Raw genomic sequence first — 172414 nt, forward strand, 5'->3', positions numbered from 1 at the left:
ACGCCGGCGTACATCCAGACCATCACGAAGTAGACGACCTCGACCATCGCCCAGACCAGATGCTCGCGCCACCGCAGCGCGCAGATCGCGATCAGTGGAAGCACCCACAGCGATGCCTGCAGCGGGAAGGACCGGCCGGTGACCAGCACGATGACCAGCATCATCAGCGCGAGCGGTCCGAGCCGCACCGGAGCACGCATGCTCACGCGCAGCATCCCGGCGAGCAGCGCCGCGAGCCAGCCGAGCAGCGCGACCACCGTCAGCGCGGTCGGCGGGATCGTCACGTGCAGGATCGCCGAGACCAGCCACGGCGAGCCGTAGGACGCCGTCGCCGAACCCCACGCGCGGTAGGGCGCGAGCGGGTCGCCTCCGACCGCGACCGCCGCGAGAAGGAAGAAGACCGCGGTCGCCGCGGCGGCGGCCAGTAGCCGGACCGCCTCGGAGGTCCGCCGCTCGCGGGTGGCGAGGAGCACGATCGCCGCGATGATGATCAGCGGGTAGGTGCGTGCCATCACGGCGGCCCCGAGCAATGCGCCCGCCGCGAGCGGCATCCGGCGCATCCACAGCGCCATCCCGATGGTCGCGAGCGCCACCCCGAGGATGTCCAGCGACAACAGGGACGCGGTGATCAGCACCGGGCTGAGGGCGACGTGCGCGGCCTGCCAGGGCGAGTCGCGCAGCATGGACGCGGTGGCGATGGTGGTCGCGGCGACGAGCGCGGTGATGACGACCGCACAGATCGCGTAGTAGATCTGCTGCTGGTGCAGGACCGTGCCGCCGCCGGGCACCAGGTGCTGCAGACCCCAGGTGACGAACGCGGTGATCACCGGTTGCGTGTGACCCGGCCCGCCGGTGCTCCACGGCGTGGCAGCGGACTGTCCCCCGACGCCGACCGGCAGGTCGGAGTAACAGCCGCGCCAGAACGCCGCGGGCGCACCCCAGCCCATCCGTTCGCAGTGGTTCTTCTGCAGCACGCCGAGCGCGATCAGGACGCTGGCCAGCGACGAGAGCACCCCGCCGACGTACAGCCAGCTGCGGGCGCCAGCGCGGGCGAACCGGCCGACCGGGCCGCCGATGACCTCGGTCGCGGCCGCAGCGACACCGTCGCCTCGGCTGGGCGTGACGAGTCGTCGCGCGTCGTCGGGCATGGCGGGAAGAGTACGCGCGCCGACTCGACGAATGGCGGGAGATGTCGCTTCCGGACGGCCGCGGGGCCGATCCACCCTCTGCGAATGACATCTCGGGCTCACGACGAACGACGGCGCGACTCGGGCAGACTCGACCGGGTGACCGTCACTGCACCCGGCGCCGCCTTCCTCGCGGCCACCGCGCTGCACGCCGGATTCCAGGCGACGGTGACGGTCCTGGTCTACCCGGCTCTGGCGCGGATCCCCGCCGATCGGTGGGCCGTCGAGCACGACCGTCACAGCCGCCGCATCACGCCGCTGGTCGGGGTCGTCTACCTCGCCCTCGCCGGCGCCACCGTCTGGATGCTGGTGGCCGACCGGGGTCCGTGGACGTACGCCGGCGCACTGTTGGCGCTGGCTGTCGCCGTGGTCACGGGTGTGGGGGCGGCGCCTGTGCACGGACGGTTGTCGCGTGCCGACCCCGTGCTGCTCGCGCGCCTTCTCGTGATCGACCGGGTCCGCGCAGTCCTCGCTGTGCTGCTGCTGGCCTGTGCGTGCGGTGCGGCGTTCGGCTGACGTCGTACGCGCGAGTCAACTCGAGTGAATGCGGGTACGGCACGGTGGTGCCTATGACACCCCGCCCGCCGATGAGGCGCATGAAGAGCCTGAGCACCCTGCTCGGCAGCTCCGCCCGCCGCGATCTGGAGTCCGGCCCCGACGACGGCGTCGTGCGGGCGCTGACCGAGATGGTGACGCATCCGGAGTACCCGTGCCTCGGCGCGCGGTCGGTGTTCCGTCGGGACACCGCGTCCGTCGTGGTGTTGGACGAGATGGAGCACGCCGACGACCTGGCGACCCTGGCCGACGCCCTGCGGACCTTCGCTGCCCGCACGAAGGACGCGACCAATTTCGTCTCCCTCATCGCGGCGTTCCGCTCGCCGGTCGTGACCAGCGAGGCGCAGTTCGAGGAGCTGCTGTGGGGTGTGCTGCAGACCCTGCACGACGGGGACGACCAGCCGTGGACGGAGGGGGTGTCCGACGATCCGGCCCAGCCGCACTTCGCGTTCAGCCACGCCGGCACCGCATTCTTCATCGTGGGCCTGCACCCTGCCGCGTCGCGCATCGCCCGGCGGGCCCCGTTGCCGATGCTGGTGTTCAACCTGCACGCACAGTTCGAACGCCTCCGCGAGGAGGGCGGATTCGACCGGATGCGCACCGCCATCCGCACTCGTGACACCCGCCTGCAGGGCGGGGTCAACCCGATGGCCGAGGACCACGGCGACAGTTCGGAGGCACGTCAGTACTCCGGGCGCGCCGTCGACGACGACTGGAAGCCCCCGTTCGAGGCCCGTGAGGACGACGCATGACCGACCCCCGCAGACCCCGCACTCCGCGGGCGCCGACCCCGCCACGCCCGTACGGCGGCGACGCCGCGTCACCCGCGCCGGGCTGGACCCGGCTGCCCCCGCAGACCGGGCTGCTCGTGCCCGTCGCGGCGGGGCAGACGCTGCAGATCGTCGACCCGTGCGGCGAACAGGTCGCCGACCTCTACCTGGTGACCGCCGCCGATCCGGAGGAATGCCTCTCGGCCGGGCGCACGGTCGACTACAACAACACCCTCTACGTCAGCACCGGCGACCGGCTGTGGAGCAACCGCAGCACCGTGCTCGCCACGATCGTGGAGGACTCCGTCGGGATCCACGACCTGACGCTCACGCCGTGCAGCCAGCAGACGTTCGACGTGCTCTACCCGGAGTTCGGCGGGGCGCCGCACCCCAGCTGCTTCCAGAACCTGTGCGACGCGCTCGGGCCGGCGGGGGTCTCACCGGACCGCATCGGCACCACGATGAACGTCTTCATGGACGTGTGGACCAGCGAGGACGGCGAGCTGCACATCGACCCGCCGCCGACGCGTCCCGGTGACGGTTTCGCCATCCGCGCCGAGGTCGATCTGCTGGCCGGGGTCACCGCCTGCTCGGCGGAGAAGTCCAACAACGGGCACTGCACCCCGATCGACGTACGCGTCAGCTGACCGCCGGCGAAGTCGCGTCCCCGCGCTGAGATCCGGTTTCATGCCGGTCCGAGTGCGCTCGGACCCTCTCGAACCGGGATCTCAGCGCGACGGTCAGCCGCTGGACGGCGTGGCGGGCGAGCTTGGTGAGGGCACGGCCCGGGTGGGTGGCAGCACCGGCGTCGGCGGACTGGTGGGTCGCCGTGTCGGCGGAGTGGTCCGCGTGCTCGACGGGGGTGTGGACGTGGAGGGCGGGGTGGTCCTCGTCGAGGTGGGGGGCGGCGTCGTCGTGGTCGACGTCGGGGGCGGAGTCGTGGACGGGGGCGGGGTGCTCGTCGATGTCGAGGTGCTCGTCGGCGGCGTGGACGTCGTGGTCGTGCTGGTCGGGGGCGGCGTCGTGGTCGACGACGTCGGGATGTTGTCCCCCGACCCGCCGTTGGTGGCCTTCGGCAGCTGGGTGATCGGCTGACCCTGCAAGGCGAGCGTCATGTAGTCCTTCCAGATCTGCGTCGGCACCACCCCGCCGTAGAACTGCTGTCCCGCCTTGGCGAGCGAACTGTTGGTCCCGCCGTCGCCGGCGTACATGCCCACGGAGGTCGTCAGCTGGCCGGGGGTGAACCCGGTGAACCATGCGGACCGGAACTTGCCGTCCGATCCGACGGTGCCCGTCTTGCCCGCTGCGGGGCGACCGAAGTCGCGCAACGTCGCGTGCGCGCTACCTGACGGGTAGGTGATCGGGCCGGCCATGGCGCTCGCAACGTTGTCGGCGATGTCCTTGGAGACCACCTGGGTGCTGTCCGGGTGCGCGGTATAGCTGTACCCACCCTGCTCACTGGTGACCTTCTGCACGAAGTACGGCGACGCACGCTTCCCGCCCGCGTTGATGGTGTTGTACGCGTTCGCCATGTCGATGACGTGCACGTCCGCCACCCCCAGCGTGTCCACCGGTGTCGGGTTGTTCATGTTCGGGTCGGTCGCCGGGATGCCGAGCTGCTTGGCCGCGGCGAGCGTCTTGCCGCTTCCCATCCGGACGTTGAGCCGCACGAAGGCCGTGTTGACCGAGTCGGCGAGCGCGGTGCGCAGGTTGATCAGGCCGAAGGTCTCGCCACGGTCGTTGGTGATGGGCTTGGACACGCCCGGCAGGCGCAGATTGTTGGCTCCACTGACCTGGGTGTTGAGGCCTATCCCCGCTTCCTGGGCGGCGGTGAGGGCGAACACCTTGAAACTCGAACCGCCGGGTACGGCCGCCTGCTGGGCGGAGTTGAACTGGGTCTTCTGATAGTCAGATCCGCCGTACATCGCGACGACGGCGCCGTCGGGCTTCTGCGAGATCAACCCGGCATGCACCTGGTCGGTGCTCGCGGTCTGCGCGCTGACGCTGTTCTTGACCGCCTGCACCGCCGCGGCCTGGTCGTTCTTGTCGATCGTGCTGGTGATCCGCAGCCCGCTGCGGCCGATGTCCTGACCGCTCAGCTTCAGCTTGGTCGAGAGCTCGTTCTCGATGGCCGCGAGCAGATACCCGGTCGAGCCGGTCCGGGTGTTCACCGGCTTGGGCGACTTGAACGTCGGGAAGGTCTGCGCGGACGCCTCGGCCCGGGTGAGCCAGCCCTTCTTGACCATGCCGTCGAAGACGTAGGCCATCCGGGCGGCCGCGCGAGCCTTGGAGTCGGCGCCGTTGGCCGGGTCGAAGTACGCCGGTGCGTTGATGACCGACGCCAGGAAGGCCCCCTGGTTGAGCGTCAGCTTGTCGGAGTCGACGCCGAAGTAGGCCTGCGACGCCGACTCGATGCCGTAGGCGTTGCGCCCGAAATAGATGGTGTTGAGGTAGTCGGTCAGGATCTGCTGCTTGGTGTACTTCCGGTCGATCTTGATCGAGATCATGATCTCCTTGACCTTGCGGGAGACCGTGCGGTTCTGGGTCAGGAAGTAGTTCTTGACGTACTGCTGCGTGATGGTCGAACCGCCCTGCTGGGAGCCGCCGCGCGCGTCGGCCCACGCCGCCCGCAGGATGCCGGTCGGCGAGACGCCCTTGTTGTCGTAGAAGTTGCGGTCCTCGGCCGACAGGAACGCGTACTGCACCTGCTGAGGCACCTGGTCCAGACGCACGTTCTGGCGGTTGACCGGTCCGATCCGACCGAGTTCGGTCTTGCCGTCGCTGTAGTAGACGACGGCCACCTGGCGGCCGGCCTGCTGGTCCGGCTGCGGGATCTGGGTGCGCTGGTAGATGACCACGAGCGCGATCACACCGATGAGGAAGAGCGCGAAGAGCCCGACGATCGTGCGGGTGACGACCTTGAAGAACAGACCGTGGCCACGACGACGGCCACCAGGCCCCCGCGGCGCGCGCGCCGACCCCCCGCCGGTCTGCCGCCCTTCCTGACCCCGCGCGGAGTCACCGTCCACCGGGCCGACCGGTCCCTCATCGCTCACCGGTGCAGGGTAGCCCGCGGGGCTAAGTAGCAGGTGTGGGCCGGGATCCGGCCGCCGGCCGGGCAGAGTTCACCGGTTGTTCGCACTGTCGTCGCGCCCTGATCGCTCTAGATGCCTAGGTTTTCCATGCATCGACGACACGGAGAGTCAGGCCATGGAGACGACCGCAGCGCGGGCGCGCGGCATCACGCAGACCTTCGGGGACGTGATCGCTCTGGACAGCGTCGACCTCGACATCCTGCACGGCCAGGTGCACGGCCTGGTGGGCCCGAACGGCGCCGGCAAGACCACCTTGCTCGGGCTGCTGCTCGGACTGGCCGTGCCCGACGCGGGCACCCTGCAGATCCTGGGTACGCCGGTCGGGCGGGTCCTCGGCGTACCGGACGGGGTGGCCGGGTTCGTCGACGGCCCCGGCCTCTACCCGGCGCTCACCGCCCGGGCCAACCTCGCCGCGCTCGCGCGTCTGCGCGGATACGGCGCCTCGGCGACACGCCGGGTCGAGGAGTCCCTCGAACAGGTCGGGCTGATCGACGTCGCCGACGACCGGCTGCGCGGGTTCTCCCTCGGTATGCGCCAGCGCCTCGGCCTGGCCGCCGCCCTGCTCACCGAGCCCCGGCTGCTCGTCCTCGACGAGCCCGCCAACGGCCTGGACCCCGCCGGCAAACGTCATGTCCACCGGGTGCTCGCGGGCCTCGCGGACCAGGGCACGGCCGTGGTCGTCTCCAGTCACCGGATGGACGACCTGGCCGCGCTCTGCGCCGAAGTGAGCATCCTGCGCGCCGGTCGCATGGTGTTCACCGGCCCGGTCGCCAAGCTCGCGACGGAGAGCGGGCCGCTGGATCACCGCGTGGCGACCTCCGACCCGGCGCAGGCTCGACGGATCGCCGCCCAGCTGTCCGGGCTGCAGATCGTGCCGTCGGACGCCGGCTCCCGGTACGACGACGCGCTCGTCGTCCGCGCATCCGTCCCGACGGTCGACGAGCTGGTCGCCCGGCTCGTCGCGGCGGGCGTCGCCGTGCGCGAGTTGGGGCCGGTCGTGCCGCCTCTGGAAGCGGCGTTCCTCGCCCTCACGGGCCTGAACGACACCGACGATGCCGACCGGAGCGGAGCGGAGGACCGATGACCACCGCGACACAGCGGGTACGGGCAGAGGCGACGACGCGCACCCGACCCGCCCGGCTCGCCGGCGTCTACCGGTTCGAGCTGGTGAAGCTCCTGGCCCAGTGGCGCACCCGGATCGTGCTCGCCGCCTGTTGGCTGCTGCCGGGGATCTTCGTCGCGGCCGCGACCCACGCGAGCTCGCAGCCCACCGACACCGTCTTCGGCCGCTGGATGCTCGCGACCGGCTGGGCCGGTGCGCTGGTGGTCCTCAGCTTCTGCTGCACGTGGGCGCTGCCGCTGCTCACCGCGCTGGTCGCCGGGGACGTCTTCGCCACCGAGGACCGCCTCGGCACCTGGCGCCACCTGCTGATCGCCGTACGGTCACCGCACCGGATCTTCGCCGCGAAGGCGATCTCCAGCATCACCGTGATCGCTGCGATGGTGGCCGGACTCGCCGCCTCGAGCATCGCCGGCGGCCTCGCCGCGGTCGGCGATCACCCGCTCGTCGGCCTGGACGGGCGCTCCCTCGAGCCCGGGCACGCCGCACGGCTGGTGCTGCTCGCCTGGGCCTGCGCGAGCGTGGCCACCCTGGCCTTCGCGGCCATCGGGCTGCTCGGCTCCGTCGCCCTCGGGCGGTCCCCGATGGGTCTGCTGGTGCCGGCCCTGCTCGCCCTCCTCCTGCAACTGGTGCAGCTCCTGCCGCTGCCCGTCGCCGTGCGCATGGCGCTCCCCAGCGAGGCCTTCCTCGCCTGGCGTGGCCTCTTCACCACCCCGGCCCAGACCGGACCGTTGGTGGTCGGGCTCGTCGTCAGCCTCGTCTGGACCCTCGCGGCGACCGCGCTCGCATACCTGCTGTTCGTCCGTCGCGACTTCACCGACCTGGCGTACGACGGGGCCGGACGTCGCGCACTGCTCACCGGAGCGCTCCCGCTGGTCGTGGTCACCGCGCTCAGCGTCGGCGTCATCGCCGCGGTGACACCGGCAAGCGGATCCGGCATCGAACGCACGAAGCTCGAGCACTCGCTCGCGACGTCGTACGCGCACCTCTACCGGCTGCAGGCCCGCGAGCTGCACCGGCCCGATGTGACCGAGGCCCAGCTGCGGACCGCCGCTTCGTGCGACAAGGGCGGCTCCCTGGTGCAGGACAGCGGCCCCGGCAACGACTGGCGCTGCGTGGTCACGTGGCACATCCCAGGAGCGGTCGCGGTCGGCTCGGCGACCTACCAGCTCGACGTGACCGCCGACGGGCGTTACGTCGCCGACGGCGACGGACCCAAAGAGGTCAACGGCTACTTCCCGGTGCGCACCGCCACCGGCGACTCGCCCAATCCGCTCTGGCAGGTCGACGGTCTCGTCGACCTGCTCTCCTCCTCGAAGGGCTGAACAATGCAGGTCATCCGCAACCGGCGCACCGTCACGCGCTCACGCTCCCTCACCCTCGGCCTCACCGGCCGGCAGTTGCGGCTCGCAGGCGCCACCGCCACCGTCCTCACGGTCGCGGGCGGCGGTATCGCGTACGCCAACACCAACATCTTCGGCGACCATCAGGTCGGCTCCGAGAGCTCCAAGGGCATCCAGATCTCCGACGACCAGGTCATCAAGCCCATCGGCGACCGTCTCCTCACCACGGACGGCAAGTACATGGGGTCGACGGTCAGCCCCGACAAGCGCTTCGTCGCCGCGACCAGCACCGACAAGAACGTCGTGCTGCAGATCGTGGACCTGTCCACCTACAAGGTGATCTGGCGCGTCGGCAAGGCCGCCGGGGTCAACCAGACACTCGCCGACGGCACCGTGGGGCAGGAGGGACCGACGTACTCCCCCGACGGCAAGTTCCTCTGGCTGCCGCAGAAGGACGGCCTGACCCGATTCCCCGTGAACGCCGACGGCACCCTCGGCGCGCCGACCTCGGTCCCGCTGGCCAAGGTGGGCACCAAGTCCGCCCTGCCGGGCAAGGCGACCTACTCCGCCGACGGCTCGACCCTCTACGTCCCGGTCAACGGACAGAACACCGTCGTGGCCCTCGACCCGGCGACCGGCGCGCTGCAGAAGACCTGGGCCGTGGGCATCGCACCGCGCGAGATCGCCCTGGCAGGGGGCAAGCTCTACGTGAGCAACGAGGGCGGCCGCACGGCGCGCCCCGGTGACACGACGATCAACTCCTACGGCACCGACGTCCCCGCGAACGCCACCCTCGGCACGTCCACCACGGGCACCGTCAGCGTCATCGACCCGTCGAAGCCGTCGGCCGCGGTCGGCTCGATCGCCGTCGGGCTGCACCCCACCGCGCTCCTGGCGCGGGGGAACGCGCTCTTCGTGGCGAACACCAACAGCGACACCGTCTCGGTGATCGACACCACCAAGGACAGGGTCGTGCAGACGATCGACACCCAGCCCGGCCCGTCCTCGAAGGTCGGGTACGAGCCCACGAGCGTCGCGCTGACCGCCGACGGCCACCTGCTGGTCACGCTCGGTCGTGCCGACGCCGTGGCGGTCTACCGGTACGGCGGCACCCCGCAGGAGCCGGTCAGCTCGATCGGCCTGCTGCCGACCGACTACTTCCCCGCCACCATCGCGACCGTCGGCTCAAAGATCCTGGTCACCAACACCCGCGGCATCGACGCACGAGGCCCCGCAGTGACGGTCAGCAAGGGGTTCGGCACGACGCCGGCGACCAGCCACGGGACGCACAGCACCACCGGGTCCTTCACCCGCTTCACCCTGCCGACGGATAAGCAGATCGCCAAGTACACCCGCGTCGTCTTCGCCCAGAACGGGTGGAACAAGAAGGACGTCCAGGAGGCCCAGGGCAGCACCCGCAAGCCGGTCGCGGTGCCCGCCCGGATCGGAGATCCGTCGACGATCAAGCACGTCTTCCTGCTGGTGAAGGAGAACCGCACCTACGACCAGGTGTACGGCGACGACACCCGCGGCAACGGCGACGCCTCGCTCGCCCAGTTCGGCAAGACCGTGACCCCCAACCAGCATGCGCTGGCCAAGCAGTTCGGTCTCTACGACAACCTCTACGACATCGGGACCAACTCAGCCGAGGGCCACAACTGGCTCATGCAGGGCGACAACCCGGAGTACACCGAGTCCAGCGCGGGCGAGTACGAGCGCAGCTACGACACCGAGGACGACGTCCTCGGCCACCAGCGCTCCGGGTTCCTGTGGACCTCGGTGCAGGCCGCCGGCAAGACCGTGCGCAACTACGGCGAGTTCACCCAGTTCGAGACCAAGCCCGCCGGCGCCACCTGGCAGAAGTACTACTGCGCGAGCAAGACGGTCGACAACGGCGGCAGTCCGAGCGTGCTGACCGACCCGTCCATCAAGCAGGACACCGAGTCGCCGATCCCGTCGCTGAACAAGATCACCGACCACGACTACCCGAAGTTCGACACCGACATCCCCGACCAGTACCGCTACCAGATCTGGAAGCAGGAGTTCGAGAAGAAGGGTCCGGCCAACCTCAACACGTTCTGGCTCTCCAGCGACCACACCGGCGGGACGCCGGACCCGCGGGCCCAGGTCGCGGACGGCGACCTCGCGGTCGGTCGGATCGTCGATGAGATCTCGCACAGCAAGTACTGGAAGGACTCGGCGATCTTCGTGGTCGAGGATGACAGCCAGGACGGTGTCGACCACGTCGACGGGCACCGTGCCCCGGTCCAGGTCATCAGTCCGTGGTCGCTGCACGGGAAGGTCGACGACACCTACTATTCGCAGCTGTCCGTGGGCCGCACCATCCAGCAGATCCTGGGCGCTCAGCCGCTGAACCAGAAGCTCGCGGCGGCCACCCCGATGTACGGCGCGTTCACGAACAAGCCCAACTACAAGCCGTTCACCGCGGTGCCGAACGAGGTGCCGCTCACGGAGGGTGTGACGACCGCACCCGCCTGCGGTGACGACACGCTCGGCCGCAAGGGCGCGGCCGCGATGCAGTTGACGAAGCGGGAGGCTGCCGCGACCGCCGTACCCGCTGCAGAGCGGGCCGTCGCCGCGCAGTGGCAGACGTGGCGCGGCCAGCAGCGCTTCACCGGCGACTCCGCGATCCCGGACTACGCCGACCCGGAGCAGATGAACCGCTACACCTGGTACCAGACGCACGGCTGGAAGACGCCCTACCCGGGCGACTCGATGATTTACGCCCCGTCGCAGGTGCCCGGCGCGTACATCCCGAACGCCGACCAGGAATAACAGGACTGACAGGACCAGCAGCACCACGCACCACGGCCCACCGGATCGGATCCGGTGGGCCGTGGTCGTGCTGTGGGGCGCTCAGCTCTCGAGCGAGGCGTCCAGGGTGATGTCGACGCCGGTGAGCGCCTTGCTGACCGGGCAGGTCTCCTTGGCGTTCTTCGCGGCGTCCTGGAACTGGGCATCGGTGAAGCCCTCGACCTCGCCGACCACCTTCAGAGCGATGCCGGTGAGCCGGAACCCGCCGGCCGGGTCCGGGCCGAGGGAGACGTCGGCCGTCACGTCGAGCGCCTGCGGAGTGCCGCCCTGCTCGGCGATGACCGCGGACAGCTGCATCGCGTAGCAGGCCGAGTGCGCCGCGGCGATGAGCTCCTCGGGGCTGGTGGTGCCGTCGGCGGACTCCGCGGCCCGCTTCGGGAACGACATGTCGTAGGTGCCGATGCCGGAGCTGGACAGCTCCACCTTGCCCGAACCCTGCTCGAGGGTCCCGGTCCAGCCTGCGCGTGCGCTCCGTGTCGGCATCTGCTTCTCCTCTGGGGATCGGTCGTGGCGAAGTGCGAGGCTCAGCCGCAGGAGATCCCGCATGGTCGGCTCGCAGACCACGTGCTTCGAACGGTACGACAGCGTCGCCGCCGGCGCGCGGGATCCGCCGCAAGCACCGCGACGCCGTCACCGTCCCCCACCGCCGGGCGCGCGTCGACACGCCACCGGTTGTGCCGGTCGATGTATCGACTCGATACATCGACGGTGTACTCTGCTGCACAGACAACCCCCAGGCGACACGCGAACGTCACCTGCCGTTCATCTCGCACCCTGCGGTGCCCCGAACGGCGACGACCGGGCCGCCGGAGCACGAGAGGAGCAGCCCATGTCACGACGTGGCGCGATCCTCGAGCTCGCCGTCCTGGGGTTGTTGCACGAGGCGCCTCTGCACGGGTACGAGCTGCGCAAGCAGTTGTCCGGTGTGCTCGGCGCCTTCCGTGCGGTGTCGTTCGGTTCGCTCTACCCCTGCCTGCGCTCACTCGTCGAGCGCGGCTGGATCAACGAACGGCACAACGAGAACGAGCCGAGCCAGCTCGGTCAGCTCGGTGCGGGAAAGAAGCGCACCAGGATCACCTACGAGCTGACCGCCGAGGGCAAGGAGCAGTTCCAGACGCTGATGTCCCAGACGGGCCCGGCGTCCTGGGAGGACGAGAACTTCGACGTGCACTTCGCCTTCTTCGGGCGTGCCAGCCGCGACGTGCGGTTGCGCATCCTGGAGGGTCGGCGCAGTCGGTTGGAGGAACGGCTGGACGACGCGCGCACCGCGAGCGCGACGCGTCGCCAGCGCGTGGACAGTTACACGGCCGAGCTGCAACGGCACGGCCTGGACTCCACCGAGCGTGAGGTGCGGTGGTTGTCGGAGCTGATCGAGACAGAGCGATCGGCCTACGGCACGCCCGCCCGCACAACACCGCAGGCCATTTCGGCCGAGGACCACACAGACCTGCTGGCCGGACCGGCGCAGGACAAGAAGGAGTGATCATGGGATCCATCCGCGTCGCCATCGTTGGCGTCGGTAACTGCGCGAGCTCGCTCGTGCAGGGTGTCGAGTACTACAAGGACGCAAACCCCGAGCACGTCGTGCCCGGTCTGATGCACGTGATGTTCGGCGACTACCACGTCAACGACGTGGAGTTCGTCGCCGCGTTCGACGTCGACGCCAAGAAAGTGGGCTTCGACCTGTCCGACGCCATCGGCGCCTCGGAGAACAACACCATCAAGATCGCCGACGTGCCGCCGACCGGCGTCACCGTGCAGCGTGGCCACACCCTCGACGGCATCGGCAAGTACTACGCGCTGACCATCGACGAGTCCGACGCCAAGCCCGTCGACGTCGTGCAGGCCCTGAAGGACTCCAAGGCCGACGTCCTGGTCTCCTACCTGCCCGTCGGCTCCGAGACGGCCGACAAGTTCTACGCGCAGTGCGCCATCGACGCCAACGTCGCGTTCGTCAACGCGCTGCCGGTGTTCATCGCCTCCGACCCCGAGTGGGCCAAGAAGTTCGAGGACGCGGGCGTCCCGATCATCGGTGACGACATCAAGTCCCAGGTCGGCGCGACCATCACCCACCGCGTGATGGCGAAGCTGTTCGAGGACCGCGGCGTGGTGCTGGACCGCACCTACCAGCTGAACGTCGGCGGCAACATGGACTTCAAGAACATGTTGGAGCGCGACCGCCTGGAGTCCAAGAAGATCTCCAAGACCCAGGCCGTCACCTCCAACCTGGAGCACGACCTCGGTGCGCGCAACGTGCACATCGGCCCCAGCGACTACGTGCAGTGGCTGGACGACCGCAAGTGGGCGTACGTACGTCTCGAGGGTCGCGCGTTCGGTGACGTCCCCCTGAACCTGGAGTACAAGCTCGAGGTCTGGGACTCCCCGAACTCCGCCGGCATCATCATCGACGCGATCCGCGCCGCGAAGATCGCCAAGGACCGCGGCATCGGCGGCGCCCTGCTGTCCGCCTCGTCGTACCTGATGAAGTCCCCGCCCGAGCAGCGTCGTGACGAGATCGGCCGCGCAAAGCTCGAGGCCTTCATCGAGGGCACCGAGGCTCGCTGAGCGACCTCACCCGTTCGATCGGTAGGCCGCGCTCCCCATCTCGGGGGCGCGGCCTTCCGCATGCCTGCCGCCGATCCAGTTGGTACGCCGGTCAGCCGACGGGGACGTCCTGGGCATCCGCGGCGGTGTCGGCCACGACCGTGACGACATCGGAGGCGATGATGCCCAGCACCTGGGCGAACAGGTCGTCGCGCACCCCGTCGGGTTCGATCTCGGTCTCCAGCGCCAGGCCGTTGCCGAGCGCGAGGACGACGATCGCCAGATCGGCGGACGGCATGGGCAGGGTGACCCCGAACGTCTCCACGAGTCGGTCCAGCACCCCGGCCACAGCGTCGCGGACCTCGCGCCGACCCTGTCGCAGGCCTTCGGCCCCGGCCGGATCCCTACGGGTCAAGGCGGCGTACTCCGCGAGCAACCGGTGCCAGCCGGCGTCCGCACGCATCTCCTGGGCGAGCACCACACCGACCTGGTGCGCGACCTGTGACGGGGTGAGGTCGGCCTCCATCGCCTGCAGGCTCTTGGTGATGCGGTCGGCCGCGTGCTCCTCCATCAGGGTCAGCACCAACTCGTCCTTGGACCGGAAGTTGGAGTAGACCGCACCCTTGGTCAGCCCCGCCGCGGCGGCCACCTGCTCCAGGGAGGTGCCGGCGATGCCGCGCTCGCCGAAGACGACGTACGCCGCGTCGAGCACCTTGCGCCGCGTCTGGGCGCGATACGGGCGGGTGCGCGCCATGCTCGCCCTTTCGCTCGGTGCCGCTTCGCCTGCGGTCGTCGCCGGCAGGTGGGACGGCGGTCAGATCCGCAGGTCGTCCTCGCCCCGGTCCGGGAAGCGGTCCTTCAGGAACCGCCCGTGGGTCAGCAACTCCTCACCGCCGGTCAGGGCGACCGACTCCTGGATCTCCCGCAAGCGGTGCTCCAGCAGATCCAGCTGGTCGATCAGCAACTCCAGACCGGTCTTGCCGTCGGCCAGCACCGTGCCCTGGGCGGACCAGGGCGGCAGGGCCAGGTAGCCACGGACCGCCCCGGGCGCGTAGTCGTCGCGGATGCGCTCCACCTCGATCGCGTCGATGCCGGACCCACGGCCCTGCTGGGTCAGATACTCGCTCGCCGCGCGAGCCCGTTCGCTGATCAGGCGCAGCTTGTCACGGGCCGCCGCGGGCACCCGGTCGTCGAACAGGTACATCGCCAGGCTCGGCGTGGGAGCGGTCTGCGGCGGAACGGCGTCGACCGGTTCCTTGCGCAGATCGACGGCGTGGGGCGTCTGCAGGTGGTGCTCCCTGTGCCGGCTGTCCACTCCACATCCGCGACCGCCGCGGCCGAGCAGCCTCACTGCCGCGATGGTGATCAACACCGCGAACGGATCGAGCACCCAGTGCGCACCGAGCAACGAGAACGCGACCAGGGCCAGAGCACTCACCACCAGCCGCCGGGCCGTCTTCGACAGGTTGCCGAACATCGCAGTGACGAATGCGGCGAGCGAGATTCCGGCGCCTGCGAAAGCCACCCACCCGGCACCCAGCAACGCGAGCACGCACAGCACCAGGATCACCACGACCGAGCGGCGCACCGTGTTCGGTCGACGACCGAACGCCGTACCGGCGTACACCGCGGTCCCCACCCCTGCTGCGACGTTCACCACAACGAGCCCCGCACCCGTGATCGCGTCCACCATGACCCTCACCTCTCGTGCCCGATGCACCACCGGATTTCCTGATTCGACGGTACGCCGACCGATCGCGCCGTGCGGTGCCGTTTGTCATGTGCGCGGGGTGACGTGCGATCGGGAGCGGGCGGGCACGCGCCGTACGCGCGGGTACTCCCGTGCGGGTGGCATCATCGGCGAATGGCCATCCAGGAAGTCGTGTCCGACCTCGTCGCCAACGTCGCTCAGGTGCAGGTCGAGGTCGGTGAGCACGTCGAGATCGGCCACGAGCTGGTGCTCCTGGAGTCGATGAAGATGGAGATCCCGGTGCTCAGCGAGGTCGCGGGCACCGTTGCGGCGGTGCGGGTCTCGCCGGGAGACGTGGTTCAGGAGGGCGAGATCCTCGTCGTGCTCAGCTGACGCGGGGGCTGGATCCCGCTCTGCTGTGCCCGGGCGGCGTGCGTATCGGCAGCGGGAAACTCCGTTGTCGCAGGTGGGTCGGCTCCGTAGCGTTCCCGGGATGAACGGGCGTGCGGTGGTCCTAGGTGGCGGCGGCTCCGTCGGCAACGCGTGGCAGATCGGACTCGTCGCGGGCCTTCTCGAGGCCGGGCTGGATGTGACCCGGGCCGACCTGACGGTGGGGACGTCGGCCGGGTCGACCGCGGCGGCGCAGATCACCAGTGGGGTCCCCCCGACCGAACTGCTGGCCGACATCCGTGCCGCCGCGCGCCGGCCGCAGGCGGCGTCGGTCGGACCCGGGCGCGGTCCTGCCCGGCCCGGGCCGTCCCCGGACCACATGGACAGGACGGACGCCGTCATCGAGGCCGCCACCGACGCGGCCGACATGCGCCGCAGGATGGGCGCGGCCGCCCTTGCGGCAGAACCGGATCCGGCCGACGGAGCGGCGATGCAATGGCGGACCGTCGTCGGCGCTCGGCTGCCGAGTGAGCACTGGCCCGAACGGTGGCTGCGCATCCCCGCGGTCGATGCGCGCACCGGTGAACCCGTCGTGTTCGACCGCGACAGCGGGGTGGACCTGGTGGACGCCGTCGCCGCCAGTACGTCGAACGGCTTCGGTGTCCCGCCGTACCGCATCGGCGATGACCGCTACATCAACGGTGGCTACCGACGCAACGAGAACGCCGACCTGGCGCAGGGGCACGCGCGGGTCCTCGTGCTCTCGCCGTTCGGCGGCAGATCACGGCACCCGTCGGAGTGGGGGATGCACCTCGCCGCGCAGGTCGAAGAGCTGCGGGCCCACGGCAGCCGGGTCGAAACGGTCTTCCCGCATCCCGATTCCAAGCACCTGTTCGGCACGAACGCGATGGATCTCTCGCTGCGCCCGGTGGCGGCGGAAGCCGGGTACGAGCAGGGCAGGCTCCTTGCACCCCGGCTCATCGACTTCTGGTGTTGAGGAGCGGCGTACCTACGCCAGCCGCGAGCGCAGCGGTTCTTCGGAGCGGAGTCGCCCCGGTCAGCCGGCCCCGGATGCGCGGTGCGAACGTGCGGCGCGTCCGAGGAGGTACGGCTCGATGACCAGATGGGCCGGCAGGACGACGGGCCAGACGAGGCGGCCCCACTTCGACTCGTAGCGCACCGAGGTCGTGGCGATCAGCTCCGGGCCGTCCCTGCGGACGATCTTGACCGCCGTCAGCAGTCGTGAATCCGCGGTGAGGACCACCTCCTCGTCCGTGGAGCTGCTGATGGCCCAGCCGACGATGGCGCGGTCCGACGCGGCGGGCAGCAGACGAAGCCCCAGTACGAGCCGCCAACCGGCTTCGAGGAGCCGGCGTACGGGAGCGGGGGCACCCTCGAACATCGCCCTGGCCAGTTGCTCGCCCGACCGAGGGTCATCCTGCGCCAGCGCCACCGCGAACCCCTGTGCCCAGTCCCCAATCGTCGCCCGATGTCCCGCACCTTCGGCGTCGGCGCCGGTCAAGCGGCGCACTCCCCCGCGCCGCCCGGCCGTTCGTGCCGTCACCATGCGATCGTTGCCCCTCGTCGTGCGATCCGGATCCTGCACTTACTCCTCCGCAGATCGAGGTTCCGGGTGGTGATCGGTTGTCGATCCGCGGGGAGGTGCTGCAACGTGATGGAGACAGCAGCGATGACGACGCCGGCCGAGGTGGAGAAGGTCATGTACGAGCGGACGGACCGGTGACCGCCGAGTCTTCAGCGGTCGCTGCCGTCGAGGATGCGTATCGGCAGGAGTGGGCGAAGGTGGTGGCGACCACCCTGAGGGTCGTGCGTGACCTGCAGATCGCGGAGGACTGCGTGCAGGAGGCGTTCACCTCCGCCCTGCTGAAGTGGCCCGAGGAAGGTGTGCCCGACCGTCCCGGCGCCTGGCTGACGACGGTGGCGGTGCGCAACGCGCTGCAGGTGCACCGACGTAACGCGACCCTGGCGAGGAAGTTGCCGCACCTGCACACGGACGCGCAGGACGTACCCGTCGACCCCGCGGCCGGCACGGCGTTCGTCCAGCTGCCCGACGACCGGCTCCGCCTGATGTTCACCTGCTGCCACCCCGCGCTGTCACCCGAGGCCCGGGTGGCTCTCACCCTCCGCCTCGTGTGCGGCCTGACCTCCGGCGAGGTCGCCAAGGCGTTCCTCGTGACGCAGCCGACGATGCAGGCACGCATCACGCGGGCCAAGAAGAAGATCGCCGATGCCGGCATCGCGTACCGGACGCCCGAGCCGCACGAGTTCGACGAACGCCTGAGCTCGGTGCTCGACACGGTGCACCTGGTCTTCAACGAGGGCCACCTGCCCGCCTCGGGTGACCGGCTGACCCGCATCGATCTGATCGACGCGGCTCTGCAGCTGGCCCGCATGCTGCACGAACTCCTGCCCCACAGTGCGGAGACCACCTCGCTGCTCGCGCTCCTGCTGCTCACCGAGGCTCGGCGCGACGCACGCACCGATGCCGAGGGGTCGGCCATCGACCTGGAACGTCAGGACCGCTCGCTCTGGGACCAGGCCGGGATCGGGGAGGGCCTGCAGCTGCTGGCGTCGGCGGCGGGTCAGCGCGACTGCGGTCGCTACACCGTGATGGCCTCTCTCGCAGCGGTGCACGACACCTCACCGAGTTGGGCGGCGACCGATTGGCCACAGATCGTCGCCCTCTACGACGTGCTGCAGCAGCACTGGCCCACCCCGGTCGTCGCACTCGCGCGTGCGGTGGCCGTCAGCTTCGCGTCCGGACCCGACACGGGTCTGGCGGCTCTCGAACCGTTGCTGGCGGAGCCGGCATTGGCCACCTACACCTACCTGCCCGCCGCCCGGGCCGACATGCTGCGACGCCTGGGTCGCTTCGAGGAAGCCGGTGCCGGCTACCGCGAGGCCATGCTGCTGACCGCGAACGACGTCGAGGCGCGCTTCTTCCAGGAGCGGATCGACGGACTGCCCCCCGTGCACTGATCGGGGCGAAGACGGTCTCCTGCCGGTGTCGATCCGGGGGGCCGCCGAGCATCGACCCCATGACCGATCCGTTCACACACGAAGGACGTGCCCCGCATGAAGTACCTGATGATGGTCGTCGTCGACGGCGATCCCGACACCTCGGACGCCCCGGAGACCGGCATCGACGACTGGTTCGCGCAGGTGGACGGTCGCGGCCAGTGGGTGATGGGCGAGCGGCTGCGCCCACCCTCGACCGCGAAGCTGGTGCGCGTGCGCAACGGGGAGAGGATCGTGACCGACGAGCCGTTCGCCGAGACCAAGGAGTGGCTCGCTGGCTTCGACATCCTCGACTGCGCGACCCTGGACGACGCCGTCGAGGCCGCGGCCGCGCACCCGATGGCGCGCGGTGGACGCATCGAGTTGCGCGAGTTCTGGCCACTGGAGGACGACGGGTCCTAGCCGTCCGCGAGTCGCGACGCTCAGCGCACCCGGTCCCAACGCTCCCACCCCGGTGGTCTCGTCAGCTCCCCGTGCCGCGCCCGGCGCACGCATTCGTCGATCTCACGCGCACTGCGCGGCTTCCACCCGTCCGCTCTACGCGCCGCCCGGGCGGTCCACGCCCGGGCGGCGGTCTCCCACCACACCTGGTTGAACATGACTCCTCCATTCCGCGCCGCGGCCGATCTCCGTGCGGAGACCGCCGACCACGCTCAGTCCGGCCCGTGATCTGTTCAGAGGCAGGGGTTTTCGCCTCTACGAGGACGTGTCACGGCCAGGCTGCGGATCGACAGGTGGATCGGGGCGAGTCGACTCCGGCGCGTCACCGCGTACGACGGCCTGTGGGAGTCAGGAGCAGGACGCGGCGCCGTAGCATCAGGGCTGGCCGACCTCGAAGACGCGGAACGGCCGACCATGTGCGATCGAGGGCCTACCCAGGAGGACGCGGTGGACATCTGCGAACTGATCCTGTCCGACCACCACGAGCAGCGGCGGATGTTCGCGATGCTCGACGACGTGGACCCGGCGGACACCGCGACCCTCGGCGTCCTCTGGACCCGTCTCGCGGCGATGCTCGAGGTGCACGCCCAGGCCGAGGAGATCTACTTCTATCCCGAGCTGCTCAAACTGGGCGAGCGCCTACGCGACGCCAGCGAGGTGGCCGAAACCAAGGACGCGATCGGCGACCACAACGACATCCGCGACGGCATCCTGGCCGCACGGGGTGCCGCGGCCGGCTCCAAGGAGTGGTGGAAGGGCGTCAACGACGCCCGTGAGGCCAACGACGAGCACATGGGCGAGGAGGAGCACGAGGGCCTCAAGGACTTCCGGATGCACGTGGACCTGCAGACCCGGCATGACATCGCGGTGCGGTTCGCCGCGTACGAGGCCGAGAACGTCACCGGTGTGCCGGTCGTCGACAAGGACCCGCAGGACTACGTCGACGAGAACAGCTGACGCCGGTTCCTGACGCCGATCGCCGTCCGCTCGGTCCCTCGGGCGCGGTGGTCGCCGCGGTCAGACACAGGAGGCGCGCGCGCGAAGGAGCGCACCGGTGGGCAACGTCTGCAGGATCGTCGCCGCGATCGTGGGCGCGTCCGACACGCTCGTGAGGACGTGACGCGCGTCCACCTGGGCGTCAGCGAACTCGCCGTACATGTGTGCTGCGGCGTCCAGGTCAGTCAATCCGTGCCCGACCCGGCTCCGGACCCGGTCGAGGCACAGGTCTCGCGGCGGGAGGAGCACGACGTAGTCCAGAGCGTCGAGGCCGGTCGCGGTGAGGAAGGTATCGACAGACCACGGCCCGACGACGCCGTCGTAGACCACGGAGTACCCGCCCCGCACGTACCGCCCGGCCGCAGATGCCGCAGCCTCGAGCACCACGTCGTTCTGCCGGCGGGCCGCAGCCTCCCACGGTGGCACGAAACCGCGATCGAGGAACGCGAAGAAGGCGTCACCCGCTATCGCGGCACTCCGATCGAAACCACCTGACAGCAGGGCAGCGACCGTGCTCTTGCCGGCGCCGGGCGGCCCCGTCACCACGACCAGTCTCGCCGCGTCGCCCGCGGCATCCGCTCGGGCGTTCATCGATTCGGCGACCGGGTCGGTCAGCGGGCGACGGACCGCAGGACGGGCCGGCGACGTTCGGGGTGCATCGCGCGGGCGCGCTCGTAGAGCTCGGTCTCGGCCCGCACCGCGTCCTCGGGACAGACCCGGGGCGGCAGCGTTGCGGCGTTGACACGCAACCGGTGCAGCTCGTCCGGCCGACCGATCAGCGTCGCGAGTGCGTCGGCCATCCCGGCGCCGTCAGCGACCAGTACGCCGTCCACGCCGTCGGTGATGAAGTCCGACAGTCCGTTGGGGCGGTAGCCGATGACGGGCAGCCCCGCGGAGCGCGCCTCGAGCGCGGCGATGCCGAACGCTTCCTGTCGCGAGGAGGCGACGAAGAGGTCGCTCTCGTGGAAGACGTCCTTGATGTCGCCGGAGGGGTGGTAGCCGAGGAAGTGGACCCAGTCGGACAGGCCCAGCCGCTCCACCTGCGCGAGCAGGTCCTTGCGACGGGGTCCGTCGCCGAGGATGCTCACCTTCACCCGGGTGCCGGGCGGGACCTGCTTGCGGGCCTCGGCGAGCGCGTCCAGGAACTCATCGACGTGTTTGCGTTTCTTCAACCGGCCCACCAGCACGAGGCGGACCTCGCGCTGCGGGGTCTCCTTCGTCGGCACCGGTCGCGGGTTCACCCACCACGGTGTGTCGACCAGGTTGGGCAGCACCGAGACCTCGTCGACCGACAGCAGCGTGCGCTGCACGTGCTCGGCGGCCACCGTGCTCACGGCCGACCAGGCCGCCCGCATCCGTCCCCACCCGAACGGCAGGGTCGACACGCGCGTGGCGACGGCGACCTTCCACCACAGGGAGTGCACGGTGATCGCCACCGGGATGCCGCGACGGGACGCCTCGCGCGTCACGAAGATCGCGAGGGGCGAGACCACGGTGAAGTGCGCGTGCACGATGTCGACCTGCGAACCGTCCAGAAGATCGGCGACCATCGCATGGTTGCGCCACGGGAAGGCGACGGTCAGCCACCGGCCCTCGGCGGCGCGCGCCACCGTCAGGTCACGGTCGACCGCTCCCTGCTCGGCGACCGCGGTGATCACGGTGACGTCGTGACCTTCGGCCGTCTGACGACGCGCAAGTGTCTCGACCTGACGTTCGATCCCGCCGACGTCGGGCGGGAAGGAGTCGGCGACGTGGATGATTCTCACTGGGAAACCTCGGACATGGTGTGCGCTGTGGTGGTGGCGCCGAGGCGCACGGGCAGTGACTGCACGCCGTACACGATCGACAGGTCGTGGAAGTTCAGGCTGCCGGCCTCGGCGGCGAGCACGGCGTCCGGGAAACGACGGACGAACGCCCGGAACGCCACGCGCATCTCCATCCGCGCGAGTTCGGCGCCAACGCACCGGTGGATACCGCGCCCGAAGGCGAGGTGGGACTGGCGCTGGCGGTCGGTGCTGAACATCTCTGAGTCCGCCCCGAACGACGCGTCCCGGTTGGCCCCGCTGAGCGAGCAGATCACCACGTCGCCCTTCGCGACGTCGTGCCCGAACAGGTCCATGTCCTCCAACGCGAACCGGGGGAACGCGATCTGCACCACGCTCAGGTAGCGCAGCAACTCCTCGATCAGCCTGTCCAGGCCGGCGTCGTCGCGGGCGAGGGCCGCTGCGTCCGGTCGCTGCAGGATCACCAGGGCGCCGAGGGCCAGCATGCTCGCGGAGGTCTCGTACCCGCCGGTGAAGACGCCGTCGCAGAGCCCGGCCAGGGCGACGTCGTCGATCTGATCACCGTGGGTACGGATCATGTTGCCGATGAGACCGGGCCCGGGCGCCACCCGTTGCCGGCGCACCTCGTCCAGCAGGAACTCCTGGGTGTCGGACATCGCGCCGAACGTGCCCTGGCCCCCGCCGTTGACGTCGAAACGCGTACGACCGAGCTCGCGGAACCGTTCACGCTCCTCGACCGGGAGTCCCAGCAGTTCGCAGATGATCGCGAACGGCACCGGGAAGGCGAAGTCGGATACGAGGTCGACCACGCCGTCCTGCGCCTCGAGCCGATCGAGCTGCTCCTGCACGATCCGTTCCACGTTCGGCAGGAACGCGGCGATCCGGCGCCCGGTGAACTCCGGGGTGAGCATCTTGCGCAGGCGGGTGTGCTCGGGAGCATCGGTGAAGCCGAGGCCGCCGATGTCGGTGGAGGAACCGGCACCCATGAACGGACGGATGTCGGTGCTGTAGCTGTCACGGTCGTCCAGGACCCGTCGGGTCTCTTCGTACCCGGTCACGAGCCACAATGTGATGCCGAAGACCCGACCGAACCTGGTCACTGGCTCCGCGATGCGCTGCTGGGCGAGCTGCGGCATGGGGTCCAGACCCTCTCGCCGCAGCGGCATCAGGAACTTCTTCGGCAGCACCGTGACGGCGGAGAGGCCGAACCGCCGGGACGCGGACGTCCTCAGCACTTTGCGAGCGACCGTACGTCGCAGCCACCCGGGCACCAAGAAACTATTCTCCCATTCGGCGTCTCGTGCGCTCGCCGGTATCGCGTTGTCGGCCGCACTGGCGTCAACCAGGACCCCATACGTTCGGGGACGGAGCGCCCCCGCTCAGATCTTCTGAGGCGCAGCTACCTTACGCGCACCTGCCTGTCGCGTTGCTCAGGTTGCGCGCGAACGGCCCCGCGTCGCACTCAGCCGGAGGATTCCGGCTGCTCGGACCACCAGCGGCGCAGCTCCTGCGCGGCGGCGTCCTCGCCGACCTCGCCCTGGTCGAGCCGGTAGGCCAGCAGGTGCTTGTACGCGCGGCCGAGCACCGGGCCGGGCGCGATACCGAGCACCTGCGCGATCTGGTTGCCGTCGAGCTCGGGGCGTACGGCGTCCAGCTTCTCCCGCTCCAGCAGGGAGGCGATCCGGACCTCCAGGTCGCCGTACGTACGCGCGAGCATCGCGGCCTTGCGCCGGTTGCGGGTGGTGCAGTCAGCGCGGGTGAGCAGGTGCAGCCGCGACAGCAGCGGCCCGGCGTCCGTCACGTAACGGCGCACCGCCGAGTCGGTCCACTCGCCGCCGCCGTACCCGTGGAAGCGCAGGTGCAGCTCGACGAGGCGGGTGACGTCCTTGATCTCCTCCTTGGCGAAGCGCAGCGCCTTCATGCGCTTGCGGGTGAGACCGGCGCCGACCATCTCGTGGTGGTGGAAGGACACGCCGCCGCCGGACTCGAAGCGCCGGGTGGCGGGCTTGCCGATGTCGTGCAGCAGCGCGGCGAGGCGCAGCGTCAGATCCGGTTGCGGAACGGGGGTGACCGGGCCCAGCCCGTCGACGCTGCGCGGTCCCTCCAGCGCGATCGCCTGCTGCAGGACGGTGAGGGAGTGCTCGTAGACGTCCTTGTGGTGGTGGTGCTCGTCGACCTCGAGCTGCAGGGCCGGCAGCTCCGGCAGGACCACCTGAGCGAGACCGGTCTCGGTCAGGACGCGCAGGCCCTTGACCGGGTCCGGTGCGAGCAGCAGCTTGACCAGCTCATCGCGCACCCGCTCCGCCGAGACCATCGACAGGTGCGCCGCCGCCTCGGTCATCGCTTCGCGGACCCGCGGCGCCAGCTCGAAGTCCAGCTGCGCGGTGAAGCGGGCCGCCCGCATCATCCGCAACGGGTCGTCCGCGAAGGACTCCTGCGGGGTGGCCGGGGTGTCCAGCATCCGTGCGGCCAGCGCCGCGAGGCCGTCGTACGGGTCGACGAACTCCAACTGCGGCAGGCGCAGCGCCATCGCGTTGACCGTGAAGTCACGGCGGCGCAGGTCCTCCTCCAGGGAGTCGCCGAAAGACACCTGCGGCTTGCGGGTCTGCCGGTCGTACGCATCGGCGCGGTAGGTCGTGATCTCGACCTGTACGCCGTGCCGACGACCGCCGATCGTGCCGAACGCGCGGCCGATGTCCCACGTGGTGGCGCCCCACGCCGTCAGCAGGGCTTCGGTCTGGTCCGGGCGGGCCGAGGTCGTCAGGTCCACGTCGGTCAGATCGCGGCCGAGGAAGGCGTCGCGCACCGGCCCACCGACGAGGGCCAGCTGGTGTCCCTCGGCCTCGAAGAGCTCGCCGAGCTCCCGCAGCGTCGCGAGGACCGGGGCCAGCCGCCGTACCGCGAGTTCCTGCAGCCGCGAGATCTCGGACGGGTCGGGACGTTCGGGTGATGCCGGTGGTGCCACGCCCGCCAGGGTAGGGGACGCGGGGACATGCTCGAATTCGCGCCACCCCGTGGTTACAGTGCAGAGATGACGCTGTATCCCCTTCCCGCGAGCCGGCATCAGCGCCGACTCCCCGCGGTGGAGGAGATCTCGGCCGGTGGTGTCGTCATCGACGTCGCCCAGGGCCGTGCCTACATCGCCCTGATCGCGAGACACAACCGCGCAGGGCGCCTCGAGTGGTGCCTGCCGAAGGGGCACGTCGAGCCCGGCGAGACCCTCACCGAGACCGCGGTTCGCGAGGTCGAGGAGGAAACCGGCATCATGGGTCGCGCCCTGCTGACCCTGGGCACGATCGACTATTGGTTCAGCACGCCGCAGTTCCGGATCCACAAGCGGGTGCATCACTACCTGTTGGAGGCGCTCGGTGGGGAGATCTCCATCGAGAACGACCCCGACCACGAGGCGATCGATGCGCAGTGGTTCCTCCTGGAGGACGTCGCAGCACGCCTCACCTTCCCCAACGAACGGCGCATCGCCCACACCGCTTGGGAGCACCTCGCGGGAACTGCCTGAGCCGGTGACCATGCTGACCCGGGGAGCCGCGCTGTTGGCGGCATTGCTCGTCTTCGCCTGCCTGCTCGTCGGTGTCCCGACCGCCTCGGCCGTGACACACGCGGCGAGCGGGTTCGACCCCGATGTGGCGATCACCGCGGTCAGCCCGACAGTGGCGGCGCCCGACAAGCCGGTCACCATCACCGGGTCGCTCACCGCCGGGAGCAGGGCACTCACGGCGCCGGTGCTCACCGCCTCGCTCGGCACCACCGACCTGGACACCGTGAGCTCCGTGCGCTCCTGGAACGCCGGCACATCACAGGTGCTGACGCGCAACCGGGCATCGACCCGGCCGGGCTCCCTCAACGCGGGCGGCTTCGAGCAGTTCACCCTCACCATTCCCGCCGATGCGCTGGCGCTGCGCTACAGCAACGCCAACCTGCCGCTGTCCATCTCGTTGTCCAACGGTGTCGGGGGTGTGCCGTTGAGTACCTGGCGTACGACGTTGTCGTTCGTGCGCACCGCCCCGGCCGTTCCGATGCACGTCACCTGGCTCGTGCCGTTGATGCTGCCTGCGGACTCGGCACTCTTCGGACCGACCGGCAGCGCCCGAACCGCCGCCTGGGAGAACGCGATCGGGACCGGGTCGCGCATCGACACGATGCTGCGCGCCCTGGCTGGGCAGCCGGTGACCTGGGTGATCGACCCGGCCGTCATCGCGCCGCCCGCGGCCGCTGACCGCAACGTGCCTGCCGCCACCTCGAGCGCCGCCCCCACGGGCACCTCCAGCTCCTCCACCAGGGGGTCGTCGGGCGCCACCGGGTCCTCCTCCTCAGCGGGCTCCACCTCCTCCGGCAGCAGGTCATCCACTCCGTCCCCGAGCGGCAGCTCGGGGACGACCGGCACCAGCACCGACCCGGCCGCCACGCTGGCCGCGCAGCTGCGTACCCGTCTGGCCTCGCTGCCCTCGTACCAGTCGGTGCTGTGGACGCCGTACGACGACCCGGACCTGTCCGCGCTCGCGACGTCGGGCACCCGTGGAGAACAGCTGATGCGCGAGGAGGTGGGCCGCTCGCTGCCCTCCGACATGGCTGCGGTGAGCTCCACCTCGGTGGCCTGGCCCGCATCGGGTGTCGATGCGACGGTGCTGCGCACCATCACGAACGCGTGGTCGCAGAAGCACCGGGCGGCACCGGTGGTGATCCTGCCGAAGGAAGCGGCCTCCGACACCGGCGACATCACCGGCACCGCCGAACGATCCGCCACCGGCACGGCGGGTCTGCTCCTCTACGACCAGCAACTGAGCGCACTCGTCGGTGCGGCCACGGGTGACATCGGCCTGCGCACCCAGGAGTTCCTGGCGCAGAGCCTGGCGGTCTACGAGGAGCGACCCGCCACCTCGCGCTCGCTCGCGATCGTCGTACCCCGTTCCGCCGGCGCGGCCGCCTCTCAGCTCGCATCGATCATCTCCGCTGCGCGCAAGGCGCCGTGGTTGGCCGACCGCTCCGGCGCGCAGGCCGTCCGGATCGCCCGATCGGCCACCCCCGACACGCTGCGGTCGCAGCGGACCACCGTGACCTTCCCCGCACCGAGAACCACCGCCGTCACGCAGGCGTTCCTCACCAGGATCGGCACCCAGCGTCGGCAACTGTCCGGCCTGAACTCGCTGCTCGTGAACTCCGGCGACGTGATCTCCGACCGGTTGCGCCTGGTCGACAACCTGGGATCGACGCGGTGGCGGGGCTACACCGCCGGGGCGACCCACTCGGCGCAGTACAGCGCCGCCGGGCTAGCGAGCCTGCTGTCACTGGTGTCGGTCAGCACCTCCCCCGTCAACTTCTTCACCGACCGGGGAGCGCTGTCCATCAACGTGGTCAACAAGCTCAACCGCCCGGTGCACAACGTGCGGGTGGTGCTGCTGCCGCGCGCGATCCAGCTGAAAGTGCGCCGCCAGGCACCGGCGATCTCGCTGGCCGCCGGCGGGCTCGGCATCGTGCGCCCGGAGGTCGCGGCCGCAGGCTCCGGGTCGGTGCCGGTGGACGCGGTCATCGAAACCGCGAACGGGGTCGAACTGGGTGCGCCGCGGGGCACGAAGGCCAACCTGCAGGTCAACGTGCGCCCCACCGCGACATGGATCTACTGGGCCCTCGGCGCGGTGGCGGGACTCATCCTCATCGGCGGGGTCGTCCGCAGCATCCGGCGCGGCCCGCGCGCCGAGCAGGACGTGGCGCCGCAACCAGGCAGCGCGCCGCCTCGCGCTGCCACCCCTGGGGATGCGATCGTAGCGAGCACACCGAGCCCGACCGCGGCAGCGCCGCGCCCCGGTGACGAGACTGCAACCACCGACCATCGCGCCGGGGAGGATCCGCATGAGTGAGCCCTCCGGGCGCAGTCTCGGCACCCGGTACGACGCGGCCGCGCCGCCCCCGCGCGGGCCGGACGAGCCGGACGGGTCGTCGTCGCGGCCCAGCCTCGGCGCGCAGTACTCCCGGTCGCGCGGCGACGAGTCGTCGCTCGACCTCTTCTCCGGCACCGTCATCCTGGAGCCGCGACTGGTCGACACGCGCTCCGCGCGGGTCGTGCGCCAGGCGGCCGGCCCGCCCCGCGGCGCGACCCGTGCCTCCCTGCGCGATGCACCGCCCCGACCGCCGTCAGCCGCCCCGACCGGTACGCCGGACAAGACGGCGGGCGACGCGGGAGTCGCGGGAGTCGCCCGCTCGAGCGCGATCATGGCCGCCGGCACCCTGGTGTCCCGGATGCTCGGGTTCCTGCGGGCCTACCTCCTGCTGACAGCGCTCGGTGCGGTCAGCAAGGGCAAGGGCGCCAACGCCGCGAACATCTGGGACACCGCCAACACGCTGCCCAACATGGTCTTCCTGCTGCTGGCCGGCGGCGTCTTCAACGCGGTGCTCATCCCCCAGCTGACCAAGGCCCTGAAGGACCCGGACGGCGGGAAGGGCTACACCGACCGACTGGTCACGCTCGCCCTGCTGCTGCTCGGCGGGATCACCGCCATCTGCCTGATCTTCGCCTACCCGCTCTACCGCATCTACGACGTGACGGGCTCGCCCGCGGCGCTGCACCTGGGCTGGTTGTTCGGTCTGCTGTGCCTTCCGCAGATCCTGTTCTACGGCGTCTACACGATCTTCGGGGAGGTGTTGAACTCCCGCAGTCGATTCGGTGCGTTCATGTGGTCGCCGGCGCTTGCCAATATCGCCTCGATCCTCGGCCTGCTCTACTTCATGGCGCGCTTCAGCCCGAACATCGCACCGGGCGACTGGACCGGCGAGATGATCCTGGTCCTCGGAGGCAGCACCACGATCGGGATCGTCGCCCAGGCGCTGGTGCTGATCATCCCGATGAGGCGGGCCGGGTACCGCTTCACGCCCAACATGCACTTCCGGGGCGTGGGGCTGCGCTCGACCGGGAAGATCGCCGGCCTGGCGTTCTCCGCCATCCTCGTGCAGCAGGCGAGCCTGCTTGTGACGACCAACGTGCTCAACAACCTCCCGGGCAGGTACCCCGGACGCATCGTGCAGTCCACCGCGTTCCTGCTCTTCATGCTGCCGCACTCCCTGGTCACGGTCAGCCTGATCACCGCGCTCTACACCCGCATCTCCACCGCTGCCCACGACCGCGACACCACACGGGTCACCGACGACGTCGCGACCGCCGTACGCCTGTGCGGGGTCGCCGTCATCCCGGTGACGATCGGCTCGTTCGCCCTGATCCCGCCGTTGGCCCTGCTCTACGGCCACAACAGCGGATCGGTGGCGGTCGCCGGACTCTCCAGCGCCACGATCGCGATGCTGCTGGGGAGCTTCCCGCTGGCGCTCAACGTGATCGTGCAACGCACGCTCTACGCGTACGAGGACGCCGTCAAACCCCTGATGATGCAGTTCCTCGGGACCGCGGTCGCCGTGCCTCTCACCCTCCTGTGCGCGCTCCTGCCGCCCGAACGGGTCGGCACCGGCGTGGCCCTCGTGCAGTCGATCAGCTACGTCGCGCAGGCGGCATCGGGCTACTACTGGCTGCGCAAGCGCCTCGGCGGTCTGCCGATGCCGGGTGTGCCACGCACCTACGGCCGCCTTGCCGCGGCGGCGGTCGCCGGAGCCCTCGTGACGTTCGTCGTGCGATGGGGCCTCGGCCACGTCATCCACGCGCCCGTCGCCGGTGCACTCGCGGCTCTGGTGATCGGCGGTGTGTTCTTCCTGGTCGTGTACGTCATGGTGGCCCGCGCTTTGAAGGTGCGTGAGATCGATGCATTGTTGGCGCCGGTCACCAGCCGCCTCAGCCGAACTGGGCGCAGCCCCGCCTAGACTTCCGCCAGAACTCGCGGCTCGGCCGCGATCGCCCAAGGAGCAGGAGGACGCGTGCAGCACTCGAGCGAGGGGGACGCGCTCGCCGGACGGTACGAGCTGACCTCCAGCGTCGCCGTCTCCGGCGCCCGCCGCCAGTGGCACGCCGTGGACCGCACTCTGGCGCGCGACGTCACGGCGATCACGTTCCCTGCCGACGACCCGCACGCCGAGGCAGCGCTGGACAGCGCCCGCCGCGCGGCCGGCGTCGATGACCTGCACCTGCTGCGCATCCTGGACGTCGGCACCGAGGACGGCACGTCGTACGTCGTGACGGAGCGGGTGCACGACGCAGAGTCCCTGGTGGACCTGCTGCGATTCCAGACCCTGCCCGCCGAGGAGGCGCGCCGCATCGTCGGTGAGGCCGCCACCGGGCTGCACACCGCGGCCGCCCGTGGTCTGCACCACCTGATGCTCACCCCGCACGACATCGTCCGCTCCCGCGACGGCGCCATCACGGTGCTGGGCGTCGCGACCGACGGCGCGCTCGCGGGCCTGGACGACGTCCCGCCGTCGGTGGCCTCGCGCACCGACACCAAGGACCTGGTGCGCATCCTCTACGCCGCGCTCACCGGTCGATGGCCGGGCGCCGCGGCGGTGCCCGGCCTGCCGAGCGCGACCGGCAGCAGCGGCGGATCCGCATCCGGGTCCGACGAAGGGTCGAGCGACCGTTCGGTCCCCGTTCCGGCCCCGTCCACGCTGGTCACCAGGGTGCCGTCCGACCTGGACTCCCTCTGTCTCGAGGTGCTGGTCGAGGACGGGGGGCCGCGCACTCCCGGCGAGTTGGCCCGGCTGCTCTCGCCGTGGTCCGCCGAACGGGTGCACGGCGTCGGTGGACGTGACGTGGCGCTCGCCGACGAGGAGGAACTTGCCGCGGCCCCTGCCCCTCACCGCGGTGCGGCCACGCGCTACTTCGACGATGCCGACCGTCCGACCCGCCGCAGGGATCCCGACGAGACCCGGCAGCACGCCGTGGGCGCACTCCCCGCGGACATGTCGGTCCGCGATCCGAGCCTCGTCGACCTGGAACCGCCGGCACCCGGCCTGCCCTCCGGCTACGACGAGCCCGACCGCCGCTCCAGCGGCCTGGCGCTGGGCATCGTCGCGGTCCTGCTGATCCTCACCCTCGTCGTCGCGGTGTACGGACTGAGGGGCATCGGATCCAGCGGCGCGAGCGGTGCGACGTCGACGAAGTCCCCGACCAGCACCACCTCCTCCGCGCCGAGTTCGACCACGACCTCCACCGTGGCGTCCGGTACGCCGATCAAGCCCGTCTCGATCACCAGCTACGACCCGGACGGCAACGGCGACGAGCACAACGAGCTGGCCCGGCGCGCCATCGACGGCGACAACAACACCATGTGGGTCACGCACATCTACCGGACCGACACGTTCGGAAGCACCAAGAACGGCGTCGGCCTGTTGCTCGACCTCGGCTCGAGCAAGCAGGTCGGCAGCGTCTCCATCAACGTGATCGGCAACCCCACGACCATCGAGGTCTTCGTCACCAACAAGAAGACCATCGTCGGGGGCACCCCGATCGGCACACTGACCAACGGCTCGGGCGAGCAGACCGTGCGTGGCACCCCGCGAACGGGGCGGTACGTCATCGTGTGGATCACCCACCTCAGCCAGTACTCGGGCGGGCTCTACCGCGACCAGATCGCCGAGGTGAAGGTCTTCTCGTGAGCCATCTCGAGGCGGTGCCCGCCACGGACGCCCAGCTCCTGCGGGCGCACATCCAGGGCGACCCCGACGCGTTCGGTGAGTTGTTCCGCCGGCACAAGGACCGGATGTGGGCGGTCGCGGTGCGTACGACGCGTGACCCGGAGATCGCCGCGGACGCCGTCCAGGACGGGTTCATCTCGGCGTTCCGTCGTGCGGAGTCCTTCCGCGGGGACTCCCAGGTGACCACCTGGCTGCACCGGATCGTCGTCAACGCATGCCTGGACCGGATGCGGCGCATCAGACCGACCGCCGAGCTGCCCGAGTACGACCTCGCGGATCGCCACGACCGGCACGCCAGCGCCGAGGTCCGCATCGACGTACAGCAGGCGTTGGGCGAGATCCCGGAGGCCCAGCGGCTGGCGCTGACCCTGGTGGACATGCAGGGTCTGTCGGTCGCCGAGACGGCGCAGGTGCTGGAGGTCGCCGAGGGCACGGTCAAATCGCGTTGTGCCCGTGGTCGGGCGGCGCTGGCCGAGCTGCTGCGCGACCGGCAGGGCGACGGATACGGGGCCGCCCGATGACCGGGCAGCGCACCGCGAGAAACTTCGCCGGAAGCGGGAACCGATCGGAGCCGGACGCCGTCGTACCGGTGACCAGGAGTGGAGGAATCGAATGACCGACCCACCTTCCTCCGGCATCGAACCGACCGACGAGGGCGAGGATCAGAGGATTCGCGATCTGCTGGCGGCCGTGCCGGGGCCGGGACGGATGCCGGACGACGTGACGTTCCGGATCGAGGCTGCCCTCGCGCAGGAGCAGCGGGCACGAGCCGCCTCCGATGCACCGACCGCGCGCCTCGGCAGTCCGGTCACCGCCGCACCCGCTGAACAGCCCGCGCCGCGCAGTCACGCCGACGTCGTCGACCTGGACGCCCGCCGCCGGCGAGGTCGCGGCTGGCGTGCCCTCGGCGTCGCCGCGGCGGCCGCGGTGATCGTGGGCGGTGGAGCCGTCGGGTACGCCGGGCTGCGCCACCAGAGTGCTCCGGTGGCCCAAGCACCGTCGCCCGCGGCATCACTGGCCGGCCGCGTCTCCCTGGGGGAGACCGGTCAGAACTACACCAGCGCCGCGCTGCCGACCCAGGCTGCGTCGTTGCTGGCGAGCCCCGGCACGACCTCGGTGCCGCCGCAGGTGGCGCAGGAGTACGGCGCGATGGCCACCTCCCAGGGCGTCGTGGCCTGCCTGGGGTCGCTGGGGTCGGCGCTGGCCGCCGACCCGGACCACATCACCGTCGACCTGGCGCGTTATAACGGAACGCCGGCCGTCGTCGTCGTACTCACCAAGTCCGGCAAGAGCACCGCGTGGGTGGTGAGCCGCAGCTGCACCAGCGGGTCCAAGCCCCTGGCCGGACCCGCCGCGGTCGCCACCTGAGCGAGCGCGGCGCCCCGCGTGGCATCGGGAGCTCTGCTCTCTCAGCCCTTCGGCGGGGTCCAGGTGGGCGGTAGTCCGGACTGCCGCAGCAGGTCCGCGAGGTTGTAGTAGTCGGTGTCGCTGACGATCCGGTGGCCGCGCAGGTGCAGCACCGTGGCCATCGGCACTGCGAACGAGTGCGGTGCGCCGACGATGTGGCCGCGGTAGATGGACTGGATCAGCATCCGGTCGCCGTCGCGGAACGCATCCTGCAGAGTGCCGCTCACGTCGGGGATGAGCTTGTGGGTGTCGGCCTGCCAGGTGGCGACGCCCTGGCGACCGTGGGAGACCTTTCCGACACCCTCGTCGGTGTAGGTGGCATCCGCGGTGAAGAGCCGGGCGAGCTGCTGGGGATCGCTGCTGGCCCAGCCGGCGATCCACCGGGAGGCCAGCCCGCGGTGGCGAGGGCGGCCACCAGCCCGAAGACGCCCAGGGCCACGCAGACGACGGCGACGGGGCGCGGGAGGCCGAATCGTCGCGCAGCGACCCCGACGACGACCGGCAGCGCGTTGGCGACGACGATCACCAGACCGGCGCCGAGGAAGTACCAGGTGATGGTGCCGTCCGCCCGGGCGGCGGGCGAGTCGTGGAAGAGGGAGAAGAGCGCGAATCCGACGGCTTCCAGCAGGGCGAGCACGCGCACGACGACGCCGGTGCGACCGCCGACGAGCCGGCCGAGGACCAACCCGGCCCCCAGGACCAGCAACCCGTTGGCGAGCCAGGTCACCAGCATCGCCTTCCAGTCGGGCGAGCAGACGGCGTGTCCCTCGTAGTTCCCGCAGTAGGGACTGCCCAGGTAGGCGACCTTGTCATCGACGTAGCTGTACGGCGGACGGTGCCAGCCGTTCGCGACGACGGCCTCTACGACGGCGCTCGCGACAGCGCCGAGCACCAACCCGGCCCCGGCGGATACGACGAGGCGTGGGGACAGTCGAGGTGCTGGGGTGGTCAGGTCGGCGGTGGGACCCTGGTCGAGCGGTGCGGTGGGCATGGCGGCTTCTCTCTGACGGGAGTTCGTCCGCTCTCCACTAGAACAGTTATAGGTGTATAACGCAAGTGACACCCTGGTCACGATATGCTCACCCCATGGCCACCACCGCCCCCTCCGCGCGTCCGCGTCGCGCGGAGTTGCGCGCTCGGACACTCTCGGAGATCCGCGAGCACGCATACGCGCAGATCGCGGCCGGAGGCCCGACTGCGTTGTCGCTCAACGGGATAGCGAAGGCCATGGGAATGTCCGGACCGGCCATGTACCGCTATTTCGCGGCGCGGGACGAGCTGCTCGCGACGCTGGTGGTCGAGACCTACGAGGATTTCGCCGACGCGATCGAACAGGCCGTCGAGGACGCCGGCCGCCGATCTGCGGCGGGCCGGCTGCGCGCGGTGCTGGACGCCGGCCGCGACTGGGCGCTCGCCCAACCGCATCGCTACCGGTTGATCTTCGCCAGCACGTACGGCTCGGGCGGTCTCGACCCGGACCGAATCGTGCCGGCCTCCGACCGCTCGATGACCGCTCTGCTGCGGGCCATCGCCGATCTGCGTCAGCCCGACGCACGCCTGCCGCGCGTCGACGCCACGCTCGGGCGCGAGCTCACGGCATGGGCAGCCGACCGCGCAGGCGACGACCCCTGGGGCGACGCTGCCTCCGACCCCGCCCTGCTCGCACTGGCCGTGCAGCTCTGGTCGCGCGCGCACGGCATCATCAGCCTGGAGATCGAAGGCACGTACGCGCAGATGGGCCTGGACGCAGAGCGGCTCTACCGCTGCGAGATCGACGACGCGATCGGCCGACTGCGCCCGCACGACTAGCGACACGAGCCCGGACGGGGGACCCGCGAAGGTCGCCGGGTGGACGCCACGGGCGCGGGAACAAGGCTCATCTAGGATCTGTTCCACTCCATGACGCCCGTTCCCGGGCGCCTCCGCATGCGTTAGGAGCAGGTCCTCCCGTGACTGCTGACACCGTCCGCAACCTCATCATCGTCGGCTCCGGACCCGCCGGATACACAGCCGCGATCTACGCCGCCCGCGCCAACCTCGCACCCTTGGTGTTCGAGGGATCGGTCACGGCAGGCGGCGCGCTGATGAACACCACCGAGGTGGAGAACTTCCCGGGCTTCCCCGAAGGCGTGATGGGCCCGGACCTGATGGAGCACATGCGCGCCCAGGCCGAGCGCTTCGGCGCGGAACTGATCCGCGACGACGTGCTGTCCATGGACCTGAGCGGACCGGTGAAGTCCGTCACCGACGGTGAGGGCAACACGCACCGGGCGCACGCGGTCATCCTCGCCATGGGATCGGCGTACCGCGAGCTCGGACTGCCCGACGAACAGCGCTTGTCCGGCCGGGGCGTCTCCTGGTGCGCGACCTGCGACGGCGCGTTCTTCCGCGAGCAGGACATCGTGGTCGTCGGCGGCGGCGATTCGGCCATCGAGGAGGCGACCTTCCTGACCCGCTTCGCCCGCACGGTCACCCTGGTGCACCGCCGCGATGCACTGCGGGCCTCGCGGATCATGGCCGACCGGGCGCACGCCAACCCCAAGATCCGGTTCGCCTGGAACAGCGAGGTCGCCGCGATCCACGGTGACAGCAAGGTCTCCTCGATCACGCTGCGCGACACCGTGGACGGCACCGAGCGCGAGCTGGAGGCCACCGGGGTCTTCGTCGCGATCGGGCACCTGCCGCGCAACGAGTTGATTCTCGGCACGGTCGCGACCGACGCCGAGGGCTACGTAACGGTGGCGCCGGGTTCGACCAGCACGAACGTCGAGGGTGTCTTCGCGTGCGGCGACCTGGTCGACCACACCTACCGCCAGGCCATCACCGCCGCCGGATCCGGGTGCGCGGCGAGCCTGGACGCCGAGCGCTTCCTGGCCGACCTCGAGCAGTCACCCGCGCACGATGTCGCGCAGCGCCAGGACGCCACCGAACTCGTCACCGCTGACTGATCCCGTTGCCCTGCAACGCAATTCGTCCGAGCGTGCAGGTCGGGCAGACCAGCCCGACCTGCACCGCCGACCACCTGTCACACCCATCTGAAAGGCTGACCGCATGAGCACCAAGGAAACCAACGACGCCTCGTTCGAGGCCGATGTCCTGCAGAACTCCAAGCCCGTCCTCGTCGACTTCTGGGCTCCCTGGTGCGGACCGTGCAAGGCCGTCGCACCGATCCTCGAAGAGGTGGCCGCCGCCAACGCCGACAAGATCGACGTGGTCAAGCTCAACACCGACGAAAACCCGCAGATCGCCGCCAAGTACGGCATCACCGGCATCCCGACGCTGAACGTCTACGTCAATGGCGAGGTCGTGAAGTCGCTGGTCGGCGCCCTGCCGAAGCCGAAGCTGCTGCGCGAACTCGAGCCCTACCTCGGCTGAGATCCATCACGTTTCACGTGAAACGGCCGCCCCACCAGTTGGTGGGGCGGCCGTTCTCGTTGTCGCCGACATCCGCGGAGGCGGAGGGTCAGTCGTCGACGAGTTGGATACCGAGCGTGTCGACGATCCGCTGCAGGTCCTGCACGCTCGCGAACTCCACGGTCATCCTGCCCTTGCGCTTGCCCAGGCTGATCCCCACCCGGGTGTCCAGGCGATCGGACAGCGTGGCAGCGATCTGATCCAACGCGGGGTGGTGGGCGCCCATCGTCGGCGTCGCGCGGGTGACCTTCTCCGGCTCCTGACCGATCGCGATGATCTCCTCCGTGGAGCGGACCGACAGCCCTTCCGCCACGATCCGCTGGGCGAGACGTTCCATCGCAGCCGCATCCGGCAATGCAAGCAGGGCACGGGCATGCCCCGCACTCAGCACACCCGCCGCCACGCGGCGCGCGACGAGAGGCGGCAGGCGCAGGAGGCGGATGGTGTTGGAGATCTGCGGGCGCGACCGGCCGATCCGGGTAGCGAGTTCGTCGTGTGTGCAGGAGAAGTCGTCGAGCAGCTGCTGGTAGGCGGCTGCCTCCTCCAGAGGGTTCAACTGCGCGCGGTGCAGGTTCTCCAGCAGCGCGTCGCGCAACATGTCATCATCGGCCGTGCTGCGCACGATCGCCGGGATGGTGGTCCTGCCGGCGGCCTTGCTGGCGCGCAGCCGGCGTTCGCCCATGATCAGCTCGTAGGTGTGAGCAGGCGCCTCGTCCGCGTCGGGCGCTGCGGGCACCTCGCGCACCACGATGGGCTGCAGCACCCCGATCTCGGCGATGCTGTGGGTCAGCTCGGCCAAGTCATCGTCGTCGAAGACCTGCCGTGGCTGGCGAGCGTTGGGTGCGATGTCCGCGACGTCCAACTGGGCGAACTGCGCGCCGGGCACGGGCCGTAGCTCAGAGGATTCCGTGTCCCGTTGAGCGGACGGCTGATCGGCCACGGCGATGTTTCCCGTGAAACCTTCGGCGGCGGCGCGCCGCGCCACCTCCTGCTGAGCGGACGGGAAGAACACATCGGAGGGGCGCTGCTGGGGCTCACCGACGGGTGCCGGAGGGATCAGTGCGCCGAGTCCGCGGCCGAGCCCGCGTCGCTTGTCGGTCATGGGGTCAACGGTACCCGGCGGCCCGACCAGCCAATTCCTTGGCAGCCTCCAGGTAGGACAACGCGCCGGACGACGACGGCTCGTAGGTCATCACCGTCTGACCATGACTCGGCGCCTCCGAAATACGGACCGAGCGGGGAATGCACGCCTTCAGTACCTGATCCGGGAAGTGCTCGCGCACCTCGTCGGCAACCTGCGCCGACAGGCGGGTGCGCGCGTCGTACATGGTGAGCAGGATGGTGCTGACCTGTAGGCCCGGGTTCAGGTGCGCCTTGATCAGTTCGATGTTGTGCAGCAGCTGCGACAGGCCCTCGAGCGCGTAGTACTCGGACTGGATCGGGATGAACACCTCACCGGCCGCGACGAACGCGTTGACCGTGAGCAGTCCCAGGCTGGGTGGGCAGTCGATGAGGATGTAATCGAAGGCCTCGTCCGGGTCGGTCTGCTCGAAATATGCCTCCAGCGCCCGTTTGAGGCGTGTTTCACGTGAAACCATGGTGACCAGTTCGATCTCCGCGCCCGCCAGATCGATGGTGGCCGGCACACACCACAGATTGGTGATGTCGGGGCACGGGTGGATGACCTCCTGCAGCGGCAGGTCGTCGACCACCGAGTCGTAGACGCTGGGCACCTCGGTGTGGTGGTCCACTCCCAGGGCGGTCGAGGCGTTGCCCTGCGGATCGATGTCGATGACCAGCACCCGCAGCCCGGACTGTGCCAGCGCCGCGGCGATGTTCACGGTCGTGGTGGTCTTGCCGACGCCCCCTTTCTGATTCGCCACGGTCAGGACGCGTGGTTTCGCGGGGCGACGCACCTCGACGGTCTGCACCGCGGCTCGTCGCCTCGTCGCATCCGCTATTGCCGCAGCGATCGGGGTGTCGGCCAGTCCGGCCGGTAGGGAGATCGGCGCGGGTTCCGGCGCCGGGGCCGGTGTTTCACGTGAAACAGACGCTGCGCCGTCCGTCACGATCTCCGTTTCACGTGAAACAGGAACGACATCGATGCCCTCGGCCGTCTCGGCCGGGGAAAGTCGCACCCTGTCGTCGACAGCGATCCACCCCGTGGGCGCGGGGCGGTCGGCAGATACCTCCAGCAGGTCATGCTGTATTTCGCGATCGCGACCGGGCCAGCCGGTGGGCGTCTCTGCGGCGGCGGGATGTCCGGGGCCTCGGGATGTCACCGGGTCGCTCCTCGTGATGCTGATGGTGGCGGGGCCGACGTCAGCCCTTGGACTTCGCGCTCCGTGCTCTTGCGGACCGCTCGGACTTCTTCGACTTCTTCGCTGCTGGGGCAACGGACTCTGCCTTCGTCTCCTGTGCGGACTGCGGAGTCCGTCGACGGCCGGCCAGGATGCGGACCACGGTGGTCGGCGGTTCGACCAGACCGACCCCGCACTCTACGACCTCGTGTGAGACGACCCCGGCCTGTCTCAACACCCGCTCGGCGTCCTGCAGCTCCTCGGTCGCGGACGCTCCCTTGAGGGCGAGCATGGTGCCCCCGTCGCGCAGCAGAGGCAGGCTCCACCCGACGAGTTGGGACAACCGGGCGACCGCACGCGAACAGACGACGTCGACGGCGAGATCGGTGGCGTTCTGCGCACGTGCGCGCCGTACCTGCACGTTGTCCAGGCGTAGTTGCTCGACGGCGGTGTCCAGCCAGGTCACCCGTCGCTGCAACGGCTCGACCAGCGTCACCCGCAGGTCCGGACGGACGATCGCCAAGACGAGGCCGGGCAGGCCGGCGCCGGACCCGACGTCGGCCACCTGAGCATCCGGCGGGATCAGATCTGCCACGACGGCGCAGTTGAGCAGGTGACGTTCCCACAGGCGCGGCACCTCGCGGGGGCCGATCAGACCGTGATCGACACCCGTGGTCGCCAGCAGTTCGGCGTATGCCAGCGCCCGACCCAGTCGATCACCGAAGACGGTGGCGGCTGCGGCGGGCGGTTCGGGCAGGGTCGTGGAGCCGTGGTGTTCCACGTGAAACCGAGGAACTACCGCTGCGGCAGGACGACGACGTACCGCCGGGGCTCGACGCCCTCGGACTCCGAGCCCAGCCCGGCCGCGAGCACGGCGTCGTGCACGACCTTGCGCTCGAAAGCGCTCATCGGCTCCAACGACTGCCGCTCACCGGTCTCCTTCGCTGCCGCCGCTGCATCGGCGGCGATCCGCGTCAGCTCCTCGCGGCGCGCGGCGCGGTGGCCGGCGACATCCAGCATCAGGCGACTGCGCTCACCGGTCTCAGCCTGCACGGCCAACCGGGTCAGCTCCTGCAGGGCCTCGAGGACCTTGCCGTCCTGCCCGACGAGGCGGCGCGGAACGCGGCCTTCTTCGGAGTCCACGATCGCGACGGCGGCGCGGTCCCCGTCGACGTCCACATCGATGTCACCGTCGAGGTCGGCGATGTCGAGCAACGTCTCGAGGAAGTCGGCCGCGATCTCACCTTCGCGGTCCAGCCCCGAGGAGCGGTCGGCGGCCGGCCGCGCAGCCTGCGACGCAGTCCCCTCCGTCCCCTCTGTGTCCACTCGTTCGTCGACCTGCTCGGACTGGTCGGTGTCCTGCGTCATGAGAGCTCCAGATTCTGTGTCTGCCGGTGGGTGCGAACGGTCGGCATCACCGTTTGCGCTTGGTCTTGGCGCGCGGAGGCGCGACGTTCTTCGCAGTGGTCGTGGTGATCTTGGTGTCCCCGGACGTCGACACCGCGGTCGTGGATCCGCCGGACGTGCCGTTCGAGGAGACGTCGGTGGGCTGCCCGGTGGAGGGGGTCGGGCGACGCTTGCCCTTCTTCGGCTGCACCCGCTGCCCGCTCACCTTGGGTTTAGCGGCGTCCTCGCCCTCGGCAGGCGCTTCCGCGGCGGCGACTGCGGCCGCCTTGTCCAGACTCACGGCCGCACCTGGCATCGGCTTGCCCTTGGCGCGACGACGTTCTTCCAAGGCCTTCTCGGCCGCGGAGCCGGGTGCGGGCATCCGCCGGATCACGTAGAACTGCTGTCCCATGGTCCAGAGGTTGGTGGTCAGCCAGTAGATCAGGACACCGATGGGGAAGTTCGGGCCGGTGACGAAGAAGAACAGCGGCATCACGTACATGATGATTTTCTGCTGCTTGGCCATCGGGTTGTCCAAGGCCGCAGCCGGCATGTTCTTCTGCATCAGCTGACGCTGGGTGATGAACATCGTGGCCGACATCAGCACGATGAGGCCCATCGTGAGGACCTTCGCGGCCAACGAGTGGCTGCCCAGGAAAGTGTCCGACAGCTTCGCGCCGAAGAGGGTCGACTGCTCCGCCTGACGCGCCGCGGCGTGGGTCATCAGACCGATCGACTTGTGGCGCCCGTCGCCGATCTTGCCCAGGTTGTTGAGCACCCGGAAGAGAGCGAAGAAGAACGGTGCCTGGAGCAGGATCGGCATACAGGAGCTGAACGGGTTGGTGCCCGTCCGCTTGTAGAGCTCCATCGTCTCTTCCGTCATCTTCTGACGGGACTCGGCGTCCTTCTTGCCCTTGTACTTCTTCTGGATCGCCTGGATCTCCGGCTGGATGAGCTGCATCCGGCGCGAGGTCTTGATCTGCTTGACGAAGAGCGGGATCAGCAGGACCCGCAGGACGATGACCAGGCCGACCACCGAGAACGCCCATGTCCACCCGGAGGTGGGGTTCATGCCGATCTTGCTCAGACCGTTGTGGAAGCCCACCATCACGAGGGCGACGAACCACTCGAGCGGGAAGAGCAGGGTGTCAATCATGGTGTCCTCGGTGCTTCTCGGGTGAGCTGATCAGGATGAGGGGGCGGTCACGCCGCGTGGTGCACGTCGCCGGACACCTTCGCCGGTGGAACGTGGTCGACTCCGCCGGGGTTCCACGGATGGCACCGCAGCAGCCGGCGCGCGGTCAGCCAACTGCCCTTGAAGGGCCCGAACCGGGTGAGGGCGGTGACCGCGTACGCCGAGCAGGACGGCGTGAACCGGCACGACGGCGGGAAGAGTGGGGAGATCCACCGCTGGTAGAGCCGCACCAGCAGGACGAGCGGCGCGGCCAGCCAGCGGTTGAGGGTGCTCATCGCAGCCGCGACAACGCCTGATGCAGCTGGCGCCGCAGATCCTCGCGCACACGAGGGGTGGGTGCACCAGCGAGCGGCGGGTTGGCGCGTACGACGAGATCCACGTCAGCGGGGACGGCGCCGAGCTCCGCCGCGATGACGTGCCGCAGGACCCGCTTGGTGCGAGTGCGGACCACGGCGTTGCCGACGGCCTTGGAAACGACGAAACCCACCCTCGGGACGGCCGAGCCGTCCGCGGGGCGGGAGACGTGTGCTGCATGGACCACCAGCAGGTCACCCCCGCTGCGCCCCGCTCCGCGACCGCGGAGCACGGCCCGGAACTGCGCCGGGCGGCGCAGGCGGTGCGCTGCCGGCAGCACGGGATGCGGGGTTCGATGTGATCGGACTCAGGCGGAGAGGCGCTCGCGGCCCTTACGGCGGCGCGAGGCGATGATGGAGCGGCCGGCGCGCGTCCGCATCCGCAGGCGGAAGCCGTGGGTCTTGGCCCGTCGACGGGTGTTCGGCTGGAAGGTGCGCTTGCTCACGTGTCACTCCGGTCGGATGCCTGGGTCGTGGTGACCCAGATGGTTCGAGATGGTGCCTGGTCAGGTGGTCTCCAGTGTCAACTGCGGCCACCACGGAGCGCCGATCCCCGGGCGATGTACGCAAAGACGCACCTGCCGGTTCTCGACTCACCGTCCATGCTCACAGGGCACGAGACGACCAAAACTCTACGGGCGGCCGGGGACAGTGGTCAAACTCGGCACGCTCACGGACGGTATCTTCGCCACCGCCGCCCGCAAACGATCCAGCAAACCGGTTCCAGAGCCGCCGTTCCAGCCGACACGCCGCACGCTGCTGAACAGAAACCGTCCGCGAGGTTGCCGTGGGGGGTCCTGGTTGTTACGGTCAGGTTCGCTTCGAATGGGGGAAATTATTCACAGCCTGTGGAGAACCCTGTGGATGACGGTCGGTACGCTCCCCGCAGACATTCGACAGCGACCTACTGGGCACCCGTTCGACGGTGACCATCATGAGCTGACCAGGCAGCGAGGAGTACGACGACCGTGAGCGAATCGGACCACGATCTCGCCTTCGTCTGGCACTCCACCCTGATGACGCTGGAGGATTCCGGCATCGCCCAGCGCGACCGGGGCTACCTGCGCCTGGCCCGCCTGATCGGCGTCGTCGGTGAGACCGCCGTACTCGCGGTGCCCTTCGAACACACCAAACGCATCGTCGAGTCGGACCTGATCGACTCGGTGTCCGCGGCGCTCAGCGAGCAGCTGTCCCAGACCGTGACGCTGGCGGTGACCGTCGATGAGTCCCTGCGGCCGCCCGACCAGAGCGCCGAGGCCGGCGAACTCTTCCCGATCGACATCGTGGAGAAGCCCGCGCCGGTGGAGAAGCCGCCGGCACCGCCGGCCCGTGGTCCGGTCTCGACCAGCGCCCGCGGCGGTGCGGCGACCAACGACCCGCGACTGAACCCGAAGTACACCTTCGACACCTTCGTCATCGGTGCCGGCAACAGGTTCGCCTGCGCCGCGGCCCAAGCGGTCGCCGAGACGCCGGCGCGCTCGTACAACCCGCTGTTCATCTACGGCGACTCCGGACTGGGCAAGACCCACCTGCTGCACGCGGTGGGTCACTACGTGCGCAGCTACTACCCTCAGATGCGGGTGCTCTACGTGAACTCCGAGGAGTTCACCAACGACTTCATCAACTCCATCCGCGACGACAACGCCAGCCGCTTCCAGAAGCGCTACCGCGACGACGTCGACGTGCTGCTCATCGACGACGTGCAGTTCCTGCAGGGCAAGGAGAGCACCCAGGAGGAGTTCTTCCACACCTTCAACTCGCTGCACAACGGCGAGAAGCAGATCGTGCTGACCAGTGACCAGCCGCCGAAGCTGCTGAGCGGGCTGGAGGATCGGATGCGGTCCCGGTTCGAGTGGGGCCTCACCACCGATGTGAAGCCGCCGGACCTCGAGACGCGTATCGCGATCCTTCGCAAGAAGGCCATCGCGGACAAGATGGGGATCCCCGACGAGGTGCTGAGCCTGATCGCCAGCAGGGTGCCGAGCAACATCCGCGAGCTCGAGGGCGCGCTGATCCGCGTCACGGCGTACGCGTCGGTGTCGGCCCAGGAGATCACCATGGAGCTGGCGACGCACGTCCTGAAGGACCTGATGCCGAGCGCCAACCCCGGCCAGATCGGGGTCTCCACGATCATGGCCAAGACGGCGGCGTACTTCGACCTCACCGTCGACGATCTGTGCGGCTCGTCCCGCAGTCGCACCCTGGTGAACGCCCGGCAGATCGCCATGTATCTGTGCCGTGAACTGACCGACCTGTCGCTGCCGAAAATTGGTCAACAATTCGGTGGGCGCGATCACACCACGGTGATGCACGCGGACCGTAAGATCCGTCAGCAGATGGGTGACCGGCGTCACCTGTACGACCAGATCAGTGAACTGACCCTTCAGATCCGCCGCGCCACCTGACGCTCCGTCCACACAGTTGTCCACCGTTTTCTGGGGATAACTATGTTTCTCGACCCCTCAGATGTGACCTACATCACCTGACGTGCGGTCCGGAGTCGATATTCCCCACCCCGTTGTCCCCACCCTGTGGATAAGTCTGTGGGTAGCGCCGTTCCGCGCAACACGCCGCGTCACCTCCGCCTCGCGCCGGTCCATCCACAATTCCCTGGGGAAAACAACGCCAAACGGTGGATCGCGGCCCTTCTGCAAGGCCCCGTCGGTGTACGACGTGTGAACAGCGCCCGACCGTCCACCGGACCCCCGGTTCATCCACATCCACCACCCCCAACCGGTCCACAGCCCCCGGCGACCTGGTTGCCGCTCGTTCCGGCGATTTCCTGTCGTTCTCCACAGCATCCACAACCGCTACTACGACGACTAACGATTTCTGGAGATCCTGTTGCGCCCCGACAGCTGGGGAGAACGACAAGAGCCACGGGACCCGGACCGAACAACATCGATGGACCGCTTCGGTTGGCGGGCGGGTCCCTGCCGACTAGGGTCGGTCTGCGCCAGACGACCGCTGCCTGAAGCGAGCGCCGTCGACGCATCCCTGCACCCGAACGAGCAGCTACTGAGGACGGTCCGTGTCGTGAAGCTCCAGGTCGAACGCGATGTGCTTGCCGAAGCGGTCACCTGGGCCGTACGCGGCCTGTCCACCCGCCCGCCCGTACCGGTCCTGGCCGGTGTGCTGCTGGAAGCCGCCGAGGACTCGCTCACGCTGAGCGCCTTCGACTACGAGGTCTCGGCCAAGGTCACCGTCCCCGCTCAGGTCGACGAGCCCGGCGAGACCCTGGTGATGGGCCGGCTGCTGTCGGAGATCTCCCGGTCGCTGCCGGCCAAGCCGGTCTCGCTGGCCGTCGACGGGTCCAAGCTGACGGTCTCCTGCGGGTCCAGCCGGTTCGCGCTGCAGCAGATGCCCACTGCGGACTACCCCACGCTGCCGATCTCTCCGGAGCCCAGCGGTTCGGTGCAGGGCGACATCTTCACCCAGGCGGTCGCGCAGGTCTCCATCGCGGCCGACCGCGGCGACACCCTGCCGATCCTGACCGGTGTCCGGATGGAGATCGAGGGCGACAAGCTGAGCCTGTTGGCCACCGACCGCTACCGGCTGGCCCTGCGCGAGCTCACCTGGAACCCCAGCACCGCGGACGCCTCGCACGTCGCGCTGATCCCCGCGCGCACGCTGTCGGACACCGCTCGCGCCCTCGGCGCGTCCGGCACGGTCGGCATCGCCCTCGGTCACGCGGCAGGCGGTGAGGGCCTCGTGGGGTTCGAGGCCGGTCGACGCCGCAGCACCAGCCGACTGCTGGACGGGGAGTACCCGAAGGTCACCGCCATCTTCCCGACGAGCGTGGACACCGTCGCGGTGCTCAACACCGCCACGCTGACCGAAGCCGTCAAGCGCGTAGCGCTGGTGGCCGAGCGCAACGCCGCCGTACGGCTGCGCTTCAGCGAGGGCCAGGTCGGCATCGAGGCCGGTCAGGGCGACGACGCCCAGGCCAGCGAGGCCGTGGAGTGCAACCTGCAGGGCCCGGAGCTGGAGATCGCCTTCAACCCGCAGTTCCTGCTCGACGGCCTGGGAGCCATCGGCACGTCGTACGCGCGGATGTCCTTCACCCAGCCCAGCCGCCCCGCGGTGCTGTCGGGGCAGGCCGAGGCGGACGGCGACGCTGACGAGAGCTACCGCTACGTGCTGATGCCGGTGCGCTTCGCGAGCTAGACCGTGCGCAGCGCAGGTTGTGAGCGAGCACAGCGAGCACGCGGCCGCAGCGGAGTACGGTCGCGGCTCGCGAACGAAGGAACAACGAGCTGAATCCGCGATTGTCAGCGGATCAGTGGCATCTGCGTCAGTAGGACGCTGACAACCGAGCGGGAGTAGCGTCGGGCCCGAGATCGGCTCGCGGATCCTGCGAGTACCTGACCACTGGCGAACAAGGAGTTGGACATGCAGATCGGCTTGATCGGGCTGGGCAAGATGGGCGGCAACATGCGCGACCGCATCCGTGCCGCAGGTCACGAGGTCGTCGGGTACGACACCGACCAGAAGATCAGTGACGCCAAGGACCTCAAGGATCTGGTCTCCAAGCTCTCGGCGCCACGGGTGGTGTGGGTGATGGTGCCCGCCGGCAAGGTCACCGACTCCGTGATCAACGACCTGTCCGACCTGCTCGAGGCCGGCGACCTCATCGTCGACGGTGGCAACAGCAAGTTCACCGACGACGAGCGGCACGCCCAGGAGCTGGACAGGAAGGGCATCGCCTTCGTCGACTGCGGTGTCTCCGGCGGCGTGTGGGGCAAGGAGGCCGGGTACGGCCTCATGTGCGGTGGCAGCGACAAGGACGTGGAGCGCGTCATGCCGATCTTCGACGCACTGCGCCCCGAGGGCCCACGCGACGAGGGCTGGGTGCACGCCGGCGACGTCGGCGCCGGGCACTACGTGAAGATGGTCCACAACGGCATCGAGTACGGGATGATGCAGGCGTACGCCGAGGGCTACGAGCTGCTCGCGGCCAAGGAGATCGTCAAGGACGTGCCCGCCGCGTTCAAGGCCTGGACCCGCGGGACCGTCGTGCGGTCGTGGCTGCAGGAACTGATGGCGACCGCCCTCGCCAAGGACCCCGGTTTCGACAAGATCTCCGGTTTCGTCAACGACTCCGGTGAGGGTCGGTGGACCGTGCAGGAGGCCGTGGAGTACGGCGTGCCCATGCCGGTCATCTCCGCCTCGCTCTTCGCCCGGTTCGTCTCCCGCCAGGACGACTCCCCCGCGATGCAGGCCGTGGCCGCCATGCGCAACGAGTTCGGCGGGCACCCGGTCACCCTCAAGGGCCAGAAGGGCATCGTCACCGACCACTGAGCCGTCACCCCATGAGGTTCTTCGGGGTCGGGTGAGCGGGTCGGGGATCGGGCGGCGCTCTGTCGTGGTGCCGTGCTCCTAGACTTCCCACGGTGTACCTGCGACGGCTGACTCTGACCGGATTCCGGTCCTACGAGCAGCTCGAGCTCGACTTCGAGCCCGGCGTCACGACGCTGGTCGGGCGCAACGGACAGGGCAAGACCAACCTGGTCGAGGCCGTCGGCTATCTCGCCACCCTCGGATCGCACCGGGTCGCGACAGACCACCCCCTGATCCGCGCCGGGGACGAGCAGGCTGTCGTCCGCGCGATCGTGGTGCGCGACGGGCGTGAGCAGAGCATCGAGATCGAGATCAACCCCGGGCGGGCCAACCGCGCACGCCTGGGTCGAGGGGCTGCCGTCCGTCCGCGCGACATCCTCGGCAGTCTGCGCACCGTGCTCTTCGCGCCGGAGGATCTAGCGCTGGTCAAAGGCGACCCGGCCGGCCGCCGCCGCTTCCTGGACGACCTTCTGGTGGCGCGCCAACCGCGCTGGGCCGCGGCGCGCTCGGACTACGACAAGATCCTCAAGCAGCGCAACGCGTTGCTGAAGAACGCCCGCACGTCCCGGAACGATGCGGCTCTGGCCGATTCGCTGCCGGTGTGGGACACCCACCTGGCCGCCACCGGGGCGAACCTGACCTATGCGCGGCTGCGGCTGTTGCGCGACCTCGCGCCGTACGTCGGGCAGGCCTACGACCAGGTCAGCGACAGCGTGTCAGGGGCCCGGATCGACTACCAGTCCTCGCTGTCCGGGTTGTCGCCCGCGGCCGACGGTGAGGTGCCGGGCGTCGAGGAGATCACCGCCGCGCTGCACACCGGCTTCGCCGAGCAGCGGTCCCGGGAGATCGAGCGTGGCATCACCCTGGTCGGCCCGCACCGCGACGACCTGGAGCTGACGCTGGGCGAGCTGCCCGCCAAGGGGTATGCCAGCCACGGGGAGTCCTGGTCGTTCGCCCTGGCGCTGCGGCTCGCGGGCTACCAGCTCCTGCGCGCCGACGTCGCGACCGATCCGGTGCTGGTGCTGGACGACGTGTTCGCCGAGCTCGACGTGGGTCGGCGCACTCGGCTGGCGACCCTGATCTCGGACTGCGAACAGGTGCTCATCACGGCCGCCGTTCGTGACGACGTACCACCGGAGCTCGCGGGTCGGCTCTACGACGTACGCCGGGGCGCGGTGACAGTGCCCGCATCCGGCCCGTCGGCTGGGCACGAGGTCGAGTTCGACGAGGCCGCTGACGAGGCCGCTGAGGAAGATCCGTCCGACGCCGCGGCCACGGGGGCCGCATCGTGAGGGGCGAGGAGGAGCAGGGGCCGCCGTCCGTCCGGGCCGAGGAGGCCGAGGGAGCCGAGGGAGCCGAGGGAGCCGAGGAATCACTGTCTACCGACCGCTTCGCTGCGGCCCGCGAGGCACTCGCACGGGCTCGAATGAGCGCTTCCGAGAGGGGTTTTCGCCCCGGAGCGCGGATACCCAAGCGTCGACCGCGCGCGGGTGACATCGGTCAGGGCCGCGGCCGCGACGACGGGCGGGACCCGTCCCTGCTGGGGAACCAGTTCGACAAGCTGCTCTCCGAGCGCGGCTGGCAGCTCGACGTCGCGGCCGGTGCCGTGATGGGCCGCTGGCGGGAGATCGTCGGTGACGACGTGGCGGCGCACAGCGAACCCGTGGCGTACACCGACGGCGTGCTCACCGTGCGTGCCGATTCCACGGCCTGGGCCACCCAGCTGCGACTGCTCGCCTCGACGCTGCTGGGCAAGATGGAAGAGGTGGTGGGCACCGACGTCGTGACCGAGTTGCGGGTCACCGGACCCGGCTCGCCGTCGTGGTCCCACGGCCGCCGCAGCGCCCCGGGACGAGGGCCGCGCGACACCTACGGTTGAGCGAAACAGCGGGGTCGCCCTTACCGTGGTCGTGCAATCTGTACGCAACGGCAGGATTTCCTTTACCGTGTCAGACCATCACGAACCACGTACGCCGGCGAGCGACGACACCTTCGACGACCTCTTCCCGGCCGATCGAGGATCCCGCGCTCGAGCCGCGGACCACCCCACCGACCCCGCAGGATTCACCGCCGGACCCCCGAGCGGGTCCGCGTCCATGTACGACGCGCCTCCTCCGGTCGAGAGTGGGTGGGACCGGGCGGACGCACCGAGTTACGACGGTCGGATGGTCGGCTCTCCCCCTCCGCCGCGGGGAGCGAGCATGGTGCTGCCCTGGGTGGTGATCAGTGCGTCGGTGCTGGCGATCGCGGTCGTCGGGTTCATGATCCTGCGCGGCCAGCGCACCCACCCCAACACCGCGGTCACCCCGGTGGTCACCCGCACGGTGACCAGCACCCCGTCGCCGAGCGGCAGTTCGACCGCGCCGTCCACCTCCTCGTCCGGGTCGAGCAGCAGCTCCTCGTCCAGCAAGGCGTCGACGCCGGCCCCGGCGACGGCACCCCCGCCCGGCTTCGAGAAGTGCAAGGGCACCGACACCGGTTACAAGGTGCGCGGCTCGGGCACGACGTGCGCCTTCGTGGCCGATGTCGCGAACCAGGCGACCAGCCGGGCGGCCTCCGCCACGGGCAGCAGTTTCAGCTTCGACGCGACGAGCAAGAAGACCGGGCAGACCTACACGCTCAACTGCGTGGTCGGCCCGTACATCGAGTGCACCATCCCGCCGAGCGGTCCCAAGACGTCGCAGACCTACATCTACGTGATGCGGAACTGACCGACGTCGCTGATGCGCGCTGCAGCGGCTCTACGGGCCCCCGCACGTACCGGTGGTCGTGAAGGGCACCGTTCTGGCCGGGAATGCCGCTCATATGGCGATCCTGAGGATGCCCTGGGGGTGCGGGAGGGTAGACTGGGAGCCTGACCCCAAGGTCCCGCCGAACGAGCGCTCATTCCGATACGAGCGTCGGCGCGCCGATCGACACGGGGTCACTCTTGCGTCATCACCCGAAGGAGCAGCGTGCCGCAGCCTGCCTCGTCCGCGAACGGCCCCGACGACTCGACACCCGACGAGACACCCGATCTCGACGGTGCGGTCGTCACCCCCGAGACCACCGGTGACCCCGTCCCGGCGCCTCCCGTGACCCCGAAGCCCGCGAAACCCCCTGTCGCTGACGAACCGGCGTACGACGCGGACTCGATCCAGGTGCTCGAGGGCCTGGAGGCGGTGCGCAAGCGACCCGGCATGTACATCGGCTCGACCGGTGAGCGCGGTCTGCACCACCTGGTCACCGAGATCGTGGACAACGCGGTCGACGAGGCGCTGGCCGGGCACAACGACCGGGTCGACGTCACCCTGCTCGCCGACGGCGGCGTGCGGGTCATCGACCAGGGCCGCGGCATCCCCGTCGGGATCCACCCGACGGAGGGCGTCTCCACCGTCCAGGTCGTGCTGACCCAACTACACGCCGGCGGGAAGTTCGGCGGTGGCGGCTACAAGGTCTCCGGTGGCCTGCACGGAGTCGGCTCCTCGGTCGTCAACGCCCTGTCCACCCGGCTCATCGCCGAGGTGCGTCAGGCCGGCCGCCGCTGGGTGATGGAGTTCGAGAACGGCGTGCCGCTGGCTCCGCTGGAGGACGTCGGCCCCACCGACACCCCGGACGACCACGGCACGACGATCACCTTCTGGGCGAACGCCGACATCTTCGAGACCGTCGACTACACCTTCGACACGCTGCGTGCGCGCTTCCAGCAGATGGCCTTCCTGAACAAGGGCCTGACGCTGACGTTGACCGACGAGCGCCCCGGGCATGCTCAGGACGACGACGACGCCGCGAGGGACGAGGCCGCCGCGGAGGGCAGCGAGGCACCCACCGGGGCGCCCGAGCGCGTGGAGTACCGCTACGACAACGGGCTGCTCGACTACGTCGCCTACCTGAACTCCTCCAAGAAGAACGAACCCGTGCACGAGCAGATCATCTGGTTCGAGCACGAGGACCCCGACCGGTTGCTGTCGGTCGAGGTGGCGATGCAGTGGACCGCGGCGTACGCCGAGTCGGTGCACACCTACGCGAACGCGATCAACACCCACGAGGGCGGCACCCACGAAGAGGGCTTCCGCGCGGCGATGACGAGCCTGATCAACACCTTCGCGCGCGAACAGAAGCTGCTGAAGGAGAAGGACGACAACCTCACCGGCGACGACATCCGCGAGGGCCTGACCGCCGTCGTGTCGGTCAAGCTGGGCGAGCCGCAGTTCGAGGGTCAGACCAAGACCAAGCTCGGCAACTCCGAGGTCAAGGGCTTCGTGCAGACCGCGGTCCGCGAGGAGCTGCAGCACTGGCTGGCGCAGCACCCCAACGAGGGCAAGATGATCGTCCGCAAGTCGGTGCAGGCGGCAGCGGCGCGGCTGGCGGCCCGCAAGGCGCGTGAGGCGACCCGACGCAAGGGCCTGCTGGAGTCCGGCGGTCTGCCCGGCAAGCTGCGGGACTGCCAGTCCAAGGACCCCACGATCAGCGAGGTCTTCATCGTCGAGGGCGACTCGGCGGGCGGCTCGGCCACCCAGGGCCGCAACCCGCACAACCAGGCCATCCTGCCGATCCGCGGCAAGATCCTGAACGTCGAGAAGGCCCGCATCGACAAGGTGCTCGCCAACAACGAGGTCCAGGCGCTGATCTCCGCGTTCGGCACCGGCATCGCCGAGGACTTCGACATCACCAAGGCGCGCTACCACAAGATCGTGCTGATGGCCGATGCCGACGTCGACGGCATGCACATCCGTACGTTGCTGCTGACGCTGCTCTTCCGCTTCATGCGGCCGCTGGTCGAGGCCGGCTTCGTCTACCTGGCGCAGCCGCCGCTCTACCGGATCAAGTGGAGCAACCACGAGCACGAGTTCGCCTACTCCGACCGGGAGCGCGACGGTCTGATCGCGCAGGGTCAGAGCCAGGGCTGGCGACTGCCGAAGGACGCGCCGACCCAGCGCTACAAGGGGCTGGGCGAGATGAACGACCACGAGTTGTGGGACACCACCATGGACCCCGACCACCGCACGCTGCTGCAGGTCACGCTCGACGACGCTGCCGCCGCCGACGAGATCTTCGCGGTGCTGATGGGCGAGGACGTGGAGTCGCGGCGCGGGTTCATCCAGAGGAACGCGCGCGACGTGCGGTTCCTTGATATCTGACAGCCGCGCAATGGAGGTTGTCGGCGAGCGCAGCGAGTCGCCGGCCGCAATGGAGTGGATGGCAGATATCAAGCAAAGGCATCGCGGGTCCGAGAAGAACTCGGTCGGTCGGAGCCTGAGAACGGCGCAGGGCTGCAGCCCATCGCTTGAGAAGAAACAACTGAGGATCAAGGGAATTCATGTCTGACGTGACAGGCCCCCCGGACGGCGAAGGCCCCGGACGCACCGGCATCGAGGCCACCGACCTCAACGCGGAGATGCAGCGCAGCTACATCGAGTACGCGATGAGCGTGATCGTGAGCCGCGCGCTGCCCGACGTACGCGACGGGCTGAAGCCGGTGCACCGCCGCATCGTCTACGCGATGTACGACGGCGGCTACCGCCCCGACCGCGGCTACAACAAGTGCAGCCGCGTCGTCGGCGACGTGATGGGTCACTACCACCCACACGGTGACGCGCCGATCTACGACGCCATGGTGCGACTGGTGCAGCCGTGGTCGATGCGTTACCCGCTGGTCGACGGGCAGGGCAACTTCGGCTCGCCGGGCAACGACGGGGCCGCGGCGCCGCGGTACACCGAGTGCCGGATGACGCAGCTGTCGATGGAGCTCGTGCGCGACATCCACGAGGAGACCGTCGACTTCGAGCCCAACTACGACGGCAAGACGATGCAGCCGGTCGTGCTGCCGGCGCGCTACCCCAACCTGCTGGTCAACGGCTCGGCCGGGATCGCGGTCGGTATGGCGACCCAGATCCCGCCGCACAACCTGCGCGAGGTCGCCTCCGGAGCCCTGTGGCTGCTGGAGAACCCCGAGGTGACCCGCGAGGAGCTGCTGGAGAAGCTGCTCACCCTCATCCCGGGCCCCGATTTCCCGACGGGCGCGCTGGTGCTCGGTCGCCGCGGCATCGAGGACGCCTACCGCACCGGTCGTGGCTCGATCACGATGCGCGCGGTGGTGGAGGTCGAGGAGATCCAGGGCCGGCAGTGCCTGGTCGTGACCGAGCTGCCGTACCAGGTCAACCGGGACGCGCTCGCGGAGAAGATCGCCCAGCAGGTCAAGGACGGGCGGATCGCCGGCATCGCCGACCTGCGCGACGAGAGCTCCGGTCGTACGGGGCAGCGCCTGGTCATCGTGCTGAAGCGCGACGCCGTGGCCAAGGTGGTGCTGAACAACCTCTACAAGCACACCCAGCTGCAGCAGAACTTCGGCGCCAACATGCTGGCCCTGGTCGACGGGGTGCCGCGCACGCTGCCGATCAGCTCGTTCATCAAGCACTGGGTGGACCACCAGATCGAGGTCATCCGGCGGCGTACCGAGTACCGGCTGCGCAAGGCCGAGGAGCAGATCCACCTGCTGCGCGGTTACCTCAAGGCGCTGGAGATGCTCGACGAGGTCATCGCCCTGATCCGGCGCAGCCCGTCCGCGGACGAGGCGCGCACCGGGTTGATGGAGTTGCTGGACGTCGACGAACTTCAGGCGCGAGCCATTCTCGACCTGCAGCTGCGCCGGCTGGCAGCGATGGAGCGTCAACGGATCACCGACGACCACGACGAACTGCAGCGGATGATCGAGGACTACCAGGACATCCTGGCCAAGCCCGAGCGGCAGCGCAGCATCGTCAGCACCGAGCTGAGCGAACTCGTCGAGAAGTACGGCGACGAGCGGCGTACCCAGATCGTGCCCTTCGACGGCGACATGTCGATGGAGGACCTGATCCCCGAGGAGGACGTGGTCGTCACGATCACCCGCGGGGGCTACGCCAAGCGCGTGAAGATGGCGGAGTACCGCTCCCAGCGGCGCGGCGGCAAGGGCGTGCGCGGTGCGCAACTGCGCGGCGACGACGTGGTGTCGACCTTCTTCACCACCTCCACCCACCACTGGCTGCTGTTCTTCACCAACGCCGGCCGGGTCTACCGGATCAAGGCGTACGAGCTGCCGGAGAGCTCGCGGGACGCCAAGGGCCAGCACGTGGCCAACCTGCTGGCGTTCCAGCCGGACGAGCAGATCGCCCAGGTGATGGCGCTGCGCGACTACACGACCGACCCGTACCTGCTGCTCGCCACCCGTCGCGGGCTGGTGAAGAAGACCCGGCTGACCGAGTACGACTCGCCGCGCTCCGGCGGGCTCATCGCGGTCAACCTGCGCGACGGCGACGAGCTGGTCGCGGCAGCGCTCGCCGCGCCGCTCGACGACGTGCTGCTGGTCTCCCGCAAGGGACAGTCGGTGCGCTTCCACGCCACCGACGACAGCCTGCGGCCGATGGGTCGCGGCACGTCGGGTGTGACGGGCATGAAGTTCCGGGGCGGCGACGAGCTGCTCGCGATGAACGTCGTGGCCGACGGGGAAGACCCCGACGTGTTCGTGGTCTTCGAGAACGGTCTGGCCAAGCGGACCGCCAGCTCGGACTACCCGACCAAGGGCCGTGCCACGCTCGGCGTCAAGGTCGCCAACATCTCCGAACGCGGTGGCGACCTCGTCGGTGCGCTCACCACCCACGACGGCGACGAAGTGCTCGTCGTGATGGAGAAGGGCAAGATCGTGCGCTCGCGGGTGGATGAGGTGCGGCGAACCGGCCGATCGACCCAGGGAGTGCAGTTCGCGACCCCCGACAAGGGCGACGCGATCGTGGCCGTGGCGCGCAATGCCGAGGCAGAGGTCGAAGAGCTGGCCGATGATGCCGTAGCGTCAGGGACGGAAAACCCTGTGCCCGGCGAGACTGGGACTACAGATCCGCAGGAGTCTGGAGATCCTGAGTGAGCACTGACACGCCTAACGACACCGCACGGGCCGCCGGCGACAGCCCGGCGGCGCGCCTGCCGGGCAAGGCAGGGACCTCCGGGGCCCGCAAGGCCCCCGCACCCGCGGCCAACCGTGGGGGCAGGCCCGCGCCCCGCCCGGCCGCCCGTACGTCACGGCCCGGCCGAGCGACCCCGCGACGGGTCCGTCTGTCGCTGTCCAGGGTCGACCCCTGGTCGGTCTTCAAGATCGCCTTCCTGCTCTCGGTCGCCGTGGCGATCGCGGGCGTGGTGATGACCGGGGTGCTGTGGACGGTCCTGTCCGGGATGGGCGTCTTCGGCAACCTGAACGACCTGCTGCGCTCGATGGACCGCAAGGGTTCGTCGTTCAACCTCATGGACTACATCGGCTTCGGTCGGGTCATGTCGCTGTCGGTGGTCATCGGCGTGATCGACATCTTCCTGATGACGGCGATCGCGACGCTGGGCGCGTTCCTCTACAACATCTGCTCCTCGCTGGTCGGCGGCCTGCACCTCACGCTGACCGACGAGTGACCTCCGACCTGCGTCGATAGGGTCGCCGCGCGCTCTATAGGGCGCGCGGCGACTCTGCTCCCAGCGCCGGCGTTTTGGCTGGTCCCGGGGGGTTGAGGTAACCTCGTTCGGCGCCTGACCCGCGGTTTCGTGGGTGGGCGCACTGCGGTGATACGGGCCTATAGCTCAGTCGGTTAGAGCGCTTCCCTGATAAGGAAGAGGCCACAGGTTCAAGTCCTGTTAGGCCCACCACCAGCCGTTCGGTACGCGCTCCCCGCGCGTGCCCGTCGTACCACCAGGAGGACCGATGCTGAAGAAGATCGTCGTGCTGGCAGGTGCTGCTGCAGCGGCTGCTGCCTTCAAGAAGAAGCGGGACCAGGACAAGGCCGGCAAGGACCTCTGGGCCCAGGCCGCTGACAAGCCCCCCACAGGCGGTTCGTCCGGCGTCTGACCACTCCGCGCTGTACGGCGCGACTCCTATCTGCACCTCGACGTGCGGGTGGGAACACCAGAGCCTGGGGTGTTAGCTCAGTTGGTAGAGCATCGCCTTTGCAAGGCGAGGGTCAGGGGTTCGAATCCCCTACACTCCACAATCCGCAGGTCGAAGGCCCTCTCCGCTCAGGCGGGGAGGGCCTTCGCCATATCTGTACGCAGAAGCAAGGCTGCCCTGCGCGGAACACTTCGCGGGCATTGGGGCAGCGGGTGGCCGGACGCGTGCCACTCGCCTAGGTGGTGGCACACCGCTCGCCTGGTCCTCGGGCGGTCAGGGGTGCGGGACGTCGAGGTGTGCGCGGACGGCGCGCACGAATTCCTCCGGCGCGTTCTCGTGGATCAGGTGCCCTGCGTCGATCGTGGTGAACGTGCCGTCCGCGACCGATTCGGTGAGCTCACGGACGTGTTCGGCGGGCACGAAGCTGGTCTCGCCGCCACTGATCGCCAGGGTGGGCACAGTGATCATCTGAACGATCCGGGTCCAGGACGTGTCGGGCGCGTCGATCTCCGGACGGATCTGCTGCACCATCTCCCAGTCGAAGTCGAGTCGCCCGTCGGGCCGGGTCGGGGCTGTGGGGTGTCGCGGGTGGAGCACGCCGACGTCCTCGAGGACGAGCCGCCGGATCGGCGTATCGGCCGCGACCGCAGCCCTGCAGGCGACCAGTCCGCCCAGCGAGTGGCCGATGACGTCGAGGTCGGACGCGAGCTGTGGAAGGAGGTCGATGATGTCTGCGGCCATCGTTTCGATGCTGTACCGCCCTGGCCAGGTGCTCGTCCCATGGCCGCGCAGGTTGACGGCGTGCACGATCCGATCGCGGCACAAGTCGTCGGCGACTGTGTCCCAATCCCGTGCCGTCGCACCGGTGCCCGCAAGGAGCACCACCGGCCGGCGACTGCTGTGCTCGCTCGGCCAGGTGCGGGTCGCCAGTGAGACGCCGTTGGCGATGAGGTCGTGTTCGTACGCCACCACGCCATCATCACCGGCCCACGGCCGATTGCGCGTGCAGTGACGGCCCAGGGCGTTCCACGTGAAACAGACCCCCTGCAACGTGTTCCGGCTATCGCTCGCCATGTACGAGGGCCGGTGACAAGCTCGGGTGATGACACAGAACACTGAGCCGCACGCGATACAGGGAGCCCCGTCGTACATCGAGCTGGGCGTCGAGGATGCTGACCGGGCGCGAGCGTTCTACGGTGCCCTGTTCGGTTGGAGGATGAATGGCGCCGCCGGACCGGGCCAGGCGAGCACCGGTGGGTTGAATATCGGTATCCACGATCACGACCCGTCGTCGCTCCTGGAGGTGTTCTTCACGGTGCACGACCTGGACTCCGCCATCGCGAAGGTGGCCGAGCTGGGTGGCCGGATCGTCGGCGACATCCACGCGGAGAGTGCCGAATTCGGGCGATGGGTGGAGTGTGACGACGACCAGGGCGTGCGGTTCGGACTGCGTCAACCCGCGGGCTGACGCAGCCCGGCGTCCGAGTCGCCCGGACCGGCCTCGACGATGCGCCGTACGTCGGCGAGATCGAGATCGAACGGGCCGATCCGGGTCAGCACCCAGGAGGCGCCGCGGTCCAGCCAAGGGGCCGGATCCTGCTCGGGCCGAAGGTCGAGCACGACGTCGAAACCCGGCCCCGGGTCGTGGCGGCCGAGATCAGCGGTGACCTCGTCGAGGTCCTCGGGCCCGTCCAGCCCGATGACGAAGAAGCCGTCGTACCGGGCTGCCCGGCGCGCCGGCGCACGGTTGCCGAATCGGCCCGCCAGCCAGACCGGCACGGTCGCAGCCGGCCGGAAACGGACATCCCTGGCGGCGTAGTGCGGTCCGTCGTGGTCGACCGGGTCCCCGCTCAACAGCGCGCTCAGGACCTCGAGCCCTTCGTCGAGCATCCGACCGCGCACCCTCGGGTCCGTCTCGTCGCCGAACGCGCTGAACTCCCCCAGCCCGTCGTCGCCCAAGCCCAGGCCCAGGACGAACCGCCCTCCGGAGAGCACCGCCAAGCTGGCCGCCTGACGGGCCAACACCTGGGGCCGGCGGCGCGCCAGTGGGGTCACCATCGGTCCGAAGAGCAACCGCTCGGTCCGCATCGCCACCGAAGCGCAGCAGGTCCACACGTCCGCGATCGCCTCGACGCGGTCGCCGTACTGCAGGTGGTCCCAGAGGAAGAACCCGTCCCAGCCGGCTGCTTCGGCGCTGGCGGCCAGGTCACCCACAACGCGCGGGTCGGCCAGGGCATCGAACGGGGCGACGAACAGTCCTCGGCGTGTGGTCACCCCCAGAACGTTACTTCCGAGATCCCGACCTCATCGACGTTGTTCCTGTCCTGAGCGGGGTAGATGGCGGAGATATCGAAGATCAATTTGTCGGTCGTGCAGGACATGTCTATCTCTTGCGGATTCTCCCAGGCGTCTGATGAGGTATCGGTGAATTCCTTCAGATCCTGCATTCGAGGCGTCGCCCCGCACCCCCGGATCTGGACCGTCTTGATCGTTCCGGTGTCGCGATAGGCCTGGATGTTCTTCGCGAGCCCGTTGGTGACGCACAGGAGTTTGATGTTTTCTTTGTGCGCGAAATCCCAGCTGATGGTGTCGCCGTTCTTCCCATGCGTCCCCCATCCGTACTCGACCCATGCGGTCTGTCGTTTGCCGTCGTACGTATTGGTGTAGATGTACTCGTCGTCACGACTCTGGTGGTAGTAGTCGATCGCGTCGGCATTGTCGGGGCTCCTGCGGTGGTAGTACCCCGTGTCCTTGCAGGTCGGCCGGACCTCCAGACTGGGGTGCTTCGCGATCCACCAGATCCTGTTCGCCGCATCTTGGGTGCGACCTTCGACTCCCAGAGGCTGAAGGAGGAACGTGCCGATCACGATGGTGGCGATCGCCCCCGCGGTGCTGATCGCCAGATACTTCCCGAGCCTGTTGAAAGATCGTCCGATCGGAAGTCGTGAATCATGTCCGTGGCCCCGGCGGCCGGACTGAGGACGCGAACGCGGCTGGGTCAGGCGTTGACGCACGCGGCGGTGGCGCGAGGCCGGGGAACCTCGCGACCTGCGAATGGAGGGACCGCTCTCCTGCCGTGGGTTCCCCACGACGCATCCTCTCTGCCCAAGAAGCGAACGTTCGAAGCTAGCACCGCATCGAACGACCGATCCGGTGCTTCTCGCGAAAAGCGCCCACCACCAAGGGGTCGGCGACCCCCGATCGCGCAGGACGTGGGCCCGTCAGTTTCCCCGGGCGGCGACGAGTCAGGCGCTCTGCGCGCGACGGCGGAGGATGGCGCGTTCGCCCTCGTTCTTCGTCCGCCCGGCAGCCTCGGTGAACGCCTCACGCGCCTGCGCATGAAGCCCGGCCCGCTCCAACAGGTCGCCGCGCACGCTCGGTACGAGCGGCGAGTCGGGCAGGGCCTCCTCGCCCAACGCGTCGAGTACGGCGAGCCCGGTGTCCGAGCCGAACGCCCGTCCATGCGCGACGGCACGGTTGACCTCCACGACGGGACCGGGTGCTGCGGTCGCCAGGACGTCGTACAGCGCCGCGATCCGTCGCCAGTCCGTGGCCTCGGCGCGCTCCGCCCGGGCGTGCTGTGCAGCGATCGAGGCCTGCAGGAAGTACCGACCCACGGGCTGGCCGCATCCGGCGAGTCGCTCGGCACGGTGCAGAGCTTCCAGTCCGCTGCGAATGAGCGTCTGGTCCCAGCGGCTGCGGTCCTGCGCCTCCAGCAGGACGGGAGCACCGTCGGAGTCGAGCCGCGCGGGCATCCGTGAGGCCTGCAGCTCCAGCAGCGCCTGCAGCCCGAGCACCTCGACCTCGGCCGGGGCGAGCGCGGCCAAGGTCCGGGCGAGCCGGATCGCCTCGTTCGCGAGATCGGGGCGCATCCAGTCGGCGCCCGCGGTGGCGGCGTACCCCTCGTTGAAGATCAGGTAGATGACGCCCATGACATCGTCGAGGCGATCGGTCCGCTCCTGCCCCGTCGGCAGCTCGAACGCGGCGTGCGCGTGCGCGAGGGTCTTCTTGGCCCGTGAGATGCGTTGTCCCATGGTCGTTTCGCTCACGAGGAACCCGCGGGCGATCTCGGCCGTCGTGAGACCTCCGACCAGCCGCAGCGTCAGCGCGGCCCGGGAGTCGGCGCTCAGCGACGGGTGGCAGGACAGGAAGATCAGCCGCAGCACGTCGTCTTCGATGTAGTCGATCTGCGCCTCGAGGTCGGGCACCTGCGCCTCCTCTCCCCCGCGGGCGTGCTCGAGCTCCGCGATCTTGCGCCGCAGGACGTCGGTGCGCCGGAAGTGATCGACCCCTCGACGCTTCGCGGTGGTCATCAGCCACGCGCCGGGGTTTTGCGGCACGCCCGTGGCGGGCCACTGCTCGAGCGCGGCCACCAGCGCGTCCTGGGCGAGGTCCTCGGCCAGGTCCACGTCGCGGGTCATTCGGGTGAGGGCGCCGACGAGGCGGGCCGATTCGGCCCGCCACGCGGCGACGATCACCCCATTCGGGTCATCCGTGTTGGTCTGCGCCGGCACCGGGCCAGCGTAGTGATCTCCGGCTCAGTCGCCGGGCTCCTCCGGACCGGTGGAGATCTGGCGCAGCGTCGAGATCACGGTGACCTCGGGCCAGTGCTTCGCGTGCAGCTCGGCGAACTCCTTCTGGTCGGCCACGGCGGCCTCCATGCTGTCGTACTGCATGATCGCCCACCCGCCGACGACCTCCTTCGCCTCGGCGTACGGACCGTCGACCCGGCTGACCTCACCCTTGCGCGAGATGAAGTTCACGGCGTCCTCAGTGCCGTAGAGGCCACCGCCGTCGAGGAACACCCCGTTGTCACTCTGCTTGCCGATGTACTCGTCCATCGCCTCGAAGAGCGCCTTCGGCGGCATACCGACGCCCTCTTCCATCCTCACGAACCCCATGAAACGCGGCATCGCGATCACTCCTCCTGGTTGGTCGGACCTGCTTGTACCCGTACGTCGAACGGTTACCGGGCACTTCGACATCGTTGCGACCGAGTTTCCTAAGACTTGCTCACCACGCGAGCCGACGGTCGAGGACCTCTCACAGGCAGTGCGGGAGCAGCCCTCCGACGACCATGCCGATGGTTCAGAAGGGCTAATGACCTAGCCCGGACTGTCGAAGGTGCCCCCGCTGGAGAGGATTTCCTGGTCGACTACTTCGGTTGGTTCTGTCGAGCCGTCCTGCGACGAGAAGTCAGTTGAGGAGAGGCTAGCCGGCCGCACGGGTTCCTCAGAGCGGGCTTCCGCGGTATCGGGCCGCAACTTCGGAGGACTTGCCGACCATGCTTTGAGTCCTTGAAGGATCTCGGCATAGAAGGCATCGGTGCCGCCCAGCACGGACTCGATGAACGTGCCGCGGCCGCGTTGACGCTTGGTGCCAAGACCACTTGTGGTGGCGACCCGAAAGGTGCGGATGTCTCTGGACGGGTCGGTGATCAGCGAAGCTGGGGTCTCCCGGACGGTGCGCAGCAGTTCTGCGCTGCTGGCACCGCGGGAATGAGTGGTGAAGCACTCGACCCTCGCCGACTCCGGGGCATTCTTGAGTTGACGGATGAGCCAATTGACGCGCGTGGTGGCCCGTCCTTCGCGCGGTGCATCCAGATCGACGTGGCAGGTGAGAGTGCTGGCACGTAGGTCGGCCGTGACGTTGAGGTGCCCCACGCTGTCAGGAATACGGATGGCGCCTACCAATCGTCCGCTCTGGCAGAGCATCTCGGTGAGGGCTTGTGCACGAAGGCTCGGGTCAGCCAGCTCGCGCCGGGTGAGGACGGGCACGACTTCCGTACCGAGCTGACGGCCGAGTCGCAGGCTGGCGAAGCGAAGGAGTGCGTCGAAGCGGGCGACCACCGTGGGAATGCCTTTGTCCGAGGCCCGCAGGGTCCCGGTAGCGACTGCATCGCGAACCGAGGTCCAGCTTTCGCCCATGTCGTCGAACTCGAGAGCACCCGATCGGGAGTGTTCGAGGTATCGGATGAGCTCACCGAGGATCCAGGACTGCTCCGGATCGGCGACACCGCGAAATTCCTTCTGCATGACCGCCTCGGCCAGGATCTCCGTCCACGCCAGGTGGTGCAGAGCCACCTTCTTCAGCTTGCGTTTGTCGATCTTCGTGGGGTGTTGCCCAGCGGCAGCCGGGATCTCATTGGAAATACTCAGCACCGCGTCGAAGCCCTGATCGCGGGCGATCTCAAGGTAGTTCTCGAGTTGCTCGGTGGTGAGTGCGTTGCTGCCGGTCTTGACTTCGACCAGAGCGGTCCAGGTCTTCGAGCCGCGGCTGACGCGAATCAGCCCGTCTGGATATAGCCGCTTGTCACTCAGCTGAAACGGCACCTCGATGTAGGTCTGGATCGTCCCGGCCGGGGCTCCCAGAGGTTTCAGCAGGGACCGCCCGAACTCACGCACGGCCGCTAGGACGGCGAGAAGGGCAGAAGTCGCTCTCCGTTCCTGCTCCTCAGCACCATTGATCCCTGACGTCGGGATGAGTCGTGCTTCATGCCAGGTCTCTTCGCCCATGGCAGTCCCCCTGACTGGTCGCGAATTGCCGCAGTTCCCAAACAGGGATGCGGTACGTCCTTGCGACGCTACCTCCGGAGCGGGAGATCCAAGCCTATTTAGAGGTTGCCCACCTGCCAGACAGCAGTGCGCCGACTTCTACATCGCGCACATTCGGCTTCTGCCCCCGTTTCAGCGGCACTCAAAAGGTGTGTCTGGAGAAAACGAAAACCCGCGTGAGATGCGGCGAGTCACCCAAGGTCGGGGGTCTTCGCGGGTTAGAACTCTGCAGTGACACTCCGCCGCCAAGACCAGGCACATCTCACCTTCCGCCCTTCTCGGATCACCGGCAAGGGCGAGCTGCAGTTTCATGTGGGCCGAAAGCTGTATCGATTGGGGAAGCTTTCGAAGGAAGAGGTCAGGGAGATCGATATATCGCAGATGAGCGTGCCGGCGAGGGTGTGTCGTACGGAGGGCCGCACCTACTGGCGGTATCAGAACGCGTTCTACAGCGACAACGAGAACCTGACGTCGCGACAGGTTCATGCTCTTCTTGTTGCTCGCGATGGTCGTCGGGCCCGTCAGATCGACCGCGCTGAAGAGATGCTCTCCATGGGAAGCGCACCTCGATCAGCACCGGCTCGAGGACACATCAGCGACGAGATCAAGCACTACGTGTGGACGCGCGACCATGGAAGATGCCGACGCTGCAGCTCCACCGTGGAGCTTCAGTTCGACCACGTCATTCCGGTCGCGCACGGAGGCTCAAGCGCCCCAGAGAACCTTCAAGTCTTGTGCGGTCCTTGCAATCGGCGCAAGGGAATGGGCGTCACGAACCGGTAGGACCCTGTCGTGTCCTTTGCGAGAGCGCAGCCTCCTGCGGGGCAGCCGCTAGGAGGCGGCTGCTGGGGCAGGTGCTGGGCCCGTTGGACAGCGTCGACATTCATCGACTACCCATGAGTGCGTGGTTCAACTGACGCGGTTCGCCCGCAGACAACTCGGACACTTCCCTACTCCGCTCGAACCGCTGTCGCGGTTGAGCAGCCTGCTGCGTGAGCAGCACGCCCAGGTCCCGGACCTGTGGATCAAGCGCGACGACTGCACCGGCCTTGCCACCGGCGGCAACAAGACCCGCAAGCTGGAATTCCTGGTCGGCGATGCTCTGGCACAGGGAGCGGACACGCTGATCACCCAGGGCGCGACCCAGTCCAACCACGCACGTCAGACCGCTGCCGCCGCTGCCGTGACGGGCTTGGACTGCAAGATCCTGCTCGAGCAGCGCCAGGTCCGCGACGACGAATACGAGCAGTCCGGGAACGTGCTGCTTGATGAGCTGTTGGGCGCCGAGATCGTGCAGCGACTGCCCGCCGGCAGCGACATGCAGGGCGCCATGGAGTCACTGGCCGAGGAGCTGCGGGCCATCGGGAAGCGGCCGTACGTCATCCCCGGCGGTGGTTCGAACCCGATCGGTGCACTCGGGTACGTCGACTGCGCACTCGAACTGGACGCGGCCCCGGTCGCGGTCGACTGGGTGGTGCACGGCACGGGGAGCACCGGCACGCAGGCGGGGCTGGTCGCCGGGTTCGCCGCGATCAACAGTGCCGCGCGGGTGCTCGGCGTCAGCGTGCGCCAGCCGGAGCAGCATCAGATCGACGCGGTCTACGGGCTGGCCGAGCGCACCGCCGAGCTGATCGGCACCACCGTGGACCTGGAGGACGTGCTGGTCGACGACCGGTGGGTCGGCGGAGGGTACGGCGTGCCGACCGACGAGATGGTCGAGGCGACAAGGCTGCTCGCGTCGACCGAGGGCATCCTGCTGGACCCGGTCTACTCCGGGAAGGGCTTCGCGGGGCTGCTGGGCGGGATCGCAGAGGGCAGGTTCGATGAGACCGACACTGTCGTCTTCCTGCACACGGGAGGCAGCGTGGGTCTGTTCGGCTACCGCTCGACGTTCCAGTGAGCGAACTGAGCGGCGGCCGGCCCTGACCGTGGCGCAGGTATGTCCGAGGGACACAGGTAGACCTGTGTCTCTCGGCCTTCAGTGCGTCAGGGTCAGTGGCGGCGGAGGCGGCGGGCCGTGGCGGCGACGCGACGGACGGCGCCGTACGCGCGGGGGTGGCCCTCGATCAGCGCCTCGACCTTGCCGTAGCGCAACGACCAGTGCGCGAGTCGCGCACGCTCGACGTACCGCTCGGTGAAGTACTCCTCCAGGTGCTCCAGGTAGAACTCGCTGTTGTTGCGGAAGATCTCCGCGTAGATGCGCGCCAGCTTGTCGTGGGTCATCGTGTGGTTCATCGACGTGGCCCGGATGCGGTAGATGCTGTAGAGCTCGTCCAGCTTCACGACGGTGCGGCCGGTGCTCACGATGCGGATCCAGAACTCGTGGTCCTCGCGCCCGTCGCGCAGCTTCTCGTCGTAGCCGCCCAGTGTCTCCCAGTCGGCACGGCGGAACCACGACAGCTGGTGGATCATGTTGTGGTTCAACAGTTTCCCGATGGAGAAGTCGTCGTAGCCGACCTCGCCCTCCGCGTCGCCGAAGCGCAGCACCCGCGCGTGCACGATGCCGACCTGGGGGTCGGCCTCGAAGACCTCGACGGCGGCGCGTGCGTAATCCGGGTGGATCTTGTCGTCCGCGTCGAGGGGAAAGACGTATGCGCCGCGCGCGGCCGCGATCGCGGCGTTGCGGGCGGCGGGCAGGCCGGCGTTCTCCTGGCGGACCACCCGCACGTCGTCACCCAGCTCCGAGAGGACCTGCAGCGTGAGCGGATCGGTCGAGCCGTCGTCGCACACGATGATCTCGACGGACGGGTAGTCCACCGCGCGCGCCGACTCCAGGGTCTCCGGCAGCGTGTCACCGGCGTTGAAGCACGGGACGATGATGCTCACCAGGGGCAGCGTGCGCTCGGGGGTCGTGGCCATGAGGATGAGGGTCGCACGCGCCGGAGGTCGACGAGGTGCAGCGGGTGCGGGGGACCGAGCCAGCCGGCCACCCGCCGGTGGTGCTTCTCGTGGCCACGGGTCTGAAGTTCATGGGCTGGCCGACTCGATCGTGGACCGCGCGGTCCACGCCCCGCTGTCGTTGCTGCGTTTCGGTCCGGGTCGTGCCGGTCAGTCGTTGCCGACTCCGTCCAACTGGTGCCGCAGATCTCTCGGGAGCCGGACGGCAGCCGAGCCGACGTTCTCCTCCAGGTGACCGGGGCTCGAGGTGCCGGAGATGACCAGCGACAACGGCGAGCGCGCGAGAAGCCACGCCAATCCGACCTGGGTCGTGGTCGCTCCGAGCCGCTCGGCCGCCGCCACCACCGCAGGCTCCTCGGTCACCTTGGGCAGCGCCGCGTAACCGCCCCCGCCGAGCGGGAAGTACGGCGACCACACGATGCCGTGCGCTTCGGCGACGTCCAGCAGGACCTCGTCGTCGCGTCGTAGGAGGTTGTGGATGTTGGACACCGCGGCCACCCGGGCGGGGAGTGCGGAGGTGAATTGATCGACGGTGACGTGGCTGAGCCCGATGGCGCTGATCGTCCCGGCATCGCGCAGCGCGATCAGCTCGGCGAGCTGGTCGTCCAACGACACCTGCTGATCGCCCTCCACGATCAAGCCGGGCAGCATGTCCATCCGGCGGAGGTAGACCAGGTCGAGGTGGTCGGTACGCAACGTGCGCAGGTTGTCCTCCACGGATTCCCGCAACTCGCGCGGCTTCTGGGCCGCGGTCATCGGCACCGGTCCTGACGTCAGTGGCCGAGCCCCCACCTTGCTGGCGTAGAGGACCTCACCTCGCCTGTCGGCGAAGGCGTCCGCCAGCAGGCGGTTGGCCAAACCCGCGCCGTAGAACTGGGCCGTGTCGAAGAACGTCACGCCGAGCTCGAACGCGTGGCGCAGGAGGTCCACGCCGGCGCCGTACGCCTGGGCATCGGCGGACGCCGCGCGAGTGAGGCTTCCCAGCCCGTAGCCGACGCGCGGCACCTGTCGGCTTCCGATCGTGACAGTGCCTGCGGCCTCTGCGGGAACGACCATTCGGATCTCCTTGTCTCCGTTGTTCATTGTGCCCGTCGGAGGTGATCGCAGAACGACGGGCAGCGCAGGCCCCGTTGCAGTAGCGCGTGCGGCAGGCTGAGGGCGCTTCCGCCGCCGACCATCGAAGGACCGGGCCCAGTGTCACCATCGCAAGGACCGGACGGCAGCCTGTCGGCGCGACTGGCCGGGCGCGACAACGCCCTCAACTTCGTGCGGCTGCTGCTCGCCCTCAGCGTGATGGTCAGCCACCTCTGGCCGACCGCCGGCCTGCGCGGCCAGTGGGTCTTCGACGGCGACGGCATCGGCGGCTGGGCGGTCGACGGGTTCTTCGTCCTGTCCGGCTACCTGATCATGGGCAGCCGGATGCGGCTGTCCCTGTGTGCATACTTCGCGCGCCGCGCCCTGCGGATCCTGCCCGGCTTCTGGGTCTGTCTGATCGTGGTGGCCTTCGTCTTCGCGCCGCTGGCCGCGTGGCGGGAGGGCGTCGCGTGGTCGCCGACGAGCGCCGCGTCGTACGTCGGCCGCAACCTCGCGCTGTGGATCGACCAGTGGGGTGTCGACAACACCCTGTTGCACACGCCGTACCAGGTGACGTGGGATGCCCCGCTGTGGACGCTGGCGTACGAGTTCCTGGCCTACATCGGCGCCGGGCTGGTGCTGAGTGTCGCGCTGACCCGTCGCCGACCGGTGTGGACGACCGGGACGCTGCTGGTGCTCGCGTCGCTATCGGTGCCCGCTGCGTTCGGGCCGTTGCACGTCACCACGTCGTTCTGGATACACCTGTTGCGTCTCGGCACCTTCTTCGTCGCCGGCATGTTCCTGCGCTCCGTCGCTCACCGGGTGCCGACGAGTGCTGTTCTCGGGATCGTCTCTCTCGCAGCGGTCTTCCTGATCGCCAGCCTCGGGTTCGCCAGTCATTGGACGGCGCTTCCGCTGGCGTACTTCCTGCTCTGGCTCGGCGCCGTGCTGCCCGTTCGGATCGGCGCGCACAACGACATCAGCTACGGCATCTACGTCTACGGCTTCCCGGTCCAGCAGCTGGGGGCCGTGCTCGGACTGGCCACCTGGCCACCCGTGCTGAATCTCATCGCCTGCATCGCGGTGACCGTGCCGATCGCGTGGCTCTCGTGGCGGGTCGTGGAGCAGCCGGCGCTGCGGCTGGTGCGCACGAGACGTACCGCTGCTGGACCGGCCGGCAGCCCGCTCGAGCCGCTCGCATCGTCCGCTCCCACTCGCTGAAACTCAGGATCAGAAGACCTGGCGGATGTTGGTGCGAGCCAGGTCGATCAGCTCCGTCCCGCGTCCGGACAGCACGGTTCGCACCGCGAAGAGGGCGAACCCCTTGGCCTGCTCGGCGCTCACCGTGGGCGGGATCGACAGCTCCTGACGCTCGGTGACGACGTCGAGGATCGCCGGACCGTCGTGTGCGAGGAAGTCCTTCACCGCACCGGGCAGGTCCTTGGACTTCTCCACCCGCCATCCGCGTACGCCGAGCGCGTCGCCGACCCGGGCGAAGTCCGGGTTCTCCAGGTCGGTGGCGAAATTCACGAACCCAGCGGCCTTCATCTCCAGCTCCACGAAGTTGAGCGAAGCGTTGTTGAAGACCACGACCTTCACCGGCAGCTTCATCTGCGTCAGGGTGATCAGCTCGCCCATCAGCATGGTCAGACCGCCGTCACCGGCCAGTGCGACGACCTGCCGCCCCGGGTACGCCGACTGCGCACCGATGCACTGGGACAACGCGTTCGCCATCGAGCCGTGGTTGAACGAACCGATCAGGCGTCGCCGGCCGTTCATCCGGAGGTAGCGGGCCGCCCAGACGACGGGCGAGCCGACGTCCGGGCTGAAGATGGCGTCGTCCGCGGCCGCCTCGTCGAGCAGTCGGACCAGGTACTGCGGGTGGATCGCGCCCGATCGGCGGGTGGGTGTGGCGAGATCGTCGAGGTCCTTGCGGGTGCGGGCGTAATGCTTGGTGATCGAGTCCAGGTGCTTGCTCGACCGCTTGGTCTTCAGCTGCGGCAGCAGCGCCTGGATCGTCTCGGCGACCCCGCCGACCAACCCGACGTCCGCCCTCACCCGGCGGCCGAGTTGAGAGCCACGCACGTCGACCTGCACCACCCTCGCGTCCTTGGGGAAGAACTGCTGGTAGGGGAAGTCGGTGCCGAGCATGAGCAGCGTGTCGCAGTGCTCCATCGCGCGGTACCCGGAGGAGAAACCGAGCAGGCCGGTGAGGCCGACGTCGTAGGGGTTGTCGTGCTCGACGTACTGCTTGCTGCGGATCGTGTGCACGATCGGCGCCTGCAGCACCTGCGCCAGCTGCAGCAGCTCCGCGTGCGCGTCCTGGCAGCCGGCGCCGGCAAGGATCGTGGTCTTCGACCCGTTGTTGAGCGCGGTCGCCGCGGCGGCCACGGAGGCGTCGTCCGGTACGACGCGCACCCCCGCCTCCGTGATGCTCTCGACCGCCGCATCGGTCTTGGCCATACCGATGTCGCCGGGGATGATCAGCACCGCGACGCCCCGCTTGGAGAGCGCCTCCCGCATCGCGATCCGCAGCAGCCGGGGCAACTGGTCGGCGTGCGAGACGTCCTCGGCGTAGACGCTGCACTCGCGGAAGAGCTCGCGCGGGTGGGTCTCCTGGAAGTAGTTCGAGCCGATCTCGCTGCTCGGGATCTGGGCGGCGATCGCCAGCACCGGCACGCGCGAGCGGTTCGCGTCGTACAGGCCGTTGATCAGGTGCAGGTTGCCCGGACCGCAGCTGCCGGCGCACACCGCGAGCTCACCGGTCAGCCCCGCCTCGGCGCTCGCGGCGAACGCCGCCGCCTCCTCGTGCCGCACGTGCACCCACGCCAGCTCCGGCCGGGTGCGCAGCGCGTCGGTGAAGCCGTTGAGGGAATCGCCCGGGATGCCGTAGACGCGGCGCACCCCGCTCGCGATCAACGTGTCGGCGATGAGGTCGGCGCAGGTGGACATCTGGGCTCCCGTCGGGAACGCCCGAAGGCGTCGTCGGTGTCGAGCAGGCCTGCGTTCGACGGTAGCGGAGATCGACGGGTGCGGCCCGGGCTCCCGCGGGACGGCTCAGGCCGGTGATCCCACGTCCGCCGGGACCGCGATGCTGGCCAATTCCAGGAGTCGGGTCGCCCACGCGTCCCAGTTGAGCGACGCCTCGTGGTGGGCGCGGGCACCGGCGCTCAGGGAGCGCCACCGGTCACCGTCGGCGAGACTCGCGATGGCGCCGACCGCGTCGGCCACACACGGCTCACCCGGCCGCACCAGCAGCCCGGTCTCGCCATCGCGCACGATCGTGGACACTCCGCCGACATCCGTGGCGATGGCCGGCAGCCCGTACGCCGCCGCGTCGGTGAGCGTCATCCCGGCGGTATTGGCGGTCGCCAGCTCGAGCAGCACATCGTGCTGCAGGTAGAGGTCGGGCAGCGTGTGCCGCGGCGCCCGGCCGCGCGCGTCCACCCAGTCCGGCAGCGGCGGCAGGTTGCCGACCGCCGTCAGCGAGACCCGATGACCGGCGGCCCGGGCCTGCTGGACGGCCGCGAGCGCTGCCGGACCGCCCTTGCGTGCCCAGTCGCTGGCGACCAACAGCAGGGACAGCTCGTCGTCCGGCTCCCTGGGCGCCAGCGTCCGGGGCTGCACGGACGGGCCGAACGGCACGGTGTGCGCGCGGTCGGCGGGCACCCCCTCGCGTAGCAGCGCCCGCACGGCCCAGTCGGTCATCATCGCGAAGCTGTGCGTCGCGCGCCGCGCATCGCGGTCGACGCGCAGCGCCTGGCGCACAGCGAGCGGATGCAGCTGGTCCACGATCGGGTAGAAGCCGAGGAGCGCGGCGAACGTCGTGTCACCCACCTGGATTACCGGCTGGGGCATCCGCGCGTAGACGATGTCGGTGGACGCGGCCACGGCGACCACGAGGTCGGCCCCGGTGGCCGCCACCCGCTCGGCGACGGTCTTGCCGCGACGCCGGCTGCTCAACACTGCGTGGTGCGGTGAGTAGGTGCGCTCGGTCAGTCGGCCGATGCCGCGCTCCAACAGCCGGTCGGCGGGCGCGAGAGGAATGTCGCCGGTCCATACCGGGGTCACGGATGCGTGCCGGGACAGCGCGGCGTACATCGGAGCGATCGTGCCGGACCAGGCATCCGCGTCGGTGACATCCCAGGGGCTGACGAACGCGATTCTCACCGGGTCATGGTGGCACGTTCGCAGGCCGCGAAACCGTAGGCTGCGCCCCGTGACGACGGCGCTGGCGGACCCCATCCGGGGCCGGGACAACGCGCTCAACTTCCTGCGACTGCTGCTCGCGACCGCGGTGATCATCGACCACAGCTTCCCGATCTCCGGCCTGTCCGGGCCCCGGCACGGTCCGCTCAGCGACGTCGCGGTCAACGGGTTCTTCGTGCTCTCCGGCTATCTGATCGCGGGCAGCCGGGTGCGGATGTCGGGCCCGCGCTACGCATGGCACCGCGCGCTGCGGATCCTGCCGGGCTTCTGGGTGTGCCTGCTGGTGACCGGCCTGGTGATCGCGCCGCTGTCGACGCTGCACTCCCAGCAGCCCTGGGATCTGCGGCTCGGGCTCGGCTACTTCACCCACAACTTCACGCTCGTCTCGATGCACGACTCGATCGGCTCGACCCTCGCGCACGTCAACGAGCAGGCGTGGAACGGCTCGCTCTGGACGCTGTTCCACGAGTCCCTGGCCTACGTCGCGGCGGGCCTGCTGCTCTGGCCGCGCTTCGTGCGCCGGCACGCCGTACCGATCCTCATCGCCGTTGCGGTGCTCGCGGTGGTCGCCGTCTACCTCGCCAACGGGCCGGCGTTCCTGACCACGAACCGCTACCGCGACACGCTGCGGCTCGCGTGCTTCTTCACGGCCGGGATGGCGATGTGGGCCCTGCGCGACCGGATTCCGTCCTCCCGGTGGCTGGCGCTCGCGTCGGCGGCGGTCTTCGTGCCGCTCTACCTGGCCGCGGCCTTCGACGACACCCCGCAGCTGCATGCGGCCACCTTCACCCCCGTCGCGATCATCTGGACGTACGTCGTCACGCCGTTCCCCCTGGCATACCTGCTGTTGTGGCTCGGCGGAGTGCTCCCGGTGCGGCTCGGTGTCCGCAACGACATCTCCTACGGGATGTACATCTACGCGTTCCCGTTGCAGCAGCTGCTCGACGTCCTCGGTGCGCAGCGACTCGGGCTGGCGGCGTTCATCGTGCTGTCGATCCTGGTCACGATCCCGATGGCCTGGCTGTCCTGGCACCTGGTCGAGAAGCGCGCGCTGCGGCTGAAGGACCTCGGGCGGGCGCGGGGGCGGCACGTCACACGACCGTCTGAGCCACTCCCACCAGATGCTGCACCCGGCGGGCGAACTCCGTCTCGAACGGATGCCCGCGCATGAACTCGATGCCCTGACCGGCTGCCGCCGCCACCTCCTCCGGATGCTCAGCGAGGTACGCCGCACGGTCGGCCAGCGCGCCGCCGTCGCCCGTCGGCACGGTCCAGCCGGCGCCGGTCTCGCGGACGAGCGCGGCGAGCGCCACGTTGTCGAACCCCAGCACCGGCACCCCCAGCCCCGCCGACTCCAGGTAGGTGCCCGACGGGTCGCCGAGCAGGTGCGGCAGCACCATGATGTCGACCTCGTCGCGCACCTGCGGCACCCAGGCGCCGTCGAAGTCCACGTCGCCCGCGAACCGCACGCCCGGCACCGCCCGAGCCCGCAACTCCTCGGTGAGCGGGCCGCGTCCGAAGAGAGTCGTGGTCGCCGCCACCCTGCGGCGATTCAGATCGGCCTGCAGGTCGATGGCGAACTGCGGGCCCTTCTCCGGTGAGTGGCGGGCCGAACAGGCCAGCCGGAGGGGTCCTGGTTCTCGCGCTCGCGGGGCCGCCGGGATCTGGTCGGCACGCAGCCTGGTGTCGAAGAACAGCAACGGGTCCCGCGAGTCGCGGGCATAGGTGTCGAACGCGGCCCAGCCGTTGCACTGCAGCCCGGCCGATCGGCGTACGAGCGCCCGCTCGGCTCGCGCCACCCGCACCGCGCCCAGCCGGATGCGGGCCGCGGCGATGCGTGAGCCGGCCGCTCGCACGAGGTAGTCGGTGCGCGCCGACACCGGCACTTCGCTCACCAGCACCACCGGTGCGGGCTGGCCCGAGAGCCATTCCCGCCCCGGCTCCAGGCTCGCGAGGACGACGTCGGGCGCCAGCCGGGCCAGCTCGGTCGGGGCGTCATCGGTCAGCAGCAGGTCGCAGGGCAGCTGCGACGGCGTGCTCCATACCGACCCGAGGTTGTGCGGCCCGGCACCGTCGTCCGGCTCACCGCGGGTGAGGAGGGTGATGCGGCCCGGCCAGTGGGCGGCGTACGCCTGCAGACCAGCGATCAGCTTGACCGGCAGCAGCAGGCCGCCGTCCGCGCGCACCGGCCACCCGCCGTTCGGCACGATCACCAGGTGCATCTCGTCCTCGGGGCTCGTCGTGTCGGACCGGGTGCCCCATTGTCACCCGTTGCTTAACACCGTCGCGGTCTCGCCACGCCCGTATAGTCCGGGCACGTGGCACGTCTCGCAGACCCGCTGCGCGGTCGGGACAATGCGCTGAACTTCCTTCGCCTCCTGCTCGCGATCGCGGTCATCGTCGACCACAGCGTCCCGCTCTCCGGGCTGTCCAGTCCGCGCCGCGGGCCGCTCAGCGACGTGGCCGTCGACGGGTTCTTCGTGCTGTCGGGATATCTGGTGAGCGGCAGCAGGGTGCGGATGTCCGGCCCGCGCTACACCTGGCATCGCGCGCTGCGGATCCTGCCCGGCCTGTGGGTGTGCCTGCTGGTGACCGGTCTGGTGATCGCACCCCTCGCGACATTGCGCACCCACGAGCAGTGGAGTGTCGAGCTCGCGCTGCGATACGTCGCCCAGAACGCCACGCTCTACTCGATGCCCGACACGATGGGCCACACGCTCGCTCACGTACCGCTGCCCAGCGCATGGAACGGCTCGCTGTGGACACTCTGGTACGAGTCCCTCGGTTACCTGGCGGCGGGTCTGCTGCTGTGGCCCTCGTTCGTACGCCGCCACGCGGCGCCGATCCTGGTGACCGTCGCGGTCGCGGCCGCGCTCGTCGTCTACCTCGCGCACGGCCCGCTCTTCGTCACCACCAACCACTATCGAGAGGCTCCCACCCGGCTCGCGTGCTTCTTCGCGGCCGGGATGGCCCTGTGGGCGTTGCGTGACCGTCTGCCATCATCGGGCCGGCTCGCCTTGGCGGCGCTCGCGATCGGCGTACCCCTCTATGTCGCCGGCGCGCTCGACACCGGCCCGCACCCGCATGTGGCGACGTGGATGCCCGGCGGCCTGACCTGGATGTACGTGCTGCTGCCGCTCCCCCTGGGTTACCTGCTGCTGTGGCTCGGCGGGGTGCTGCCGGTGCGGCTCGGTGTCCGCAACGACATCTCCTACGGGGTCTACATCTACGCGTGGCCGATGCAGCAGCTGCTCGCGGTGTTCGGTGGCCAGCGGCTGGGTCTGACCGCGTTCACCCTGCTGGCCGTCGCGGTGACGGTGCCGATGGCGTGGCTGTCGTGGACGCTGGTGGAGAAACGCATGCTGCGGTTGAAGGACCTCGGCCGTACGCCGGCGCCGGTCGCGGCATGAGTGACCCGGACTCTCCCGCGGACCGGCACACGGAGAAGCCGGTCTCGCGTCCCGCCGGCCGGGCGGAGCGGGCGGCGACCTGGCTGCAACGAGCCATCGGCGCCGGGCTGTGCCTGCTGGTGCTCGGCATCCTCGTGCACCCGCAGCTGCCGAACAACGGCTACGACCGGTGGGTGGTGACCCTCGCGACCCTGCTGGTCGCCGCTGCCGCGTGGTTCGTGCCCCGTCGGCTGCGACCGGTGGGGACGTCCTGGAGTCCCCGCCGGTGGATGTGGGTCGGTGCGGGCACCTGGTGCGCGGGCGGGGTGCTCGCGCTGTACGAGGCGTACTTCAGCGGCTACCACGTGTCCTGGGACGCCGGGGTCGTCAAACAGGCCGCCCTGCTTCCGCGCGCCCAGTTCACCCCGTTCCTGGTGGAGTACTTCTCGCGCTATCCCAACAACGCGGCGCTGATGGCCGTCGACCGGCTCGTGTGGCACGTGCAGCACGCCACCGGGGTGGGGTTCGACGCGTCGTACGCCCTGCTCAACGCGGCCCTCTTCATGATCGCCTCCGGACTGCTCTATCTGACCGTGCGCGTCGTACGCGGTGCGGCGTGGGCCGTGGTCGCGCTGCTGCTGATGGACTTCCTGATCGGCGTATCGGCGTGGATGAGCGTCCCGTACACCGATCTGCTGGCCCTCTGGACTCCGATCGGTGCGGTGCTGCTGCTCATCGCCACGCTCCGGTCGAGCGGCTGGCGCGGCCCGGTCCTCGCGGCGCTCGCGGGCATCGCACTAGGCATCGGCTACCAGGTGAAGGTGACGCCGGTGGTCGGTCTGGTCGCGTTCGCGATCACCGCGCTGTTCGCCGTGGCGCGCCGGGGCCGGGTGGGCCGGGTGGTGCTGCTCGGGTCGGTCGCTGCCGCCGTCCTCGCCTTCCTCGCGGCCTCATCGCTCACCTCGACGGTGTCGGGACGGTTGAGCGGCACCGAGCCGCTGACCTCCGGTCACGCCGCCTCGCCGATGGTCTACGTGGCGCAGGGGCTGCGCGTGCAGTACATCCCCGACGACCGGGTCGACATGATCGGCGGGTACGACGGCGCGATCGACCGCGGGACCTACGACATGACCGGCGACCAGCAGGCGAGAGTCGCGCGGTCGGCCATCTCGCGGCGGCTGCGGGAGCTCGGTCCCGGCGGGCTGGTGCGTTTCGAGGCGAACAAGATGGCGTTCAACTGGGGCGACGGCATGTTCTGGGCGCACGGCGAGGGGCACGACATGAGCCAGCCCCCGACGCGCACCGGAGCTGCCGCCCGTCCGGCGGTGGCCTGGAGCTTCCCGGGACACGGGCTCTACCGCCTGCACGTGGACCTGGCGAACACCGTGTGGTTCAGCCTCCTGCTGCTCACCGGGCTCGGCCTGCTCCGCAGCCGGTACTCCCCGGAGGTGCTGCTCCTCGCCCTCACCGTCGTGGGGATCGCCGTTTTCGTGCTGCTCTTCCAGGGCCGTTCGCGGTATCTGATCGGGCACGTGCCTGTCCTGATCGCCCTGGCGTGCGCGCTCGCTCCGCGCCGGACTGCCCCCTCTCCGACCGCAGAACGACGGATGCAGCACGCCCGTTCGTTCGTGGGGCGCCGTTAACATGGCGTCGCCGATCGGCTGGTCGGCGGCACGGGCGACGACAAGGGACACAACGTGACGAAGCGGGCCCTGATCCTCGGGATCACCGGGCAGGACGGGTCCTACCTCGCGGAGTTCCTGCTCGGCAAGGGGTACGAGGTGCACGGCATCATCCGCCGGGCCTCGACCTTCAACACCCACCGGATCGACCACCTCTACCAGGACCCGCACGAGGATGCGCCGCGGATGATCCTGCACTACGGCGAGCTGTCCGACGGGGTGCGGCTGTTGCGGCTGCTCTACGACATCCAGCCCGACGAGGTCTACAACCTCGCGGCCCAGTCGCACGTGCGGGTCAGTTTCGACGAACCGGTCTTCACCGGCGACGTCACCGGCCTGGGCGCCTCCCGCCTGCTCGAGGCAGTTCGTATGAGTGGGGTGCATTGCCGCTACTACCAGGCCTCCACCTCCGAGCTGTACGGCGCGACGCCGCCCCCGCAGGACGAGGACACCCCCTTCCACCCGCGATCGCCGTACGGCGCGGCGAAGCTCTACGCGTACTGGATGACGCGCAACTACCGCGAGGCCTACGACATGTACGCCGTCAACGGGATCCTCTTCAACCACGAGTCGCCGCGCCGGGGCGAGACGTTCGTGACGCGCAAGATCACCCGGGCCGTCGCGCGGATCAAGGCGGGCACCGAGCACGAGGTCTACCTGGGCAACCTCGACGCGATCCGCGACTGGGGTTACGCACCGGAGTTCGTCGAGGGCATGTGGCGGATGCTGCAGGCCGACACCCCCGAGGACTACGTGCTGGCGACCGGGCAGCCCTGCAGCGTGCAGGAATTCGTGCAGAAGGCGTTCGAGCACGCCGGGCTGGACTGGCAGGATCACGTGCGGTTCGACGAGCGTTACCTGCGACCCTCCGAGGTCGACGCCCTGGTCGGTGACCCCGGCAAGGCCGAGCGCGAACTCGGTTGGAAGGCGCGCGTGCACTCCGGCGAGCTGGCTCGAATCATGGTCGACGCGGACATCGCAGCGCTGGCGCACGAGGGCGGCGCGTGGATCGACCAGGCGGTCGTGCCGCAGTGGCCGACGCTGCGGTCCGTGACTCCGTGAGCAGAACAGGGAATGGTGACGCTGTGACGTCCGCTGTCACACGGACCGATCTGCGCGGGGCGCGCATCGTGGTCACCGGTGGACACGGATTCCTGGGCGGACACGTCAGCGACGTGCTGCGCGAACGCGGCGCCGACGTCGTGGCCCTCGGCTCGGCCGACTACGACCTGCGTGAACAGTCAGCCGTACGAGCCCTCTACGCCGACCTCGCGCCGGACCAGGTGGTGCACGTCGCCGCTGCGGTCGGCGGCATCGGAGCGAACGTCGCCAACCCCGGCCGCTTCCTCTACGAGAACGCGGTGATGGGTCTGATGCTGCTGGAGGAGGGTCGGCGCGCCGGACTGGGCAAGTTCGTGCTGGCGTCGACCACCTGCACCTACGCGACCGATGCTCCGCTGCCGCTGCGGGAGGATGACATCTGGTCGGGGCCGCCCGCCCCTGCAACGGGCGCGTACGGGATGGCCAAACGACTGTTGCACGAGGCATGTGAGACCTATCACCGCCAGTACGACGTGGACTCCGCGGTGCTCGTGCTGTCCAACCTCTACGGCCCGCGCGACCACTTCGACGGGCAGGGCACTCATGTGCTCCCGGCGCTGATCCGGCGGTACGCCGACGCGGTCCGCGAGGACACGGCGTACGTGAGCAACTGGGGCAGTGGCCGCGCCACGCGGGAGTTCCTGCACGTGCGTGACGGGGCGCGGGCGGTGGCGCTGGCGTGCGAGACGCCGGTGGGTCCGGCGCCGATCAACGTCGGCACGGGGATCGAGACCTCCATCGCCGAGCTCGCCGCACTGGTGCAGGACGCAGTCGGGTACACCGGCGAAGTGCGTTGGGACACCAGCAAACCCGAGGGCCAGCCGACGCGGTACAGCGACGTGACCCGTGCCCGCGAGCTGCTCGGCTTCAGCGCGCGGGTGCCGCTGGCGGACGGCGTACGGGAGACCGTCGACTGGTTCCTCGCTCAGCAGCCCGTGGAGGTCTGAGATGGCGATCGCCCGCCCGGGCGACGGGATCCAGGGGGCTCTTCTCGGCCCGCTGAAGAGCAGGGCGTTCGGGCTGCTGCGCCGCGGCGACCGCGACGTCATGTGGACCATCCCCGGCCTGGGGCTCGGCAACTTCCTCTATCAGTGGCTGTGGGCGCACGCCGGCCAGCAGCAGGGGCTGGACCGTCGGGTGCTGGAGCAACCGGAGATGCGCGAGTGGTACGACGTGTTCCCCGGGGTGCGGGAGCGGCTCATCGTCCCGCGCTCGCAGGTGCGGATGACCGATCGGCGTACCGCCGGCAGCTACAGCGTCTTCGCCGACAACAGCCCGGGCGAGATCGACGCCTTCGCCCGCGACCTGCTGCTCACGGCGCCGGTCTTCGCCGACGCGCTGCCGCCGACGAGCGCTCCCGCCGACGTTGTGCTGCACATCCGCCGCGGCAGCTACTACACCGATGAGTCGTTGCGGCGCTACTACGGGATGGATGTGCCCGGATACCTGCGGGTGGCACTCGAGGGCAGCACGCGGCAGGACGGCCCGATCGAACGCATCACGGTATTGTCCAACGACCAGGCGTGGTGTCGCGACCAGCTCGGCTGGCTGGGCGAATTCGCCGGCACCGTGCGCCACGGCGACCCCTCGGCCTCGGCGGCGGAGGACTTCCGTGATCTTGCGCTGGCGCGACGCAGCGTGCTCGGCAACTCCACGTTCGCCTACTGGGCGGGGTACCTGTCCAACGTGATCCACGGTGACAACCACGCCCAGGTGTGGGCGCCGCTCTTCCACATCCGCGAGCCGAAATGGCAGGCCGTGCAACTGGATCCGCGGTGGAGCATCGTCGCGGACATCCCTGGCGGGTGGGAGGAGAAGGCGTGAACGTGCTGATTCTGCTCACCGCCGCGGTGACGCCGGACCCGGCGTTCCTCGCCGGCGATGCGTCGTTCCGGATGACCCTCGCGGACCCGCAGGTGCGCGCCGGGCAGTACCGCGCCGCGGTCGATCACTGGTCCGGCGTCGCGCACGCGGTCGGTGGGCGGGTGGCCGTGGTCGAGACCTCCGGCGCCGATCGGGGTGACGTGACCCGGCGCACCGACGTCGGGTACGTGTCGTACTCGCTGCCCGCAGGGCTGGCCTCCGGTGGCAAGGGCGCGATCGAGGCGGCGGCGATCGACCACGCGCTGGACACCCTCGATCCCGCGCCCGACACGGTGCTGGTCAAGGTGACCGGCAGGCTGCTCGTGGAGAACGCGGCGCGGGTGATCGGCCCGGTCGGCGATGCCACGGTGCAGGTGCGGCGCAGTCTGGACCGCGCGTTCGCGGACACCCGATTCGTGGTGACGACGGTCGGCACTTGGCGCGAGCACCTGAGCGGGATGAGCGCGGAGGTCGACGACGACCGCGCACGATGGCTGGAGCGGGTCGCCGCCCAGCGCCTGATCGTCGGTGAGTACGCCGGCACCCTCACGGTGCAGCGCTTCCCGGACCCGCCGCGGTTCGTGGGTGCGTCCGGCACGACGGGGGTGAGGTACGACGGGTGGCGCGCACGCGTCGTACCCCCTGTCGTCCAACGCAAGGCCGAAGGCGCGGTGCGCCGGCTGCTCGGCGGACGGTTGGTCTGAGATGGCGCGCAGGGCTCTGCTACTGAGTGGGGCGGACCTGGCCCGCTGGCGCCGCGAACACGCCGCGGGTGATCGGCCGGCGGCGTTGCCGTACGGCGCGGACGCTTTGGAACAGAACGGTCTTCGCGTCGACGGCGTGCAGTTGAGCGACCGGCGAGTGGCGACGAAGGCCCGCGACGTGGTCGAGCATCGACTCGGCATCCCCGTCGCACGCACGGTCAAGGGTGCGGTCAAGGTGGCTCGCGCCGAGCTGGTGATCGCGTCCCTGGAGCGCGAGGCGATCGCCATGTCCGCACTGCGGCGCGCGCACGTGCCGCCGTACCGACGGGCCCCGCTCGTCGCGCTGACCTGCTGGTTGGCCGACGACGCCCGCGGCGCCGACGAGGCGACTCGAGCACAGCTCCTTGCTCGCTTCGCGAACGTCGACGCGTTCGTCTACTGGAGCCGAAACCAGACACCGATCCTGCGCGAGCTCGGGATCGCCGAGCGCAAGCTGGTGCCCGTGGGCTTCTGCGCGGACACCGACTACTTCACGCCGGACCCGTCCGTCCCGCAGGACATCGAGCTGCTGGCGGTCGGGCAGGACGGTGGGCGCGACTACGCGACGCTCTTCGACGCGGTCCGCGGCACGGACCTGGTCGTCGACATCGTCTGCCCGGTGAGTTACCTGCCGCCGGACATCCCACAGGAGAACGTGCGGCTGCACGGCGTCGTCGACAGCCGCGCGTACGCCGCCATGCTGCGTCGCGCGAAGGTGGTGGTCGTACCGACCCATGAGCGCGCGTACCCCACCGGGCAGAGCGTGGCGCTGGAGGCGAGCGCGACCGGCGCCTGCGTGGTCGTGACCGGCTCGACCCCGCTGCGTGAGTACTTCACCCATGAGCAGGACGCGCTGCTGGTGGACGTGCACGATCCCGCCGACCTGCGGGCCCGGCTGCGGCAGGCGCTCGGTGACGAGGCGCTCCGCCGACGGGTGGGCGCGGGCGCCAGGGCGAACGTCACCGGCCGCTTCACCGCCGACATCATGTGGCGCGACATCCTGACCGCGCTGCGCGACCGCGACCTCCTGCCCGCCTGAACCCGCGCTCCGTGCAGGCGGGGAGGAGATGCGCGGTACACCAGGTCCGTATCAGCGCGGATCTCCTCCCGCTGTATACGCGCCACCCCCTCAGTTACGCCGCAGCAGGCGTTTGGCCAGCGGTGCGGCCTGGTGGAGCCTGTTCTCGATGAAGCCGTAGCGCTGCTTCCAGTGCTGCAGCGTGTCCCACTGATCGCGGCGGATGCGGATGAGCTGCTCGATGTTGTCCAGGTAGTACTGCGGGTGCGCCCGGATGATCTGGGCCAAGGCGCGGACCGTGTCTTCCTCGGCCATGCCTCCGGTGATCGAGTCGGATCGCTGCCGGTAGTGATAGAGCACGCGGTCCAGTCGGTACGCCGTCCGCCCCAGCTCGAGGATCGAGAGCCACAGGTCGTGGTCCTCCAAGCGCACCTGGTGGTATCCGCCCACAGCGGCCCAGTCCTCTTTACGGAACATGGAACAGGCCGGAATCTGGTTGCCGGTCAACATGATCCCGACGTCGAACTGCCCCAGCTCCCACGGCCCGGTCACCGCTCCGAACATGTCGGCGCGGGGGTAGACGATGCCCAGCTCGGGCCGCGCGTCCAACTCGGCTGCGGCCAGCGCTGCGTACTGCGGCTCGACGATGTCGTCGGCGTCGACGGGCAGGATGTAGGTGCCGCGCGCTGCTGCCACGCCGGTGTTGCGCGCGCCGGGCAGGCCCTGGTTCTCCTGGTGGATGACGCGCACGCCGAGCGCTTCCACCGCGTCGATCACCCGCAGGGTGGTGGGATCGGTGGATCCGTCGTCGACGACGATCAGCTCGAGGTCCGGGTGGGTCTGCGCGAGCGTGGACTCGACGGACTCGCGCAGGTAGGCGCCGTCGTTGAAGCAGGCGGTCACGATCGTGACCGGGGTGACCGGCCCGCTCACGGGACGATCACGCCGGTGTCCTCGACGGTCGCCTCGAGGTTGGCCAGCTCGACCAGGCGCGCGAAGTGGGCGTTGTCCGCGCGTACCTGCTCGAACGTCCCTCGTGAGGCGACCTGGCCGTCTTCGAGGAAGACGATCTGGTCGCAGCCGCGCACGGTACTGAGGCGGTGGGCGACGATCAGGATGGTGATCTGACCGTGCAGTGCCTGCATGGTCTGGGTGATCTTGTGTTCGGTGATGTTGTCCAGCGCCGAGGTGGCCTCATCGAGGACCAGCAGTTTCGGCGCGTTGTAGAGCGCACGGGCGATGCCGAGGCGCTGGCGCTGGCCGCCGGACAGCTTGCCGCCCCACTCGCCGACGGGCGCCTGCAGCCCGCCGGGCAGCTCCGCGAGCAGGTCGGTGAGCTGCGCCTGCTGGACCGCGCGGCGTACCCGCTCCAGGTTCTCCGGCGTCGGGTCGTCACCGAAGAGCACGTTCTCCTCGACGGTGCCGTCCAGCGGGATGACCTCCTGCGGTACAACGGCCAGGTTGCGCTGCCAGCCGCGTACGTCGGTCGCGATGTCCTGCCCGTCGGCCAGAATGGCGCCGCCGGTCGGGGTGTGCAGCCCCAGGATGAGGTCGACGAGGGTGGACTTGCCGGCGCCGCTGCCGCCGACGAGGGCGACCGACGTACCGGCCGTCACATCGAGGTCGACGCCGCGCAGCACCTCCTTGTCGGTGCCGCCGTAGCTGAAGCGCAGATCGTGCAGCCGCAGCGAGCGCTGGAACGGTATGGGTGCGGCCGGAGCCTCGTGACGGGTGGTGATGCGCTGCGCGTCGTGGGTCTCGGCGATGACCGACTGGAGCCCGATGCTGCCGACCCGGATCGAGGAGAGGGAGGCGAGCGCGGCGGTCATGCTCGGCAGGATCCGGAAGCCCGCGACCGCGAAGAGCGCCAGCATGCTGACCGCGCGCGAGGACTCCGAGCGGCTGAAGAGCACGACGGTCATCAGCGCGATGCCGACGATGAAGACGATCTCCAGCACGTAGCGCGGCAGCTCACCGAGGAAGGTGGAGGTGCGGCTGGCGCCCGCGGCGTCGCGCTGCACCCGGTGGTAGCGGCCGAGGAAGTACTCGGAGTTGTCTTTGAGCTTGATGTCCTTGATCGACGCGAGCGGCTCCACCGACACCCGGAACATCGCCTCGGACGCGTTGAGCGCGCGGGCCCCCGCCTCCGAGGCGTAGCGGCGGGTGAGCAGGTAGAGCGTCGTGCCGGCCACCGCGAAGTACGCGAGCATGATCAGCGCAGGCACGGGCATGATCACCACGAGCGAGATCAGGATCGCCACGATGGTGACCGCGGAGGTGATCACGTTGATCACGCCGAGGACGACGCCGTTGTAGACCGCGCCGACCGCCCCGCCGCTCATCCGCAGGAACTCCGCGGTCGTGCGCTGCAGGTGCAGGGAGTACGGCGCATGCAGGAAGTAGCGGAAGAGCGACTCGGAGGTCTCGGCCTCCTGCAGGTTGACGAAGCCGAGCACCCACCACCGGAAGGCGATGACCGCGACGCCCTTACAGACGTAGGTGACCAGCAGCACGACCGCCAGCCAGATGGCCACGGTGTTCTTGTCGTCGGTGCCGAAGACGTCGGCGGCGGAGCCGAGCGGGCCGAACGACGGCGTCGTACCGGTCAGCACCTCCATCAGCGGCAGCACCGTCGCGACCGCCAGGATCTCCGCGAAGGCCTGCAGGATCGACCCGACCAGGGCGGCCACCAGCTTCAGCCTGGTGCGCGGCGAGAAGAGCACCATGACGTCCCTGGGGATTCCGAGCACGGTGACCTTCGCTGGAGCGGGACGGGGGCAGGGCGCGCGGGTGCGCACCGGCGACATCGTACGCAGTGCGCGCGTGCGGCAGCGGGTTACGACGGGGTGCCTGCAAGCGCCGGTATGCCTCAGCGGGCACCTACGATGTGCCGCATGGTTTCGGTCACGAACGCCCAGGTCGACGATCTGCCGGGGTGGTTCTTCCCCATCGACATGGAGCTCTTCCGGGTGCACCTGGCCCGCAGCGCGCAGCAGGGCCCGGGCGACCTGGCCGAGTTGGGCGTCTACCTCGGTAAGAGCGCGACGCTGATCGGCGGTGACGTGGGACCGGGCGAGACGTTCACCGTCATCGACCTCTTCGGGGATGACGCGGGGGACGAGCGCAACCTGGAGGAGAACATCGACCAGTACCCGGAGCTGACCCGGGCGCAGTTCGAGGCCAACTACCGCGGGCTGCACGGCGAGCTGCCCGTCGTCGTGCAGGACTACAGCGAGAAGATCGTCGACCACGCGGCGCACGGCACCCACCGGTTCGTGCACATCGACGCCTCGCACCTCTACGAGCACGTGGTCAAGGACATCGCGGCCACGCGCACCCTCCTGCGGCCCGACGGCGTCGTCGTCTTCGACGACTACCGCTCGGCGCACACCCCCGGCGTCTCGGCGGCGGTGTGGGAGGCGCGCGAGTCCGGTCTGCGGCCGATCGCCGTGTCCGAGGTCAAGCTCTACGCCACCTGGGGCGACCCGGCGCCGTACACCGAGGCGGTGCTCTCCTGGGTGCGCGATTCGGAGTTCGCCCACGAGATGCACCGGATCGGCGCCGACGACGTGGTGCGCGTCTTCGGCGGGTACGGGTCGGCCGAGCCCGTATGGCTGCCCTGGGTGCCCCCGCGGATGGCGCCCCGTTTCTCCGCGGCTGTGACCGCCGTACGCGGCTTCACCCGGCGTCGCCCGTCTCGCGCGGTCGCTTCCTAGGCCGCCGTGGGGATTCTGCGTTGGGGAGCGCAGCAGGCCAGGCAGGCCAAGCACCGCGCGTTCGTGGTGTGGAGGCGTGTGCCGTTGTCGAAGAACGTGATCCGCGCGAACGACGCCCGGTGGAGGCGGCACTTCGCCAAGCACCCGTACGTCTACGACCCGACGCACCACGCCCACACGTTCCTGGCCGAGCCGCCTCCGCCGGACGGAGGTGCGAGCGAGCTGCCCCGGGTCATCTGGTGCGTCTGGACCGGCGACAACCCGCTCACCGAGAACCGGCAGCGTGGTCTGGCGAGCCTGCGCGAGCAGCACGCCGGCACCGACGTGCAGGTGCGTCTGCTGACCCCGGAGGACCTGGACCAGTGGCTGGTCGAGGGTCACCCGTTGCACCCGGCGTACGAGTTCCTCTCCCTCAACCACCGTTCGGACTACCTGCGCGCCTACCTGCTGCACCATCACGGCGGTGGCTACTCCGACATCAAGCCCACCCCGCGTAGCTGGGCCGACAGCTTCGACCTGCTGGAGCAGCACCCGGAGAGCTGGGCGCTGGGGTATCCCGAGCTGTCGTCGTCGCTGTGCGCTCAGCTGCCCGGCGGGTACGGGCGGCTGGTCAAGCACCACTTCCCGCTCTTCATCGGCAACAGCGCGTTCATCTACCGCTCGCACACGCCGATGACCGCGTCGTGGCTCGCCGCGCTGGAACGCGATCTGGACGAGGCGGTCGACGAGCTGCGGGCCCATCCTGGCGGGATGTGGGGCCGCACGCCGGGATATCCGCTGCGCTGGGGGCAGTTGATGGCCGACATCGGGCAGCCGCTGCAGCTGAAGTACCACGGCCGCTTCCTGCAGGACGGCCGGATGCAGCCGGGGTTCGTGGACTACCGCTGACAGGTGGATGTGCCCGGAGGCCACGATGTCCCTTCGATGCGCCTCGATAGGCAGAGACCAGAGCGGCGTTCGTCGAGGCGGTAATCTCCGGCCGACGCCGCTCGACCGATACATCGACGTGGCGGCGGAGTGGTCGAGGAGGGAGTGGGCATGCGCTTCACCGATCGGGTGTGTGTGGTGAACGGCGCGGCGAGTGACATCGGTGCAGCCGTGGTCGACCGGTTGCGCGGCGAGGGCGCTCTCGTGGTCGGTGTCGACCGCAAGGAACACAGCGTCGGCGACGTGTCGGTGACTGCCGATCTCCTGGCCGAGGACGAGGTGCGAGCGTTGTATGCCGACGTGGTCGGCCGTCTTGGACGTCTCGACGTGGTCTACAACAACCAGGGCCTCATGGATCGGGGCGACCTCTCACTGCTCCACACCGATCTCGACATATGGCGGACGGTGCAGGACGCGAATCTCACGTCGACGTTCCTGTCGTGCAAGCACGCGGTGCCCCTGCTCCTGGAGACCGATCCGCGTGGCGGGGCGATCGTCAACTCGGCGTCCTTCCTCGCCGAGATCGGGGCGGCGACCGCGCAGATGGGGTACGCCGCGGCGAAGGCCGCTGTGGTCCAGCTGACCCGTGACCTCGGTGTGCATCTTGCGCGCGGCGGTGTGCGCGTGAACGCGGTCCTGTTCGGCCCCATCGACACACCCGCCCAACGGGCCGTCTTCGAACGCAACCCCGGAGCGCTCGACAAGCGCCTCGTGCACTGGCCGATGGGCCGATTCGGCACGCTCGCGGAAGCGGCGGCCACCGTGGCCTTCCTGGCCAGTGACGACGCCGGGTTCATCACCGCGGCGGCCATACCTCTCGATGGAGGGATCACCCGCGCGTTCACGGTCCCCGAGGATTCCGCCACGCCCTGACGGCCCCGGACGTTCGGGTCGAGGCACGGCCCGTCGGCGCTACCGGACGGCATCGGTCCCCCGTGCACAGCACGTGCACCTCGTTCCCACGCCACTCGGGGAGCTCGTCGATGGGTAGCCTGCACGCCATGCCGCCCGCTGCCACCGTCATCGTGCCCACGCTGGGCGGCGCCGAGCGACTGCCGCGACTGTTCGCCGCGCTGGAGCAGCAGGAGGGCACGACGTACGAGTGCGTCGTCGTGCTGGACGGGCAGGTCGACGACTCCGCCGCTGTCGTGCAGTCCTGGAGCGGGCGGATACCGGTGCGATCCGTGGCCTTTCCGGAGAACCGCGGCCGATCGGCAGCGCTGAACGCCGGCCGTGCGGCCGCGCAGGGCCGGGTGCTGATCCGGTGCGACGACGACCTCGCACCCGCCCCGTCGTTCGTGGCGGCGCACGTCGCCCACCACGATCGGCCGGAGCCGGTGGGCGTCGTCGGCATGTGCCCCGAAGTCTTTCCCGACAACGCCTACGTGCGCGCGTACGGGCAGACCAACGACGACCTCGTCCGCGAGAGCAGCTATGCGCTCGCCCCGGATCAGGCGTGGCGCCGCTGGTCGGCCAACGTGTCGGTCACCGACGAGACGTGGGACCGGGTCGGGCCCTACGACGACGCGTTCCGGGTCTACGGCTGGGAGGACATCGACTGGGGATACCGCCTGCACCTGCTCGGCATCCCGGTGCTCGTGCCCCGTGATCTCGAAGCGCCGCACCACAATCCGGCGACCAGCGCGACCGAACGCGCCGAGCGGGCCTACCACTCCGGTGCCTCCCGCCGGGTCTTCGAGGCCAAGCACGGATCGGACGCGCTGGGCGCTGACCGGCTGGCGATGGATTCGCCCTGGAACGTCGCGGTGCGCGCGACGGGAGGCGTCCTGAGGTCGGACGGGGCCGTCCGATTGCTGGGGCGCGGCGTCGACGGGCTGCTGCCGCGGGTGTCGCCCTCGGTGGGTCACAAGCTGGTGGCGCTGCTCGTGGAGGGTTCAGGCGTCGCCGCGACGCGCTGATACGCCACGAGTAGCGTGACTCACATGGTCAGTGACATCCCGGCATACACCCTGAACGACGAGAACACCCTGCCCGCAATCGGTTTCGGCTCCTATCCGCTGAAGGGCGAGGACGGCACGGCCGCGATGGTGAGCGCGATCGAGGCGGGCTACCGACTGCTCGACACCGCGGTGAACTATCAGAACGAGGCCGAGGTCGGTGAGGCGATGCGTCGCAGCGGCCTGCCGCGCGAGCAGTTGCAGGTCACCACGAAGATCCCCGGCCGCCACCACGGGTACGACGACGCGCGGGCGTCCATCCGCACGTCCCTGCAGACGCTCGGTGTCGACTACATCGACCTGCACCTCATCCACTGGCCGAACCCCAGCGTCGGGAAGTTCCGTGAGGCCTGGCGCGCACTGGTCGAGGCGCGCGAGGAGGGGCTGGTGAAGTCGATCGGCGTCTCCAACTTCACCCCCGAGTTCCTGCGCGCGATCATCGACGACTCCGGCGTGACCCCCGCCGTCAACCAGATCGAGCTGCACCCCTACTTCCCGCAGCAGCAGATGCGCGCGGTGCACGCCGAGCTCGGCATCCGCACCGAGGCGTGGAGCCCGATGGGCAAGCGGCAGGCGCCGTTCACCGAGGACGCGGTCGCCGGGCCGGCGCGCGCGTACGACGTGTCACCGGGCCAGGTCATCATGCGCTGGCACTACCAGCTCGGCAGCCTGCCGATCCCGAAGTCGGCGACGCCGGAGCGCCAGCGGGCCAATCTGGACGTCTTCGGCTTCGAGCTGACCGACGCGGAGGTGGCCGCGATCACCGCACTCGGGCGCCCCGACGGCCGCCTCTTCGGCGGCGACCCGGAGACCCACGAGGAGATGTGAAAGGTGGAGTCGCCGCGCGCTCTATGGAGCGCGCGGCGACTCCATCGCCTGGTGCGCCGACGACTAGAGCAGGAAGCCGAACATCGGGCTGTCCGGCGGCACCCGCTCGATGACCAGCGGTGAGGCCTTCATCCGGTCCAACAGCGGTTGCAGGTCGGCCGCCGACCCGAGCTCGACCCCGACGAGCGCCGGGCCGTACTCACGACTGTTGCGCTTGACGTACTCGAAGAGCGCGATGTCGTCCTCCGGGCCGAGGACGTCGTTCAGGAAACGGCGCAACGCCCCTGGCTCCTGAGGGAATTCGACGAGGAAGTAGTGCTTGCGGCCCTCGTGCACCAGGGCGCGCTCGACCACCTCGCCGTAGCGGCTGACGTCGTTGTTGCCACCGGAGAGCACCGCCACGACGGTGGATTCGGGCTCCAGGTCGAGCTCGAGCAGCGCGGCCGAGGCGATGGCGCCCGACGGCTCGGCGATGATCCCCTCGCTCTGGTAGAGCGCGAGCATCTCGGTGCAGATGGCTCCCTCGGCGATGGTGCGCATCTCGCACCCGGAGTCGCGCACGATCGGGAAGGTGAACGCGCCCACCCGGCGTACGGCGGTGCCGTCGGCGAAGCCGTCGATGGCGTCGAGGGTGACGGGCGCTCCCCCGTCGAGGGCGGCCGTCATGCTCGCGGCTCCGGCGGGTTCGACCCCGACGATCCGGGTGCGTGGGTGCTCCTGCTGCAGTGCCGTGATCGCGCCGGCCAGCAGCCCGCCGCCGCCGACGGGGACGACCAGGACGTCGGGCGCTCTGCCCAACTGGTCCACGACCTCCAGTGCGATCGTGCCCTGCCCGGCGATGGTCCGCGGGTCGTCGAACGCCGGCACGATGGTCGCGCCGGTGCGGTCCGCCTCGGCGTACGCCGCAGTGGCCGCGTCGTCGTACGTCTCGCCGTCGACGACCACCTTGACCCGCCCGAGTCCGAGCGCCGACACCCGATCGCGTTTCTGACGAGGCGTCGTGCGCGGCAGGTGAATGCGCGCGTCGACACCGAGCTGCGCGCCGGCCAGCGCGACCCCCTGGGCGTGGTTGCCCGCGCTCGCGCACACCACCCCGCGCGACCGCTGCTCGTCGTCGAGCTGGGCGATGAGGTTGTACGCGCCGCGGATCTTGTAGGACCGCACCGGCTGCAGGTCCTCGCGCTTGAGGTGCACCTGCGCACCGGTCAGCGCGGACAGCCGCGCGCTGGTGTCGAGCGGGGTGGGTGACGCCACGCTGGAGAGTCGGTCGGCCGCGGCGCGTACGTCGGCGACCGTGGGATTCTGCGTCGTCACCCGTCCAAGGTATCCACCGGACGGCGCTCCCGGCGGCGCTGTCCTGCCGGTGGACAGGACCCCGGTCAGAGGGGGCGTTTCATCCCGATGTGCGAGGCCTCGTACCCAAGGCGTTCGTAGAACCGCTGCGCCTCGGTGCGCGAGGCGTCGGTCGTCAGCTGGGCCAGGATCGCGCCGCGCGTCCGGCCCCACGCGTGGGCCCACGCGAACATCGCCCTGCCCAGGCCCGTGCCGCGCATCGACGAGGAGACGCGTACCGCCTCGATCTGGAGTCGGCTGGCACCACCGCGCGAGAGTCCGGGGATCACGCTCGCCTGCAGAGTGCCGACCACCTGGCCGTCCTCGTCGCGGACGGCGAGCAGATGGTGGGCCGGGTCGGCGTCGACGAGCCCGAACGCCGCGTCGTACGGCGCGAGATCCGCCGCCTCGCGGCCCGTGCCCAGGACGTCGTCACGCAGCAGTGCGACCAGCGCCGGGACGTCCTCGCGGACCGCACGGTCGAAGCGGTAGGTGCGGCCGTCGAGAGTGACGGTGTCCACGGTGGTCCTTCCTGCCGCAGGGGACAGACGACGAAGCGGCGGCCCCGGGACGACCCGGGACCGCCGCTTCGACGACGTACGACGTGCTCGGTCAGCTGGCGCTGTGTCGGCCGCGGGTCTCGCCGGTGAGCGCACCGTCGGCGCGGCCCTCGACCGAACCGACGAGGTCGTCAGTCGGTGTGGCGATCTCGTCGGCGCGCTGCGTGGTGAGCGGCGCGGCGGTGGTGGCCTGCTGCTGGGCGGCGCGCGTCTTGGCACGTCGGCCGGCGAAGATCAGGGCACCGGCGGCGACGACGGCGACGACGCCGACCGTGATCAGCACCGTGCCCTTCTTCTTGCGCAGCTTCGCGGCCTGGGGGGCGACGCGCTCGATCCGGTGCTGGGCACCACCCGGGAGGGACGTGTACGCGCTCGCGCCGGCGGCGGTGGCCGCACCGGTCGCGGCGAGCAGCGCCTCGTGCAGCTTGGAGGCCCACTCCGACGCGGCGTCGGACGTCTGGTCCTTGACCGCAGAAGCGGTCTCCGCGATCTTCTCCTGCTGCGTGGCGGTGGCCTTGTTGACCTTGTCCAGCTGCGGCGCGACGGCCTTGCGCAGCTTCTTGGTCTGCGGCGCGGACGCGATGCTGTCGCCGACCGATGCGAGGCTGTCGCTCACGTCGGAGGCCTTGCTCTTGACCGAGTCGGAGAGCTTGCCGGCCTTCTTCTGGGCGCGCGCAGACTTCTTGGCGGCCTTCTTCTGCAGCTGCGAGGAGCGCTTCGCGGCCTTCTTCTGCGACTTGCGGCCCTTGCGGCCGGCGGACTTGCGTGCCTTCTTCGCCTTGGTCGCCGCGTCGTCGGCCTTGTCCTTGGCATCGCCGGCTGCGTCCTGGGCCTTCGCGCCCGCGGCACTCGCCACCGCGGCGGCGGAGGAGGCCTTGTCCTTGGCCGCGTCGTTCGCCTCCGCGAGCTTCTCGCGTGCCGCGTCGGCGGCCTGACCGGCCTTCTCCAGACCTGCCTCGACAACGGGCGCGGCCTTCTCCAGCGCGTTCTCCACCGCCGGACCCGCCTTCTCCTTCACGGTCGCCAGCGTGTCGGACGCCGCCGACACCAGCTGGCCTGCCTTGTCCTTCGCGACGTCGGAACGTGATTTCGTGGTGAGCAAGAGCGTCCTCCAAGGTTGCCGGTTCCGGCCTATCCTGCCCTGTCGCACCGGACTCGGCCAACCGGGCGTGCCGTGCGAAACTTCTTGGCATGAACGCGACGCTGCACACCAACCACGGCGACATCAACCTGGTGCTCTTCCCGGACGCCGCCCCGAAGACGGTCGAGAACTTCACCGGTCTCGCCCGTGGCACCAAGGAATACAAGGACGACGCCGGGCGCACGAACCCGACGCCGTTCTACGACGGCCTGATCTTCCACCGCGTGATCCCCGGCTTCATGCTGCAGGGCGGCTGCCCCCAGGGCGTCGGCATCGGCGGCCCGGGTTACAACTTCGACGACGAGATCTCGCCCGACAAGGACTTCCGCTCGCCGTACATGCTCGCGATGGCGAACGCCGGCAAGCGCGGCGGCAAGGGCACCAACGGTTCGCAGTTCTTCATCACCGTGGCCCCGACCACCTGGCTGCAGGGCAAGCACACGATCTTCGGTGAGGTCGCCGACCAGGCCAGCCGCGACGTGGTCGACAAGATCGGCGCCGTGCGCACCGGCGGCCAGGACAAGCCGGTCGACGACGTCGTCATCAAGAGCGTCGAGATCACGGACTGACTCTCTTCGACGACTGCGGGGTCCGGCACTTGCCGGACCCCGTCGTACGTTGACGGGGCAATGAGGCCACCTGTGACACCACCACTACAGGGCTCGCGGTGCACGCGGGTCCCTCGTCAGCGCGCCCAGCGAGCTGCGCGATGACCGCACCCGACCAGCCGGTGTGCCCGCGGCACCCCGACCGGGTGGCGTACGTGCGGTGCCAGGTGTGCGAACGCCCGACCTGCCCGGACTGCCAGCGTCCGGCGCCCGTCGGCATCCACTGCGTCGACTGCGTCCGTGCATCGGCCAAGACCCACCGGTCGGCGACGACGGTCTTCGGCGGCCGGGTGGCCCTGGGTCGGCCCGTCGTCACCATCTCGCTGATCGCCCTCTGTTCAGCGATCTGGCTGCTGCAGCAGGCCTATCCGCCGCTCACCGACCGCTTCTTCTACGCACCCTTCCAGACCGGTGATCAGCCCTACCGGCTCCTCACGGCGACCTTCCTGCACGCACAGAACCAGCCGACCCACCTGCTCTTCAACATGTTCGCGCTGTGGGTCGGCGGCCAGTTCCTGGAGCCGGCCCTCGGCCGGGCCAGGTTCCTGACGATCTACCTGATCTGTGGGCTCGGGGGCTCGATCGGGTTCGAGCTGCTCGCCAGCTCTCCGAGTGTGACGAGCCTGGGTGGGTGGTACACCCCCACGCTCGGCGCGTCCGGTGCGATCTCGGGTCTCTTCGGCGCCGCGATCGTCTGCAACCGGCGGCTCGGCGTCCCCATCGGCGGACTGGTGGGGCTGGTGGTCATCAACGTGCTGATCGGTCTGGTCATCCCCGGGATCGCCTGGCAGGCGCACCTCGGCGGCGCGATCACCGGTCTGGCCTGCGGGGCGATCGCCACCTACCTCGGTGCCGAACGGCGGCGCTGGCAGTGGCCGGCGTACGCCGCGATCGTCGTGCTGCTGGTGGTGCTGGCAACCGTGTGCTTCGAGAGCGTGTCGGTGCCGGCGATCGTCGGTCTGTAGTCCGCGGTCCCGCCCGGCTATGGCGTCCACGGCCTGTTCACTGGGTTCGAACACCGGCAGTGCTGCTGAACACCCCGCCGTGAAGGCTGACTTACACCGGTGTAGTTATCCCCACCTGTGGATAACCCTGTGGACGAACCACCCGGGGCACAGCGAAGCCCGAGAGGCACAGGCTGAGCTGTGCCTCTCGGGCTGAGGTGCGCCTCGGTGGGTGCCGAGGCCTACTTCCAGCGGGTGGTCATCAGGAAGCCGGCCATCACCAGCACGAAACCGATGCCCAGGTTCCACACGGTGCCGACCTTCGGCGCCGGGTAGTCGCCCTGGGCCAGGTAGGTCACGACCAGCCAGAGCAGTCCCAGCACCATGAAGCCGACCATCAGCGGGACCCACCACACGGGGTTGTCGCCGCCGCTGACGCGCACCTTCTGTGCCGTCGTACGCCGGGCGAGCTCCTCAGCCGTGTCGAGCTTCTTCTTCGAGCCCTTGCTCGCGGCCGGGGTGGCCTTCGCCGACTTCTTGGCGGCACCGGGTGTCTTCACCGCGGACGTCGCCTTCGTGCTCGAGGACGCGGTGGTGTCGCCGGCATCGCCGGCGGCACCGTCACGGGCCGCCCGGGCATCGACCGGCGTGCTGCCGGACGGGGTCGAACTGTCCTTGCGGGGCTTGCTCACGGGGGGATCTCCTCGGATTGGGCGCGGCTACGCTAGAGGGTAGATCACCGCAACACCGTTCATCCTCACCACGCTACGGAGTCCCGCACATGCCCCGGTCGCAGGCGCTGCACGGGCTCCGCATGCGTCGACGACCGCGACCAGCGGCCACGCGCTCGCGGTGGAGGTACGTCGTCCCCGTCGTGGCGCTCGCTGCCGGCGGCCTCTTCGGGGTCAGCGCGATCACCTCCAACGGCACCGACTTGCGCCCCGCGACCCGCGACCTGGTGCAGGTCGTGCGCAGCGGCGACCAGCGGGTGAAGACCAAGGCGGCCGGCGTACGCCGCCTGCAGGCCGAGGTCGATGCGCTGTCCGCCCAGCGCGCGCCCGGGTCCTCCCGTCTCGCGCAGCTGCAGAAACAGGAGTCGAGCATCGCCGTCGCCGCCGGCATGACGCCGGTGCAGGGGTCCGCGGTCACGGTCACCCTCGACGACTCCCACCGCGATCTGTCGACCCTGCCCGCCGACACCGACCCCAACTGGCTGCTCGTGCACCAGCAGGACGTGCAGGGCGTCGTCAATGCGCTGTGGCAGGGAGGCGCCACCGCGATGACGATCATGGACCAGCGGATCATCTCCACCTCGGCCGTGCGCTGTGTCGGCAACACGTTGCTGCTGCAGGGTCGGGTCTACTCGCCGCCGTTCGTCATCAGCGCGATGGGCGACCAGAAGAAGCTGCGCAACGCGCTCCAGAAGGACCCGGCCGTCTCGGACTACCGCGACTACGTCCCGCTGGTCGGCCTCGGCTATTCGGTGAGCGACAAGGACGACGCGCACTTCGCGGCGTACGCCGGCAGCGCGCAGCTGCGGTACGCGACGAGCCCGGCCACCCCGTCGAGCCCGACCGGCCCGTCCGGTGCACCCACTTCATCGAGCACGGAGGCTCCCAAGTGACCCGGATCCTGGTGGTCGACAACTACGACAGCTTCGTCTTCACGATCGTGGGCTACCTGGAGCAGCTCGGCGCCGACTGCACCGTCGTACGCAACGACGAGGTGGCGGCGAGCGATGGCGGCGGCTACGACGGGGTCCTGATCTCCCCCGGACCCGGCACGCCGGAGGGGGCCGGCGTCTCGATGGCGATGATCCAGGCGTGTGCCGACCGCGGCCAGCCGATGCTCGGGGTGTGCCTGGGTCACCAGGCGCTCGGTGCGGTCTACGGCGCCACGGTCGATCGAGCGCCGGAGCTGTTGCACGGCAAGACCTCTCAGGTGCGCCACGACGGGACCGGGGTGATGGAGGGCCTGCCTTCGCCCCTGCGGGCGACGCGCTACCACTCCCTGACCATCGAACCGTCCACGATCCCGGCCGAACTGGTCGTCAACGGCAGCACCGACTCCGGCATCGTGATGGCCGTGCGGCACCGCACCCTCCCGCTGCACGGCATCCAGTTCCACCCCGAGTCGGTCCTCACTCAGGGCGGCCACCGGATGCTCGCCAATTGGCTGCAGGTCGCCGGTATGCCGGACGCCGTCGCCCGCAGCGCCGGGCTGGCTCCGCTCGTGCAGGGGCTCGACGCCGCCGTGCTCGACGCGGGCTGACCTGGTTCGGCTCCTCCAGCGGCGCCGCATGGTCCCTTGCAGCGCCGTACGACGCGCGCGGCCCAAGACAACGGCGCCGCCCGGTCCGTCACGGCGCTCGCCGTCCGGGAGTCGAACCGGACCGATGCGATGCGGCCGGCCTTCTGTATACCGCGGGAGGAGACAGAGGCTCACACGTGCCGGATCGGCCTCCTGAGGGGTGGATCTCCTCCCGCCGTACACCGGCCGGCATCAGCGCCCCAGTTCCACTACTACGACGCGATAGAACGCATCACTGCCGTTTACTGGCGCACATGAATCGCGAAGACCTCGAGGCGCTGGTGCCGGACATGATGGCGAGACACCCGCTCTGCGCCTGGCGGATCAGCGAGTCGTCGACGACCGCTAAATTCGTGGTGGACGTGCATCTGCGCAGTGATCCGAGCCGCCGTGCCGAGGTCGCGGCCCAAGAGGGGTGGGAGATCTTCACCAACCTCATCCTCGGCCACCTCGACATCGACTTCGCCTACAACGACAAGGATCGGATCGACGCGTTGGCAGGCCGCCTCGAACGAGCGGCGTGGGCACTGACGGGCCCCACCCACTTCACCTTCACCTACGCGGAAGGAACTCTGGTGCGGTCGTCGATGGACATCGACGCCGAGGAATCGGAGTCGAGCCCTCACCAGAGCGCCTACCACTGGGGTCGCAGGGTGCGCGAACTGCTGCGCGGGCACATCATCACCGGGACGGCGGAGCTCGACTGGCCGCGACTCGATCCGCCACCTGCGGTGGACACCGCGCACCTCTGAACGGCGCCGCATGGTCCCTTGCAGCGCCGTGCGACGCGCGCGGGCCATGACAACGGCGCCGCGTGGTCCCTTGCGCAGCTGGCCGCGCTGGGCGCGCCGCGCGGCCGGTGTGGCCTGACCTCGGCCGGGCATCGGGCATGCTGACCGGATGCACTTCGCCGGCCTCGACCTCGCCTGGGGCAACAGGAGTCCCACGGGCGTCGCCGTTCTCGACGACAGCGGGGCCTTGTGCCACCTGTCGGCCGCCCGCACGGACGCCGACATCGAGGCGAGCCTCGCGCCGTACCTCGACGACGGCCTGGTGGTCGGAGTGGACGCGCCGCTCGTGGTCACGAACGAGACCGGCAACCGCGCGGCCGAGCGGGCGCTGAACAAGGACTTCGCGCGCTTCGACGCGGGTGCCCACCCCTCGAACCTATCCATCCCGACGTTCCGGAACGGTCTGCGCGGCGCGCGCGTCTGTGAGCAGCTCGGCCTCGACATGGACCCGGCGTCGCGGGCGCCGCGGCGTGCCGTCGAGGTCTACCCGCATCCGGCGACGGTCGCCCTCTTCGAGCTCGGGCGCACGCTGAAGTACAAGAACAAGCAGGGTCGTTCGGTCGCCCGGCTGCGCGATGAGCTGCTGACGCTCATGCGGTTGCTGGAGTCGCTCGCGGCGGCCACCCCGGCCCTGCACCTGGTGCCCCATGACGGCTGGCGCGCCCTGGTGACGTCGGTGGAGGAGGCCACGAGCAAGGCACAGCTGCGGGTCGCCGAGGACCAGGTGGACTCCGTGGTGTGCGCCTACGTCGTGCTGTTCCGCGAACGCCGGCCGGAGGCGATGACGACGTACGGCACCTTCGCCGACGGGTACATCGTCACTCCGACGCTGCCCGACGGCCTGGTGCCCTCGCCGCGCGCGCCGCGGGTCGAGCAGCGGGTCGACGTCGTGCGCCGCGCGACGCAGGAGTACGCGATGGGCTTCCCGGCCGTGCAGGCCGCCGCGGAGGAGGCCATCGAGATCGTCGTCGGCGTCCTGGACGACGCGGGTCTGAACTACCTCAGCGTGACCGGTCGCGCGAAGAGCATCGCGTCGTTCGCGGAGAAGGCCGGGCGCACCATCGACGGCGTCGCTCTCTTCGCCGATCCGCTGACCGAGATCGGCGATGTCATCGGACTGCGGGTCATCACCTACGTGCACAGTGACGTCGCCTCCGTCGCAGAGCTCCTGGCTGCCGAGACGGTGGTCATCGAGGACCGTGACATGGGGCAGGCGACGGCGAGCGAGGGTGGGTTCGGCTACGCGAGTCGTCACCTGCAGATCCGGCTCGCTCCGTCCGAACAGGTCGTGCACCCGCTGATCGGCGACCGCCAGATCCAGGTGCAGATCCGCACGGTGCTGCAGCACGCGTGGGCCGAGTTCGAGCATGACATCCGCTACAAGGGAACGATCCCGGACGAGCATCGCGCCGACTTCGACCGCCGCTTCACGCTGGCCGCCGGCCTGTTGGAGCTGGCGGATCAGCAGTTCTCCACCATCCGCGAGCGTCTGCACGACGGGGTCCGCGAGCCCAGTGTCACTGTGGCCGATGACGACCCGCGCATCAGTCCCCGGGAGCTCGCGGCGTTCCTCGCGGGCGAGTACGCCGACGCCAGCTGGTCGCGCCCCGACCACTACGCGTGGATCGCAGGCCTGGTCCTCGAGCTAGGCATCACCTCATTGGCGGAGCTGGCCGACACCATCCGCGCGGTCGACTCCGGCGCGATCGAGGCCCGGATGGGATACCGCAACCGGGCGGGCGCCGTACGCCGGCTCGACGATGCGCTCCTCGTCAGCTACGGCGACCGCTACATCCGGTTGCACGGCAACGCCCACCGGGTCGACCGACTGCAGGCACGCCTGCAGAAGATGTCCCCCGACGCCGAGTCGGACTGACACCAGGTCGATCACGGCGTCGACATCCCCTGGGTCGGGGGACTGGCGGACTTGCTCGGGCTGCTCGAGGAGGACGTCGGGCTCGATGTGGTCGTCGAGGTCGGAGGGGGGCTCGTCGTCGTCGATGTCGATGTCGAGGTCGGCGGCGGGGTGACGGTCGAGGTGAAGGTGGACGCCGGCGGCCGCAGGATGCCGACGTAGATCGTGATGATGGAGTTCACCGCGACCTTCTGACCCGCGTTGCTCACCCGTACGACCTTGTCGACCTGGCCCGGGTCGCTGGTCTCGACGGCCTGGATCGTCGCCCCGAGGTGAGCCGCGCGCAACTCGATCTGAGCGGCCGAGCTGCTCTTGCCCCGAAGATCGGAGGGCACCGTCACCTGTCCGCTGCTCACGTTGAGGATCAACGGGGAGCTGGGGTTGGCCGAATTGCCGCTCGCAGGAGTCGTGCTCACCACGACACCCTGGTCGTACTGGGTGTCGGGGACCTGCTGGCTGCTGACCGACACGTTCGTGAATCCGGCGTCCTTCAACGCCTGTTTCGCCTGGTCGACTGTCTGGCCGGAGAGGTCGGGGATGGGCAGCGCGTCCGGGCCGCTGGACACGTCGATGACGACCGTGCTCCCGGCTCGGGCGTCGCCGGACGACGGGTCCTGGCTCACGACCTGTCCGATGGTCGCGTCGTTCGTGACCTTGTGCACCGACGGGGCGAACCCGCTCGATTTCAAGGTGGCGATGGCCTGGGCCTGGGTCAAGTTGACCACGTTGGGCACGCTCGTGAGCTTGGTGCCGTCGCCGGAGTTCATCACCAGGTAGCCGATGCCGAGGATCGCCGCGAGCAGCGCCACGACGGCCGCCACCCAGATGAGGGTGCGCCGTGGCGGGGAGTGCGACCCGTCGTACTCCGCCGTCGGATCGTGCCCGACGGCCGGGGCGGGTACGGCGTGCGGCTCGCCGTCCATCGGCCGGCCCGCGCCCTCCGTCGCCGCCGCGGCAGCGCTGAGCGGCTCACCGGTACGCGCCCGCTGCAGGTCCGCGCGGAAGTCGCCGGCGTGCTGGTAGCGCGAGCCGCGCGGCTTCTCCAACGAGTGCAGCGTGACCGCGTCCATGGCGGGCGGCACCGACGGCTCGTAGACCGACGGGGGCTGCGGCTGGTCGGTGATGTGCTGGTAGACGAGGCTGACCGGCTCGCCGACGAACGGCGTTCTGCCCGTGAGCAACTCGAAGAGCACGCATCCGGCGGAGTAGAGGTCGGAGCGCGCGTCGACGGTCTCGCCCTGGGCCTGCTCGGGCGACAGGTAGCGAGCCGTGCCGACCACGGCCTGCGCCGACGTCATCGTCGCGGCGGTGTCGGCCAGCGCACGGGCGATGCCGAAGTCCATCACCTTGACGCTGCCGCCGCGGGTGAGCATCACGTTGGCCGGTTTGATGTCCCGGTGCACGATGCCCTTCTCGTGCGAGTAGTCCAGGGCCGACAGGATGCCCATCGTGATCCGGGCGGCCTCGTCGGGCGCGAGCTTGCCCTCGTCGTCGAGGATGTCGCGCAGCGTCTCGCCCTCGACGTACTCCATGACGATGTAGGGGACGTCCACGCGGGCGCCGCCGGTCTCCACGGCGATGTCCTCGCCGGAGTCGTAGACCGCCACGACGGCATGGTGGTTGAGCCCGGCGGCCGACTGGGCCTCCCGGCGGAAGCGGGTGAGGAACGAGGGGTCGCGGGCCAGGTCCGAGCGCAGCATCTTGATCGCGACGGTGCGTCCGAGGCGGGTGTCGTGGCCGAGGTGGACCTCGGCCATTCCGCCGCGGCCGATGAGCTCGCCGACCTCGTACCGGCCGCCCAGGATGCGGGGGGTGTCGTTCACCGTGCCTCCTGCCCGAACGCCGCTGTGAGGAGACCCGGAGCGGGCGCGGATGGCATCACCGACGGTCGGTGCACCTCGACCGCGGGTCCCGCCGCGGCCTGGTCGTGGTTCTCGGAGTACGTGACGAGCGAGCGTGCCACAACGGCGTCCAGACTCCCCGGGATCGAGGGGTTGAGGGTGGCGGGCATCGGAGAGCGGGGCGTCATCGCAGCTCCATGGCGGTCGTGCCGGGGTGACGCAACGACGCGATCTGAACGGGTTTGGTGAAGTGCTCCTGCGGGGTGCCCGAGGAACGCCCGCGGAGGAGGACGACGAGCACGACGGCGACGATCACGATGATCAGCGCGATCGCAGCGAGCACGGCGTACCGCCGGGTCCGCGACGTGGTGGTCGACGGCCCGGACGCACGGCTGCCGGACGGCTGACCCTCGGTCTCGCGCTGGTCGCCGCGGTCCCCGGCGATGCCAGGGGGCAGCACCCGGGTCGACCCGGGACCGGAGGGGAGGTGCTCGGTGGTGCGGCGGCCTGGGAGCTGATGCCCGCGTGGCGGATCGCCGTGCGTGCCTTGCGGTCCGGAGGACGGTGCGCCGTGCTCGCCGTGGTTGCCGGGCTCCCTGTGGGCGGGGGCGCCGAAGTCGCCGAAGTTCTGACCGGGGTACTCATCGGGTCCGAACGGCGCGGCACCCTGCGGCCCGGAGTGCGGGCCGGGGTCCTTGCGGTCGCGGCGGCGCCGACGGCCCTCCCCTTGCGGCGAGTGAGGCGCGGGCGGGGACGGGTCCCACTCGCCGCGCCGCGGCGGCTCGCTGTACGGGTCGAAGCCCATCCGCGCGCTGTCGACGATCGACTGCTGCAGGGCGCGGGCGAACTCGGCCGCCGAGTCCGGGCGGAACTGCGGGTCCTTCTCCAGCGCGGCCAGGACGACGGCACGCACCGGCGGCGGCACGAAGTCCGGCATCGGCGGCGGCTGCTCGTTGACGTGGGCCATCGCCAGCGCGACGGGGCTGTCGGAATTGAACGGCCTTGCGCCGCACAACATCTCGTACGTGACGACGGCGAGTGCGTAGACGTCGCTGAGGGGGGTGGTCTCCTGACCCAACGCGGCCTCGGGCGCGAGGTACTGCGCGGTCCCCATCACCTCGCCGGCCTTGGTCATGGCCGCGGAGCCGACCGCGCGGGCGATGCCGAAGTCGGTCAGCTTGACGATCCCGTCGGCGGTGACGAGCACGTTGGCGGGTTTGACGTCGCGGTGCACCAGGCCGTTCAGGTGCGCCGACTGCAGCGCCGTCGCGGTCTGGGCGATGAGCCCCACGGTGTCGACCGCGGGCATCGGCGCCCGGTCGGCGATGATCCGCGAGAGCGGCAGGCCGGGGACGTACTCCATGACGAGGTACGCCGATCCCTCGTCCTCGCCGTAGTCGTAGACGGCCGCGATGTTGGCGTGGGTGAGCGCCGCGGCCAGGCGTGCCTCCGTGCGGAACCGCTGGTCGAATCCGATCTCGTCGGTCAGCCCGCCCTTCAGCACCTTGACCGCGACGGTGCGCCCGAGGATCGCGTCGGTGGCTGCCCAGACCTCGCCCATGCCGCCGGCCGCGATCTTGTCGGTGAGCGTGTAGCGCCCACCCAGGGTGTCCCCACCACCTGCGCTCATCGCCCGATCCCCGCCTCGATGACCTGTTTCGCGATCGGCGCCGCGACCGAGCCCCCGCCCGCCTCCGCACCGTACTTGCCGCCGTTCTCCACGAGCACGGCGACGGCGATCTTGGGGTTGTCGGCGGGCGCGAACGCGGTGAACCACGCGTGCGCGGGCAGTCCCTGCCCGTGCTGCGCGGTGCCGGTCTTGCCGGCGACCTGGACGCCGGGGATCTGCGCCCGCGTGCCGGTGCCGCTGTCGACGACCGCCAGCATCATCGTCTTCAGTTCGCTCGCCACCTGGGAGCTGACGGCGGTGGAGAAGAGCTTGGGGTCGGTGGAGGAGATGACGTCGAGGTTGTCGTCCCGCACGTCCTTGACCAGGTAGGGCGTCATCACCCGGCCGCCGTTGGCGATCCCGGCGGAGACCATCGCCATCTGCAGCGGGGTGGACTGCACGTCGTACTGGCCGATCGAGGACTGGGCCAGCTGCGCCGGGTCGAGGCCGGTCGGGAAGCGGCTCGCCGCGACCGACATCGGGATGTTCAGCTGCTGCCCGAAGCCGAACCGTTGTGCCTGCGCCGCCACGGCGTCCTGGCCGAGGGAGAGGCCGACACTGGCGAACGCGGTGTTGCAGCTGATCTCCAGTGCGTGGATGAGCGTCGTACGACCGCCCGGTCCGCAGGCGCCCGAGAAGTCATTGGGCAGAGTGGTGTTCGTCTGGGGCAGGCGCAGTGACGCCGGGCCGGGGACGGAGGTCTGCGGGGTGTATTTGCCCGAGGACAGGGCCGCCGCACTCACGATCAGCTTGAACGTCGAACCGGGCGGGTAGAGCTCGGAGGTGGCGCGGTTGAGCAGCGGCCGCGAGGTGTTCTTGATGAGCGACGTCCAGTTCTTCTGGACCGTCGTCAGGTCGTGCCCGGACAGCTCGTTCGGGTCGTACGTCGGGCTGGTCACCATCGCGAGGATCGCGCCGGTCTTCGGGTCGAGCGCCACGACGGCACCGACCTTGGATCCGAGAGCCGACTTCGCCGCCTTCTGCACCTTGGCGTCGAGGGTGAGGTCGACGTTGGCGCCCTGCGGTTTCTGACCGGTCACGATGTCGGTGAAGCGGCGGTAGAAGAGCTGGTCGGAGGTGCCGGACAGCAGGCTGCCGTACCTGGACTCCACGGCGGAGGAGCCGTAGAGGAAGGAGTAGTAGCCGGTCGCGGCGGCGTACGTCGTGCCCTGCGGGTAGGTGCGCAGCCACTTGTACTCGTCGTTGCTGGGCTTGGACACCGCGACCGCGTTGCCGCCGACGAGGATCGAGCCGCGCTGCCGTGCGTACGACGAGAGCAGGGTGCGCCGGTTGCCGGGCCTGTCGTTGAGGGCCTTGGCCTGGAAGAACTGGATCGTCGTCGTGGCGATCAGCAGCGCGCAGAACATGGCGGCGACCACGAGCCCGAGGCGGCGGATGGGTGCGTTCATCGGGGTCCCCGCGAAGTACTTGGGGGAGCGCAGCGGAGGAAAGACTTCGTGGGGTGGATCACCGCGACTTCACCACCTGGGTGTCGGCGGACCCGACGGCCGAGGCGCCGGGCTCGTCGACGGTCGGGCGGCGGGCCTGGTCGCTGATCCGCAGCAGCAGCACGATGATGATCCAGTTGGCGATCAGCGAGCTGCCGCCGGCCGACATGAACGGCGTGGTGAGGCCGGTGAGCGGGATGACCCGGGTGACGCCGCCGACCACCACGAAGACCTGCAGCGCCATCGAGAAGCCGAGGCCCGTCGCGAGCAGCTTGCCGAAGCCGTCCCGCGCGGCGATACCGGCGCGCAGCCCGCGCTCCACCACGATCGCGAAGAGCACGATGATCGCGATGAGTCCGACCAGCCCGAGCTCCTCGCCGAACGAGGGGATGATGAAGTCGGAGTTGGCAAAGTAGGTCAAGTCGGGGTGGCCCTGTCCGAGGCCGGTGCCGAGCATCCCGCCACTACCCATCCCCATCAGCCCCAGCGCGAGCTGGTCGGACAGGTGCGGGTTGAACGGGTTGATCCACAGGTCGACGCGCACCTGGAAGTGCGCGAAGAGCAGGTACGCCGCGTAGCAGCCGGCGAGGAAGAGTCCCATGCCGATGACGATCCAGGAACGGCGTTCGGTGGCGACGTAGAGCAGCGCGACGAAGAGGCCGAAGAAGAGCAACGACGTACCGAGGTCGGACTCGAAGACCAGCACCGCGAGGCTCGCGAGCCAGGCGATGATGATCGGTCCGAGGTCGCGGGCACGGGGCAGCGGGAAGCCCAGGATCCGGCGACCGACGAGCGACAACGCGTCGCGCTTCTGCACCAGGTAGCCGGAGAAGAAGATGATCACGCAGATCTTCGACAGCTCGCTCGGCTGGAACGACAACGGCCCCAGGCCGATCCAGATACGGCTGCCGTTGATGTTGCGCCCGAGGATCGGGGTGAGCGGCAGCAGTAGGAGCACGAGACCGGCGAGCGCGAAGGTGAAGGTGTACTGCCCGAGCCGGCGGTGATCGCGCACCACGACCAGCAGCACTCCGGCGACGAGCACCGAGATACCGGTCCAGAGCAGCTGACGCACCGCCGCCCCCTGGCCGATGTGGTGGCCCTGGGCGAGGTCGAGACGGTGGATCATCACCAGTCCCAGGCCGTTCAGCAGCGTCGCGACGGGGAGCAGGATCGGATCGGCGTACGCCGCCTGCCACCGCACCAGCAGGTGCAGCGCCAGCGCGACGACCCCGAAACCGATGCCCAGCGTCAGCAGGTCCGGCGGCAGGGTGTTGTCGACGGCCAGCCCGACGTCGGCGTACGCGAGCAGCACGATGGCGATGGCGAACGCGAGCAGCAGCAACTCCACGCCGCGCCGGGTGCGTGGTGTGTGCGGGGTGATGGTGCGCAGCGCGAAGGAACTGCTCATGTGCTGCAACTGCTCGCTTGGCTGCGGCAGGCCGCGGCCTGGGTGGTGAGGGTCTGCACGACCTTGCGTGCGTCGGGAAGGTCGTCGGCGCCGATGGTGGCGCGGACCCGGCTCTGGTAGTAGGACGGCAGATCGGTGGTCTTCACGTCGGTGTGCTGCCGGACCGAGTGCAGGTGGAAGGGTCCGATGCTGTTGTGCAGCCCGCGGTAGATGGCCACCGAGCCGTGGTCGTCGCCGACGTAGTACTGGGACTGCGTCCAGGAGTAGCCGATCCACCCCCCGACGGCGATGATCGCGACGACCAGCAGCCCCAGCCCGAGCCAGCGCAACCGCCGGAAGCGGGAGGGTCCCTCCTCGGCGAGGACGGGGGTCTCGTGCTCGTCGTCCTGCTCGTCCTGCGACCCGGGCGCGGGACCGTTGGCCTCACGGCTGAGCGCGGCGGCCTTCTCCGCCGGGGTCCGCGGCTCCGGGGGCGGGGTGTCGTCCGGCCGCATGGGCGGCGCGCCGGCCGCGCCGACGACCTGTGGCGTCGCGGACGTCGGGGCGGCGGAATCCACCACGTCCGCGACCACGACGGTGACGTTGTCGCGTGCGGAGGCCTTGAGGGCGATGGCGATCAGCCGGTCGGCGATCTCACCCGGCGTGCCCTGGGAGGTGACGATGTCCTCGATGGTCGACTTCGCCACGTAGTCCGAGAGCCCGTCCGAGCACATCAGGTAGCGGTCGCCCACCTGCGCCTCGCGCAACGACAGGTCGGGCTCGTCGTCGGCGCGCCCGGTGAGTACGCGGGTGACGAACGAACGCTGCGGGTGATGTTCGGCCTCGGCCTCGGTGATCCGGCCGTCGTCCAGCAGCGCCTGCACCAGGGAGTGGTCCTTGGTGATCTGGGTGAAGACGCCGCCGCGGACCAGGTAGGCGCGCGAGTCGCCGATGTTGGCCATCGCCAGCTTGTTGCCGCTGCGCAGGAAGGCGATGAGCGTGGTGCCCATCCCTTCGAGATCAGGCTGCTCGTCCATCTCGTCGCGCAGACGCTCGTTGGCGCGTACGACGGCGTCGTGCAGCTGCGCGAGCGCCTCGTCGGCGCCGTAGGACTCCCCGTCCAGGTGCACCAACTCGGCCACGACCGTGGAGCTGGCCATGTCGCCCGCGGCGTGGCCGCCCATCCCGTCGGCGAGTACGAGCAGGTCGGGCCCGGCGTAACCGGAGTCCTCGTTGCGGGTCTTGGAGCCCAGGCCCAGGTCGGTGCGGGCGGCGTAGCGCAGCGCGATCGGCATGCCGCTACTTCCTGACTTCCAGGACGGTCTGGCCGATCCGGACCCGGGTGCCCTCGCGCAACGGCACGTGCTGACCGATCGGGCGGTCGTTGATGAAGGTGCCGTTGGTGGAGCCGAGGTCGTCGATGAACCAGCTGTCGCCGTCGCGGTAGACCTGCGCGTGGCGGCCGGAGGCGAAGTCGTCCGACAGCACGAGGACGCACTCGGGGTTGCGGCCGATCAGGACGCCGCCGTCGGACAGGGGCACGCTGATGCCGCGCATCAGACCCTCGATGACGGCAAGGTGCGTCGGGCCACCACGCGGTGACCGGGCGGGGCGGCGTTCGTCGCGCAGCGGCTGGCGTCGGTTGTCGGCGCGGGCGCCACGGATGCCGTAGAGATCGCCGCGCATCACCCCGACGATGCTGAAGATGAACGCCCAGAGGGCGACCAACAGCCCGATGCGGATGACCGTGATCGTCAGTTCGCTCACCGGCGCCCGCCTTCGCGGAAGAGCAGGTGGGTGCGCCCCACGGTGATCCGGTCGCCGTCGTGCAGGTGGGCCCGGTCAATCGGGTCTCCGTTGACGAACGTACCGTTGGTGGAGCCGAGGTCACGCACCGTCATCACCAGGTGCGGACCGTCGTTGGTGATGCGGATCTCGCTGTGCCGCCTGGAGATTCCCGGGTCGTCCAGCATGATGTCGGCGTCGTCGTCACGGCCGATGACAGTAATGGCGCCGAGCAGCGGATAGCTGTCCCCGTCGATGATCAACGACGGACGCTGCTTGAAACGGCGGGGCGCGGCCGGGCTGGGGACGCGCGCGGCGCGCGGTTGCTCGGGCGCGGGATCGTCGTAGCCGGGGTGCTGCTGCATCGGCTGCTGGTGGTGCTGCGGCACCTGGTACTGCTGAGAAGGAGTCGGGTACTCCCAGGGCGGTGTCTGGTACTGCTGCGGCGCGGGTCCGTCGTCGTAGAGCGGTCGGCGACCCTCGTCCCACGGCTGGTCCTGGCGTGCCGAGGAGGGGTCGAACTCGTCGTACTGCCGCGGCTGCGGTCGCGGGGGCTGCGGTGCTTCCTGCACCTGCCGTGCGATGGACGGACGCAGGCGGAAGACGCCGGTCTCCAGCTCCGGGTCCGCGGCGAACTGCACCGACACCGGCCCGCCGGGCACGTAGCGCTGACTGTCGGCGTGCTCGGTCGCGCTCGCGATCAGCTCGTCGGTGATGTCGTCGCGTGCCGCGTCGAGGCGCTCGAAGTCGCCGGGGCTGAGGTCGACGGTGAACAGGTTGGGCACCAGCGCGCGCTGCCCCTTCTTGGTGGCCGCCGCGCGGTCGTCCATCGCTCCGCGCATCGCGCTCGCGATCTCCACCGGCTGCACCTCGGAGCGGAAAGCCTTGGCGAACGCGCCGTTCACGCCCTCGGACAGGCGGCGTTCGAGGTTGGAGAACAAACCCATCACTGCCTCCTGTTCCTCGTCGGGTCATGCCTCGGCGCCCAGCTGCGGACCCGCCTTACGCGGGCAGACCGGAGTGCACGGCGTACGCCGCGGGCGTGCTCGATCGTAACTGCGCCATGCGCGCGCGAGCCGCAGGCACGGTCACCTAGGGAGCAGCTGTGTATTGGGGGTGCGATGCCGCCCTGTCGTGTCGTCGGCCGGAGTCCGCGCCGCCGCGTGGAGTCGTCTCGCGCTCCATACGGCGCGCCACGACTCCACCTGTACGACGTGGCACCCCGGTTTGGCGATCGCGGAGCCGTCAGGCAGACTAGGGCGGCACTCGCGCGAGTGGCGGAATAGGCAGACGCGCACGGTTCAGGTCCGTGTGCCCGAAAGGGCGTGGGGGTTCAACTCCCCCCTCGCGCACCAGATGAACGGCGGTTGCGACCACAGGTCGCAACCGCCGTTCTGCGTGCTGAGAGTGCAGGCGTGGCGCGGCGAATCCGGTCAGAGGCTCTCGTTGGAGACCGATGTCGCCCAGTTGGCGAGCAGTGGGAGAACTCTCGCGGTGGGTGAGTCCGGTTCGACGGTGTAGACCACCAGACGTTGATCCGGGTCGTGGGGGCCGACGACCGATTCGATCCCGAAGACCAGTGGCCCGGCGACAGGGTGGGCGACCCTCTTGGTCAGCGAGGTCCGGAAGGTGACCCCCTGGTCGTCCCACCATCGGGCGACGTCCGGATCACCATCGCGCAGCTCGCGAACGAGCGCCGTGAGGCGGCGGTCGTCAGGGCGGCGTCCGGCCTCGTAGCGCAGCGCTCCGACCGCGGACGCGGCGAAGCCGTCCCAATTGGTGATGCGTTCGCGAGCGCCAGGGTCGAGCAACAACCACCGGGCGAACGACGCTCCGGGCTCCGCAGACCAGCCGAGGACCTCCCGCAGCAGCCCGTTGCCGGCGAGCACCTCCGAGCGGGGTCCGAGCAGCAACGTCGGCACCTGGTCCAGTTGCGCCATCAGCCGGAGCATTCCGGGGTTGGCATGCACCGGGAGGTCGGGCGCGACCCGTCGCCGCGGCGAGGTGGGTGCGGCGAGATTGCGCAGGTGCTGGGCCTCGAGGTCGTCGAGCTGCAGGGCGCGCGACAGGGCATCGACCACGTCGTCGGTGACGGTGTGCTGGCGGCCCTGCTCCAGACGGCTGTAGTGGTCGGGGCTCAGCCCGGCAAGGACCGCCAGTTCCTCCTTGCGCAGACCCGGCACCCGACGCGGTCCGGGGAAGGCATCGATCCCTGCCTGCGCCGGGGTGAGGCGGTCGCGGCGGGAGCGCAGGAATGCACCCAACGGGGAACGATCGGTGGGCATGGGCACCACGGTAGGCGCAGCGGACGCCGTCAGCGTGGGCATGCCGTGCCCAGGCACTGCTCGCCCTGGCGCCCCCATTCGCAGAGCCGTTGACTGACACGCATGACCGACACCACAGCAGCACGCACCGTCCTCGTGACCGGCTCGACCAGCGGCATCGGCGCCGCGACCGCCCGCACCCTCGCCGCTGCCGGGTGGCGCCTCGTCGTCACCGGACGCGACGCGACCCGGGGTGACTCCGTCGTGGACGAGATCGCCACGGCCGGCGGCCACGCGGTCTTCGTGGCCTCGGACCTGTCCGCCGCACCGGAGGACCTGCGTGCTTTCGCCACCTCCGCGATCGACGCCGTGGTCCACAACGCCGCGCTCTGCCCGCCCGTCGACACGGTGTCACTCAGCGACGCCGACCTGGAGGCCACGCTGGCCGTCAACATCCGCGCACCCCACGTGCTGACCGCCGCGCTCGCCCCGGCGATGGCCGAGCGCGGCGCCGGCGGGATCGTCGTCATCGGATCGTGGATGGCGCATGTGGGCCACGCCTTCGTCGGCCTCTACTCGGCGACCAAGGCGGCCGAGATCCAGCTGGCCCGCAGCTGGGCCGCGAAGTTCGGGCCGCGCGGCGTACGCGTCAACACGGTGTCACCCGGCGCCACCCGGACCCCCATCAACGCAGCCGACGACGACGTCATCGCGACGATGACGTCGGGGACGCCCGCCGGCCGTCCTGGCACACCTGAGGAGATCGCTGCCGCCGTGACATGGGTGCTGTCCGATGCCGCGGCCTACCTGCACGGGGCCGAACTCGCCGTCGACGGAGGGATCACCGCGACCCGCTGAGTGCGGGGGCGGCGAGCTCAGATGCTCTCGACGACGGCCGTGAGATCTCCGCCCGCGTCGCCGGTGTTGACCACGCCCGCCGGCTCGAGCAACAGCGCCCGGACTTCGCTGTCGGCGCGAGGGCAGTGCTCCACCCCGCGCGGCACGACGTAGAGCTGCCCGGGACGCAGCGTGATGTCGCGGTCGCGCAGCTGAATGGTGAGTTCGCCGTCGAGGACGAGGAACAACTCGTCGGTGTCCTCGTGGGAGTGCCAGACGAAGTCGCCCTCGACCTTGACGATCTTCACGTCGTAGTCGTTGATCCGGGCGACCAGCTTGGGTGACCAGTGCTCGGTGAAGTGACTGAACTTCTCGTCCAGGTCGACCGCGTCATCCGTCATGAATCCAGTCTGCCGTCGAAATCGCCAGCAGGGAGTCAGTCGTCGGCCTCGACGGCGAAGGTGTTGCCATCCGGATCCTGGAACCAGGCGATGCGACCGCCGTCCTCGATGGCGGCACTGGGGCCCGACTGCGCGAGCGGCAACCCCAGTCGGCCTTCGTAGAACTCGGCTGCGGTGTGGTGTCGGACACGGCGATCGATGCCCTGACCGGGAAGTCGCTCAACGACATCGACTCACGTTATCCGCCGCCCTCAGTCGGGGCTAGACGCCGGAGGGATCCGCGCCCAGTACGCGGTCGAGCAGACTTGCGAACTGCTCGAGCTCGTCGGGTGTGAGCCCGTCGAACGAGGTCTCGACAACCGTGGCGACCGCCTTCTGACCGGCTTGACGCAGCTGCTCACCCTCGGCGGTGATCCGGTGTCGCACGGCTCGACCCGGGCCCGGTACCCGTTCGATCAGTCCCCGATCGGCCATCCGCACGGCCAGTGACCCGAACGACTGGTCCGTCTGGAAGGTGAGCACTGCGAGCTCGTGCAGGGAGGCGTCCGGACGTTCGCGCAGGTGTCGCAGGGTGTCCCACTGGATGAGCGAGAGTCCCAGCGGTGCAAGGGCTTTGGTCAGCCTGCGGTGGTGTCGGTACTGCAACCGTTTGACAGCGAGCGCGACGTTCGCCGGGGAGGGATCCATCCGGTCAAAGATAGCGACCGTTGCTTATATAAGTAAGCTTATATAAGGTTACTTGTATGACGAAGACACCCTCCGCCGCGGTGGTCCGGCCGACGAGAAGCGCCACCATGACCCTCCGTGACCGGGACGATGTGCACATCACCGTCGATGACATCGACCGCACATCCCCGTTCCTCCTCCTGCACGGCGGCGGCGGCCCGCTGACGATGACCGGCTTCGCGCACCTGCTCGCCGAGCGGACTCACGCGCGGGTGTTGCTGCCGACCCATCCCGGTTTCGGTGGCACCACGCGCCCCGACACCCTCGCCTCGACCAGGGACCTGGCCGCCGCGTACGTCGAGCTCATCGACCAGCTCGACCTGGCAGACCTGACCCTGATCGGCAATTCCTTCGGCGGCTGGCTGGCGGCGGAGATCGCGCTGCTGAGCTCCGCCCGGGTCAGGGGAATCGTCATCCTGGACGGTGTCGGTCTGCAGGTCGACGGCCACCCGCCCACCGACGTGCGCGGCCTCGCCCCCGCCGAACTGGCCGCCCTGTCGTTCCACGACCCGGCCAAGTCCCCGGCGGCGCGGGCTCCGGGAGGCAGCGGACCGAGCCCCGACATCCAGGCCCTCATGGCGTATGCGGGGGAGGCGATGACCGACCCGACTCTGGGCGACCGGCTCGCCGACCTGGAGCTGCCCGTGCAGGTGATCTGGGGGGAGAGCGACGGCATCGTCGACCCGGACTACGGCAGGGCGTACGCCGCCGCCATTCCCGGATCGACCTTCACCCTGCTGGCCCGCACCGGTCACCTGCCCCAGCTCGAGACCCCCGAGGAGCTCCTCGACGTGATCCTCGACATCGACCGGTGACGAGCTCGCCCGAGGGCGTAGCGACGACTACCGCGCGAGGGCAGCTCCGGTCCATCTCTCGTCAGCGCTGACATCCATCGCTATGTCGAGCCATGCCGGCAGCGTCGATGACGGCGTGTCTCCGTCATCGATCTCGGCGAGGAGCGTGCCGTCTTCCAACTCGTCGACAGCGATCTGCCAGTCCTCGCGCGACACCCGGTGCCGGACCTTCTGCAACGTGCGGGCGGGAAGCTGTCGAAGCAACGCCCACTCCGCGTCGTCGAGGTACATCGAGGTGCAGGCCACTGCGGCCGGCCCGTCCGTGAGACGCACCTTGTGCCCCAGCTTGCGCACGCGGCGACCGTCCGGCCACACCATCTCCCGAAGACGAAGCCTGGACCCCTCGACATACCGATCCGTGATCTGTATCGACTCGACCACACCTTCGGGGATGGAGTTCACGAGAAAACGTCGCTCTCTCTCCACCACTGCGTATTTCAACGACATCGCCACCACGCCATGCTCGCTCATGGCCCGACGTGTTGCTCGCGGTCGGTGCGACGTCGGTGGAGACTCGCGCCATGGAGTTCTTCTGCTTCCACCGGGACCGACCTGGTTCGGGGCCTCTGCGTCGTCAGATCCTTGAACAGCACTGGACGTACATGGATTCGTTCGAGGATGCGCTGAGGGTGCGCGGCCCCGCCTTCGATGCGGGCGATGAGCTGGTGGGAAGCGTGCACGTCGTGGACCTCGACGGACCGGCGCACGCGCGGGCGTTCGCGTTCGACGAACCGAGCTACCAGATCGGTGCGTACCGAGAGGTGATGCTGCGGCGGTGGCACAACGCGCTCGGGCGATCGATGTGGGAGTACCCCCACCTGGACGAGCCGGAGGGGCTGTTCCTGGTCATGGGCTTCGAGCCCGATCCTCGAGCTCCGTTCGAGGACGAGCTGCCGAACGCCGATCTCGTCGCCTTCGGTCACCTCCTCAGCGACGACGGTTCGTGGCAGCTCGGCACGGTCGCCATCGTGCGCGCCATGGACATCGACAATGCCGGCTCGCTGCTTCACGGCCGCGGCTTGATCGGTGTGGAAGCGCACGGATGGACGTTCGGCGGCCGCCCATGACTCAGCCACGGCGGCGTTCGCGGACGACCTACTCGCACTGCGGCGAAAGATCGCACGAATGTGGCGAGTACTTCAGCGCATGAAACTGCCGTAGCACCGAGGGCTTGCGCTACCTCAACCCCAGAGCATCACGGATCGCGGGCCAAGCACGTTCCCCTAAGCGCTTCGCAGCACCCGGATCGCCACCAACGCGGTAGCCGCGCATCAGATTCGGGGCACGCTCTCCGGGGAGAACGATCGGATGGCCCGCGGCGGGATCCTCGACGACGACTGTCTTCAGGCCGTGCTGGACTCGACGAGCTGCGATGGCGCGTGCAGCCGACACGCTCGGCCATACCTGGTCGTCGCCGCCAGCGACAAGGACGAGGTCGCCGCGGAACAGTTCAACGGGGATGCGGGCGGCATCCACCGTGGCAACGCCCGCGCTCTCGCGGCTGAGCTGATAGAGCGGCGCGAATGCAGGAGTCCCTTCGCCAGGCACCCAGCTGCGATCGAGCGGCACGAATGGCACGGGCTCCCCACGCCACGTCCACTTGCTGCGTCGTGGATCGTCATCATGCTCGTGCTGGCCCTCCCACGCGACATCCGTGGGAGCCAGTGCGATGACCGTGTCGACACGCGAGTCCCGGACCGCGGTCAGGAGCGCGGCCTCGGCGCCGTACGAGAGGCCGACCACACCTACCCGATCACTGGCCGGCACCAGGAGGCTGATCGCGTCGACGAACGTCTCGAGGGGCACCTCGCAAGGCACGACCGGCTGGCCGTCCCCTCCGAACCATCGGATTGCCAACGCAGTGGCACCCGCTGCTGCCAGAGCGTCTGCGCGCCCCGCATCCAGTCGGCCGCTCGAGCCCGCTAGAACAAGGACGCCGACGCCAGTCGGATTCTCGGGGCGCGACCAGTGGATGTCGGCCTCTGCGAGGGTCACCATCTCGACAGCCTTGCAGCTCTTTCAAGGCTGTCGAGATGGTGATCTACGTCGCCGGCGAGCTATCTCAGCGTCTGTCGGGCGGCGGCGCCCGAGTTCGAAGATCGCTCTCCGGTCCAGATCCGGCAGATGAGTTGGGAGATTCGAGACTCACACCAGCGTCGTCTTACCCGACCCGCCGATGCCGACAATCAACACCCGCCGCATCGGTGGCGCGTCCATGCCAGCATCATCGCGCAGCGTGAAACCACGGATCGGGGCTCTCCCGACCCGCGCCTACTCCGACAGCAGCTCGCGCACCCGGGGGATGACCTGCGTGCCGTAGAGCTCGATCGCGCGCATCGAGTCCTCGTGGGGCAGCGGCCCGTTGGAGTACTTCAGGTCGAACCGGTCGACATCGAGCGTGCGGACGGTGGCCGCGATCTTCGCCGCCACGGTCTCCGGCGAACCGACGTACAACGCGCCCTGCTCGATCTCGCGCTCGAAGTCGCCGGGGCGCGCCGGGGGCCAGCCGCGCTCGGAGCCGATCTTGTTGCGATTGGTGATCCAGTGCTCGCGCAGCTGGTCGCGCGCCTCCTGGTCGGTGTCGGCGATGTGGCCCGGTGAGTGCAGGCCGATCGGAAGCTGCGGCTGACCGAGCTGCTCGTTGGCACGGCGGTAGATCTGCACGAACGGCGTGAACCGGTCTGCGGGGCCGCCGATCACGGCCAGCATCAACGGGATCCGGTAGTTCGCGGCGCGTACGACGGACTGTGGCGTGCCACCGACGGCGATCCATGCCTTCAGGCCACTGGCGGTCTTGGGGTAGACGTCCTGGTCGACCAGTGGTGGCCGCAAGGCCCCGCTCCAGGTGACCGGCTTCTCCGCGAGCAGCTCGGCGAAGAGGTCCAGCTTCTCCGCGAAGAGCTCCTCGTACTGGCCGAGGTCGAAGCCGAAGAGCGGGAACGACTCGGTGAAGGAGCCCCGCCCGAGGATCACCTCCGCGCGTCCGCCCGACAGGGCGTCGATCGTGGAGAACCGCTCGAAGACGCGGATCGGGTCGTCCGAGCTGAGCACGGTGACGGCCGACCCCAGTCGGATCCGCTCGGTGCGCGTCGCGATCCCGGCGAGGACCACGTCGGGCGCGGAGATCGCGTAGTCGGCGCGGTGGTGCTCGCCGATCCCGATGAAGTCGACGCCGCTGCGATCGGCGAGCACGGCCTGGTCCACCACGTTGCGGATGACCTGGGGATACGGCAGGAGCGTGCCCTGCGCGTCGACCGTCCGGTCACCGAAGGTGTCCAACCCGAACTCGACCCGACCGCTCACTGCTGCCTCCACTCAGGACGTCGAGGGGCCGGAGAACGGTCTCGGGCCCTCTCGTGCGTTCGAGCGCAGGGTATCGATGGGGGGCACCGGGGCGCCCGCCCGGCGTGCCTCCCTGACGCGGGCGGTCAACTGCCGAGGGTCACCTTGAAGATCTTCTCGTTGCTGTTGTTCGCGATGCTGTCCTTGTCGCCCTGGTTGGTGGTGGTGAGCCAGAGCGCCTTGCCCGGCGCCGGTTCGACCGTGCGCAACCGCCCGTAGGTGCCGACGAAGAGCTGCTGTACGTCGGTGAGGCTGCTGCCGCTGATGACCTCGCGGTAGAGCCGCTCGCCGCGTTCGCAGGCGACGTACAGCACGTCGTCCACGATGGCGATGCCCGAGCACGACCCGTCCGCGGTCGGGTAGGTGTGCTTCGGCGCGATGAACCCGGCGGTGCCGCAGGTGCCGCTGGTGCCCTCGCACGCCGGCCAGCCATAGTTGCCGCCCTTGACGATGAGGTTGGTCTCGTCCATCACCGAGTTGCCGAACTCCTGCTCCCACAGCCGCCCCTGGGAGTCGAACGCGAGGCCCTGAGGATTGCGGTGCCCGTAGCTCCAGACGGCGTTCTTGAACGGGTTGTCGCTGGGGATGGTGCCGTCGGGGTTGATCCGCAGCACCTTGCCGTTGAGGCCGTCGATGTTCTGTGCGTTGTCGCCGTTCTGCGCGTCGCCGGTCGCGATGTAGAGCTTGCCGTCCGGGCCGAAGCGCAGCCGGCCGCCGTTGTGGAACTTGTTACGCAGGATCCCCTTCAGGAGCACCTGCTCACTGGAGGTGTCCAGCGTGGTGCCGTTGAGCTTGATCCGCACGACCCGGTTGTCCGTGGTGGAGGTGTGCATGATGTAGAGCCAGTGATCGCTGCTGAACGTCGGCGCGATCGCCAGACCGAGCAGGCCGCCCTCGCCGTCCGTCTCATCCACCCCCGGCACCGTGCCGACGGTGATCTTGGCGCCCGTGGTCGGGTTCAGTTCGACGATCGTGTGCGCGTCGCGGCGGGTGTAGAGGACGTCGCCGTTCGGCAGTGTGGTGAGACCCCATGGGATGTCGGTGTCGGTCGTCACCTGGGTGACCGAGCAGACCGCGTCGGTGCAGGCGGCACCGGTCGTCGCGGATGCTGCGGTGCTGGGGGCCGACGCGTTGCCGGCCGCGTCGCGGGCCGTGACGGTGTAGCTGTAGGTCGTCCTCGCGGCCAGTCCACTGTCGGTGAAGGTCGTGACCGGAGCGATCGACGCGGTGCCATTGACGGTGCCGACCTTCACACCGCCCCGCAGGACGTCGTACGCGCGCACCCCGACGTTGTCGGTGGACGCCGTCCACCGCAGGTCGATGGTCGTCCCCGACGCAGTCGCGGACAGACCGGTCGGCGACGTCGGCTTCTGGGTGTCGACCTGGCACTGCGGCGGCGTGATGGGGACGGTCGCGCTCGCCTGCGAGACGTTGCCCGCGGCGTCCCGGGCGTTGACGTAGAGGCCCCAGGCGGCGCCGGGCACGACGGTCAGACCGGTGCTCAGAGTGCTGCCCGACACCGACGTGATGAGCTGCCCGTCGTGGTAGACGTCGTACGCCGTGACGCCGACGTTGTCGGTGGCGGCGTTCCAGGCGAAGGTGACTGAGTCACAGGTCAGATTGCTGACGCGCGGGTCCGCCGGCACGCTCGGCGCCTGGGTGTCGGTCCCCGACGTCGTCGTCCACTGCTGATTCGTGCCCGTCGTGCAGGGCCACACGCTGACCCGCGACCCGTTGGCGGTCGCGCCCTTCAACGCGTCGAGGCAGTAGCCGGTCAGGGCGCTCACGATGTGATGGTCGGCTCTGATCGTCCAGTGCTGGTTGGCCCCGCCGTTGCAGGTGTAGCTCTCCAGGACGGCCCCGGCCTTGCGACTCTTCCCGCCGACGTCCAGGCAGCGCTGCGTCCCGAAGACACGCAACTCACCGGCGGACGTCGCGGTCCACGCCTGGTTCGCCGAGCCATGGCAGTCGTACAGCTCGACGTGCGTACCGGGCTTCAGGCTCGCCCCTGAGACATCCAGGCACCGACCGGACTGCACGCCACGGATCGGTGTGGCGCTCGCGGCCGATGCCGGCCCGGCAGCGGCGATGAGGGACGCCAGGCACATCGCGGCCGCCGTGATCAGGGCCGTGAGGAGGGCGAGTGGCCGACGTGATCTCGACATGGGATTCCTCGGAGCATCGACAGTGCGCGGGAATGGAACCGACCGGAACGCGGCCACATTCGGAGCCTAATCGCGGGAGGGCGAGAACGGGTGAGGGGACGTCGGCCGTATCCGCGACGCACCGCAGCAAGCCCATAGCCGACGCTGATGCGGCTGAGAAGTTGCGCCGAGAGGCTTGAGATGTTCCCGACCGAAGGACCTCTCATGATTCCCGCACTCCGACGCGCGCAGCGCATCACCCGCACGGCGATCGGCGTGAGCGCCATCGGTGGTCTCGCCCTCGTCGGGCATCTCGCCATCGCGACCCCGGCGAACGCCGGGTCCGGTACGACGACGACCTCCACCTCTGCGCCGAGCACGACAAGCTCGTCCTCGACGACCAGCTCGTCGACGAGCAGCACCTCCAGCAGTACGTCCACCAAGACCCCGAGCAAGACCTCGAGCACGAGCACGTTCAGCAGTGTCCCGTCGGTCACCACCCCGGCCACGACGCAGTCGACACAGGCTCAGACGCACTCGTCATGAACGCGTTCGCGCAGTTCCGGGCGATCGGCGTCGACTGCCGGATCGTCGCCACGCGGCCCGACGAGCTGCCCTCGGCTCGTCTCATGGTGGACCGGGCGATCGCCGACCTCGATGCGGCGGCGTCGCGGTTCAGACCCGACTCGGAGGTCTCGGTGCTGTCCGTCGCGCCCGCGGCCGGCACCGCCGGCACGGTGACGCTGCCCGCGTCCCCTCTCCTGCTGTCCCTGCTCGACGACGCGCTCTGGGCGGCGGACGTGACCGACGGGCTTGTCGACCCGACCCTCGGGGCCGCGATGGAGCGCATCGGCTACGACGCTGACTTCGCGGAGGTCCTCGCGCGGACCGCTGCGGACTCACCGGCGAGCGTCGGCGCCGGCCGATCGGGGCGCGCCTCGACGCCCGGCCCGCGCAGCACCCTGTCCGAGCTCACGATGGATCACCGGGCCGGCACGGTCACCGTCGCAGCCGGCACCCTGATCGACCTCGGCGCCACCGGCAAGGCCTCGATGGCCGACCGCGTCGCCGACGAGTTGGCGAGGACGCTCACCGGTGGGTTCCTGGTCGACCTCGGGGGAGACATCGCCGTGGCCGGACCACCACCGGGCGGCGGCTGGGCGATCGCCGTCGAGGACGAGGACGGCACTGTGCCGCAACGGATCTCGGTGACGACCCAGGGTGTCGCGACGTCGGGCACCGACCGTCGCCACTGGCAGCTCCCCGACGGTCCACACCATCACCTCATCGACCCCAGGACGGCCCGATCCGTGCCGCACACCTGGCGGCGGGTCACCTGTGTCGCCGCCTCGGCACTCGAGGCGAACACCGCCACGACCGCCTCCTGCGTGCTCGGCGACGCGGCGGTCGCCTGGCTGACCGAGCGGGCCATTCCGGCCCGGCTGGTCGGGCAGTCCGGCGAGGTGTCGTGCACGCCGGGCTGGCCGATGCCCGCACGGCAGGATCGGAGCGCGTCGTGAACGAGACTCTCTGGTACGTCTCGCGGGCGACGGGCGCGCTCAGCATCGTGCTCATGACGGTCGTCATGATCCTGGGGCTGGTGCTGTCCGGTGCCCGGCAGCGCGCCGGCGAACGTACGACGGTGATCCAGGGTGTGCACCGCAGCCTTGCTCTCGGCATGCTCACCTTCTTGGTCCTGCACATCGCGACCGCCGTCGCCGAGACCTACGTGCACATCGACCTCATCTCGGCGCTCGTCCCGTTCACCTCGCCCTATCGCCGCTTCCTGGTCGGGCTCGGCACCCTGAGCGTCGACGTCCTCGCGGCGGTCATGGCCACCTCGTTGCTGCGCCACCGCATCAGCCAGCGGGTCTGGCGCGTCGTGCACCGCTCGACGTTCGCGACGTGGCCTCTCACGCTCTGGCACGGGATCGCCATGGGCACCTCGAACGAGCCGCTGCTGCGCGGCACCACGATCGCCTGCGCGGTCGCCGGCGGGATCGTGGTGATCTGGCGTATCGCCGGGTCGCACCACGACAGCGCACGGCGCCGCGAGGTCCTACGTCAGGAGTGGACATGAGCCTGGTGACCCTGTTGGAGCAGGCCGGCCTGACCGGTCGGGGCGGCGCTCGCTTCCCCACGAGCATCAAGCTGCAGTCGGCGCTCGACGCTGGTGCGGACCTGATCGTCAACGCCTGCGACGGGGAGATCGGAGTGCACAAGGACGCCCTGGTCGTCGCCGAGCATCTGGATGCCCTGCAGCACGGCGCCGGCCTGCTCGCCCGCCGCAGCCGGTGGGCGGCCCATCGCGGCAGCGAGACCGAACGGCGCCTGCACGACGCCGGCCTCCGGGTCCTCTCGGTGCCGTCCAGGTACGTCGCCTCCGAGGAGTCGGCGCTGGTCAACCTGCTGCACGGCGGGCGCGCCCGGCCGATCACGCGACTGGCGCCGATCTCGACCGGCGGGCGGGACGCCCAGGGCCGACGGTTGCGTCCGACGCTCGTGCTGAACGCCGAGACCGTGTGGCGGGTCAGTCAGATCGAGCGGCACGGCGCGGCATGGTTCCGCGGTTTCGGCACGGCCGAGGAGCCCGGCCCGCGTCTGGTGACGATGGGCGGGAACGTCGAACGTCCGGGGGTCTACGACGCCGAGGCCGGTATCCCCCTGCGCGATCTGCTCGATGCCGCCGGTGCGCTCGACGTGCAAGGCGTCGGGATCTCCGGGATGAGCGGCGGCTGGCTGGGTGGTCACGACGCGTGGACGGCGACCTGGTCCGATGCCGGGCTCGCGCCGTACGGCGTCCCGACCGGCACCGGTGCCGTGCATGTGCTGGATCGCCGGTCCTGCCCGATCGACCACCTCTCGCGCATCGCGACCTTCGCGGCCGGCGAGTCGGCCGGCCAGTGCGGCCCGTGCATGTTCGGCGTACCGGCCGTCGCAGAGCAGCTCGAGCGCCTCGCCGACGGTGCTCTCCCGCCGGAGGAGATGCTCGACCTGCACCATCGCCTGGGCATGCTGCCCGGGCGGGGAGCGTGCCGATTCCCCGACGGGGTCTCACGATTCGTCGCGTCGGGGCTGCGCACGTTCACCGCCGACGTGGAGGCTCACCTCGCGGGTCGGTGCGCCCTGACCAAGGAGTGGGCCGGTGCGGCGCGATAAGCGGGGCGAGGACCAGATCGTCGTCGACCGGGTCGCGTGCACCGCGCACGGCGTGTGCGCCGTGGTCTCGGGGGGTGCCGTCGAGCTGGACGAGTTCGGCTACCCCGTGCCGTCGCGGCTGACGCTGAGCCGCGCCGAGGCCCGGGCGCTGGTCGAGCAGTGCCCGGCCCGCGCGCTCCTCCTCGCCCGGGACCGCTGAGGTCACTCCTGCGGCGACACCGGCAGGATCACCGTGACCGTCGTGTCACCCGGGACGCTGGTGATCTCCAGGGACCCGTCGTGCGAACGCGCGACGGCCTGCACGATCGCGAGACCCAGCCCGGTGCTCTCGATGCTCTCCTGCCGGTGCCGTGCGCGGGCGAACCGCAGGTGCGCCTGGTCGAGCAGCTCGGGTGGGAAACCGGGGCCGGTGTCGTGCACCCGCAGGATCACCCGGTCACCGTTGCGCTCCAGGACGCAGGTCGCGACCGTGCCCTCGCCGGTGTGCATCCGCACGTTGGCCACCAGGTTGCCGACCAGGCGGCGCAACTGCTCCTCGTCGCCGCGGACGAGCACGGGCTCCTCGGGCATGGTCAGTCCCCAGTGGTGGTCGCGCGCCGTGACGCGGGCGTCATCGACCGCCTGCAGCAGGATCCACGTGAGGTCGACGTCCTCGCGCCGTTCGGTGACCTCCCGGTCGAGCCGAGCCAGCAGCAACAGGTCGTTGACGATGCTCGCCATCCGTCCGGTCTCGTCGGTGATGCGCTGCAGGGAGCGGTGCACCTGCTCGGGCAGCTGGGTCGACGCCGTGTACTCCCGCAGCAGCTCGGCATGGCTGCGGGCGACCGCGAGCGGCGTACGCAGCTCGTGGCTCGCGTCGGCGGCGAAATCCCGAAGGCGCTGTTCGCTCTCGTCCCGCTGGGCCAGCGCGAGATCCACGTGCCCGAGCATGGCGTTCATGGCACGGCCGACCTGGGCGACCTCGGTCGGTTCGCGCAGCTCCTCGGCGCGGACGTCGATCCGGCTCTGCCCGGATTCCAGCGGCAGCTGCGTGACCCGGCGGGCGACGGTGGCGAGGTGCTGCAATGGGCGCATCGACCGTCGTACGGCGAACGCGCCCACCCCGGCCACCAGCAGGACGACCACGGCGAGCACCACGGTCTCCAGGACGATCAGCTCGCGGATCGTGTGGTCGACCCGGCCCTGAGGAACCCCGGTCACCAGCTGGGCGCCGTCCGGAGTCCGGCTGGTGAGCACCCGGTAGTCCCCGAGAGAGGGCAGCCGCACGGTCCTCGGATCAGAGGCGGACACCACCTTCTGCACCGCCGCGCGGTCGGCGGCAGTGGGCAGGTGGTCGCCGTCGAGGTCGGCCGCGACCACCAGCTCGGTGATCGCACCGTTCGAGACCTGGCCGGTGATCGTGCCCGGCGGGAGTCCTGCGTTGCTGGCGGGGTCGCCGCCCCGGTTGTCGCGGTCGTGGTCGCTGTCGCCGTACGGTGACTTCAGCGTGATGTTGCGTGCCGATGCCTGGTGCAGCTCGTTATCGAGCTGGTCCATCAGGAACGCGCGGATGCCGAACGTCGCCGCGACGCCCGCGATCGTGCCGGCGAGCAGCGCGAGGGTGGCGAGCAGCAGGGCCAGTCGTGAGGTCAGCGTCCGTGGTCGCAGCCTCATGTCAGTGGCGGCCGCATCACGTATCCGGCGCCGCGGACCGTGTGGATGAGCGGCTCCCGACCGGCATCGACCTTCTTGCGCAGATAGCTGACGTAGAGCTCCACGACGTGCGAGGTGCCGTCGAAGTCGCTGCCCCAGACCTTGCGCAGCAGCTCCTCCTTCGACAGGACCCGGCGCTGGTGACCGGCGAGATACCGGAGCAGCGCGAACTCGGTCGCCGTGAGCGTGATCAGCTCACCGGCGCGCCGCGCCTCGTGACCGTCGACGTCGATCAGCAGGTCGGCTACCTGCAGCTGATTGCCCTGCTGCTGTCGCAGCAGGCCGGCGCGGCGCATGAGCCCCTGCGAGCGTGCGAGCACCTCGGACAGGTCGAACGGCTTGGTGATGTAGTCGTCGCCGCCGAGCTCGATGCCGTGCACCCGGTCCTGCGGCGCGTCCCGCGCGGTGAGGAAGAGGACCGCCAGCTGAGGGTTGCGCGCGCGCAGCGTGGTGAGGAGATCGAATCCGCTGCCGTCGGGCAGCATCACGTCGAGCACGACGAGGTCAGGTGCCCGCAGCTGGACCGTCTTGGTCGCCTGGTCGATCGTCACCGCGCTCTCGGCATCCCAGCCGCGGAAGTCGAACGCGGCGACCAGGGCCTCGGCGAGACCGGCCTCGTCCTCCACCACGAGCACCCGCAGTCGGCGACCGTCCGCTGCCGTCGGAGGGGAGCCGACCGCTGGGCACATGGATGTCACGATATCGGCGCCCACCACATGTGCAGGGAGCTACGAGTCCGCGCTGAGCGCGTCACCGCCGATGTCCGATCCCTGGTCCGTCACGATGGAACCCCTGACCGGCGGTCCATGATGCGGCGGCCGGATACACGACGGTCGCGAACCCGACGCCGAGCAGCAGCACCGCGACGAGGGTGAGCCGACGGATGAGGCGTGGGCGCCCGTCGGCATCGCCGACCCCGGGACGTAGATCGTGCCAGGACTCGACCACGGCCTCGCGCAGATGTCCCAGCACGTGCAGCGCGGTGACCGCGACCCACGCGAAGAAGGAGGCCTTGTGCAGTAGCAGCGGCGGACCGCGGTGGCCGGGGCCCTGCAGGATCAGGGTGATCCCGGTCGCCAGCAACGCGAGGGTGGTGAGGATCATCAACGGCCCGAGCGCTCGCAGGACGAGCGGTGGTGCGCCGCGTCGGACGTACGCCTCGTCGCCGGTGTAGTAGCGCACGAACCGGTACCCGGTGGTCGCCATCTTCCAGAGGACGGGGAGCACCAGCAGCAGACCCACGAAGACGTGGATCGTGATCAGGTCGCGGATCCGAAGGATCGTCACGCCTTCGACCGCCAGGAGCAGGAGCAGCAGCATTCCCGTCGTGGCGGTCAGACGTCGGTTGCCCGTCGTGCCGTCCAGCCCCTGATCGGGGTGCGCCGACGAACCGGCGATCGAGGTCGACACGGTCCTACATCGCTCCCTGACAGTCCGAACTCAGCACCCTCCCAAGGTTGCTGGCGCTAGTTCTGGGTCTGCTCTGCGCAGACTGTGGGTCGTCTCGAAAAGCGCCCGGCTCCACGTGGTGGCACGCGGTGGACCACGGAGAACGGCGGATGCGACGACACCGCCGCACCCGCCGTTCCCGTCCCGCAGGAGGAAGCCGTCCCTCACACGGTCAACAGCGCGTAGAACCCTCCCACCACGGGCCTCGCCTGGAATCCGCTCTGCCGGTCGGTCGTGGTGTCGTACCAGTCGCTGAAGGGCACCCGGGACGGCGTGGTGTTCCCGAAGGTGTAGAGCCCCTGGATGAGGCGACTGGTGATCTTGGGTTGATCGGACAGCCACGCCGCGGTCCACATCTCCCAGTCGGCCTTGGTGTAGGTGTGCCGGATGTCCAGCGGCACGCCGTAGGTACCGGCTCGCGCCAGGTACCAGCGGGCTTCCTCCGCGGCGACGGTGGTCGGGACCAGACCGAGACCGAGGAGCTTGTCGGAGTATCCGTTGTACTTGAGGCTCCAGGTGCCGTCCTGGTCGTAGGCGAGCTTGAGGTGCTTGCCACTGGTGTCGGTGGACTTGGTCACCCACTGCTTGATGTAGTCGCGGGCAACACCGAGGTAGTGGGCGGCATCGCCGCTCTTGCCCGCTGTGGTCGCCACGACGCTCATCGCGCCGATCCCGATGATCCCCTTCAGCGCGAGGTTGACGCTGTGGGCGATGAAGCCGGTGAAGTCGTCGGTCTGGTTCTGGTAGCCCGGGTCGAGCGCATTGCCGACGAGGTAGTCGCTCCACTGCTTGAGGATCGTGTAGTGCGCCGTGGCGAACTTGCGTGCCGCCGTGGCGTCCGCCCGCTGCAGGTAGGCCGCGGACATGATCAGCATGTTGGCCGACTCCTCGACCGGCATGTCCTCCTCGTTGCCGTCGTTGTGGCCGTCGGCGTTCGGGTAGTGCGCTCCCAGGTCGTGTTCGGCGAACTGCTTGGGCCATCCGCCGGTCTCGGCGTACTGCAGGATCGGTTCCAGGATGGCGCCGAGGTAGGCCGGGTCGAGGTAGAGGAACACCGGCATGCACGGATAGGTGACGTCGACGGTGGAGACGTTGCCGTCGCTGGAGATCTCCTTGAGGAACGCCCACGCCTTGCCGTCGGGAGCGGTGACCAGCTCGGTGCCGGCGTAGGCCTGACGCAGCGCGGTGGCGACCAGCGCGGCGTACTGGGTGCCGCCCGCCTTCCGTGCGGCGCTGCGGATCCGGTCGTCCAGGTTCGTGGCGCGCTTCGATGCCGCGGACCAGTCGCGGTGGAAGAAGGCGACCATGTCCTGCCACACCGCGAAGTAGGTCTTCCACCGGGGAGCGAGCGGTGTGGTCAGGTAACTCACCGCTGGCTCGCGCACGTGACCGATCGAGATGACCATCGGTTCGGTCGCGGCGCGAACGCTGCCCAGATCGAGGTGGAAGGCGAAGACCGGCCACCGGTCATCGATCGCGCGTGGTTGGGCGGTGTCGATGCTGCTGTCGAGCGCTCCGCCGTTCACGACGCGTGCCCGGACGACGTTGTCCTCGCCGATCTGGTAGGTGAGGCCCGCACGATGCTGGGTGGTCCACACCATCGTGCCCCAGCTGGCCGTGTCATTCGTCTCCGCCAGCACGCTCGGGTTCGCCGGGGTGTAGTTGAGGTTGATCAGCCGGTTGGCGCCGGTGCCGATGTCGGTCTGCGCCCACGTGATCTCCGCCGAGGTGTCGCCATAGCCCCACTCACCCGAGATGTCGAAGTACAGGCCGATGTCGTGCGCCTTCCCGTCGACCGATTTCGCCGTCGCGGAGATGTAGCTGAGCGGCGCGCTCTGACGGCGCTGGTCACCGGGCTCGACAGGTGAGAAGAAGGTGACCGTCACCCGCACGCCGGCTTCCTCCAACGTGTAGACCGACGAGGTGCCGGTGACCGTCAGGTTGACCTGCCGCATCGTCGGCAGCGGATCGGTGTTCGGCAGCGCGGGAGCGCCGAGGAACACGTACGCCGTGCCGTCGATCTGCGCGATGCCGGCCATCGCGGTGATCCGCCCGGTCCAGAACGTCGGCCAGGTGCCCGGCAGATTGTCCGTGGCCATCCAGGTGCTCAGATAGGGCGACCGCACGGCCAGCGGCGTCGCCGGCGGTCGGATGGGAGTGAAGGTGGGGGCGGCGGTGCGGCCACCCTTGGCGGCCGACGGCGCGGCCGTCCCGGTGGCCGAGGCGGCGTAGGCCTCCGGCGTCAACGCCCACCCGGTGGCGGCGACGCCCAGTCCCGCCGTACCGGCCAGGGTCAGGAAGTTCCGTCGCGAGTGCTCTGCCGTGACCCGTCCGGCAGGGGAGGTACCCGATGTCTGATCTACAGGCTCTCTATCGGTCATACGGGCACATTCCACCCGCATCCACAAACGTGTCAAGACCCGTCAATAACATTCACATTGTGACTGTTATTGACCGAGTTTGATTCAGGAGGGCGTATCTCGACGGAAAACGGTCAGATCTGCTGTTCAACCGTCGATGCCCAGGTAGGCCAGAGCAGCGACGACCAGCGCCTGCACGCCGGTGTCGAGCGTGGGCTGGACGACCGGCGCGAAGGACGGTGAGTGGTTGACGGGGATGTCCTGCGCGACCCGCCTCGCGTCCTTCGCCGCCTGGTACTTCTGGGGGTCCACGCCTCCGAAGATCCAGTAGGTGTAGGGCACGCCGAGTGCCCGGGGCAGGTCGCTGAAGTCCTCGCTCGCACTCTCCAGCGGTGCATCGACGTGCTGCTCACCGAAGTGATCGGCGAACGCCGCGGCGACCTTCTCGGTCGTCACGGCGTCGTTGGTGGTGGCAGGGAAGCGGTCGAACAGCTCGAACTCCGGCGGTTTCGGGGTGTCCGAGGCCTGGCACTCGGCCGTGACGATCCGGCGTACGGCGTCGAGCACGGCGGTACGGGTCTGCTCGTTGTAGGTGCGCACGTTGAGCTCGAGGACCGCGTGGTCGTCGATCACGTTGCTCTTGGTGCCGGCTCGCACGCTGCCGATGGTGAGCACCGCGGGCTCGGTCGGCGCGATCTCGCGGGACACGACGGTCTGCAGGCGCACGACGATCATGGCCGCGAGCACGACGGGGTCGACCGCGGACTGCGGCATCGAGCCGTGGGCGCCGCGACCGTGCACGGTGACGCGCATGCTGTCGGCAGCCGACAGGATCGCTCCCGGGCGAGTGCCGACGATGCCTGCGGGTACGGGCATCACGTGCTGGGCCAGGGCCACGTCGACCGCCCCGACGGCGTCGCCGAATCCGGAGTCCTCGACCATCCTGCGTGCGCCGTCGCCGACCTCCTCGGCCGGCTGGAAGAGCGCCAAGAGCGTGCCCTTCCACTGATCGCGGGCAGCCGCCATCAGCGCGGCCGCGCCGAGGAGCGCGGTCACGTGCACGTCGTGACCGCACGCGTGCATCACCGGCACGGTGTCGCCCTGGGCATCGGTCGTGGTGACCGTGCTGGCGTAGTCCAGCCCGGTGTCCTCCTCGACCGGAAGCGCGTCCATGTCCGCGCGCAGCAGCACCCGCGGCCCGTCGCCGTTGCGGAGCACCCCCACCACGCCGGTGCCCCCGATGCCGGTGGTGACGTCGTATCCGGAATCTCGCAGTCGCTCATCCACTCTCGCCGCGGTGGCGCTCTCCTGATGGGACAGCTCCGGGTGCTGGTGCAGGTGGCGGTAGAAGTCCTCCAGGTCCGCGCGGCGCTCCGGCAGACCCTGCAGGACTCGTGCTGCGGGAGTGGCGTCGTTCACGGCGTCTCCTCGGGTCGGGCGGTCTCGGGTGCGGAGTCGGTCTGAGCCGCCCGCCGACGCTGGCGGGCTTCGGGGTCGATGCGCTGCCGGATCCGCTGGCGGTAGGCCGGCGGCACCACCCGCGCCGGCGACCAGGCGTCGGCGCTCGGCAGCATCCAGCCGCGCCACCTCGCGATGATGCAGAGCCCGGCGCCGAAGATCGTCGCCGCGACGAGGCCGACGGTCGGGTGGCCGTTCGTCGACAGCAGCACGAGCACACCGGCGGCGCCGAGCGCGCAGGTCGCGTAGAGGGTGTTGCCGCCGAGCACTCCGGGGATGCGGCGCAGCACCACGTCGCGCACCACTCCGCCGCCGACCGCGGTGATCATTCCGAGCAGCACCGCCGGCAGCCAGCCGAGCCCGGCCGCAAGCGTTTTGGCTGCGCCGGCCGCGGCCCAGGTGCCGAGGGCGACCGCGTCGATGATCGGCCAGACCCGGTCCCAGGCGCGACCCTGGACGCGGATGACGAAGCTGATGGCCGCGCCGACGAGGGCCGTCAAGAGGTAGGCGTAGTCGGTCAATGCCACCGGGGTTCCGTGTTGCAGCAGCACGTCACGGATGATCCCGCCGCCGAGCCCCGACAGGACCGCGAGGGTCGCGAAACCGAAGGGGTCCAGCTTCTCCGCGCGCGCGATGACTCCACCGAGGGTCGCGTTGGCGAGCACTCCCGTCAGGTCGAGCACCCGGAACAGCTCGGTCAGATGCCCCGACCCGTACATTCAGCTGGCGATATCGGGGGTCTCGCCGGTCTCGGAGCGTGCGGCGGCCCGGGCGCGGCCCTCGGCACGACGCTCCACGAAACGGCTCGCCTGCTCGTCCAGGCCGGCCATGAAGGAGCCCAGCTCCTCGCGGGCCTTCTCGCCCTCCGGGCCGAGCCCGGTCAACCCGTCGACGTTCCAGTACTTCAGGATCGGGGCGATGACCTCGTCGTGGTGCAGCCGCAGGTCGTAGACACCGGCCTTGGCGATCATCATCGAGTTGCGGCGGAAGCCGGCCATCGTCGCGCCGGGCATCTCGAAGCCGATCACCTCGTCGGCGATCGCGCGCATGGTCGCGTCGGGCGCGATCTGCAGGGCGGCCTCCACGATGTTGCGGTAGAAGACCATGTGCAGGTTCTCGTCCTTGGAGATCCGCGCCAGCAGCTTGTCGGCGACCGGGTCGCCGGTGACCTTGCCGGTGTTGCGGTGCGACACCCGCGTCGCCAGCTCCTGGAACGAGACGTAGGTGACCGCCTCCAGCGGCGTCTTGTCGCCCGAGTCGTAACCAGAGGTCATGTAGTCCATCCGGGCCCGCTCCAACTCGACCGGGTCCACCCCGCGGGTCACGACCAGGTAGTCGCGCATCGCGATGCCGTGCCGGTTCTCCTCCGCCGTCCAGCGCCCGACCCAGGTGCCCCAGGCGCCGTCGCGTCCGAAGCGTGTCGCGATCTCCCGGTGGTAGGAGGGCAGGTTGTCCTCGGTGAGCAGGTTGGTGATCATCGCGGCCTTGCCGACCTCGGACAGCCGGGACTGCTCCGGCGCCCAGTCCTCGCCGCCCATCGCGGCGAAGTCGCGACCCTCACTCCACGGGATGTAGTCGTGCGGGTGCCATTCCTGGGCGAGCCCGAGGTGTCGGTCGAGGTTCTGCGCGACGACGGGCTCGAGCTCCTCGAGCAGATGGGCGGGTGCAGTGCTCATGTTTCGACAGTACGCCGGTCGCTCGGTTCGGGGGACCTCCGCTTTCACCGCTGCAGGTGCCTGCCGTCTGCGATTTCTAGCTGTCGGTCGGATCGATCAGGACGGGTTAGGCGGACGCGACGAGGGCGAACGCCGTGCGCATCAGCTCCGGCAGCGGCACGGGGTCCACATCGCCGCGGGCGCGCTGCGCCCAGTCTCTGATCATCGCGCTGCGCATGGCCGCGACCGCGGCACGCGCGTACACCTCGCTCTCGTAGCGCAACTCCTCGTCCTCCGTGCGGTCGATCGAGAGACGGTCGAGCACGGCGCCGGCGATGCCCTCCTCGAAGCGCAGCAGCAGAGCGGGTCCCCGGAGCCGCAGCCGGGTGCTCGGCGGCCCGTCCGCGAAGAGCAGCACCGGCGCGGGCAACCCCTGATCCCGCAGTTGGGCGGACACGTCCGCGAGGGCGTGCAGGACGGCGGTGAGTGGCCGCTCGCCGACCGGGCGCCGGCGGATCGCGGCGGTCAGCCGCGGCAACCAGCCGAGCGCCTCGTCCACGATGAGCTCCTCCTTGCCACCGAAGTAGCGGAAGAAGGTGCGAGGGGTCACTTTCGCGGCTGCGGCGATGTCCCGCACCGTCGTCTGCTCGTACCCTCGCTCGGCGAAGAGCCGGTCGGCGGCCTGCTGGAGTGCCTCCCGGGTCGCGCGTTTGTTCGCTTCCCGACGGCCGGGCTCTTCACTCATCCGGGCTCACTCCAGATCTTGTCACCTGTGACATTTTAGTCTTACTGTCAGTCATGACACTTTGGCGGGGTGTGATGACCCCTTCATTCGGCGGACCTTCGAGTCGCTGATGGGCACCGCCGACGGTCCACCGCAGATGGCACAGGGCTCGATGTACCGGATGGGGCGCTTCTGCGCGTCGCACGCCTGGGTCGTTCTGGTGGTGTGGCTGGCACTGCTCGCCGGCGCGACCATCGCGGACCGCGCCGTCGGGTCGTCGTACTCGGACGACTTCTCACTGCCCGGCTCGTCGGCCCAGCAGGGCGGGGCGTTGCTGAAGCAACATGCACCCTCCTCCGGCGGCCAGAGCGGCCAACTGGTCTTCACGGTGTCCACGGGTTCGCTGGCGCAGCACTCCAGTCAGATCACCTCCTCCGCCCAGAACGTCGGCAGGCTGCCGCACGTGCTGTCGGTCGGTGACCCGACGACCTCCAAGGACGGCCGCACGTCGTACGCGGTCGTGCACTTCGACGTCAACCCCACGACCCTCGGGTCGTCGTACGTGCGGTCGGTGGACGACGCGGTCGCTCCAGCGCGCAGCGTCGGGGTGCACGTGGACTACGGCGGCGTCCTCGGCCAGGCGGCGCGTCCCGAGAACGCCCACCTGACCTCGGAACTGATCGGGATCGGGGTGGCGATCCTGGTGCTGCTGATCGGTTTCGGCAGCGTGTACGCCGCGGGCCTGCCCATCGTGACGGCGGCGGTCGGGGTGGCGACCGGTCTCGGTCTCCTCGGAGTCGTCGCGGCCGCCACCGAGTTCGCATCGGTGTCGCCCACCCTGGCCGTGATGATCGGGTTGGGCGTCGGTATCGACTACGGGCTGTTCCTCACGACCCGCCACCGCCAGCACGTGATGGACGGTATGGATCCGGTGGAGTCAGCCGGTCTCACGACGGCGACCAGCGGTCGGGCCGTGCTGATCGCCGGCGTCACGGTGGTCATCGCGATGCTCGGGCTGTTCGCCTCCGGCATCACCTTCATCGGCAAGCTCGGCGCGGCCGCGTCGATCGCCGTCGCGGTCGCCGCCGCGGCGTCCGTGACACTCGTCCCGGCGATGTTCGGACTCGCCGGCCGCTCGATCGACCGGTTGCGGGTGCGCGCGCCGAGCGCGGAGAGCGACGTCACGGGTGCCGAGACGGTGTGGCACCGGTACGCAGTCCACGTCGAACGGCGTCCCTGGATCTACCTGGTCTCGGGCCTGGCGTTCCTCACGATCATCGCGATCCCGGTGCTGTCGATGACGATCGGGCACGTGGACGAGGGCGCCGACCCCTCGTCGTACACCGATGCCCGCGCCTATGACGCCATCAGCAGGGGTTTCGGCGTCGGTGCCAACGGGCCCGTCGCGATCGTCGTGCAGCTGCCGTCCGGGACCTCCACGACCTCGGCGCAGCAGCTTGGCTCGACGCTGCAGAAGGACCTCGCATCTACCCACGGCGTGGCGTCCGTGACCACGCCCCAGCCGACGTCCGACGGAAAGCTCCTGGTCGCGAACGTCATCCCCACCACCAGCCCGCAGGACGCCAAGACCGATGCGTTGATCAAGACGCTGCGCGACACCACGCTGCCGTCCGCGCTCGCCGGCTCGAAGGCGACGGGGTATGTGACCGGCACCCTCGCCGGCAACCTGGAGTTCCGCGATCAGGTCGCCGCACGGTTACCGGTCATCATCGCGGTGGTGGTCGCGGCCTCGTTCGTCCTGCTCCTCGCGAGCTTCCGCAGTCCGTTGCTGGCGCTCAAGGCCGCCTTCGCGAACCTCTTCTCGATCGCCGCGGCCTACGGCGTCGTCGTCGCCGTCTTCCAATGGGGTTGGGGCGGTTCGCTGCTCGGCGTCCACGAGAAGGTCCCGATCGAGTCCTACGTGCCGATGATGATGTTCGCCATCGTGTTCGGGTTGTCGATGGACTACGAGGTCTTCCTGCTCTCACGCATTCGCGAACGGTGGGTGGCCACCGGGGAGAACGGCCGCAGCGTCGCAGACGGGATGGCGGTGACCGCCAAGGTCATCACCTGCGCGGCGCTGATCATGGCGAGCGTCTTCTTCTCGTTCCTGCTGTCCACCAACGTGGTGATCAAGATGCTCGCGCTCGGTCTCGGCGTCAGCGTGCTCCTGGACGCTTCCGTCATCCGGTTGATCATCGTGCCGGCGACGATGTTCCTTCTCGGCAGGAGCAACTGGTGGCTGCCGGGCTGGCTGGACCGGGCACTGCCGCATCTCGAACCGGAGCCCGAGACGGAGTCGGGGCACCCGAAGGTGCCCCGACATGCCGGTCATCCGTCCTAGGAGCAGGTCCGATCAGACGTCGACGGGGTCGGCATCGTCCACTCCGGCGATGGCCTTCTCGCCGGTGGCGAGGCGGGAGTGCTTGCGGCCGTAGAAGGTGTAGACGAGCAGTCCGATGACGAGCCAGATCAGGAACCGGATCCACGTCTCGACGGCGAGACTGCTCATCAGGGCGACGCAGGACACCGCCGAAACGATCGGCAGCCAGGGGATAGCCGGGGTGCGGAACGGCCGCTTCATCTTCGGCTTCGTACGCCGCAGCACGGCGACCGCGATGGCCACCACCACGAACGCGAAGAGCGTGCCGATGCTGACCATCTCGGCGAGTGTCGCCAGCGGGACGAACGCGGCCAGGATGCAGACCACGATGGTGGTGAAGATGGTGATGCGGAACGGCGTCTTGAACTTCGGGTGAACCTGGCCGACGGCCGGGGGCAGCAGCCCGTCACGGCAGAGGGCGAAGCCGATGCGGCCCATGGCCACGATGTCGACCAGGATCACCGAGCTCAGCCCGCAGACGGCGGCGATGCCGATGACGACGTTCGCCCAGCCCATGCCGACCTGTTTGAACGCATCGGAGATCGGGGCGCCCTCGGACAGGCCGGTGTACTTGACCATGCCGGTGAGCACCGCGCACACCGCGAGGTAGAGGACCGTGCAGATGACCAGGGTGCCGATCAGGCCGCGCGGCATGTCCTTGGCGGGGTCCTTGGTCTCCTCGGCGAGGTTGGCGACGGCCTCGAAACCGCTGTAGGCGAAGAAGACCACGGCCGTCGCGACGAGCACGCCGGTGAGCCCGTACGCCGTGGCGTGCGACCCGGAGGCCCACTGCCACAGCGGCTGGGACAGGCCCGACTTGCCGGAGGTGTCCGGCCGGGACGGCGGGATGTAGGGCTTGTAGTTGGCGGCCTTGATGAAGAAGATGCCGACGACGATCACGAAGACGCAGATGGAGACCTTGATCGCGACGAGCGCGTTGGTCACCCATTTGGACTCGCGGATGCCGACCGCGGCGATGATGCCCAGGACGGCCGCGATGAAGACGGCGCCGAGGTTGACGACGGAGTGCTCCTCGCCGAAGAACGCCTGCGGCAGGTTGAACGACGACTGCAGGTAGCCCGACCAGCCGCGCGCGACCACCGCCGCGCCCAGGGCGAACTCCAGGATCAGGTCCCACGCGATGATCCAGGCGAAGATCTCACCGATCGTCGTGTACGCGTACGTGTAGGAACTCCCCGCGGTCGGCACCGCGGCGGCGAGCTCGGCGTAGCACAGCGCCGCCAGCATGCTGATGACGCCGGCGATCGCGAACGAGATCACCACCGCGGGGCCCGCGTGGTTCTTGGCCTCCACCCCGGTCAGGGTGAAGATGCCGGTGCCGATCACGATGCCGATGCCGAAACCCATCAGGTCCCGGGCACCGAGACTCTTCCCGAGTCTCGTGTGGTGATCCGCACCGCCCTCGTCGTTCTGGTGGATGACGGTGTCGACATCCTTGGTCCGCACCAGCGTGGAGAATCCCATCGCCGGAGCGTAGCGAGGATGTTCAGGAATTGCTCAGGTTGGAAATGCCCGCGGGCATTCGTGCCTCAAACGAGACGTTCCTTGGGTGAACTCGTCTTACCGGCGTCCTTCTCGGGGAGATCACCCAGCGCCTCGTCGATCGAGGTGAGCACGTCGGGTGCGAGGGTGACGCCGGCGGCGCCTGCGTTGTCGGTGACCTGCTCCGGCTTCGACGCGCCGATGAGGGCGGCTGCGACGTTGTCGTTATGCAGCACCCAGGCCACCGCGAGCTGTGCCATCGAGAGGTTCTGGTCCTTGGCGATGGGCACGAGTTTCTGCACGGCGGTGAGGGTTTCGTCGTTCATGAAGCGCTTGATCATGTCGGCGCCGCCCTTCTCGTCGGCGGCGCGGCTATCGGCCGGGGGCTGCTTCCCCGGCTGGTACTTGCCGGTCAGGATCCCCTGGGCGATGGGCGACCAGACGATCTGGGAGACGCCCAGCTCCTTGGACGTCGGCACGACCTGGTCCTCGATGACCCGCCAGAGCATGGAGTACTGCGGCTGGTTGGAGATGAGCTGGATGCCGAGTTCCTGCGCGAGCGCGTGGCCGGCGCGCAACTGGTCGGCCGTCCATTCGCTGACCCCGATGTAGAGGGCCTTGCCGGACCGCACGACGTCGGCGAACGCCTGCATCGTCTCCTCCAGCGGCGTCTCGTGGTCGTAGCGGTGCGCCTGGTAGAGATCGATGTAGTCGGTGCGCAGCCGCCGCAGCGACGCGTCGATCGAGTCGCGGATGTGCTTGCGGGACAAGCCGGTGTCGTTGTGCTTCTTCAGACCCGTCGGGAAATACACCTTGGTGAAGATCTCGATCCCCTCGCGGCGTTCGCCGGCCAGGGCCCGGCCGAGCACGCTCTCCGCGGCGCCGTTCGCGTAGACGTCGGCGGTGTCGAAGGTGGTGATGCCGGCGTCGAGGGCGGCGCGCACGCACCGCACCGCCATGTCGTCCTCGACCTGGGAGCCGTGGGTCAGCCAGTTGCCGTAGGTGATCTCGGAGATCTTCAGTCCGCTGTTGCCGAGGTATCGAAAGTCCATGATTTCGACCGTAGTCGCGTGGTGCGACGTGTGTCTCCCGGGGTACGGCGACGGGTCGGAAACGTGCCACGCCCCGTTCCAGGGGCGCGGCGACCGTCGTCCTAGGCCTTGTCGTGCAGCGTGACCTGGTAGCCGTCGGGGTCGGCGAAGGTGAACGTGCGACCGAACGGGCCGTCGATCGGCGCGGTCACGATCGTGTGGCCGTCCGCGGCGAGGGCGTCGTGGATGGCCTGCACGTCGGTGGCGTGCAGCCAGATGGCGGCGCCGATGCCGGGTTGCGGGACGGACGCCAGATCGGTGTCGGGGACGATGTCCCGCAATGCGAACGCGATCGGCTTGGTGTCGAAGACGACGGCGTGGGGAGGGCCGACGGGGGATCGGACGAGACCGAGGTACTGCTCGTAGAACGCCTGCGAGGCGTCGAGGTCGCGAGCTTGGAGCGAGATGAAGTCGGGGCCGGTGACGGGCATGGTGATCTTCCTACTTTCCGTGGCGTGTCAGTAATCTGACATGAGCGACGGTATGTCAGAATACTGACATGAGTCAAGACGGACCTGGCATCGACCTGGAGACGTCGCTGGGCTACCTGCTCAAAGAGGCCTCCAGCGCCCTGCGCTCAGAGATGGAGGCGGTGCTGAGGCCGCTGGGGATGACCGTGACGCACTACTCCTGCCTCGAGTTGCTCGCCCAGCGCCCGGGCCTCTCGAACTCCGAACTCGCCCGAGGCGCCTTCGTGACACGGCAGTCGATGAACGTACTGCTGCAGGCCCTGGAACGCGACGGCTTCGTGACCAGGCCGACGCAGGCCGCGGTGGGGAAGGTCCTCCCCGCGCGCCTCACGCCACGCGGTCGACGGAGCCTCGCGAAGGCGACCGCCGCCATCCGATCCGTCGAGGTCAGGATGCTGAGCGGTCTGACCCCGGGCGAGCGGTCGGACGCGCTGCGGATCCTGCGCAGCATGGTCCGGTCGCTGCGCGACGGCAGCGAGGCTGGTTGAGGGCCCCGCCCCGCTTCTGCGGCCGCCGGATGGCGTCGACACGGTCGCTGATCCCTTCGGGCTGTCGTGGGTCGGTTGCCACCTCGCGCTTACCCTGTGCCCGTGACTCAGCTTCGGATCCGTTGGTCCGTCGCCATCGCGTCGTCAGCCCCGGTTGCCGTGATCGGTGCCGCGTTCTGCGTGTTGGCGATTCCGCCGTTCGGTCTGGGTCTTGGGGCGGCGATCGTGTTCGTACTGCTCGCCGGATCTATGTCGGTACGCCGTGTTCGCAGACGGACGCTGACCGTCCATCCGGACGTCCTGGTCGTGCAACGCGACCAGTACAGGTTGTCCGTTCCGTGGTCGCGAGTGACGGCGGTTCAGAGTCGACGCCACCAGGTCGTCATGCGAGTCGAAGAACTGGTGTGCGCCGGAGCAGCGGTCGACGCGGTCAGTTCGTCAGGGCGACCGTCGGTCCTTCCGAAGAGGTTGGAAGGTCACCCCGCCTTGTCTCGGGTCATGGTGAGTCTGTATTCCAAGGACTGGAAGAACGGGCCGATCGGGGAGAAGGTGCGCGCTGCCGGGGTCCATGTCTGACCACTCTCCGTAGGGCACGGTCGCGCGCGAGACGACCGCACCAGACGCAGGACCCTCACCGCGACGGCCGGTGAGTAGAGCAAGACGTCAGTGGCGGCGCCGCACCGTCGGTCGGCGTGAAACCGGGATGAAACCGCGGTGAAAGCACGCATCCCTAAATTCGTCGGCATGACCACCGAGCTCGTCCGTCACCCTGAGGAGGCCGCCATGACAGACACCACGTCCCCTGCAGACACCGCCAACATCGCCGTCAAGGCGCCGGCACCGCACACCTACACGTCGCTGCGTGCGGCCTGGATCCCGCTTGCCGCCCTCTGCCTGGCGTTCTTCGTCGAGATGGTCGACAACACTCTGCTGTCGATCGCCCTGCCCACGATCGGTCGCAGCCTCGGCAGCGGCACGACCGCGCTGCAGTGGGTGACCGGCGCGTACTCCCTGACGTTCGGCGGGCTGCTGCTCACGTCCGGATCGATCGCCGACCGTCTCGGGCGGCGTCGGGTCCTGCTCGCCGGACTCGCGCTGTTCGGTGTGCTCAGCCTCGCCGTGATCTTCGTCGAGTCGACCGGTGAGCTCATCGCGCTGCGTGCGGCACTGGGCATCGCGGCCGCCGCGATGGCGCCCATCACCAACTCCCTGGTCTTCCGTCTCTTCGACGACAAGGACCTGCGGATGCGCGCGGTCACCGTGATGATCGTCGTCGGTATGTCCGGCTTCATCCTCGGCCCGCTGCTCGGCGGGACCGCCCTGGCGCACGTGCGGTGGGAGTGGCTGCTGGTCGTCAACGCCCCGATCGCGCTGATCGCGTGCATCGGCGTGCGCCTCGGGGTGCGTGCGGACCGTCCCGAGGACCTGACCAAGGACCGCCTCGACCTGCCGGGTGCGCTCCTCAGCATCACGATGATCGGCCTCGCCTGCTACTCGCTGACCAGTGGCGTGCAGCACGGCTGGCTCTCGGCGATCACCCTTGCCTCGATCGTCGGCGCGATCGCCGCCGCCGTCGCCTGGGTCTGGCACGAGCGTCGCAGCGCCGCACCGATGCTGGATCTGTCGATCATGTCCAACGGCACCGCCCGCGGCGCCGTGCTCGCCCAGATCGGCACCTCCATCGCGATGGCCGCGGTGCTCTTCGGTCTGATCCTGCACTTCCAGTACGCGTACGGCTGGAGCCCGGTCAAGGCCGGTCTCGCCAACCTGCCGCTCATCATCACGATGCTCGCGGCCACCCCGTTGTCGGAGTGGCTGGGCAAGCGCTTCGGCCACCGCATCGCCTGCCTGGTCGGCGCCGTCTGCCTGACCCTCTCCCTGGTGGGCCTGTCCTGGGGCGTCAGTCACGGGTACGCCGCGATCGCGGCCTCGATGGTCCTGATGACCATCGGACTGCGCACCGTGATGACCATCTGTGCGGTCGCTCTGATCGATGCGATGCCGGCCAACCGCACGTCGATCGGCGCGGCACTGAACGACACGGCACAAGAGGTCGGCACGAGCGTCGGCACCGCGATCGTCGGCACGCTCATCGCCGCGCTGGTCACCACGCAGCTGCCGGCGGGCACCTGGAGCAGCGCCCTCGTGGCGTCGTTCTTCCACGGCGAGCGCATCACCTACGCCGTGCTGGCGGCGGTCGTCGGTGTCATCGCCATCGGGGGCGCGCTGACGCTCACCGACTCCCACGCGGTGGAGGAGCACTGACGGGGGTTCCACCCCCACCGACGACGGTCACCGCGGGGCAGCCTCAGCTGCCTGCGGTGACCTCGTCGCGTGCGTCGACGAACGCCTGCACGCAGGTGCGCACGTCGTCCTCGCTGTGCGCGGCCGACAGCTGCACGCGGATGCGCGCCTTGCCCTGCGGTACGACGGGGTAGGAGAAGGCGATCACGTAGACACCCCGCTCGAGCATCGCGTCGGCGACCTGGGCCGCGGTGCGGGCGCCGTCCTCGCCCGGGAACATGACCGGGACGATCGGGTGACCGCCCGGCAGCAGCTCGAAACCGGCCTCCGTCATCAGCTCGCGGAAGAGAGACGTGTTGCGCCGCAACGCTTCCCGCTGATCCGTCGAGGTTGCGGCGAGTTCGAGCGCCTTGAGCGAGCCGGCGACCACGCTCGGCGCCACGGCGTTGGAGAAGAGGTAGGGACGCGAGCGCTGGCGCAGCAGGTCGACGATCTCCCGGTGCGCGGCGACGTACCCGCCGGAGGCTCCGCCGAGGGCCTTGCCGAGGGTGCCGGTCACGATGTCGACCCGGTCCAGCACACCCTTCAACTCGTGCGTCCCGCGTCCGCCGTCGCCGACGAAGCCGACCGCGTGCGAGTCGTCGACCATCACCAGAGCGCCGAACTCCTCTGCCAGGTCGCAGATCTCGTCCAGCGGCGCGTAGTAGCCGTCCATCGAGAAGACCCCGTCGGTGACGACGACGGTACGGCGGGCACCCGCCTCCCGCGCTGCCTCCAGCTGCGTACGCAGGTCGGCCATGTCGGCGTTCTGGTAGCGGTAGCGCTTCGCCTTGGACAGCCGGATGCCGTCGATGAGCGAGGCGTGGTTGAGGGCGTCGGAGATGATCGCGTCCTGCGCGTCGAAGAGCACCTCGAAGGTGCCGCCGTTGGCGTCGAAGCAGGAGGAGTAGAGGATCGCGGCCTCCTGCCCGACGAAGTCGGCGATACGGCGTTCGAGCTCCGCGTGCTGCGACTGGGTCCCGCAGATGAAGCGGACCGACGCCATCCCGAAACCCCACTGCTGCAACGCATCGGTTGCCGCGGCCACGATCTCGGGGTGGTCGGCCAGACCGAGGTAGTTGTTGGCGCAGAAGTTCAGTGCCTCACCCTGCTTCGTGCGCACGTGGGAGGACTGCGGTGAGGTGAGCTCACGCTCGTGCTTGGTCAGGCCCGCGTCCTCGATCTCGGCGAGGGTCGCGGCCAGATCGTCCTTGATGTCGTACATCGGTGTCTCCTCGGGTGAGGGAGCGACGCGGTGGCGTCAGCTCCAGTCCATGACGACTTTGCCGCACTCGCCCGATCGGGCGGTGTCGAACGCCTGCTGCCACTCTTCCGCGGGGAAGCGGTGGGTGATCACCGAGCGCACCGCGTGCTCGAGCGGACCGGAGGACTGCAGCATCGCGCTCATGGCGTACCAGGTGTCGTACATCTCGCGGCCGTAGATGCCCTTAATGGTGATCATGTGGGTGATCACCCGTCCCCAGTCGATGGCGAACGGACCCGCGGGCAGCCCGAGCATCGCGATGCGTCCGCCGTGGTTCATGTTCGCGAGCATCTCCTCGACGGCCGCTGAATGGCCGGACATCTCCAGGGCGATGTCGAAGCCCTCGCGCATCCCCAGCTCGCGCTGCGCGTCGGCGATGCGATCGCGCGAGACGTTGACCACCCGGTCGGCGCCGGCCGCCTTGGCCAGCGCGAGGCGGTAGTCGCTGATGTCGGTGACCACGACGTTGCGCGCGCCGACGTGCTTGGCGATCGCGGCACCCATCACGCCGATCGGGCCCGCGCCGGTGACCAGGATGTCCTCGCCCGCGATCGGGAAGGACAACGCGGTGTGCGTGGCGTTGCCGAACGGGTCGAAGACCGCGCCCACGTCGGGGTCCATGTCATCGGGCTGCACCCAGGCGTTGGTCGCCGGGATCACGACGTAGTCGGCGAACGCGCCGTCCCGGTTGACGCCGATGCCGATCGTGCGGATGCACAGGTTCCGCCGCCCGGCCCGGCAGTTGCGGCACTCACCGCACACGATGTGGCCCTCGCCCGAAACGCGTTGGCCCACGCGGACGCTCGACACGTTGGCGCCGACGCGCGCGACCTCACCGAAGAACTCATGGCCGATGATCTGCGGCACGTGCAGCGTGGAGGCCGCCCATTCGTCCCACTGCTCCAGGTGCAGATCGGTGCCGCACAGGCCGGTGCGCAGCACCCGGATCATCACGTCGTCGGGTCCGCAGTCCGGCTCGGGGGCGTCGATCAGTTCGAGGCCGGGGGCGGCGGAGGTCTTGGCTAGGGCGCGCACGGATAGGAAGTATGCCCCCGGCGCCGCCGGGGCCGGCAGCCGCGGTGGGGCGCGCGGGCGATGCGTCACCATCGCCCCGAACGGGTACCGCAGGCGTATGAGCGAACAACGGCCGGACGTCGACGACCTTCCCCCCGGATCGGTCCGCAGGCTCGGCAGATGGGCCGTCGGCAACAGCAACGGCGAGGACTTCGCGGTGTCGCGTCGATGTCGTCATCAACTGGCCGACCTCAGCGAGGGACATGTGGACGCCGCGGGCTGCCTCGTGTGCCCATGGCACCAGAGCCGGTACGACGTGGTGACCGGGGCGATGGTCGCGGGGCCGCGCGGCTTCCTCGGCTACCACGGCGACACACCGGGCTACACCGCGCTCGTCCTGTCCTACGGCCGGCGGATCAAGCTGCGGGTGGGCCGGCTGGTGCACACGTCGCACGGGTTGGACGTCGAATGACCCGGCTGCTGATCACCGGCGCCAGCGGCAACATCGGCACCGCCCTGCTGCGCCGATTGGCCGGTCGCGAGGAAGTGGAGATCGTCGGGCTGGCTCGCCGGCCGCCGCCGTCCGAGCCGCCGTACGACGATGTGCGCTGGCAGCGGGTGGATCTCAGCGAGGACTCCGCACCCGCGGCGCTGGACGAGGCGATGACCGGTGTGGATGCCGTCGTGCACCTCGCCTGGGCGTTCCAACCGACCCGGCGGCCCGACTATCTGACCCGGGTGGGCGTGGGAGGCACGGCGGCCGTCCTGGCGGCTGCCGACCGCGCGGGTGTCGGCCACTTCGTGCACATGTCGTCGGTCGGCGCGTACGCCGCGAAGACGAGCGACACCCCGGTCGAGGAGTCCTATCGGCATACGGGCATGACGAGCTCGCAGTACAGCAACGACAAGGCTGCGGCGGAGCGGCTGCTCGACACCTATGCCCGGGACCACCCGGCTGGGATGACGCTCACCCGGATCCGGCCCGGCATCGTCATGCAACGGGACGCGGGTGCCGCGCTCGACCGCTACGGACTTCCGGCGTACTTCCCGGCGCGGCTGCTGCGGTACCTCCCGGTGCTGCCGCTCGATGGTCGGTTCGCCATCCCGGTGGTGCACTCCGACGATGTCGCGGACGCTCTCGACCGGGTCCTCGAACAGGGCCGCGGCGGGGAGTTCAACCTGGCCGCCGACGAGCCGCTGACGAGGGAGATCGTCGCCGACGTCCTGGGCGCCCGTCCCGTCCAGGTGCCGGCGACCGTCCTACGGGCCATCGTCGCGGGCAGCTGGAAGGTCGGACTGCAACCGCTCAGCCCCGACTGGATCGATCTGGCCTTCGCGGTGCCGCTGCAGAATTGTGCGCACGCCCACCACGACCTCGGATGGCGGCCGTCCAAGGACCCGCACCAGGTCTTGACCGACGCGATCGACGGGATGGCGGACAACGCGGGTACGAGCAGCCCGGCGCTACGGCCGCGCTCGGTGCTCAACCGGATTCACGCGGTGGTGACCGCCGGACCCATCAGTCGTCGCCGGCAGTCCTGACGTTGCCGGGAAAACCTGGTGACGTGACCTTCCGCGCTGAGGGATGCTCCGTGCAATGTCTGTCAGCAGCAATCCCTTCTCGATGCGACGCATCACCAGCGCCGACCTCGAGCTGCTCTTCGGATGGGTGGGCACCGAGCCCGTCGTCTGGATCGACGACACCCGGCTGCGACGCGAACTGGACAGCCGCAACTACCGCCCCGAGTGGTCATGGGTGGCGGAGCAGGACGGCTCGCCGATCGGCCGGGCCCTGTGGTGGGGCGGTGACACCGCGGAGCGGCCCAGCACGTTGGACTGCCTTCTCATCCGCGACGGCACGGAGCATCCGGAGCACGTCGGTGCGGCGCTCATCGCAGAGGGGCTGAAGGCATTCGGTCCCGGCTCGGCGTTGGAGTTCAACATCGATGCGGCCACCGCCTGGGCCGACGACCCTGCTGCGGTCGCGGCCGTGCGGTGGCGCGGGCAGGCCGCGAAGGCGGGCGGCTTCTCCAGGACGACCGAGCGGGTCAGCTACCGCCGCTCAGCCGCCGACCCTCGCCCGGCCCGATCCACCCGTCTGACGTTCGAGGCTGCTCCGGACGCCACGTTCCGAGGGATGTTCGCCAGGGTCGCCGACGGCTCGCTGGACGCCTACACGCTCCACATAGTCGCCACCGAAGGCATCGAGGCGCTCGCGGACGACGACCTCGAGTTCTACCTGTCACTGCCGGGCGAGCGGGACTCGTGGCGGGTGGCCGTGCTCGACGATCGGACGCCGGTCGGTTTCATGATCCCCACGAGGACGGCGTACGACGCGAGCATCAGCTATCTCGGCATCCTCCCGGAGCATCGGGGCAACGGCTACGTGCATGACGTCCTCGCCGAGATGGTGCACGTGCACCACGACAACGACCAGGACCAGATCGTGGGCACGACCGACCTGGCCAACACGCCGATGCGCGCGGCCTTCGAGAGTGCGGGCTTCCAGGTCAGCCGACGACGGATCGTGCACGAGCAGTAGCTGTCGGACCCCTTGATCCGATTGGTTGTATGAAGTACAACTGTTGTTGTGACTACAACTAATGACACGGGTGACGCGACCGCATCGAGATCGGTGCTCCTCATCGGAGCATCGCGAGGTCTGGGCCTCGCTCTGGCACAGGAGTGGGTACGACGCGGACGGCACGTCGTCGCGACCGTGCGCGATCCGAGCTCGACGGCGCTCCCGCAGGTGGCCGATGGACAGCCCGGCAGCATCGAGATCGAGACGGTCGACGTGACGGTGCCGGAGCAGATCGACGGTCTGCGCGGCCGGCTGGCCGGCCGCACGTTCGACGTCCTGTTCGTCAGCGCCGGGGTCACGAACAAGCCGGAGGGAATCGTCGGGCAGACGAGCACGGAGGAGTTCGTGCGGGTGATGGTGACCAATGCCCTCAGCCCGTTGCGCGTGATCGAGGCCCTGCAGGACCTGGTGGCGCCGACCGGAACCATCGGGGTGATGTCCTCGGGTCAGGGCAGCGTGGCCAACAACGAACGCGGCGGCCACGAGGTCTACCGCGGCAGCAAAGCTGCCCTCAACACCTTCATGCGCAGCTATGCGGCCCGTCACGCAGGCGAGGACCGGACCCTGGTGCTGATGGCGCCGGGGTGGGTGAAGACCGAGTTGGGCGGCGAGGGCGCGCGCCTGGAGGTGGATGAGAGCATCCCCCATGTGGTGACGACGATGGAGGACCTCGGCGGTCGGCCGGGTCTGCACTATGTGGACTACCTGGGTCGCACGGTGCCGTGGTGACAGCCGCGAAGCAGGCGGGCGGCGATCATCCGGCCGACCCCGCAGCGTACGCCTGGGCCCTCATGCAGCAGTTCGTGAGCGCACAGAACCGGCACGAAGAGCTCAGGGAGACACTGGGATTCGGTCTCGGCGCCGGGCGCGGAAAGGTCCTCTTCCAACTCCGGCAGGCTCCATTGACGCTCACCCAGATCGCCGACGCCAACGGTTTCGATGCGCCGTACGCGACGCTCGTGGTCGACAAACTGCAGGCCCACGGCCTGGTCGAACGCCGACCTCACCCGGAGGACGGACGTCGCAAGCTCGTGGCGCTCACCGACGCCGGCCACGCCGCGGTGGCCACGGCCGACGCGATCCTGCTGCGCACTCCACATGCCCTTGCGGACCTCGGGGACGACGCAACGCGGCGCCTCGCGGACCTGCTGCAACGTCTGCAATAGGTACGGCGTGGACGGCATCCAGGCCCGAAGCGACCCCGGACGAGAGGTGGGGTGACGAGCGTGCAGCCACTCGACGATCTGGGACACCCGCTGGACCTCCTCTCGCCGGCTCGCCGGGTGGTCTCCCTGGTGCCGTCGCTGACCGAGGCGCTCGCGCACGATCGTCCGGAGGCCGTCGTGGGCGCGACCGAATGGTGCACGCACCCCGCCGATCTCGACGTACGCCGGGTGCGGGGCACGAAGAACCCGGACCTCTCGGCGATCCGGGCGCTGCGACCCGACGTGGTGATCGCCAACAGAGAAGAGAACCGCGAGCTGGACGTGCGGCGGCTGCGTGACGCGGGGATCGCGGTATGGGTCACCGAGATCGCTGACGTCACAGGGGCGTTGGACTCCCTCGCGCGGATGGTCGCCGCCCTCGGCTTGCCGCGGCCGCAGTGGCTAGCCGGCGCCCGGGAGGTGTGGGCAGCACCACCCACCTTGCCACCGGTCGCCGCGGCGATCGCGGTGTGGCGCGACCCCTGGATGGTCGTCGGCGGGGGCACCTTCGCCGGCGACGTGCTGCAGCGGCTCGGCCTGGTCAACGCGTACGCCGATGCGGAGCGCTACCCGCGTGCGGACGTCGCCGAGATCGAGCGTGTCGCGCAGCTGGTCGTCCTGCCCGACGAGCCGTACGTGTTCACGGCCGACGACGGTCCCGAGGCGTTCACGAGTCCGACCGCGCTCGTCTCCGGCCGCGCTCTCACCTGGTACGGCCCGTCGCTGGTCAGCGCGCGAGCAGAGCTGACCGAGGCGATGCGGCCGGCGCTGCCGGGCGGCTGAGCCTGCCGGGCCGGAAACGCCCACGGCTGTCGGACCCTCGTGCCAGAGTCGCAGGATGGACACCGTCGACAACGCACAGATCCGCGCCGCGGGGCTGGACGACTGGCGCAAGCTCGCCCAGGCGCTGCACGCCCGCTACGCCGTCCCCGACTACGCCGCTGCCGCGAAGTTCATCGCGGCGGTCGCTGACGCGGCCGAGTCCGCGAACCACCATCCGGACGTCCGCCTCACCTACGGCGTGGTGGACCTGTCGCTGTGCACGCACGAGGCCGGGCTGTGGGTCACGCAGAAGGACCTCGACCTGGCCGGGGAGATCAGCCGGATCGCCGCCGAGCACGGCCTGGCCGCCCGACCCCTCGAGGTCACACAGCTGGAGCTGGCGCTCGACACTGCTGATGACGACCGCGTCGGGCCGTTCTGGTCTGCGCTGCTCACCGGCAGCCCGGACAACCGCATTCACGACTCCGTCTTCGACCCGACCGGCCGCGTGCCGAGCCTGTGGTTCCAGGGCACCGACGAGCACGAGACCCCCCGTCAACGCTGGCATTTCGACCTCTGGATCGCGCCAGAGGTCGCCTCCGACCGCATCGCAGCCGCCGTCGCCGCGGGCGGCACGGTCGTCGACGACGAGGAGGCGCCCGCCTTCACGGTGCTGGCCGACCCGGACGGCAACCGGGTGTGCGTGTGCACCACGAGCGGCCGGGAGGGCTGACCCCGGACCCCGGATCCGGGTGTGACGTGAGTCTCACCGCAGCCTAAGGATCGCGTTACTCTCCGGTAATGACGAGACGACGTATCGGTCAGGCTTGCGCGGGTGTCGCCCTGGTGGGCGGCTTCTGCGTAGCGCAGACGGCTCCCGCACAGGCAGCCGCCCCCGACTACCCGGTCGGCGGTTCCGCCTCGGGCTACGCGAGCTGGGTCTCCACACCTGATGCCAACCCGCCCGGTGTGAACGTGCCGTGTACGCCGAGCGCGGCGCACCCGCGTCCGGTGGTGCTGCTGGAAGGCACCACCTCCCGCATCACCCACTCCTTCGCCCGGATCGGACCGCTGCTCGCCGACCAGGGCTATTGCGTCTACGGACTGAATTACGGCGACACCCAGCTCACCGCCTCCACCGGCGGCGTGATCGGCGCGATGGGCGACATCCCGACCTCGGCCCGACAGGTGTCCGGGTTCGTGGACAAGGTGCTCGCGCAGACAGGCGCCGCGAAGGTCGACATCGTCGGCTGGTCGCAGGGCGGCGGTCCGCTGCCCCGCTATTACCTGCAGAACCTCGGCGGCGCGTCGAAGGTCGATTCGCTCGTCGGCCTCGCGCCGTCCAACTACGGCACGAGCTTCTTCGGTGTCCTGAGCCTGATCGGCGCGGTCCAGAACGCCACCGGCGTCGACTTCCTGAGCGCCTCCGGCGCCCCCGCGTTCGACCAGCAGCTCAACACCTCGCCGTTCACCAAGGCTCTGAACGCGCACGGCGACACCGTGCCCGGGGTGCACTACACGGTGATCGAGACCCGGCTGGACGACGTCGTGACGCCGTACACCAACGCCTTCCTCAAGGGCCCCGGAGCGACGAACATCGTCCTGCAGCAGCAGTGCCCGCTCGACGGCACGGATCACCTCGGAATCATCTACGACAACAACGCGATTCAGGACGTGCTGAACGCGCTTGGGCCACGGGTGCCGAACTTCAAGCCCTCCTGCCAGGCGGCGCTCCCGCTCGTCGGGACACCGGGGCTGGGCGGCCTGCCGGGGTAGTTCTCGGCGGATGCCTTGCGCGTCGCCGTGGCGAGGGCCACGGTGGCGGCAGACCCCTACGACGACGTGCGGGGGCGACCCGGATGGAGCTTTCATGGCCAAGAAGCTGATCAACGACCCGCTCGAGGTGGTGCGGGAGTCGATGGAGGGGGTGGTGCTCACCCAGCCGGGCACCGCGATCCTGCGCGACCGCACCATCGTCGTACGCCGTGACCGCCTGAGCCACGGACCGAACACCGACCTGCCGGTCGCGCTGATCTCCGGGGGTGGCGCGGGCCACGAACCCGCGCACGCCGGGTACGTCGCGAGCGGCATGCTCACCGCGGCGGTCAGCGGCGGGGTCTTCTCCTCGCCGAGTGTCGATGCCGTGCTCGATGGGATCCGGGCCGTCACGGGCACCGGTGGCGCGTTGCTGATCGTGAAGTCCTACACCGGCGACCGGTTGAACTTCGGGCTGGCCGCGGAGTTGGCGCGCTCCGAGGGCTACGACGTGCGGATGGTCGTCGTCGGTGACGATGTGGCGCTCGCCGACGACGACGAGAACGCCGGACGTCGCGGCCTGGCCGGCACGGTGCTGGTGCACAAGACCGCGGGGGCGCTCGCGGAACGCGGCGGTTCGCTGGACGACGTCACCGCGCTCGCCCGGGCCGTCGCCACCGGCGTCGGCACGATGGGTCTGGGGCTCACGCCGTGTGTCGTGCCGGGTTCGGACGAGCCCGGTGCCGACATCGCCGAGGACGGCGTCGAGCTCGGCCTCGGCATCCACGGCGAACCGGGCGTCACCTCCGTCGACATGGCGCCGGCGGACGATCTGGCCGGGCGCCTGGTGGACGGCGTCGTGCAGGACCGCGGATTCGAGTCCGGCGCCCACGTCGTCGCACTCATCAACTCCACGGGTGGCACCCCGCCGATGGAGTTGGCGATCGTGGCACGTGCTGCAGTGAAACTCCTGCAGCAGAAAGGCATTCGCGTCGACCGGCTCTATCAGGGTCTGGTGATGACCAGCCTGGAGATGGCCGGATGCTCGGTCTCGCTGCTCGCGACCGATGTGCACCCCGACCTGCTCACACTCCTCGACGCGCCTACGGCATCGATCGGCTGGCCCAGTCGTGGTGCCTCCGACGTGCCTGGCCTGGTGCAGGTGGAGGTGCCCGCGGCTGCCTGGAGTCCGCAGGAGGAGGAAGGCGTCGACGACAGGATCTGCGCCGGCGGCATCGAGCGCGCCTGCAACGCACTCCTCGCGGCCGAGGAGGAGCTGACACTGATGGACAAGGTGGTCGGCGACGGTGACCTCGGGACCGCCCTGGCCCGCGGCGCCCGCTCGTGGCTGGGAGAGCCGCAGACCGGTGACGCACGTCATCAGCTGCGCGCGCTCGCAGCCGTCGTACGCCGCGAGGTCGGTGGCACCTCCGGCCCGTTGTACGCGGCCGGCTTGTTGAGGGCGGCCGAAGCCGTTGGGGCAGATGGTGATTGGGCAGCTGCCCTGCAGGCGGCCAGCGAGGGCGTGCAGGAGTTGGGTGGCGCGAAGGCGGGCGACCGCACGATGGTCGATGCGCTCGCGCCCGCTGCGACCGAGGCCACTGCGGGGCTGGGCGCCGCCCAGGCGGCTGCACGGCGGGGCGCCGACGCGACGACGTCCCAGGTGGCGCGTCGCGGGCGCTCCAGCTACCTGGGCGACCGGGTCAAAGGCCACCCGGACCCTGGCGCGGTCGCCGTCACGGTCTGGCTGGACGCGCTGTCGGACTGACCCGGGCTCGCCTCCCGCACCGTGGGAAGCGTCCGGATGGTGGACCTGGGCTGGCTCGCTGCCCCCAGCACATCTAACTTCGCGTTATGCATTCGATAACTCAGCGTCGCATCGAGGTTCCCTCGACCGCTGGCCTCTCGGTGGGACGGGGTGTGTCCGGGCGTGCTCACAGCGCCCGCGGCATGTGTACCGCCGGGGATCAGCCGCGCGCCGAGTGTTGTCGCCGCGGCTGATCCCTCGCCGACCCGACCGTCTGCATACCCCTCGAAGGACTCCCACATGACCACTCTCACCGCCGCCCCGCTCACCTCCACCCCGCGGTCCGGCGTCCACACACCGGACCAACTGCTCGACATCGCCCACCTCTTCGCGCACGACTGGCGCCTGAACGCACTGGCCTCGATCAGCCGGGACCACGCCGAACGGCACTGGATCGAGCTGGCATCGATCCCCGCCGTGCAGGTCTGGGCGATCGCCTGGCCCTCGGGCACCGGCACCGGATGGCACGACCACGGCATCGCCTCGGGAGCCTTCGTCGTCGTCTCCGGCGCACTCGTCGAGCAGGCCTGGCACGACGGCGTCCGCCGCACCGACCTGACCGACGGCCAGGGCAAGGGCTTCGGCGCGGATCACGTCCACGACGTCCAGAACCTCGGATCGGAGCTGGCTGTCTCGGTGCACGCCTACTCCCCGACGCTGACGGACATGACGCGGTACGAGCTGCAGGGCGATCGTCTGCACCGTCTCGGCGTCGACACCGCCGGCGACGCCTGGTGAATCGGTTCCGGCCGCGTGACGGCACGGGCGCGGCGTGACATGGTGATGACATGTCTTCGGATTCGGCTGCCGCTCTTGCTGGTTCGCTCCTGACCGACGCGTTCGGACGGGTCCACGAGCTCCTCCCGGGCATCGTGCACGACCTCAGTACGGCGGAGCTGACCTGGCGCCCCGACCGCGACGCGAACTCGGTGGGGTGGTTGGTCTGGCACCTGACGCGGGTGCAGGACGACCACATCGCCGGCCTTACCGGCGATGACCAGGTCTGGACGGCGGACGGCTGGGTGAGTCGCTTCGCCCTACCGTACGACGACGACACACTCGGCTATGGCCAGTCCAGCGCCGAGGTCGGCGAGTTCGCGGTCGACGACCCTGCCCTGCTGACCGGCTATCACGAGGCGACCCACCGGGCGACGATCGCTGCGCTGCGGGGCTTCTCGGCCGCCGACTACGACCGTGTGGTCGATGAGCACTGGGACCCGCCGGTCACCCTCGGCGCCCGGGTCGTGTCCGTGCTGAACGACATCACCCAGCACGCGGGCCAGGCCGCGTACGTGCGCGGGCTGCTCGAGCGGCGTACCTGACCGCCGCGCTCGACGGACGGTGTGGAACCGGTCAGGCGTCCGTGCGGGTCGCCTCGGCCGCGCCCTTCTCGGTGCTGGAGTCGGTGCTGGCCAGGTTGCCGCCCAGGTCCTCCAGGTGCGCGCGGACGAACCACTGGAACTTCTCCAGCTCCGCGGTCTGACCGATGAGCATGTCCTCGGTGATCGGGTCGATCTCGCCGGCTGCTGCGATCGCCTTGCGGTTGTCCTCGACGACGCCGTTGTAGACCAGGTCGAGCGCGCCGAGGTGTGCGAGGACGGTGTCCCGGCCGATCGAGTAGTCCTTCCAGGTGCGGTCCCGCTCGATCGCACCGGGCGTCCCGGAGGGCGAGCCGCCCATGGTGGCGATGCGCTCGGCCACGGCGTCGGCGTACCCACGCACCAGATCGACCTGCGGGTCGATCATCTCGTGCACCGCGATGAAGTACGGCCCGATGACGTTCCAGTGCACGTGCTTCAGCGTGAGGTGCAGGTCGTTGTAGGCGCTGAGCCGCTTCTGCAGGGTCTTGATGAGCTGCTCGGCGTCCTTGGTGGACACTCCGGGGACGGTGTAGCGCACGGCCATGGTGACTCCTCTGCCTGAGTCCGTCCGGATGTTGCGGCAGCTAGCGGCAAAGCACCGGATTGACTGAAATGGGACGTGGTTCGCGGATTGCCTTCGACGTTACACCGCAGGGGCCGCCACGTCGGCAGCTCGCCCGGCTGCCGGTCAGTCGGTGATGCGGTCGACGACCGAGCGCAGCAGGCCCTTCTTGTGCGTCGTCCCGTCGTCGTCCATCTCGACCCTGCCACCGGCCCAGTCCGGGTCGTTCGGCCACGGTCCGACGGGGTCCAGCTCGGCCGGGTCGGCGTCGTCCGCCGGGTCGGCAAGGGCCCGGTCGAAGGCTGCCTCGACCCCCACCAGTTCGTACCCCTCCGGCAGCAGATCGCGGCGGAAGTCGGTCTCGGAGCAGACCATGTCCTCGTGCAGGCTCTCCACCAGGGACTCCACCGTCGAACCGGGGACGTCCGCGAACTGACCGGCGAGCTTGCCGACCAGCGCGGTCGGCAGCAGCGGGATCTCGATCTGGGGGCGGGTGAGGCCGGCGACCTTGGTGAAGAGTGCGAGCAGGTCGGAGTAGGGCATCCGCTCGGAGCCACCGATGTCGTATGACCGCGATTGGCCGTCGTGGTCGACGCAGCCCGCCAGCGCCTTCACGGCGTCGACGATGGCGATCGGCTGCACCTGCGACTTCATCCAGGTGGGGACGGTGTGCACCGGGAGTCGCTCGGACAGTTGGCGCACGATCTCGAACGACGTGGAGCCGCTGCCCAGGAGGATCGCGGCACGCAACGCGTACGTCGGGATGCCGGAGCCGGTCAGGATGTCCTCGACCTCCAGGCGCGAGCTGATGTGGTCCGACAGTTCGTCGTGGTCCACGGGAGGGACGATGCCGGACAGGTAGACGATGCGACTGACGCCGGCGTCGCGCGCACCGTCGGCGAACGTCTGCGCGGCGTCGCGGTCCTTCTGCATGAAGTCGTCGCCGCCGAGACCGTGGATCAGGTAGTACGCCGTGTGCACCCCGGCGAGACCGGCGAGCACCTGCTCCTTGTCCGACACGTCGAGCTGCACTGCGTCGATCCGGTCCGACCACCAGAAACCGTCGGCCTTGTCGACGTCGTAGAAGCCGCCGGCCACGGAGTGTCCACGGCGCAGCAGCTCCGGGATGAGCCGTCCCCCCACGTATCCACTGGCACCGGTGACGAGGACACGCTGGGACTGGGTCATTCTTCGACAGTACGGCGTGCACGCGGGCCCGTCAGCAGCGCCGCCCACCCCCGGCGGGCGGGCGGCACCGGCGATGCGCGGCGCATACTGCACAGATGAGTGATGACGACGAGAAGCAGGTATCCGAGACCTCGATGATGACCCCGGGCGGCAGCGTGCAGGACTCGCCCGGCACCGACGACGGAGTGCCCCCGGCGGAGGACTCCCAGACCGAGGCCGACGGCGCTCCGCGCGACTATCGCGCCGACAAGACCGTCTCGGACGAGACCATCCCGCAGGCCGACCCGGAGGAGTTGGGATGACATCGCAAGCTGCCCACGGATCGCCCGTCACGCAGGACGACGAGGCGCGCGACACCGTCTGGAAGCTGCTGGACAAGGCACGCTTCTGCATGATGACCACGGTCGACGACAACGGGCGCCTGGTGTCCCGGCCTATGGGTGTCCAGCAGACCGACGATGATCTGCTGTGGTTCTTCGCAGCCGCCGATTCGCCGAAAGTGGCTGAGCTGCGGGCCGATCCGCGGATCAACCTGGCGTTCTCCGACTCGGACGACTTCATCTCGCTGAGCGGTACGGCGGAGGTCGTGCACGACCCGGCCAAGAACCGGGAGCTGTGGAACAAGTTCGCCGAGGCATGGCTGCAGGCCGAGCCGGAGGACGAGCGGGTGGTGCTCATCAAGGTCACCGCGGACACGGCGGAGTACTGGGACACCCCGGCCAAGCCGTCGCGTCTCGTCGGCATCGTGCGCACCCTCACGACGGGTGAGAAGCCGCCGGGCGGTGACAACAAGACGGTCGATCTCTGATCGACACCGGGGCGTGACCGGCGGCCGGGGCACGGGCGTCTGTCAGAACGCGTGGGCCTAGGTCAGCGGCGTGACGATGTGACGGATTGCATCCCAATGTCGCAGCTGCTGTGCTACGACCACGATGGGCCGAGCGCCCTCGGCGGCTCGTAGCGCGTCGGTCAGACGACCTGCGGGCACCTTGCGTGAGAGCGTCAGGTGCGGGATCCACAGGTCGCCCTCGTCGCCGCGCAGATCAGCGACTGCTGCGCGCAGCACCGGGTCCGGTACGACGAGGTGCGCGACGACGAAGGGCCCGCGGCCGAAGACGACGGTCGCGCGCGCGGTCAGGCGAGCCGGCAGGAGGGGCCGCAGATCGCGGGCCGCACGCTCCAGGATGTCGGGAGGCACCGTCGGCGCGGCCAGCAGCGTGAGGTGGGGACGGTGCGTCGGGCTGGTGCGGCGCCCCTCGGAGGGGATCTCCTGCTGCTCCAGTGCCTGCCACCCGGCCCGCACGGCTTCGTCGGACGCCGGGTCGAGGCTCAGATCGAGCGAGGAGAACGGCACGGTGGGACTCTCGCATGCCAGCGACTCGTCACAGCGTCGTGACGGCGCGGGTGTCCTGGCACACCGACCATTCGCCGGTGCGCTCGTCGTGCCGCACGAGGCCCTGCGATTCGAACTCGCGCAGCCAACCCAGCATCGGATAGTCCCCCCAGCGACGGTGGAAGACGTTGGCATTGCGCACGATCGGCGCGACGTGCTGGACCGGTGGCGTGCTCGTCGGATGGTGCTGGTGGTACGCGGTCGCTCCGCCCACCCAGGTCAGGCGGCCGCTCTCGCGGCCCAGGACGCGGGCGAGGTCGGTGTCCTCTGCGCCATATCCGACGTAGTCCTCGCAGAACCCGCCGAGCCGTTGCCAGGTCGCCGCGGTGAGCGCGAAGGACAGCGACCAGAACAGCTCCAGCCGCGGTTCGTCCAGCAGTCGGTCACCGTCGGGCACGGGGCGGGCGGGGTGTGGTCGGGAGAGCGCCAGGTCTGTGGCGCTGTACGACGCTTCGCCCCGCTCCAGCGCGGGCAGGTAGTGCACGGGGCCGCTCCAGATCACCGGTGTCAGACCGTCGGAGTCTGCTGCTGAAGAGGTGACCTGCGCGTACCGCTCGAGCAGACGGACACCGGGCAGGCAGTCGACGTCGAGGAACATCAGGGAGTCCGCGCCGCCGTCGAGAGCAGCGGTGGCACCGGCGTTCCGCGCGGCGGCCAGGGGGAGACGTGCGGGGTCGGCGTCGACCGAGAGCACGTCGGTGTCAGGCACCCCCGACAGCAGTGGCGCGATCTGTTCGTCCGCCATCGAGACGACGACGTGCCGATCGGGACGGCGGGTGCCGCGCGCCAGATGCTCGACCTGGGCGGCCAGGTGCGCATGGCGACCGTGCGCGATCGTCACCAGCGCCAGGCGCTCACCGGCGCTCACCGCGAACCCAGTCCGTCGAGGGCGTCGGCTGCGCGCCGGGCCCCCTGCAGATCGTTCCATCGCGACCATGACGTGCCGCCGGTTGCGACCGCGCGCGCCAGCAGGGCCGGCCAGTCGTTCGCGGCGGGCCAGCGCTCGCAGGTGACCGCGACGTCCCCGGCCGCGAGTGCGCGGACCGTCGCCAGCTGCTCGTCGTGCGGACGGGGCTGCGCCACGACCACGGCGGGACGGCGCAGCGCGGCAACCTCGGCCACGGCGTTCTGACCGGCGTGCGTGACGACCACCTGCGAGGCCGCCAGCACGTCACGCAGAGGGGTCGCGCTGGGCCCGAAGTCACCCCCGCAGAACGTCCAGCGCCAGTCGGGTGTCGCCGCCGCGACCGACGGGGCGAACCGCGCGGGCAGGTCCGCACCGCCGCCACCGAGCAGGCACGTCACGGAGCGCTGCGTCGCGGCGGCGGCCGGTGCAGGACCGACACGCGGCGCATCGAAACGCGAGAACGCCCCGGTGTGAACGGTCTTGGCAATCCACCGCTCCGGCCAGTGCGGCTCGGCGAACTCCGCGGGCCACGGGGCGAGCAGGGCCTGCGCCACGTCGTACGCGAGCTCGTGGGCCGGGTCGGCTCGCTCGCCGCGCATGGCGACCACCACGACGGGTACGCCGAGGGTGCGCGCGAGGAGGGTCACCTCGACCGACACGTCGACCACCATCAGGCGCGGCCGGTGGGTGGTGATCCACGCCGAGATCGTCGCCATCCGGGCGGTGTATCCGCCGTGCCGTAGTGGCGCCCAGTGCAGCCGGCCGTGCGCGTCGATGTCAGCGTCCGACCCGGGCGGTGGATCGTCGTCCCGGGCCAACGGGACCCATTCGCCACGCCAGTCCGACGGCGCGTCGAGCGAACTCAGTGCCGTGACAGGGGATCGCAGGTGTCGAGCGAGGTTGGTCAGCCGCGCCAGGTGGCCCGACCCCTGGTGGTGCACGTAGTACCCGATCAACCGAGCACCTGCCGATAGATCGCGGCGTGCCGGGCCGCGACCTCGGTCTGCTCCGCGCGTCGCTCCTGCACGGTCGCGCCCTCGGTGGGCCGCAACTCGCCGAGCACCTGCTGGACGACGTCCGGCCGGGCGTTGAGTGCCAGCGTCACCACAGGGTGCTGCTCGCCGTAGTACCCGATCGCGGGCGCGACGACGCTCGTGCCGACGTCCCAGCACGACTCGACCCATCCGGAGTGGGTGCCCCAGAGGTAGGGCAGGATCAGGGCGTCGATCCCGGACAGGAACTCCCACAGCTGGCGTTCGTCGGTGTAGCCAGGCACCGCGCTGACCTCCCAGCGCCCCTCGCGTGCTCCGTCGGCGATCACGTTGCCGACTTCATCGCCACCGGTGAGGATCGCGGTCGACACCCGGATCACGATGGATGTGTCGGCGGGTGCCTGCCGCAGCATCGACAGTGCGGCGAGGGCATCGACGTTGGGACGCTGCGAGCGCAGGTTGAGACCGATCCGGCCGCCTCGGCGGGCCCGCGCCCGCACTCGCCGGCCCACCAGTCCGAGGTCGAACTGATGAGGATGCGGTATGACGTGAGCTGTCACACCGTAACGACGCTTCAGCTCCTCCGCAGCGCCACGGGTGAGCGTGATCGTCCCTGCCGCCGACTTGGTGAGCACGCCCAACGAGGCGTGGTGACGCTCCTGGCCGGGCGTGTGCGGGTTGTCCAGGTCGTGCACGGTGAGGACGAACGGGATGTCCTCCGAGATCAGGGTCTCGGTCCAGGTGCGCAGCTGCTGCGGCGTGCGGTGTTCGTAGCCGAAGTGCAGGTGCATGAGGTCGACCTGGCCGGCGTACGCGCGCACCCAGGCCGGCTCGAGGGCCGGCGATGGGCGCCACGGGTCGTCGTACGACGTGCTGCCCGCGGGATCGGGCAGGTGCACGACGTCGGGCGCCCCGGCCAGGCAACGGTCGACGTAGGAGTGCCTGCCGGGGATGGTGCAGACGCGGATCGGACGGTGTTCAGGGCGCGAGGACATGGGGCGACGCGATCCGTGGCAGTGAACTGGCGATGACGGCGCGGTAGGCGTCGACGTACGAGCGGCTCATCTGGCGCAGCGAGAAGTGGCGCTCGGCGAAGCGTCGGACCTCGGCCCGGGAGATCTCGTCGACGCGCTGAACGGCCTGCGCCATGGCGGCGACGTCGTCCGCAGGCACGAGACGACCGATCCGGCTGCACGTGAGGATGTCGGGGATGCCGCCGCGGCCGAACGCGACGACGGGCGTGCCGCACGCGAGCGCCTCGATGACCACCAGCCCGAAGGGCTCGTCCCAGGTGGGAGTGACCAGGACCGCGCGGGCATGGCGTACGTGCTCGACCTGGGCGGCGCCGGACAGGTGCCCGAGGTAGCGGATGTCGGATCCGAGCCGATGCCGGATCTCGCGTTCGAAGTAGGCCTGGTCGCTGATCGGGCCGGCGAAGTCCAGCGGCAGGTGTGCCAGTCGTGCCGCCTCGATGGCCAGGTGGGGAGCCTTGTCGGGGGTGATCCGACCCGACCACCACAGCCGGTCACCGCCGGGTCCCGGGTGCCACCAGTCGAGGTCGACGCCGTTGTGGATCACCGCCGGCACCTCCGGGAGTCGGTCCCAGGAGCGCGCGGTGTAGTCGCTGACGGCTGTGAACCCACCGACCTTGCCCGTCGCCGAGGCGATGGCGGACTCCAGCCACGGCGTGGGCGGGGTGTGCAGGGTGGTGAGGATCGGCACCTCGCAGGTGTCGGCCATGGCGAGCGGGAGATAGTGCAGCGAGTGGTTGTGGATGACGTCGAACCGGAAGTGGCCCACCGCGGCCAGCCGACGCATGGCCGAGAGGTAGGTGTGATGCTCGGTCATGAACTCGGCTGCGGGCATCGAGTGGTCCTGGGTCGCGAGCTCGCTGGGCGCCCAGCGGCCGCCGTCGAGCGCCCACTGGTCCTCCACCTCGTCGGAACCCTCTCGGGCTATCAGGGTCACCTCGTGCCCGTCGGCGACCAGCTGGCTGCGCAGGTGCCACACCATCGATTCCAAGCCACCGGAGAACGGCGGAGCGATGTCGTTGCGGGCCGGTGCGAGCATCGCGACGCGCAGCCGGTCCGCGTCGCGCAGCGAGGGCGTGCGCCAGCTCATCGGGGCGTCACCGAGCGGGTGACGGCGATGCGGCATTGGAGCATGTCCACCTCGTTCGGCTCGGACGCGGGCGTCGCTGATGTGACCATAGACCCAGCTATCGAGGGCCTTGGGCTCTTTCCGCGCCAGGCAGCTCCGGGAGGACACGCACCATGAGTGACCTCACGTTCGTGCTCGCCGGACCGGTCCGGCACGGGGTGCGGCTGCATGCGCAGGCCCTAGGTCGGCGTACCCGGGGGGCCCCCCTGGTAAACATCGAGGACGGGGCCCTGCCCCCAGGGCCGGTCCACCTGCATTTCACCGACCGCATCTTCGGTCGCGACGCGCTGGACGCCGCCGAGCGCCTGGCCGCTCTCGTGGGGACCCGCCCCCTGTCGGTGACGCTGCACGACCTGCCCCAGCCCTCCGACGGTGCGTCGTTCGAACGGCGGCGCCAGGGGTACGCGCGGGTGGTCGCCGGCGCGCGCGGGGTGCAGGTGAGCAGTGAGCACGAGCGGGGTCTGCTGGAGCAGGTGTGGGGTGCGTGCGGGGACGGCGCGATGCCGCCGGTCGCGGTGGTGCCGCTGCCGGTGGACCGACCGACGCGGTGGGGGCCGCCCGCAGGTGCGCAGGGCAGCACCGACGGCGCCGTCGTCGTGCTGGGCTTCGTCTACCCCGGCAAGGGACACGCCGAGACGCTGGCGGCGATGGCCTCCCTGTCGACCGGCGTGCCGCTGGTCGCGGTCGGCGCTCCGTCCGACGGTCACGAGGATCTCCTGACCGAGCTGGAGGACGAGGCGGCAGCGCAGGGTCGCTCGTTCGTCTGCACGGGATACGTCACCGACGAGGACCTCGAGCGCTGGACTGCCCGGGCCGCGATTCCGGTCAGCGCGCACACCCACATCTCGGCGTCCGGCTCGATCAACCGGTGGATCAGCGCCGCCCGTCGCCCCATCGTGACGCCCGGCGCGTACGTCGGCGAGCTGCATCGCCGCGCGCCGTGGGCCGTCACCGTCGCGGCCGATCTCCCGGCAGCGATCGGTGCGGCGCTGCACGACCCGACGTCGACGTGGATCCGTGAAGCCGAGTGGGACGGCGCCGCGTTGCCGGACACCGGGACCGCCGCGGCGATGCAGCTCGCCGCGATCGAGGCGATCGGGCTCGCGTGAGCGCGACCATCGGGGTCGTCATTCCCCACTACAACGACGAGAAGCGGCTGCGGTGGGTGCTGAACGCCCTTGCGAGTCAGTCTTTTCCGGCCGATCGCATGCACGTGGTGGTGGCCGACGACGGATCGGCTCCGACGCCCGTGCTGCCCCGTCTGCCCTACCGATGCGACGTGGTCGGCCAAGAGGACCGGGGCTTCCGAGCCGCGGCCGCGCGCAACCTGGGCGCCGCGACGGTGGAGGGCGACGTGCTGGTCTTCCTCGACGGCGACACCGTGCCGGCACCCGGATATCTCGCGGCGCTCGCCCGCGTGCACGAGCAGGCGCCGACGTACCTGCTCGGGGTCGGGCGACGCGAGCACGCCGACTTCGCCGGATGCACCGACGAGCAGGTCGCGCAGTGGGTGCGGGACGGTCCACCGGCCGAGCGCCGGCTCCCCTCACCGAGATGGCTGCGCGACGGGTACGCGCGCACCCGCGACCTGCGCGACGCGGGTGAGGAGGACTTCCGACTGGTCATCTCGGCGGTGCTCGCGGTGGACCGTGCCCTCTTCGAACGGGCCGGCGGCTTCGACGCGACGATCACCGGGTACGGCGGCGAGGACTGGGATCTGGCGTGGCGATGTTGGCTGCTCGGTGCGCGGCTGCGGCACGTGCCGGACGCCGTCGCCTGGCACGACGGCCCGGACGCCGGTGCACGCGCAGGTGCCCGAAGTGCGGCCCGCGCGGCCAAGGACGCCGAGTCCCTCGTGCTCGCCGAACGCATCACGCTGCCCAGCGTGCGAGGGCGGGGACTGCTCTGGGCCCGGCCCGACATCGCCGTGCGGCTGCACGGCCGGCACGCCGAGGCCGAGCTCTTCCTCACGGCGTCGAGCCTGTTGCGCGACAGCGATGCGGGCATCTGGCTGGTTGACCACGCGGGCGTGCCGGAGGCACTGACCGCGGACCCGAGGGTGCACGCCGGACCGCTGCCGCCTGCCGTCGGCGACCGTGCCCGCGTTCTGGTCGATCTCTGGACACCACTGCTGCTGCAGGGCACGCTGACTGCAGCATGCGCGGCGGGCGAGGCGCACGTGCCAGGGGTGCTCCGGATCCGGAGCACCCGCGCGCTGGCACTCGGTGCACCCGACCCCGCGCCCGTGCCGCGTCCGTCGTGGGCCGGTGCGGTGCCCGACGACGGGCTGGAACAGGTACTGGGACGGATGGACCGACGATGAGCGACCAGACGCACGAGCGGGCCGTGAACGCCACGGACGAAACGGTGGCTGCGGGACAGTCGGAGGACCAGGGGCGCCGCGAGCACTACGGCGAGTTCTACGGGCTGCACTCACCGGAGGACCCCGACCTGCCGCTGCTCGTGGTCTACGGCAACTGCCAGGCCGAGGCGACCCGGGTGCTGCTCGACGGTGCCGCCGACGGTCGGTGGCGCACGCTGCGGATGCCGCCCGTGCACGAACTGGTGGCCGACGATCTCCCGCACCTGCGCAAGGTGCTGGCCGACACGTCCTACCTGGTCGCACAGCCGATCGTCGACGGATACCGCGACCTGCCGCTCGGCACGCAGGAGATCGCCCGCGAGCTCCCGGAGCGCGCGTCGATCGCGCGTTTCCCGTCGGTCTACTGGGCGGCGCTCTTCCCCACCCAGGTGATCGTCCGGGTGGAAGCGGGCGATCCGCCCGTCGTGCCCTACCACGACCTGCGGGTGCTGGTGGCGGCTGCGAACAGGGTGCCGGTGTCGTTCGAACCCGTCCACGCGGACGGCGTACGCGCGGTGCACGAGGACTCGCTCGCCCAGCTACGGCGACGCCAGGAGCACCACGGCACCATCGACGCCGCGACGATCCTCGAACACGCGGGTGCGGACACCACGTGGGTCGTCAACCACCCGCACAACCATGTGCTGCTGCACGAGTCGCAGGCGATCCTGGAACGGCTGGGCCTGACCGGCGAGGTGAGCGACCCGGGCCGGGTGCTCCTGGGTGAGCTGCGTACGCCGGTCTACGCCGAGACGCTGGACGCCCTCGGGATCGACGGCGAGGCCAGCACGAGCTGGCAGATCCGCGGCGACGAGGTCGCCGAGCAGGAGGTGGCCGACGAACAGCTGCGCTGGTACGCCGAGCACCCCGAGGCGATCGAGACCGGACTGAAGCAGCACGCCGAGCTGGTGCGCACGCTTGGAGTCTGAGCGCACGCTCCGAGGCGGTCGCGTGAGCGGCTTGTCATAGTGAGGGTGCGGCACCTCCGGCCGCCCGTCGGCTCGGGAAGGACGTTGAGCGTCATGTCGTGGACCGATGAGGTGTCCTCCGGGACGTTGTGCGCGCCGGATGCGCAGGTCGCGCTCGACCTGCCCGATGCCGTCCCGGCGCAACGGGTCCCGTTCGCGCTACACCTGGCCGGCGAGTTGGCGCACTCGCTTCCGACGCCCGGGGGCGGGTCGACGATGCAGCTGTGGGACGCGATGTCGCGCATCGCGGCGTACGACCTGACCATCGCCCGCGCGCTCGAGCCGCACATCGACGCTCTCTCGATCCTGCACCAGGCCGACCTGTCCCCGAGCGACGTCGGCGCGGACGAGCGCTCGACCTGGGGCGTCTTCGCGGCGGAGGGCCCCGACGGGCGTCTCGCAGCCCGGGAGACCTCGACCGGATGGGTCGTCGACGGGGTCAAACCGTGGTGCTCCCTCGCCGGCCAGCTGTCCCACGCCCTCGTGACCGCGTGGACCTCGGACACCGACCGGCGACTCTTCGCCGTCTCCCTCGGCCACGATGTGCGCCCCCGCACCGGGCAGTGGTCCAGCCGAGGCCTGGTCGACATCCCCTCTGCGCCGGCCGAATTCGCCGATGTCGCAGCGGTGCCGGTCGGCGAGCAGGGGTGGTACCTCCTACGACCGGGGTTCTGGTGGGGTGGGATCGGGGTCGCCGCGTGCTGGTACGGCGGTGCTGCGGGCGTGGCGCGCCGGCTCGCTCCGCGCCCCGCGGGCACGGGACGTGCACCCGACCAGATCGCGCAGCTGCATCTCGGGGAGGCGGACACCCTGCTCTTCGCGGCGCGGGCCGCTCTGGCGCATGCGGCCGCTCAAGTCGACGATCCCGCGGCACGGGCCGACGACGAAGTGCTCGCGCGGCGCGTGCGAGGTCTGGTCCGCTCGGTCGTCGACGACGTCCTCGGCGTCACCGCCCGGGCCACCGGACCCGCGCCCCTCACCTTCGACGAGGAGCACGCCCGCCGGGTCGCCGACCTGTCGGTCTACGTCCGTCAGGATCACGGCGAGCGCGACCTGGCCGCGCTGGGCGCGCGGCTCGCCATCGACCGGACCGAGGGATGACGCCGGCGTTCGACCATCTCGACAGCGGTCGCCCGGAGCAGGAGTGGCTCGCCGACGAGCGGTGGGGGAGTCTGCCGACGTTGACGATCCGGCCAGGCCGCGGCCTGCGGCGGCTCGTGGTGATCGCGGCCCATCCCGACGACGAGACGCTCGGCGCCGGCGGCCTGCTGCACCTGGTCGCGCAGGCCGGTGTGCCTGTCGACGTGATCGTCGCCTCGGACGGCGAGGGATCGCACCCGGACTCCCCGACGTACGACCGGGCGCAGCTGGCACTGGTACGACGGATCGAGGTGATGGACGCCGTCGCGATCCTGGCGCCCGACGCGCGCGTGCGGCACCTGGGCCTGCCCGACGGCGACCTCGCCGCGCACGCCGCGTCGGTGGCGGCAGCGCTGCGCGAATCGGTCGCCGACCTCGGGGTCGGGGCGGTGATCGCCGCGCCGTGGCGGCACGACGGGCACACCGATCACGACGCGCTCGGCGCGGTGGCCGCGCAAGTCGCCGAGCAGACCGGTGCCCTGCTGCTGGAGTACCCGATCTGGCTGTGGCACTGGGGCTCCGGCGACGACGTCCCGTGGGCGCGGCTGCGGGTGCTGCCATTGCAGGACGAGCAGCGCGCGGCCAAGCGGCGCGCGCTCGCGACCCATGTGTCCCAGATCGAGCCGCTGTCGGACGCGCTCGGCGACGAAGTGCTGCTCGGAGCGGGGATGCTGGCGCACTTCGATCGGCCCTTCGAGGCGTTCGTCGACTCCTCGGGGCTCGCCGAGGTGGAGCTCTTCGAACGACTGCACGCGACGCGCGGCGACCCGTGGCAGGTGCGCAGCAGCGACTACGAGAGCCGCAAACGCGATCTGACCGTCTCGATGCTCCCGGCGCGACGCTTCGCGCGCGCCTACGAACCGGGGTGCTCGGTCGGCGAGCTCAGCGCCGCCCTCGCTCCGCACTGCGACAGCCTGATCTGCCAGGACCTGAGCGCGACGGCGGTACAGGAGGCGACTGACCGGCTCGCGGCGTACCCGCAGGTGCAGGTGCGCCAGGGCAGCGTGCCGCACGACTGGCCCGAGGGCGATTTCGATCTGATCGTGTTGTCGGAAATCGGCTACTTCCTCAGCCCGGTGGACCTGGACGCCGTGTTGCGTCGGGCGCGCATGACGCTGCGCTCTGGTGGGTATGTCCTCCTGTGCCATTGGGCGCACCCGATCGAGGGCTGGGAGTTGGACGGCCGCGACGTACACGCTCGTGCCGGGCAACTGCTCGGCCTGCCGGTGCACGCCCGGCAGGTCGACGACGACGTACTGCTGGAGGTGTTCGGGCCGTGTCCGTGATCGAACGGGTCGGGGTGGTGGTGCCTGCACGCGACGAGGCGGCGTTGCTGCCCCGCTGCCTGGGCGCCCTGGACGCGGCGACGGAATGGCTGCGGGTGAAGCGCCCACACGTCCGAGTCAGCGTCATGGTCGTGCTCGACTCCTGCGTCGACGCCAGTGCCGTCGCGGTCGGCAGGCACCCGGATGTCCTGATCGCCCCCACGTCGGCCGGCAACGTCGGAGCGGCGCGTCAGACCGGAGTGCGCCGGCTCGTCGTCGCGGCGGCGCCCGACTGGTTCGCCACCACGGACGCGGACTCGGCGGTCCCGGTCGACTGGCTGGTGCACCAGGTCGACGCCGCGGCATCGGGCCTGCACCTGCTGCTCGGGACGGTCGTGCCCGACGACACGGAGATCACCGCGCCGCAGTTCGCGCGCTGGCAGGCGCGGCACAGCGACGGGGACGGACACGGCTACGTCTACGGCGCCAACCTCGGTTTCAGCCGGAGGGCACTGGATGCGACCGGCGGCTTCCGTCCGCTCCCGGCGCACGAGGACGTCGACTTCGCCGAACGGGTCAAGGCCGTCGGGTTGCGATGGGCAGCCTCCGCGGCGCTGCCGGTGCTGACCTCCGCACGCACGATCGGGCGTACGCCGGACGGTTTCGCCGGCTACCTGCGCGACGACCTCGACGGCCGCCCGGTGCGCGGCGCCTGATCCGCCCACGGCTCACGCCCGGTGGGCGCGCCGGTCACTGGTCGTCGCCGGACCCGGCGGAGGAGAACCGCGCCCGGCCCAGTTGATCCGCAGCGGCCTCGTAGTCGTCGTCGGCGCCGTAGGTGAGCACGCCGGCGAGCTGGCCGTCCCGGCCGTAGCGCATCGTGAATCCTCCCGTGCGCTCGGTGACCGACACGTCGTCCCAGCCGTCGCCCCAGGCCGAGTACTTCAACTGGTGCGCGCCGATCTCGCTCCAGAATCCGGGGGGATCGCTCCATTCGGCGTCGTGCCCGGCGGCGCCCCCGCCGGCGATCTCACCCATCGTCGACGCATCGCCCCAGTGCTCCACCGACAGCGTCCGTCCGGCACGGGCATGGTGGGCGTGCACCGCATCGCCCGCGGCCCAGACGTCGCGCATGGTGGTTCGCAGCCGCTCGTCCACGACAATGCGCCCGTCGTACATCGCGAACCCGCTGTCCTGCAGGAAATCGGTGCTGGGCGTGACGCCGATCGCGGCCAGCACGAGGTCTGCCGCGTGGGTGCGGCCGTCGTCGGTGTGCACGGTGCGCGGTGCGTGCACGCCGGTGACGGTCGCATCGGTCACCAGTCGCACGCCGAGCTCGGTCAGCCACCCAGTGATCACCTCGGACGCGTGCGCGCCGAGTCGGGCGGCCTGTGGGCCGTGCTCCGATGTGACCAGCGTGGTCTCGATGCCCCGCATCGCGAGAGACGCCGCGGCTTCGCAGCCGATGAAGCCCGAACCGATCACCACGGCCGTCCGGGCGTGCGCGGCGGCCGTGCTGAGGGCCCGGGCATCACGCAGGCTCCGCAGATAGAGCACCTGCGCGTCGTCGTCGGCTACGGGCAGTGGTGTCGGATGCGCACCGGGAGCCAGGACCAGCCGGTCGTAGGTGTGCTCGTCGTCGCCCACCGTCACCGTGTGGTGCAGCGGGTCCACGTGCGCGACGGGCCGGCCGAGGAGCACGTCCACGCCGCTCAGCCCCTGCTCGTCGTCCAGGATCGGCACGACATGGGGAGCGCTCGTCGTGTCGCGCAGCATCTCCTTGGACAGCGGGGGCCGCTGGTACGGCAGGTCGACATCGGCGGTGAAGAGGGTGGCCGGGCCATCGCCGCCGGCATCCAGATAGGCCCGGGCCGCGGCGATACCGGCCGGCCCGCTGCCGACGACCACGAGCGGATGGTGTGCCATCTCGGCGCGGTTCCCTTCCTCGAGCGGATCGGTGGGGTCGGCTGGTTCAGGAGTAGAAGGGCCGGTCGTCGGACTCGGTCTCCTCGTGCGCGGAGCCCGTCGGGCGCGGCATGGCACCGGCGACGGGGCGGCCACGGTCGTCCACGAACGCCAGAGCCCCGCCCGGGTGGTCCGCGATCATCTCGCCGAACCGCTCCATCTCCACCGGATGGCCGGCCAGTCCTTCGGCGCCGAGGCGTTGCCCCAGCAGGACACCGATCTCGGCGGCGGTGAGACCGCGCGACTCGTCGGCCACCTCCTGGACCAGGCGGGCCCAGAGCTGCACGCTGTCGGGTCCGACGCGTTCGGCGAAGGCGGTGCTGATGGTGATCTGCGCGGGGGAGATGTCGGGATTCTGGGGTAGGGAGGTCATCGGCTTCTCCGATCGTCGTGGCGAGGGTCACGCCTGCAGCGACGCCACCCGTCGTCCGGGCGATCACCGCTAGCACTCTTACTCTGCACCCTGGCCTCTGCGCAGCGGTGGGCAGGCGGCTCCCACCCGGCGCGGCGTCGTACGCCCTCACGACGCGACGCCTCCACGAGAGGCGCGCCTGCGGGGCTGTCGGTGGTCGTGGTTACGGTCGGGGTATGACTGATCAGCCGGGCGTTACGCCCGAAGAGACCCCCGTCCCCGCCGGCTCCGAGACCATTCCCGACCAGGCTGCCGACGGCCGGCCCGCCGACACCTCCCAGGCCGGTCCGACCGACGCGGCCGCGGGCGGCGAGACGATCGGCGCCAGCACGCCGCAGCATCAGGAGGGTCTGGAGAAGGACCCCAGCGACTGGGTGACCGGCGACGAGCCGATGACCGCGGCGCAGCGCAGCTACCTCGACACCCTGGCCAAGGAGTCGGGTGAGCAGTTGCCGGCCGACCTGACCAAGGCGCAGGCCTCCGAACACATCGACCGGTTGCAGGGCAAGAGCCCGCGCGTCGACTGAGTTCCCGCACCCGCCACGTGGCGCAGCCCGCTCGCGGCGGCGCCACGTGGTCGCGTTCGCCTACCCGTCCATCACTCGTCGCGGTCCGACGCGACGCGAGGTCGCGGCGTCATGCGGAGTACAAAGGAGCAAGAGGCCACGATCTGGCCAGCCCACGGCAACGACGCCGTCGGTGACGAAAGGTGATCACGCATGACGAGCGAATACCGCACGGAGAACCCCGCGACCGGTGAGGTGCTGAAGACCTTCCCCGAGCTCGACGAGCAGGGCGTGAAGACCGCGCTGGACGCTGCCGAGACCGGCTACACCCACTGGCGCGACACCGACGCGAAGGAGCGCGCGGCTGCCCTCGGCCGGACCGCCGACCTCTATGAGCAGCGGTCGGACGAGCTGGCCCAGACGATCGCCCGCGAGATGGGCAAGCCGCTCAAGCAGGCCGCCGGCGAAGTGGCCCTGGCCGCCGCGATCTACCGCTACTACGCCGAGCAGGGTCCCAAGGGTCTCGTCGAGGACACCCTCGACGAGCGTTCGGTGGTGCGCAAGGAGCCGGTCGGCGTCCTGCTGGGGATCATGCCGTGGAACTTCCCCTACTACCAGGTTGCCCGCTTCGTCGCCCCGAACCTGTTGCTGGGCAACGCCGTCCTGCTCAAGCACGCCCCGATCTGCGCGGCCTCCGCGCTGCTCATGGAGGAGATCCTGCACGAGGCGGGGGTCGACAAGGGTGCCTACCAGAACATCTTCGCGAGCAACGACCAGGTCGCCGACATGCTGGCCGACCCGCGGGTGCAGGGAGTCTCGCTCACCGGGAGCGAGCGCGCCGGTGCGGCGGTCGCCGAGGCGGCGGGCCGCAACCTGAAGAAGGCCGTCCTCGAGCTGGGCGGATCCGACCCGATGATCGTGCTCGACTCCGCCGACGTGGCGAAGACGTCGAAGATCGCGGCCCGCGCGCGACTGTCCAACTGCGGGCAGGCCTGCAACTCCCCGAAGCGGATGTACGTGATGGCCGACCTGTACGACGACTTCGTCGACGGCCTGACCGCCCAGTTCGAGGGGTCGAAGGTCGGGGACCCGTTCGAGGACGACACCCAGGTCGGTCCGATGTCCTCCGCCTCCGCTCTGGACCTGCTCGAGGAGCAGGTCCAGGACGCGATCGACAAGGGCGCGACGGTCCGCACGGGTGGCAAGCGCCTCGACCGCGACGGGTCGTTCATGGCACCCACCGTGCTGACCGACGTCACCAAGGACATGCGCGCCTACACCGAGGAGCTCTTCGGTCCGGTCGCCGTCGTCTACAAGGTGGCGTCCGCCGACGAGGCCGTCGAGGCGGCCAACGCATCGGAGTTCGGGCTGAGCGGATCGGTGTGGACCACTGACGCGGACAAGGGACGCGCGGTCGCCGAGCGGCTCGACGTCGGCATGGCGTTCGTCAACGAGCACGGCACCACCGCGCCGGACCTGCCCTTCGGCGGCGTCAAGCGGTCCGGTTACGGCCGGGAGCTGGCGGCGTACGGCATGGACGAGTTCGTGAACAAGAAGCTGGTGCGCGGCTCCGCCAAATAACTGCGTTTTTCGCGCCGAACGCCGGTGTCCGACCATTCGGGAGTGCGGGCGCCGGCGTTCGGCGTGACGGGTGTCTCCTCGACCCGTGGAATGGCTCCAGCGTCCGGCTGGTTGGACCGAAGTAGAAAGTTCAACCGTCTCTCTGCTGGAGGAATTGCTGTGCCCACTGCTTTCGACCCGATCCGCATCGGCCGCTGGGATCTGCCGCAGCGCTTCGTGATGGCCCCGCTGACCCGCAACCGCGCGAGCGAGGGCGAGGCCCCCGCCCAGCTGAACGCCGAGTACTACGCCCAGCGTGCGACCGCCGGTCTGATCATCACCGAGGGCACCCAGCCCAGCGCCGTCGGCCAGGGCTACATGGCCACGCCGGGCATGCACAGCGACGCCCAGGTCGAGGGGTGGCGCCAGGTCGCCGACGCCGTGCACGCACGTGGCGGCAAGATCGTCGTCCAGCTCATGCACGCGGGCCGGATCGCGCACCCGGACAACAAGAACGGCATCGAGACCATCGCGCCCAGTGCCATTGCGGCCCCGGGCAAGATCGTGACGCCGACCGGTCAGCAGAGTTACCCCACGCCGCGCGCGCTGGAGACCTCTGAGATCCCCGCGCTCATCGAGGACTTTGTCTCGGCCTCCCGCAACGCCATCCGCGCCGGCCTCGACGGGGTCGAGATCCACGCCGCGAACGGCTACATCCTGCACCAGTTCCTCGCACCGTCGAGCAACCAGCGCAGCGACGCGTACGGCGGCTCCCCGACGGCGCGGGCCCGCCTCGTCGTCGAGGTCGCCCAGGCCGTCAGCGAGGCCATCGGCGCCGACCGCGTCGGCATCCGGATCTCGCCCGCGCACAACATTCAGGGCGTCCTGGAAGAGGACGAGGTGCAGACCCGTGCGACCTACGAGTCGCTGGTCGACGGCATCGCGCCGCTCGGGATGGCCTACCTGAGCATCCTCGCCGACCCCGCGTCGACGCTGGTGTCCGATCTGCGCACCCGCTTCGGCGGACCGGTCATCGTCAACTCCGGCTTCTCCAGCGTCACCACCCTGGACGACGTCAACGAGGTGCTGGAGAAGGGGCACGCCGACGCGGTCGCCGTGGGCCGTGAGTTCCTGGCGAACCCCGACCTCGCCGAGCGCTGGCGCGCCGGTGCCGAGCTGAACGAGCCGAATTCGGACACGTTCTACGGCGGCGGCGCCGAGGGGTACACCGACTACCCGACGCTGCAGGAGTCGGCCGAGCGTCGCTCCGCCTGACGCCGAGCTGACTGAGCCGGGCGGGTCCTCGTGGACCCGCCCGGCTTCGTCATGTGTGCTCGCTCGCGCCGGATTTCGAGGCGTGCCAACGGCGTACGGCGTGCAGCAGGTCCTCTGCGAGGGGCTGCGGATTGTGCGCGACCTCCCACCGGAAACCGTCCGGATCGGCGAAATAGCCGGAGTAGCCGCCCCAGTCGCGGTGCTCGCCCGGCGACGCATCGCCGCCTGCCGCCCGCGCGACCTGCAGGACGGAGTCGACCTCGGCCGGGGACCCCACGTTGTGCGAGAGCGTCACCGGTGCCAGTCCGCTCATCGGCTCGCCGACCTCCGCGACGAAGCCCTCGCGCGACCAGAGCGACAACATCACCGTCGGCCCGACGGGTATGAAGATCACCTCGCCGGGGGCCTCGAACGCCGGCTGCCATCCCAGTCCGTCGACGTAGAACCGGCGCGAGGCGGCCGTGCTGGCGACGGCCAGGGTGATGAACGACAGATGCTGTTCCATGATCCGGAAGCTACTCGCGCCCAGCGACACCCCGGGGTCCGGCAGCATCAGCACCGGCAGGGTCGACATGATGGTCGTGTCGTCGGCGGGGTACGCCGGACGACCGCTCGCCCACGCGCCACGCAAGCCGAGGAGTTGCCGGATGCCGCAGACCAGTGGCGACGTCACGGACCTGCCCCTCGACGGGGTGCGTGTCGTCACGCTCGCGGTCAACCTGCCCGGCCCGGTCGCGGCCGCACGCTTGCACGCACTGGGTGCGCGGGTCGCCAAGGTCGAACCGCCGACCGGCGATCCGCTGGCCGCGGCGTGCCGCTCCTACTACGACGAGCTGGTGGCCGGCCAGGAGCTCGTGCAGCTCGATCTCAAGAGCGAGGCCGGACGGGCGTCGCTGTGGCAGTTGCTCGACGACGCCGATCTCCTGCTCACCTCCTCTCGTCCTCGGGCCCTCGAGCGGCTCGGCCTCGACCGGCAGTCGGTGCGGTCGCGCAAGCCCCGGCTGTCGTACGTCGCGATCGTCGGTGACCCTGGCGCCTCCGGTGACCTTCCCGGTCACGACCTCACCTACCAGGCGAGCGCGGGCACGCTGCGTCCCCCGCAGATGCCGACGGTCCTCGTGGCCGACCTGGCCGGTGCCGAACGCGCGACGGCCGAGTCCTGTGCGGTGCTGCTGCACGCGGCGCGCACGGGGGAGGGTGGCTACCGCGAAGTGGTGCTGAGCGAGGTCGCCTACGACATGGCGCAGGCGACCCACCACGGCCTCACCGCACCGGGCGGACCTCTGACCGGTGGGCTCCCGGGATACGGCATCTACGAGGCATCCACCGGTTTCGTGGCCGTCGCGGCGCTGGAGCCGCACTTCTGGCAGGAGCTGGTGCGAGGACTCGGTGTCGAGGGCAGCCGGCGTGATCTCGAGGCGACCTTCCGCACCCGACCCGCGGACGCGTGGGAGGTCTGGGCGCAGGAGCGAGGGCTGCCCGTCGTGGCGGTGCGGGCACCGTGAGACTCCTAGCGGTCGCCGACGTTTCGACCATGCACGCCGGGGCAGATCTGCCCCGGTGTGCATGTCCGAAACTCAGCCCGCGAGCAACTCGTCCGTTCGCGGGTCGGGGGAGCCGTCGTAGTAGCGATCCAGCACCTGGGTGAAGAGCCGTTCAGCGGGATCGGCCCGCAGGAAGAGCGTCATCGACGACCGCAGCTTGACCCCGTCGATGCCGCCCAGGATCTGCACGGCGGAGCGGCCCCGCACACCGAGCAGCGCTTCGCAGCACTCCCGCAACCGCGGGCCGAGCACCGGGTGCTGCAGGTACGCGCGAGCCTCGGGCAGGCCCGATACGGCGTACCGCTGCGCCGTCGGGCTCATGCCCAGGCCGGCGATCTGGGGGAAGACGAACCACATCCAGTGGCTGCGCTTGTCGCCCGCGCGCAACTCGCGCAGGGCGGTGTCGTACGTGCCACCGTCCTGAGCCGTCACGAAGCGCTCCAGTTCGAAGCTCATGCCCGACGTCCCGACAGCACGGACCGCCGTGAACCGAGCCGGTCCGAGCGCAGACCGCCGGCCCGTTTCGCCTCGCTCACCCGGCGAGGCTATCGACGGGCGAGGAGCCCGACAAGCAGTTCGACGTGCGACTCAACGGACTCCCACGAGCACGCGGTCGTCGCCGTGCTGCCAGACCGTTCCGACCTCGGTGAAGCCGGCGTCGCGCAGGTAGCGGACGTGGTCGTCGAGGGACGGCAGGTCGGGCACGTCGTGCTCGATGGGACGCGCTCCTCGGGCGCCGACGAGATCGGCGAGCTCGGGTGCGCGACCGACCGCATCCCACCAGGCGGCCCAGTCCTCGTTCTCGCCGGTGCCGACCCGACTGACCCGTGCGTCACGTACGACGCGGGTGAGGTGCTGCAGCTGCGCGCGGCCGTCCGTCTCGAGGAGATGGTCGCCGTCCACCAGGACACCACCGGGCCGCAACAACCTGCCGGCGGTCGCGTAGACGGCAGCGAGCTGCGGGCCGGTGAGCCAGTGCAGAGCGGTGGTGCTCACGATCGCGTCGACACTGCCGTCCCGCAGATGCGCGGCTGCAGCCCACCCCTCGTCGCGCAGATCATGCTCGACCACGTGCAGACCCGCACGGTCGCCGTAGGCGCTCCGCGCCAGCCCGAGCAGGAGGGGGTCGGCGTCGACGGCGACCAGCCGGGCCTGCGGGATGCGGTCGAGCAGCCGCACCGACAGCGATCCGGGGCCCGCGCCGAGATCGACGACGACCGGCGAGGGAGCGTCGGCGACGACGGCTGCGACGACGTCGCCGATCACCGCGAAGCGCTCGTCGCGGTCCGGGACGTAACGCTCCTGTTGCGCATCCCACCGCCGCAGCCATTCACGCGCACGTTCCGGGGTCGGTCCGATCTGGTTACTGGTAAAGTCGTTCATGTCAGTCACGCTAGAGAGAAGGATGTGACTAGTCAAGTGACTTTCGGCAGTCATGTCGACGGTGTCGTGGCGGTGGGGCGCGAACTCGTCAACGTCGCGACCCCCGGTGAACGGCAGGGCCGGTCGTACGACGTGCCCGGTCCTGCGCAGTTGCTGTCCGGGCTCGCCGACGCGGTCCGGCTCAGCGGGCGCGACGCGCGCGTGCCTGATGCCGGCGCGGTGGAGGCGTTCCTCGACCTCGCGCGGCGGGTGCGCCCGGTCTACGAGTTCGTCGAGGCCCGAGAGATGGATCAGGCCGCCGAGGTGACGAACGCGCTGCTCGATCGCTATGCGGCGCGTCCACGGCTCGAGTCGCACGGTGGCCAGCCGTGGCATCTGCACTTCCACGGGGATCGCAGGGCGGACGCTTCCGGCTGGGGTGCGGCGGTGGCGATGGGGCTCGCGACCGTCCTCGGCAGCGAGTACGCAGACCGGCTGGGCGTCTGCGCCGCACCCGCCTGCGACCGGGTGTTCGTCGACGTCTCACGCAACGGGTTGCGCCGCTTCTGCTCCGAGGCGTGTCAGAGCCGCGTCAAGGCCGCCGCCCACCGCGCGAGGCAGCGCGCCTGACCCCGGCCCGACCGGCCGCCGCGACGTCGGTTCAGCCGAGGGCGGGAGCCAGGTCGGCGAGGCGGCGCGCCGCCGCTTCGAAGTCGGCGTCGTACGGCGTCCCGACCACGACGTGGTCGGCACCCATGGCGCGGTGCTGTGAGATCACGTCGTTCAGCTCGCCCGGACCGGACTCGCCGACGGGCACGTACACGACCAGCAGGCGGTCGGCGCCGATCTGCTCGCGCGCCTGCGCCGTGAACTGCGGCGACTGGCCGGCGGGTAGGGCGCCGTCTGCCAGTTCGGCGGCCACTGCGGTCATCCGAGGGCCGTTAGCAGCCAGCAACATCGGGTAGTCGCGGTCGGTGAGCTGGTCCAGGTAGTGCCGCGCGGTCTGCAGCGGACTGCCGTACTCACGCCCGACGCTCGCGGCCTGCTGAGGCCATCCGACGCCCACTCCGAGCACGAACCGACCCGGAAACGCCTGGGCGAGCTGGGTGGCGGCAGCATGAGCGGTCGGGGCGGGCCGCACCCAGGCGTTGGCGATGCAGGTGCCGACGACGGCGTCCGCGGTGGCGGCCAACCACAGCGCCGACCGCACCAGCGCGTCAGCGCCGACGATCTCGTTCGTCCAGATCGCGCGGTACCCGGATGCTTCGAGCCGCCGCACGCCGGCGACCTGCTCGGCGATCGCGGGCGCCGACGCGCTCACCCCGATGCATGCGCCGACCGGGCCGAGCCTGGCACGCAGATCCCTGATGTCATCCGCTGTCGTCACGTGCCCCACCGTAATCCGGACGTCGCGACGGCGCCGGTCCGCACGATCACGCGTCCAGGCGGGCGACCAGGGTGCGCGGCGCGGTCCGTCGGTACGACGCGTCGAGCAGCTCGCGCACCTCGTCCCAGTCCGGCTCCGCGCCGGCGAGGTCGAGGGCCAACCAACCGGACGGGCCGAGGTAGGCGGGCACGTGCACGCGGTCGTCGTCCAGCAGCGCGGCCCGTTCGTCCGCGTCCGGCAGGAAGAGGAGCGCGTGGGCGAGCAGGGGCGACCCGTGGTCGCCCTTCACTGACCCGCCGTAGTAGGCGAAGACCTTGTTCGTGAAGAACGTCGGGCGGCCGTGCGCCACCTTCTCCTGCGCCTCCGGGAACGCCAGTGCCAGGCCGCGCAACCGCCGCAGCAGGGGATCGTCGTCGTCGAACCTGATCGGGTGCGCCATCGCGCCACGGTACGGCGCAGCACGACTGCGGACGAGCGTTTCAGTCGTGCCCGAGAGCGCCCGGTGTGGTGTCGGGCGCGGGCTCCACGGCCGCCAGGCGGGCGATGGCCACCGACATGAGCGCCAGCAGGATCACCAGCGCCGGGAACACCCAGTACCCGGGACGCAAGGCCTCCTTGTAGACGACGACCCCGATGACGACGCTCGCCAGGGGGTCGACCACGGCGATCGTGGGCTGGCTGGCGACCAGCGGACCCGCCTGATAGGCGAGCTGGCACAGCAGGATCCCCGAGACGCCGACGACGACGACGGCGTACGGCGTCCAGCTGGTGAGCAGCGTCGGGATGCCGTGTTCGAACTTCTGCGTGCAGGTCTTCAGCAGAGCGGCGTTGATCGCGTAGAGGATCCCGACCGCGATGCCGAGCGAAGTGGTGCGCCATTGCATGGTGTGGGCTCGCCGCGCGATCACGACGCAGCTGGCGATGATCACGATCCCGATGGCCGCGGCGATCGACGCCGGGATCTGATCGACCGTCTCGAACTTGGCGTTGACCGAGCTGATGCCGGAGACGAAGAGGAAGCCGATCAGCGTGGCGATGAGCAGCACCGCCCAGCGGATCTCCGCGCCGGGGATGGTGCGGGCCTCGACGT

At 69.9% G+C, this 172414-nt stretch carries 172 protein-coding genes and 3 tRNA genes (1 of these 175 cut by a window edge); 95 read left to right on the forward strand and 80 right to left on the reverse strand.

The genetic code is table 11. From position 1 onward, the window contains the following. Window positions 1–1148, reverse strand: the 5' portion of a protein-coding gene (locus tag HNR15_RS16295) for a hypothetical protein (protein ID WP_179483353.1). The gene continues 196 nt to the left of window position 1, outside the view; only the first 1148 of its 1344 coding nucleotides appear in the window; the start codon lies at window positions 1146–1148; its stop codon lies off the left edge, out of view. An 84-nt stretch (window positions 1149–1232) separates the two neighbouring features. Between HNR15_RS16295 and HNR15_RS16300 the strand changes: the two genes are divergently transcribed. The 3 genes from HNR15_RS16300 to HNR15_RS16310 all read left to right on the forward strand — a co-directional run bounded on the left by HNR15_RS16300 (window position 1233) and on the right by HNR15_RS16310 (window position 3159). Continuing rightward, window positions 1233–1703: a hypothetical protein gene (locus HNR15_RS16300; RefSeq protein WP_218883784.1), complete on the forward strand. Its 471-nt coding sequence runs from the start codon at window positions 1233–1235 to the stop codon at window positions 1701–1703. A gap of 80 nt (window positions 1704–1783) precedes the next feature. Continuing rightward, window positions 1784–2494, forward strand: coding sequence for a guanitoxin biosynthesis heme-dependent pre-guanitoxin N-hydroxylase GntA (gene gntA, locus HNR15_RS16305; RefSeq protein WP_179483354.1), 711 nt, complete (start codon window positions 1784–1786; stop codon window positions 2492–2494). Next, a complete protein-coding gene (locus HNR15_RS16310) occupies window positions 2491–3159 on the forward strand; it encodes a DUF1989 domain-containing protein (RefSeq protein WP_179483355.1) in 669 nt (222 codons plus the stop codon). The genes gntA and HNR15_RS16310 overlap by 4 nt, the downstream gene beginning before the upstream one ends. A gap of 93 nt (window positions 3160–3252) precedes the next feature. Here the strand turns inward: HNR15_RS16310 and HNR15_RS16315 are convergent, their stop codons facing one another. After that, on the reverse strand, window positions 3253–5568 hold the full coding sequence (locus HNR15_RS16315; RefSeq protein WP_179483356.1) for a transglycosylase domain-containing protein: 2316 nt from the start codon (window positions 5566–5568) through the stop codon (window positions 3253–3255). Between the two features lie 154 nt (window positions 5569–5722). Between HNR15_RS16315 and HNR15_RS16320 the strand changes: the two genes are divergently transcribed. Genes HNR15_RS16320 through HNR15_RS16330 form a run of 3 tightly spaced genes read left to right on the forward strand, consistent with a single transcriptional unit; the run spans window position 5723 to window position 10866 of the window. Further along, window positions 5723–6691 carry an ABC transporter ATP-binding protein gene (locus tag HNR15_RS16320; RefSeq protein WP_179483357.1) on the forward strand — a complete coding sequence of 323 codons (969 nt, stop codon included), beginning with the start codon at window positions 5723–5725 and terminating at the stop codon, window positions 6689–6691. Continuing rightward, the gene (locus HNR15_RS16325) at window positions 6688–8052 is read left to right on the forward strand and encodes an ABC transporter permease (protein ID WP_179483358.1); all 1365 of its coding nucleotides are present in this window, start codon (window positions 6688–6690) and stop codon (window positions 8050–8052) included. Before HNR15_RS16320 ends, HNR15_RS16325 begins: the two co-directional genes overlap by 4 nt. 3 nt (window positions 8053–8055) lie before the next feature. Next, window positions 8056–10866 carry a bifunctional YncE family protein/alkaline phosphatase family protein gene (locus HNR15_RS16330; protein WP_179483359.1) on the forward strand — a complete coding sequence of 937 codons (2811 nt, stop codon included), beginning with the start codon at window positions 8056–8058 and terminating at the stop codon, window positions 10864–10866. Between the two features lie 81 nt (window positions 10867–10947). Here HNR15_RS16330 and HNR15_RS16335 read toward each other — a convergent pair whose 3' ends face one another. Further along, window positions 10948–11388, reverse strand: a complete 441-nt coding sequence (locus HNR15_RS16335; RefSeq protein ID WP_179483360.1) for an OsmC family peroxiredoxin — start codon at window positions 11386–11388, stop codon at window positions 10948–10950. A gap of 346 nt (window positions 11389–11734) precedes the next feature. Between HNR15_RS16335 and HNR15_RS16340 the strand changes: the two genes are divergently transcribed. Beyond that, on the forward strand, window positions 11735–12388 hold the full coding sequence (locus HNR15_RS16340; RefSeq protein WP_179483361.1) for a PadR family transcriptional regulator: 654 nt from the start codon (window positions 11735–11737) through the stop codon (window positions 12386–12388). Between the two features lie 2 nt (window positions 12389–12390). After that, the gene (locus HNR15_RS16345; protein ID WP_179483362.1) at window positions 12391–13470 is read left to right on the forward strand and encodes an inositol-3-phosphate synthase; all 1080 of its coding nucleotides are present in this window, start codon (window positions 12391–12393) and stop codon (window positions 13468–13470) included. Window positions 13471–13561: 91 nt separating this feature from the next. Here HNR15_RS16345 and HNR15_RS16350 read toward each other — a convergent pair whose 3' ends face one another. Both HNR15_RS16350 and HNR15_RS16355 read right to left on the reverse strand, forming a co-directional pair. Continuing rightward, window positions 13562–14203 (reverse strand): TetR/AcrR family transcriptional regulator, encoded by a 642-nt coding sequence (locus HNR15_RS16350; protein WP_179483363.1) that lies wholly within the window; start codon window positions 14201–14203, stop codon window positions 13562–13564. Between the two features lie 60 nt (window positions 14204–14263). Further along, entirely contained in the window at window positions 14264–15142 is an 879-nt protein-coding gene (locus tag HNR15_RS16355; RefSeq protein WP_179483364.1) for a hypothetical protein, read from the reverse strand. A gap of 171 nt (window positions 15143–15313) precedes the next feature. On the opposite strand from HNR15_RS16355, the gene HNR15_RS16360 reads away from it, so the two are divergent. Both HNR15_RS16360 and HNR15_RS16365 read left to right on the forward strand, forming a co-directional pair. After that, complete coding sequence (locus HNR15_RS16360; RefSeq protein ID WP_179483365.1) at window positions 15314–15532, forward strand: biotin/lipoyl-binding carrier protein; 219 nt, start codon at window positions 15314–15316, stop codon at window positions 15530–15532. A gap of 100 nt (window positions 15533–15632) precedes the next feature. Next, complete coding sequence (locus tag HNR15_RS16365) at window positions 15633–16526, forward strand: patatin-like phospholipase family protein (RefSeq protein ID WP_179483366.1); 894 nt, start codon at window positions 15633–15635, stop codon at window positions 16524–16526. A gap of 60 nt (window positions 16527–16586) precedes the next feature. Here the strand turns inward: HNR15_RS16365 and HNR15_RS16370 are convergent, their stop codons facing one another. Then, window positions 16587–17093 (reverse strand): DUF2867 domain-containing protein, encoded by a 507-nt coding sequence (locus HNR15_RS16370; protein WP_179483367.1) that lies wholly within the window; start codon window positions 17091–17093, stop codon window positions 16587–16589. A 176-nt stretch (window positions 17094–17269) separates the two neighbouring features. On the opposite strand from HNR15_RS16370, the gene HNR15_RS16375 reads away from it, so the two are divergent. Both HNR15_RS16375 and HNR15_RS16380 read left to right on the forward strand, forming a co-directional pair. Further along, complete coding sequence (locus HNR15_RS16375; RefSeq protein ID WP_179483368.1) at window positions 17270–18529, forward strand: sigma-70 family RNA polymerase sigma factor; 1260 nt, start codon at window positions 17270–17272, stop codon at window positions 18527–18529. A gap of 96 nt (window positions 18530–18625) precedes the next feature. Next, window positions 18626–18970, forward strand: coding sequence for a YciI family protein (locus tag HNR15_RS16380; RefSeq protein ID WP_179483369.1), 345 nt, complete (start codon window positions 18626–18628; stop codon window positions 18968–18970). 20 nt (window positions 18971–18990) lie between these two features. Here the strand turns inward: HNR15_RS16380 and HNR15_RS16385 are convergent, their stop codons facing one another. Next, a complete protein-coding gene (locus tag HNR15_RS16385; RefSeq protein ID WP_179483370.1) occupies window positions 18991–19167 on the reverse strand; it encodes a hypothetical protein in 177 nt (58 codons plus the stop codon). 289 nt (window positions 19168–19456) lie between these two features. Here HNR15_RS16385 and HNR15_RS16390 point away from each other — a divergent pair, with 289 nt between their 5' ends. Beyond that, window positions 19457–19966 (forward strand): hemerythrin domain-containing protein, encoded by a 510-nt coding sequence (locus HNR15_RS16390; protein ID WP_179483371.1) that lies wholly within the window; start codon window positions 19457–19459, stop codon window positions 19964–19966. A gap of 60 nt (window positions 19967–20026) precedes the next feature. On the opposite strand, the gene HNR15_RS16395 is transcribed toward HNR15_RS16390, so the two are convergent. The 4 genes from HNR15_RS16395 to HNR15_RS16410 form a co-directional block, all read right to left on the reverse strand. Then, window positions 20027–20596: an AAA family ATPase gene (locus HNR15_RS16395; protein ID WP_179483372.1), complete on the reverse strand. Its 570-nt coding sequence runs from the start codon at window positions 20594–20596 to the stop codon at window positions 20027–20029. 20 nt (window positions 20597–20616) lie between these two features. Next, on the reverse strand, window positions 20617–21771 hold the full coding sequence (locus HNR15_RS18920; RefSeq protein ID WP_179483373.1) for a glycosyltransferase: 1155 nt from the start codon (window positions 21769–21771) through the stop codon (window positions 20617–20619). Continuing rightward, window positions 21768–23024, reverse strand: coding sequence for a cytochrome P450 (locus tag HNR15_RS16405; RefSeq protein WP_343048575.1), 1257 nt, complete (start codon window positions 23022–23024; stop codon window positions 21768–21770). Before HNR15_RS16405 ends, HNR15_RS18920 begins: the two co-directional genes overlap by 4 nt. Before the next feature lie 227 nt (window positions 23025–23251). Then, a complete protein-coding gene (locus HNR15_RS16410) occupies window positions 23252–24754 on the reverse strand; it encodes a CCA tRNA nucleotidyltransferase (RefSeq protein WP_425484553.1) in 1503 nt (500 codons plus the stop codon). A 66-nt stretch (window positions 24755–24820) separates the two neighbouring features. Here HNR15_RS16410 and HNR15_RS16415 point away from each other — a divergent pair, with 66 nt between their 5' ends. From HNR15_RS16415 to HNR15_RS16440, 6 genes are all read left to right on the forward strand, one after another. Then, entirely contained in the window at window positions 24821–25306 is a 486-nt protein-coding gene (locus HNR15_RS16415; RefSeq protein ID WP_179483375.1) for an NUDIX hydrolase, read from the forward strand. Between the two features lie 10 nt (window positions 25307–25316). Further along, a complete protein-coding gene (locus tag HNR15_RS16420; RefSeq protein ID WP_246306364.1) occupies window positions 25317–27662 on the forward strand; it encodes a DUF6049 family protein in 2346 nt (781 codons plus the stop codon). After that, complete coding sequence (murJ, locus tag HNR15_RS16425; RefSeq protein WP_179483377.1) at window positions 27655–29604, forward strand: murein biosynthesis integral membrane protein MurJ; 1950 nt, start codon at window positions 27655–27657, stop codon at window positions 29602–29604. The genes HNR15_RS16420 and murJ overlap by 8 nt, the downstream gene beginning before the upstream one ends. Window positions 29605–29658: 54 nt before the next feature. Further along, entirely contained in the window at window positions 29659–31332 is a 1674-nt protein-coding gene (locus HNR15_RS16430; protein ID WP_179483378.1) for a protein kinase family protein, read from the forward strand. Continuing rightward, window positions 31329–31892, forward strand: a complete 564-nt coding sequence (sigM, locus tag HNR15_RS16435; RefSeq protein ID WP_179483379.1) for an RNA polymerase sigma factor SigM — start codon at window positions 31329–31331, stop codon at window positions 31890–31892. The genes HNR15_RS16430 and sigM overlap by 4 nt, the downstream gene beginning before the upstream one ends. Before the next feature lie 91 nt (window positions 31893–31983). Beyond that, window positions 31984–32739 (forward strand): hypothetical protein, encoded by a 756-nt coding sequence (locus HNR15_RS16440; protein WP_179483380.1) that lies wholly within the window; start codon window positions 31984–31986, stop codon window positions 32737–32739. 41 nt (window positions 32740–32780) lie between these two features. Here the strand turns inward: HNR15_RS16440 and HNR15_RS18925 are convergent, their stop codons facing one another. Continuing rightward, complete coding sequence (locus tag HNR15_RS18925; protein WP_179483829.1) at window positions 32781–33560, reverse strand: nuclear transport factor 2 family protein; 780 nt, start codon at window positions 33558–33560, stop codon at window positions 32781–32783. Between the two features lie 304 nt (window positions 33561–33864). Between HNR15_RS18925 and HNR15_RS16450 the strand changes: the two genes are divergently transcribed. The 3 genes from HNR15_RS16450 to trxA all read left to right on the forward strand — a co-directional run bounded on the left by HNR15_RS16450 (window position 33865) and on the right by trxA (window position 36153). After that, on the forward strand, window positions 33865–34587 hold the full coding sequence (locus HNR15_RS16450; protein ID WP_179483381.1) for a TetR/AcrR family transcriptional regulator: 723 nt from the start codon (window positions 33865–33867) through the stop codon (window positions 34585–34587). 140 nt (window positions 34588–34727) lie between these two features. Further along, window positions 34728–35726 carry a thioredoxin-disulfide reductase gene (gene trxB, locus HNR15_RS16455; protein WP_179483382.1) on the forward strand — a complete coding sequence of 333 codons (999 nt, stop codon included), beginning with the start codon at window positions 34728–34730 and terminating at the stop codon, window positions 35724–35726. 103 nt (window positions 35727–35829) lie between these two features. Beyond that, the gene (gene trxA / locus HNR15_RS16460) at window positions 35830–36153 is read left to right on the forward strand and encodes a thioredoxin (protein ID WP_179483383.1); all 324 of its coding nucleotides are present in this window, start codon (window positions 35830–35832) and stop codon (window positions 36151–36153) included. Between the two features lie 88 nt (window positions 36154–36241). Here trxA and HNR15_RS16465 read toward each other — a convergent pair whose 3' ends face one another. The 7 genes from HNR15_RS16465 to HNR15_RS16495 form a co-directional block, all read right to left on the reverse strand. Beyond that, a complete protein-coding gene (locus HNR15_RS16465) occupies window positions 36242–37294 on the reverse strand; it encodes a ParB/RepB/Spo0J family partition protein (protein WP_179483384.1) in 1053 nt (350 codons plus the stop codon). A gap of 4 nt (window positions 37295–37298) precedes the next feature. Beyond that, on the reverse strand, window positions 37299–38297 hold the full coding sequence (locus HNR15_RS16470; RefSeq protein WP_425484565.1) for a ParA family protein: 999 nt from the start codon (window positions 38295–38297) through the stop codon (window positions 37299–37301). Between the two features lie 217 nt (window positions 38298–38514). Continuing rightward, window positions 38515–39273 (reverse strand): 16S rRNA (guanine(527)-N(7))-methyltransferase RsmG, encoded by a 759-nt coding sequence (gene rsmG, locus HNR15_RS16475; RefSeq protein WP_179483385.1) that lies wholly within the window; start codon window positions 39271–39273, stop codon window positions 38515–38517. A 14-nt stretch (window positions 39274–39287) separates the two neighbouring features. Next, window positions 39288–39860, reverse strand: a complete 573-nt coding sequence (locus tag HNR15_RS16480) for a Jag family protein (RefSeq protein ID WP_179483386.1) — start codon at window positions 39858–39860, stop codon at window positions 39288–39290. Between the two features lie 46 nt (window positions 39861–39906). Beyond that, window positions 39907–41034: a membrane protein insertase YidC gene (gene yidC / locus HNR15_RS16485; RefSeq protein WP_179483387.1), complete on the reverse strand. Its 1128-nt coding sequence runs from the start codon at window positions 41032–41034 to the stop codon at window positions 39907–39909. Between the two features lie 47 nt (window positions 41035–41081). Continuing rightward, window positions 41082–41348, reverse strand: coding sequence for a membrane protein insertion efficiency factor YidD (yidD, locus tag HNR15_RS16490; protein WP_179483388.1), 267 nt, complete (start codon window positions 41346–41348; stop codon window positions 41082–41084). Next, on the reverse strand, window positions 41345–41659 hold the full coding sequence (locus HNR15_RS16495) for a ribonuclease P protein component (protein WP_343048619.1): 315 nt from the start codon (window positions 41657–41659) through the stop codon (window positions 41345–41347). Before HNR15_RS16495 ends, yidD begins: the two co-directional genes overlap by 4 nt. Between HNR15_RS16495 and HNR15_RS18930 the strand changes: the two genes are divergently transcribed. Continuing rightward, entirely contained in the window at window positions 41606–41728 is a 123-nt protein-coding gene (locus HNR15_RS18930; RefSeq protein ID WP_255696565.1) for a hypothetical protein, read from the forward strand. The two genes, HNR15_RS16495 and HNR15_RS18930, sit on opposite strands and share 54 nt — an antisense overlap. A 6-nt stretch (window positions 41729–41734) precedes the next feature. Here the strand turns inward: HNR15_RS18930 and rpmH are convergent, their stop codons facing one another. Then, window positions 41735–41872, reverse strand: a complete 138-nt coding sequence (gene rpmH / locus HNR15_RS16500) for a 50S ribosomal protein L34 (protein ID WP_179483390.1) — start codon at window positions 41870–41872, stop codon at window positions 41735–41737. A gap of 522 nt (window positions 41873–42394) precedes the next feature. Here rpmH and dnaA point away from each other — a divergent pair. The 12 genes from dnaA (at window position 42395) to HNR15_RS16560 (ending at window position 55747) form a co-directional block, all read left to right on the forward strand. Next, window positions 42395–43831, forward strand: a complete 1437-nt coding sequence (dnaA, locus tag HNR15_RS16505) for a chromosomal replication initiator protein DnaA (protein ID WP_179483391.1) — start codon at window positions 42395–42397, stop codon at window positions 43829–43831. Between the two features lie 631 nt (window positions 43832–44462). After that, window positions 44463–45593 carry a DNA polymerase III subunit beta gene (gene dnaN / locus HNR15_RS16510; RefSeq protein WP_179483392.1) on the forward strand — a complete coding sequence of 377 codons (1131 nt, stop codon included), beginning with the start codon at window positions 44463–44465 and terminating at the stop codon, window positions 45591–45593. Between the two features lie 225 nt (window positions 45594–45818). Then, a complete protein-coding gene (gnd, locus tag HNR15_RS16515) occupies window positions 45819–46727 on the forward strand; it encodes a phosphogluconate dehydrogenase (NAD(+)-dependent, decarboxylating) (RefSeq protein ID WP_179483393.1) in 909 nt (302 codons plus the stop codon). Between the two features lie 92 nt (window positions 46728–46819). Further along, a complete protein-coding gene (gene recF / locus HNR15_RS16520) occupies window positions 46820–48058 on the forward strand; it encodes a DNA replication/repair protein RecF (RefSeq protein WP_179483394.1) in 1239 nt (412 codons plus the stop codon). Continuing rightward, complete coding sequence (locus HNR15_RS16525) at window positions 48055–48645, forward strand: DciA family protein (protein ID WP_343048576.1); 591 nt, start codon at window positions 48055–48057, stop codon at window positions 48643–48645. Before recF ends, HNR15_RS16525 begins: the two co-directional genes overlap by 4 nt. A 67-nt stretch (window positions 48646–48712) precedes the next feature. Continuing rightward, window positions 48713–49477, forward strand: coding sequence for a hypothetical protein (locus HNR15_RS16530; protein WP_179483395.1), 765 nt, complete (start codon window positions 48713–48715; stop codon window positions 49475–49477). Window positions 49478–49840: 363 nt separating this feature from the next. Further along, window positions 49841–51886, forward strand: a complete 2046-nt coding sequence (gyrB, locus tag HNR15_RS16535; RefSeq protein ID WP_179483832.1) for a DNA topoisomerase (ATP-hydrolyzing) subunit B — start codon at window positions 49841–49843, stop codon at window positions 51884–51886. Between the two features lie 179 nt (window positions 51887–52065). Beyond that, complete coding sequence (gene gyrA, locus HNR15_RS16540; RefSeq protein WP_179483396.1) at window positions 52066–54645, forward strand: DNA gyrase subunit A; 2580 nt, start codon at window positions 52066–52068, stop codon at window positions 54643–54645. Next, window positions 54642–55178, forward strand: a complete 537-nt coding sequence (locus HNR15_RS16545) for a DUF3566 domain-containing protein (protein WP_343048577.1) — start codon at window positions 54642–54644, stop codon at window positions 55176–55178. Before gyrA ends, HNR15_RS16545 begins: the two co-directional genes overlap by 4 nt. Window positions 55179–55332: 154 nt before the next feature. After that, window positions 55333–55409 (forward strand) — tRNA-Ile (locus HNR15_RS16550). 55 nt (window positions 55410–55464) lie between these two features. Further along, on the forward strand, window positions 55465–55608 hold the full coding sequence (locus HNR15_RS16555) for a DLW-39 family protein (RefSeq protein ID WP_179483397.1): 144 nt from the start codon (window positions 55465–55467) through the stop codon (window positions 55606–55608). 66 nt (window positions 55609–55674) lie between these two features. Then, window positions 55675–55747: transfer RNA gene (locus tag HNR15_RS16560), tRNA-Ala, on the forward strand. Window positions 55748–55920: 173 nt separating this feature from the next. Here HNR15_RS16560 and HNR15_RS16565 read toward each other — a convergent pair. Next, window positions 55921–56616, reverse strand: a complete 696-nt coding sequence (locus HNR15_RS16565) for an alpha/beta fold hydrolase (RefSeq protein WP_343048578.1) — start codon at window positions 56614–56616, stop codon at window positions 55921–55923. A gap of 133 nt (window positions 56617–56749) precedes the next feature. On the opposite strand from HNR15_RS16565, the gene HNR15_RS16570 reads away from it, so the two are divergent. Next, entirely contained in the window at window positions 56750–57115 is a 366-nt protein-coding gene (locus tag HNR15_RS16570; protein WP_218883786.1) for a VOC family protein, read from the forward strand. Here the strand turns inward: HNR15_RS16570 and HNR15_RS16575 are convergent. From HNR15_RS16575 to HNR15_RS16595, 5 genes are all read right to left on the reverse strand, one after another. Continuing rightward, on the reverse strand, window positions 57100–57921 hold the full coding sequence (locus tag HNR15_RS16575) for an LLM class flavin-dependent oxidoreductase (protein WP_179483399.1): 822 nt from the start codon (window positions 57919–57921) through the stop codon (window positions 57100–57102). The two genes, HNR15_RS16570 and HNR15_RS16575, sit on opposite strands and share 16 nt — an antisense overlap. Further along, window positions 57918–58661 (reverse strand): NADase-type glycan-binding domain-containing protein, encoded by a 744-nt coding sequence (locus HNR15_RS16580; RefSeq protein ID WP_179483400.1) that lies wholly within the window; start codon window positions 58659–58661, stop codon window positions 57918–57920. Before HNR15_RS16580 ends, HNR15_RS16575 begins: the two co-directional genes overlap by 4 nt. 231 nt (window positions 58662–58892) lie before the next feature. After that, window positions 58893–60161, reverse strand: a complete 1269-nt coding sequence (locus HNR15_RS16585; RefSeq protein ID WP_343048580.1) for an RNA polymerase sigma factor — start codon at window positions 60159–60161, stop codon at window positions 58893–58895. A 24-nt stretch (window positions 60162–60185) separates the two neighbouring features. Then, a complete protein-coding gene (locus HNR15_RS16590) occupies window positions 60186–60560 on the reverse strand; it encodes a YciI family protein (protein ID WP_179483401.1) in 375 nt (124 codons plus the stop codon). Between the two features lie 192 nt (window positions 60561–60752). After that, complete coding sequence (locus HNR15_RS16595; RefSeq protein ID WP_179483402.1) at window positions 60753–62162, reverse strand: hypothetical protein; 1410 nt, start codon at window positions 62160–62162, stop codon at window positions 60753–60755. 591 nt (window positions 62163–62753) lie between these two features. Here HNR15_RS16595 and HNR15_RS18995 point away from each other — a divergent pair. Together HNR15_RS18995 and cuyA are read left to right on the forward strand one after the other, a co-directional pair. Further along, complete coding sequence (locus tag HNR15_RS18995) at window positions 62754–62984, forward strand: HNH endonuclease (RefSeq protein WP_179483836.1); 231 nt, start codon at window positions 62754–62756, stop codon at window positions 62982–62984. A 121-nt stretch (window positions 62985–63105) separates the two neighbouring features. After that, complete coding sequence (cuyA, locus tag HNR15_RS16605; RefSeq protein WP_179483403.1) at window positions 63106–64101, forward strand: D-cysteate sulfo-lyase; 996 nt, start codon at window positions 63106–63108, stop codon at window positions 64099–64101. Window positions 64102–64193: 92 nt separating this feature from the next. On the opposite strand, the gene HNR15_RS16610 is transcribed toward cuyA, so the two are convergent. Together HNR15_RS16610 and HNR15_RS16615 are read right to left on the reverse strand one after the other, a co-directional pair. Next, entirely contained in the window at window positions 64194–65060 is an 867-nt protein-coding gene (locus HNR15_RS16610) for a glycosyltransferase (protein WP_179483404.1), read from the reverse strand. 189 nt (window positions 65061–65249) lie between these two features. Beyond that, window positions 65250–66155 (reverse strand): aldo/keto reductase, encoded by a 906-nt coding sequence (locus tag HNR15_RS16615; RefSeq protein ID WP_179483405.1) that lies wholly within the window; start codon window positions 66153–66155, stop codon window positions 65250–65252. Window positions 66156–66293: 138 nt separating this feature from the next. Between HNR15_RS16615 and HNR15_RS16620 the strand changes: the two genes are divergently transcribed. Next, window positions 66294–67394, forward strand: coding sequence for an acyltransferase family protein (locus HNR15_RS16620; protein WP_179483406.1), 1101 nt, complete (start codon window positions 66294–66296; stop codon window positions 67392–67394). Between the two features lie 9 nt (window positions 67395–67403). On the opposite strand, the gene poxB is transcribed toward HNR15_RS16620, so the two are convergent. Beyond that, window positions 67404–69125, reverse strand: coding sequence for a ubiquinone-dependent pyruvate dehydrogenase (poxB, locus tag HNR15_RS16625; RefSeq protein WP_179483407.1), 1722 nt, complete (start codon window positions 69123–69125; stop codon window positions 67404–67406). Between the two features lie 105 nt (window positions 69126–69230). After that, a complete protein-coding gene (locus HNR15_RS18935; RefSeq protein WP_179483408.1) occupies window positions 69231–70343 on the reverse strand; it encodes a glycosyltransferase in 1113 nt (370 codons plus the stop codon). A 49-nt stretch (window positions 70344–70392) separates the two neighbouring features. Between HNR15_RS18935 and HNR15_RS16635 the strand changes: the two genes are divergently transcribed. Then, window positions 70393–71553 (forward strand): acyltransferase family protein, encoded by a 1161-nt coding sequence (locus HNR15_RS16635; protein WP_179483409.1) that lies wholly within the window; start codon window positions 70393–70395, stop codon window positions 71551–71553. Here the strand turns inward: HNR15_RS16635 and HNR15_RS16640 are convergent. After that, window positions 71474–72595, reverse strand: coding sequence for a glycosyltransferase (locus tag HNR15_RS16640; RefSeq protein WP_179483410.1), 1122 nt, complete (start codon window positions 72593–72595; stop codon window positions 71474–71476). The two genes, HNR15_RS16635 and HNR15_RS16640, sit on opposite strands and share 80 nt — an antisense overlap. 105 nt (window positions 72596–72700) lie before the next feature. On the opposite strand from HNR15_RS16640, the gene HNR15_RS16645 reads away from it, so the two are divergent. From HNR15_RS16645 to HNR15_RS16675, 7 genes are read left to right on the forward strand one after another with little or no spacing between them, the layout of a single operon-like run. Continuing rightward, window positions 72701–73792, forward strand: coding sequence for an acyltransferase family protein (locus HNR15_RS16645; RefSeq protein ID WP_179483411.1), 1092 nt, complete (start codon window positions 72701–72703; stop codon window positions 73790–73792). Next, complete coding sequence (locus HNR15_RS16650; RefSeq protein WP_179483412.1) at window positions 73789–75414, forward strand: glycosyltransferase family protein; 1626 nt, start codon at window positions 73789–73791, stop codon at window positions 75412–75414. Before HNR15_RS16645 ends, HNR15_RS16650 begins: the two co-directional genes overlap by 4 nt. 54 nt (window positions 75415–75468) lie before the next feature. Then, entirely contained in the window at window positions 75469–76515 is a 1047-nt protein-coding gene (gmd, locus tag HNR15_RS16655; RefSeq protein ID WP_179483413.1) for a GDP-mannose 4,6-dehydratase, read from the forward strand. Window positions 76516–76538: 23 nt separating this feature from the next. Further along, window positions 76539–77501 (forward strand): NAD-dependent epimerase/dehydratase family protein, encoded by a 963-nt coding sequence (locus tag HNR15_RS16660; RefSeq protein WP_179483414.1) that lies wholly within the window; start codon window positions 76539–76541, stop codon window positions 77499–77501. A gap of 1 nt (window position 77502) precedes the next feature. Continuing rightward, a complete protein-coding gene (locus tag HNR15_RS16665) occupies window positions 77503–78378 on the forward strand; it encodes an alpha-1,2-fucosyltransferase (RefSeq protein WP_179483415.1) in 876 nt (291 codons plus the stop codon). Next, complete coding sequence (locus HNR15_RS16670; protein ID WP_179483416.1) at window positions 78375–79121, forward strand: hypothetical protein; 747 nt, start codon at window positions 78375–78377, stop codon at window positions 79119–79121. Before HNR15_RS16665 ends, HNR15_RS16670 begins: the two co-directional genes overlap by 4 nt. A 1-nt stretch (window position 79122) precedes the next feature. Next, a complete protein-coding gene (locus tag HNR15_RS16675) occupies window positions 79123–80199 on the forward strand; it encodes a glycosyltransferase family 4 protein (protein WP_179483417.1) in 1077 nt (358 codons plus the stop codon). 90 nt (window positions 80200–80289) lie between these two features. Here HNR15_RS16675 and HNR15_RS16680 read toward each other — a convergent pair whose 3' ends face one another. Next, a complete protein-coding gene (locus HNR15_RS16680; protein WP_179483418.1) occupies window positions 80290–81111 on the reverse strand; it encodes a glycosyltransferase in 822 nt (273 codons plus the stop codon). Further along, the gene (locus HNR15_RS18940) at window positions 81108–82976 is read right to left on the reverse strand and encodes an ATP-binding cassette domain-containing protein (RefSeq protein WP_179483419.1); all 1869 of its coding nucleotides are present in this window, start codon (window positions 82974–82976) and stop codon (window positions 81108–81110) included. Before HNR15_RS18940 ends, HNR15_RS16680 begins: the two co-directional genes overlap by 4 nt. A gap of 96 nt (window positions 82977–83072) precedes the next feature. Between HNR15_RS18940 and HNR15_RS16690 the strand changes: the two genes are divergently transcribed. From HNR15_RS16690 to HNR15_RS16710, 5 genes are all read left to right on the forward strand, one after another. Beyond that, complete coding sequence (locus HNR15_RS16690) at window positions 83073–83894, forward strand: class I SAM-dependent methyltransferase (protein WP_179483420.1); 822 nt, start codon at window positions 83073–83075, stop codon at window positions 83892–83894. Window positions 83895–83900: 6 nt separating this feature from the next. Further along, window positions 83901–84782 (forward strand): glycosyltransferase family 32 protein, encoded by an 882-nt coding sequence (locus HNR15_RS16695; protein ID WP_179483421.1) that lies wholly within the window; start codon window positions 83901–83903, stop codon window positions 84780–84782. Window positions 84783–84932: 150 nt separating this feature from the next. Further along, window positions 84933–85694 (forward strand): SDR family oxidoreductase, encoded by a 762-nt coding sequence (locus tag HNR15_RS16700; RefSeq protein WP_179483422.1) that lies wholly within the window; start codon window positions 84933–84935, stop codon window positions 85692–85694. A 128-nt stretch (window positions 85695–85822) separates the two neighbouring features. Then, window positions 85823–86740: a glycosyltransferase family 2 protein gene (locus HNR15_RS16705; protein ID WP_179483423.1), complete on the forward strand. Its 918-nt coding sequence runs from the start codon at window positions 85823–85825 to the stop codon at window positions 86738–86740. Window positions 86741–86764: 24 nt separating this feature from the next. After that, entirely contained in the window at window positions 86765–87607 is an 843-nt protein-coding gene (locus HNR15_RS16710; RefSeq protein WP_179483424.1) for an aldo/keto reductase, read from the forward strand. A gap of 63 nt (window positions 87608–87670) precedes the next feature. Here HNR15_RS16710 and ilvA read toward each other — a convergent pair whose 3' ends face one another. The 3 genes from ilvA to HNR15_RS16725 form a co-directional block, all read right to left on the reverse strand. Beyond that, window positions 87671–88921 carry a threonine ammonia-lyase IlvA gene (gene ilvA / locus HNR15_RS16715; RefSeq protein ID WP_179483425.1) on the reverse strand — a complete coding sequence of 417 codons (1251 nt, stop codon included), beginning with the start codon at window positions 88919–88921 and terminating at the stop codon, window positions 87671–87673. Between the two features lie 65 nt (window positions 88922–88986). Continuing rightward, window positions 88987–89460 (reverse strand): GNAT family N-acetyltransferase, encoded by a 474-nt coding sequence (locus HNR15_RS16720; RefSeq protein ID WP_179483426.1) that lies wholly within the window; start codon window positions 89458–89460, stop codon window positions 88987–88989. Window positions 89461–89551: 91 nt separating this feature from the next. Beyond that, entirely contained in the window at window positions 89552–90601 is a 1050-nt protein-coding gene (locus HNR15_RS16725; RefSeq protein ID WP_179483427.1) for a hypothetical protein, read from the reverse strand. Window positions 90602–90690: 89 nt separating this feature from the next. Between HNR15_RS16725 and HNR15_RS16730 the strand changes: the two genes are divergently transcribed. Both HNR15_RS16730 and HNR15_RS16735 read left to right on the forward strand, forming a co-directional pair. Continuing rightward, on the forward strand, window positions 90691–91209 hold the full coding sequence (locus HNR15_RS16730; protein WP_179483428.1) for a peptidylprolyl isomerase: 519 nt from the start codon (window positions 90691–90693) through the stop codon (window positions 91207–91209). A gap of 140 nt (window positions 91210–91349) precedes the next feature. After that, the gene (locus HNR15_RS16735) at window positions 91350–92213 is read left to right on the forward strand and encodes a rhomboid family intramembrane serine protease (RefSeq protein WP_179483429.1); all 864 of its coding nucleotides are present in this window, start codon (window positions 91350–91352) and stop codon (window positions 92211–92213) included. Between the two features lie 221 nt (window positions 92214–92434). Here HNR15_RS16735 and HNR15_RS18945 read toward each other — a convergent pair whose 3' ends face one another. Beyond that, on the reverse strand, window positions 92435–92884 hold the full coding sequence (locus HNR15_RS18945; RefSeq protein ID WP_343048583.1) for a cell division protein CrgA: 450 nt from the start codon (window positions 92882–92884) through the stop codon (window positions 92435–92437). Between the two features lie 89 nt (window positions 92885–92973). Here HNR15_RS18945 and HNR15_RS16745 point away from each other — a divergent pair, with 89 nt between their 5' ends. The 4 genes from HNR15_RS16745 (at window position 92974) to HNR15_RS16760 (ending at window position 97169) form a co-directional block, all read left to right on the forward strand. Then, window positions 92974–93816 carry a DUF881 domain-containing protein gene (locus HNR15_RS16745; RefSeq protein ID WP_246305945.1) on the forward strand — a complete coding sequence of 281 codons (843 nt, stop codon included), beginning with the start codon at window positions 92974–92976 and terminating at the stop codon, window positions 93814–93816. After that, a complete protein-coding gene (locus tag HNR15_RS16750; RefSeq protein ID WP_179483430.1) occupies window positions 93813–94463 on the forward strand; it encodes an aminodeoxychorismate/anthranilate synthase component II in 651 nt (216 codons plus the stop codon). The genes HNR15_RS16745 and HNR15_RS16750 overlap by 4 nt, the downstream gene beginning before the upstream one ends. A gap of 293 nt (window positions 94464–94756) precedes the next feature. After that, a complete protein-coding gene (locus HNR15_RS16755; RefSeq protein ID WP_179483431.1) occupies window positions 94757–95254 on the forward strand; it encodes a hypothetical protein in 498 nt (165 codons plus the stop codon). A 148-nt stretch (window positions 95255–95402) separates the two neighbouring features. Then, window positions 95403–97169: a DUF429 domain-containing protein gene (locus HNR15_RS16760; RefSeq protein WP_179483432.1), complete on the forward strand. Its 1767-nt coding sequence runs from the start codon at window positions 95403–95405 to the stop codon at window positions 97167–97169. Between the two features lie 11 nt (window positions 97170–97180). On the opposite strand, the gene pknB is transcribed toward HNR15_RS16760, so the two are convergent. From pknB to HNR15_RS16800, 8 genes are read right to left on the reverse strand one after another with little or no spacing between them, the layout of a single operon-like run. Continuing rightward, a complete protein-coding gene (gene pknB, locus HNR15_RS16765) occupies window positions 97181–99031 on the reverse strand; it encodes a Stk1 family PASTA domain-containing Ser/Thr kinase (RefSeq protein WP_179483433.1) in 1851 nt (616 codons plus the stop codon). After that, window positions 99028–99237, reverse strand: a complete 210-nt coding sequence (locus tag HNR15_RS16770; RefSeq protein WP_179483434.1) for a hypothetical protein — start codon at window positions 99235–99237, stop codon at window positions 99028–99030. The genes pknB and HNR15_RS16770 overlap by 4 nt, the downstream gene beginning before the upstream one ends. Further along, window positions 99234–100679 (reverse strand): serine/threonine-protein kinase, encoded by a 1446-nt coding sequence (locus HNR15_RS16775; RefSeq protein ID WP_179483435.1) that lies wholly within the window; start codon window positions 100677–100679, stop codon window positions 99234–99236. The genes HNR15_RS16770 and HNR15_RS16775 overlap by 4 nt, the downstream gene beginning before the upstream one ends. After that, window positions 100676–102127 (reverse strand): peptidoglycan D,D-transpeptidase FtsI family protein, encoded by a 1452-nt coding sequence (locus tag HNR15_RS16780; RefSeq protein ID WP_179483436.1) that lies wholly within the window; start codon window positions 102125–102127, stop codon window positions 100676–100678. The genes HNR15_RS16775 and HNR15_RS16780 overlap by 4 nt, the downstream gene beginning before the upstream one ends. Before the next feature lie 58 nt (window positions 102128–102185). Further along, window positions 102186–103577 carry an FtsW/RodA/SpoVE family cell cycle protein gene (locus tag HNR15_RS16785; RefSeq protein ID WP_179483437.1) on the reverse strand — a complete coding sequence of 464 codons (1392 nt, stop codon included), beginning with the start codon at window positions 103575–103577 and terminating at the stop codon, window positions 102186–102188. Beyond that, complete coding sequence (locus tag HNR15_RS16790) at window positions 103574–104851, reverse strand: PP2C family protein-serine/threonine phosphatase (protein WP_179483438.1); 1278 nt, start codon at window positions 104849–104851, stop codon at window positions 103574–103576. The genes HNR15_RS16785 and HNR15_RS16790 overlap by 4 nt, the downstream gene beginning before the upstream one ends. Before the next feature lie 4 nt (window positions 104852–104855). Further along, the gene (locus HNR15_RS16795; RefSeq protein WP_179483439.1) at window positions 104856–105323 is read right to left on the reverse strand and encodes an FHA domain-containing protein FhaB/FipA; all 468 of its coding nucleotides are present in this window, start codon (window positions 105321–105323) and stop codon (window positions 104856–104858) included. Continuing rightward, window positions 105320–106288: an FHA domain-containing protein gene (locus HNR15_RS16800; protein WP_179483440.1), complete on the reverse strand. Its 969-nt coding sequence runs from the start codon at window positions 106286–106288 to the stop codon at window positions 105320–105322. The genes HNR15_RS16795 and HNR15_RS16800 overlap by 4 nt, the downstream gene beginning before the upstream one ends. A gap of 321 nt (window positions 106289–106609) precedes the next feature. On the opposite strand from HNR15_RS16800, the gene HNR15_RS16805 reads away from it, so the two are divergent. Next, window positions 106610–106696, forward strand: a tRNA-Leu gene (locus HNR15_RS16805). A 78-nt stretch (window positions 106697–106774) separates the two neighbouring features. Here the strand turns inward: HNR15_RS16805 and HNR15_RS16810 are convergent. Beyond that, on the reverse strand, window positions 106775–107626 hold the full coding sequence (locus tag HNR15_RS16810) for a helix-turn-helix transcriptional regulator (protein ID WP_179483441.1): 852 nt from the start codon (window positions 107624–107626) through the stop codon (window positions 106775–106777). 102 nt (window positions 107627–107728) lie between these two features. Between HNR15_RS16810 and HNR15_RS16815 the strand changes: the two genes are divergently transcribed. Continuing rightward, window positions 107729–108463, forward strand: a complete 735-nt coding sequence (locus tag HNR15_RS16815) for an SDR family NAD(P)-dependent oxidoreductase (RefSeq protein ID WP_179483442.1) — start codon at window positions 107729–107731, stop codon at window positions 108461–108463. 17 nt (window positions 108464–108480) lie between these two features. On the opposite strand, the gene HNR15_RS16820 is transcribed toward HNR15_RS16815, so the two are convergent. Together HNR15_RS16820 and HNR15_RS16830 are read right to left on the reverse strand one after the other, a co-directional pair. After that, complete coding sequence (locus HNR15_RS16820) at window positions 108481–108843, reverse strand: cupin domain-containing protein (protein WP_179483443.1); 363 nt, start codon at window positions 108841–108843, stop codon at window positions 108481–108483. A 261-nt stretch (window positions 108844–109104) separates the two neighbouring features. After that, window positions 109105–109530: a MarR family winged helix-turn-helix transcriptional regulator gene (locus HNR15_RS16830; protein ID WP_179483444.1), complete on the reverse strand. Its 426-nt coding sequence runs from the start codon at window positions 109528–109530 to the stop codon at window positions 109105–109107. 56 nt (window positions 109531–109586) lie between these two features. Here HNR15_RS16830 and HNR15_RS16835 point away from each other — a divergent pair, with 56 nt between their 5' ends. After that, entirely contained in the window at window positions 109587–110384 is a 798-nt protein-coding gene (locus HNR15_RS16835; RefSeq protein WP_179483445.1) for an alpha/beta fold hydrolase, read from the forward strand. Between the two features lie 27 nt (window positions 110385–110411). Here HNR15_RS16835 and HNR15_RS16840 read toward each other — a convergent pair whose 3' ends face one another. Further along, window positions 110412–110894, reverse strand: a complete 483-nt coding sequence (locus HNR15_RS16840; protein ID WP_179483446.1) for a CYTH domain-containing protein — start codon at window positions 110892–110894, stop codon at window positions 110412–110414. Between the two features lie 50 nt (window positions 110895–110944). On the opposite strand from HNR15_RS16840, the gene HNR15_RS16845 reads away from it, so the two are divergent. Then, window positions 110945–111490, forward strand: coding sequence for a YciI family protein (locus tag HNR15_RS16845; RefSeq protein ID WP_179483447.1), 546 nt, complete (start codon window positions 110945–110947; stop codon window positions 111488–111490). A gap of 109 nt (window positions 111491–111599) precedes the next feature. Here the strand turns inward: HNR15_RS16845 and HNR15_RS16850 are convergent, their stop codons facing one another. The 3 genes from HNR15_RS16850 to HNR15_RS18690 all read right to left on the reverse strand — a co-directional run bounded on the left by HNR15_RS16850 (window position 111600) and on the right by HNR15_RS18690 (window position 115930). After that, window positions 111600–112421 (reverse strand): acyl-CoA thioester hydrolase/BAAT C-terminal domain-containing protein, encoded by an 822-nt coding sequence (locus HNR15_RS16850; RefSeq protein ID WP_179483448.1) that lies wholly within the window; start codon window positions 112419–112421, stop codon window positions 111600–111602. 273 nt (window positions 112422–112694) lie between these two features. After that, a complete protein-coding gene (locus tag HNR15_RS16855; protein ID WP_179483449.1) occupies window positions 112695–113726 on the reverse strand; it encodes an Atu2307/SP_0267 family LLM class monooxygenase in 1032 nt (343 codons plus the stop codon). A 125-nt stretch (window positions 113727–113851) separates the two neighbouring features. Continuing rightward, window positions 113852–115930, reverse strand: coding sequence for a lectin (locus HNR15_RS18690; protein WP_179483450.1), 2079 nt, complete (start codon window positions 115928–115930; stop codon window positions 113852–113854). Between the two features lie 204 nt (window positions 115931–116134). Here HNR15_RS18690 and HNR15_RS16865 point away from each other — a divergent pair, with 204 nt between their 5' ends. Genes HNR15_RS16865 through HNR15_RS16885 form a run of 5 tightly spaced genes read left to right on the forward strand, consistent with a single transcriptional unit; the run spans window position 116135 to window position 119267 of the window. After that, window positions 116135–116455 carry a hypothetical protein gene (locus HNR15_RS16865; RefSeq protein WP_179483451.1) on the forward strand — a complete coding sequence of 107 codons (321 nt, stop codon included), beginning with the start codon at window positions 116135–116137 and terminating at the stop codon, window positions 116453–116455. Continuing rightward, a complete protein-coding gene (locus HNR15_RS16870; protein WP_179483452.1) occupies window positions 116452–117429 on the forward strand; it encodes an FAD:protein FMN transferase in 978 nt (325 codons plus the stop codon). The genes HNR15_RS16865 and HNR15_RS16870 overlap by 4 nt, the downstream gene beginning before the upstream one ends. Then, a complete protein-coding gene (locus tag HNR15_RS16875) occupies window positions 117426–117989 on the forward strand; it encodes a ferric reductase-like transmembrane domain-containing protein (protein WP_179483453.1) in 564 nt (187 codons plus the stop codon). The genes HNR15_RS16870 and HNR15_RS16875 overlap by 4 nt, the downstream gene beginning before the upstream one ends. Continuing rightward, window positions 117986–119068 carry an NADH-ubiquinone oxidoreductase-F iron-sulfur binding region domain-containing protein gene (locus HNR15_RS16880; RefSeq protein ID WP_179483454.1) on the forward strand — a complete coding sequence of 361 codons (1083 nt, stop codon included), beginning with the start codon at window positions 117986–117988 and terminating at the stop codon, window positions 119066–119068. The genes HNR15_RS16875 and HNR15_RS16880 overlap by 4 nt, the downstream gene beginning before the upstream one ends. Continuing rightward, a complete protein-coding gene (locus HNR15_RS16885) occupies window positions 119055–119267 on the forward strand; it encodes a ferredoxin (protein ID WP_179483455.1) in 213 nt (70 codons plus the stop codon). Before HNR15_RS16880 ends, HNR15_RS16885 begins: the two co-directional genes overlap by 14 nt. 2 nt (window positions 119268–119269) lie before the next feature. On the opposite strand, the gene HNR15_RS16890 is transcribed toward HNR15_RS16885, so the two are convergent. The 8 genes from HNR15_RS16890 to HNR15_RS16925 form a co-directional block, all read right to left on the reverse strand. Continuing rightward, window positions 119270–120721, reverse strand: a complete 1452-nt coding sequence (locus HNR15_RS16890) for a sensor histidine kinase (protein WP_179483456.1) — start codon at window positions 120719–120721, stop codon at window positions 119270–119272. Continuing rightward, the gene (locus HNR15_RS16895) at window positions 120718–121449 is read right to left on the reverse strand and encodes a response regulator transcription factor (RefSeq protein WP_179483457.1); all 732 of its coding nucleotides are present in this window, start codon (window positions 121447–121449) and stop codon (window positions 120718–120720) included. Before HNR15_RS16895 ends, HNR15_RS16890 begins: the two co-directional genes overlap by 4 nt. Window positions 121450–121510: 61 nt before the next feature. Continuing rightward, complete coding sequence (locus tag HNR15_RS16900; protein WP_179483458.1) at window positions 121511–122170, reverse strand: hypothetical protein; 660 nt, start codon at window positions 122168–122170, stop codon at window positions 121511–121513. Window positions 122171–122373: 203 nt separating this feature from the next. After that, window positions 122374–124590, reverse strand: a complete 2217-nt coding sequence (locus tag HNR15_RS16905) for a glutaminase family protein (RefSeq protein ID WP_179483459.1) — start codon at window positions 124588–124590, stop codon at window positions 122374–122376. A 126-nt stretch (window positions 124591–124716) separates the two neighbouring features. Then, on the reverse strand, window positions 124717–125988 hold the full coding sequence (locus HNR15_RS16910; RefSeq protein WP_179483460.1) for an amidohydrolase: 1272 nt from the start codon (window positions 125986–125988) through the stop codon (window positions 124717–124719). Beyond that, on the reverse strand, window positions 125985–126746 hold the full coding sequence (locus HNR15_RS16915; protein ID WP_179483461.1) for a trimeric intracellular cation channel family protein: 762 nt from the start codon (window positions 126744–126746) through the stop codon (window positions 125985–125987). Before HNR15_RS16915 ends, HNR15_RS16910 begins: the two co-directional genes overlap by 4 nt. Beyond that, on the reverse strand, window positions 126747–127703 hold the full coding sequence (locus HNR15_RS16920; protein ID WP_179483462.1) for an acyl-ACP desaturase: 957 nt from the start codon (window positions 127701–127703) through the stop codon (window positions 126747–126749). A 106-nt stretch (window positions 127704–127809) separates the two neighbouring features. Further along, window positions 127810–128427: a TetR/AcrR family transcriptional regulator gene (locus tag HNR15_RS16925; protein WP_179483463.1), complete on the reverse strand. Its 618-nt coding sequence runs from the start codon at window positions 128425–128427 to the stop codon at window positions 127810–127812. 109 nt (window positions 128428–128536) lie between these two features. On the opposite strand from HNR15_RS16925, the gene HNR15_RS16930 reads away from it, so the two are divergent. After that, window positions 128537–130750 carry an MMPL family transporter gene (locus tag HNR15_RS16930; protein WP_218883789.1) on the forward strand — a complete coding sequence of 738 codons (2214 nt, stop codon included), beginning with the start codon at window positions 128537–128539 and terminating at the stop codon, window positions 130748–130750. 12 nt (window positions 130751–130762) lie between these two features. On the opposite strand, the gene HNR15_RS16935 is transcribed toward HNR15_RS16930, so the two are convergent. The 3 genes from HNR15_RS16935 to HNR15_RS16945 all read right to left on the reverse strand — a co-directional run bounded on the left by HNR15_RS16935 (window position 130763) and on the right by HNR15_RS16945 (window position 133814). Continuing rightward, entirely contained in the window at window positions 130763–132274 is a 1512-nt protein-coding gene (locus HNR15_RS16935) for an APC family permease (RefSeq protein ID WP_179483464.1), read from the reverse strand. 65 nt (window positions 132275–132339) lie between these two features. Next, window positions 132340–133344 carry an aldo/keto reductase family protein gene (locus tag HNR15_RS16940; protein WP_179483465.1) on the reverse strand — a complete coding sequence of 335 codons (1005 nt, stop codon included), beginning with the start codon at window positions 133342–133344 and terminating at the stop codon, window positions 132340–132342. A gap of 101 nt (window positions 133345–133445) precedes the next feature. Beyond that, window positions 133446–133814: a VOC family protein gene (locus HNR15_RS16945; protein ID WP_179483466.1), complete on the reverse strand. Its 369-nt coding sequence runs from the start codon at window positions 133812–133814 to the stop codon at window positions 133446–133448. A gap of 68 nt (window positions 133815–133882) precedes the next feature. On the opposite strand from HNR15_RS16945, the gene HNR15_RS16950 reads away from it, so the two are divergent. The 3 genes from HNR15_RS16950 (at window position 133883) to HNR15_RS16960 (ending at window position 136606) form a co-directional block, all read left to right on the forward strand. Beyond that, on the forward strand, window positions 133883–134341 hold the full coding sequence (locus HNR15_RS16950) for a MarR family winged helix-turn-helix transcriptional regulator (protein WP_179483467.1): 459 nt from the start codon (window positions 133883–133885) through the stop codon (window positions 134339–134341). A gap of 96 nt (window positions 134342–134437) precedes the next feature. Next, entirely contained in the window at window positions 134438–134917 is a 480-nt protein-coding gene (locus HNR15_RS16955; protein ID WP_179483468.1) for a hypothetical protein, read from the forward strand. Between the two features lie 207 nt (window positions 134918–135124). Beyond that, the gene (locus tag HNR15_RS16960; protein ID WP_179483469.1) at window positions 135125–136606 is read left to right on the forward strand and encodes an MFS transporter; all 1482 of its coding nucleotides are present in this window, start codon (window positions 135125–135127) and stop codon (window positions 136604–136606) included. Window positions 136607–136649: 43 nt separating this feature from the next. Here the strand turns inward: HNR15_RS16960 and HNR15_RS16965 are convergent, their stop codons facing one another. Then, complete coding sequence (locus tag HNR15_RS16965; RefSeq protein WP_179483470.1) at window positions 136650–137849, reverse strand: glycine C-acetyltransferase; 1200 nt, start codon at window positions 137847–137849, stop codon at window positions 136650–136652. A gap of 36 nt (window positions 137850–137885) precedes the next feature. After that, window positions 137886–138923 (reverse strand): L-threonine 3-dehydrogenase, encoded by a 1038-nt coding sequence (gene tdh, locus HNR15_RS16970; RefSeq protein ID WP_179483471.1) that lies wholly within the window; start codon window positions 138921–138923, stop codon window positions 137886–137888. Window positions 138924–139020: 97 nt separating this feature from the next. Here tdh and HNR15_RS16975 point away from each other — a divergent pair, with 97 nt between their 5' ends. From HNR15_RS16975 to HNR15_RS17025, 11 genes are all read left to right on the forward strand, one after another. Continuing rightward, a complete protein-coding gene (locus tag HNR15_RS16975) occupies window positions 139021–139374 on the forward strand; it encodes a Rieske (2Fe-2S) protein (RefSeq protein WP_179483472.1) in 354 nt (117 codons plus the stop codon). Beyond that, window positions 139371–140444: an NAD-dependent epimerase/dehydratase family protein gene (locus HNR15_RS16980; RefSeq protein ID WP_179483473.1), complete on the forward strand. Its 1074-nt coding sequence runs from the start codon at window positions 139371–139373 to the stop codon at window positions 140442–140444. The genes HNR15_RS16975 and HNR15_RS16980 overlap by 4 nt, the downstream gene beginning before the upstream one ends. Before the next feature lie 55 nt (window positions 140445–140499). After that, window positions 140500–141444 carry a GNAT family N-acetyltransferase gene (locus HNR15_RS16985; protein ID WP_179483474.1) on the forward strand — a complete coding sequence of 315 codons (945 nt, stop codon included), beginning with the start codon at window positions 140500–140502 and terminating at the stop codon, window positions 141442–141444. Window positions 141445–141492: 48 nt separating this feature from the next. Then, window positions 141493–142215 carry an SDR family oxidoreductase gene (locus HNR15_RS16990; RefSeq protein ID WP_179483475.1) on the forward strand — a complete coding sequence of 241 codons (723 nt, stop codon included), beginning with the start codon at window positions 141493–141495 and terminating at the stop codon, window positions 142213–142215. Next, window positions 142212–142652, forward strand: a complete 441-nt coding sequence (locus HNR15_RS16995) for a MarR family winged helix-turn-helix transcriptional regulator (protein ID WP_343048587.1) — start codon at window positions 142212–142214, stop codon at window positions 142650–142652. Before HNR15_RS16990 ends, HNR15_RS16995 begins: the two co-directional genes overlap by 4 nt. Window positions 142653–142712: 60 nt before the next feature. Beyond that, complete coding sequence (locus tag HNR15_RS17000; RefSeq protein WP_179483476.1) at window positions 142713–143474, forward strand: helical backbone metal receptor; 762 nt, start codon at window positions 142713–142715, stop codon at window positions 143472–143474. Window positions 143475–143529: 55 nt separating this feature from the next. Further along, complete coding sequence (locus HNR15_RS17005) at window positions 143530–144186, forward strand: VOC family protein (protein WP_179483477.1); 657 nt, start codon at window positions 143530–143532, stop codon at window positions 144184–144186. A 68-nt stretch (window positions 144187–144254) separates the two neighbouring features. Next, window positions 144255–145229 carry an esterase/lipase family protein gene (locus HNR15_RS17010; RefSeq protein WP_179483478.1) on the forward strand — a complete coding sequence of 325 codons (975 nt, stop codon included), beginning with the start codon at window positions 144255–144257 and terminating at the stop codon, window positions 145227–145229. Between the two features lie 94 nt (window positions 145230–145323). Then, window positions 145324–146976: a dihydroxyacetone kinase family protein gene (locus tag HNR15_RS17015; RefSeq protein WP_179483479.1), complete on the forward strand. Its 1653-nt coding sequence runs from the start codon at window positions 145324–145326 to the stop codon at window positions 146974–146976. Between the two features lie 279 nt (window positions 146977–147255). After that, the gene (locus tag HNR15_RS17020; protein WP_179483480.1) at window positions 147256–147753 is read left to right on the forward strand and encodes a cysteine dioxygenase; all 498 of its coding nucleotides are present in this window, start codon (window positions 147256–147258) and stop codon (window positions 147751–147753) included. 50 nt (window positions 147754–147803) lie between these two features. Next, window positions 147804–148337, forward strand: a complete 534-nt coding sequence (locus HNR15_RS17025) for a mycothiol transferase (RefSeq protein WP_179483481.1) — start codon at window positions 147804–147806, stop codon at window positions 148335–148337. 31 nt (window positions 148338–148368) lie between these two features. Here the strand turns inward: HNR15_RS17025 and HNR15_RS17030 are convergent, their stop codons facing one another. Further along, a complete protein-coding gene (locus HNR15_RS17030) occupies window positions 148369–148920 on the reverse strand; it encodes a Dps family protein (RefSeq protein WP_179483482.1) in 552 nt (183 codons plus the stop codon). A gap of 144 nt (window positions 148921–149064) precedes the next feature. After that, on the reverse strand, window positions 149065–150126 hold the full coding sequence (locus HNR15_RS17035) for an NAD(P)H-binding protein (protein ID WP_179483483.1): 1062 nt from the start codon (window positions 150124–150126) through the stop codon (window positions 149065–149067). A 95-nt stretch (window positions 150127–150221) separates the two neighbouring features. On the opposite strand from HNR15_RS17035, the gene HNR15_RS17040 reads away from it, so the two are divergent. Together HNR15_RS17040 and HNR15_RS17045 are read left to right on the forward strand one after the other, a co-directional pair. Further along, the gene (locus HNR15_RS17040; RefSeq protein ID WP_179483484.1) at window positions 150222–150428 is read left to right on the forward strand and encodes a hypothetical protein; all 207 of its coding nucleotides are present in this window, start codon (window positions 150222–150224) and stop codon (window positions 150426–150428) included. Further along, complete coding sequence (locus HNR15_RS17045; RefSeq protein ID WP_179483485.1) at window positions 150425–150934, forward strand: pyridoxamine 5'-phosphate oxidase family protein; 510 nt, start codon at window positions 150425–150427, stop codon at window positions 150932–150934. Before HNR15_RS17040 ends, HNR15_RS17045 begins: the two co-directional genes overlap by 4 nt. A 57-nt stretch (window positions 150935–150991) precedes the next feature. Here the strand turns inward: HNR15_RS17045 and HNR15_RS17050 are convergent, their stop codons facing one another. Genes HNR15_RS17050 through HNR15_RS17070 form a run of 5 tightly spaced genes read right to left on the reverse strand, consistent with a single transcriptional unit; the run spans window position 150992 to window position 155575 of the window. Beyond that, window positions 150992–151480 (reverse strand): 2'-5' RNA ligase family protein, encoded by a 489-nt coding sequence (locus HNR15_RS17050; protein ID WP_179483486.1) that lies wholly within the window; start codon window positions 151478–151480, stop codon window positions 150992–150994. Between the two features lie 28 nt (window positions 151481–151508). Continuing rightward, window positions 151509–152387 (reverse strand): glycosyltransferase family 2 protein, encoded by an 879-nt coding sequence (locus HNR15_RS17055; protein ID WP_218883793.1) that lies wholly within the window; start codon window positions 152385–152387, stop codon window positions 151509–151511. Next, a complete protein-coding gene (locus tag HNR15_RS17060) occupies window positions 152384–153382 on the reverse strand; it encodes a glycosyltransferase (RefSeq protein ID WP_179483487.1) in 999 nt (332 codons plus the stop codon). Before HNR15_RS17060 ends, HNR15_RS17055 begins: the two co-directional genes overlap by 4 nt. Beyond that, a complete protein-coding gene (locus HNR15_RS17065) occupies window positions 153379–154413 on the reverse strand; it encodes a glycosyltransferase (protein ID WP_179483488.1) in 1035 nt (344 codons plus the stop codon). Before HNR15_RS17065 ends, HNR15_RS17060 begins: the two co-directional genes overlap by 4 nt. Further along, the gene (locus HNR15_RS17070) at window positions 154397–155575 is read right to left on the reverse strand and encodes a glycosyltransferase family 4 protein (RefSeq protein WP_218883795.1); all 1179 of its coding nucleotides are present in this window, start codon (window positions 155573–155575) and stop codon (window positions 154397–154399) included. The genes HNR15_RS17065 and HNR15_RS17070 overlap by 17 nt, the downstream gene beginning before the upstream one ends. Window positions 155576–155691: 116 nt before the next feature. On the opposite strand from HNR15_RS17070, the gene HNR15_RS17075 reads away from it, so the two are divergent. From HNR15_RS17075 to HNR15_RS17100, 6 genes are all read left to right on the forward strand, one after another. Then, window positions 155692–156687, forward strand: a complete 996-nt coding sequence (locus HNR15_RS17075) for a glycosyltransferase family protein (protein WP_179483489.1) — start codon at window positions 155692–155694, stop codon at window positions 156685–156687. Then, on the forward strand, window positions 156684–157901 hold the full coding sequence (locus tag HNR15_RS17080) for a glycosyltransferase (protein ID WP_179483490.1): 1218 nt from the start codon (window positions 156684–156686) through the stop codon (window positions 157899–157901). Before HNR15_RS17075 ends, HNR15_RS17080 begins: the two co-directional genes overlap by 4 nt. Further along, the gene (locus tag HNR15_RS17085; protein ID WP_179483491.1) at window positions 157898–158869 is read left to right on the forward strand and encodes a WcbI family polysaccharide biosynthesis putative acetyltransferase; all 972 of its coding nucleotides are present in this window, start codon (window positions 157898–157900) and stop codon (window positions 158867–158869) included. Before HNR15_RS17080 ends, HNR15_RS17085 begins: the two co-directional genes overlap by 4 nt. A 93-nt stretch (window positions 158870–158962) precedes the next feature. Next, entirely contained in the window at window positions 158963–160009 is a 1047-nt protein-coding gene (locus HNR15_RS17090) for an acyl-CoA/acyl-ACP dehydrogenase (RefSeq protein WP_179483492.1), read from the forward strand. Next, window positions 160006–161334 (forward strand): bifunctional PIG-L family deacetylase/class I SAM-dependent methyltransferase, encoded by a 1329-nt coding sequence (locus HNR15_RS17095; RefSeq protein ID WP_179483493.1) that lies wholly within the window; start codon window positions 160006–160008, stop codon window positions 161332–161334. The genes HNR15_RS17090 and HNR15_RS17095 overlap by 4 nt, the downstream gene beginning before the upstream one ends. After that, complete coding sequence (locus tag HNR15_RS17100) at window positions 161325–162029, forward strand: glycosyltransferase family 2 protein (RefSeq protein WP_179483494.1); 705 nt, start codon at window positions 161325–161327, stop codon at window positions 162027–162029. The genes HNR15_RS17095 and HNR15_RS17100 overlap by 10 nt, the downstream gene beginning before the upstream one ends. Window positions 162030–162063: 34 nt before the next feature. Here HNR15_RS17100 and HNR15_RS17105 read toward each other — a convergent pair whose 3' ends face one another. Together HNR15_RS17105 and HNR15_RS17110 are read right to left on the reverse strand one after the other, a co-directional pair. After that, on the reverse strand, window positions 162064–163239 hold the full coding sequence (locus tag HNR15_RS17105) for an NAD(P)/FAD-dependent oxidoreductase (protein ID WP_179483495.1): 1176 nt from the start codon (window positions 163237–163239) through the stop codon (window positions 162064–162066). A 46-nt stretch (window positions 163240–163285) separates the two neighbouring features. Beyond that, a complete protein-coding gene (locus tag HNR15_RS17110) occupies window positions 163286–163651 on the reverse strand; it encodes a hypothetical protein (RefSeq protein ID WP_179483496.1) in 366 nt (121 codons plus the stop codon). A gap of 356 nt (window positions 163652–164007) precedes the next feature. Here HNR15_RS17110 and HNR15_RS18480 point away from each other — a divergent pair, with 356 nt between their 5' ends. The 3 genes from HNR15_RS18480 (at window position 164008) to HNR15_RS17125 (ending at window position 167031) form a co-directional block, all read left to right on the forward strand. Further along, entirely contained in the window at window positions 164008–164217 is a 210-nt protein-coding gene (locus tag HNR15_RS18480; protein WP_233767628.1) for a DUF3072 domain-containing protein, read from the forward strand. 192 nt (window positions 164218–164409) lie between these two features. Continuing rightward, entirely contained in the window at window positions 164410–165777 is a 1368-nt protein-coding gene (locus HNR15_RS17120) for an NAD-dependent succinate-semialdehyde dehydrogenase (RefSeq protein WP_179483498.1), read from the forward strand. Between the two features lie 159 nt (window positions 165778–165936). Beyond that, entirely contained in the window at window positions 165937–167031 is a 1095-nt protein-coding gene (locus HNR15_RS17125; protein ID WP_343048592.1) for an alkene reductase, read from the forward strand. 49 nt (window positions 167032–167080) lie between these two features. Here the strand turns inward: HNR15_RS17125 and HNR15_RS17130 are convergent, their stop codons facing one another. Then, a complete protein-coding gene (locus HNR15_RS17130; protein WP_343048593.1) occupies window positions 167081–167704 on the reverse strand; it encodes a VOC family protein in 624 nt (207 codons plus the stop codon). On the opposite strand from HNR15_RS17130, the gene HNR15_RS17135 reads away from it, so the two are divergent. After that, window positions 167679–168536, forward strand: coding sequence for a CoA transferase (locus HNR15_RS17135; protein WP_179483499.1), 858 nt, complete (start codon window positions 167679–167681; stop codon window positions 168534–168536). The genes HNR15_RS17130 and HNR15_RS17135 overlap by 26 nt on opposite strands. 72 nt (window positions 168537–168608) lie before the next feature. On the opposite strand, the gene HNR15_RS17140 is transcribed toward HNR15_RS17135, so the two are convergent. Further along, window positions 168609–169031, reverse strand: coding sequence for a DUF1810 domain-containing protein (locus HNR15_RS17140; protein WP_179483500.1), 423 nt, complete (start codon window positions 169029–169031; stop codon window positions 168609–168611). A gap of 132 nt (window positions 169032–169163) precedes the next feature. Then, on the reverse strand, window positions 169164–169958 hold the full coding sequence (locus HNR15_RS17145; RefSeq protein ID WP_179483501.1) for a class I SAM-dependent methyltransferase: 795 nt from the start codon (window positions 169956–169958) through the stop codon (window positions 169164–169166). Between the two features lie 36 nt (window positions 169959–169994). On the opposite strand from HNR15_RS17145, the gene HNR15_RS18950 reads away from it, so the two are divergent. Next, complete coding sequence (locus HNR15_RS18950; RefSeq protein WP_179483502.1) at window positions 169995–170567, forward strand: CGNR zinc finger domain-containing protein; 573 nt, start codon at window positions 169995–169997, stop codon at window positions 170565–170567. Window positions 170568–170598: 31 nt separating this feature from the next. Here the strand turns inward: HNR15_RS18950 and HNR15_RS17155 are convergent, their stop codons facing one another. The 3 genes from HNR15_RS17155 to HNR15_RS17165 all read right to left on the reverse strand — a co-directional run. Next, the gene (locus tag HNR15_RS17155) at window positions 170599–171324 is read right to left on the reverse strand and encodes an LLM class flavin-dependent oxidoreductase (RefSeq protein ID WP_218883800.1); all 726 of its coding nucleotides are present in this window, start codon (window positions 171322–171324) and stop codon (window positions 170599–170601) included. A gap of 46 nt (window positions 171325–171370) precedes the next feature. After that, window positions 171371–171763 (reverse strand): MmcQ/YjbR family DNA-binding protein, encoded by a 393-nt coding sequence (locus tag HNR15_RS17160; protein WP_179483503.1) that lies wholly within the window; start codon window positions 171761–171763, stop codon window positions 171371–171373. 40 nt (window positions 171764–171803) lie between these two features. After that, window positions 171804–172414: DMT family transporter (locus HNR15_RS17165; RefSeq protein ID WP_179483504.1), on the reverse strand; the 611-nt coding region annotated here is incomplete at its 5' end.

Source organism: Allobranchiibius huperziae (assembly GCF_013410455.1).
In the GTDB taxonomy this organism is placed as follows: domain Bacteria; phylum Actinomycetota; class Actinomycetes; order Actinomycetales; family Dermatophilaceae; genus Allobranchiibius; species Allobranchiibius huperziae.

Bases quoted from the DNA above. Each gene is read 5' to 3' on its own strand.
- HNR15_RS16300 (WP_218883784.1), top strand. From the start codon at position 1,233: ATGACATCTCGGGCTCACGACGAACGACGGCGCGACTCGGGCAGACTC.
- gntA (WP_179483354.1), top strand. From the start codon at position 1,784: ATGAAGAGCCTGAGCACCCTGCTCGGCAGCTCCGCCCGCCGCGATCTG.
- HNR15_RS16310 (WP_179483355.1), top strand. From the start codon at position 2,491: ATGACCGACCCCCGCAGACCCCGCACTCCGCGGGCGCCGACCCCGCCA.
- HNR15_RS16320 (WP_179483357.1), top strand. From the start codon at position 5,723: ATGGAGACGACCGCAGCGCGGGCGCGCGGCATCACGCAGACCTTCGGG.
- HNR15_RS16325 (WP_179483358.1), top strand. From the start codon at position 6,688: ATGACCACCGCGACACAGCGGGTACGGGCAGAGGCGACGACGCGCACC.
- HNR15_RS16330 (WP_179483359.1), top strand. From the start codon at position 8,056: ATGCAGGTCATCCGCAACCGGCGCACCGTCACGCGCTCACGCTCCCTC.
- HNR15_RS16335 (WP_179483360.1), bottom strand. From the start codon at position 11,388: ATGCCGACACGGAGCGCACGCGCAGGCTGGACCGGGACCCTCGAGCAG.
- HNR15_RS16340 (WP_179483361.1), top strand. From the start codon at position 11,735: ATGTCACGACGTGGCGCGATCCTCGAGCTCGCCGTCCTGGGGTTGTTG.
- HNR15_RS16345 (WP_179483362.1), top strand. From the start codon at position 12,391: ATGGGATCCATCCGCGTCGCCATCGTTGGCGTCGGTAACTGCGCGAGC.
- HNR15_RS16350 (WP_179483363.1), bottom strand. From the start codon at position 14,203: ATGGCGCGCACCCGCCCGTATCGCGCCCAGACGCGGCGCAAGGTGCTC.
- HNR15_RS16355 (WP_179483364.1), bottom strand. From the start codon at position 15,142: ATGGTGGACGCGATCACGGGTGCGGGGCTCGTTGTGGTGAACGTCGCA.
- HNR15_RS16360 (WP_179483365.1), top strand. From the start codon at position 15,314: ATGGCCATCCAGGAAGTCGTGTCCGACCTCGTCGCCAACGTCGCTCAG.
- HNR15_RS16365 (WP_179483366.1), top strand. From the start codon at position 15,633: ATGAACGGGCGTGCGGTGGTCCTAGGTGGCGGCGGCTCCGTCGGCAAC.
- HNR15_RS16380 (WP_179483369.1), top strand. From the start codon at position 18,626: ATGAAGTACCTGATGATGGTCGTCGTCGACGGCGATCCCGACACCTCG.
- HNR15_RS16385 (WP_179483370.1), bottom strand. From the start codon at position 19,167: ATGTTCAACCAGGTGTGGTGGGAGACCGCCGCCCGGGCGTGGACCGCC.
- HNR15_RS16395 (WP_179483372.1), bottom strand. From the start codon at position 20,596: ATGAACGCCCGAGCGGATGCCGCGGGCGACGCGGCGAGACTGGTCGTG.
- HNR15_RS16415 (WP_179483375.1), top strand. From the start codon at position 24,821: ATGACGCTGTATCCCCTTCCCGCGAGCCGGCATCAGCGCCGACTCCCC.
- HNR15_RS16420 (WP_246306364.1), top strand. From the start codon at position 25,317: ATGCTGACCCGGGGAGCCGCGCTGTTGGCGGCATTGCTCGTCTTCGCC.
- murJ (WP_179483377.1), top strand. From the start codon at position 27,655: ATGAGTGAGCCCTCCGGGCGCAGTCTCGGCACCCGGTACGACGCGGCC.
- HNR15_RS16440 (WP_179483380.1), top strand. From the start codon at position 31,984: ATGACCGACCCACCTTCCTCCGGCATCGAACCGACCGACGAGGGCGAG.
- HNR15_RS16450 (WP_179483381.1), top strand. From the start codon at position 33,865: ATGGCCACCACCGCCCCCTCCGCGCGTCCGCGTCGCGCGGAGTTGCGC.
- trxA (WP_179483383.1), top strand. From the start codon at position 35,830: ATGAGCACCAAGGAAACCAACGACGCCTCGTTCGAGGCCGATGTCCTG.
- HNR15_RS16465 (WP_179483384.1), bottom strand. From the start codon at position 37,294: ATGACCGACAAGCGACGCGGGCTCGGCCGCGGACTCGGCGCACTGATC.
- HNR15_RS16480 (WP_179483386.1), bottom strand. From the start codon at position 39,860: ATGACGCAGGACACCGACCAGTCCGAGCAGGTCGACGAACGAGTGGAC.
- yidC (WP_179483387.1), bottom strand. From the start codon at position 41,034: ATGATTGACACCCTGCTCTTCCCGCTCGAGTGGTTCGTCGCCCTCGTG.
- yidD (WP_179483388.1), bottom strand. From the start codon at position 41,348: ATGAGCACCCTCAACCGCTGGCTGGCCGCGCCGCTCGTCCTGCTGGTG.
- HNR15_RS18930 (WP_255696565.1), top strand. From the start codon at position 41,606: ATGGACCACCAGCAGGTCACCCCCGCTGCGCCCCGCTCCGCGACCGCG.
- gnd (WP_179483393.1), top strand. From the start codon at position 45,819: ATGCAGATCGGCTTGATCGGGCTGGGCAAGATGGGCGGCAACATGCGC.
- gyrA (WP_179483396.1), top strand. From the start codon at position 52,066: ATGTCTGACGTGACAGGCCCCCCGGACGGCGAAGGCCCCGGACGCACC.
- HNR15_RS16555 (WP_179483397.1), top strand. From the start codon at position 55,465: ATGCTGAAGAAGATCGTCGTGCTGGCAGGTGCTGCTGCAGCGGCTGCT.
- HNR15_RS16570 (WP_218883786.1), top strand. From the start codon at position 56,750: ATGACACAGAACACTGAGCCGCACGCGATACAGGGAGCCCCGTCGTAC.
- HNR15_RS16590 (WP_179483401.1), bottom strand. From the start codon at position 60,560: ATGCCGCGTTTCATGGGGTTCGTGAGGATGGAAGAGGGCGTCGGTATG.
- HNR15_RS16595 (WP_179483402.1), bottom strand. From the start codon at position 62,162: ATGGGCGAAGAGACCTGGCATGAAGCACGACTCATCCCGACGTCAGGG.
- HNR15_RS18995 (WP_179483836.1), top strand. From the start codon at position 62,754: ATGGGAAGCGCACCTCGATCAGCACCGGCTCGAGGACACATCAGCGAC.
- HNR15_RS16610 (WP_179483404.1), bottom strand. From the start codon at position 65,060: ATGGCCACGACCCCCGAGCGCACGCTGCCCCTGGTGAGCATCATCGTC.
- HNR15_RS16615 (WP_179483405.1), bottom strand. From the start codon at position 66,155: ATGGTCGTTCCCGCAGAGGCCGCAGGCACTGTCACGATCGGAAGCCGA.
- poxB (WP_179483407.1), bottom strand. From the start codon at position 69,125: ATGTCCACCTGCGCCGACCTCATCGCCGACACGTTGATCGCGAGCGGG.
- HNR15_RS16650 (WP_179483412.1), top strand. From the start codon at position 73,789: ATGAGTGACCCGGACTCTCCCGCGGACCGGCACACGGAGAAGCCGGTC.
- HNR15_RS16665 (WP_179483415.1), top strand. From the start codon at position 77,503: ATGGCGATCGCCCGCCCGGGCGACGGGATCCAGGGGGCTCTTCTCGGC.
- HNR15_RS16675 (WP_179483417.1), top strand. From the start codon at position 79,123: ATGGCGCGCAGGGCTCTGCTACTGAGTGGGGCGGACCTGGCCCGCTGG.
- HNR15_RS16690 (WP_179483420.1), top strand. From the start codon at position 83,073: ATGGTTTCGGTCACGAACGCCCAGGTCGACGATCTGCCGGGGTGGTTC.
- HNR15_RS16700 (WP_179483422.1), top strand. From the start codon at position 84,933: ATGCGCTTCACCGATCGGGTGTGTGTGGTGAACGGCGCGGCGAGTGAC.
- HNR15_RS16705 (WP_179483423.1), top strand. From the start codon at position 85,823: ATGCCGCCCGCTGCCACCGTCATCGTGCCCACGCTGGGCGGCGCCGAG.
- HNR15_RS16710 (WP_179483424.1), top strand. From the start codon at position 86,765: ATGGTCAGTGACATCCCGGCATACACCCTGAACGACGAGAACACCCTG.
- HNR15_RS16730 (WP_179483428.1), top strand. From the start codon at position 90,691: ATGAACGCGACGCTGCACACCAACCACGGCGACATCAACCTGGTGCTC.
- HNR15_RS16735 (WP_179483429.1), top strand. From the start codon at position 91,350: ATGACCGCACCCGACCAGCCGGTGTGCCCGCGGCACCCCGACCGGGTG.
- HNR15_RS16745 (WP_246305945.1), top strand. From the start codon at position 92,974: ATGCCCCGGTCGCAGGCGCTGCACGGGCTCCGCATGCGTCGACGACCG.
- HNR15_RS16755 (WP_179483431.1), top strand. From the start codon at position 94,757: ATGAATCGCGAAGACCTCGAGGCGCTGGTGCCGGACATGATGGCGAGA.
- HNR15_RS16760 (WP_179483432.1), top strand. From the start codon at position 95,403: ATGCACTTCGCCGGCCTCGACCTCGCCTGGGGCAACAGGAGTCCCACG.
- HNR15_RS16770 (WP_179483434.1), bottom strand. From the start codon at position 99,237: ATGACGCCCCGCTCTCCGATGCCCGCCACCCTCAACCCCTCGATCCCG.
- HNR15_RS16775 (WP_179483435.1), bottom strand. From the start codon at position 100,679: ATGAGCGCAGGTGGTGGGGACACCCTGGGTGGGCGCTACACGCTCACC.
- HNR15_RS16780 (WP_179483436.1), bottom strand. From the start codon at position 102,127: ATGAACGCACCCATCCGCCGCCTCGGGCTCGTGGTCGCCGCCATGTTC.
- HNR15_RS16785 (WP_179483437.1), bottom strand. From the start codon at position 103,577: ATGAGCAGTTCCTTCGCGCTGCGCACCATCACCCCGCACACACCACGC.
- HNR15_RS16790 (WP_179483438.1), bottom strand. From the start codon at position 104,851: ATGCCGATCGCGCTGCGCTACGCCGCCCGCACCGACCTGGGCCTGGGC.
- HNR15_RS16800 (WP_179483440.1), bottom strand. From the start codon at position 106,288: ATGGGTTTGTTCTCCAACCTCGAACGCCGCCTGTCCGAGGGCGTGAAC.
- HNR15_RS16810 (WP_179483441.1), bottom strand. From the start codon at position 107,626: ATGCCCACCGATCGTTCCCCGTTGGGTGCATTCCTGCGCTCCCGCCGC.
- HNR15_RS16815 (WP_179483442.1), top strand. From the start codon at position 107,729: ATGACCGACACCACAGCAGCACGCACCGTCCTCGTGACCGGCTCGACC.
- HNR15_RS16820 (WP_179483443.1), bottom strand. From the start codon at position 108,843: ATGACGGATGACGCGGTCGACCTGGACGAGAAGTTCAGTCACTTCACC.
- HNR15_RS16830 (WP_179483444.1), bottom strand. From the start codon at position 109,530: ATGGATCCCTCCCCGGCGAACGTCGCGCTCGCTGTCAAACGGTTGCAG.
- HNR15_RS16835 (WP_179483445.1), top strand. From the start codon at position 109,587: ATGACGAAGACACCCTCCGCCGCGGTGGTCCGGCCGACGAGAAGCGCC.
- HNR15_RS16840 (WP_179483446.1), bottom strand. From the start codon at position 110,894: ATGAGCGAGCATGGCGTGGTGGCGATGTCGTTGAAATACGCAGTGGTG.
- HNR15_RS16845 (WP_179483447.1), top strand. From the start codon at position 110,945: ATGGAGTTCTTCTGCTTCCACCGGGACCGACCTGGTTCGGGGCCTCTG.
- HNR15_RS16850 (WP_179483448.1), bottom strand. From the start codon at position 112,421: ATGGTGACCCTCGCAGAGGCCGACATCCACTGGTCGCGCCCCGAGAAT.
- HNR15_RS18690 (WP_179483450.1), bottom strand. From the start codon at position 115,930: ATGTCGAGATCACGTCGGCCACTCGCCCTCCTCACGGCCCTGATCACG.
- HNR15_RS16865 (WP_179483451.1), top strand. From the start codon at position 116,135: ATGATTCCCGCACTCCGACGCGCGCAGCGCATCACCCGCACGGCGATC.
- HNR15_RS16870 (WP_179483452.1), top strand. From the start codon at position 116,452: ATGAACGCGTTCGCGCAGTTCCGGGCGATCGGCGTCGACTGCCGGATC.
- HNR15_RS16880 (WP_179483454.1), top strand. From the start codon at position 117,986: ATGAGCCTGGTGACCCTGTTGGAGCAGGCCGGCCTGACCGGTCGGGGC.
- HNR15_RS16890 (WP_179483456.1), bottom strand. From the start codon at position 120,721: ATGAGGCTGCGACCACGGACGCTGACCTCACGACTGGCCCTGCTGCTC.
- HNR15_RS16895 (WP_179483457.1), bottom strand. From the start codon at position 121,449: ATGTGCCCAGCGGTCGGCTCCCCTCCGACGGCAGCGGACGGTCGCCGA.
- HNR15_RS16905 (WP_179483459.1), bottom strand. From the start codon at position 124,590: ATGACCGATAGAGAGCCTGTAGATCAGACATCGGGTACCTCCCCTGCC.
- HNR15_RS16915 (WP_179483461.1), bottom strand. From the start codon at position 126,746: ATGTACGGGTCGGGGCATCTGACCGAGCTGTTCCGGGTGCTCGACCTG.
- HNR15_RS16920 (WP_179483462.1), bottom strand. From the start codon at position 127,703: ATGAGCACTGCACCCGCCCATCTGCTCGAGGAGCTCGAGCCCGTCGTC.
- HNR15_RS16925 (WP_179483463.1), bottom strand. From the start codon at position 128,427: ATGAGTGAAGAGCCCGGCCGTCGGGAAGCGAACAAACGCGCGACCCGG.
- HNR15_RS16930 (WP_218883789.1), top strand. From the start codon at position 128,537: ATGGGCACCGCCGACGGTCCACCGCAGATGGCACAGGGCTCGATGTAC.
- HNR15_RS16935 (WP_179483464.1), bottom strand. From the start codon at position 132,274: ATGGGATTCTCCACGCTGGTGCGGACCAAGGATGTCGACACCGTCATC.
- HNR15_RS16940 (WP_179483465.1), bottom strand. From the start codon at position 133,344: ATGGACTTTCGATACCTCGGCAACAGCGGACTGAAGATCTCCGAGATC.
- HNR15_RS16945 (WP_179483466.1), bottom strand. From the start codon at position 133,814: ATGCCCGTCACCGGCCCCGACTTCATCTCGCTCCAAGCTCGCGACCTC.
- HNR15_RS16950 (WP_179483467.1), top strand. From the start codon at position 133,883: ATGAGTCAAGACGGACCTGGCATCGACCTGGAGACGTCGCTGGGCTAC.
- HNR15_RS16960 (WP_179483469.1), top strand. From the start codon at position 135,125: ATGACAGACACCACGTCCCCTGCAGACACCGCCAACATCGCCGTCAAG.
- HNR15_RS16965 (WP_179483470.1), bottom strand. From the start codon at position 137,849: ATGTACGACATCAAGGACGATCTGGCCGCGACCCTCGCCGAGATCGAG.
- HNR15_RS16975 (WP_179483472.1), top strand. From the start codon at position 139,021: ATGAGCGAACAACGGCCGGACGTCGACGACCTTCCCCCCGGATCGGTC.
- HNR15_RS16980 (WP_179483473.1), top strand. From the start codon at position 139,371: ATGACCCGGCTGCTGATCACCGGCGCCAGCGGCAACATCGGCACCGCC.
- HNR15_RS16985 (WP_179483474.1), top strand. From the start codon at position 140,500: ATGTCTGTCAGCAGCAATCCCTTCTCGATGCGACGCATCACCAGCGCC.
- HNR15_RS17005 (WP_179483477.1), top strand. From the start codon at position 143,530: ATGGACACCGTCGACAACGCACAGATCCGCGCCGCGGGGCTGGACGAC.
- HNR15_RS17010 (WP_179483478.1), top strand. From the start codon at position 144,255: ATGACGAGACGACGTATCGGTCAGGCTTGCGCGGGTGTCGCCCTGGTG.
- HNR15_RS17015 (WP_179483479.1), top strand. From the start codon at position 145,324: ATGGCCAAGAAGCTGATCAACGACCCGCTCGAGGTGGTGCGGGAGTCG.
- HNR15_RS17020 (WP_179483480.1), top strand. From the start codon at position 147,256: ATGACCACTCTCACCGCCGCCCCGCTCACCTCCACCCCGCGGTCCGGC.
- HNR15_RS17025 (WP_179483481.1), top strand. From the start codon at position 147,804: ATGTCTTCGGATTCGGCTGCCGCTCTTGCTGGTTCGCTCCTGACCGAC.
- HNR15_RS17030 (WP_179483482.1), bottom strand. From the start codon at position 148,920: ATGGCCGTGCGCTACACCGTCCCCGGAGTGTCCACCAAGGACGCCGAG.
- HNR15_RS17035 (WP_179483483.1), bottom strand. From the start codon at position 150,126: ATGACCCAGTCCCAGCGTGTCCTCGTCACCGGTGCCAGTGGATACGTG.
- HNR15_RS17040 (WP_179483484.1), top strand. From the start codon at position 150,222: ATGAGTGATGACGACGAGAAGCAGGTATCCGAGACCTCGATGATGACC.
- HNR15_RS17045 (WP_179483485.1), top strand. From the start codon at position 150,425: ATGACATCGCAAGCTGCCCACGGATCGCCCGTCACGCAGGACGACGAG.
- HNR15_RS17065 (WP_179483488.1), bottom strand. From the start codon at position 154,413: ATGTCCTCGCGCCCTGAACACCGTCCGATCCGCGTCTGCACCATCCCC.
- HNR15_RS17070 (WP_218883795.1), bottom strand. From the start codon at position 155,575: ATGCCGCATCGCCGTCACCCGCTCGGTGACGCCCCGATGAGCTGGCGC.
- HNR15_RS17075 (WP_179483489.1), top strand. From the start codon at position 155,692: ATGAGTGACCTCACGTTCGTGCTCGCCGGACCGGTCCGGCACGGGGTG.
- HNR15_RS17085 (WP_179483491.1), top strand. From the start codon at position 157,898: ATGAGCGACCAGACGCACGAGCGGGCCGTGAACGCCACGGACGAAACG.
- HNR15_RS17090 (WP_179483492.1), top strand. From the start codon at position 158,963: ATGTCGTGGACCGATGAGGTGTCCTCCGGGACGTTGTGCGCGCCGGAT.
- HNR15_RS17095 (WP_179483493.1), top strand. From the start codon at position 160,006: ATGACGCCGGCGTTCGACCATCTCGACAGCGGTCGCCCGGAGCAGGAG.
- HNR15_RS17105 (WP_179483495.1), bottom strand. From the start codon at position 163,239: ATGGCACACCATCCGCTCGTGGTCGTCGGCAGCGGGCCGGCCGGTATC.
- HNR15_RS17110 (WP_179483496.1), bottom strand. From the start codon at position 163,651: ATGACCTCCCTACCCCAGAATCCCGACATCTCCCCCGCGCAGATCACC.
- HNR15_RS17120 (WP_179483498.1), top strand. From the start codon at position 164,410: ATGACGAGCGAATACCGCACGGAGAACCCCGCGACCGGTGAGGTGCTG.
- HNR15_RS17135 (WP_179483499.1), top strand. From the start codon at position 167,679: ATGCCGCAGACCAGTGGCGACGTCACGGACCTGCCCCTCGACGGGGTG.
- HNR15_RS17140 (WP_179483500.1), bottom strand. From the start codon at position 169,031: ATGAGCTTCGAACTGGAGCGCTTCGTGACGGCTCAGGACGGTGGCACG.
- HNR15_RS17145 (WP_179483501.1), bottom strand. From the start codon at position 169,958: ATGAACGACTTTACCAGTAACCAGATCGGACCGACCCCGGAACGTGCG.
- HNR15_RS17160 (WP_179483503.1), bottom strand. From the start codon at position 171,763: ATGGCGCACCCGATCAGGTTCGACGACGACGATCCCCTGCTGCGGCGG.